The sequence below is a fragment of the Spirillospora sp. NPDC048824 genome, from assembly GCF_043198455.1.
Classification (GTDB): Bacteria; Actinomycetota; Actinomycetes; order Streptosporangiales; family Streptosporangiaceae; genus Spirillospora.
Genome location: NZ_JBICUS010000004.1, coordinates 169,039 through 394,947, shown reverse-complemented (window position 1 = coordinate 394,947; position 225,909 = coordinate 169,039). Strand labels below are relative to the sequence as shown.

Sequence of the window (225,909 nt, the reverse complement as noted above, 5' to 3'; positions counted from 1 at the left end):
AGCGCCGTCAGCACCGCGGTCATGCTCTCGGCGAAGCCGCCGGAGTCCTCGGCCGGGACCCGGTACCGGGTTATCGCGATCATCGGTCAATCCTCGCAGCGAATCCGGCGTGGTGCGCCCGGCCCTCCCTGCGGCGAAGCGGGTTCGGTTACCTTGGGGCTCGTGAATTCGCGAGGTGAGCGGGCGGGAGCGCAGGGCACCGGGGGCGGGATGCGCGCGGCGGTCGAGCGGTGGAGCGCGGCGCCGGTGGTCTTCCTGCACCGGCTTCCGCGGTGGACGCTTCTCGTCGTGGTGTTCCTGCTGCTGGTGGTCGGCATGGCCGGAAGCGGCTGGGTGGCGGCCGCCGGGCTGCTGGTGCTGGCGGCGGCGCTGGCCTGGTTCGCCTACCTGAACTGGCCCGCGCTGGACGGTTCGGGAAGAATTCTGCGGGTCGTCGCGCTGGTGGTCCTGGTGGGATTCGCGGTGGGACGCGCACTTGACCGGTTTTGACAACCGTTTTCATCTTCGTCCATAATCACGATGTGCCCCGCTTCGGTGACCTCACCCGCCCGCGTCGCCGGCCCCGCGCCATCCCCGTGGCGGCGCTGGCCCTCGCCGGGCTCGCCGCCGCGCTGACGGGCTGCGCCGACGCCGGCGCCGACGCCCCACCTGGCAAGACCGTGGTCATCGCGTCGTTCTACCCGGTGGCCTGGCTGGCCGGGAAGGTCGGCGGAGACGACGTCTTCGTGCGGACGCTCACCGAGCCCGGGGCCGAGCCGCACGACCTGGAGCTGACCGCCCGGCAGGTCGCGAACGTCGTGGACGGCGACTTCGCCGTCCACATCGGAGGCGTCCAGCCGGCCGTCGACGAGGCCGTCCGGCGCCACGCCGGGGACAGGTCCCTCGACGCGGCGAGCGTGGTGCGGACGCTGCCGCCGCCGGACGAGACCCACGACGAAGAGGCGCACGACGGCATCCGGCACGAGGAGGCGGACCACGATCCGCACATCTGGCTCGACCCGAGCCGCATGGCCACGGTCGCGACCGCCCTCGGCGACCGGCTCGCCGCCGCGGACCCCGCCCGCGCGTCCGGCCACCGGGAGCGCGCCCGCTCCGCCGCCGCCGAGCTGGCCGCGCTCGACCGCGCGTTCCGGGACGGCCTGCGGACCTGCGAGCGGCGGGAGATCATCACCGCGCACGCCGCGTTCGGCTACCTGGCCGACCGCTACGGCCTGCGGCAGATCGCCGTCGCCGGGGTCGACCCGGCCGCCGAGCCCTCCCCCCGGCGGATGGCCGACCTGACGCGGCGGGTCTCCTCCACCGGCGCGACCACGGTCTTCACCGAGACGCTGGTCAGCCCGAAGGTCGCCGAGTCCCTGGCACGGGAGGCGGGCGTGCGGACCGCCGTGCTGGACCCGATCGAGGGCATCGAGGACGGCTCCCCCGACGACTACCTGACGATCATGCAGCGGAACCTGCGGACGCTGCGTCCCGCCCTGGAGTGCACATGAAGGACCGGCCGAACGTCCCGCCGCCCGCTGACCCGTTCGCCGAGCCGTTCACGGAGCCGTTCACGGAGCCGTTCACGATGAGCGGCGCGCACGTCCGGCGGGACGGCCGCGACGTCCTCGCCGGCATCGATCTGCGGGTCGGAGCCGGCGACGTGCTCGCCGTCCTCGGGCCGAACGGCGCGGGGAAGTCCACGCTGGCCAAGGCGCTGCTCGGGCTCGTCCCGCTGTCGGCCGGCCGGACCGAGATCTACGGTGAGCCGCCCGCGCGGTTCCGCGCCTGGAAGCGGATCGGATACGTCCCGCAGCGGCTGCCGATGGGCGGCGGGGTGCCGGCGACCGTCCGGGAGGTCGTGGCGTCCGGCCGGGTCGCCCGGACGTCCCGGTGGCGGCCCGCCCTGTTCAACGACCGGGCCGCCGACCGCGCCGCCGTGGACCGCGCCCTGAAGACGGTGGACCTCACCGGCCACGCGCGCGACTCGGCGCACCTGCTGTCGGGCGGGGAACAGCAGCGGGTGCTGATCGCCCGCGCCCTCGCCGGCGAGCCGGACGTGTTCGTGATGGACGAGCCCACCGCGGGCGTGGACGCGCGCAGCCAGGCCGCGCTCGCGTCGGCGCTGCACGAGCTGGCCGGGGCCGGGCGCACCGTGGTCCTGGTGACACACGAGCCCGGCCCGCTGGAACCGCTCATCACCCGGACGATCGAGCTGGGGCAGGGCCGCATCGTCCGCGAGACCACGGTGGAGAGCACCGCGATGGGAAGGCCCGCGTGAGCGAGATGCTGCAGTACGACTTCATGCGCATCGCCCTGGTCATGGCGGTGCTCATCGGGCTGGCCGCCCCGGCCGTGGGAACGTTCCTCGTCCAGCGCAAGCTGTCGCTGCTCGGCGACGGCATCGGGCACATCGCGCTGACCGGCATCGGGCTGGGCCTGCTCACGAGCACCTCCCCCGTCCTCGGCGCGCTGGTGGTGTCGGTGCTCGGCGCGGTGGCGATCGAGGTCCTGCGCGCCCGCAGCCGCAGCGGCGCCGACGTCGCGCTCGCGCTGCTGTTCTACGGCGGGCTCGCCGGCGGCGTGATCCTCACCAGCGCGAACGGCGGCGGCGGCACGAGCCTGCACGCGTACCTGTTCGGCTCGATCACGAGCGTGACCGTCACCGACCTGTACATGATCGCGGGCCTGGCCGCCGTCGTGCTCGGCATCGTCGCGCTGTTCGGCCGCGAGCTGTTCCTGCTGTGCCAGGACGAGGACGTGGCTCGCGCGGCGGGGCTGCCCGTCCGGTTCCTCAGCGTGCTGATCGCCGCGACCGCCGCGGTCACCGTCGTGATCTCGATGCGCGCGATCGGGCTGCTGCTGGTCAGCGCGCTGATGATCGTCCCGGTGGCGGCGGCGCAGCAGCTCACCCGGGGATTTCGGGGGACGATGCTGGTGGCGATGGCGGCCGGTGTACTGTCGGCCGTGTCGGGCCTGGCGGGCTCCTTCCAGTACGATCTGCCCCCGGGCCCCTCGATCGTGCTGCTGGCGCTGGCACTGTTCATGGCCGCGGTCGCCGGGGGCTCGGTGGTGCGTCGCAGGCGTGCGCGGTCCGCCGCGGCCGGGGACACCGTCCCCGCCACGGCCGGGTCCGGCGCCGAGACGCGGGTGGACGCCGAGGCGGAGGTGCTACGGGGATGACGACGGCCCGCCGGAACGCGGTACGGCAGGTGCTGGCCGGCTGCGAGGGCTTCCGCAGCGCCCAGGACATCTACGCCGACCTGCGTGCGGACGGCTCCAGGATCGGCCTCACCACGGTGTACCGGGCGCTGCAGGCGCTGAGCGACGCCGGCGAGGTCGACGTGCTGCGCACCGACGAGGGCGAGGCCGTCTACCGCGCCTGCCGGACCGAGGAGCACCACCATCACCTCGTCTGCCGCGACTGCGGCCGGACGGTGGAGGTCGAGGGCCCGGCCGTCGAGCGGTGGGCGGACGCCATCGCCGCCGAGCACGGTTTCGCCGACATCACGCACACCGTCGAGGTGTTCGGCACCTGCGCCGCGTGCACCGCGAAGAAGCGCTGACGCCGCCTTACGCGACATCGAGCGGAAACAAGGCGTGGAGTTCACACGCTCTGTAGGCAATCCTTGGCAAATTGCCATATCTACTTCCGAGTAGCCCTATGTCATAAATGTCCCCGTCGCCACGGCAGGCCCGACCACGGGCCCCGGGGGTGCGTGGCGCCCGCACGAGAGGGCGTTCATGACAAGACGGTCGTTCACCAGCCGACGGATCGTGCTCCTGGCCTCGGCGACCCTGCTCGCGACCGCCGGCACCGCCGTGCCCGCGTCCGCGCGACAGGCGCCGTCCCCACCCGACCCGCGCCAGGCCGCGGAGCGTGCGCTCGGCGCGCTCACCGCCCGCGGCGCCGAACGGAGCGGCGGGGACGGGCAGGCGTTCAAGGTCGTCCGGGTCACGATGGACCGCGACGGCACCTCCCACACCCGGATGATCCGCACCTTCGACGACCTCCCGGTCCTCGGCGGCGACATCGTCGTCCACCAGAGCGCGTCAGGCGCGTGGCGCGGCAGCAGCGGCACGCTCGCCGAAGCGCCGTCCGACTCCCGCCCGGAGGTACCCGCCAAGACCGCCGAGAAGCGTGCCGTCACCAAGAAGCGCAAGGCCGAGGGCTCGCCCGAACTCGTCGTCGAGGCCCGCACCGCCGACCACAGGCCCCGCCTCGCGTGGCGCGTCCAGACCGTCGGCAAGAAGGCGGACGGGACGCCCAGCCGCATCCTCACGTCCGTGGACGCCGCCACCGGCAAGGTCCTGCTGCGCGAGGAGACGATCCACACCGCGGCGGGCGACGGCAAGTCCCTCTACACCGGGACCGTCCCGCTGGAGACGACGGCGTCCGGCGGCACCTTCCAGCTGAAGGACCCGACGCGCGGCAACACCTACACCGGGGACGCCGAGAACCAGACCGACCTCTGCTTCCTCATCTGGTGCTTCTACCGCGCCCCGGCGACGCTGTTCACCGACGCCGACAACCACTGGGGCAGCGGCACCACCGCCGACCGCGCCACCGTCGCCGTCGACGCCCAGTTCGGCACCGCCATGACGTGGGACTTCTACGAGAACGTCTTCGGCCGCAACGGCATCGCCGACGACGGCAAGGGATCGTTCAACCGCGTCCACTACGGCGACGGCTACGCCAACGCGTTCTGGGACCCCTCGTGCTTCTGCATGACGTACGGCGACGGTGACGGCGTCAACCTCGGGCCGCTCACGTCCCTCGACGTGGCCGCGCACGAGATGAGCCACGGCGTGACCACCTCCACCGCGAACCTCACCTACAGCGGCGAGTCCGGCGGGCTCAACGAGGCGACGTCCGACATCATGGCCGCCGCCGTCGAGTTCTACGCGAACAACTCCGCCGACGTGGGCGACTACCTGGTCGGCGAGAAGATCGTCCTGCCCGGCTTCGGCAACCCCGCCCTGCGCTTCATGGACCGGCCCAGCAGGGACGGCGACTCCGCCGACGCCTGGTCGTCCGACACCAAGAACCTCGACGTGCACTACTCCTCCGGCGTCGGCAACCACTTCTTCTACCTGCTGGCCGAGGGCAGCGGCGCGAAGACGATCAACGGCGTCTCCTACGACAGCCCGACGTCGAACGGCTCCACGATCACCGGCATCGGCCGGGACGCCGCCACCAAGATCTGGTACCGGGCGCTGACCACCTACATGACGTCCTCGACCGACTACCAGGGCGCACGCACCGCGACCCTGAACGCGGCCACGGACCTCTATGGCGCGGGCAGCACCCAGTACGCCACGGTGGCCGCCGCCTGGTCCGCCGTGAACGTCAACTAGCCATCCCCTCAGGGGGCCACCGCCCCCGAGGGCCGGAGCCCCTGTTCCGGGGACGGGAAGCCCCGCGCCCGCGGCCGATCTGACACGCGGACGCGGGGCTTCCCCTACATCACCTGGCCGGGCACGGCCGTGGGAGGATCGGAACATGGCTACGACACGTACCGCGAACGCGCATTGGGAAGGGCCGCTCACCAGCGGCCAGGGGACCGTCTCGCTGGACTCCTCGAAGCTCGGCACCTACGACGTGACCTGGGCGTCGCGATCCGAGGAGCCGGGCGGAAGGACGAGCCCGGAGGAGCTCATCGCCGCCGCCCACTCCACCTGCTATTCGATGGCACTCTCGCACGCCCTCGCCGGCGCGGGGACGCCGCCGGCGAAGGTGGACACCAAGGCCGAGGTCACGTTCCAGCCCGGTGAGGGCATCACCGGCATCCACCTGACCGTCCGGGCCGACGTGCCCGGCCTGTCCCCGGCCGACTTCGAGAAGGCCGCCCAGGACGCCAAGACCGGCTGCCCCGTCAGCCAGGCGCTCACCGGCACCACCATCACCCTGGACGCGGCCCTGGCCTGATCCGAGGGCGGCTCAGCCGGTCGCGGCGGCGGGTTCCACCTTGTTCGGGACGGCGCCGCCGTACCGGCGGTCGCGGGATGCGTAGAGTTCGCACGCGTGCCACAGGTGGCGGCGGTCGAAGTCGGGCCAGAGCGTGTCGAGGAAGACCATCTCCGCGTACGCCGACTGCCAGAGCAGGAAGTTGGACGTGCGCTGCTCCCCCGACGAGCGCAGGAACAGGTCCACGTCCGGGATGCCGGGCTCGTCCAGGTACCGGGCGAAGACCTTCTCGGTGATCTTGTCGGGGTTGAGCCTGCCGTCGCGGACGTCCCGCGCGATCGCCGCCGCCGCGTCCACGATCTCGGCGCGGCCGCCGTAGTTCACGCAGAACTGCAGGGTGAGGACGTCGTTGTCGCGCGTCATCTCCTCGGCCGTCTCCAGCTCCCTGATGACGCTGCGCCACAGCCGCGGCCGCCGGCCCGCCCACCGGACCCGCACGCCCATCGAGTGGAGCTGGTCGCGGCGGCGCCGGATCACATCCCGGTTGAAGCCCATGAGGAAGCGCACCTCGTCCGGCGAGCGCTTCCAGTTCTCGGTGGAGAACGCGTACGCCGACAGGTACGGGACGCCGAGTTCGATCGCCCCCATGATGACGTCGAAGAGCGAGTCCTCGCCGCGCTTGTGTCCTTCGGTGCGCGGCAGCCCGCGCTCCTTGGCCCAGCGGCCGTTGCCGTCCATGACGATGGCGACGTGCCGTGGCACCAGGTCCGCGGGGATCGGGGGCGGCGTGGCGCCGTCCCGATGCGGATCCGGCGGCGATACGGCCCTGCTCACACTCTCTCCCTGGTGGTGTCGTCCCCGGTGGTCCGGGTGCCTGCGGCGTCTTCGGTGGACCCCGTGTCGCGTTCGACATGGCGCAGGGACCGGATTCCGTGCTCCAGATGCCACTGGAGGTAGGCGGCCACCAGGCCGCTGGTCTCCATCCGGTGGCGCTGCTCGCTGCCGTCGGCGGTCTCCCAGTCGCCGCGCAGCAGCGCCAGCATCAGCGCGAACGTCGGCGGGGCGGGGGTCGCGGCGCCCGGCCGGCGGCAGTTCGCGCAGACCGCGCCGCCCGCCGCGATCGCGAACCCGCGCAGCCCGCCGCGGGTTCCGCAGCGGCAGCACTCGTCGAGCGCGGGGGCCCATCCGGCGACCGACAGCGAGCGCAGCAGGTAGGCGTCCAGGACGAGCCGCGGGTCATGGCCGCGTTCGGCGAGCGTGCGCAGACCGCCGACCAGGAGCAGGAACTGCCGGAGCGCGGGCTCGCCCTCCTCGGCCGTGAGCTTCTCCGCGGTCTCCAGCATCGCCGTCCCCGCCGTGTAGCGGGGATAGTCGGTGACCAGCGCCTCCCCGTACGGGCGCAGCGTCTCGGCCTGCGTGATCAGGTCGAGGGAGCGCCGCTCGTACAGCTGGAGGTCCACGTGCGTGAACGGCTCCAGCCGCGCCCCGAACCGGGACCTGGTCTTGCGGACCCCCTTCGCCGCGGCGCGGATCCGGCCGGTGCGCCGGGTCAGCACCGTCACGATGCGGTCGGCCTCGCCCAGCTTCTGGGTGCGCAGGACGATGCCTTCGTCGCGGTAGAGGGTCACCCGTTCATTCTGACGCACACCACCCGATGCCTCGGTGCCGCGGCCGGGCATCTCCCCATGATCTTCGCAAGTCTCCCGGACGATAGCACTACGCTGGATAACAATTACATAGCGTGACCGGATTCGGCCGTAGTGTCCTGCCGAAAGTTGTGGCTCGAACCACCCGGAGCTGGCAGCGTTGTGGCATGAGATTCCCCGTGGGCCGGGCTTGGGCGGGAGAAGATGTCCTCATGGAGGCGAACGGATAGCGAAGTGAGAGTGAAAGTCGTCCGCAGCGGAGGATTCGCGGGGATCGAACGGCGCGCCGAGTCCGACAGCGCCAGCGATCCCATGCTGACAAGGCTCGTCGGCCGCGTCGACCTGAACACGGTCCCGCCGCCGGGCCGAATCCCCGATCAGTTCCTGTACGAAATCGACATCGACGGCGACCGGACCACCGTCGGTGAGGCCCAGCTCCACGGCGCCCTCCGCGAACTGGTCCACCACGTCCTGGGCCGCGCTTGATCCATCCGGCGGGGCCGGCGGTCGTCATGGTGGGGCCGAGTGGCGGTCCCGGGGCCGCCGGCGCCTTCCGCCGCCCGCGAACCCCGGTCCCTGACGCGAACGCCTACCTTCCCTGCGTGCGGGCCACCCGGTTCACCGCGGACAGGATCGCCTTGAGGGACGCGGTGACGATGTTGCCGTCGATGCCCACGCCCCAGACGGACGTGCCGTTCACATCGCATTCGACGTAGGCGGCGGCGCGCGCGTCGCCGCCCGCGCTCATCGCGTGCTCGGCGTAGTCCAGGACGCGGACGTCGATGCCGACCGTGGCGAGAGCGTCCTCGAAGGCCGAGACGGGGCCGTTGCCGACGCCCTCGATCTCGCGGATCTCGCCGTCGACGCGGATGTCGCAGCTGATCGCGTCCTTCTCGTCCACCCGCGAGGTCGTGCGGTGCGCCAGCAGCCCGGCGCGCGGGCCGCCCGTGAGGAACTCGCTCTGGAAGATCTCCCACATGCGCTCGGCGGTGACCTCGCCGCCCTCGCTGTCGGTGTGCTCCTGGACGACGCGGGAGAACTCGATCTGCAGCCGGCGCGGCAGCTCCAGGGAGTGCTCGGTCTTCATGATGTAGGAGACGCCGCCCTTGCCGGACTGGCTGTTGACCCGGATCACGGCCTCGTAGGTGCGGCCGACGTCGTGCGGGTCGATCGGCAGGTACGGGACCTCCCAGCGGTACCCGGCGACCGGTACCCCGGCGGCCTCGGCGTCCCGGCCCAGGTGGTCGAAGCCCTTGTTGATGGCGTCCTGGTGGGAACCGGAGAACGCGGTGTAGACCAGGTCGCCGCCGTAGGGGTGCCGCTCGTGGACGGGCAGCTGGTTGCAGTACTCGACCGTCCGGCGGATCTCGTCGATGTCGGAGAAGTCGATCTGCGGGTCGATGCCCTGGGTGAACAGGTTCAGGCCCAGCGTGACCAGGCAGACGTTGCCGGTGCGCTCGCCGTTGCCGAACAGGCAGCCCTCGATGCGGTCGGCGCCCGCCATGTAGCCCAGCTCGGCGGCGGCGACGGCGGTCCCGCGGTCGTTGTGCGGGTGCAGCGACAGGATCACCGAATCCCGGTGGGCCAGGTTCCGGTTCATCCACTCGATCTGGTCGGCGTACACGTTCGGCGTGGCCATCTCGACCGTCGCCGGCAGGTTGACGATGACCTTCTTGTCGGGGGTGGGCTTCCACACGTCGTTGACGGCGTTGCAGACCTCGACGGCGTACTCCAGCTCGGTGCCGGTGAACGACTCGGGCGAGTACTGGAAGAAGATCTCGGTGTCGCCCATGTCCTCGGCGAGCTTGGCGCACAGCTTGGCGCCCTCGACGGCGATCGCGGTGATGCCGTCGCGGTCCTGCTCGAACACGACGCGGCGCTGCAGCGTGCTGGTGGAGTTGTACAGGTGGACGATCGCCCGCTTCGCGCCGCGCACCGACTCGAAGGTCCGCTCGATCAGCTCGGGGCGGGCCTGCGTCAGCACCTGGATCACGACGTCATCGGGGACCCGGTCCTCTTCGATGATCTGCCGGACGAAGTCGAAGTCGGTCTGGCTGGCCGCCGGGAACCCGACCTCGATCTCCTTGTAGCCCATCCGTACCAGCAGCTCGAACATCCGCAGCTTGCGGTCGGCGTCCATCGGGTCGATCAGGGCCTGGTTGCCGTCCCGCAGGTCGACCGCGCACCAGCGCGGCGCCTCGGCGATGACCGCGTCCGGCCAGGTCCGGTCGGTGAGCTTGATCGGGGCGAAGGGACGGTAGCGCTGGACGGGCATACCGGAGGACTGCTGTTGCGGATACATCCGAATGAGAACCTTCTGCTCGAACCTCGCGGCCGACATGCACGACGCAGTCCCGCAGCGAGGGAGCCGGCCTGGTTACAGGCCCCCGCTGCGGCCGCTAAGGAGGAGCAGCTCACGCAACACGTTCGCCAAGTTAACAGATGCCATCCGTGTTACGGAAACCGACGTCCGGATACTGGGACAACGGGGACCTCTTCCGTCTCACGAGAACGACGCCGCACGCCGGTGAAATTCCCGGCGCCGGTCGGGCGACGAGCACGGACAGGCAGGTCACGCAGCCGTCGAGCGCCTCGAACTCGCTGATGTCGACGGTCGTGACGCGCAGCCCGTCGGCGGCGAGGCCCGCGGCGGCGGGTCCCATGTCAGCGGGAAGCCCCCTCGGTGGTCACGATCACGCCCAGCGCGTAGGCGGGGGACATGCCGAGCAGGTCCGCGATGCCGTGCAGTTCCTGCCGCTCCCCGTCACCGAGCGGGCCGTCCGCCAGCCCGATCCGGACGGCCTGCGCGAGGAACCACTCCTTGGCCTCCACCGCGAGATGGGCCCCGGCCCGGACGATCTCCTGTTCCAGGAACGTGCGGCGCAGCGCGAGGTCGGCGTTCACGGCCGTCCCGTCGAACTCGGGCTCGCCGTAGCCGGCGACCGTCGAGATGGCGCGTGCGCGGGCCGCCGGGTCGGCGGGGTCGCCGGCGCGCAGCACCAGGGCCGCCGCGGCGCGCATGCCCGTGGCGAGCGCCTCGGCCATCTGCTCGGCGGTCGGCGTCCGCAGCGCCGAGACCGGGAAGCGGCCGCGGCACGTCCGGCACTCCAGGGCGTGCCCGAGCCGCCACAGCGGCACCAGCGGAACGAAGAACATCGAGAACCAGCGACGCCCGGCACGCCTGCGGAAGGCACGGTCACCCCCGCACTGCGGGCAGTGGAACGTCCCCTCGCCGACGGTACGGAACACCGCCGTCAGGCCGAAAACGAGCAACACCGCGGCTCTCCTCCCATAACGGACTTCATTCCAAACTACCGATCCATGTGCCCCGACGTGGCCGTACGGGCAATGCCGTTCCTGCATTTACGCTGGGTCCATGACCGGTGACCTGGGTTCCGAGGCGGGCCGTGAGCGGTCGCGCCCGTCCTTTCTGCCGCCCGTCGACGGCTATCCGCCGCCCCGAGACGGCGCCTGGAAACCCGCTCCCGGCGCGACGGCCGGGCCGCGGTACGGCACCGCCTGGATCCTCGCCACGATCACCGCGGCGGCCGTGCTGCTGGTGGCGGCGTTCCTGCCGTGGGCGCACGCGCAGATCGTCATCGAGCTGTTCGGGCGGCCGATCGGCCGCGACCTCGGAGACCTGGCGGGCATCGACGCCGACACCATGGTCGTCGCCGTCCCGGTGCTGGCCGTGGCCGCGATCGCGCTGGCCTTCTGGGACCTGATCGGACGGGACGCGCGGATCGGCGCGCTCGCCGCCATCCCCGGCATGCTCGCCCTGCTCGTCTGCGGGATCTTCGTCCTGCGGCTGGGCGACGTCAGCGACAACCTTCCCCGGACCGGCCTGGACTTCGGCTACCAGATCACCGTCCGCTACGGGTGGTACCTGGCCGTCGTCACGTCCCTGCTGGTGGTCGGTTTCAGCCTGGCCCGGCCCATCACCGAACGGGTGTCCAGGCCCCGGCACCAGCCGGATGGAAATCAGCAGCAGCCCCGGTACGCGGACCAGCAGTACGCGGACCAGCAGTACGCCGGCCAGTGGCAGTACACCGACCGGCAGTACCCGGCAGACGCGCCCGCCGCCTGGCCCGAGGAAGACCGGGCGTGGGGCCGCAGGGACCGGGAGGCGCAGGCGGACCGGGAGGCGCCGGCCGGGGACGACCCCGGGAAGGATCAGTCGTAGAACCCGAGCCGGCGGAGCTGCTTGGGGTCGCGCTGCCAGTCCTTGAGGACGCTGACGCGCAGGTCGAGGAAGACCCGGGTGCCGAGCAGCGCCTCGATCTGCCGCCGCGCCGCCGCGCCCACCTCGCGGAGCCGAGACCCCTTGTGCCCGATGATGATGCCCTTCTGGCTGGAGCGCTCGACGAACAGGTGCGCGTAGATGTCGACGAGGTCGCCGCGGCCCTCACGCGGGCTGATCTCGTCCACCACCACGGCGATCGAGTGAGGCAGCTCGTCGCGGACGCCTTCCAGCGCCGCCTCGCGGATCAGCTCGCCGACGAGGAGCTGTTCGGGCTCGTCGGTGAGGTCGCCCTCCGGATAGAGCGGCGTGCCGCCCGGCAGGTGGGAGATCAGCAGGTCGCCGACCAGGCCGACCTGGAAGCCCGTCTCGGCGGAGCACGGCACGATGTCGGCGAACTCGCCCAGTCGACCGACCGCGAGGAGCTGCTCGGCGACCCGCTCGGGCGGGGCGAGGTCGGTCTTGGTCACGATCGCGACGACCGGGGTCTTCTTCACGGCCGTGAGCTCCCGGGCGATGTACTTGTCGCCGGGCCCGACGGGCTGGTCGGCGGGCACGCAGAACCCGATCGCGTCCACCTCGGTGAGCGTGGACCGGGCCAGGCTGTCGAGCCGTTCCCCGAGCAGCGTCCGGGGCTTGTGCAGGCCGGGCGTGTCGACGATGACGAGCTGCGCGTCCGGCCGGTGCACGATTCCGCGGATGGCCCGCCGCGTCGTCTGCGGGCGGCTGCTGGTGATCGCCACCTTGGTCCCGACCAGGGCGTTCATCAGGGTCGACTTGCCGACGTTGGGCCGCCCGATGAAACAGGCGAATCCCGACCGATACCCCTCGCGCACCTCACTGCCCAACACTGTCACCCCTCGATTGTCGCGCACCCGCGGGACCCGGACGTCCAGGGTCACGCGGCGGGGGTGCCGAGACGGGTCCGCGCGGCGTCGGCCCTCTCGGCCCACACGGCGGAGCCGAGGCGTCCGGCGACCCCGGCCGCGTCGCGGTAGTGGCCGGCGGCTGCCTCGGGCCGGTCCAGGAACAACGCGAGGTCGCCGAGGACCTGCGCGATGGGCCCGACCGTGCCGACGGCGGTGGCGCCGCCGCTGAACTGACCGGCGTAGGGCAGCAGCTTCGCGTAGACCTCCGCGGCCAGCTCGCGGTCACCGAGCGCGATCGCGCGCAGCGCCCGCACCGGCATGGTGAGGTCGAAGAAGTAGTCGAGGCGGACGGGACCGGCCCCGGCGACGACCCGCTCGGCCTCCGCGGCGCGGCCGGCGGAGATCAGCGCCAGGGCGTGCATGTCGGCGGTGGCCGGGACATGGCCCCACTGGCGGTGCAGCCAGGCGGAGCCGTCCACCATCTCCCCGGCCCTCCCCTGGACGAGCCGCAGGCAGAAGACGCCGAGGAAGGCCATGCCGAGCTCGCTCGACCAGATCCTGGTCCGGCCGACGGCGTCACCGAGCCGCTCGTACGCGAGTTCCGCCTCCTCCTCCCGGGCCGTGAAGGCGCGCGTCAGCCCGGCGTACCAGTCGCCTATCTGTGCGAGCAGCGGTAGCCCGTACTGGTCGGCGAGCCGCCGCCCCTCCTTCAGGTGCCGGTGCGCGGCGGGGAGGTCGAGCCCGGCGATGGCGGCCTGCTGCAGTTGCAGGTGCGCGAGGACGAGGTAGGTCCCGAGGTCGTTCCGGGTCGCGAGATCGAGGAGTTCGGCGGCGAACCGGCGCCGCCGGGCGAGGCCGTCCGCGGTCCGGTAGCTGTTGATGTAGGCGCCGTTCAGCGCGGCGGCGATCAGCTCGGGGACGCCCAGGGCACGGGCCGTGCGGATCGCCTCGCCGGACGCGGTGACCCCGCGGTCGTGCTGCTCGCCCTCCAGTTCGATCGCCAGGGTCGTCAGCAGCCGGACGCGCAGTTCCGGCTCGTCCCCGGGCAGCCGCGCGAGCGCCTCCTCGGTGGCCTCGACCACGGCGGCGTCGAGGGTCCCGTACTCGCGGCTCGTCCACAGCGTGGGGACGTCGAAGCTCGCGATGATCCGGGCGAGGAGCCGGACGTCGCCGAACGCGCGGGCGTCGGCGATGGCGGCCAGCCGCCGGTCCCGCGCGTCGACGACGTGACCGGCGAGCGCCGTCACGCGGATCGCGGCGACCTCCGCCTCCAGCCGGTCGCGGGTCGCGTCCGCGCCCCGCGCCCGCAGCATGTCGACGACGCGGACCCACAGGCCGGCGGCCAGGTCGTGGGCGAAGCGCGCCTCGGCGGCCTCCGCGGCCAGCCGCGCGTACCGGACGGCCTTGGCCGGGTCCGTACCGGATTCGAGGTGGTGGTGGGCGATCGCGGCGACCTCGTCGGGGGTGTGCCGTTCGAGCGCGGCGGCGACGCGGCCGTGCAGCCGGGTACGGCGGGCCCGGGAGATCCCGTCGTAGAGGGTGTCGCGGACGAGGGCGTGCGCGAACCGCATCCGGCCGGGCGCGGGCTCGGTGACCAGGCCGCTGCCGAGACCGGCCTCGACGGCGTCGATCACCGTGTCCTCGTCCCCGGTCAGATCGGACAGGACGCCCAGGTCGGCGTCGCGGCCGATGACGGCCGCGTCGCGCAGGACGGTCTGGACCGGCTCCGGCAGCCGGGCGATGCGGCGGCGCAGCACGTCCCCGACCCCGGCGGGCACCTGCCGCGTCGCGGCGGGAAGGCCCTCGGCGTCCAGGAGCCGGGCCGTCTCCCGGGTGAAGAACGGGTTGCCGCCGGTCCGCTCGGCGATGGCGGACAGCTCCGCGTCGCCGAGGCCGGTGGCGCAGGTGCCGCGGACCAGGGCCGCGACCTCGGCCGCCGACAGCCCGCCGAGTTCGATCCGCGCCGGCTCGTAGCGGGCGAGCGCGGCCAGCGCGGCCGCGAGCCCCTCGCGGACCTCCGTCTGCCGGAACGTGGCCACCAGCAGGACGGGGCGGTCCCGCAGCCGTCCGGCGAGCCGGACGAGCAGGGCGAGGGTCTCCTCGTCCGCCCAGTGCAGATCGTCCAGGACGAGCAGGAGCGGCCCCGTGTCCGCGACGCCGGCGAGGTAGTCCCCGACGGCCAGGTGGAGCCGGAACCGCCCCGTGCTGACGTCGGCGTCGCCGGGGCCGGTGACGGCGTCGTCCAGCAGCGGCCCGAGGCGGCCGGCGAGTTCGGCGGCGGGCGGCGCGGCGGCGGCCAGCCCGCGCAGCAGTTCGGCCCAGGGCCAGGCCGCGGGCGCTCCCCCCGTCTCCGGCGCCCGCCCCCACGCGCACGTCCAGCCGCGCTCGGCGAGGCCGTCCTCGAACCGTTCGGCGAGGGCCGTCTTGCCCATGCCCGCGTCGCCGCCGACGAGGACGAGGCCGCCCCGGCCTCTGGCGGCGTCCGCGGCGGCGGCGTCCAGCCGGGCGAGTTCCCGGACGCGTCCGACGAAGGCGGGCTGCTCCCGCGCGGGCTCGGGCGCCGGCCGCAGGACGGGGCGTCCGCCGCGGCGGGCCGCCTCCCCCAGGTCGGGCGACTGGGCCAGGATGTCGGTTTCGAGGCGCCGCAGGGCCGGGCCGGGGTCGACGCCGAGTTCCTCGGTCAGGGTCTCGCGGGCGCGGCGGAGCGCGGCGAGCGCGTCGCCCTGGCGCCCGGCGCGGTAGAGGGCCAGGGCCAGAAGCCGCCACGCCTCCTCGCGCAGCGGGTTCGCGGCGGCGTGGGCCTCCAGGTCGGGGACGGCCTCGGCGGCGGACGCCGGCAGCCGGGCCCCGCCCTTCAGCATCGCCTCGGCGCGGCGTTCGACGGCGAGGCGGCGGCGCTCGTCCAGGCGGGCCGCCTCGGCCGCGGCCCACGGCAGGTCCGCGAACTCGGCGTAGGCGGGCCCGCGCCACTCCGCGAGCGCCGCCTCCGCGCGGCGGCGGGCCCGCAGCGGGTCGGTGTCCAGCAGCCCGGCGGCCTCGTCGATCAGCGCGTCGAACCGCCACGCGTCGACGCTCCCGTCCGGCAGCCGGAGCGCGTATCCCGGAGGCTCGGTCACCAGGACCCGCGCGGGCGTGCGCGGCGGACGGCCCGGTTCGAGGGCGCGGCGCAGATGCGACACGAACGACTGGAGGCCGGCGGCGGCGCGGAGCGGGGCCGTCCCCGCCCACAGGTCGTCGACGAGCCGGTCGGCGGTCACCATCGCGCCCCGCGCGGCGACGAGCCGGGCGAGGACGGAGCGCTGCCGTGGACCGCCGAGGTCCGCGGGCTCCCCCGCCACCTCGGCGCCGAAGGCCCCGAGAACGCGTACGACAGGCGACATGTCCCGATCAGCCTAACCGGGACATGCCGGACCGCCGTGTTCACTCCCCCGGCGTCACACCCGGCCGAGTTCGGGTTCCCGCCTGTCCGCCGACACGGGCCCGGCCCCGCCGTGCGCGCCGATCTCCGGAAGGACGCGGGCGAGGGGCCGCGGCAGCCACCAGTTCGCCCGTCCGAGCAGCGACATCGTGGCGGGCACCAGCACCAGCCGGACGATCGTCGCGTCCAGCGCCACGGCGACCGCGAGCCCCACCCCCATCTGCTTGATCACCAGGCCGGGGTCGGCGGCGAACCCGAGGAACACCGCCACCATGATCAGCGCGGCGCTGGAGATGACCCGCCCGGTCGCGGCGAGGCCGGCGGTCACCGAGCCGCGCGCGTCGCCGTGCAGCAGCCACTCCTCCCTGATGCGCGACAGCAGGAAGACCTCGTAGTCCATCGACACGCCGAACAGCACCGCGAACATCAGCAGCAGGATGAAGCTCGACACCGGGACGCTGTGCGGAAGCCCGAGCGCTTCAGCGCCCCAGCCCCACTGGAACACGGCCGTGAGCACCCCGTAGGCGGCGCCGATCGACAGCAGGTTCATCACCGCGGCCTTCAACGGCGCCAGCAGCGACCTGAACATGATCATCAGCAGGATGAACGAGGTGGCGACGACCGCGCCGATCACGGGCCAGAGCCGGTCGGACAGCATCCGGGACAGGTCCACGTACGCCGCGGTCAGCCCGGTGACCTCCGCGCCCGGCGGGAGCACGTCCGCGCGGATCCGGTCGACGAGCCCCGTCACCCGCGCGTCCTGCGGCCCGTACTCCGGCGTGACCATGATCACCGCGGCGTCCCGGCGGGGGGACGGCACGGGCTCGGCGACGGCCGTGACTCCGGCGGTCCCGGCGAGCGAGTCCCGCAGGCCGGGCAGGGCGCCCGGGTCCACCTTCGTCAGGTCGACCGCCACGACCAGCGGCCCGTTGGCGCCGTCCCCGTACCCCTCGGCGACCAGGTCGTAGGCCTGCCGGACGGTGATGGACGTCGGCTGGCTGCTGGCGTCGCTCGGCCACGTGCGCATGCCGAGCGCGGGCGCGGCCAGCGCGAGCATCAGCACGGACGCGGCCAGCAGCCACGGCCACGGGTGCCGCCCGACGTGCTCGGCCCACCGCCGGACCCGCGGCGACTCCACCGTGATCTTCGCGCCGGCGGCCCGGTCGCGGCGGCGCAGCACCCTGCGCCCGGCGAGCCCCAGCACCGCCGGAAGAAGCGTGACGGCGCTCAGCACCGTCGCCGCCACGACGAGCCCCGTGGTGAAGCCCATCGTCATGAAGACGGGGATCCGCGTCAGCACCAGCCCGCACAGCGCCAGCAGCACCGTGGAACCCGCGAAGATCACCGACTGGCCGGCGGTCGCGACGGCGCGCCCCACCGACTCGGGGACGCCGAGCCCCGCGGCCATGCCCTCCCGGTGCCGGGTCAGGATGAACAGGGCGTAGTCGATGCCGACGCCCAGCCCGACCATCGTGGCCAGCGTCGGCGCCGTGGTCGCCACCTCGGTGAACGCCGCCAGCAGCGTGATCCCCGACACCCCGGCGCCGAGCCCGGCGAGCGCCACCACCAGCGGCAGCCCCGCCGCCACCACCGACCCGAACGCCAGCAGCAGGATCACCAGCGCGGCCCCGACCCCGATCGCCTCGGCGACACCGCCCGGCGCCGTCACGTTCTCCGGCACCTGGCCGCCGAACTCCACCTGGTAGCCCGCCGCGTCCAGGTTGTCCGTCGCCGACCGCAGCAGGTCGAGGGTCGGCTTCGGCTCCAGATCCGTCACCGGCACCGAGTACCGGACGGTCATCAGCGCCGTCGCCCCGTCCGGGCTCCGCCGCGGCGGCTCGACCACGCTGACGTGCGGCAGCTCGCGCAGCTCCCCCGCCGCCTCCGCCAGCGCCGCCCGGTCGACCGTCCCGGACTCCGCGTGGACCACGACCCTGGCGTCCGCCCCCGACAGCGCGGGGAAGCGCTCCTCCAGCAGGTCGGTCGCCTCCTGCGACCCCGTCCCGTCAAGCGTGTAGTCGTCGTGCAGGGCACCCCCCGCGACACCCGCCAGACCGGCCACCGCCGCGACGAGCACCACCCACACGACGATGAACCGCCACGGCCGCAAGGCCGCGGCCCTGCCCAGGCGATAGAGCGAACGGGACATCACATCTCCCCCAGAACGGCGTTGTCCGGCGTTCCGAGCATCACCCGCACCCCTTGCCGCCCACTTGGCGGTGACTTGCGGGGAGGCCCATGCGGCCGCAAGTCCCGCTCACGAAGCCCGTACGCTGGGGGACGTGAGCGAGCTGAACGCCGAGGACGCGAAGATCATCACCCTGGCAAGGTCGGCCAGGGCCCGCACGAACGCCGCCGAGGGCGCCGCCGTCCGCGACGAGACGGGCCGCACCTACTCCGCCACGAGCGTGGACCTGCCGTCCCTGAAACTCTCCGCCCTCCAGGTCGCCGTGGCGACGGCCGTCTCCAGTGGCGCCGAAGACCTGGAGGCCGCCGCCGTCGTCACCGCCGGCACCCCCGCCCCGCCCGGCGTCACCGCCGTCCGGGACCTCGGCCCCAAAGCCCCCATCCTGGTCGCCGCCCCCGACGGCACCCTCCGGACGACCCTCTGATCAGCGGGTCCGGTCGGAACCCTCGGCATCAGCCGCGTCCGTCGCGGTCACGCCCAGGCGCCTCACCAGGACGGTCCCCACGCGGTTGCGGCGGCCGGCGATGGTCTCGGCCTTGAGGGACAGGACGGGGCCGCCCTCGTGGCCGTCGGCGGGGCCGGAGCCGACCTCCGCGGTGGAGCCCTCGATGGGGACGCGGCCCAGGGCGTGGGCGAGGAGGCCGCCGACGGTCTCGACCTCCTCGACGTCCATCTCCACGTCGAACAGCTCGGCGAGGTCCTCGACGGGGAGGCGGGCGGTGACGCGGGCGGCGCCGTCCGGGAGCCAGGTGACCGGCGGGGTCTCCCGGTCGTACTCGTCGGTGATCTCCCCGACGATCTCCTCCAGGATGTCCTCGATGGTGACCAGGCCCGCGGTGCCGCCGTACTCGTCGATGACGACCGCGAGGTGGATCCGCCGGGCCTGCATCTCGCGCAGCAGTTCGTCGATCGGCTTGCTGTCGGGCACGTAGGTGGCGGAACGCATGACCGAGTCGACCGTCTCGACGGACTCGCCCTCGCGGTGCTCCTGGCTGCGGCGGGCGACGTCCTTGAGGTAGGCGATGCCGACGACGTCGTCCTCGTTCTCGCCGACGACCGGAATGCGGGAGAAGCCGCTGCGCAGCGCAAGCGTCATCGCCTGCCGCAGCGTCTTGCCGCGCTCGATGAACACGATGTCGGTGCGCGGCACCATCACCTCGCGGACGAGGGTGTCGCCCAGCTCGAACACCGAATGGATCATCTCCCGCTCGACCGGCTCGATCAGGCTGCGCTGCTCGGCCAGGTCGACCAGGTCGCGCAGCTCCGCCTCGGACGCGAACGGGCCCTCCCGGAACCCCTTGCCGGGCGTGAGGGCGTTGCCGAGCGCGATCAGCAGCCGCGGCAGCGGCCCGAACACCCGCGTCACCGGATGGATCACCGCGGCGCCGGCCAGCGCGATCCGGTCGGCGTGCTGGATGCCGAGCGTGCGGGGCCCGACGCCGATCACCACATAGCTGATCACGATCATGATGGCGGCGGCGGTGACGTAGGCGCGCCACGTCTCGTCCAGCCAGGAGATGCACAGGTCCGCGACGATCACGGTCGCGACCAGCTCGCAGGCGATGCGGAGCAGCAGCACCATGTTGACGTAGCGGGCCGGGTCGGCGACCACCTCGGCCAGCCGCCGCGAGCCGCGCCGCCCGTCGCGGACCAGCTCCTCGACGGTGACGCGCGACACCCGCGCGAGCGCCGCCTCGGTACTGGCCAGCAGGCCCGCCATGAAGACCAGGCCCGCCGCCAGGGCGGACAGCCAGGCCTGCGCGGTGTTCACCTCAGCCGCCGCGTTTCTCCCGCCAGGAGGTCAGGAGCTCGGCCTGCAGGCCGAACATCTCCCGGTGCTCCTCCGGCTCGGCGTGGTCGTAGCCGAGAAGGTGCAGGATGCCGTGCGCGCACAGCAGCTCCAGCTCGTCCCCGGTGCCGTGCCCGGCCTCCCGCGCCTGCCGCTCGGCCACCGCGGGGCACAGCACGACGTCGCCGAGCAGGCCGGGATCGGTCTCGCCGTCCTCGTCGGCGCCGCCCGACATGTGGCCGGGGCGCAGCTCGTCCATGGGGAACGACAGCACGTCCGTCGGGCCCGGCTCGTCCATCCACTTCTCGTGCAACTCGGCCATCGCGGCCTCATCGACCAGCAGGACCGACAGTTCCGCCAGCGGGTGCACGCGCATGCCGTCGAGGACGTGCCGGGACAGACCGGCGATGGCCCGCTCGTCGACGGGGACGCCCGACTCGTTCAGCACCTCGATGCTCACTGCCGCCCCCGCTTGCGGGACCCGCCGCGGCCCGCCGCGCCCGGCTGGAACTCCGGAACCTGCTTCTCGGCGTGCCGGTTGTAGGCGTCGACGATGTCGGTGACCAGCTTGTGCCGGACGACGTCGCGGCTGTCGAGGCGGCAGAAGTGGATGTCCTCGACGCCGTCGAGGATGTCCTGGACGACGCGCAGCCCGCTCAGATGCCCGGACGGCAGGTCGACCTGGGTGACGTCCCCGGTCACCACGACCTTCGACCCGAACCCGAGCCGGGTGAGGAACATCTTCATCTGCTCGGGCGAGGTGTTCTGCGCCTCGTCCAGAATGATGAACGAGTCGTTCAGGGTGCGGCCCCTCATGTACGCCAGGGGGGCCACCTCGATGGTGCCCGCCGCCATCAGGCGGGGGATCGAGTCGGGGTCGACCATGTCGTGCAGCGCGTCGTACAGCGGCCGCAGGTACGGGTCGATCTTCTCGTAGAGCGTGCCGGGCAGGAACCCGAGCCGCTCCCCCGCCTCCACGGCGGGGCGCGTCAGGATGATCCGGTTGACCTTCTTGTCCTGCAGCGCGCGGACGGCCTTCGCCATCGCCAGGTACGTCTTGCCGGTGCCGGCGGGGCCGATGCCGAACACGATCGTGTGCCTGTCGATCGCGTCGACGTAGCGCCGCTGGTTCAGCGTCTTGGGGCGGATCGTCCGGCCCCGGCTGGACAGCACGTCCAGCGTCAGGACCTCGGCGGGGCGCGCGTCGCTCTCGCCGCGCAGCATCGCCAGGCTGCGCTCGACGGCGTCGGGGGTGAGCTGCGTGCCGCCCTTCAGCAGCTCGAGCATCTCGGTGAAGAGCCGGGAGACCAGGCCGGTCTCGCCCTCCTGGCCCGTCACGGTGATCTCGTTGCCGCGGACGTGGATGTCGATGCCGTCGCCGAACGCCTGCTCTATCGCGTGGAGCAGCTCGTCCCGGGAGCCCAGCAGGCTCACCATCGAATGGTCGTCCGGCACCACGATCTTGATCTGGGAGTGCGAGCCCGTCCGGTCGTCGCGCCCCGTGCGAGTCGACCCCGTGTGAGTTGATTCGACCATCAGCCGGCCTTGCGGCCTCTCCGACCTGCCTTCTGTCTGCTCCGGGTGTCCAGATGTACGGGTTCCATCGTACTGGCCGCCCCCGGCAGGACGCGGATGGTTTTCGCCGGGGGTGCCGGGCGCCCGGTGCGGCCCGGGGGAACGGTCAGCCGGGCGGCCAGTTGAGGCCACGGCCGCCGAGCACGTGCGCGTGCACGTGGAACACGGTCTGCCCGGCCTGCGCGCCGGTGTTGAACACGACCCGGTAGCCGGCCTCGGCGATGCCCTCGTCCACCGCGACCTGGTGGGCCTCGCGCACCAGTTCGGCGAGCAGCCCGGCGTCCGCGGCGGCGAGTTCGCCGACGGTCGGGTGGTGCGCCCTCGGGATCACCAGCACATGCGTGGGCGCCTGAGGGTTGATGTCGCGGAACGCCACCGCACCCGCCGACTCCCGGACGATCTTGGTCGGCACGTCCCCGGAAACGATCTTGCAGAACAGGCAGTCGGTCATCCCTCTCCCCTCGGCGGCGGCCCGCGACCGCCCCGGAATCCTATCGGGACCAGATGCGTGCATGGCCTGCCGCGTCCGGTGCTCGATAGGGTTTTCGCCGATCGACCTTCCATTCCGGTCGGCATTCCGACCGCCTACTGGTTAGGGTTGTCAGCTCAGGGCGTACCCCCCGGTTCGCAAGGCATTGCGACGCGCCCGGACCGGGCCGGGCACGCCCGATCCACGTCGTTCCGAAGACGACCGTACGAATGAGCGGCCGGGGGACGGCAAAGGCGGCGGATAGGTGACCGAGGCAAACCAGGACATGCCCTTTCGTAAACCGAACGACGAGGGCACGCGTCCAACTGACGTGACCGAGACCCTCGTGGCCAGGGGCACGGCGGGGGCGGTGGCCGTCGCCTGGGATGCCGACCAGGCGGTGACCGCGCTCTACAGCGCCAACTACCGCTCGCTGGTAAGACTCGCCGCCATGCTCGTCCGGGACGCGGGAACGGCCGAAGAGGTCGTCCAGGACGCGTTCGTCGCGATGCACGGCGGGTGGCGCCGGCTGCGCGACCCGGACAAGGCCCTGTCGTACCTGCGCCAGTCGGTGGTCAACCGGTCGCGATCGGTGCTCCGGCACCGCGCCGTCGTCGAGAAGTACGCCCCGAAGGGCCTGCCCGACGCGCCGAGCGCGGAGGCCGGGGCCATCGGAGAACTGGAACGCTCGGCGGTCATCGACGCGCTGTCCCGGCTTCCCGCACGCCAGCGGGAGGCACTCGTCCTCCGTTACTACGCCGATCTGTCCGAAGCGGAGATCGCCAACGCGATGGGCATCTCCCGCGGGGCCGTGAAGAGCCACACGGCGCGCGGAATGACCTCGCTACGCAACGTCCTGGAGCAGTTCTCATGACCACCGACCCCCACGACGAGCACGGGGAGATCCTCCGCCGTGCCCTGAACGCGGAGGCGGACTCGGTCAACCCCGCAGGCGACGGCCTGGAACGCATCCGGGCCCGCATAGCCGACGGCTCCGGCCGGCGGTTCGGTCTCGGACGATTCGCCCCCGCGCGCTTCGGGTTCGACCGGTTCACCGTCAACTGGGCGCGTCCCGTCCTCGCCGTGGCCGCCGCCGTGGCGGTCGCCGGGCTCGGCGTGACCGCGCCGCAGACCATCGACCTCATCCAGCAGTCGGTCGGCAGCAACGGGCCCTCCGGCGAGGGGAAGAACAACACCTCCGGCGACCACGCCGGCGCCCAGGGCAACCCGCAGTTCCCCGGCCCGGCGTCGCCGGGCGGCACCGCGACCGACGCCCCGAGCTCCTCGCAGACCCCCACGTCGGCCGCCTCGCCGGGGCTGTCGGCCTGCAGCATCCCCCGGCCGCCCACCCCCCCGACGGTCACCGCGTCGCCCGGTGCGGAGCCCGCCGCCACCCCCTCGGTCACGCCGTGCCCGGACTCGACCCCGTCGCAGCAGCCGACCACGACGCCGTCGCCGCCGACGTCCACCTCGCCCGAACCGGACAAGCCCTCCGACGCGCCGACGTCGCCGTCGACGAGCGAACCGGCCAAGAGCACCGATCAGGGCGCCGGGGCAGCGGCCGGCGCCCCCTGACCCCGCGGGTCGTCCTACCAGCGGCCGGTGGCCGCCAGCAGCACGGCGGCGGCCGCGACTCCGGCCGTCGACGTGCGCAGCACGGTCGGGCCGAGGCGGACCGGGCGCCCGCCGGCCGCGGCGAACCGCTCCAGTTCCTCCTCGGTGATGCCGCCTTCGGGCCCCACCACCAGGACGATCTCGCCCTCCGCGGGCAGTTCCACGGCGCTGAGCCGCGCACCGGCGTCCTCGTGCAGGACGACGGCCAGGGACGCCGCGGCGATCCGCGCGGCGACGTCACCGGTGGACGCGAGCCCGGCGACCTCGGGCAGCCGGCTGCGCCTGGCCTGCTTGCCCGCCTCGCGGGCGGCGCCGCGCCAGCGTCCGAGGGCCTTCTCCCGGCGTTCGGGGCGCCACTGCGTGACGCAGCGGGCCGCCGACCACGGGACGATCTCGTCGACCCCGGCCTCGGTCATCGTCTCGACCGCCAGTTCGCCCCGGTCGCCCTTCGGAAGCGCCTGGACGGCCACGATGCGGGGCGACGGCGGCGGCTGCCGGTGCCGGGCCAGCACGTCCAGCATGAGGGACGCGCGGTCCGCGGCGGTGACGACGCATTCGGCCAGCAGCCCTTCGCCGTCGGTCAGGTCGACGCGCTCACCGGGCCGCAGCCGCCGCACGGCGGCGGCGTGCCGCCCCTCGGGGCCGTCCAGGACGACGCTGCCCCGCTCCAGCGCGTCCGTCCCGGCAAGAAAGACCGGCGGGCTCACGCGCGCACTCCGTGAGGGGCTTCGCTCATCTGTGCTCCCCTGACCCGCCATGCTCCGGATCGCCGCGGCGGCCCTCGTCGTAGGCCGCCGCCACTGCTCTTCAGTGCTGGTTGAAGACGTCCTTGAGCCGCGAGAACATGCCGCGCTGCCCCGGCGCGAACTTGCCGGGCGGACGCTCCTCGCCGCGCAGCACCGCGAGCTGCCGCAGCAGCTCCTCCTGCTCCTCGTCGAGCCGGTTCGGCGTCTCCACGTTCACGTGGATCATCAGGTCGCCGCGGCCGCTCTCGTTCAGGTGCCGCACACCCCGGTTGTAGAGCGTGATGACCTGCCCCGACTGCGTGCCGGGCTTGATGTCGACGCTCTCGGCGGCGTCCAGGGTCTCGATGGTGACGCTGGTGCCGAGCGCAGCCGCCGTCATCGGGATCTCGACCGTGCAGTGCAGGTCGTCGCCCTCCCGCTCGAAGATCGGGTGCGGCTTCTCCACGATCTCCAGGAACAGGTCGCCGGGCGGGCCGCCGCCGGGACCGACCTCGCCCTCGCCGGCGAGCTGGATGTGGATGCCGTTCTCCACACCGGCCGGGATCTTGACCTTGACGGTGCGCCGGGTGCGGACCCGTCCGTCGCCCGAGCACTCCGTGCACGGGTTGCGGATCACCGAGCCGAACCCGCCGCACGCCGGGCACGGCCGGGCCGTCATGACCTGGCCGAGGAACGAGCGCTGCACCTGCTGCACCTCGCCGCGCCCGTGGCACGTCTCACACGTGTCCGGGTGGGTGCCGGGCGCGCAGCCCGACCCCTCGCAGGCCGTGCAGGCGACCGCGGTGTCGATGGACAGCTCGCGGGTCGTGCCGAACGCCGTCTCGCTCAGGTCGAGCTCCACCCGCAGCGTCGCGTTGCGGCCGCGCCGCGCCCGCGACCTCGGGCCCCGGGAGGCCGCCGTGCCGAAGAAGGCGTCCATGATGTCGCTGAACGGGAACCCGGCGCCGCCGAATCCCCCGGCGCCGCCCGCGGACGCGGACGCGAACGGGTCCGCGCCGAGGTCGTACATCTCGCGCTTCTTCGGGTCGGAGAGCACCTCGTACGCCTGGGTGATCTCTTTGAACCTGTCCTGGGTCTCCGGATCCGGGTTGACGTCCGGGTGGAGTTCCCGTGCGAGCCGGCGGTAGGCCTTCTTGACCTCGTCGGCGCTGGCGTCCCGCCGGACGCCCAGGGTCGCGTAGTAGTCGTTGGCCACTTACGACCCCGCCAGGATCTGTCCCACGTAGCGTGCCACTGCCCGTACCGCTCCCATCGTGCTGGGGTAATCCATGCGTGTAGGCCCGAGCACACCCAGCCGGGCCAGTGTGAGGTCGCCCACGCCGTAGTCGGCGGCGACGACCGAAGTCGATCGGAGCCCCAGGTCGGGGTTCTCGGTGCCGATCCGCACCGTAACTGTAGAGGAATCGCCGGTCTCGCCGAGCAGCCGCATCAGGATGACCTGCTCCTCGAGCGCGACGAGAACCTCCCGCAGGCTGGGCGAGAAGTCCACGGCGGCGAGGTTGGCCGCACCGGCGAAGACGATCTTCTCTTCATGCTTTTCGACGAGCGTCTCCAGGAGCACCGACAGCACCGCCGCCGCGAGCGGCCGGTCCGCCTGGACCACCTTCTCGGGCAGGTCCGCCACCGCGGTCGGGACGTCGCCGAGGCCGAGCCCGTCCAGGCACGTGTTGAGCAACGCCCGCAGGTGCCCGATCGATTCCTCGGAGACGGTGCCGCTGGTCTCGATGACCCGCTGCTCCACCCGCCCGGTGTTCGTGATCAGGACGAGCAGCAGCCGGCCCTCGGCGACGGGCACCAGTTCGACGTGCCGCACCGACGAGCGGGTCAGCGACGGGTACTGCACGACGGCGACCTGCCGGGTGAGCTGCGCGAGCAGCCGCACCGTCCGGCCGACGACGTCGTCGAGGTCGTAGGCGCCGGACAGGAACGTCTCGATCGCGCGGCGCTCGGCGACCGACAGCGGCTTGATCGTGGACAGCCGGTCGACGAACAGCCGGTAGCCCTTGTCGGTGGGGACGCGCCCGGCGCTGGTGTGCGGCTGGGCGATGTACCCCTGCTCCTCCAGCACCGCCATGTCGTTGCGGATGGTGGCGGAGGACACGCCGAGGTTGTGCCGGTCCACGAGCGCCTTGGACCCCACCGGCTCATTGGTGGAGACATAGTCCTCGACTATGGCGCGCAGGACCGCGAGTTTCCGGTCGTCCAGCACCGTGTCACCTCCTTCGTCCCCGTCCATGGGCCCCCGATCGTCCGCCCCCGCGTTGCTGGCACTCATAACTCCCGAGTGCCAAGTGTACGACCCGCGGGGGCGCTCTGGAGTGCCCGAGCACACCCCCCGTACGGCTGCGCGATCCTACCCGTATCGGACGGCGCCGCCACGCCGAGGGACGAGGGACGACGGCGCGCGGGCGTCCGACCGGGTTAATGTGCGGACCCGTGCGGAGTAAGAAATATGGAAACGACGTGCTGGCAGGCGACTGGCGCAGGCCCCGCAAGGGCCGGATCCCCGAGGTCCCGGCGGAGCCCGGCCTGGTCGCCGAGGACCCCGGCAGCGGCTTCTGCGGCGCCGTCGTCGGCTGCGACAAGTTCGGCGTCACCCTCGAAGACCGGTTCGGCAAGCGGCGCGTGTTCCCGCTGGAGAAGTCGGGCTTCCTCATCGACGGCGAACCCGTGACGCTCGTGCGGCCCGAGGCCGCGCCCAGGGGGCCCGCGCGTTCCGCGTCCGGCTCGATCGCCGTCGGGGGCCTGCGGGCCCAGGTGGCGCAGGAGAGCCGCATCTACGTGGAGGGCGTCCACGACGCCGAGCTGGTCGAGAAGATCTGGGGGCACGACCTGCGGGTCGAGGGCGTCGTCGTGGAGTACCTCGAAGGCGTGGACGACCTGCCCGCCATCGTCGAGGAGTTCGGCCCGGACGAGGAGCGCCGCCTCGGGGTCCTCGTCGACCATCTCGTGGAGGGCTCCAAGGAATCCCGGATCGCCGCCCGGATCTCCTCCCCGCACGTCCTGGTCACCGGACATCCGTTCATCGACATCTGGGAGGCGGTCAAGCCCGCGTCCGTCGGCATCCGGGCCTGGCCGCGCATCCCCCGCGGCATCCCCTGGAAGGACGGCGTCGTCGCCGAACTCGGCTGGGGTGACGACACGGGCGCGGCCTGGAAGCGGATCCTGGGCTCGGTCAGCAGCTACACGGACCTGGAACCCGCCCTGCTGGGCCGCGTCGAGGAACTCATCGACTTCGTCACGGCCCCCTGAATCAGGTCAGATCGCGGACGACCGCGTCCGCCAGAAGGCGTCCGCGCAGGGTGAGCACCACGCGGCCCTCCTCGTACGGCGCGGCTTCGACCAGCCCGTCGCCGATGGCCCGCCGGACGGCCCCGCCGTCCAGCAGCCCGGCGGGGCAGCCCTGGGCGAGCCGCAGTTCGAGCATGATCCGCTCGATGCGCCGGTCGTCCCCGCCCAGGACCTCCCTGGCGTGCGCCGGGGTGGTCCCCTCCGCGAGACGTGCGGCGTACGCGGCGGGATGCTTGACGTTCCACCACCGGGTTCCGCCGACGTGGCTGTGCGCGCCGGGTCCGACGCCCCACCAGTCCGCGCCCGTCCAATAGAGCATGTTGTGCCGGCAGGCGGCGCCGGGGTCGGCGGCCCAGTTGGAGATCTCGTACCAGTGCAGGCCGTGCGCGCCCAGCATCTCGTCGGCGATCAGGTAGCGGTCGGCCATGGCGTCGTCGTCGGGCGCGGTCAGCTCTCCCCGCCTCACCTGCGCCGCCAGCCGTGTGCCCTCCTCGACGATGAGCGCGTACGCCGACACGTGGTCGGGTTCCGCGGCCAGGGCCGCCTCCAGCGAGGCTCTCCAGTCGTCGTGGGTCTCCCCCGGCGTCCCGTAGATGAGGTCGAGATTGACGTGCTCGAACCCCGCCTTACGCGTCCACTCCACGACCTGCGGGACGCGCCCCGGCGTATGGCTGCGTTCCAGAACGGCCAGCACCTGCTCGCGCGCGCTCTGCATGCCGTAGGAGATCCGGGTGAACCCGACGTCCCGCAGCCGGGCCACATACGCCTCGTCCACGGATTCGGGATTCGCCTCCGTGGTGACCTCCGCGCCCGGCGCAAGCCCGAACTCGGCGTCGATCACTTCCAGGACGCGCCCCAGATCGTCCGCCGGCAGCAAGGTCGGTGTACCACCGCCCACGAACACCGTCTCAACGGGCAGATCCACGTCGCCCAGCACCCGCCGGGCCATGCGAACCTCACCGATGGCGGTGTCGGCGTAGGAATCGCGGCCGGCGCCCGGCCCGAGCTCCGTCGCCGTGTACGTGTTGAAGTCGCAGTAACCGCACCGCGTCACGCAGAACGGCACGTGCACATAGAACGCGAACGGCCGCGTCCCCAACCCCTCCAGGGCACCACCGGGCAACGCCCCGTCGGCGGGCACGGGATCACCATCGGGCAGTGTGGAAGGCACCCTCCCAGTCTGCCCGGCCCAACCCCCTGCTCAGTCCGCCGAGTCCTCGCGGAGCCTGTCACGGAGCCAGTCGGGGATGTGCTCCTCGCTGCGGGGAAACCGGTCCAGGTCCAGGGCGTAGGCGGACGAGGTGAGGGGCGGGTTGAAGTCGGGTTCGCCGTCGTAGTCGAACTCGGCGCTGAAATGGCCCGAACGTTCGATCTGCAGCCGCGCGGTGAACCAGGCGCCCTTGCCGCGCCGGTACATGACGCGGCGGAGCTCGTCCATCTTCCCCACGGCCTGCCCCGGGGGCATCGCCTGGCGGCGCTCGCCGTCCGGCCCCTCGACCTCGAACGAGGCGCTGTCGATGCCGACCGTCGCGCGGAACTCGAAATCGAGCCGCTCCCAGCCCGACGGGGCGGCGGACCGCAGCGCGCGGACGGCGCCGTTCACCGTCTCCCGCTCCTTCGGGGAACGCAGAACCTGCTCGGGGTGGGTCACGCTACCTCCGGGAGGTCGTCAGGTCGGTTGATCGGCACGGTACCCGTCCGACCGTACAGACATCTGCGCCCAGGCAAAGCAACCCCCGCCGTGTCGCACGACCGCGGCCACGGGAGCCGCCCGGCGCGGCGGCGCCGGTCACCGGCCGCGACGACACGGGCGACCGCCCCGCCGCACGGCGGCCCCGGGTCTCGCGATCACGTCCGAAGGCGGTTTCGGGCATGCGAGAATCTGATCGCGCAGCGAGCCGCCAGGCGAGTTCGGAGCGATGCTGGCGATCGCACGCATTGCCCGACGGTGGAGGGCCGCCAGGCCCGAAGGAGGAGGGCGATGCAATGAAAGCAGCACCTGCGCGGGTGGTGCTTTGCGGTGAACCGGACGGGTGGCACTACGTGGTCGCCGACGCATCCGGGACTGAGCGGCGTTCGGAGTTCGCCGGGGCGGGCACGCGCTGGCAGACGGGCACGGGGTCCGGGCCGGAGCCGGCGTGGTGGCGGCGGAGGCTCTCGGAGACGGCCGAGGGGCTGCGGGAGGTGGTCGCGGAGCGGCTGACCGACGCGACCTTCCGTGCTCTGGGAGTCGAGACGGTCATCACCTGGTTCGCGGTGGACGAGCCCGTCACCTGGGAGGGGCTCGTCACGCTGCGGGAGGCGGATCCGGCGCGCTTCCCCGGCCAGGTGGCACCCTTCATGATCACGCTGGAGCCGGGGCGCGGTGCGCTGCTGCCGGACGCGAGCCTGCTGTTCTCCACACAGGCCCCGGACGCCTGGACGACCCTCGCCGCGGTCGCCGAGCGCTGCGGCACCCGTCCGCCGAAGTCGTCGTTCCTGTGCGGGTGGGCGGGACATCGCAGCGTACGGGTCGGGCGCGGGATGCTGGCGCTGTCCACCGGCCGGGACGAGGACGGCGTGGAGCGGCTCGCGGAGATCTGCGCGACGCGGCCGTCCGGCTGGAGCGGCAACCCGGAGATGCGTCTGCGGTTCGACGGCGTCGACCTGTTCGACGAGCCCGCCGAGGACGTGGTCGCGCTGCTGGGCGAGCTCGGGCACGAGGTCGTGCGGCGCGGCCGGACGGCCCGGCTGGCCGCGTCGGGTCTCACTCTCTACGAGCCCGATGCGCCGGGGACCGCCGCGGAGCGGTTCACCGGCGTGTCCCTGCGGCCCCCGGCGGCGCTCGCGCCGCTGGGGAGGCCCCTGCGGACGCGGGCCTGACGCAAACGAACCCGACATCCACGGGCGACCGGGGCGTCACCGGATCGCGACCCGCCCGGTCTAGATTCGCCGATCATGAGAAGCCGTGCGCGTCATGCCGTGCTCGCCTTGACCGGCGCCGCCCTCGCCGGCGCTCCCCTCACCGCCGCCGTCTCCCCCGCCGCCGCCGCACAGCCGGGCACGATCACGGTCGAGCGCGGTGGTCCCGCCCGGTCGGTGACGTTCACCGCGGACCGGGACGGGGAGGCCGTGATCTCCTTCGCCGCGTCCGCGCCGGGTGTCTCCTGGGCCCGCGAGGGCGCCGAGTCCGCCGTCGTGTCGATCGCGGTGGACGGACGCCATGTGACCGACGCCGTCGTCCCGTCGTCCGAACCGGTGGCCCGGAGCTTCGGTCTCGGGCACGTCCGGGAAGGCGCGCATGAGGTGACGCTGCGGTTCGCCGAGGGCAGCGCCCCGGCCGCCCGCCGCGTGACCCTCGGGGGCACCCGCGTCCGGACGCCCGCCAAGGACGCGGCGGTCCTGCGCCACGCGCCGATCGTCGTCGGGCGGACCGGATGGCCGTTCGGCGACCCGTACCAGAACGCCACCACCGACACCCCGCTGACCGCCTGGCATGAGACGCGGCCCGCCGGCACTCCCGGGCACCGGGTCATCGAGTACTCGATGGTGTGGAGCAACGAGGACGGCGGCACCGACACGCCCGCGCTGATGGCCCGCTGGGGCCGCACGACCGACATCGAGTGGGTGTACCGGGTCGAGGTGGACGCGTCCGGGCGGCGCGTGGACGGCACCGCGGTCTACCAGGCGCCGCTGCATCTGACGTTCCAGTTCACCGGTCGCTTCGAGGGCGATCATCCGGTGCTGCAGACGTGCACGCAGAACAACAACATGTGCGACGTCGTCTCGCCTGACCCGCCGCTGCGCTTCCTGCTCGACGCCTCCAGAACCCGTCCGGAGGGGCGCGCCCGCGAGGCCGTCATGGACCGCGAGCCGTGGACGTACCGTGTCGCCGCCCAGGAGATGGTGCGCGAGGGGAAGATCGAGAACCCGTCCGATCCGGCGACGCGGGAGGTCGGCGACCAGCGCGCGTACCTGTTCGCCGAGTTCGCCAAGTCGACCGGGGCGGCGACCGCGTGGGGTTCGGTGCCGGGTGTGGCGCTCGGCGTCCGGCTCAAGTCGGATCCGTCGGCGCTCTACCGCTCCGACCACGATCAGCCCACCTGGTCGGTCGACCGGGACGGCGCCGTCGCCACCACCGTCGAACTGCCGGAGGGGACGACGGTGTCCGACATCGCGGTCATCGAGGCGCTCCGCCGTCCGACGGGGTTCGGCGACAACGGCGCACCGGCCACGGTCACGTCGATCAACCGGGGCTTCTTCCTGGACGAGTCGTATCTCCCGCGGCCGTCGTCCATCGAGTGGCGCGGGTCGGTGACCCTCACCCCGGAGAAGCCGTCGGCCGTCCTCTGGCGTCCCGGACTCGCCTGACTCCGGCCCGGTGGCGCGAAACGGCCACGGGCCGGGGGAAAGCGGGAACCCGCGCGAACTCCTGGCGCGTCCTAAGAGTCATACACTTCGCCAATAGGTCGCATAGCGAACGCGCAGAGCGAACTTAGGAGAGGACTTCCGCCATGGCCTACGGGCCTCCCCCGTCGCCCGGCCAGGGGCAGCCGCAGCAGCAGGCCCCGTGGCAGCAGCCCGGAAACGTCTGGCAGCAGCAGCCCCAGCAGCAGCCACCGCCTCCGCAGGCCGGTCAGGCCTGGCAGCAGCAGCCTCCGCAGGGCGGGGGCACCGCCCAGATGCCCGGTCACTTCGGCCCCGTCTCCGACGACGAGAGGACGTGGTCGCTGATGGCGTACGTGGGCCAGTTCCTCATCGGCGCCATCGCACCGGCCATCGTCTACGTCGGCAAGGCGCGCTCGCCGTTCGTCCGCCGGCACGCCGCGCAGGGCCTCAACATGGGTCTCGCGGCCATCGCCGTGTGGATCGTCGGCGGGCTGCTGTCACTGGCCGTCGACCTGCTCATCTGGCTGCCGATGGGTTTCACGGCCGCCGTGATGTTCTTCCTCGTCTACGCGGGAAGGGCCGCCAACCGCGGCGAGTTCCGGCGGGTGCCGCCCGTGGTCGCCTGGCCCCTCCTGAAGAAATAGGGCCCGTGCCGAGTGGCCCGGCATGAAGCCGGGCTGCTCACAAGCCTGAAGCGGGGCTACTTGCGGCCCTTGTCCGCGGGCTCGCCGCCGCCGGTGGACAGGGCGGCGACGAAGGCCTCCTGCGGGACGTCCACCCGCCCGATGGTCTTCATCCGCTTCTTGCCCTCCTTCTGCCTCTCCAGCAGCTTCCGCTTGCGGGAGATGTCGCCGCCGTAGCACTTGGCGAGGACGTCCTTGCGGATGGCGCGGATGTTCTCACGGGCGATGATCCGGGCGCCGACCGCCGCCTGGATGGGCACCTCGTACTGCTGCCGCGGGATGAGCTCCTTGAGCTTGGACGTCATCATCAGCCCGTACTCGCGCGACTTGTCCTTGTGGACGATCTGGCTGAACGCGTCCACCGACTCGCCCTGCAGCAGGATGTCGACCTTCACCAGGTCGGACTCCTGCTCACCGCTGGGCTCGTAGTCCAGCGAGGCGTACCCGCGGGTCCGCGACTTCAACTGGTCGAAGAAGTCGAAGATGATCTCGGCGAGCGGCAGCGTGTAGCGGATCTCGACGCGGTCCTCCGACAGGTAGTCCATGCCGAGCAGCACCCCGCGGCGGCCCTGGCACAACTCCATGATCGCGCCGATGTGCTCGGACGGGGACAGCAGCGTCGCCCGCACCACCGGCTCGTACACCGTGCCGATCTTGCCCTCGGGGAACTCGCTGGGGTTGGTGACGGTGTGCTCAGTCCCGTCCTCCATGACCACGCGGTACACGACGTTCGGCGCGGTCGAGATCAGCGACAGGCCGAACTCGCGCTCCAGCCGCTCCCGGACGATCTCCATGTGCAGCAGCCCCAGGAACCCGCAGCGGAACCCGAACCCGAGCGCCGCCGACGTCTCCGGCTCGTAGACCAGCGCGGCGTCGTTCAGCCGCAGCTTGTCGAGCGCGTCGCGGAGCTCCGGATACTGGTCGCCGTCCAGCGGGTACAGGCCGGAGAACACCATCGGCTTCGGGTCCCGGTAGCCGCCGAGCGCCTCGGGCGCCTGCCGCGACGCACCGGTCACGGTGTCGCCCACGCGCGCCTGCCGGACGTCCTTCACCCCGGTGATCAGGTAGCCGACCTCGCCGACGCCGAGGCCCTGCACCGGCTTCGGCTCCGGCGCGATCACGCCGACCTCCAGGGTCTCGTGCGCGGCCCCGGTCGACATCATCAGGCTCTTCTCGCGCCGCGACAGCCGCCCGTCGATGATCCGGATGTAGGTCACCACACCGCGGTAGGTGTCGTACACCGAGTCGAAGATCAGCGCGCGGGCCGGGCCGTCGGGGTCGCCGACCGGCGCCGGCACCTCGTCGACGATCTTGTCGAGCAGTTCGCGGACGCCCTCGCCGGTCTTGCCCGACACGCGCAGCACGTCCGACGGCTCGCAGCCGATGATCCCGGCCAGTTCCTCGGCGTACTTGTCCGGCTGCGCCGCCGGCAGGTCGATCTTGTTGAGGACCGGGATCAGGTGCAGGTCCGCCTCGAGCGCCAGATACAGGTTGGCCAGCGTCTGCGCCTCGATGCCCTGCGCGGCGTCCACCAGCAGGACCGCGCCCTCGCACGCCGCGAGCGACCGCGACACCTCGTAGGAGAAGTCGACGTGCCCCGGGGTGTCGATCAGGTTGAGCACGTGGTCGACGCCGCCGGACGTCCAGGGCAGCCGGACGGCCTGGCTCTTGATCGTGATGCCGCGCTCGCGCTCGATGTCCATGCGGTCGAGGTACTGCGCGCGCATCTGGCGCCCCTCGACCACGCCGGTCAGCTGCAGCATCCTGTCCGCGAGAGTCGACTTGCCATGGTCGATGTGCGCGATGATGCAGAAGTTGCGGATGATCGCGGGGTCGGTCTTGTCAGGATCAGGCGCTGCCACCGGGGTCCGTTCACAAAAACTCAGCTGATGGGCAAGGACATGTGTGCCTCCCATGGTCCCATGTCCTCCGCGATGCTCAGTGCACGGCCCGGTTTGGGGCGGGCCCCGGTGATTGGTAGGCTGTGCGACTGCGTGTGGCGTAGCGTCGTGCCCCGGGGGGTACCGTCCGCCCCCGTTCAGACCTTTCGTCAGAGCCTGCCGACCCGCGCAGGCGAGGATCGCGACCAAGCTGAGGCACTACCGACGTGGCTAACATCAAGTCCCAGATCAAGCGCAACAAGCAGAACGAGAAGGCCCGGCTGCGCAACAAGGCCGTCAAGTCCGAGCTGAAGACGGCGATCCGCAAGTTCCGCGAGGCCGCCGACGCCGGCGACCTCGAGGTCGCCGTCGCCGCGCAGCAGCACGCCGCGCGCAAGCTGGACAAGGCCGTCAGCAAGGGCGTCATCCACAAGAACCAGGCCGCCAACCGCAAGTCGGCGATCGCCAAGCGCGCCGCCGCGCTGCAGGCGAAGTAACGCCCGCACGCACCGGGGCCGGCCATGGCGCGCCGGCCCCGACGCATGTCCATGGACGAGCGGCGCGCGGTGAAGATCTCCAAGTATCTCGCCAGGCATCTGCGGCACCGCCCGGAGCGGATCGGCCTCACCCTCGATCCCGGAGGCTGGGCCGACGTCACCGAACTGCTGGCCGCCGCCGCCCGCCACGGTTTCCCGCTGACCCGCGCCGAACTCGAACACGTCGTCGCGGTCAACGACAAGAAGCGCTACGTCCTCGACGGGAACCGGATCCGGGCCGCCCAGGGACACTCGGTCCAGGTCGACCTGGACCTGCCTCCGGCGTCCCCGCCGGACCTGCTCTACCACGGCACCGTGAAACGCTCCGTGGAATCGATCCTGCGCGACGGACTCCTGCCCATGGGGCGGCACGCCGTCCACCTGTCCCCCGACCGTGAGACGGCCCGGCGCGTCGGTACCCGCCGCGGCGAACCCGTCGTCCTGGTCGTCCAGGCCGGGCGGATGGCCGCCGACGGGCACGATTTCCGCGTCAGCGCGAACGGCGTGTGGCTGGTCGGCCTCGTCCCGCCGGAATATCTGCGCGAATGACCTCGGCCGCGGCCCAGTCCGGGATGTGCCGCACCCACTCGGGCCCCTCCTGCGGCCCGAACAGATACCGGTAGGGGACGATCTCCCGGATGGCCCGGTGCACGTCCAGCCGGTCATCGATCATGTGAGTGATCCCGAGGCCGGCGCAGTGCCCCGCCTTCTCCGCCCGCTTCCGGCAGAACCGGACGTTCTCCCTGGGCAGGCCCGTCCGCGCGTAGAAGTCGTGGTGGTCGAGCCACGCCAGCGTGCGCTTGCGCACCCGGTCGCCGCACTTGGAGATGATCCAGGCCTGTCCGCCGAATTCTTCGATCAGGCCCGGCAGCACCTCGTACACGCCCTCGTTCGCGGGTGAGGCGAGTGCTTCCTCGAAACTCCCGCCGAGGAACACGGTGTCGGAGCCGCCGGGGGCCAGCGGCCCCCCGTGTATGACCCGGCCGAAATCGACGCCGAGCCGAGGTTCGATGTTCATGCACCAACCTTCGAACCCCAGCACTTAAAGCAGAACTATTAATAGCCCATCCAGTTATAGTCACTGATTATGAATCTGAGCCGCCTCTCCACGGACGCGCTCGCCTCGTTCGCCGTCTTCGCCGACCACCTCAACTTCACCCGGGCCGCCGAAGACCTCCACATCTCCCAGCCCGCCCTCCACGTCAAGGTGCGCAAACTCACCGAAACCCTCGGCCACCCCCTCTACACCAGACACGGGCGCAGCCTCACGCTCACCCCCGCCGGCGAGCGGGTCGCCCGCTTCGCCCGCGACCTCGACGCCCGCGTGACCGCGTTCCTCGCCGACGTCCACGGCACCGCACCCGCCCGCGTCCCGGCCCTCGCCGCCGGCGAGGGCGCCTACCTCTACCTGCTCGGCGACGTCGTCGACCCCGGGATGCGGCTGATCAACGGCGACCGGGCCCGCACCCTCACCGCCGTCCGCACCGGCCGCGCCGACCTCGGCGTCGCGGTCCTGGACGTCCTGCCCACCGACGTGGAGGCCGTCCTCCTCGCCACCTACCCGCAGGTCCTGGTCATGCCGGACGACCACCCCCTGGCCGGCAAGGCGAACCTCACCCTCGCCGACCTCGCGGGCGCCGCCCTGGTCGTCCCCCCGCCCACGGGCCCCCACCGCATCACCCTCGAACGCGCCCTGCGCGCCGCCGATGTCCCGTGGTCACTCGCGGTCGAGGCCGAAGGCTGGCCGCTGCTCCTGCACTTCGTGTCGCTCCGCGTGGGCCTCGCGGTCGTGAACGGCTGTGTCGTTCCACCGCCCGGGCTGGTCACACGCGAGATCATCGACCTGCCCGCCGTCCCCTACTACGCCCTCCACCTCCCCGCCCGCGCCGATGACCCCCTCGTCACCGGCCTGCTGTCCGCGGTCCGCGCCGCGCTGAGGAGAGAACCATGCACTTCGAAACCGCCGTCGACATCGACGCCACACCCGAAACCGTCTGGAGCCTCCTGAAGGACGTCGAACGCTGGCCCGGCATGACGGCCTCCATCGACCGCGTCGAACTCCTCGACGAACCCCTCACACTCTCCGGCCGGGCCCGCGTCCACCAGCCCAGACTCCCCGCCGCCATCTGGACGGTCACCGGGTTCGAGGAGAACAAGACCTTCACCTGGGAGTCCCGCTCCCCCGGCGTCACCACCGTCGCCGCCCACGAGATCGTCCCCCAGCCCGACGGCACGGTGACCGTCCGCCTGACCCTCGACCAGAAAGGCCCCTTGGCCCCCGTCTTCTCGCTCCTCACGGGCCGCCTGGTCCGCCGCTACGTGACCATGGAGGCCGACGGCCTGAAGGCCAAAGCCGAAGAGCACTGACTCGGTCCACCCGATCGGGCGGCGGCCAGCCGCGGGCGGCCGGCCGGTCAGCCGCGGGCGGCGACGATCTCGGCGACGGTCTTCTCGAGTGCGTACGCGGGGTCGGCGGCGCCGCCCTTGACCTGTTCGTCGGCCTCGGCGACCGCCGCGATGGCCCGCGCGACTCCGTCCCCCGACCAGGCGCGCAGCTGCCTCTGCACCCGCTCGATCTTCCACGGCGCCATGCCGAGTTCCTTCGCCAGGGCCGCACCGCGCGCACCCCGGGGCGCGCCGCCGACCTTCGCCAGCCCCCGGACGCCCTGGGCGAGCGCGCTGACGATCAGCACGGGCGGCACGCCCGTCGCGAGGGCCCACCTGAGCTGCTCCAGCGCCTCGGCGAGCTGCCCCTCGACGGCCTTGTCCGCCACGGTGAACCCGCTCACCTCGGCGCGGCCCCGGTAGTACCGCGCCACCGCGGCATCGTCGACCTTGCCTCCGGTGTCGGCGACGAGCTGGCTGCAGGCCGCCGCCAGCTCACGCAGGTCGTTCCCGACCGCGTCGACCAGACCCCGGGCCCCGTCCGGCGAGATCTTCCCGCCGGCCCGGCGTATCTCGGCCCGGACGAAGTCGACCCGCTCCCCCACCTTGGTGACCTTCGGGCACGAGATCTTGCGCGCCTTGAGCTTGGCCAGCCCGTCCACCAGCGCCTTCCCCTTGGCCCCGCCGTGGTGGACGGCGATGAGCACCACTTCGTCCGCGGGCGTCCTGGCGTAGGCGAGCACCTCGGCCGTCAGGTCCTTCCCGAGATCCTGCGCCGCCCGCAGCACGAGCACCTTCCCGCCCCCGAACAGCGACGGCGACGTCAGCTCGGCGATCCGCCCGGGCTCCAGCCCGCCCGGTCCGAGGTCGATCACCTCGGCCTCCGGGTCGCTCGCCCGCACGGAGGCGACGACCTCACCGACCGCCCGATCCACGAGCAGCTCTTCGTCACCGACGACCAGGATGATGGGCTCAACCGACACCCCAGAAGCATGTCATGCCCGGCCCCGGCCCGCCTCGCCCGAGGGACGATCGGCCCGGCACCGCGAACCTCGATCGGACCGCCGCTCCCGCCGGCCGGCGCATGCCACCGGCGAACGCCCCGTCGCGGTGGGCGGTCAGTGGCGGGGGACGGCCGCTATACCGGTCGCGGTGCGGATGATGGCTATGTCTCCTGTCTGGTCGGTGCGGTGGATCTGGGTGCCCAGGCGTTGCAGGAGTCTGAGGGTCGCCGGAGACGGGTGGCCGTAGTCGTTGTCCTCGCCGACCGAGATCAGGGAGACGGAGGCGTGGGCGGCGGCCAGGAATCCCGCGTCCTGGCCGCGGGCACCGTGGTGCGGAACCTTGAGCACCTGGACGCGGGGGACGGTCCCTGTCAGGGCACGTTGTGCCTCCTCTTCGATGTCGCCTGCCAGCAGGGCGCTGAAGCCGGGCCTGCTGGCGACGAGGACGACGCTCGCATTGTTGATCGTGGTGCCGTCGTCCCCGGGTGAGAGGGCGGGGCCGGCGGCTCGCGGGGCGAGGACCGAGAGTGCCAGGTCGCCGATCCGCCACTGCCGGCCCGCCTCGGCGGGCCGGGTGGGAAGGCCGGGGGCGAGGCGTGCCTCACGGCCGGACGTGCGGGACGTCGTCAGGACCTGGCGGACGCGGCGGCCGTTCCGGACGCCGGACGTGCCGTTGATGTGGTCGGCGTGCGGGTGGGTCAGGACGAGCAGCGGGACGTCCTCGACGTGCAGGCGTCGCAGGCATCGGTCGATCAGTGCCGGGTCGGGGCCGGTGTCGACGACGACCGCCCGGCCGGGGCCGGTGGACAGCACGAGTGCGTCGCCTTGGCCCACGTCGCAGGCGACCATCTGCCAGCCGGGCGGCGGCCAGCCCGGGGCCGTGACGCGCATGGCGACGACGGCGATCAGGATTCCGGCCAAGGCGGCGGCCATGAGCAGGCGCAGGCGGCGGCTGCGCAGGATCAGGACGGCGATCCCCGCGGCCAGGAGGAGCGCCATCGCGCCCCGGCCGCCGCTCGTCCACGGGACCGTGGCATAGGGCAGCGCGGCGGCGGTGCGGGCGACGCGGACGATCCAGCCGACGGCCAGTCCGCCGGGCCAGACGATCACCTGGGCCAGCGGCGGTGAAAGGAGCGCGACCACGGCGCCGAGCGCGCCCAGGAGGGTGGCGGGGGCGACGGCGGGAGCGGCCAGCAGGTTCGCGAACACCGCGACGACGCCTATCTCGCCGGAGAGCATGACCAGGACGGGAGCGACCGCGACCTGGGCGGCCGCCGCGACGGCGACGGCGTCGGCGAGGGGGCCGGGCAGCCGGCGGGCGAGCCGCTCCCGCCACGGCGGCGCCAGGACGAGCAGCCCGGCGGTCGCCAGGACCGACAGCGCGAACCCGTACGAGCGCGCGAGTCCGGGATCGATCAGGACGAGGAGGAGGACGGCGGCCGCGAGGGCCGGCAGGCCCTGGCGCTGACGTCCGGTGACCAGCGCGAGCAGGCCGATGAGACCCATGACGGTCGCCCGCAGGACGCTCGGCTCCGGGCGGGCGACCACGACGAACGCGAGCACCGCGATGACGGCGACGGGTGGGGCGCGCCGCCGTCCGAGGCCGAGCAGGCGGCAGAGTCCGAGGACGGCGCCGATGACGATCGCGAGGTTCGCGCCGGACACGACCAGCAGGTGGGTGAGCCCGGCGGCGCGGAAGTCCTCCGCGAGCGCCGGGTCGAGGCGGGAGGTGTCGCCGACGACCATGGCGGGCAGGACGCCGCGCTGGTCGGGCGGGAGGCGCGCCACCGCGGCCCGCAGCCGCGCCCGCACGTGCTCGGCTGCGCGCTGGATCGTGGACGGAGGCCCGAGCACGGCGGGCGGACCGCGCACGATCACGACCGCGGCGAGCAGGCCGGCGCCCTTTGGCGTCACGAACCTGCCGTGAAGGCGCACCCGCTGACTGGGCACCAGGCCGAGCCAGCGGGGATCACTCGCGATCAGCAGCACCGGGACGCGGACCTCGGCCCGCGGGACCTCCTCCACCCGGGCCCTGAGAATGATCACCTGTCGCCCGCTGCCCGGTTTCGCCCGGGGGTCGCCGGTGACGACCGCCTCCGCCGTCGCGGAACGCCCCTGGCCGGCGAGGTCCCGCACCGGCCCGGTGCCGACGGCCGTGGCGCGCAGCGCCACGCCGGCCGCCGACGCGGCGGCGCACACGAGGACGACCCCGGCCAACCTCCGCCGCGACGCCTCCGCCCGGGTCGCGGGACCCCGTGGACGGCCGGCGGTGCCGCTCGCGGCGCCACGGCGCGGGCGAGGTCCCGGGGAGCGCGATGGGCGGCGGGGGGCCAGGAGGTAAAGGGCTGTCAGGGCGGTGGCGGCGGCCACGGTGCAGGAGACGGCCGGAGGGAGGCCGATGGTCGCGGCGGCGGTGATCCAGGTGGCGAGGGCCGGAGCCAGCAGGCGCAGGTCGTGGGTCATACGCATACCAGGGGCTTCAGGTCGGCATAGCGGCGGGCGCCGATGCCGCTGACGTCCCGGAGCTGCTCGATCGAGCGGAAGCCGCCCTGCCGGGTGCGGTAGTCGACGATGCGTCCGGCGAGGACGGGCCCGACACCGGGGAGATCGTCCAGCTGGTCGGGGGTGGCGGTGTTGAGGTTCAGCGGGCCGCCGGGTGCGGCGGACGCACCGGACGCGCCGGGCTGGGGCGGGGCTCCGGGCGCCGGTGTGGGACGCGGGACGCCCACCGGGATCTGCTCGCCGTCCACCACCTTGCGGGCGAGGTTGAGGGGGCCGGTCTTCGCGCCTTCGCGGACCCCGCCCGCCGCCTTGATCGCCTCGGCGACGCGGGAACCGGACGGCAGGGTGATCACGCCGGGATGCTCGACCTTGCCGAGGACGTGTACCACCACCGAGGGTGAGGCCGTCACCGGGCTCGCGGACATGGCGGGCCGCGGGCCGGTGAGTGTGGCGTCCGCGGCGGGGGCCGCGGGCTCATGCGGACGCGGCCGGGACAGCCACAGGTAGCCGGCGGCGACCAGGGCGGCGACCACGCCGACCAGGACGAGGATTCGGACGTTCGAGCGTTCGGGTGTGGCGCGTAAGCGAGCGGCCGGCGGCGTATCGGGAGGTCGCAGGCGGCCCATCAGCGCCTGCAGGCGGTCCTGGGGGTCGGGCTTCATGCCGACCGACGCTAGGCGGGCCGCGTATCCGGCCGTGAGCGCTTCGCCGACTGTGGATAACTTCCGGGTCAGCGGATCACGGCGGCCGCCGAGACACGTGCGCGGCGGCCGGTGATCGTCATCGGGAGGCGATGTGATCCCGGGTGGTGGCGAGCCGGCGGCCGCCGCTCACCCGGACCGAATGGGGCCCTCGTGTGCGATCACAGGTGGGGGGCCACGACGACGCCCAGCATGCCGGGGCCGACGTGGGCGCCGATGACGGGGCCCACCTCGCCGACGTAGACGTCCACGGCGTGCGGGATGCGTTCGCGGAGACGGGCGGCTAGGGACTCGGCGCGGGCCGTGGCGGCCAGGTGCTGGACACCCAGGTCGACGCGGCGGTCTCCGGCCTCGGCGACGGCGAGTTCCTCCAGCCGGGCCAGTGCGCGGGACGACGTGCGGACCTTCTCCAGCGGCGCGATCCGCCCGTCCCGGATGTCCAGGAGGGGCTTCACCATCAGCGCGGAGCCGAGAAGGTTGGCCGCGGCGCCGATGCGGCCGCCCCGGCGCAGGTGTTCGAGGGTGTCGACGCAGACGAGGGACCGGGTGAGCGCGGCGCGGCGGGTGGCGGCGTCCGCGACCTGGTCGGCGCTTCCGCCGGACATCGCGGTGGCCGCGGCGGAGAGGGCGGCGAACCCCAGGCCCATCCCGAGGGTTCCGCTGTCGATGACCCGTACCGGCACCGGCGCGGCGGCGGCGGCGAGCCGGGCTGCGTCCACCGTCCCGGACATGGCGGCCGAGAGGTGGACGGAGACGATCTCGCGGGCGCCGGAGTCCGCGGCGGCCCGGTAGGTTTCGGCGAAACGCTCGGGGGCCGGGCGGGACGTGGTGATGGGGTGCCATTCCTTCAGCGCCTGGGCGGCCTCGGCGGTGCTGATGTCGCCCTCGTCCCGCGTGGTGCCACCGACGGCGATCTGCAGGGGGACGATGGTCAGCCCATGCCGTTCGGCGAGCCCCGCCGAAAGGGAGGCGGTTGAATCGGTGACGACCGCGACCGCGCTGCCCATGGCACGGACACTACCCGCCGCCGGGCCGGTGCGTCAGGGCTGGACGGGGACTCCGCCGCGCCAGATGCGCAGCGCGCGGAGGCCGAACGCCCAAGCGAACGCGCCCTCGTGGTCGGCGTCCCACAGGACGATGTCGGCGAGCATGCCGGGGGCGAGGGAGCCGCGGTCGCCGACGCGGAGGGCGGCCGCGCCGCCGAGGGTCGCGGCGCGCAGGGCCTCGGTGACGCTGAGGCCGAACATGGCCACGGACAGCCCGATGACGAGGGGCATGGACGTGATGCCGCACTGGCCGGGGTTGTGGTCGGTGCCGAGGGCGACGGTGACGCCGCGTTCGAGCATCTGCCGGACGGGGGCGGGGGCGCGGCTGCTGTTGAGGGCGCTGCCGGGGCAGACGGTGGCGGTGACGCCGGCGTGCGCGAGCGCCTTGATGTCGTCGTCGTTGGCCTGGGTGAGCAGGTCGGCGGAGGCGCAGCCGACCTCGGCGGCGACCTGGGCCGCGCCGATGCGCTCGTTGGCGCAGGCGTGCATGCGGGCCTTCAGCCCGGCCCGCTTTCCGGTGAGCAGGAGGGCGCGTGCCTCTTCGGCGGTGAAGTGGCCCTCGTCGCAGTAGACGTCGATCGAGTCGGCACCGGCCACGGCGGCGTCGCCGGCCCACAGCCGGACGGCCTCGATGTAGTCGCGGCGGCGGCCGAAGAACTCCGGCGGCAGGATGTGCGCGGCCAGGAACGTGGCGTGGATGCGCGGCATGGACGGTTCGCCTTCGAGCGAACGCAGCATCCGGATGTCGGCGAGTTCACCGTCTCGGGTGAGGTGGTATCCGGTCTTGGCCTCGACGGTGGTCGTCCCGGCGAGGATCCACTGGCGGAGCCGTTCACGGACGCCGTTGCAGAGCGTCCAGGGGTCGGTGCCCCGGGTGACGGTCACGGTGGAGTTGACGCCGCCGCCCGCGGCGGTGATGGCGGAGTGGGACGAGCCGCTGGTGCGCATCGCGAGCTCGGCCCACCGGTTGCCCGCATAGACGGGGTGGGAGTGGGCGTCGATGAGCCCCGGCGTGACCAGGCCGCCGCCCAGGTTCTCCACGTGGTCGACGTCGACGATGTCGTCGATGATGCCGGGGACGCTCTGCGGGAGGTCGGAGGCGGGCCCGGCCCAGACGATCCGGTCGTCGTGGATGAGCACCGCGGCGTTGCTGCAGACGTCGGTGCCCGTCCAGAGCCTGCCGATGTTCGTCAACAGCCGTACGGTCATGGCGTCACCGGCCCGGACGGGGCCATGCGCGCGTCAGCGCGGTTCCGGGCGCCGTGGGGCGTTGCTGCGGGCCGGCCGCTCTCGCTCCGGTGCGAGGCCCTGCCGTGGAGCCGAGGCGGGCCACCAGTTCTCGTTCCGGCGCTTGGATCTTTCATGGAGTGGGCCACCTGCTCTCGATCCGAAACGCCGACTGGGTGCCGGCGACTCACCGTCGGTGGGTCGGGTGATCGGGCGACCACCACTGGCACGAGACCGGAGATATCGGTTTCGTCACGGTAGTGCACTGAAGGCCCGCCCGACAACCTCTGATCGCAGCGCATCGACAGCCATCACCTCGCCCCTGGCTCTACGACCGTACGGAATTCAACCGCACCGTCAAGCCGATTGGGCAAGCTGTCACCGTTCGGGAATGAGGACGGGCCCGGAGACGGCTTCCAGACGCGTCCGAACTCCGTCCTGAACCGAGCCGAAACCCCGCCGGGCGGCTGGACCCGGCGGGATCGTCAGACGCTCGGGGTCACGGCCTCGTACCGGGAAAGCTCCCCGGCGAGGTCGGCCGGGACCCTGGCGTGGAGCATGGTGCCCTCGGCCAGATGGTCCTGCTTGAGGATTTCACCGCGCTCGTGCACCTGCGCGACGAGGTCGCCGCGCTCGTAGGGCACCAGGGCGTGCAGTTCGCTCTCCAGCCCGGGCAGGTCGGCCTCGACGGCCGCGCGAAGGTCCTCGATACCGAACCCGGTGCGGGCGGACACGACGACGCTGTGCGGTTCCCGGCGCTGGAGGCGGGCGATCGCGAGGTCGTCGGCGGCGTCGGCCTTGTTGATGACGATGATCTCGGGGATCTCGTCGGCGTCGATCTCGCGCAGCACCTCGCGGACGGCGTCGATCTGCGCCTCGGGGTCGGCGTCGGAGCCGTCCACGACGTGCAGGATCAGCCCGGCGTCGGTGACCTCCTCCAGCGTCGAGCGGAACGCCTCGATGAGCTGGTGCGGCAGGTGCCGGACGAACCCGACGGTGTCGGCCAGGGTGTAGGCGCGGCCGCCGGGCGTCTCGGCGCGCCGGACGGTGGGGTCGAGGGTGGCGAACAGCGCGTTCTCCACCAGTACCCCGGCGCCGGTGAGCCGGTTGAGCAGGGACGACTTGCCCGCGTTGGTGTAGCCGGCGATGGCGACGGCGGGCACCGCGTGGCGGCGGCGTTCGCCGCGCTTGGTGTCGCGGGCCTTGGACATGCCCTCGATCTGCCGGCGCAGCTTGGCCATCCGGGTGCGGATCCGCCGCCGGTCCAGCTCGATCTTGGTCTCGCCCGGTCCGCGTCCGCCGATGCCGATGCCGCCGGCGGCGCGGCCGCCGACCTGCCGGGACAGGTTCCCGCCCCAGCCCCGCAGCCGCGGCAGCAGGTAGTTGAGCTGCGCGAGCTCGACCTGCGCCTTGCCTTCGCGGCTCTTGGCGTGCTGGGCGAAGATGTCCAGGATCAGCGCGGTCCGGTCGATCACCTTGACCTGGACGGTCTCCTCCAGGTGCCGCAGCTGGCTCGGGGCCAGCTCGCCGTCGCAGATGACGGTGTCGGCGCCGGTGGAGATCACGATGTCGCGCAGCTCCGCGGCCTTGCCGGAGCCGATGTAGGTGGCCGGGTCGGGACGGGAGCGGCGCTGGACGAGGCCCTCGAGGACCTCCGAGCCGGCCGTCTCGGCGAGGAGCGCCAGCTCGTGCAGGGAGTTCTCGGCCATCTCGGCCGTTCCCTCGGTCCAGACGCCCACGAGGACGACCCGCTCCAGCCGGAGGGCGCGGTACTCGACCTCGGTGACGTCGGTCAGCTCAGTGGACAGGCCCGCGACGCGCCGTAGCGCCCGCCGGTCCTCAAGGTCGAGTTCGCCCGTCATGGGCTCGAACTCGCCGGCTTCCCGGCTCTCGAACTCGTCCGCATTCCGGGTCTGGTCTGAAGAGAAAGGTTCAGTCATATGTCCTCAGTAGAACGCCGCGTCGCGGCCGTATCTTCCCGCGATCGTCTCACGCACCGTCCACGGTGGTCACGTGCTTATCGGCGTGGGTTCACGCACGCGCGCGCGGGGAGGTGTGGAGGCAGCGGACCCGCTTTGACCGGGCTCGGCACCGCCGAGTACCGTTCTCCACATAACAGAAGTGAAATTTCGCTATACGAAAGGGCAGGCTGATGGCTGGACTGGAAGGCATCGAGGTCACCGGACCCCTCGGCGAGCGGTACGAGGAGATCCTGACCCCCGAGGCGCTCGGCCTGCTCGCCGCCCTGCAGCGCGAGTTCGGCGCCCGGCGCAAGGAGCTGCTGGAGGCGCGGGCCGAGCGCCAGCGCATGCTCTCCGCGGGCGGCACGCTGGACTTCCTGCCCGAGACCGCCGGCGTCCGCGGAGACGACTCCTGGCGGGTCGCAGACCCCGCGCCCGGCCTGGAGGACCGCCGCGTCGAGATCACCGGCCCGACGGACCGGAAGATGACCATCAACGCGCTCAACTCGGGCGCCAAGGTGTGGCTGGCCGACTTCGAGGACGCCAACACCCCCCTGTGGGACAACATGATCGAGGGGCAGCTCAACCTGCGCGACGCCCTGGACCGCACCATCGACTTCACCGACGCCAAGAGCGGCAAGTCCTACGCCCTCAAGGCCGACGGGGAACTGGCGACCATCGTCGTCCGGCCGCGCGGCTGGCACATGGAGGAGAAGCACCTCCTCGTCGACGGCGAGCCCATGTCCGGCTCCCTGTTCGACTTCGGGCTGTACTTCTTCCACTCGGCCCGCCGGCAGCTCGACAAGGGCAAGGGCCCCTACTTCTACCTGCCGAAGATGGAGAGCCACCTTGAGGCGCGGCTCTGGAACGACGCGTTCAACCTCGCCCAGGACCGCCTGGACGTCCCCCGCGGCACCATCCGCGCGACCGTGCTGATCGAGACGATCCCGGCCGCGTTCGAGATGGAGGAGATCCTCTACGAGCTGCGCGACCACTCCGCCGGCCTGAACGCCGGCCGCTGGGACTACCTCTTCTCGGTGATCAAGAAGTTCCGGGACCGGGGCGCCGACTTCGTCCTCCCCGAGCGGAACGCGATCACGATGACCGCACCCTTCATGCGGGCCTACACCGAACTGCTCGTCCGGACGTGCCACAAGCGCGGCGCACACGCGATCGGCGGCATGGCGGCGTTCATCCCGTCCCGCCGCGACGAGGAGGTCAACAAGGTCGCCCTGGAGAAGGTCCGGGCCGACAAGACCCGCGAGTCCGGCGACGGCTTCGACGGCTCCTGGGTCGCCCACCCCGACCTCGTCCCGATCTGCCGGGAGGTCTTCGACGGCGTCCTCGGCGACAAGCCGAACCAGCGCGACCGGCTCCGCGAGGACGTCGAGGTCTCGGCCGCCGACCTGCTCAACATCAAGGCCACCCCCGGCGACATCACCGAGACCGGCCTGCGCAACAACATCGACGTGGCGCTGCGCTACCTCGCCACCTGGCTGGACGGCGCCGGCGCGGTCGCGATCCACAACCTGATGGAGGACGCCGCGACCGCCGAGATCTCCCGCTCCCAGGTGTGGCAGTGGATCTACAACGGCGTCGAGCTCAAGGACGGCCCGAAGGTCACCAAGGAACTCGTCGAGCGGCTCCTGGACGAGGAACTCGGCAAGATCAAGGCCGAACTGGGCGACGCCTACAACGAACCCCGCTACGACCAGGCCGTGACCCTCTTCAAGGAGGTCACCCTCGCCGACGAGTACTCCGAGTTCCTCACCACCCCCGCCTACCAGCAGTTCCCGTAGAACCCGGGTGCCGGAGCACGGGCCGGGCGGCCGCGGGTCGTCCGGCCCCGATATTGCGGTGGGTCCGCGGCCGGGAGGATGGTGGAGGGGATGGAACCACTACTCACAGCGCTCGGTCTGCGGCTGGAAGCGCTCGTCGGGGCCGATCGGGTCGTCACCGACCCGGTGCGGCTGCGCACGTACGAATGCGACGGGCTGACCAACCACCGCGCGACGCCCGGTGTCGTCGTGCTGCCCGGCACCGCCGAGCAGGTCGCCGCCATCGTGCGGGAATGCGCGGCGGCCGGGGTGCCGTACGTGGCGCGCGGGTCGGGGACGGGCCTGTCGGGCGGGGCGCTGCCCCGCACGGACGGCGTCCTGATCGTCACGTCCCGGATGCGCCGGATCCTGGAGATCGACATTCCGGGGCAGCGGGCCGTGGTGGAGCCCGGCGTGATCAACCTGGACGTGACGCGCGCCGTCCGCCCGTACGGGTACTACTTCGCGCCCGACCCGTCCAGCCAGCAGATCTGCTCGGTCGGCGGGAACGTGGCGGAGAACTCCGGCGGCGCGCACTGCCTGAAGTACGGGTTCACCGCGCACCACGTCCTGGCCTGCGAGGTCGTCACGCCCGACGGCGAGCTGGTCGAGCTGTCGGCGGACGCGCCGGGCTACGACCTGCTGGGCGTGTTCGTCGGGGCGGAGGGCACGCTCGGCATCACCACCAAGATCACGGTGCGGCTCACCCGGGTTCCGGAGACCGTGCAGACGCTGCTGGCGGCGTTCGACTCGATCGAGGCCGGCGGCGCCGCGGTGTCGGCGATCATCGGCGCTGGCGTCGTCCCGGCGGCGATCGAGATGATGGACGCGCTGTCGATCGAGGCGGCGGAGGCCGCGGTGCGCTGCGAGTATCCGCCGGGCGCCGGTGCGGTGCTGATCGTGGAGCTGGACGGCCCGCAGCCGGAGGTCGCGGCGCAGTTCGCCGACGTCGAGCGGCTGTGCCGGGACGCGGGCGCGTTCGAGATCCGCATCGCCGCCGACGACGAGGAGAGGGCGCTGATCTGGAAGGGACGCAAGTCCGCGTTCGCCGCGGTCGGCCGGATCAGCCCCGCCTACCTCGTCCAGGACGGAGTCATCCCGCGGACGGCGCTGCCGCGGGTCCTGGCGAGCATCGACGCGCTGTCGGCCGAGTCGGGGGTGCGGGTCGCGAACGTTTTCCACGCGGGCGACGGCAACCTGCATCCGCTGGTGCTGTTCGACGACGCGGATGAGGGCGCGGAGGAACGCGCCGAGGCGGTGTCGGGCGCGATCCTCGACCTGTGCATCGAGCACGGCGGCTCCATCACGGGTGAGCACGGCGTCGGCGTGGACAAGTCCCGCTACATGCCGCGCATGTTCACCGAAACCGATCTGGACACCATGCAGATGGTCCGCTGCGGATTCGATCCCGCGGGGCTGTGCAACCCGGGCAAGGTGTTCCCCACGCCGCGCCTGTGCGGCGAGGTGCCGGGCGTGCGCAAGGGCCCCCACCCGTACGAAGGAAAGGCGGACCTCTTCTGATGCGGCCCCTGGACGCCTTGGCGAAGGTCTGCGGCGATGTACGGCCCGGTGAGCCGGCGGAGGGCGTGCTCGGTGTCGAGCCCGCTCTCGTCGCCGCGCCGGAGAACCTGGCCGAGGCCGCCGACGTCATGCGCGTCGCCGCCGAGAAGGGACTGGCCGTCGTCCCGCGCGGCGCCGAGACCCGCCTGGACTGGGGAACGCCCCCGGAGCGGTGCGATCTGCTCGTCGACACCCACCGGCTGGACGGCCTCGTAGAGCACGCCGCGGGAGACCTGGTCGCGAAGGTGGAGGCGGGCCTGCCGATGGAGCGGCTCGGCGAGCGACTCGCGGAACGCGGCCAGAGGCTCGCCCTCGACCTCCCCCTGCCGGGTTCCACCGTCGGCGGGACGATCGCCACCGGCGCGGCCGGCCCGCTCCGCTCGCTGTACGGGACGCCCCGCAACCTGGTCATCGGGCTCACGATCGTCCGGGCGGACGGTCAGGTCGCGCGTTCCGGCGGCAAGGTCGTCAAGAACGTCGCCGGGTACGACCTGGGGCGGCTCTTCTGCGGCTCGTACGGAACCCTCGGCCTCATCGTGGACGCCACGTTCCGCCTGCATCCCGTCCCTGCGGCGACCGCCTATGTGACGTGCGCCGTGAACGGGCCTGAGGATGCGCACGACGCCGTCCAGACCGTTCTGCACTCCCCTGCGGCGCCCAGCGCCGTCGAGTACATCAGCCCAGGGACGGTTGTGGTCGCCCTAGAGGGCGTCCAGGAGGGCGTCGCCGCGCGCGCTCGGCAGACCGCGGATCTCCTCGGCGAGAACGCCGAAATCTCAGAGACCGCACCGGACGGCTGGGCACGGTACCCGGACGGCACCACCCTCATCGACATCACCGCCTCGCCGTCCGCCCTCCGCGACGTCCTCGCCGTGCCCGGCCCGGACGCCGCCGTCACGTGGAGCGGCGACGGGCACGGCCATGTGGGGCTCCCCGCCGGATCGTCGCCGGACGACGTCGCCGACGTCCTGGGCCGCCTGCGGGACGTGCTGGCCCGGCACCGCGGCGGCGCCGTCGTCCGCTACGCGCCGGAAGAGGTGCGCGCCGGCGTCGACGTGTGGGGCCCGGTCCCGGCCCTCACGCTGATGCGGCGCGTGAAGGACCAGTTCGACCCGGATCACCGGCTGTCCCCCGGCCGTTTCGTTGGAGGTATCTGATGAGCGCCGAAGACGACCTGCCGAACCTGCTCAGCGACTGCGTGCACTGCGGTTTCTGCCTGCCGACGTGCCCGACGTACGTGCTGTGGGGCGAGGAGATGGACTCGCCCAGAGGCCGCATCCACCTCATGCAGCAGCACGCGGACGGAGAGCCGCTCAGCGGCGCGATGGTCCAGCATTTCGACGCCTGCCTGGGATGCATGGCGTGCGTGACGTCCTGCCCGTCCGGCGTGCAGTACGACCGGCTCATCGAGATGACCCGGGCCGACGTCGAACGCGAGCACCCACGTTCGCTCAAGGAGCGGGCCATACGGGAGATGGTCTTCAATCTGTTCCCGTACAAGCGGAGACTCCGTGCTCTGCGCGGCCCACTGCGCGCGTACCAGAAGTCGGGTCTGGAACGGCTCGTCCGGCGTAGCGGCGTACTGGAACGCATCTCGCCGTCGGTGGCCGCCATGGAACGGCTCGCGCCGCCTCTGGGCAGGGCGCCGAGGCTGCCGGAACGCGTCGCCGCGCGCGGTGAACACCGCGCCACGGTCGGGATGCTGACCGGCTGCGTGCAGAGCGAGTTCTTCCCCGGCGTCAACGCGGCCACCGCCCGTGTCCTGGCCCTCGAAGGCTGCGACGTGGTCATCCCCCGGGATCAGGGCTGCTGCGGGGCGCTGTCCCTGCACTCCGGCCGCGAGGAGGAGGCCCGCGCGTTCGCCCGCCGGACGGTCGAGACGTTCGAGTCCGTCGACGTCATCGTGGTGAACTCCGCGGGCTGCGGGTCCGCGATGAAGGAGTACCGGGCGCTGCTGGCCGGCGATCCCGCCTGGGCGCGGCGGGCGGAGGCGCTGTCGGCCAAGACCCGCGACCTCGCGGAGTACCTCGTGGAACTCGGGCCCCGCGCGAAGCGGAGGCCACTACCGGTCACGGTCGCCTACCACGACGCGTGCCATCTGGCCCATGCGCAGGGCATCCGCAGCCAGCCCCGGGCGTTGCTGGCCGCGATTCCGGAGCTGACCGTCCGGGAGATCGCCGAACCCGACATCTGCTGCGGATCCGCCGGGACCTATAACCTGTTCCAGCCGGAGGCCGCCGGAGAACTCGGCGACCGAAAGGCGGTGAACGTGGACGCCACGGAAGCCGAACTACTCGTCGCGGCCAACCCCGGCTGCTCCATGCAGATCGCCACCGCGCTGCACCGGCGCGGCGCCGGCATCGCGGTCGCGCACACCGCGCAGGTGCTGGACGCCTCCCTACGGGGATTGGGTCGCGACGCCCTCATCGCAGCCGATTCGTAGCCCCGTGACCAGGAACGCCGCCGAATCCGGGCGTCCTGTATCGTGTCTGGCTCCTTGAGACAGGACGCGCTTACCGATCTTGGAGTGGCCCAAGGGAGCACGCAGACCATGTCCAACAACTACCAGCCGTACCGCATGAACCACCGGAGGAAGAAGCGCAACGCGGGGAGGCTCGGGCTCGCCGGGGCCCTCACCGGCGCCCTCGGCATCGCCGCGGTGGCCGCGGCGATCGTGATCATCCGGCCGGGCGACGACCCGGGCGGAGAGGCCGCTCGGCCGACATTGGCAGGTCAGGGAAGCGTCGCGCCGGAGGGTCCGTCGGTGCCCGCCCCGAAGACCGGACCCCCGATCGGGTTCACCACCCCGGAGGGATACGGCTACAGCCTCGCCGCCGTGAAGGCCGGAACGACCCCGCAGCCCCTCGGCGCCACCGAGCCCCCGCCGTCGGGGACGACGTACGCCTACGCGGACTACGTCCTCACCAACAGCCAGCGGCGGCCCGTGCTGCTGGACTATCCAGCCGACCTGTTCATGCCGAAGGCGCAGGTTCCGGCGTCCGCGCAGGAGCGGTGCATGCCGCAGGCGGGCATCCCCGACGAGATGTGCACGCTCCCCAATCACTCCGAGATCACCGCCCGGGTCGACGGGGCGAAGCCGCCCACCGACGAGAACGGCAGCATGATGATCCCGGCGGGTGCCTCCTACGTGGTGCGGATCGCCTCCGACCTCCCGGTCAACGAAGAGATCTCCGCCGGCGACCTGCGGCTGTTCGTGTGGAACGCCCGGTACACCAGCGACCTCAAGGGCATCCGGCTCGTGTTCCCCTGACCCTCTACGACCGGGGCTGAGACGGCTTCGTGAACCCGATGTCCTGGTAGGCGGGCTGGAAGAAGCCGCAGGCGCCCAGATTGGCCAGGTCCCCGCGCGTGGCGACGAGCTGGGGACGCTGGTACAGCGGCAAGACCGACGCCTGGCGCCAGATGAGCCGGTCGGCCCTGTTCACAAGGACGTGAATTCTCGCCTGGTCGACCTCCGCGATGGCGCGCTCCATCGAGGCGTCGATGGCCTCGCTGCCGATACGGGAGTAGTTCTGCTGGATCCGGTCGCCGTGCGGTTGCGCGAACACCGATCTCATCGGCGACACCGGGAAGGACGTGCCCAGCCAGGAGAACGGGACGATGTCGAAGTTCCCGGGGGTGACGTACTGGCCGAACGCGTCGTCGGCGGGAACCGGTTCGATGTCCACACGGACGCCGACGCGTTCGAGCAGCGCCCGCGTCAGTTCCCCTTCACGCTTGCTGATCGGAACGCCGGCCGGGACGACGAAACGCAGCGCCAGCGTGCGTCCGTCCCGGGCGCGGTACTTCCCGCGGGGCTTCCAGCCCGCCTCGTCCAGGAGCCGCCTGGCGCGTTCCGGGTCGTACACGCCGAACTCCCCGGAGTTGTCCCGGTAGCCGTCCTGGGTGTTGACGTAGAAGTGGTTGCCGAGCGTCCGCACCGGCACCCCGAGGCCGGACAGGTCGGACCGGGCGATGGCGCGCCGGTCGATGCCGAGCATGACGGCCCGCCGCACCCGCACGTCGGACAGGACCGGTGAGGCGGCGTTCAGCGTGAAATGCCGCCAGTCGGGGCCGCCCGCCCGGCGGACGGTGGCGCCGCTCACTCCTTGGACGCGCCGCAGAGCGCCCGCGTCGAGGCCGATGTCCATGAGGTCGATCTCGCGGTTGGCGAACGCGCCGGGCGTCGCGCTGGGGTCCATCGCGCGGTAGAGGATGCGGTCGAGTTTCGCGCGCGGACCCCACCAGGCGGGGTCGCGGACCATCGTCACCGTCTTGGCGGTCCGGTCGATCTCCCGGACTTTGAACGGGCCGGCCGTGACGGGCAGGCGGTTCGTCCAACCCGTGTTGAACGCGCGTGGGTCGGAGTACACGGTGGCGGGGTAGAGCGGGCTGAACAGGCTTCGCCAGTCCGCGTACGTCCCGTCGAAGGTCACCTCGACCACGTGTTCGCCGGGGCCTCGTTCGATGCGCTTGATGCGGCGGTAACCGGTGACGGCGGAGACCTCGTATCGCGGGTCGCGTCCTGAGAGCGCGCGTGCCTGCGCCACGAAATCGGCGTAGCCGATGGGGCGGCCGTCCGACCACCTGGCCCGTGGGTTGAGGCGGTACGTGATGGTCTGGCCCTGCCCGGTGCGCTTCAGCGATGCCGACCGCAGGTATTCGGGGACGGGTCGCGGGACGGCCTTCTCATCGGCCCGCATCAGGTAGGGCAGGACGCCGCGGATGACGCGCTCGACCGCCCCCGTGGTGCCCGTGACGTGGTGGAAGTTCCACTGGGACGGGGACTCCGGCAGCGGCCAGCGCAGCGTCCCGCCGTCCGCGACACGTTCGCGCGGGGTCGGGTTGACGTCGGACGCGGGCAGCCGCCCGGACGCGTGGGAAGTGGAGCCCTCCGGCCCGGGGCCGCCGCAGCCGCTCAGCGTCGCGGCGCCGAGGAGGACGGCGCCGAACGTCCGTTTCACCGCCCGTCCCCGACTTCGGCGAGGGGATGGTGACACGCCACGAAGTGGTCGACGCCTCCCCCAGATCGCACGGGACGAGATTCGGGATCGTGTTCCTTGCACAGGGCTCCCTCGACGGCGGTGAGCGTGGCGTAGCGCGGGCAACGGGACCGGAAACGGCACCCGCCCGGTGAAGAAGCGGGGTCGGGTGGGTCTCCCCGCAGGAGGGCGCGGCGGCGACGCCGTTCCAGGTGCGGATCCGCCGGCGGGACGGCGTCCAGCAGCGTGCGCGTGTACGGATGGGTGGACGCGCCGTACACGCCGGCCACCGGCCCGATCTCGACGATGCGCCCCGAGTACATGACGGCGACGCGATCGGCCAGGCCATGGACGACGGCCAGGTCGTGGGCGACGAGCAGGTACGCCATACCGAGCCGCTTGCGCAGACGCTCCAGAAGCGCCATGACGTCGGCCTGAACGGACACGTCCAGGGCCGCGACAGGTTCGTCCAGGAGCAGCAGCCGTGGTTCCAAGGCCAGCGCTCTGGCGATGCCGACACATTGCCTCTGCCCACCGGAGAGACCATGGGGGTAGCGCCTGGCGTGATCGGGCTCCAGACCCACCAGCTCCATCAGTTCCCTGGCCCGGCTCCTCGCCCGCATCGCGGGTACACCGTGCGTGGTCAGCGGTTCGGCGAGGATGTTCTCCACACGCATCCGCGGGTTCAGAGACGAGAACGGGTTCTGGAACACCACCTGGACATCGCGCCGCAGCGCCTTCCGGTCGGCGGCGCGCAGGGCCGCCGTGTCCTGTCCGAAGACGGCGACGCGCCCGCCCTGCGGACGCGACAGCCGGAGTATCTCCATCAGGGCCGTGGTCTTGCCGCACCCCGACTCCCCGACCAGCGCCAGAGTCTCGCCCTCCCGGACGTCGAACCCGATGCCGTCCACCGCGCGCACCGTCCCGGCCCGGCGCCGCAGCAGCGTCCCCTTGTACAGCGGGTGGTGCCGGACGAGACCGTCGACTTCGAGCACGACGGGACGATCCGGCCGGGACGGAGGCACCGGCCGCTCACCGATACGAGGAATCGACCGCAGCAGCCTGCTCGTGTACGGCGTCGCCGGGCGCCGGTAGACCTGCTCCACCGGCCCGGACTCCACGGCTCGCCCGGCGCGCATCACCATGACGCGGTCGGCGAATCCGGCGACGACCCCGAGGTCGTGAGTGATGAGGACGATCGCGGCGCCGGTGGCCTCCTTGGCGACCCGCAGGACGTCCAGCACCTGCGCCTGAACGGTCACGTCCAGGGCGGTCGTCGGCTCGTCCGCGACGATCGCGGCCGGGGCGTTGGCGATCGCCATGGCGATCATCACGCGCTGCCGCATACCGCCTGAGAACTCATGCGGGTAGGCACGGACGCGCCGCGCCGCCCCTGGAATCCCGACCAGATCGAGCAGTTCGACGGCCCGTGCACGCGCCACCGCGCGCGAAGCTCCAGAGTGGATCCGGACCGTCTCCGCGATCTGGTCACCCACCGTGTGGACGGGCGTAAGCGCGGACAGCGGATCCTGGAACACCATGGACAGTTCCTTGCCGCGCACCCGCGACAGTTCGGTGTCCGACCGCCCGAGCAACTCCTCACCGCGCAACCGCACCGAGCCCGCGACACGGGCGCTCTCGGGCAGAAGCCCCATCACGGCGAGTGCGAGCGCGGTCTTGCCGGAGCCCGATTCACCGACGATCCCGAGCACCTCGCCCGCCCCGACCGTGAACCCCGCACCCCGGACGGCATGCACATCGGGTGTGTAACGAACCGTCAGATCCGTGACCCGCAGCACGGTCAACTCCCGTCCCGGACAGGATCGAGGACGTCGCGCAGCCCGTCACCCAGGAGGTTCACCGCGACGACGACGAGAACGAGCAGCCCGGCGGCGAAGCCGAACGGCCATGGACGGGCGGCCGCGGCGCCATGGCCGTCGGCGATCAGCGTGCCGAGCGACACGTCCGGCGGCCGCACACCGAGACCGAGGTAGGACAGGCCGCTCTCCGCGATGATCGCGACGCCGACGTTCAGGCTCACGTCGACGGCCAGCAGTGACGCGAGCTGGGGCAGGACGTGCCGGACGATCACGCGTGGCGCGCCCACCCCGAGGAACCGGGCGGCCAGCACGTACTCACGCTCGCGCAGCGAGACCGTCATGGCCCGCACCATCCGGGCCGTGAACATCCACATGAACGCGGCCAGCAGTGCCGCGAGCACCGGCACGCCCCCGGAGATCCGCGGCGCCGGCACCACGACGATCAGGAGGGGAGGAAGGACCAGCAGCAGGTCGGCGCCGCGCATCAGGATCCGGTCGGCCCGGCCGCCCGCGTAGCCGGCCGCGGTGCCGACGACGGCGGCGAGCCCGGTCGAGATCACGGCGGCGAACACGCCGATGAGCAGCGACATCCGCGCGCCCCGCAGGGTGAGGGCGAAGACGTCGCGGCCGCTCTGCGTCGTGCCGAGCCAGTGCCGCGCGGACGGCCCCTGATCGAAGGCCGTGAAGTCCGTAACGTCCCAGCCCCAGGGCGAGACGAGCGGCCCGGCGAACACCAGCGAGATCACCAGCCCGAGCAGAGCCAGCCCCGCGGTGGCCCGCCGGCTCCGCGCCCCGCGCCGGGCGGTCACGTCGCGTCCCTGACGCGCGGGTCGAGGACGCCGTGCAGCACGTCCGAGACCAGCCCGGCGAGCAGGACCCCGCACACGGCGACGCACTCGATCGCCGCGACCGCGTTGACGTCCCCGCGCGAGACGGAGTCGACCAGCCACTCCCCCAGCCCGTGCCGGCCGAAGACCTTCTCCGCGAACACGCCGCCGAGAACCAGGGATCCGGACGCATAGGCGATGTAGGTCGTCATCGGTATCAGCGCGATGCGCAGCCCGTGCCGCAGCAGGGCGCTCCGCCGCCGCAGCCCCTTGGCGCGCGCGGTGCGCACGAAGTCGGCGTGCAGGACGTCCAGCATCATGCCGCGCTGGTACCGGCAGTAGACGGCGAGTTGCGCGAGCGCGATCGTGGCCGTCGGCAGCACCAGGTGCCGCGCCCGGCCGGCCGGCCCGGAGGACGCGCCGGGCGTGGACTCACCGACCCACACGAAGACCCGCACGCCCATGACCTGGTTGGCCTTGGTCGCGGCGAGCTGCAGCAGCACCGCCAGCACGAACACGGGGACGGCCAGCAGCAGGCATGATCCGAGGGTGATGAGCCGGTCGGCCGCCCGCCCGCGCCGCACGGCCGCGTGAGCGCCGAGGAGGACGCCGAGCACGCACCCGAGGACGGCCCCCGGGAGCACCAGCCGCAGGCTCACACCGAGCCGCCGCCATAACTCGGCGCCGACCGGCTCCCCGTCCCATGTACGGCCGAGGTCGCCGCGCAGGACGCCCGCGGCCCACGTGCGGTACCGGTCGGCCAGCGGCGTCCGGTCGTTGAGGTTGAGGGCGCTGAGCCGGGCGTCGATGACCGCCTCGGGCGGCCGGGGCGCCCGGCCCTCGTAGCCGGCGCGCGGATCGAGCGCGACCGCGGCGAGCAGGTAGGCGAGGCTCGTGGCCAGGACGGCCAGCACCAGGTGGCGCGCCGCCCGGCGCAGCAGGAACGCCCCCATGTCCCCCCCTCCGGGCCGTCCGGCAGAAGCACAGAATGCTACTGGCCGATTACGTACAGCGTTGGGAAAAGCCCGGAGAAGGCGTTCGATGTCAGGCGAGGGCGGGTTCGCGGCCGCGCGCGGCCTCCTCACCGGTACGTCCCCGCAGCCCGCCGACGGCCAGGAGCGCGAACCCGGCGGCGGCCCAGGCGACCAGGACGGCCAGCGGTCCCGCGGCGCCCGCGCCGTCGAAGAAGGCCGTCGACCGCAGCAGCGACACCGCCGCGCCCGGCGGGAGCATCTGGCCGAGATCGCCCCACGGCTGGGGCAGCATCTCCGGCCCGGAGGCGGCGGCCGACAGCGGATTGCCGAGGAGCAGCAGCGTGAGCGAGCCGATGCCGAGCCCGGCGCGCCCGAGGGCCGTGGCGAGGCCGACGAGGGTGCCGGTCACGGCGAGGATCGCCAGGGCCATGGCCCCGGCGAGCGCGAGGTACGGGCCGGGCAGCAGCGACAGCCAGCCCTGCGCGATCCCCGCCACGCCGAGGCCTCCGAGCCCGGCGAACAGCACCACACCGGCGGCGCGCCACACGGCCGCGGGGATCGCGAACGCCAGCAGCACGGAGGCGGCGAGCCCGGACATGATCAGCGGCAGCGCGAGAGCGCCGAATCCGGCCCCGCGCGGGTCGTCGGAGTCGGCGGCGACGACGTCCTGGACGGGCGGGACGGGCGAGACGGGCACAGTCCCCTCCGGGGCGGGCCTCTGGGCCAGCGCGCCGAGTTGCTGGGCGATGACCGGCGAGGCCGCCGAGGCGGTGAGCACCTTGGGGCCGGACGGCGTCGCGACGATGGCGCCGTACGCCTTCCGGTCGGCGATCGCCGCCCGCGCACCGGCCTCGTCCGGCCTGGTCAGGACGTCGAACGCCCCCGGCCGTTCCCGGTCCAGCCGTTCCGCGACGGTGGCGGCCTGAGGGCCGGTCACGACGATCGGGACGTCGCGCGGCGCCACCCGCGCGGCGGGCCAGGCGAAGGCGATGATCATGACGAGTTGCAGCAGCGCGGCGGCCGCGACGACGCCGGCGGTGCGCCGGGCGAGGGACGATCGCATGCTCGGCCTCCCAAATAAAGCGAATGTCCGTTCTCTTTTGCAGCGTCACAGCCGGGGACCGAACTTGTCAAGAAACGAACGTTCGTTTTATCTTGGGGCCATGCCGAGGGTCAGCGAAGAGCATCTCGAGCGGCGGCGCCGTCAGATCGTGGACGCGGCCCGCGCCTGCTTCATCCGCAAGGGCGTCCACGCGACGTCCATGCAGGACATCTTCGCCGAGGCCGGGCTCTCGGCCGGCGCCGTCTACCGCTACTTCAAAAGCAAGAACGAGATCATCGAGGCCAACATCTCGACGGTCGTCGGCGACATGCAGGCGTTCTTCGACGAACTCTCGCGCGGCGACCCCCTCCTGCCGCTGGACGAGGTGATCGAGCAGCTCGCGGCCAAGGTCGTCGACCTGTCCGGCGATGACGGCCCGCTCCGGCTCGCGCCGGAGGCGTGGGCCCTCGCCCTGCACGACCCGGAGATCGCCACCTACGCCGCCGCCAACGTCACCGGTCTCCGGGAGACGTGGACGTCCTACATGCGCCGGCTGGTCGAGGCCGGGTTCCTTCCCGCCGACACCGACGTCGTGGCCGTCGGCAAGACGCTGTTCGCCGTCGTGCCCGGTTTTCTCGTGCAGCGGCTCGTCCTCGGGGACTTCTCCCCGGAAGAACTGCGGCGCGGAGTGCGGGCGCTCACTCGCGAAAGCATGTTGACTCTGCCGACCTGACGCGGCCTCCATCCGGCTGTGCGTCGCCGCGTCCGCGGCCCATTCCGGCCGTTCCGGCACCGGCGGCGATCCGAACCCGCCCCTGTGAAGGGCTCAGAGCCGCCGCCCGCACCGCGTTGCCGGGCACCGGCAGGCGGCGCGGAGACATCGCCCGGTGGCTCCCACCGGGCGACCGTGACCTGCGCCTACGGTTCTATCCGCCGGTTTCCGCGGTTACCATCACGGCACGCGCCACCGCGCCGCGACGGGGTCAGTGTCCTCGGAAGGGGGTCCCGGTGTCCTGAGGCGGACGCCCTGACGTCTGCAGGACAGGGGCAAGACGCTTTAACATTCCATTACTTTTGGTCTGGGGTGGGCATGGTCGAGACGGCAGAACAGGACCCCGGGGCGGCACGCGTCGCTGTCCCGGTGGCGCTCGGCGCCGTCCTGCTCGTCGCCGCATCGTTCGTGATCGGTACCCGGCTGCCCTCTGACCTGCGGATGGTCTGGTGGCATCCGGAGATCCTCGTCGCGATCGCCTGGACGCCCGTGGCCGCCGTCCTGCTGCGGCACCGGCCGAGGCTGACGGTCGGCTGGCTCATGCTCGGATCCGGCTTCAGCGCCGCCGTTTACGTCCTCTCGCTCAACATGGCCCCGTGGTTCGAGCTCCGCCACTGGACCGGGACCGCCTTCCTCACCTGGCTCAGCATCTGGCTGTGGGCCATTGACACCTACGCCCTTACGCTCGTCCTGCCGCTGATCTTCCCGGACGGGCGGCTCGTGTCGCGCTGGTTCCGGCCGGTGCTCGTGCTGGCCTGCCTCATCCCGGTGATCGTCTGCGTCCACCTGACGATCGACCCCGACGTGCGCCGCTGGCACAACGGGGTGTCGACGTATCCGTTCGGCGGGATCCCGGTGGCCATCACCGTGGCCATCCTCGGCACCCTGGCCGCCGGGCTGCTCTCGGTGGCCGTGCGGTTCGTCCGGTCGCCCCCGGACGTCCGGCGGCAGATCGCCTGGGTCGTCTATCCCGGCATCGTCGCCCAGGCGGTCATCTACGTCGGCGAGAACAGCATGATCGGGGATCCGTTGCGCAACGTCACCATCGTCGCCGTCCCCGTCTGCATCGCCATCGCGATCACCCGCTACCGGCTCTACGACATCGATCTCGTGGTCAGCCGGACGCTGGTGTACGCGGGGCTCGTCGCCGTCATCACCGGCGTGTACTTCGCGCTGGTCGGCGCGGCGAGCCTGCTCGCCCACGGCCAGGGAACCCTCTCCGGGCTGGCCGGGGCGATCGTCGCGGGCGCGGTGTTCGAGCCCGTCCGGCGGCGGCTGCAGCGCACGGTGGACGGGTTCATCCACGGCGAGCGCGACCCGTACCGGATCGCCGACCGCCTCAACCGCCGGCTGCAGACCGCCGCCGACCCGGCCGCGGCGCTCGCCGTGGCCGCCGAGGTGGCGCGGTCCGCCCTGCACGCCACCGGCGTCGTGATCGAGGTCCTGGACCGCGACGGCCGGACGATCTCGGCCGAGGACGGTGTGCTCGGCGACCGGCCGCAGCTCATCCCGCTGGTCTGGCACGGGGAGCCGGTGGGCCGGCTGCTGTTCGGCGTCACCCGGTCGCCGGACGCGCGGCTCTCGGGCATCCTGGCCCGCAACCTCGCCGAACTGTCCAACGCGGTACGGCTCGCCGCGGACGTCCAGCGGTCCCGGGAGCACATCCTGCGCACCCGGGAGGAGGAGCGCCGGCGGCTGCGGCGCGACCTGCACGACGGGCTCGGCCCGACGCTGGCGAGCCTCGCGATGACGGTCGACGCCGCGCGCATCACGCTGAAGACCGACCCCCATGCGGTGGACGCGCTGCTGGAGGAGCTCCGCGCGACGATGGGGAGCACCATCGGCGACATCCGGGAGCTCGTGTACGGGCTCCGGCCGCCCGCGCTGGACGATCTGGGGCTGGAGGGCGCGATCCAGGCGCTCGGCGGGGTCGTCGCCACGGGCGACGGTCCCAGAGTGGACGTCCAGGTGGAGGGCGATCTCAAAGGTCTGCCGGCGGCCGCCGAGGTCGCCGCGTACCGGATCGTGCAGGAGGCGCTCACCAACGTGCACCGGCACGCCAAGGCCGGGTCCGCGCTCGTCCGGCTGCACCTGAACGGCGACCTGCACGTCACCGTCGACGACGACGGCGTCGGCCTGCCCTCACAGGTGCGATCCGGCATCGGCATGTCCTCCATGCGGGAACGTGCGGCCGAGCTGGGCGGCTCCTGCACCGTGAGCCCCGGGCCCAAAGGGGGGACGCTCGTCCGCGCCAGGCTCCCCGTCAACGGCGTCCGTTCCTGACGCCCGCCCGCATCATCCGGGCCGGGCCAGGCCGTCCGGCCCCTTCGGCCCTCACCCGGGTGGGAGGGCCGGTGACCGCCCCCCGCCAAGAAGGTCGCCACCGGCCCTCAGGCTCCGTACGGAACGGGGCTCCCATCCCGATCCATACGGGCCATTCACCAGAGGGTGTGCATGAACGAAGTTATGCGGCTGATGGTCCCGTTGGTGAGGGACACCTGTCCCGTTCGAGCCGGGACGAGCCGGAACGCGGCTCCGACCCTGGTTGGACCGGGTCTCCGCTAGATCAGGCCGGGACGGGTCTCGCCCTCGGCGACCAGCACCGCCGGACCCGTCAGGCGGCTGGTCTCCGCGTCGAGGGCCACGGTCACCCGCCCGCCGGGGACGTCCACCGTCCACTCGGACGGGCCGGAGGCGCCCAGGGCCGCCGCCGCGGCGACCGCCACCGTGCCGGTACCGCACGAGCGGGTCTCGCCGGAGCCCCGCTCGTACACCCGCATCTCCAGGTGCCGCTCCCCGACCGCGCGGAAGAACTCGACGTTCACCCCGTCGGGGAAGACGCCGGGATCGAATGCGGGTGCCCGTGACAGGTCCAGCGCCGCGACCGGCCCGTCCACCCGGCACGCCAGGTGCGGGTTGCCCACGGAGACGCGTTCACCCTGGAACAGGGCGCCCGCCATGGACGCCTCACCTGAGCCGAGGACGTCGGCCGGGCCCATGTCGACGCACACGTCGCCGGACGTGCCGAGCGTCACGCGCCGCAGCCCCGCGCGGGTCGCCACGTCCCACTCCCCGGGGGCGGCGAGGCCGGCGTCGACGAGGTAGCGGGCGAAGACGCGCATCCCGTTGCCGCACATCTCGGCGATGCCGCCGTCGGCGTTGCGGTAGTCCATGAACCACTCGGCGCCCGCGCCGCCCTCCGCGTCCGCCCCGGCTCCCGCGGCCTTCGTCCGGACGGCCCGCAGGACGCCGTCGGCCCCGATCCCGGCCCGCCGGTCGCACAACCGGGCCACGGCCTCCGGGGTGAGGTCCAGGACGCCGTCCGGGTCGGGCAGGATCACGAAATCGTTCTCGGTACCGTGCCCCTTGACAAACCGCATCCCCCGATCATATTGCGTCTCCGGACGCCTCAGCCGACCAGGGCGAGAGCGCGGCCGGCCAGGTCCGGGGCGTCGTAGGGAAGCCATCGGACGCGGGGATCCCGGCGGAACCACGACTCCTGCCGGCGGGCGAACCGCCGGGTCGTCCGGACGGTGTCCTCCATGGCCTGCTCCTGCGTCAACTCCCCCGACAGGAACCGGAGGACCTGCGCGTAGCCGAGGGCGCGCCCGGCGGTCAGGCCGTCCCGCAGACCCCGCCTCTCCAGCTCGCGGACCTCGCCGACCAGCCCCGCGTCCCACATCCGCGCCACCCGCAGGGCGATGCGGTCGTCCAGCTCGCCGCGGGGGACGCTCAGCCCCACCTGCACGACCGAGCCGTAGCGGTAGCGGTGCTCGGGCAGGGTCGCGGTGAAGGGCCGGCCGGTGATCTCGATGACCTCCAGCGCCCGGACGATCCGGCGGCCGTTGCTCGGCAGGATCGCCTCCGCCGCGGCCGGGTCGAGACCGCGCAGCCGATCGTGCAGCGGGCCCGGACCGGCGTGCGCCAGCTCCTCCTCCAGCCGTGCCCGGACGGCCGGGTCCGTCCCGGGGAACTCCAGGTGGTCGAGCGCCGCCCGCACGTACAGGCCGGAGCCGCCGACCAGGACCGGCACCCGGTGCCGTCCCCGGATCCGCGCGATCGCGTCGGCGCTGAGCCGCTGGTACTCGGCGACGCTCGCGGTCTCGGTCACGTCCCAGACGTCCAGCAGGTGGTGGGGGACGCCGCGCATCTCGTCCGCGGTGAGCTTCGCCGTGCCGATGTCCATGCCGCGGTACAGCTGCATCGAGTCGGCGTTGACCGCCTCCCCGTCCAGCCGGAGGGCCAGTTCGACGGCGAGATCGGACTTGCCGGCGGCGGTCGCGCCGACGACCGCGATCACATCGGGTCCATTCGCTGAGGTCACAGGATCGATTGTGGCAAGAGAACGGGTATAGGCGGGATGTACGGGTGTTGTGCGCGAACGCGCGACACCACCGACGAGACGAGGGATCCGGGGGGATTTTCAGTGTCCATCGTCGACAAGGTCAAGCAGATGCTCGGGCAGAACCCCGACAAGGCCCGCCAGGGCGTCGATCGGGCGGGGGACATGTTCGACCAGCGCACCGGCGGCAAGCACGCCGACAAGGTCGACAAGGCCCAGCAGAAGGCCGGCGACTACATCGACCGCGAAGGCGGCCAGAGCGGCCAGAGCGGCGAACAGGGCGGCGGCCAGGGCGGCGGTCAGCAGCCATAACCCGTCCGCGACCAGGCCGAGACGAAGTAGCCGACTCCGTACGGTGCCTCGTCTGCGAGGAGAGCGGCCGTCAGGCCGCCCTCCCCGCCGGCCGTGGCGGCGCCGGCGAGCACCTGCCACGCCGCACGCCCGGCCGCCTGGAGTTCCACGGCCCGCCCCGGATCCAGCGCTGCCAGGGCGGCGGCGTCGGCGCCGGCGAGCGCACGCGCCACGGCCTCGTCGAAGGGGCGCGCGCGCCCGTCGAGGTACCCGGGAGCCTTCTCCGAACGGCATGCCGACCCGTCGCCCATCACCAGGAGCGCGACCCGGTCGGCGGACTCGGCCAGGCGCCGCCCGAGTGAGAGGCATTCCTCCGGTGAGGCGTCGAAGGCGACCGCCTCGTAGCCGGCGTCGAGATCGGCGTCATGCCGCCGGAGGAGCCACCGCCCGATGGTGAGGGAGAGCGGCAGCGCCTCCGCGCCGTCCTCGGGCTCGTCGGGGATCGTCCAGTCGAGGCCGTACGGCCGGAGTGTCGCGTAGGCGCCCGGCCCGTAGGAGCGGGTCGCCCCGGCACCGCCCACGACGACCAGCGCATCCCCCGGCCGGGCACCCGGCGCCCCCGTGGGACGACCTCCAGGACCCGCCGGGAGGCCGGTCAGGAGGCGGACCGCCTCATCGCACGCGGTGCGCAGCGCGTCGAGTTCCGGCGCCGCCTCCCCCGCCATCGCGGGCACGAGGATGGGCGGATGCGGGCACACCGCCGCCGATACGAGCACACTGCCTCCCTGCCGCCGGGCCCCTCACATGGACGAACCCGATCATGCCGGAGTTCAGGAGGCGGTGGAGCAGCCGGGCGCGGGCGCGTCGGCCTGGGCCGGGCGCCCGATCGACGGCATTCCGAGCGAGACGCCCCTCCGGCCCGCCTCCCGGCCCTGGCGGGCTTCCCACGCGTCGCCCGCGCGCGTCCGCCGGACACCCTGTACCGGCTTGTCGGCGACCAGGTGGTGCGGCGCGGCGTAGCTGACCTCGACCGTGACCATGTCGCCCGGACGGACCGGCTCCTCCGGCACTCCGAAGTGGACCAGGCGGTTGTCGCGCGCGCGGCCCGACAGCCGGCGGGTCGCCTCGTCCTTGCGGCCCTCCCCCTCGGCCACGAGGACCTCCAGGGTGCGGCCGAGCTGCTTCTTGTTCTCCTCCCAGGAGATCTCCTCCTGAAGGGCGACCAGCCGCTCGTACCGCTCCTGGACGACGTCCTTCGGCACCTGCCCGTCCATGGTCGCCGCCGGGGTGCCCGGACGCTTGGAGTACTGGAACGTGAACGCCGACGAGAACCGGGCCTCCCGCACCACGTGCAGGGTCTCCTCGAAGTCGGCCTCGGTCTCGCCGGGGAAGCCCACGATGATGTCGGTGGTGATCGCCGCGTCCGGGATCGCGGCCCGGACCTTCTCGATGATGCCGAGGTAGCGCTCCTGCCGGTAGGAGCGGCGCATCGCGCGGAGCACCGCGTCCGACCCGGCCTGCAGCGGCATGTGCAGCGACGGCGTCACGTTCGGCGTCTCGGCCATGGCGGCGATGACGTCGTCGGTGAAGTCCTTGGGGTGCGGCGAGGTGAACCGGACTCGCTCCAACCCCTCGACGTCCCCGCACGCCCGCAGCAGCCCCGCGAACGCGGACTGCCCGCCCGCCGTCATCGCGCGGACCTCGTCGGGCGCGGCGGCGAGGGCGCCGAACCCGGAGCCGTAGGCGTTGACGTTCTGGCCGAGGAGAGTGACCTCCAGGGCGCCCTCCGCGACGAGCGCCTCGATCTCCGCGAGGATCTCCCCCGGGCGGCGGTCCCTCTCCTTGCCGCGCAGCGACGGGACGATGCAGAACGTGCACGTGTTGTTGCAGCCGACGGAGATCGAGACCCACGCGGCGTACGGCGACTCGCGGCGCGTCGGCAGCGTCGAGGGGAAGGTCACGAGCGACTCTTCGATCTCGACCTGCGCCTCGCTCTGGACGCGCGCACGCTCCAGCAGCGCGGGCAGCGACCCGATGTTGTGGGTGCCGAACACCACGTCCACCCAGGGGGCGCGCTTGACGATGGTGTCGCGGTCCTTCTGCGCGAGGCAGCCGCCGACGGCGATCTGCATGCCGGGATGGCCGTCCTTGACCGGCCGCAGATGGCCGAGGTTGCCGTAGAGCCGGTTGTCGGCGTTCTCCCGGACCGCGCAGGTGTTGAAGACCACCACGTCGGGTTCGGCATCCCCGGCGCGGACATAGCCGGCCGCCTCCAGGAGCCCGGACAGCCGCTCGGAGTCGTGAACGTTCATCTGGCACCCGTAAGTGCGGATCTCGTACGTACGGGCAGCCGTATTCATAGGCGCATTCATGACGGTTACCAAGGGTACGGGCCCGGCGCGACATCGCCGAACGGACGGCCCGCCACGCACACGAGCCGCGATGATCACTCTCCGCCACGGCGGACCCCGCCCGACATGGGGATTCGTGATCGTATCGGTACCGCGCGGCAACTTCAGCGGAGTCACCGATGACGTAAAGTCCGAGCGCATGACGGACAGCGAAGGCGGGCCCGACCTCACCAAGGACGGGCCGGAAGATCCCGGCCCGGAGCGGGCCCCCGAGGGCGGGCGGCCCCTCGTCGTGGTCGAGCACGTCAACAAGCACTTCGGCGAGCTGCACGTTCTCAGGGACATCAACCTCACCGTCGACTCCGGCGAGGTGGTCGTCGTCATCGGCCCGTCCGGCGGCGGGAAGTCGACCCTGTGCCGGTCGATCAACCGGCTGGAGCCCATCGACGACGGAACGATCCTCGTGGACGGCAAGGAACTGCCCAAGGAGGGCAAGGACCTGGCGAAGCTCCGCGCCGACGTCGGCATGGTGTTCCAGTCGTTCAACCTGTTCGCCCACATGACGATCCTGGAGAACGTCACGCTCGGACCGGTCAAGGTTCGCAAGCAGGGCAAACAGGAAGCCGAGAAGCACGCGATGGAGCTGCTGGACCGGGTCGGCATCGGCGATCAGGCGTCCAAGTACCCCGCCCAGCTGTCCGGCGGCCAGCAGCAGCGGGCCGCGATCGCGCGCTCCCTCGCGATGAAGCCCAAGGTGATGCTCTTCGACGAGCCGACCTCGGCGCTGGACCCGGAGATGGTCAACGAGGTCCTCGACGTCATGACGGGACTGGCCCGCGAGGGTATGACGATGATCGTCGTCACCCACGAGATGGGCTTCGCGCGCAGGGCGGCGCAGAAGGTCGTGTTCATGGCGGACGGCCAGATCGTGGAGGAGAACACGCCCGACGAGTTCTTCACCAACGCGCGCACCGACCGCGCGAAGGACTTCCTTTCCAAGATCCTCACGCACTGAATCACTCGCCTCCGGTTTTGTCAGCAAGAACTTGAACCGTTCGGTCCGCAGAGGATGAGAATGGTCCACCAAGCCGCGGGGCTCCGGCAGAGAGCAGAGGTAGGACGAGAAATGCGAGTACGTCGTTTCGGCGCCCTCATCGGGGCGGGGATGGCGTTGTCACTGGCGCTTTCCGCCTGTGGCAGCGACACGGAGAAGACCGAGGCCAAGACGGTCGTCGAGAAGGCCAAGGCCGACAAGAAGCTGACCATCGGCATCAAGTTCGACCAGCCCGCACTGGGCCTGAAGAAGCCCGACGGCACCTTCGACGGCTTCGACGTCGACGTCGCCAAGTACATCGCCAAGCAGCTCGGCGTCCCGGAGAGCGGCATCACGTTCAAGGAGACGACCTCCGCCAACCGCGAGTCGTTCATCGGCGGCGGGCAGGTCGACCTCGTGGTCGCCACCTACTCCATCACCGAGGCGCGCAAGCAGCAGGTGACGTACGGCGGCCCGTACTACGTTGCCCACCAGGACACGATGGTCAACGCCGACAACAACGACATCAAGGTGACCAAGGACCTCAAGGGCAAGCGGCTGTGCAAGGCGGCCGGGTCCAACTCCTTCCGCCGCATCACCGAGCCGCCGCCGGACGGCAAGCTCGACATCTCCGGCGTCAAGCTGGTGGACGCCCAGAGCTACTCCGAGTGCGTGAGCAAGCTGAAGTCGGGCGCGCTGGACGCGGTCAGCACCGACGACCTGATCCTCGCCGGGTTCGCCAACCAGCAGAAGGGCTCCTTCAAGGTCATCAACGACCCCTTCACCGACGAGAAGTACGGCGTCGGCATCAAGAAGGGCGACACCGAGACCTGTGAGGCCGTCAACAAGGCCATCAACCAGATGTACTCCGACGGCACCGCGGGCCAGCTGCTGGACAAGCACTTCGCCGGCACCGGGCTGAAGCTCGTCAAGACCGTCCCGCAGATGGAGGGCTGCGCCTGATCACAGGCCGGCCCGACCCGTCATGCCTGTGCGTCCCCGCGAGGACGTGTCCTTCCGGGGGCGCACCGGCATGGCCCGACACCGCTGGAACGCCATGGAACTGTTGAGCAATGTTTGACTTCAGCCCGTTCTTCGACAACTTCGGGGAACTCCTCGAAGGATTCTGGGCGACCCTGCGCCTCGCGGGCGCCGCCGCGGTGCTCTCCCTGATCATCGGCACGCTCATGGCGAGCTTCCGCGTCGCCCCCGTCCCCGTCATGCGCGCCTTCGGCACGGGCTACGTCAACATCGTGCGCAACACGCCGCTCACGCTGGTCCTGCTGATGTGCAGCCTGGGACTCAATGACATCCTCGCCCTGAAGTTCTCCAGCAACTACTCGACGAGCTACTACTGGTGGGCGGTCGTCGGACTGTCCGCCTACACGGGCGCGTTCGTCTGCGAGACCCTGCGTTCGGGGATCAACACCATCCCGCTGGGGCAGGCCGAGGCGGCCCGTTCGATCGGGCTGACGTTCAACCAGTCGCTCCGGATCATCATCCTGCCGCAGGCGTTCCGCTCGATCATCGCGCCGATGGGCAGCGTCCTCATCGCGATGATCAAGAACACGACGGTGGCCGCGGCGGCGAGCTACGGCGAGGTCGCGCTGGTGACCAAGACGATCGTCGACAAGCCGACGTTCTCGGACGGGGTGATCCCGCTGTTCCTCGGCGTGGCCATCGGCTTCCTGATCCTCACGCTGCCGACCGGATACTTCTTCGGCTGGCTGGCCAAGCGAATGGCGGTGGCGCGGTGAGCAAGGAAGCGAGCGTACTCTTCGACATCCCCGGGCCGCGGGCGCAGACGCGCAACAGGCTGCTGACCGTCATCGTCTCGGTCGTGCTCCTGGCGATCCTGGCCGGGCTGATCTGGAGGCTCTACGACAAGGACCAGTTCCAGGCGAAGCTGTGGACCCCGTTCACGGAGTGGACGGTCTGGCGGCACCTGCTCCTGCCCGGCCTGCTGAACACGCTGAAGGCCGCCGCGATGGCGACCGTCCTGGCCCTGCTGTTCGGCGCCGTGTTCGGCCTCGCCAGGCTGTCGAACCACTGGTGGATCCGGGTCCCCGCCGGGGCCGTCGTCGAGTTCTTCCGCGGCATCCCCCTGCTGATCTTGATCTTCCTGGCGTTCTTCGTTCCCAACAAGATCAGCCCGGAGATCGCCGAGTCCCCGTTCGGCCAGCTCCAGCGGATGTCGGTGGACTACTTCTTCTTCATCTTCGGGGTGGAGAGCAACGCCGGCGTGGTCACCGTGCCCGCCTACGCCGCGGTCGTGTTCGGCCTGGTGATGTACAACGGCTCGGTGCTCGCCGAGATCGTGCGGGCGGGCGTCCTGTCGATCCCGAAGGGGCAGTCGGAGGCCGCCTACTCCATCGGGCTGCGCAAGAACGGCGTCATGCGGCTCGTCCTGCTGCCGCAGGCCGTCACCGTGATGATGCCGGCGATCGTCAGCCAGATCGTCGTCCTGCTCAAGGACACCGCGCTCGGGTTCATCATCGCCTACGGAGAGTTCCTGCAGGCGGGCTTCAAGCAGGTCCCCGCCAACTACCACAACAACGTCCTCCAGGCGGGGATCGTGGTCGCGATCATCTACATCGCGATCAACATGTCGCTGAGCCGGGTCGCGACCTGGCTGGAGAAGCGCAGCCGCCGCAGCCGCAGGACCACGGGCAAGACCATGGGCACCGGCGGGCCTCCCCCGGCCCCGGGAATGTCAAGCCGGGCCACCGGCGAGGCCGGAGCGGCCTGAGTCCGCCCCGCCCGCACGCGGAGGGCGCCGCCGGTTCCGGCGGCGCCCTCCGCGACGTACGGGCCCCGGGTCCGGTTCGGGGGGCGCGGGCCGCTGATCACCGGTGTTACCCGCGAGTTGCCTGGTGGCCGCTTGTATCTTTCCGAGTTCAAACGGCCAGTCATGACCCCAACACGTCCCCGTATGCGGGACGATTCCTGGTATGACCGCTCGTGCGACCCTTCCCTTTGGCTCATGGCCCTCCCCCATCTCCGCGGCCGACGTCGCCCGCGCCCGGCTGCGCCTCAGCTTCCCCACCGTCGCGGGCAACGACGTGTGGTGGCAGGAGACGCGGCCCGAGGAGGGCGGGCGGACCACGGTCATCCATCTCCAGGGCGGTCACCGCACGGAACTGCTGCAGGCGCCGTGGGACGCCCGCACCCGCGTCCACGAGTACGGCGGGCGGTCCTACCTGCCGGTCCGCACCACCGCCGGCCGGTCGATCGTCTTCTCCAACTACGACGACCAGCGGCTCCACCGGCTCGACGAGGGCGACCCGAAGCCGTACCCGCTGACCCCCGAGCCGGCCGTCCCCGCCGGGCTGCGCTACGCCGACTACGTCCTGTCCCCCGACGGGACCGAGATCTGGTGTGTGTGCGAGGGCCACATCGCCGCGCCCCAGCCCGAACCCGAGGCCACCGGCGACGCGCAGGCCCCCGCGCCCGCGGCGGACGACCCGGCCGCCGCCGGCATCAGGCGCGCCATCGTCGCCGTCCCCCTCGACGGCAGCGCCGCCGACGACGCCGGCGCGATCCGCGAACTCGTCACCGGCGCCGACTTCTACGCCTCCCCTGCCCCGTCCCCCGGCGGCGGGCACCTGGCGTGGGTCCAGTGGAACCACCCCCGCATGCCCTGGGACGGCACCGAGATCCGCGTGGCGGTGATCGAGGAGGGCGTCACCGTCGCGCCCCGCACCGTCAAGGGCGGGCTCACCGAGTCGGCGCTGGCACCGGTGTGGCGCGACGACGAATCCCTGTACGTCGTCTCCGACTGGCCGGGCTGGTGGAACATCTACCAGGTCGGGCTGCACGGCGAGTCGCCGCAGGCGCTGTACCCGGCCGAGGAGGAGTTCGCCGGTCCGCTGTGGCAGCTCGGCGGCATGCCGTACGCGCTGCTCGGCGACGGGCGCCTCGCCGTCCTGCACGGCGAGGGCGACATGCGCCTCGGCGTCTACGACCCCGAGACGCTCGACCTCGTCGACCTGGAGGTCCCCTACGGGCACTGGCAGCCGCAGCTGTCCACGGACGGCACGACGATCGTCGGCATCGCCGGCGGCCCCGACCTGCCGACATCGGTCGTGCGGGTCGACACCGTCACCGGCCGCGTCGAGGGGCTGCGCCGCGAACTGGCCGAACTTCCCGACGTCGCCTTCCTGTCGAAGCCGCGCGCCGAACGCCTGGAAGGGCCGTTCGGACGTCCCGTCCACGCCTACGTCTTCCCGCCCGCCAACCCCGAGGCCGCCGGGCCGGAGGGCGAACTCCCGCCGTACGTCGTGTTCGTGCACGGCGGACCGACCGGGCGCGCCTCCACGGTCCTCGACCTGGAACGGGCGTTCTTCACCAGCCGCGGCATCGGCGTCATCGACGTCAACTACGGCGGATCGACCGGCCACGGCCGTGCCTACCGTGAACGGCTGCGCCGCCAGTGGGGCGTCGTGGACGTCGAGGACGCCGTCGCCGCCGCGCAGGCCCTCGTCGACGGCGGGATCGCCGACCCGGCCCGGCTCGCGATCCGCGGCGGCTCCGCGGGCGGCTGGACGACGCTCGCCGCGATCACCCGGACCGACGTGTTCAAGGCCGCGACGTCCTACTACGGGATCAGCGACCTGCAGAGTTTCGCCGAAGCCACCCACGACTTCGAATCCCACTACCTGTTCGGGCTGATCGGCCCCCTGCCCGGATTCGAACGCGCCTACGAGGAGCGCTCCCCGCTCGGCAGCGCCGACAAGACCGCGTGCCCCGTCCTGCTGCTGCAGGGCCTGAACGACCCGGTCGTGCCGCCCGACCAGTCCGAGCGCTTCGCGCTGGCGCTCGCCGGAAAGAAGATTCCGCACGCCTACCTCACGTTCGAGGGCGAGTCGCACGGCTTCCGGCGGGCCGACACCGTCATCCGCTGCCTGGAGGCCGAGCTGGCGTTCTACGGCCAGACGCTCGGCTTCGAGCCCCGCGGCGTCGAACCCATCAACCTCACGGTCGGCTGAGGACCCGCCCGTCCGTCCGCGCCGGCGGACGGGCCGCTCAGCGGGCGAACTCGATCGCCCGCGACTCCCTGACGACGGTGACGCGGATCTGCCCCGGATACGTCAGCTCGTCCTCGACCTGCTTGGCGATGTCCCGTGCGATGACCTGCGCCTGGATGTCGTCGACGGAGTCGGGCTTGACCATCACCCGGATCTCCCGCCCGGCCTGCATCGCGAAGACCTTCTCCACACCCTCGTGCTTGTCGCGGGCGATCTCCTCAAGCCGCTCCAGCCGCTTGACGTACGCCTCCAGCGACTCCCGGCGCGCCCCCGGCCGGCTGCCGCTGACGGCGTCGGCCGCCTGCGTCAGCACCGCCTCGACCGTCCGGACCTCGACCTCGTTGTGATGCGCCTCGATCGCGTGCACGACATCGTCGTGCTCGCCGTACCGGCGTGCGATCTCCGCGCCGATCAGGGCATGGCTGCCTTCCACCTCGTGGGTCAGCGCCTTGCCGATGTCGTGCAGCAGCGTGCACCGCTTCGCGACCTCCACCGGCAGCCGCAGTTCACTCGCCATGATCCCGGCGATGTGCGCCGACTCGATCAGATGCTTCAGCACGTTCTGCCCGTACGACGTGCGGTACCGCAACTGCCCGAGCAGCGCGATGAGCTCCGGATGCATGTCGGCGATACCGACGTCCACCAGGGCGTCCTCACCGGCCCGGACGCACAGCTGCTCCACGTCGCTCTTGCTGCGCTCGTAGATCTCCTCGATCCGCTGCGGGTGGATCCGCCCGTCCAGGACCAGCTTCTCCAGCGTCAGCCGCCCCACCTCCCGGCGCACCGGGTCGAAGCAGCTCAGCAGCACCGCCTCCGGCGTGTCGTCGATGATCAGGTTGACGCCCGTCGTCGTCTCGAACGCCCGGATGTTGCGGCCCTCACGCCCGATGATGCGGCCCTTCATCTCGTCGCTCGGCAGATGCAGCACCGACACGACCGACTCCGCCGTCTGCTCGCTCGCGACCCGCTGGATCGCCAGCGTCACGATCTTGCGGGCCCGCTTGTCGCCCTCCGCCCGCGCCGCGTTCTCGATCTCCCGCGTGATCGGAATGGCCTCCCGCTTGGCCTGGTTCTCGATCGCCGCGACCAGCTCGCCCTTGGCCTGCTCCGCCGTGAGCGCGGCCGCCTGCTCCAGCACCTTCCGGCGCTCCTCGGCGACGCCGTCGAGCTCCTCCTTGCGGGCGTCGAGAGCCTTCTCTGTCTCGGCGAGCCGCCCCTGCCACTCCGCCAGTCGCCGCAGCTCACCGTCCAGCCGCTGCTCCCGTTCCGCGAGGCGCGCCTCCCGGCGCTCCAGATCCTCCCGCACGGTCCGCAGCTCGTCGCGGAGCGCCCGGCCCTCGTCCTCGACCTCCACACGCGCCGCAGCCGCGATCCGCTGCGCCTCCCGCTCGGCCGTCTCCAGGACCTCCCCGGCGTCCCGTTTCGCCTTCGACCGGATCTCGTCGGCCTCACCTCGCGCCCGGGAGATCTCCGCCGCCGCCTTGCCGGGCGTGCCTGGACGCCACACGACGACGATGACGAGAGCGACCAGGGTCACCAGCAGCGCTGCACCCAGCAGGACGCTCTCCATGAGGTAGATCCTTCCTCGCCGCGGGCCCGCCTGGAATCGGGACCCTGCCTAGCGAGGATTTACTCGCGCCCATCGGACGGCCGGATGCACAACATCGCCGGGCAGCGCACCGCGCGCACCCGACCACTCGCCCGAATCCGGTCGACGAACGTGTCCTGTATGCCTCTCAGCTGCTGGAACGTGCTCGGTCGTATGGCAATCCGCGAGACGCGGAGTAACTCCTCACTGCCGTAACGGTAAGCGGCGCGGAGGTAATGAGCAAGGAGTGTTCACTTGAAGGGTTCATTGCAGTGCCTTGGCGCCGGGCGGGCGTCAGTCGATGGGGGCGGGGGTTTCGGGAAGGTCTCCCGGGTCGGTGCCTTCTTCGGCCAGGGCCTCCTTGACCACTCGGTAGGCGAGGCCGGGCGGGTAGCCCTTGCGGGCGAGCATGCCCACGAGGCGGCGCATGCGTTTTGCGGGGTCGGCGCCTCTGGTGGACGGGAGTCTGCGGGCGACGAGGGCGCGCGCGGTTTCCTCTTCCTGGGCGGGGTCCAGCGACTCGACGGCGTCGTTGACGGTCTCGTTCGCGACGCCGCGGCGGCGGAGTTCCTGGGCGAGGGCGCGTTTGGCGAGGCCGCGGCCGGCGTGGCGGGACTGGACCCATGCCTGCGCGAACGCCTCGTCGTCGATGAGGCCCACGTCGGTGAAACGGCCGAGGACCCGTTCGGCCACGTCATCGGGGATGTTCTTGCGCCGCAGGGCGTCCGCGAGCTGTGCCCGGGTCCGTGGTGACGCGGCCAGCATGCGCAGGCAGACCTCGCGTGCGGCCCCCTCGGGATTCGATCCTCGCCCGCCCCGCGTGTCCGCATCTCCGGGTTCTCGGAGAGGGCCGTCGCCGCGCTCAGCCGGCGGCATCGGCCGTGGGAGCGGCGGCGCCATCGGGGAAGGTCCGCGCACCGATCATGCGGTGCGGGGTAGGGCGCCGCCGCCCTGCATACGAGATCATCGCTCAGTCTCCGTCAAGAGTCACCCTTATCTGGGGATTCTCCGTCAGGATTCACCCGCCTTGGCCTTGGCCGCCTTCCTCCCGGGGGGCTTGGGGGCCGCCTCCAGGGGGGCGGGCGCGGCGTCCGGGGCGGCGGCGGGCTCGGCCTCCTGGTCGACCTTCGGGCCGATGCCGAGCTTCTCCTTGATCTTCTTCTCGATGCCGTCGGCCATGTCGGGGTTGGCCTTGAGGAAGTTGCGGGCGTTCTCCTTGCCCTGGCCGAGCTGGTCGCCCTCGCAGGTGTACCAGGCACCGGACTTGCGGACGAAGCCGTGCTCCACGCCGAGGTCGATCAGGCCGCCCTCGCGGCTGATGCCCAGGCCGTAGAGGAGGTCGAAGTCGGCGACGCGGAACGGCGGGGCCATCTTGTTCTTGACGACCTTGACGCGGACGCGGTTGCCGACGGCCTCGGTGCCGTCCTTGAGGGTCTCGATGCGGCGGACGTCCAGGCGGACGGAGGCGTAGAACTTCAGCGCCTTCCCGCCGGTGGTGGTCTCCGGCGAGCCGAACATGACGCCGACCTTCTCGCGGAGCTGGTTGATGAAGATGACCGTGGTCTTGGTCTGGTTGATCGCGCCGGTGAGCTTGCGCAGCGCCTGGGACATGAGGCGGGCCTGGAGGCCGACGTGGCTGTCGCCCATCTCGCCCTCGATCTCGGCGCGCGGGACGAGCGCGGCGACGGAGTCGATGACGACGATGTCGATCGCGCCGGAGCGGATCAGCATGTCGGTGATCTCCAGCGCCTGCTCGCCGGTGTCGGGCTGGGAGACCAGCAGGGCGTCGATGTCGACGCCGAGCTTGCCGGCGTACTCGGGGTCGAGGGCGTGCTCGGCGTCGACGAACGCGGCGATGCCGCCCTTCTTCTGGACGCTGGCCACCGCGTGCAGCGCGATGGAGGTCTTGCCGGAGCCCTCGGGGCCGTACACCTCGACGACGCGGCCGCGGGGCAGGCCGCCGATGCCGAGCGCGATGTCGAGGGAGATCGCGCCGGTGGGGATCACCTCGACGGGCGCGCGGGCCTCCTCGCCCATCCGCATGACCGACCCCTTGCCGAACTGCCGCTCGATCTGGGCGAGTGCGGTGTCGAGAGCCTTCTCCCGGTCGTTCGCTGCCATGTGAGATGTCCTTCTCGTCGTGACTGTCGGCTCTCGGCCGCTGCCTGCGATGTCGAGGGCGACGTTACGGCGGGCCTCCGACACTTTGCGAGACCCGGGCGCGATTGTGGACGACGCCGTGTCCCGCACAAGCGTACCGAACATTAGTTCGATCATCGTCCGGTTCGGTGATTCGGGTGGGAATCTCCGTGCGCGCCATGGTCTCGACCCCGTACGCTGGCGCCGTCCACGGAGGGTTCCAATCATGACGCTGACCGTTCTCTTCTGCGTCGATCCGCTCCACCCTCGGCGCGTTGACCCGCACTTCTCCCGTGAGGCCGCGGCGGTGCGGGACCACTACGGCGAGATCGCCTTGATCGACCATGACGCGTTGCAGCGCGGCGACGTGGACGACGCGGTCCGGGCGGTGCCCTCCGATCTGGGTCCGGTCTGGTATCGCGGCTGGATGCTCACCGGGGACGAGTACGCCGCGGTCTCCGCCGTCCTGAAGGGGCGGGGCACGGTGCTGCTCACGCATCCGGACGACTACAGGCGCGCGCATGAACTGCCGGGCTGGCACGACACGTTCGCCGGGTTGACTCCGCACAGTGTGTGGCGGCCCCTGGGCGCGGGACAGGATCCCGGTGACCTCAGCGAGCTGGGGGAGCTGGTCCGGCCGCTGCGCGGCGGGCCGGGCGTGGTGAAGGACTATGTGAAGTCGTGCAAGCACGAGTGGGAGGAGGCGTGCTTCGTCCCCGACGTGAAGAACCTCTCGCGGCTTCATGACGTCGCCTCGAAGATGGTCGCGCTGCGCGACGACCATCTGGCGGGCGGTCTCGTCGTGCGCGAGTTCGAGCAGTACGACGGCGACGGCGAGGCGCGCGTGTGGTGGGTGGACGGCGAGCCGGCGCTGGTGGGGCCGCACCCTGACAGCCCGGGTGTGGATCCCGATCCCGATCTGGACGCGGTGGCTCCGGCGGTGCGCGCGTTGGGCTGCAGGTTCATCACGACCGATCTGGCGCGCCGCACGGACGGCGCGTGGCGCGTGGTGGAGGTCGGCGACGGCCAGGTCAGCGATCTTCCGTCGTCCGTGGACGCGATGGACCTCTACGCGCATCTGCCCGTTCCGGACTGACGGGCCGGCCGGATCGAGTTCGGTGGCGGACGCACGCCGAGATCCGGCGGATGACCTACTGAAGCCTCGACGGGACGTCGAAGGTGGCGACGACGGCCTTCCAGACCTTCTTGGCGGGTTCGCCGTCGGCGAAGGCCTGCTCGATGGTGCGGCCGCTGAGTTCGGCCAAGACGTAGTCCTTGGCCACGCTCTGGGCGTAGCTTTCGCCGAACTGCTGGTTCATCCGATCCCAGAAGACTGTGAGCCGCACCCGTCCACGCTATCCGACGGTGCCGTCCCCCATGACCTCGGCGGGGACGGCCGGGGCGGAGCCCTGGAGGTACTGCCGGTGCAACCCGGTCAGGTACCGCTCGACGCCTTCGATGACGCGGGCCGTCCGGTAGGAGGGGAAGACGTCGAACGCGTGCTGGGCGCCCTTCATCTCCGCGTAGATGACGGGGGCGTCGGAGACGTCCCGGAGCCGTTCGACGAACCGGCGTGCCTCCGCCGCGGGGATGAGCGAGTCGCGGCTTCCGTGGATGACGAAGAAGGGCGGCGCGTCCTTGTTGATGTAGGTGACGGGGGACGCCTTGGCGTACGCCTCCCGGTTCTCCGCGAAAGGCTTCTTGATGACCATTTTCTCAAGGAGGCGGGTGTCGCCCATCGGACGCGGCCACGGTCCCGCTTCGAAGAAGTTGTAGACGCCGTAGAAGGGCACGGCGCCCTGCACGGTGGTGTCGGCGTCCTCGAAACCCGGCTGGAACTCCGGCACGTTCGCGGTCAACGCGACCATCGCCGTGAGGTGCCCACCGGCCGAGCCACCCGTTACGCAGAGGAAATCGGGGTCGGCGCCGTACTCGGCGGCGTGCTCCTTGTACCAGGCCACGAAGCGCTTCAGGTCGATCAGATGCTCGGGCCAGGTGGCGCGGGGGCTGAGCCGGTAGTTGACGTTGAAGCCCACCCAGCCCTGGAGAGCCATGTGGTTGAGAAGCGGCAGGCCCTGCTCACGCTTGTCCCCGATCACCCATGCGCCGCCGTGGATCTGCATGAGCCCGGGGCTCGGTTCGCCGCCGGAGCGCTCACCGGCGGAGCGGAAGACGTCCAGCTTGAGGCGCAGCCCGTCCTCGCCGGGAAGAGCCCCGCCCTCATGGAAGACGATGTTGCGTTCGACCTGGACGCCCCTGCGCGGGATCAGGCACAGCTGAGGGACGATCAGGTGCGCCAGCGGATAGCGGGGCGCGCCTTCCGGGTCGAGGTCGAGGGGCGCACCGCTGTCGCGCAGGGTGACGACCGTACGGCGTGCCGCGACGAGGGTGGCCGCGACGCCCGCCATGGCGAGGATCGCCAGGACGAGCCCGGCCCAGCCTGCCCAGCCGCCCAGTCCGCCGGACACCGCCACCAGCGCGGTCGCCGCGGCCCAGGTGACGAGCACATGCGGTGCCATCTCGATCGTCAGCCACGCGCAGAAGAAGCCCGGGGCGAGCAGGACGGCGTTGCGCGGGGGAACGTGCGCGTTCGCCGCGGCAAGCGCGAACAGGATCCCGAGGGCGAGAAGAAGGTAGGGCATCGAGACCCCCTTGGCGGCGGATGTCCTACCCGTAGACCTTGCCCGTACAAGTGCTTGCTTACAATGTGACGCGCGCCACTCCGCCGCGTTCTGTCGGACCCGCGAGGCACTATGGCGCCATGGGCGGTGACGTGCTCGAACGATTCTCTCCGGCGACCCGTGCCTGGTTCACCGGCGCGTTCGCCGCGCCCACCCCGGCCCAGGCCGGGGCGTGGGAGTCGATTTCGAGCGGCGACAGCACGCTCGTCGTGGCGCCGACCGGCTCCGGCAAGACCCTGGCGGCGTTCCTGTGGTCACTCGACCGGCTCGCCGGCGACCCCGTGCCCGAGGATGCCCTGCGGCGCTGCCGGGTGCTGTACATCTCGCCGCTGAAGGCCCTCGCCGTGGACGTCGAGCGCAACCTGCGCGCCCCGCTGACCGGCATCCGCCACGCGGCGCGCCGGCTCGGCCTGCCCGAGCCCGCCATCCGCGTCGGGATGCGGTCGGGCGACACCCCGGCCGACGAGCGCCGGAGGCTGGCCGTCAAGCCGCCGGACATCCTGATCACGACGCCGGAGTCGCTGTTCCTGATCCTCACCTCCCGGGCACGCGAGTCCCTGCGCGGGGTCGAGACCGTCATCGTGGACGAGGTGCACGCGGTGGCGGGCACCAAGCGCGGCGCACATCTGGCGCTGTCACTGGAACGCCTCGACGCCCTCCTCGAACGGCCCGCCCAGCGGGTCGGCCTGTCGGCGACCGTCCGTCCCGCGGACGAGGTGGCGGCGTTCCTGGGCGGGACGAGGCCCGCGGCAGTCGTCCAGCCGCTTTCCGACAAGGTCTTCGATCTCGACATCGTCGTCCCCGTGGAGGACATGGGCGAGGTGGGCCGGTTCGTCGACGACTCCGGGGCGGCCGATCCACGCCAGCGCAGCATCTGGCCCCATGTGGAGGACCGGCTGCTCGACCTCATCCAGGCGCATCGTTCGACGCTCGTGTTCGCCAACTCGCGGCGGCTGGCCGAACGGCTCTGCGGAAGGCTGAACGAACTCGCCTACGAACGCGCGACCGGCGATCCCCTGCCCGAGGACCACTCCCCAGCGGCCACGATGGCCCAGGCGGGCGCGGCCAGAGGGGCGCCCCTGGAGATCGCCCGTGCGCACCACGGTTCGGTCTCCAAGGAAGAACGGGCGGGCATCGAGAACGCTCTGAAGGAGGGCCGCCTCCCGGCCGTCGTGGCGACGTCCAGCCTGGAACTGGGCATCGACATGGGCGCCGTCGATCTGGTCGTGCAGGTGGAGTCGCCGCCGTCGGTGGCCAACGGGCTCCAGCGCGTCGGGCGCGCCGGCCACCAGGTCGGCGCCGTGTCCAAGGGCGTGATCTTCCCCAAGTACCGGGGCGACCTGGTGCAGACGGCCGTGGTGGCCGAACGCATGCGCGGCGGCGAGATCGAGGAGATGCGCTATCCGCGCAACCCTCTGGACGTCCTCGCCCAGCAGATCGTCGCGATGGTCTCCATGGACGAATGGACCGTCGACGACCTGGAGTCGCTCGTCAAAGGCGCCGCCCCCTACGCCGCCCTCCCCCGCTCCGCACTCGAAGCGACGCTGGACATGCTCGCCGGGCGCTACCCCGGCGACGAGTTCGGCGAACTGCGTCCACGCCTGGTCTGGGACCGGGTCACCGGAGTCCTGCGCGACCGCCCCGGGGCGCAGCGCCTCGCGGTGACCAGCGGCGGGACGATCCCCGACCGCGGCCTCTTCGGCGTCTTCCTCGTCGGCGAGAAGGCGTCCCGCGTCGGGGAACTCGACGAGGAGATGGTGTACGAGTCGCGCGTCGGCGACGTGTTCGTCCTCGGGGCCAGCTCGTGGCGCATCGAGGACATCACCCCGGACCGCGTCCTGGTCTCGCCCGCTCCCGGCCAGCCCGGCAAGCTGCCGTTCTGGCACGGCGACACGCTCGGGCGTCCCGCCGAGCTGGGCCGCGCGCTCGGCGCGTTCACCCGCGAGCTGGCCGAACTCCCCGGCGACGACGCCCGCGAGCGCGTCTCCGCCGCCGGGCTGGACGAGTGGGCGTCCGCCAACCTCGTGTCGTACGTGAGCGAGCAGCGGGAGGCGACCGGGCACATCCCCGACGACCGCACGATGGTCGTCGAGCGGTTCCGCGACGAACTCGGCGACTGGCGGATGGTCGTCCACTCGCCGCTCGGCGCGCGTGTGCACGCGCCGTGGGCACTGGCCATGGCGGGCCGCCTGCGCGAACGGTACGGCATCGACGCGCAGGCCATGCACGCCGACGACGGCATCGTCATCCGCATCCCCGACATGGACGAGCCGCCCAGCCTCGACCTGGCCGTCTTCGACGCAGACGACATCGAACGCATCGTCGTGGACGAGCTCGGCGGCTCGGCGCTGTTCGCCGCACGGTTCCGCGAGTGCGCCGCGCGTTCGCTGCTGCTGCCCCGCCGCCGTCCCGGCAAGCGGATGCCGCTGTGGCAGCAGCGCCAGCGCGCCGCGCAGCTGCTGGCCGTCGCGAGCAAGTACCCGTCGTTCCCGATCGTGCTGGAGACGATGCGGGAGTGCCTGCAGGACGTGTTCGACGTTCCGGGCCTGGTGCAGCTGATGCGCGACCTGTCGGGACGCAAGGTCCGCATGGTCGAGGTCGAGACGCCCGAGCCGTCCCCCTACGCCCGCTCGCTGCTCTTCCACTACGTCGGCGCGTTCATGTACGAGGGCGATTCGCCCCTCGCCGAACGCCGCGCCCAGGCGCTCGCCCTCGACTCGGCGCTCCTCTCGGAACTGCTCGGGCAGGCCGATCTCCGCGAACTCCTCGATCCGGAGGCCGTCGCCGACACCGAGCGCGAACTCCAGCGCCTGGCCGCCGACCGCCGCGCCCGCGACCTGGAGGGCGTCGCCGACCTGCTCCGCACTCTCGGCCCCCTCACCACGGCGGAGGCGGCGGAACGCACCCTCCCCGCAGGTGCGGACACCGAACCCGCATCGGATGACGACGCGAAGCCCGCCGCCGGCGGCGACCTGCTCGTCCAGGCGTCGCGGTGGCTGGCGGAGCTGGAGGCGACACGGCGGGCGATCCGCGTCAGGGTCGCGGGCGAGGAACGCTGGGCCGCCGTCGAGGACGCGGGACGCCTCCGCGACGCCCTCGGCGCGCCGCTGCCCGTGGGCCTCCCCGAGGCGTTCCTCGAACCGGTCGGCGACCCGCTCGGCGACCTGATCTCCCGGTACGCGCGCACGCACGGGCCGTTCCGGGCGGGCGACCCGGCCGCCCGCTTCGGGCTGGGCGTCGCGGTCGTCGTCGAGACGCTGCGGCGGCTCGCGGGCGCGGGACGGGTCGCCGAGGGCGAGTTCCTGCCCGTCGGGTCCGTCTCCGGCCCGCTGACGAGCGAATGGTGCGACACGGGCGTGCTGCGGACGCTGCGCCGCCGGTCCCTCGCCCGGCTCCGCGCCGAGGTCGAGCCGTCCCCGCCGGAATCGCTCGGGCGTTTCCTGCCCGTCTGGCACGGCATCTCGGGCGGGTCCCGGTTGCGGGGCGTCGACGCGCTCGTCCAGGCGGTCGAGCAGCTCCAGGGAGCGGCGGTGCCCGCGTCGGCGCTGGAGTCGCTGATCCTGCCGTCGCGGGTGCCCGGCTACTCCCCGGCCATGCTGGACGAGCTGACGTCCGCGGGCGAGGTCGTGTGGACGGGCCATGGCGGGCTGCCGGGCGGAGACGGCTGGGTGGCGCTCTATCTGGCCGACACCGCGCCGCTCCTGATGCCGGAGCCCGCGGAGATCACGCTCACGCCGGCGCACCAGGCCGTCCTGGACGCCCTCGGCGACGGCGGCGCGCTGTTCTTCCGGACGCTGTCCGACCGGGTGAACCGGCACGTCACCGCCGACGACGCCGATCTCGTCACCGCCGTCTGGGATCTCGTCTGGGCCGGGCATCTCACCAACGACACGATGGCTCCGCTGCGGGCCGCGCTCGGGTCCGGCCGTCCCACGCACCGTTCCCGGACGACGCGCCGCGGCCGTCCCGTGCTGCCGTCCCGCACCGGCCCTCCCACGGTCGGCGGACGCTGGTGGCCGCTCCCCGGACGGGAGGCCACCGCGACCCTGCGTTCGCACGCGCTCGCCGAGGTACTGCTGGAGCGGTACGGCATCGTCATTCGCGGCGCGGTCGCGGCCGAACGGACACCTGGCGGGTTCGCCGCCGTCTACCCGGTTCTGCGCGCGTTCGAGGAGACGGGCCGGTGCCGGCGCGGCTATTTCGTCGAGGGCCTGGGGGCCGCCCAGTTCGCGCTGCCGGGCGCCGTCGACCGGCTCCGCGCGCTGCGCCCGGCGGCGGCACCCGCACCGGACGACCTATCCGCGCTCTGGGAGACGCCCCGCACATCCGCCGACCGCGCCCTCGTGCTGGCGGCGGCCGATCCCGCCAACCCGTACGGCGCGGCCCTGCCCTGGCCTGGCCGCGACGACGATGTCGCAAGCGGCCACAAGCCGGGCCGCAAGGCGGGGGCGCTGGTGGTGCTGACCGAGGGCCGCCTCGTCCTCTACGTCGAACGCGGCGGCCGGACTCTGCTGACCTGGGACGACGACCCCGAGGTCCTGCAACCGGCCGTGGACGCGCTCGCCCTCGCCGTCCGGGAGGGCGCCCTCGGGAAGCTGACCGTCGAACGCGCCGACGGTGCGGCGATCGCCGGTTCCCCGCTGGCCGCGGCACTGGAGTCGGCGGGCTTCCACCCGACGCCCCGCGGCCTGCGCCTGCGGGCGTGACCAGTCCGCCTGCGGGAGCGCCGGTCCGCCTGCGCGCCTGACCCGCGCGCCCCGGCGCACGTCCGCCGCGAGCGAAGCGAGACGCCGCCGGGTTCATGCGCGAGTGCATTCGACCGGGGCGCCTGAGGCCGGCGCGGGCGGTCGCCGCCGAGCAGAAGGCATGGGTGAGGAACCTCTACGCTGACCTGACCGGGGGCGCGAGCGGCGTCCTGGCCGATCAGCTCCTCATCGTCCACGAGGGCGCGGTGGTCGCGTTCAGCGTCGGCGGCGTCCGCGACGCCGCCGCGAAGGCCCGCGCCATCGCCGACACGATCCTCCCCGCCCCTCGTTGACCTGCGGCATGGCGCCCTTCAGAGGGCCGCCATAAGGGCGGCACCCCGTACGCGAACGTGGTTCAGCGGCGGCGGCCCTTGAACATGTTGATCAGGCCGCGCAGGGCGCGCTCGTCCAGGGAGCCGAACGGGTTGTCGTGGACGAGGTACGTCCACGTCGCCGAGGGACGCTTGAGGCCGGCGGAGTCGAGGTCGATGCCGTCCTCGGACGCGGTGAGCGCCTCGAACGCGGCGATCGAGCGCTTCCTGGCGTCGGCGAGGAGGCGCTTGCCCGCCGGGACGGCCTCCCGGTTGAACTCGACCAGCGGGTCGAGGCCGCGGCCGAGGGACCGCAGGTGAATGCCTTCGCGCAGATCGGCGAGGTAGGCGAGGTGCTCGGCCCAGCAGCGGTCGAGCTGGTACAGGACGATCTGGCGCGCGGCGGCGGCCACCGCGTCCGCACCCGCGATCTTGGTGAGTTCGGCATGCCGTCCGGAGGCGTCCGCGGCCATGGCCCGGTCGGCGGCGTCGCCGTGCAGGACGGCGTCGCGCTCGGCGAGGAGCTCGCGGCGCTGCAGGCCGATCAGATGGTTGTAGCGCCACGTGTTGCGGTGCAGTTCCAGGTCGACGCCCTCGGCGACGCGCTGGGCGTGCCCGACGATCCAGTGGGCGCCTTTGTCGGTGATGAGCCCGTCGTCGTCGGAGGGCGCCTTCGACTTCTCGTCGGGCGCGTAGCGGGTGACGAGCTCGTCCTGGAGGCTGGTGAAGAACACCGAGCCGCCGGGGTCGCCCTGGCGCCCGGCGCGGCCGCGGAGCTGGTCGTCCAGGCGGCTGCTGTGGTAGCGGCCGGTCCCGATGACCAGGAGGCCGCCCGCGTCCGCGACGCGGTCGTGGTCGCCGCCCGCGGCCTCGGCGGAGGCGGTACCGGGCGCGGACGGGTCGCCGGGGGCGCCCGGCGCGGGGCTGCCGCCGAGCCGGATGTCGGTGCCGCGGCCGGCCATCTGGGTGGAGACGGTGATCGCGCCGTACGCCCCGGCCTCCGCGATGATCGCGGCCTCCTCGGCGTCGTTCTTGGCGTTGAGGACGACCCGGTCGAGGCCGGCGCGGGACAGGCGGCGCGCGAGCCGCTCGGACTCGGCGACGTCGCCGGTGCCGATCAGCACCGGGCGCCCGGCGGCGTGCGCGGCGGCGATCTCCTCGACGATCGCGACCTCCTTGTCGGCGGCGGTCGCGTAGAGGCGGTCGGGCTCGTCGTCGCGGACACACGGCGTGTTCGGCGGGACGACCGCGATCTGCAGCGAGTAGAACTCGGTGAGCTGCGCCGCGACGGCCATCGCCGTGCCGGTCATTCCGCACCGGACGGGGTAGCGCCCGATCAGCTCCTGGACGGTGATCGAGTCGAGGATCTCGCCGCTCGGGGACGCCTCCAGGGCCTCCTTCGCCTCGACCGCGGCCTGCAGCCCGTCCGGCCAGCGCTGCAGCAGCGCGACCCGGCCCCGCGACTCGCTGATCAGCTTCACCGCACCGTCGCGGACGATGTAGTCCACGTCGCGGTGCAGGAGGACCTCGGCGTGCAGGGCCACGTTCACGGCGGTGAGGGTGCGCAGCTGCCCGGGCGCGTAGAGGTCGAGGCCCAGGACGCGTTCGACCTCGTGGGCGCCCGCCGTGGTGAGCTGGACGTTGCGGGCCTCCTCGTCGGTGGAGTAGTGCAGGCCGGGCCGGAGCCGGCGGACGAGGTCGGCGTACCGGGGGTCGGCGGCGTCGAGGTCGGCGGCGCCCGCGAGGACGAGCGGCACCATCGCCTCGTCGACCAGCACCGAGTCGGCCTCGTCGACCAGCGCGACGGCCGGCTCGGGCTGCACGGCGTCGCCGGCGCCGGTGACGAGCCGGTCCCGCAGCAGGTCGAAGCCGACCTCGCTGACCGGCGCGTACGTCACGTCGGCGCGGTAGGCCTCGCGCCGCTCGTCCGGCGTGGACGACTGCCCGACCCAGCCGACCGTGACGCCCAGCCGCTCGTACAGCGGGCCCATCCACTCGGCGTCGCGGCGCGCGAGGTAGTCGTTGACCGACATCACGTGGACCCGCCGGCCGCGCAGCGCGTAACCGGCGGCGGCGATGGCTCCCGACAGAGTCTTCCCCTCGCCGGTGGCCATCTCCGCGACGTGCCCGGACAGCAGGGCGAGCGTGCCGATGAGCTGCACGTCGAACGGCCGCTCCCCCAGGGTCCGGCGGGCGGCCTCCCGGCCGAGGGCGCACAGCCCGGCCAGGTCCTCCTTCTCGCGGAGGCCGGAAGCGGCGGCGGTCAGCTCCTCGTCGGACAGCTTCCGGACGCGGGACTCGCGCTCGCCCGCCTCGTCCACCAGGACGCGGAAGGGCGCGAGGTCGACGCTGCCCGGCTTCTGGACGAGCCGCCGCAGCCGGTCACGCAGCGCCATGGCGCAGCCTCCGTTCATCGCTCACGGTTTCCCCAACGGGGCCGTACTGGAGTGCGTTCCCCATCATGATCCCAGGGCGGAGCCCCACGTCGTCCCGGGGTGTTCTCCGCACTTGGTCTGAGCTCGATTTCATTCCTCGGGGGGATCCCCCGGCCGCTCGCGCGCGAGAGCATGGACGCATTACGGGGTTGCGGTGGCGAGGGGAAAACGCCATCGCGGAACGGGGTTCACCATGACGCCTACGGCACGCAAGGCCGCCGCGCTCCGGCGCAAGCGGCAGGTCATCAGCCGGACGGTCATCGACCGCGCGCTCAACGACCCGCGGCGCCATCAGGAGCAGGTCGTCGCCACGGCTGCGGCCAAGTAGGAGACCGCTGGAACGGGACAAGGAACGCTCCAGTGAGCGCCCCCGCCGGATCGGCGGGGGCGCTCATGCCGTTCAGCCGCGCCGCCGTCCGGGACGCGCCGCCGTTCAGGACGCGCCCGCGGCCGAGAAGACGTCGTCGCGGGCCTGTTCGAGCGCCGCGTACAGGGCGCCGCGCAGGACGGGGTTGCCCTCCACCTCGGTCACCGCGACGGCGGGACGGGTCGGGCTGATCCGCCCGACGATCTCTTCGATGCGGGTGGCGAGGGGACGCCCGCCCGCCCGGCCGAGGCTTCCCGACAGCACGACGAGCCCGGGGTCCAGGACGATGTTGACCGAGGTCACACCGTAGGAGATGCGGCCTGCGAGAGCGTCCAGGAAGGCGCCGCCGCGGGCCTCGTCGGCGGCGGCCGCGCGGACGCAGTCCACCGCGGTCGGCTCGGCGATGCCGTGCTCGTGGGCGAGGGCGCGGACGCCGTCCGCGCCGACCAGGGCGCCGTAGCCGCCGGCGAGCGTCGGGATCCCCCAGGTCGTCGACTCGGTCACGCCCTCGTCGGCGGGGCCGCGCCGGGCCGCGCCGAGGGGCAGCGGCGCGCCGGGGACCGGCAGGTACCCGATCTCGCCGGCGCCGCCGGAGCGGCCGCGGTGCAGCCGGCCGCCCAGCATGACCGACAGGCCCATGCCGCGGTCGAGCCACATGAGGGCGAAGTCGTCGGCGGTGTGCGCGGCGCCGTAGGCCCGTTCGGCGATGGCGGCGAGGTTGACGTCGTTCTCGATCGTGACGGGGCGGCGCAGGTCGGTCTTCAGCGCGGCGAGGACGCCCTCGTGCCAGGCCGGGAGGTCGAAGGAGAACTGCACGTCGCCGGATTTCGGGTCGACCACGCCGGGGGTGCCGATGACGAAGGCGCTCAGCTTCGACAGCGCGACCTTCGCCGAGCGGCAGGCCTTGGCGACGGCGCTGTGCACCATCTTCACCGGCTCGTCGGCGCCGTTCGGGTCCACGGTGACCTGGGCGGCGATGTGGCCGGTGATGTCGGCGACGCCGGCGGTGACGCCGTCCGGCCCCACTTCGAGGCCCGCGACATAGGCGCTGGACGGGACGACGGCGTACAGGGCGGCGTTCGGCCCGCGTCCCCCGGCCTGCGATCCGACGACGGCGACGAGCCCCCGGTCCTCAAGCCTGGACAGCAACTGGGAGGCGGTGACCTTGGACAGCCCGGTGTGCTCGCCGATCTGCGCGCGGGTCAGCGGGCCCTGGTCGACGAGCAGGTCCAGCGCCGCGCGGTCGTTGAGCTCGCGCAGCAGCCTCGGCGTTCCCGGACGGTTGGCGGCCATGCTGATACCCCTCGATGTCTCAATCCGCTAACGAGCAGTTTTGTTTAGGAAAGTTTCTTGTTAGTTTACGCCCAGGCGCCGACCGGTCCATACCCCGGGCTGGGGGCGCTCGCAGAGCGCCGACTGGCGAGCAGGGCGCCCGCGTGCGATGCGAACGCGAGAGGGGCATGGCTGGGACCCTAAAGGGTCCGGGCCGTGTCCACTCGCACCGCAGGCCACAAGGCCGCGCGAGGCGAAGCCGGAAAGGATCCCCAATGAAGTACATCAAGGTTGCGGCCGCGGCGGCCGCGATCGCCCTGGCCGCCGCGGGCTGCGGCGGCGAGGACGGCGGCGATGCCGGTACGGGCAAGGACCCGGCGCAGCTCAAGGTCTGGATGATGGGCGAAGGAACCCCGGAGCAGACCAAGTTCCTCGACGCCGTCGAGGCCGACTTCAAGGCCGAGCACCCGAACACCGACGTCCAGATCAAGTACGTGCCGTGGCCGCAGGTCGCCACCACGTTCCAGAAGGCGGCCGCCGGCGGCGAGGGCCCCGACGTGACCGAGATCGGCAACACCGACGTCCAGTCCCACATCGAGCAGGGCAACCTGGCCGACATCACCGGCGAGTTCAACGGCTGGGCCGACGGCAAGACGCTCAACAAGACGGCGCTCGGCAACGACCAGGCGGACGGCAAGACCTACGCGGTGCCGTGGTACGGCGGCGTGCGGGGCGTCTGGTACCGCACCGACTGGTTCCAGGAGCTGAACATCCAGCAGCCGAAGAACTGGGCCGAGCTGACCGCCGCGGCGAAGAAGATCCAGGACGCCAAGGACGTCCCCGGCATCGGCGTGCCGAGCGACCAGACCAACGCGCTGCTCAGCTTCATCTGGGGCGGCGGCGGCTCCGTGGCCGTCCAGGACGGCGGCAAGTGGACGGGCACGCTCGACCAGCCGCAGGCCGTCGAGGCCGTGAACTACTACGCCGGTCTCGTCTCCAAGGAGAAGGTCGCCCCCGAGAAGTACATCGGCAAGAACGAGCTGGAGGGCCCGCAGCGCGACTTCGCGCTCGGCAAGCTCGGCATGTACTTCGACGGCAGCTGGGCGCTCAAGGAGATGAAGAAGATCTCCGACAAGAACGCGGACAAGTGGGGCGTCTTCCCGATCCCGGCCAAGGACGGCGGCAACGCCCCCGTCATGGCGGGCGGCTCCGACCTCGGCGTCTGGGCCGACAGCGAGGCCAAGGCCGCGGCCTTCGACTACATCACGACCCTGAACAACGCCAAGAACGCCAAGGCGTGGGCCGACTACAGCGGCTTCTCGTCCATGCGCTCGGACGTGAAGTTCTCCGACCCGAAGCTGGCGGTCTTCACCGACATCGCCGCCAACACCAAGTTCCCGCCGCTCACCGCCGGCTGGGGCGAGTTCGAGCAGGCCAAGAAGGTGCTGCCGAACGCGGTCAAGTCGATCATGCAGGGCGAGCCCGCCGCCGGTGAGATGAAGAAGGCGAACGAGCAGGCCAATACCCTGCTCAACCCGTAGCCCGCCCACCTCGCCACATCAGCTGATCGGAACGTCCATGCTCGACACCGCTCCCGCGGTGCGCGGGACGCCCGGCCGGAGACCCTCCGGCCGGGCGCGCCCCCGCCGCAGGCCCCGCCTCGGGCCCTACCTGCTCATCGCGCCCACCGTGGTCGTGATCGCCGTCCTGATGTTCTGGCCGATGATCCAGATCGGGATCATGTCGTTCCAGAAGGTCGGCAACCGCCAGCTGCGCGGCGAGCCGGCCGAGTCGGTGGGGACCGGGAACTTCGAAAAGATCTTCAGCGACCCGTTCTTCTGGCAGACCCTCAGGCAGACCGTGCTGTTCGCCGTCGTCGCGGTGACGCTGACCCTGGTCATCGGGACGCTGGTGGGGCTGCTGCTCAACAGGCTCGGCAAGCGGATGTCGGCCTTCGTCGCCGGCGGCGTGATGATCGCCTGGGCGACCCCGCCCGTCACCGCCGCGATCATCTTCACCTGGCTGTTCGGCTCGACCGGCGGCCTGGTCAACTGGACCCTGGACCTGCTGCCCGACGCCCTCGTCGGAAGCGGCTGGACCGACTACAACTGGTTCGCCAGGCCGCTGTCCACCTACACCGTCCTCACCGTGTGCGTCGTCTGGCAGGCGTGCCCGTTCGTGGCCGTGTCGGTCCTGGCCGGGCTGAAGAGCGTCCCGGGCGAGTTGTACGAGGCGGCCCGGGTGGACGGGTCCGGCCCGTGGCGGACGTTCTGGAGCATCACCTACCCGATGCTCAAGCCGATCTTCCTCGTGCTGATCGTCATGTCGATCATCTGGGACTTCAAGGTCTTCACGCAGCTGTTCATCATGGCCGGAATGGCCAACCGCGACGCGTTCAACCTGTCGCTGTACGGCTACTCCGAGGCGTTCGGCTCGCTGAATCCGAAGCTCGGCATGGGCTCGGCGGTCGCGCTGGTGCTCACGATGATCCTGCTCGTCGTCACCGCCCTGTACGTGCGGGTCATGGTCCGTCAGGGGGAGACGAAGTGAGACCCGCATTCGCGAAGCGACCGGGGGGTGTGGGGGGTCGTCCCCCCACAATGAAACGCACCGCTCGCAAGGCCCTGCTGAACGGGACCGGGCTGCTCGTCTTCCTCCTCGCGGTCTTCCCCGTCTTCTGGATGATCTCGACCGCGTTCAAGCCCAACACCGAGATCTTCAGCACCACGCCGAAGCCGCTGCCCGTCCACCCGACGCTGGACCACTTCGACCTGGTGCTGAACGGCGGCATCGCCGAGGTCTCCTTCTGGGAGTACTTCCGCAACAGCGCGTTCCTGGCCATCGCGACGGTCGTGGCGTCGGGGCTGCTCGCGCTGCTGGCCGCGACCGCCGTGGCGCGGTTCCGCTTCCGGTTCCGCACCACCTTCCTGATCATGCTGCTGGTGGTGCAGATGGTGCCGCTGGAGGCGCTGGTCATCCCGCTGTTCCTGGACCTGAAGACGCTCGACCTGCTCAACAGCCTGTTCGGCCTCACGCTCGTCTACATCGGGTTCGCCGTGCCGTTCGCGATCTGGATGCTGCGCGGGTTCGTCGCCGCGGTGCCGCGCGAACTGGAGGAGGCCGCCGCCATCGACGGGGCCGGGCCGATCCGGACGTTCTTCACGGTCATGCTCCCGCTCGTCGCGCCCGGACTGGTCGCGACCAGCATCTTCTCCTTCATCACCGCATGGAACGAGTTCATCTTCGCCTACACGTTCCTGGAAGACCAGGACAAGTACACCCTGCCGATCATGCTGCAGTTCTTCTTCGGCCGCAGCGGCAACGCCTGGGGGCCCATCATGGCAGCGTCCACGCTGCTCACCATTCCCGTCATCGCCTTCTTCCTGCTCGTCCAGCGCCGCATGGTGTCCGGCCTCACCGCCGGGGCGGTGAAGGGGTGACGGCCGACGACATCGCGACCACGGCGGAGATCGCCCGCCTGGCACGCGGCACGCTGCTCCCGTCGTTCCCGGGTGCGACCGCCCCGCGCTGGCTGCTGGACGAGCTGGAGGCCGGCCTCGCCGGCGTCACGCTGTTCGCCCTCATCGGCAACGTGCCGAGCCCGGAGTCCCTCGCCGCGCTCACCGCGCGGCTGCGCAAGGCGGGCGACCCGTTCGTGACGATCGACGAGGAGGGCGGCGACGTCACCCGCCTCGGCGGCCACCGGGCCGGCAGCCCCTACCCGGGCAACGCCGCGCTCGGCGCCGTGGACGACCCCGAGCTGACCCGGCGGATCTACCGGTCGATGGGCGCGGAGCTCGCCGGGGTCGGCGTCAACTTCAACTTCGCGCCGTCGGTCGACGTGAACACCGCCGACGACAACCCGGTGATCGGCACCCGCTCCTTCGGCTCGGACCCGGCCCTGGTCGCCCGGCACGCGGCCGCGTCCGTCGCCGGCACGCAGGAGGCGGGCGTCGCGGCCTGCGCGAAGCACTTCCCCGGCCACGGCGCGACCGTGGACGACTCCCACCTGTCCGTCCCGCTCGTCGACGCCGACCTGGACCTGCTGGAACGCCGCGAGCTGGTGCCGTTCCGGGCGGCGATCGAGGCCGGCACCCGCGCGGTGATGACCGGGCATCTGAACCTGCCCTCGATCACCCGCGGGACACCCGCCACACTGTCCCCCGACGCGATCACCGGGCTGCTGCGGGAACGGCTCGGCTACCAGGGCGTGATCGTCACCGACGCCCTCGACATGGAGGGCGCGAGCGGCGCGATCGGCATCCCCGAGGCGTCCGTGCGGGCGCTCATCGCGGGCGCCGACCTGCTGTGCCTCGGCCCCAACGAGCACGCCGAGACCGTCCGGGCGACCCTGGCCGCCATCGGCGCGGCCGTGCGCACCGGCCGGCTGTCGCCGGACCGGCTGCGGGACGCCGCCGAACGGACCGCCCGCCTCAAGGAGTGGCTCGCCGGGTACTCCCCCGCCGTCGTCGACCGGGCCGCCGGGCTGGAGGCCGCCCGCCGCGCCGTCCGCGTGTCGGGCTCGCTGCCCGGCTGGGACGGAGCGCCGCTGATCGTCGAGACGGAGGCGACCGGGAACATCGCGGTCGGGCCGACCCCGTGGGGCCTCGGCCCCTGGGCACCCGACGCCGTCCAGGCCGACGGAGCGGACGGAACGGCGGACCGCGTCCTGAAGCGCGCAGCGGGCCGCGGCCTGGTCATCGTCCTCCGAGACGCGCACCGGCACGCGGGCCAGCGGGCCCTCACCACCGCTCTGCTGACGGCCCGCCCCGACACCGTCGTCGTGGAGATGGGCCTGCCCGTGTGGCGCCCCGGATCGGCCGTCTACCTGGCCACCTACGGCGCCGCCGCCGCCAACGCCCAGGCCGCCGCCGAACTCCTGGGGCTCTGCTAGCACGAGCTCGCGGCGTGCCGCCGGGCAAGGAGCCCGGTCCCGGCAGGCACGCCGCGTTCCCCGGAAACCCGACCGGTCCTATCGGCAAGGGATAATGCTCGCATGCGATTGTCCGCCCGGGTCGACTACGCGTTGCGCGCCTCCGCCGAGCTGGCGGTCGCCGGGAGCCACCCGGTGACCGCGGTCCAACTCGCCGAGGCGCAGGGCATACCACCCAAATTCCTTGAGAACATCCTCGGCCAGCTGCGCCGGTCCGGCATCATCCGGAGCCAGCGCGGGCCCGAGGGCGGCTACTGGCTGGCGCGGCCGGCCGATCAGATCTCCCTCGCCGACATCATCCGCGCCATCGACGGTCCGCTGCTCGGCGTCCGGGGCGAGCGTCCCGAACACGTCGGCTACGAGGGGCCCGCGCGTTCCCTGCAGGAGGTGTGGATCGCGCTGCGCGCCAGCGAGCGCGCCATCCTGGAGAAGGTCAAGCTCGCGCACATCGCCGCCGGGGAGCTGCCCGAGCCCGTCCGCAAGCTGACCGAGGACCCGTCGGCCTGGGAAAGCCCCTCCCTGATCTGAGCCATGCCCGAGGGCGATGTCGTGTGGCTGACGGCCCGGCGCCTGCGCGAGGCGCTCGCCGGGCGGACGCTGACGCGCTCGGACTTCCGCGTCCCCCGGCTCGCGACCGCCGATCTCCGGGGGCGGACGGTCCTGGACGCGGTGTCGCGGGGCAAGCATCTCCTCATCCGCGTCGAAGGCGGGCTGACCGTCCACACGCACCTGCTGATGGAGGGGCGCTGGCAGATCCGCCGCGCCGGGCCGGCCCCGCGCGACCACCGGGTGCGGCTCGTGCTGGCGAACGCGCAGTGCCAGGCGGTCGGCTACTCCCTCGGCCTCGTCGAGCTGCTGCGCACCGCGGAGGAGGACAAGGCCGTCGGTCATCTCGGACCGGATCTGCTCGACGCGTCGTGGGACGCCGGAATGGCCGCCGAGGCCGCCGAGCGGCTGGGCGAGCGGCCTGAACGGGCGATCGGCGAGGCTCTGCTCGACCAGACGCGTCTCGCCGGGATCGGCAACGTCTACAAGGCCGAGATCCTCTTCCTGAGGGGCGTCAGCCCGTGGACCCCAGTCCGGGACGTCGCCGGCCTGCGGGCCCTGGTGGAACTCGCTCACCGGCTCCTGGACGCCAACAAGGAACGGCACGGCCACATCACCACGGGCGACCTGGGGCGCGGCCGCGAGCACTGGGTGTACGGACGGGCCGGGCGTCCCTGCCGGCGTTGCGGGACCCGGATCGAGCGCGCCGGCCAGCGGTCCCAGGCCGGCGAGCGCGTCACGTTCTGGTGCCCCCGCTGCCAGCCCGCCGCCGATCCGTGATCAGCGGACGGTCACCGTGCCGCCCGCGACGGTCAGCGCGGCTTGGGGGCCGCCCTCACCGCAGTGCTCGCCGTTCGGGAACGTCGCCTTCGGGGTGACGTCGACGCGGCGGTCGACGAGCGTCCGGTCCCGGGCGTCGCGGAGCGTGAGCGTGACCTGGACGGGACTCTTCGGCAGGCCCTCCACCCGGGCGAACCCCGTGCTGCCTCCGTCGGGCGACGCGGAGGCTCCGCAGGTGCCGTCGGGCTCGTCGCCGTCGCAGCCCATCGGGACGGTCGTCGAGGACGGCCGGAGTTCGATCCGGGGCTCCCGGCAGGTCCCGTCCCAGCACACGCGCACGGACGCGGACGTCACGCGCGAGGCGTCGGGGGCCTTGACGGAAACGCTCAGGCCGGCCGGCGAGCCGATCGCCGTGCACGGCCGTCCCGCACCGAGGCCGCCGGAGCCGCAGGCGGCCAGGGCGAGCAGAGCGGCGCCGAACGGCAAGGCCCCCTTCGGCAGAACGTCCATACCCCATGATCACAGCATTCCGGGCAGGACACCAGCCAACCGCCGCAACCGCCCGACGACCTCAACGGTCGCGGGCGCGCAGCGAGCCGCAAGGCGAGCCGGAGCGATGCGGCGATCGCACGCAGTGCCCGCCGAAGGAGGGCCTTCCGGGGCGCGACGCCGAGGGCGCCGCGGTTAACGCTGCGCCTGGAACATCCAGTGCTGTTTCTCCAGCTCGGCGGTGATGCCGATGAGCAGGTCCTGCGTGACCTGATCCGGCTCGTCGGTCGCCGCGATGCGCTCGCGGAACCGCGCGATGATCTGCGCCAGGATGTCGGTGACCGCGGCGACGACCTTGTCGTCGTCGAGGTAACCGGCCTCCAGCTGCGGGATCGTGGTCCGGTCGGCCACCGTGCGGACACGGCCGTCGGGGTTGTAGCCGACCGCCACGGCACGCTCGGCGACGTCGTCCTGCCCGCTGCGCGCGAGGGCGACGACCTCGTCCAGGTGCTCGTGGACGACCTTGAAGTTGCGTCCGTGAAGGTTCCAGTGCGCCTGCTTGGCGACCAGAGAAAGATCGATGAGGTCGATGAGGGAACCCTGGAGGGCGTCCCCCGCGACCTTCAGGGCCGAATCCGAAAGCGGGCTCTTGACCGCCGCCATGTCCGGGCTCCTTCCGCGTCGTTACGGTTGTCCGTTACAACCCGGGAGCCTCCCCGCAAATGCCGCGTTCATGCGTGAGGCCGCGCACACCCGCGGCCCCGCTCGGGCATGAACACACCAAGAACGGTTCAGGCCGCGACCATGTCGGCGCGGAGTTCGCCGGTGATCTCTTCCGGAGTCTCCGGAATGCTCTCGGTGGAAATGCGCTCGTGCTCGGGTGCACCCGCCATGACGGGCTCGTGCTGCAGCTCGGCGAGGGCCAGCTGATCCGCTACTTCCCTGAGGACGTGCGACAGCGGAACGCCCAGGGCTTTGCAGATCGAGGACAGCAGCTCCGAAGACGCCTCTTTCTGCCCCCGTTCGACCTCGGACAAATAGCCGAGTGACACCCGCGCCGCCGCGGACACCTCACGGAGGGTGCGTCCCTGGCGCAGCCGCAGCTGCCGCAGTACGTCACCGAGCAGCTGGCGAAGCAGGACCATCGTCTCGCTCCCTCCCTCAGTTCGGACCATCTGCCGGTTCCACCGTACCCGGCTTGACGGTGAGCATGGCAGACCGTTGATTTCGTGTTCGCTGGGAACGTAACGCTGTAATCAGCCTCGATCTTCCCGATCTGCCCGAGCCTCCTCGCTCCCGCCCTCGACGTCAAGCCCCAGCAAAAGACGTCTCAGCAGGTCAAGGGCGTGCACGACGGTCATCCGCCGGATCACCGCACGGATCTCCGGCCCGGCCCCCGGTACGGGGAGTTTCGGACTGACCACAGTGCGCATATTTCCGGGTCCGGCCACACCGATATAGACCGTTCCCACCGGCCGGCCGTCCTGGGAGTCGGGACCGGCCACACCCGTCACGGCGAGCCCGTACGTCGCACCGAGCGCGTCCCGCACGCCGGCGGCCATCGCGGCGGCCACGTCCGGGTGGACGGCCCCGTGCTCGGCCAGCAGCTCCGCCGGGACGCCCAGCACCTGCCGCTTCACGTCGGTCGCGTACGTCACCATGCCGCCCGCGAACGTGGCGGACGATCCCGGCATGGCGGTGAGCTCCGCGCCGATGAGCCCGCCGGTCAGCGACTCCGCCGTCGCGACGGTCTCCGAACGCCCGGCGAGCAGCCGGTGGACGACACGGTCGAGCGTGTCCTCCTCGACGCCGTACACGGCCGGGCCCAGCAGACTCCGCACGTGCGCCTCGACGCCCTCCAGCCGCCCCGCGGCGTCCGGTCCGGCCACGGTGATCCGGATCTTCACCTCGGCCGGGTCGGGCAGGTAGGCGAGCCTGACCCCGTCCATCGCCTCGACCTCGGCGAGCCGGGTGGCGACGACCGACTCCCAGATGCGGGCGGTGCGCAGGGTGCGGCGCGCGACGGCGGGCAGCCCGGCGAGCCCGGTCAGTTCCGGCAGCACGACCTCGTCCATGATCGTGCGCATCTCGAACGGGACGCCGGGCAGGGCGTAGACCATCCCGCCCGGCAGCTCGACGCGCAGGCCGGGCGCCGAGCCCGCTGAGTTGACGAGCGTCCGCGCGCCCTCGGGGACGTCCGCCATGCGCAGCGCCATGGGCTGCAGTTCGCGGCCCGCCCTGGCGACCCGCTCGCGCAGCCGCCGTTCGAGCGCCGGGTCCCGGACGAGCGCGACGCCCGCCGCCTTGGCGAGCGCGTCCCTCGTGAGGTCGTCGGAGGTGGGGCCGAGGCCGCCGGTGGTGATGACCGCGCCGGCCCGGCCGAGCGCGGACCGCACCGCCTCGATGATCACGTCGAGGTCGTCGCCCACGACGACGCTGCGGGTGACGTCGACACCGTGGTCGGCGAGCCTGCGCCCCAGCCATGCCGCGTTCCCGTTGACCGTGTCGCCGAGGAGCAGTTCGTCCCCGACGGTGAGCAGTTCGACCCGCATCGCGTCCCCATCCCGGCTGTTCGCACCGCATGCCCCCCGGGGAGCACGGCCCGGGTTCGGCCCTCCGAATCTACCGGCGGCGTCCCGGCGCCCCGCGCCCGGCGACGGACCCGGACGCCCGCCGGTTGACGGGAAAAACGTCCGAATGAGGACGGACGCTATGTCGCCCGATCGAACCGGTCCAAACCGACTTCGCCGGGTATTCCCCGTTCACTCGCCCGGGAGGCGACGGCCGCACTTTGTGTCCTGTGATGGGGCCGTCCCCCGCCACTGCGCGCGCCTTGGAACGCCACCCGGGCGCGCATCGTCACCAGGCGTTACCGACGCCCGGTCCACCAATTCACGGAAGTGCAGGTCACGTTGTGAGTCAAAACTCATTCGCCCGATTCGCCGGTCCGCGCATTCGCGGGGGATAATTGCCGAGCGCGGCGCCCGCGAACGGGGCTGCGGGACCACGACCGGGGTGGGCGTGGTCCCGCAGCCCACCTCCTGGCACGTCGGCCCCGCCCGCCGGCCGCCGTGGCACCGCCGCCGGGCGCAGGAACGCCGGCCCCCCGAACGGCCGTACCGGCCCTGCCGTCGCCGTGACCGCTCCCGCGCTCGGATTCGTGAATCCTGTGCGGTGATGACCGTTCTCGGCTGCAAACTGACGAATCGGCGTCAAGTATCGCCGGTTTCCCTGGTCAGCCGCGCGGCGGGTCCGTAGCGTCCGTCGCATGAACGCCGTTGTCGCAGAGCTGAACGTCTTCCCGATCAAGAGCGCGGGCGGTGTCGCGCTCGCCGAGGCCGAGGTGACGCCGAACGGGCTGCGCCACGACCGGGAGTTCATGCTCGTCCGCCCGGACGGACGGCACCTGTCGCAGCGGGAGGTCCCGGAGCTCGCCCTGCTCCGTCCCTCCTACGACGGCGTGAAGGTCACCGTCCACACGCCGCTCGCCGGCACGCCGCTGGTCTGGGAGGCGGTGGACGGCCCCGCGCGCGACGTGACCGTGCACCGGCGTCCCTGCCGGGGCATCGACCAGGGCGACGAGGCGGCCGGCTGGTTCTCCGACGCCCTCGGGCTCACCTGCCGCCTGGTCCGTTTCACCGGGACGCGTCCCTCGGTCCTCGGCGGGGGGACGCTGGCGTTCGCCGACGGTTACCCGATCTCGGTGCTGTCCGCCGAGTCGCTGGACGACCTGAACCGGCGGATGGGCGCCGGTCTCCCGATGACCCGGTTCCGCCCCAACATCGTCCTGCGGGGCCTCGGGCCTTACGGGGAGGACGCCGTCACCCGGCTGCGCGGCGGCGCCGAAATCGAGTTCGTCAAGCCGTGCGGCCGCTGCGTGATCATCAACACCGACCAGGACACCGCCCGCCGAGCCCCGGCGCCCCTGCGCGCCCTCGCCGGATATCGCACCGAGCGGTTCAACGGCGTCCGCGAGATCATGTTCGGCCGCCTCGGCATCCCCCGCACGCCGGGCGTCCTCCGCGTGGACGACGAGGTGGCGGTCACCTAGAGGTCGCACGAATGGCCGGCCGGATAGTACGGCGACCACGCCCGGTGGGCATGCCTGCACGCCGGTGGCGGGCGCTCGCCGAGACGCCGGAGCTTCTCGGGCTGTGAGCGGCCCCCTCAGGACGCCTCGGACGCGCGGCGCATCTTCCACGCCTGGACGACGTAGTCCACGCCGGTGACGACCGTGACGACCAGGGCCGCGCCCATCGTGATCCAGCGCAGGTAGTCCAGCGGGCCGGGCAGGATGTAGAAGCCGATGGCGATGACCTGCAGCATCGTCTTGAGCTTGCCGCCCTTGCTCGCCGGTATCACGCTCCGGCGGATCAGCACGAACCGCATCACCGTGATGCCGACCTCGCGGATCATGATGGCGGCGGTCACCCACCACCACAGCTCCCCCATGATCGACAGGCTGACCAGCGCCGCCCCGGTGAGCGCCTTGTCGGCGATCGGGTCCGCGATCTTGCCGAAGTCGGTGACGATGCCCCGCGCCCGCGCGATGTCACCGTCGATCTTGTCGGTGATGGACGCGACGGCGAAGACGCCGAACGCGGCCAGGCGCCAGCCGGTGCCGTCCAGGAACAGCAGCCACACGAACACGGGGACCAGCGCGATCCGGACGAGCGTCAGCGCGTTGGCGATGTTCCAGACACCGGCCGGCGGCGGGTCGTGCGAGCCCGCGACCGGATCCGGGGTGCCGGCGATCATGCCACGTCCGCGATCAGGTCCACGCCGTCGCTGCCGGTGACGCGGGCCGCGACGACCTCACCGAGGGCCAGGCCCCCGCCGCGGACCACGACCGTCCCGTCCACCTCCGGCGCCTGGTGCGCGGCGCGGCCCTCGATGTCGCCGTCCTCGGTCTTGTCCTCCAGCAGCACGTGCACCTCCGAGCCGATGCGGTCCTCGGCGCGCTGCGCCGTCAGTTCCTCGGCGAGGGTCGACAGTTCCTCCACCCGGCGGGCGACCTCCACCGGGTCGAGTTTGCCGTCCAGGTCCGCGGCCTCGGTGCCGTCCTCGTCGGAGTAGCCGAACACGCCGATCGCATCCAGCCGCGCCGCCGACAGGAACTCCGCCAGCTCCTCGAAGTCGTCCTCGGACTCGCCGGGGAACCCGACGATGAAGTTCGAGCGCACCCCCGCCTCCGGGGCGAGGCCGCGGATCTGGTCGAGCAGCCCCAGAAACCGCTCCCGGTCGCCGAACCGCCGCATCGAACGCAGCACCGGACCGCTCGCGTGCTGGAACGACATGTCGAAGTACGGGGCGACGCCGGGCGTGCCGCAGATCGCCTCGATGAGCCCCGGCCGCGTCTCGGCGGGCTGCAGGTAGCTGACCCGGACGCGTTCGATGCCGTCCACCGCGGCGAGGTCCGGGAGGAGCCTCTCCAGCGCCCGGAGGTCGCCGAGGTCCTTGCCGTACGACGTGGAGTTCTCGCTGACCAGCACCAGTTCGCGGACGCCGTGCCCGGCGAGCCAGCGGGCCTCCTCCAGCACCTCCGCGGGCGGCCGCGACACGTACGCGCCGCGGAACGCGGGAATCGCGCAGAACGTGCAGCGCCGGTCGCAGCCGGACGCCAGCTTCAGCGGCGCCACCGGCCCGCCGCCGAGCCGCCGCCGCAGCACCCGCGGCCCGGACGCCGGCGCCACACCGTCCGGTAGCTCGTCCGGTGCCCCGTGCCCGGGGATCGCCGCGTGCGAGGACGAACGCTCCACCGGGCTGATCGGCAGAAGGGTCCGCCGGTCACGCGGTGTGTGCGCGTCATGCCTGCGTCCCGCCAGCACGTCGTCGAGCCGCTCGCCGATACCGGCGTAGTCGTCGAAGCCGATCACCGCGTCGGCCTCCGGCAGGGCCTCGGCCAGTTCCTTGCCGTACCGCTCGGCCATGCAGCCCGCCGCGACCACCTTGGCCCCCGAGTCGTGCGCGGCCAGCAGCGTGTCGATCGAGTCCTTCTTCGCCGCCTCGATGAACCCGCAGGTGTTGACGACCACCACGTCGGCGCCGTCCGCGCCGTCGGCCAGATCCCAGCCCGCGTCCTCCATGCGCGCGGCGAGCTCCTCGGAATCGACCTCGTTGCGGGCGCAGCCGAGCGTGATGAGTGAGACCTTGCGGCGAGTCGACATGACCCTACGGTAATGGGCGCACCCGCCCGATCCGACCAGCGGCCTCGGTTCGGGCCGTGTCGCTGCGGGACGGGTCTCCGGTCAGGCGGATCCCGGGTCGCCGCGGTCGAAACTCAGCCGCTGCACGCCGTCGCCCTCGCCCGGGGAGCCGAGGTCCTTGCCGTTGACGGTCAGGCTGACGCTGCCGCCCACCCCGATCACCAGCCGGATCTCCTTCTTGGCCGTCCAGTCCTCCGTGTCGCCCTTGCGGAGCATGCCGCTGAACAGCGTTCTGCCCTTCTCGTCACGGGCGTTCAGCCACGTCGTACGCTCGGCCTCGACCCGGACCTCCACCTTGGTGCGCGGCGACGCCGCGACCGGGTCGCTCTGCTTCGGCGGCGCGGACGTGGCGGGCGCCGGCGTCGAGGGCGCGGGCGTCCCGGCGACCTGCTGCGCGGTGCGCCGCTCCCCGCCGCCGCCGCTGCCGACCACCTGGAAGACGCCGTAGATCACCACGACGGCGAGGGCGAGCGCCATCGCGGCGCTCCAGTTCGGCGCCCTGCGCTCACGGAACGCGACGGGCTGCTCCGGCTCGAACGCCGACACGGCCGAGACGGGCTGCGGCGCGCCGCCGTGCGCCGAGTCGAACTCCGCGACGAGCGGCTCCGGATCGATGCCGATGACCCGGGAGATGCTGCGGATGTGCCCGCGGGCGTAGAAGTTGCCGCCGCAGTAGGAGAAGTCGTCGGCCTCGATGCCGCGGATCACGGTCTCCCGGATCCGCGTCTGAAGACTCACCTGTGTCACCGAGAGACCCGCCCGCTGACGTTCCTGAGCCAAGGTCTCGCCGATGCTCACGCCGGGCCTCCTGAGGGCACTCGTCGCCGATCTCTTGCGACATCAGTCTAGGAACGGCCATGCCCGCTGGGCGACAGCCGACACGTTCGAAACAGGGCAAGATTTCGCATCATTCCGCCATGCCCCGGCAGGCGCACCCGTTCCGGGCTCACCCGCCGCCGCGCAGTTCCGCGAGCACCCCGGGGAGATCGTCCGGCTTGGCCAGCACGTCGCGCGCCTTGGAGCCCTCGCTCGGCCCGACGATGTCGCGGCTCTCCATCAGGTCCATCAGGCGTCCCGCCTTGGCGAACCCGACCCGGAGCTTGCGCTGCAGCATCGACGTCGACCCGAACTGGGTGGACACGACCAGCTCGATGGCCTGGACGAGCAGGTCCATGTCGTCGCCGATCTCCTCGTCGATCTCCTTCTTCGGCGCGCCCGCCGCGGCGACGTCCTCCCGGTAGTTCGCCTCCATCTGCGCCTTGCAGTGGTCGACGATCCCGCTGATCTCCTTCTCCGCCACGTAGGCGTTCTGGAGGCGCATCGGCTTGCTCGCGCCCATCGGCAGGAACAGCGCGTCGCCCTGCCCGACGAGCTTCTCCGCGCCCGGCTGGTCGAGGATGACGCGGCTGTCGGACAGCGAGGACGTCGCGAACGCCAGCCGGGACGGCACGTTCGCCTTGATCAGGCCGGTGACGACGTCCACCGACGGCCGCTGCGTCGCCAGCACCAGATGGATCCCGGCGGCACGGGCCAGCTGGGTGATGCGCACGACCGAGTCCTCCACGTCGCGTGGCGCGACCATCATCAGGTCGGCCAGCTCATCCACGATGACCAGCATGTACGGGTACGGCGTGTACACCCGCTCGCTGCCGGGCGGCGGCTTGAGCTTGCCCGCCTTCACCGCCTTGTTGAAGTCATCGATGTGCCGGTAACCCGACGCCGCCAGATCGTCGTAGCGGCGGTCCATCTCCCCCACGACCCAGTCGAGCGCCTCGGCCGCCTTCTTCGGACTGGTGATGATAGGCGTGATCAGATGCGGGATGCCCTGGTACATCGTCAGCTCGACCCGCTTGGGATCGACCAGGATCATCCGCACCTCGTCCGGCGTGGCGCGCATCAGAATCGAAGTGATCAACCCGTTGATGCACGTCGACTTACCCGCACCGGTCGCCCCCGCGATCAGGATGTGCGGCATCTTCGCCAGGTTCGCCACCACCGTGCGGCCCTCGACGTCCTTGCCGAGCCCGACGATCATCGGATGGTGCTCATTGGTCGCGGCCGGGGAACGCAGCACATCACCGAGGCTGACGATGTCCTTGTCGGTGTTGGGGATCTCCACCCCGATCGCCGACTTCCCGGGAATCGGAGAGATGATCCGCACATCCGCGCTCTTGACCGACAGCGCGATGTTCTTGGTCAGCGCGGTGACCTTCTCCACCTTCACCGCCGGACCCAGCTCGATCTCGTACCGCGTGATCGTCGGACCCCGCGTGAACCCGGTCACCTGCGCATCGATGTCGAACTGCTCCAACACCCCCGTCAGCGCGTTCACCACCGTGTCGTTGGCCTTCGTCCGCGGCTTGAGCACGCTGCCCGGCCGCAGCGCCGACGGGTCGGGCAGCATGTAGATCTCGCCGGACGACGACAGCGGCAGCTGCTCGGACCGGCGCGGCGCCGGCGTCGGGTCGGGGACCTGCGACTGCGGCGCGTCGCCGCCCGCCACGTGCACGTCCGCCGGCGGCTCGTCGTCGGCCGGAGGCGCGGGCGGCGGGACGTCCGCCCGGAACGGGTCCGGCTCGAACAGCTCGTCGGCGAGGTCGCGCCGCGGGCGGTCGGCCTTCTTCGGGTCGTCCTCCAGCAGCGGCGTGTCGTAGGGCCTGGAGTGCTCGCCGACCTCCAGTTCGTCCGGCTCCCCGTCGCCGGTCTTCTTCTTGCGGCGGCGCTTCTTCGGCGCCTCGGCCTCGCCGTCGCCTTCACCCTCGCCGGCGGCGGAGGCGCGTTGCGGACGCCCCTGCAGCGTCGCCACCGCCCACAGGTCCGCGACGCGTTCGGGGACCCGGTTGATGGGGGTCGCGGTGACGACCAGCAACCCGAAGCCGGACAGGAGCAGCAGCAGCGGTACGGCCACCCACCCGCTGAGGGCCGCGTCCAGCGGGGCCGACACCAGCCAGCCGATCACGCCGCCCGACTCGCGCACCCCGTCCATGTCCTTCGCGGGCGACGGGACACCGGCCGCGATGTGCAGGATGCCGAGCACGCCGACGCCGAGCGCGGTCATGCCGATGACGATGCGGCCGGTGTCCTCGTGGTGCTCGGGGTGGCGCAGCGTCCGCCACGCCAGCAGGGCCAGCAGGACGGGCAGCGCCATCGCGATGACGCCCAGGCCGCCGCGCACGACCTTCTCCAGCGCGATCGTGACGACGCCGTCGGGACGGAACCAGGTGACCGAGGCCAGCACGATGGACGAGCCGAGCAGCGCCAGCCCGAGCCCGTCGCGGCGGTGCTCGGCGTCGAGGTTGCGGGCGCCGTGCCCGTAGGCGCGGAAGACCGAGCCCACCGCGACGGCGGCGAGCAGGTACAGCTTGAACAGGAGCCTGAAGAACCCGAGGACCGCCTGGGAGATCGGATCGGGCTTCTGCGGGGGACGACCGCGGCCCGAGCCGCGGTTCCCGCCTCTTCCGGTACCGCCGCTCGGTCGCTTCCGGGGGGCCGACCTTGCGGGCTTGCGAGCCGCACTGCCCCCCGCACGCGAGGAGCTTTTCGCGCCCCCGGACGCACGTGTGGCCATGGTTATGAGAGTAACCAAGGACCCCGGGGGTTCCCGGGATGACGGACGGGCGTGTTGGAACCGGACGTTCCGGGAGCGGGCGTTCCGGGAGCGGGCGTTCCGGCCGTGCGCCGGCCGCGGGACACGTGGCCCCGCGGCCGGCACGGCCGTGTCACACCTCGACGACGACCGGGACGATCATCGGGCGGCGCCGGTAGTTGTCGCTCACCCACTTGCCGACCGTGCGGCGGATGACCTGGCCCAGCTGGTGCAGGTCGTTCACCCCGTCGCCGGCGGCGTCCGTCAGCACGGCCTCGATCCGCGCGATGATCTCGTCGAAGTCCTCGTTGACGATGCCTGCGCCGCGGGCGTGCACCTCGGGGCCCGCGACGAGCTTGCCGGACGTCGAGTCGATGCCGACGACGATGGAGACGAAGCCCTCCTCGCCGAGGATGCGCCGGTCCTTCAGCGACGTCTCGGTGACCTCGCCGACCGACAGGCCGTCCACGTACACGTATCCGGCGGGGACGGCGCCGACGATGCGGGCGCGCCCGTCCACGAGGTCGACGACGACGCCGTCCTCGGCGATGACGATGCCATCGTCGGACACCCCGGTGAGCGCGGCGAGCTTGGCGTGCGCACGCAGGTGCCGCCACTCGCCGTGGATCGGCATGAAGTTGGCCGGCCTGGTCACGTTGAGCACGTACAGCAGTTCGCCCGCCGACGCGTGCCCGGACACGTGCACGAGCGCGTTGCCCTTGTGCACGATGCGGGCGCCCCACCGGGTGAGGCCGTTGATGACGCGGTTGACCGCGTTCTCGTTGCCCGGGATCAGCGAGGACGCCAGCATCACGGTGTCGCGGTCGGTGATGCGGATCGAGTGGTCGCGGTTGGCCATCCGCGACAGCGCCGACATCGGCTCGCCCTGCGAGCCCGTGCACACCAGCACCAGCCGGTCGCCGGGGATGTCGTCCAGCTCCTTCTGGTCGACCATGATGCCCTCGGGGACGCTGAGGTACCCGAGTTCGCGGGCGACGCCCATGTTGCGGACCATCGACCGCCCGACGAAGCAGACCTTGCGGCCGTTGGCGACGGCGGCGTCGAGCACCTGCTGGACGCGGTGGATGTGCGAGGCGAAGCAGGCGACGATGAGCCGTTCCTGCGCGGTGCGGAACACCTCGTCGACGACCGGGCCGATGTTGCGCTCGCTGGTGACGAAGCCGGGGACCTCGGCGTTGGTCGAGTCCGACATCAGCAGGTCGATGCCTTCGCCGCCGAGCCGGGCGAACCCGGGCAGGTCGGTGAGCCGGCCGTCCAGCGGCAGCTGGTCCATCTTGAAGTCGCCGGTGTGCAGGACGAGACCGGCGGAGGTGCGGATGGCGACGGCGAGCGCGTCCGGGATCGAGTGGTTGACGGCGAGGAACTCGCAGTCGAACGGCCCGAGGGTGCGCCGCTCGCCCTCCACGACCACGTCGGTGACCGGTTTGATGCGGTGCTCGGTGAGCTTGGCCTCCAGCAGCGCCAGCGTCAGCCTCGAGCCGATGATCGGGATGTCGCGGCGCTCGCGCAGCAGGTACGGGACGGCGCCGAGGTGGTCCTCGTGGCCGTGCGTGAGGATGACGGCCTCGATGTCGTCCAGGCGCTCCCTGATGTATTCGAAATCGGGCAGGATCAGATCGATTCCGGGCTGCTCGGTCTCGGGGAACAGCACGCCGCAGTCGACGACGAGCAACCGGCCGCCGTGTTCGAACACGGTCATGTTGCGGCCGATCTCCCCGAGCCCGCCGAGCGCGACGATGCGCAGACCGCCCTCGGGCGGCGCGGGCGGGTCCGAGAGCTCCGGGTGAGGATGACTCACCGGGCGACCTCCGGGATGGCTACCTCCGGCACTTTGACTCCCCCTATCGTGAGGTCTTCACGCAGTCGCGCCGCGAACTCCGGCGAAGCCTCCACGAGCGGCGCGCGCAGCGGGCCGCCTCCGGGGAGGCCGAGCAGGTTCAGCGCTGCCTTGACGGCGATGGCGCCCTGCGTACGGGTCATGATGGCGGTGACCACGGGCAGCAGCCGCCGGTGGATCTCCAGCGCCCGCCCGGGGTCACCGGCGCGGTAAGCGTCGATCATCTCATGGAGTTCGGCGCCCACGACATGTCCGACCACGCTGACGAACCCCGCCGCGCCGACCGAAAGCCAGGGCAGGTTGAGGTTGTCGTCGCCGGAGTACCAGACGAGATCGGTCTGGGCCATCACCCTGGACGCGCCGAACAGGTCGCCCTTGGCGTCCTTGACGGCGACGATCCGCGGGTGCTCGGCGAGCTTCACCAGCGTGTCGTTCTCGATCGGCACCCCCGCGCGCCCGGGGATGTCGTAGAGCATGCACGGCAGCCCCGTCGCGTCGGCCACGGCCGTGAAATGGCGGACGAGGCCTTCCTGCGGGGGCTTGTTGTAGTACGGCGTCACCACGAGCAGAGCGTGCGCGCCGGCGGCCTCGGCCTGCCGCGCGAGCTGGAGGGTGTGCTCCGTGTGGTTGGTTCCGGCACCGGCGACGATCACGGCGCGGTCGCCGACCGCATCGATGACCGCGTGCAGAAGCCTGCGCTTCTCGTCGTCGCTCGTCGTCGGCGACTCGCCCGTCGTCCCGTTGACGACCAGGCCGTCGTGGCGCCGCTCGTCGACCAGGTGGGTCGCGAGGCGCGCGGCGCCGTCGTAGTCGACGCCGCCGTCCGGCAGGAACGGAGTGACCAAGGCGGTCAACATCCGTCCGAACGGAGCGTCAGGTGATGTGCTGGGTGCCATGCATCGAACGGTACCGTTCCGGGCGCGGCAGGTGGACCCGCAGGTCCAAGGTGACCTGGGACGGGCATCGGGCGGGCATCGGCGCCGAGCGGGAGTCCGGGTGCGAAAGCGGGACGGAAACGGCGTGGAAGAAGCCGCCGCCACACGCTCGGGGGTACGCGTGGCGGCGGCTCCCACATCCACATCGTGGCACGCAAATGCCGCGTTACGGGGTCAGTCCGGCCACTTCCCGGACTCGGTTGGATAACGTGACCCAGCGGTCATCTCGTGTAGCCGGACGCGCAGTTCCTCGACGTCGGGAGTGCGCACGAGATCGTTGCCGCGGACGGCCCACCAATGGCCTGATCCGCCTCGTCCGAGCCGCCAGCCGGTGAACTCGGCCGACAGCTCGCTGAGCCGGTCGGCGTCACGCCACGCGGTCTGCTGAGGGCCCATCGCCTCGCCCCTTTCTTTGCCGTCCGCTGGTCGAATCCTGACTTCCGCACCGAGCAGTACCCCCGCGGCCGTACGGTTACCCGACCCTTTCCGAACGTCGCCGGCCGGGTTTCTCAGCCGCCGGGACCCGCCGTCGCCGCGGGCAGCCAAATAGCGCGATAACGTGCCCAATCGCCGGGCTGAGTGGTCCAGCCCGCATACACCCCGACGCCGTACGGACGCGTCGGTGGCCGCTTCAGGTCATCGATCCCCCGCCGGACGCCGCGCAGCGCGACCGGCAGGTCCTCCGCCCAGTCCATCAGCGGACGGTACGTGGGCACGCCCATGAAGACGGTCGTGCGGTCGCCGATGAGCTCCAGCGTCGTGCGGGTGTGCCGGGCGAAGTGCCACCCGGCCAGGGCCTCGGTCGGCAGCGACACGTCATAGGTCATGATCGCGACCTGGTCGGCGCGGTCGGCGACGGCGCGCAGGAAGTCCGCGGTCGGACGAGGCGGGTAGTGGATCGGGCCCTTGCGCGGAATGAGCGCCTTGTACACCGGCTGGGCGGCGTCCAAGAGCGTCGGCTGCTCCAGCGCCACCGACAGCAGCCGTCCCCTCGACCGGGTCAGCTCGCGGGTGCGGTCCATCAGCGTCATGAATGCGTCGTCGTCGGGATAGATGGGCTCGAAGTCGTAATGGATGCCGTCGAATCCGAGATCGAGGAATGCCGCGTCGGTCTTCAGGACCTGTTCGCGCACGGCCGGATCGTCCAGGTCGATGACGCCCTCGCCTTCCACCACCCTTATCTGCCCCAGGTACGCCTGGGCTCGGACTCCGGGCGCGTATTCGCGCATGGCCTCGATGAGCTGCGGGGCATGGCGGTACTTGGCGGCGGGGACCGTCCCGTCCGACTCGAACGGGCCCGTGTGGAAGAACACGTCGGTGATGCGGTTCTGCTTCAGCAATGCGCCGAGCGCGCGGTACTCCGCGTCGGTGTGCGGCTCCCCCACCCACTGGTGCCGCGCCCACAGCGCGTTGGCCTCGGTGCCGCGCGCCTCGGGATCCTGCTGCCACCACACCCAGGCCCCGGCGAACACGAGGGCGGCGAGGCCGAGCATGAGGGCCGCCGCCCACCCCGCCCACCGCAGCGCCCTGCCCAGCGCACCACCGACCCGCCCGATTCTGACCATCCGGCAATGATCCCGGATCGAACGGGCGGATCGGCCGCAATGCGCCCGGGTCCGCCCTGCACCGACCACGGCCCGCCCATGAAACGATCATGATCGGGTCGTGATCGCGCGCCGCGCGCGGCGGGCGTTGACATCGGGGGAACCCTATGGTGACGAGCGGTTCAGTGGTGTCGGCCCATGCCGCGATGGGGAACCGCCCGGTCCTTACCGTCCATCCGGATGGAGGTCGAACCGGCATGCGAGTACCACCCGAGCAAGGCGAACCGCGGCCGCTGATCAGCACGCGGGCCCTCGTGATCATTCTCGTGGCGATCGGCGCGGCCGTCCTCACCGCCGCCGCCCCCAGGGTCGCCATCCCCATAGGCGTGGGCGTAGGGGTGATCACCCTCCTCGCCCACATCGTCAAGGACTAGCCGATTCGTTGACCTGCGGCGTGTCGCGCTTTACAGCGCTCTCACAAGGGCGGCGCACCGCAGGCGAACGTCGGTTCACGCGGGTGCGCTGGGTCAGGGCCACGCAGACCAGGACCGCCACCGCGGCCAGCGCGGTCGTCGCGTCGATCCGCTCGGCGAGCAAGAGCCCCGACCACAGCAGGGTCATCACCGGCTGGGCCAGCTGGACCTGGCTGGCGCGGGCGATTCCCGCCCGCGCGAGGCCCTCGTACCAGGCGAAGAAGCCGAGGTAGGCGGAGAACGCGGCGACGTACCCGAAACCGAGCGCGGCGCGTCCGGTCCAGGCGGGATCGGTCGTGGCCAGCAGCCACGCGGTCGCAGGGACGGTGATGGGCGCGGCCAGCACGAGCGCCCAGGAGATGACGCGCCAGCCGGGCATGTCGCGGGCCAGCCGCCCGCCCTCGGCGTAGCCGGCCGCGGCGGCGACCAGGGCGCCGAACAGCAGCAGGTCGGCGGCCGTGACGTGGCCGGCGCCGCGGATCAGGGCGAAGCCGGTGACGCAGGCCGCCCCGGCCGCGCCGGCGAACCAGAACGCGCGGGACGGCCGCTCCCCCGCCCGCAGGACGCCGAACACGGCGGTGGTGGCGGGCAGCAGCCCGACCACGACGGCCGAGTGCGAGGACGAGGCGCCGTGGTCGAGCGCGAGCGTGCTGAGCACCGGGAACCCGAAGATGACGCCGGCGGCGACGGCCGCGAGGCCCGCCCACTGGCCGCGCCGCGGTGGGCGGGCTCGCACCGATAGCAGTGCGAGGGCGGCGAGGACGGCGGCGGCGGCCGCACGGCCGACGCCGACGAGGTAGGGGTCGAGTCCGTCCAGCGCGAGAACCGTGCTGGGGAGGGTGAGGGAGAAGATCAGGACGCCGAGCGAGGCGAGCCCGAGACCCCGCCCGAAGACGGTGCCCGCTATCGGCCGGGAGACAGTAGCGCTATCTTTGGTCCTCATGAAAGACGATAGCAGTGTGGCGGTGCTCGCCGACGCGCTGCGCGCCGACGTCCGCCGGCTGAACCCGGGCGAGCGGCTGCCGTCGAGCCGGGCGCTCGTCGAGCGGCACAGGGTCAGCCCGGTGACGGTGTCGCGTGCGCTGGGGCTGCTCGCCGCCGAGGGCCTGGTGGTGACCCGGCCCGGCAGCGGCGCGTTCGCCGCCGAGCGCCCCCCGGCCGGCGGCGAACCGGCCGACCTCGGCTGGCAGGCCGTGGCGCTGGGCGACCGGTCGGTGGACCCGGCCGGCGTGGCGGGGCTGCTCACCCCGGCCCCGGACGGCGTGGTGGCGCTCAGCGGCGGCTACCTGCACCCCGCGCTCCAGCCGGTCCGCGCGCTCGCCACGGCGGCGGCGCGGGCGGCCCGGCGCCCGGACGCCTGGGAGATGCCGCCGCTCGGCGGGATGACCGGGCTGCGCGCCTGGTTCGCCCGGACGGTCGGCGGCGCCGTCACCCCCGCCGACGTGCTGATCACCAGCGGCGGGCAGCAGTCGATGACGACCGTGCTGCGGGCGATGCTGCGGCCGGGCGCGCCCGTGCTGGTCGAGTCGCCGACCTACCTCGGCGTCCTCGCCGTCGCCCGGGCGAGCGGGCTGCACCCGGTCCCGGTCCCGGTGGACGCGGACGGCGTCCGCCCCGGCCTGCTCGCCGAGGCGTTCGCGATGAGCGGGGCGCGGGCGTTCTACTGCCAGCCGTCCTTCCACAACCCGACCGGCGCCGTGCTGAGCGCGGAGCGGCGCGCGAAGGTCCTGGACGTGGCGCGCGCGGCGGGCGCGTTCGTGATCGAGGACGACTTCGCGCGGCACCTCGGCATCGCCGCGCCCCCGCCGCCGCTGATCGCGCAGGACGCCGAGGGCCGCGTCGTGCACATCGCGTCCCTGACCAAGGCCACCGCACCCAGCCTGCGGATCGCGGCGGTCATCGCCCGCGGCCCGGTCGCCGAGCGGATCCGCGCGACGCAGCTCGTCGAGGAGTTCTTCCCGGCCAGGCCCATGCAGGAGACGCTGCTGGAGCTGGTCAGCTCCCCCGGCTGGGCGCGGCACCTGCGGGCCGTCCGCGCGGCGCTGCGGTCGCGCCGGGACGCGGTCCGCACCGCGTTCGCCCGGGACCTGCCGGAGTTGCGCGTGAACCATCCGGCCGGCGGTCTTCACCTGTGGGCGCGGCTGCCGGACGGCGTGGACGACACGGAGCTGGCCGAGGCCGCCCTGCGCGCGGGGGTCCTGGTCAGCGCGGGGCGGCCCTTCTTCCCCGCCGAGCCCCCCGCCCCGTACCTGCGGATCAGCTACGGGACGGCGGCCTCGGAGCGGGAGCTGGCGGAGGGCGTCCGCCGCCTCACCGCCGTGCTCCGTTCATGAGGCGGCGCCCGTCACGGCTGCGTGCAGAAGCAGAACTCGTTGCCCTCCGGGTCGCGCCAGACCCGGAAGGGGGACGCGGGATTGCCCATCGGGCCGGTGGCCGGGGTCGCGCCGAGGCTCGCCGCGCGCTCGCCGGCGGGCCGGATGTCGGGGACGTCGAGGTCCAGATGAATCCGGTTCTTGATCGTCTTCCCTTCCGGGACCAGCTGGAACGACAGGACGGGCCCGGTTCCGCCGATCGGCTCCAGGTCGATCCAGTCGTCGGTCGCGTCCGTCGTCCTCATGCCGAGCAGCCCTCCCCAGAACGCCGCCATGGCGTCCAGGTCGGTGCAGTCGATGACGATGTGGCTCACCTTCGGGCTGACGCCGGTCATCGCACACCACCCGCCATCCGGACGGCGTTCGCCGAGCGTGCGGCGGCGCGCGCGCAGTAGGGCGCGGGCCGGCGGCGGCGCGGCGGGCGCAGTCCGCCGAGCCGGTCACGGAGCGACGCCCGCCATCGGGCGGCGCGCTCGATGGACCGCGCGCGGGCGATGAGCCGCGCCTCGACGATGTCGGCGTGCAGCCGCGCGTACTCATGCCCGGCCCATTCGTGCCGCACGGCCAGCGCCGCCAGGTACGGCAGCTCCTTCATGTCGCCCTCCCGTTCGTTGACACCATCTAAACCGTAACGCTGGTGTCGAAGAAGTGCAACCAGTCAAAACCGAATGCCGGTGTTGCATCTTGGTAGACTGCTCACCGGACAGCCAGGAGGGGTGATGACCGACGCTCACGAGGACCCCGCGCTGCTGCTGAGGGACTTCGTCAACACCTACGACGTCGAGCCCGCCGTGGACGAGATCCCGACGCCCGCCCGGCTCACCGCGTGGCTGGCCGGCCGCCGGCTCGTCCCCGCGGACACCGAGGCCACCGGCGCCGACCTGGCCACCGCGGTCGCGCTGCGCGAAGGGCTCCGCGAGGCCATGGCCGCCAACCACGGCCCCCGCGGCGCCGAACTCCCCGACGACCTGGACGACGCCCTCGCCGCACTGCCCCTGCGGCTCACGTTCACCGGACCGCGTCCCGCGCTCGTCCCTCTCGACCCGCCCGCGACGGCCGCCGCCGGCCTCGCCCGCATCGCCGCCGCGATCACCGGCTCCGTCGCCGCCGGGACCTGGCCACGGCTCAAGGTCTGCCAGGAGGACACCTGCCGCTGGGCGTTCCTGGACACGTCCAAGAACCGGTCCCGCGCCTGGTGCTCCATGAGCACCTGCGGAAACCGCACCAAGACCCGCGCCTACCGGGCGCGCCGCCGTCCGCCGACGGCGTGATCCGCACCGCTCGCTAGGGTGGGCGGTGATTCCGGACGAGAGGACGTGCGACGCAATGGCCGATGTCGGAGTGCGGCCCGCACGGCGGGCGGACGCCGCCGCCGTCGCCGACATCCAGGTGCGGGCGTGGCGGCAGGGCTACCGCGACCTGCTGCCGGCGGGCGTCCTCGAACGGGTGACCGGGCCGGACGCCGCGGAGGCGTGGCGCGACCGGTGGGCGGAGGCCGCGGCGGCGCCGCCGAGCCCCCGGCACCGGCTGCTCGTCGCGGTCGCGTCCGACCTCGTCGTCGGATTCGCCGCGCACGGCCCCGCCGAGGACCCCGACCTGGACTCCGGCGGCTCGGCCGAACTGATCACGCTGCTGGTCGACCCGATGCACGCCCGCGCCGGGCACGGCAGCAGGCTGCTCGCCGCCACCGCCGACCTCCTCCGCGAGGACGGGTTCGGCACCCTGATCACCTGGGCCTTCGAGGACGACGAGGTCACCCGGACGTTCCTCGCCTCCGCCGGATGGGCCCCCGACGGGACGGCCCGCACCCTCGACATGGGCGAGCCCGTCCGGCAGATCCGGCTGCACACCGACATCAGCATCGACTAGGGCGTTCGCCCGGGGTCGGTGAAGGGCACGGGGGTCGCGGCCATATCTTTGAAGTCGTGCCCGAATCCACCTCTCTGACGCCGCCGCGCGCCTCCGCGGCGGCGCCCGCCGCCGGCCGCCGCCGCCGGCTGGGCATGGTCGTCATGAGCCTGGGCGTCTCCCTGATCGTCGTGGACGCCACGATCGTGGGCGTGCTGCTGCCCCTGATCATCACCGATCTGGGCCTGACGACCACGGACGCCGAGTGGGTCACCTCGGTGTACGCGCTGGTGTTCGCCGCGCTGCTGATCCCGTTCGGCCGGGCGGGCGACCTGTTCGGGCGGCGCCGGATGTTCGTTGCCGGCATGGCGGTGTTCACGGCGGCGAGCGTCGCCGCCGCGCTGGCGGGCGACGGCTCGGCGCTGATCGGCGCGCGTGCCCTGCAGGGCGTCGGCGCCTCGATGATCCTGCCGGCCGCGCTGTCGACGGTGAACGCCGTCTTCACCGGGCGGGAGCGCGCCGTCGCGTTCGGGATCTGGGGGTCGGTGATCAGCGGCATGGCCGCTCTCGGGCCGCTGGCGGGCGGGGCGCTGGCCACCGCGGGCGACTGGCGCTGGGCGTTCGGCGTCAACCTGCCGCTCGGCATCGCCCTGGCCGCCGCCGCACTCGCACTCATGCCCGAGACGCGGTCCCGCAGCCCCCACCCGGCCGCCCTCTCCAAGGACAGGCCGCGCTTGGCCTTCCTGTTCCGGTCCGGGAGCGTTCGGCGCGAGATCGACTGGCCCGGCGGGCTGCTGTCCGCGCTCGGTCTCGGCGCACTGGTGTGCGGGATCATCGAGGGTCAGACGTACGGCTGGTGGACCCCTACACGCCCGTTCACGATGGCCGGGTTCGACTGGCCGGAGTCCGGGCCGTCGCCGGTCCCCGTCGTCCTCGCCCTCGCCGCCGTGCTGATCGCGGCGCTGATCGTCGTGGAGCGGTCCCGGGCGGCCGCCGGGCGCGCGGTGATGCTCGACCTGGATCTGTTCCGGATCCCGAACTTCCGCCGCGGGAACCTGGCGTCGGCCCTGATCAACGTCGGCGAACTGGGGCTGCTGTTCGTCCTGCCGCTGTTCCTGCTGGGCGTGCACGGCACGAGCCCGCTGCAGATCAGCCTGGCGATCCTCCCCCTCGCCGCCGGCGCGTTCCTGGCCGGCGGATACGCGGGCAGGCTCGCGAACCGGCGCGGCGCGCACCGGGTCGTGCAGATCGGCATGGTCCTGGAGGTCGCCGCGGTCGTCGCGCTGGGCCTCACGGTGTCGGCGACCACCGGCGGGCTCGGGCTCGCGCCGTGGATGCTGCTGTACGGGGTGGGCCTCGGCCTGACCTCGGCGCAGTTGACGAACGTGTCGCTGGCGGACGTCCCGCCGGAGCAGTCGGGGCAGGCGTCCGGGACTCAGTCCACGGCCCGGCAGATCGGCGCGGCGCTCGGCATCGCCGCCATCGGGACGGTGTTCGCGACCAGCCTCGGGCACACGATGACCGACCGGCTGTCGGGCTCCTCGCTCCCGCCCGACAAGCAGGCCGCCGTCGCCCGCGAACTGCGGGAGAGCGCCGGTACGTTCGGTCGCGACCTGCACGCCGATCCCCGGACGGCCGACACGGCCCGCGCCGCGGACGAGAGCCTCGCCGTCGCCACCAGGCACGCCTCGCTCACCACCGCGGTGATCCTCGCGCTCGGACTCGCGATGTCGATGCGCCTCCGCCCCGGCGGTGACCATGGGGAAGAATCGAAGCACTAGCCCCCCTGTCGTCCAACGAAACAAGCGGTGACTGTGGCCACGCTCTCCCAATGGGTCGCCGGATCCCGGCCCCGCACCCTGCCCGCGTCCCTCGTTCCCGTCGTCGTCGGCACCGGCGTCGCCGCGGGTGAGGGCCACGCCGTCTGGTGGCGCGCCGCGCTGGCCGCGTTCGTCGCCCTCGTCCTGCAGATCGGGGTGAACTACTCCAACGACTACAGCGACGGCGTCCGCGGCACCGACGAGGACCGCGTCGGCCCGCTCCGCCTCGTCGGTTCCAGGGCCGCGCCGCCCGGGCAGGTGCTCGCCGCCGCACTCGGCAGCTTCCTCGCCGCAGCCGTGGCCGGGCTGGTCCTCGCCGCCGTGACGACCTGGTGGCTGCTGCTGGTCGGCGCGGTGGCGATCCTCGCGGCCTGGTTCTACACGGGCGGCAAGACGCCGTACGGCTACCGGGCGCTCGGCGAGGTGTCCGTCTTCGTCTTCTTCGGCCTCGTCGCCGTCGTCGGCACGGTGTACGTGCAGGTCGAAGGGCTGCCGTGGGAGGCGTGGGCGGCGGCGGTACCGATCGGGCTGCTGGCCTGCGGGCTGCTCGTCGCCAACAACCTGCGCGACATCCCCACCGACCGCGAGGCGGGCAAACGAACCCTTGCCGTGCTGCTCGGCGGCCCCTGGACCCGGATCCTGTACGCGGCGTGCACCGCGCTGCCGTTCATGTTCGTCCTGGCGCTGGCCGCCCCGCACCCGTGGGTGCTGATCGCACTGCTCGCGGCGCCGCTGTCGCTGCCGCCCACGCGGAAGGTGCTGGACGGCGCGACCGGCCCCGACCTGATCCCGGTGCTGGGCGAGACCGGCCGCCTCCAGATCGCCTACGGGGTGCTGCTGGCGATCGGCCTGGCGCTCTGAGCGTCCCTCTCGGCGAGCAGGAAGGCGCCGGTCACGCCCATGAGGACGCCCGCGAGCACGCCGCAGAGCGCCGTCAGGTCGAGCGCCGCCGTGGACTCCCCGTCCAGGAACCCCGGGTGGCTCAGCGTCACCAGGAGCCCGTACAGGGACCAGGCGAACGTGGCGGCGGCCCCGACCCACGCCGCCGCCAGCGGGACCACGAACCGCCCCGGACGGCCGGCCCGCTGGACGATCACCAGGAGGGCCGTCGCGCCGGCGAGCGCCAGCAGGGCCGCCGTCCCGTCGACCAGGTGCTGGACAACGTTCCGGTGATCGACCTGTTCGGCGGTGAGACCCGCCGTCCCACCGAACGCCCAGAAGAGGTGGACGACGGCGAAAAGAACGGCGAGAACACCCGCCGCACGGGCTAGGAGCGCCTGCACCCGATGGGTCGCGCCCTTGGGGACGTCCCTGGTACGGACGGTGAAGACATCGGCCCACCGGTGCCGCGCGTACAGGACGAAGGCGGCGAGCAGTCCGAGACCCTGCACCGTGAAGCCCGTGTAGACGACCCCGTACACCCAGCCCTGGAGCGCGCCGCCGGACGCGCTCAACGGCTCCGAGGAGAAGAGCACCTGGAGGACGCTGCCCAGCGGCACGGCGAGGACGATCGGCGCGAGGAGCCCGGCGGCGACCCAGATCGGCATCAGCACCAGCCACGCCGGGATGCGCATGCCCCAGCGGAACGTGAACGCCAGCGCGACGGCGACGGCCATCGCGTCCATGCCCATCGTGATCGCGTTGCCCACGTAGAGCGCGGACTCCTTGGCCGCGTCCGTGTCGTTCCACCCGACCGTGCTGCCGGACAGCCACGCGATCTTGATGGTCAGGTAGGGGACGCACGCGGCGATGGTCGCCGCGCAGACGACCAGTCGGAGACGGCCGGGACCACCGCGCGCGATCCGCGTCCGCCCCGTGAACGGCTGAGCTGTAACGGTCATGGACCCGACGATGCCGGGCGCCGCCCGCGCACCGCTTCCCGCCGCAGGACGAAAACCCCGCCACGCCTCCCCCGCACGGGGGAACCACACCGACGGGCCCGGCGCCGGGCCTTTCGCTCTCAGTTCGCGCGGGCCTCCGGTCCCCAGTCGATCTCGGGGAGGCCCGCATCGACGAGGGCCTTGTTCACGGCGCTGAACGGGCGCGTCCCGAAGAACTTCTTCGCGCTGAGCGGGCTCGGGTGCGCGGACTCGATCACGGTGTGCTGCGCCCCCGTGATGAGACGTGCCTTCTTGCGGGCGTAGGCGCCCCACAGCACGAACACCACGCGGTCGGTCTTGTCGTTGAGCGCGCGGATCGCGGCGTCGGTGAAGTCCTCCCAGCCCTTGCCGCCGTGCGAGCCCGCCTCGCCGCCGCGGACGGTCAGCACCGCGTTCAGCAGCAGGACGCCCTGGTCGGCCCACCGGGTGAGGTCGCCGGACGCCGTGACCGGAACGTCGAGGTCGGTGGCCAGTTCCTTGTAGATGTTGCGCAGCGACGGCGGCAGCCGCACCCCGTCGCGCACGCTGAAGCTGAGCCCGTGCGCCTGGCCCGGGCCGTGGTAGGGGTCCTGCCCGAGGATCAGGACGCGGGCGCCACCGAACGGGCAGTGCCGGAACGCGCTGAACAGGTCCTCGCGCGGCGGGTAGACGGTCTGCGTCTCGTACTCCCCCGCGACGAACGCGCCCAGCGCGGCGGTGGCCGGCGGGTCGAGCAGCGGGTCGAGCCGCTCCCGCCAGTCACCGGGCAGCATTTCCATCAGGTCGAGGGACATCGTCGGGCCTCCGGGACGTGATCTCCAGTTGCCGCAAACACTAGTGCGGCCCACTGACACGCCAGGTCGAATCACGGGAGCGAAAGCACCCCGACCCTAGGATGAGGCCATATGCCCGATTCCCCCCGTCGGCGGCGGCTCCGCGCGTCCGCGCTCCTCGCCGCACTCGTCCTGCCCGGCCTCGGTGCGGGCTGCGGCGGCTCGCCCGAGCCGATCACGCTCACCGTCCTGGCGACCTCGTCGCTGAAGGAGGTGTTCGGCGAGATGGGGACGGCCTACACCCAGACGCACCCCGGCGTCAGGCTGCGGTTCGAGTTCGGCGCCACGCCCGAGATGGCCGACCGGCTGTCCGGCCACGACCCCGGCGACGTCCTGGTGACGGCGGACCGGGCGAGCTTGGACGAAGCCGGCGATGACCTGGCGGAACGCCGCCGGACCGTCGCGCACAACTCGCTCACGATCGCCGTCGGCCCCGGCAATCCCCACCGCATCCGCGGGCTGCACGACCTGGCGCGGCCGGGGCTGCGGGTGGTGGTCGGCGGCGGGACCGTCCCGGTCGGCCGCTACACCCGCCAGGTCCTCGCCAAGGCGGGCCTGACCGTCCACTGGAACTCCGAGGTGATCAGCGCGCGGGCCGTCCTGGACCTGGTGCGCGCCGGCGAGGCGGACGCGGGGATCGTCTACATCACCGACCTGCGTTCGGCGGGGGTCGCCGCAAGCAGCGTCCCGATCCCGGCGGACCTGAACGTCACCGCGGCCTTCCCCGCCGCGGCCGTCCGGGACGGCGACCACGAGGAGGCCGCGAACGCGTTCGTGTCGTGGCTGGTCACCCCGGCCGCGCAGAAGCTGTTCCACAAGCACGGTTTCGCCACTCCCCAACGGGGTCACTGAATCCGGGTACGCTGACTACTCACGGTCCTCTATGGTGACGGGAGCCGAGCGTGATGGAGGAATCACCAAAAGTGAGCACACTTGCCACTGTTCATCACCACCGCGAGCTCCCCGACACCCCCTACAACCTCTGGACGCGGGACGAGCTCGCCGACGTACTGGATCTCCCCCACGACGGCACCCGAGTCGAGATCGTCGGTGGGGAGATCATCGTGTCACCAGGGCCGGACATGGCTCACAACTTCATCGTCCAGGACATCTCCGATGCCGTCGCCGCGGCGCGCATCGGGGATGCGTCGTTCCGGTGGCGCTGCATCGCGACCCAGGACGTCAACCTCAGCGAGATCCACGACGGCTACATACCGGATCTGTGCATCCTCGACAAGGAGGTCGCCGCCCGGACACGCCGGGCGCAGCTCAAGAAGGCCCTCCCGGAGCACCTCCAGCTCGTGCTAGAGGTGACCTCGCCCAGCACCGTGTCAGATGATCGGCTGCCCGGGAAAAAGCGGTTCAGATCGACCAAGTGGAACGGCTACGCCCGTGTGGGGATCCCCCATTACCTGCTGGTCGATCGTGATCCCCAGGCGGCGCGGACGACGCTGTTCACCGATCCGGACACCGCCACCGGCGAGTACCGGGAGGCCGTGACCTGGGACTTCGGGGAGCCGGTCAAGCTGCCCGAGCCGTTCGGCCTGGAGATCCCCACCGGCGACTGGGAGCCCTGGCAGGGGGTCTAGGCGCACCTGCACCCGCGTGAAGGCGAGCGGTCCGCCGGAATGATCGGCCGCTCGCCGACACCCGATGACGCCGTCGAGGGCGCGTGGCCGCGGCTTCGTCACCCCGCCCGCACCGCTGGGGCGGGCATCACCCGACGCGGGGAAGGCCGATCGGGTTGGGGAACGGCATCTCGTCCGCCAGCGCCTTCGCTGCGGGCACGAGCGACTCGTAGATCGCCTCGGGTTCCTCCAGGACGCGGTACGGGGGCGCGGCGAGTTCGTCGGTGCGCCGTTCGATGCGCGCCCTGAAGGCACGTCCCTCCTCGGTGGCCTCTCCTCGCTCCAAGAGCCCCCGCTCGGTGAGCGCACCGGCCGCCACGTCCCACTCCTCCTGCGACCAGCCGCGGCTCTCCCGCAGCCACTCCGCCTGGACGGTCCCGACGGCCGACGCCAGGACGTTCGCCTCCAGCCCGTTCAGTCCTTCCCCGGTGAGCAGGGCGACGTGTCCGTCCCCGCGGTGTTCCCGCAGCGCGGTGGTCGCCTGCCAGAGCGCCTCCACGGGGTCCTCGGGGACGGGCAGGTCCCGGTTGGCCGCGAACAGCGGACGCCCCGCCGCGTCCGCCGCCAGCACGACCTGCCGCAACCGCGGCCCCGCGGTCACCGCCACGTCCTCGATCCCGGGGAAGGCCCTGCGCATGGCCCGCGCCGCGGCCTCACTCCTTACGCGCAGGATGGTCTCCGGCGAAGCGAAATCCCACGCGTCCGGGACGGCCCGCCGCACCCGCGCCGGATGGAACCCGAAGAACGTCGCCTCGATCGTCCCGGCCGACGCGGCTCCGAGCGGCGCGCCCCGGCTGCCGAAGTACCCCATCCAGTAGCCCTTGAGCCCGGCCTCCTTGTTGGCCGTCCGGCACTCCTCCGCGAAGTACGTCACCGCGTGCAGCGGTTCGATGGCCTTCCACATGTCCCGCGCGAGCTTGGCATCCATCCGCCGAACGCTAAGCCCGCCCGCATGCGCGCACAAGCCCCGTCACATCCCGGGAGTCCGATCCGTCAGTGGTATGACCTACCTGACCGAGGGGACACGATGGACGAGCGCGACTTTCTGGCCGAGCGGTTCGAGGGGCACCGCACCCACCTGAAGGCGGTAGCCTACCGGATGCTCGGCTCGCTCGCCGAGGCCGATGACGCCGTCCAGGAGGCATGGCTGCGGCTCAGCCGCTCGGACGCCGGCGACATCGAGAACCTGGGCGGCTGGCTGACCACGGTCGTCGGCCGGGTCTGCCTGGACATGCTGCGCTCGCGCACCTCACGCCGCGAGGACCCCCTGGAGGAACGCCTCCCGGACCCGATCATCGGTCCCGCCGGCGGCGCCGATCCGGAGTACGAGGCGCTGATGGCCGACTCGGTCGGGCTGGCCCTCCTGGTGGTCCTGCAGTCCCTCACCCCCCCCGAGCGGCTCGCGTTCGTGCTGCACGACACGTTCGGGGTGCCGTTCGACGACATCGCCCCGATCGTGGGACGGTCCCCGGCGGCCGCACGGCAACTGGCCAGCCGCGCCCGCCGCCGGGTGCGCGGAACGGCGCCGGACCCCGAACGCGACCCGGCACGCCAGCGCGAGGTCGTCGACGCGTTCAGGGCCGCCGCGCAGGACGGCGACTTCGAGGCACTCGTCGCCGTCCTCGCCCCCGACGTGGTCCTGCGCGCCGACCAGGGCGCGGACGGCTGGAGGGAGATCCACGGCGCGGCGGCGGTGGCGGGGCAGGCGCTCATGTTCCGCCAGACGGCGGGCGAGACGTACCCGGCGCTGGTCAACGGCACCGCCGGGATCGTCAGCGTCGCCGACGGCCGTCCGAGGTCCGTCCTGTCCTTCACGATCGTGGACGGCAGAGTCGCCGAAATCGACATCCTCGCCGACCCGGCCCGCCTCGCCGCCCTGGACCTCACCCTCCTCGGCTGATCCCCGGGGAACGGTGGACTTCGCGGCCCCACCAGTCGCCAACGACGACGACACGGTCGTGGTGGGCGCGTGGTGCGGGGCGGAGGGTCATTCGAGGGTGGCGGGCAGCGCTGAGGGGCGCGGCATGGCCTTGAGGCCCTCCAGGACGGCTTCGGGCGGGGCCGCGTAGACGGTGGGGTGGATCGGGTCGCCGGGGTAGGCGAGGCGGTCCTCCGAGGGGGAGAACCGGACGTCCACGCCCGGCTTGTTGCCTCGGGGGTCGAGGTAGACCCAGCGGTCGTCGACCAACGCGGCGGTGAGGCCGTGCAGAATGCCGGACGACTGCTGGTAGCACAGGCCCGCCTGGACGCCGCCCGCGCGCAGGAGGGCGACGTAGGCGTGCGACTTGGCGTAGCAGAGGCCGGTGCGCTGATCGAGGACGTCGGAGGCGCGCCAGGGGACGCGGGTGTCACCGGCGTCCATGGAGTGGGCGACCTCGTCGCGGACGTGATCGAAGGCCGCGTGGGCGTAGGCGATGTCGTCGCCGGTGCGCAGTTCCGCGGCGATCGACTGGACGAGCGGGTGCTCGATGTCGATCGCCTCGGAGGCGGCGAGGTAGTCCCAGGGGTCGCCGGCGAAGTCCATCAGAGGCCGAGGAGGGTCTCGATGCCGAGCGTGAGGCGGTCGAGTTCCGGGACCTTGCGGACGGCGAGCAGGACGCCCGGCATGAACGACTCGCGGTCCATCGAGTCGTGCCGGATCGTGAAGATCTCGCCGTGGCCGCCGAGGACGACCTCCTGGTGGGCGATGGCGCCGGAGAGACGGACGGCGTGCACGCGGACGCCGTCCACGTCGGCGCCGCGGGCGCCGTCGACCTCGGAGGTCGTGGCGTCCGGGGATCCGGTGACGCCGGCCTCGGCGCGGGCGGCGGACACCAGCTCGGCGGTGCGGTAGGCGGTGCCGGACGGGGCGTCGGCCTTGTTCGGGTGGTGGGTCTCGACGATCTCTACGGACTCGAAGAACGGGGCGGCCTTCTGCGCGAAGTGCATCATCAGGACGGCGCCGATGCCGAAGTTCGGGGCGATGACGACGTTCCCGGCCGAGTCGTCGGTCAGCCAGGAACGCACGGTGTCGAGGCGGGACGGGTGGAAGCCGGTGGTGCCGACGACGGCGTGCAGGCCGTGCTCGACGCACCATTTGAGGTTGTCCATGACGACGCCGGGGTGGGTGAAGTCGACGACGACCTCGGCGGCGGCCAGCGCGTCGAGCGCGTCGCCCTGGTCGACGGCGGCGACGAGTTCCGTGTCGCCGGCCCCCTGCACCGCGCGGCACACCTCGGCGCCCATGCGGCCCCGCGACCCCAGCACCCCGACCTTGATCACGTGTTCCTCCCGGTTGGCGTCCCGCCCGAGCCTATCGTCAGAAGCGCTTGCCCAGCTCGCGTGCGTCGGCGTGCGCGGTCCGGCGGTCCGTCTCCGCGTCGGCGGTGGCGAGGTTGGGGCGGAACGTGACGGTGCTGAGGTCGGTGACCCCGGCCCAGCGGAGCCAGCCGTCCAGGAAAGGCGCCTGGTGGTCGGTACCGAACGCGGGCGGGCGGCCCTCGCCGTAGACGGCGCTGGTGTAGACGACGGCGGCCTTCTTGCCGCGCAGGAGGCCGGTGTAGCCGCCGTCCGGGTCGAAGGAGAAGACCCACCCGGGCTGGGAGACCACGTCGATGAACTGCTTGAGGATGTAGGGGACGCCGGCATTCCACATGGGGACGCTGAACAGGTAGCGGTCGTAGGAGTCGAAGCGCTCGAAGACGGCCCGCGCGGCCTCCCAGGCGGCGGCCTGCTCCCCCGCCGGGTCGTCGCCCGCGAACACCGTCATCTTCGCGCCGGCTCCCGCCGGGCCGAACGCGGGGAGGGTGCCGTCCCAGAGGTCGTAGTGGTCGATGACGTCGCCGTAGGTCTCGCGGTAGGCGTCCGCGAACGTTTCCGCGATCGCCAGTGACTCGGAGGCGGCGCCTCGGGGGGACGCGGAGATGTGCAGCAGGCGTGACATGGGGGTCCTCTCGGAGAAGCATGCGGACTAGAGTCCGGTTACTTCTCCGGAGATTAACGGACCTCAGTCCGCTCGACAAGACCGGGTCTCAGTCGTCGTCCGAGACGAACAGGTTGAGCAGCCAGCTGACGACGCCGACGATGATCGCGCCCCAGAACGCCGGCCAGAACCAGTCGACGTGGAACGGCAGGTCCAGTTCCCCCGCCACCCAGCTCGTCAGCATGAGCAGGCCCGCGTTCACCACCAGCGCGAACAGGCCGAGGGTCAGGACGTAGAACGCGCAGCCCAGTACCTTGATGAGCGGCTTGAGGACGGCGTTGACGACGCCGAAGATGGCCGCGACCGCGAGTAGCGTCAGCACCCGCTCAGCCGTGCCGCCGGCGGTCAGCTCGATGCCGTCCAGGACGGCCTCGGCCACCCACAGGGCGATCGCGCAGATGACAAGCCTGATAAGGATCTTCACCTGCGAAGGTCTACCTGAAGTGCGGCGGTTTGGCGATCGATGCGGCGTAACGATTCGGGCGGCGGAACGGCTCAGGCGGTGAAGTCGCGGTCCCCCACCGGGCCGATCACGGTGAGCGCCTGCGGGCCGGCGAGGACTTCGCGGGCGACCTCGCGGACGTCGTCCAGCGTGACGGCCTCGATGCGGGCCAGTACCTCGTCCACCGCCAGCAGCGACTCGTAGACCAGCTCGCTCTTGCCGATGCGGCTCATGCGGGAACCTGTGTCCTCCAGGCCGAGGACCATCGCGCCGCGCAGCTGCCCCTTGCCGCGCTCCAGCTCCTCTTCGGTGAGGCACTCGGCCGCGGCCTTGCCGACCTCGTCGCGGCAGATCGACAGGACCTCCTCGGCCTTGGCGGGCTGGCAGCCCGCGTAGACGCCGAAGATGCCCGAGTCGGCGTACTGGGCGGTGTAGCTGTACACCGAGTACGCCAGGCCGCGCTTCTCGCGGATCTCCTGGAACAGCCGGGACGACATGCCGCCGCCGAGCGCCGCGTTCAGCACGCCGAGCGCGAATCGGCGGTCGTCGGTACGGGACACGCCGGCGCCGCCGAGGATGATGTGGGCCTGCTCGGTGTCCTTGTCGATCACGACGCTGCGCGGGTCCATGGGCGCGGGCGCACCGTCCAGGCGCGGCGCGGCGGGCGCGGCGTCGCCGGTCAGATACCCCTCGAACGCGCGGGACACCAGCCGGACGACCTCGTCGTGGTCGATGTTGCCCGCCACCGAAACCACCAGGTTGGACGGGACGTAGTGCTCCCGGTAGTAGCCGTGGATCCGGTCCCGGGACAGCGTGTTGATCGAGTCCTCGGTGCCGAGGATGGGACGTCCGAGCGGGGTGTCGCCGTACAGCGCGGTGGCGAACTCGTCGTGGATCAGGTCGCCGGGGTCGTCGTCGCGCATGTGGATCTCTTCGAGGATCACGCCGCGCTCGGCCTCGACGTCCTCGGGGCGGTTCACCGACGCCGCGACCATGTCGGACACCACGTCGACGGCGAGGGGGAGGTCGGAGTCCAGGACCCGCGCGTAGTAGCAGGTGTACTCCTTGGCGGTGAACGCGTTGAGGTCGCCGCCGACCGCGTCGACCGCCGCGGAGATCTCCAGCGCCGACCGCCGCCGCGTGCCCTTGAACAGCACGTGCTCCAGGTAGTGGCTCGCGCCGGCGTCGGCGCGCGCCTCGTCGCGGGAGCCGACCGCCGACCAGATGCCGAACGCGGCGGACCGCACGGTCGGCAGCGCCTCCGTGATGATGCGCAGCCCCCCGGGCAGGACGGTGCGGCGTACCGCTCCGGCGCCCTCGGTGTGGATCGTGGTGGTGGTGCCGGGCTCCTGCGCCCTCGCCGGCAGGGTCACGTGTCGCTCACATTCCGTGGTTGGAGAGCGGCCGGCCGGCCCGCCCTCCGCGGGCGGGCCGGCCGGTCATAGCCGAGGGTCAGGAGTTGCGCTGACCGGAGTCGTCGCCGCGGCGGGTGCGGCGGCGGCGCGGGCGGCGCTCACCGTCGTCGCGCCGCTCCCGGCGCTCACCGTCGTCGCCGTCCGAGGACTCGGCGGACGCGTCCGGCGCGGCGCCGCCGTCGCCCGGACCGCTGTTGTCGGCCTCGCGCTCGACCACCTCGACCGGCACCAGCGACAGCTTGCCGCGCTGGTCGATCTCGGTGACCTCCACCTGGATCTTCTCGCCGACGCCCATCACGTCCTCGACGTTCTCGATCCGCGCGCCGCCGTGCAGCTTGCGGATCTGCGAGACGTGCAGCAGGCCGTCCTTGCCGGGCAGCAGCGACACGAACGCGCCGAACGTGGTCGTCTTGACGACGGTGCCGAGGAACCGCTCGCCGACCTCCGGCATGTGCGGGTTGGCGATCGAGTTGATCGCCTGCCGCGCGGCCTCGGCGGACGGGCCGTCGGTGGCGCCGACGTAGATGGTGCCGTCGTCCTCGATGGTGATGTCGGCGCCGGTGTCGTCCTGGATCGAGTTGATCATCTTGCCCTTGGGGCCGATGACCTCGCCGATCTTGTCGACCGGGACCTTGATGGTGATGATCCGCGGCGCGTTCGGGCTCATCTCGGCGGGCGCCTCGATGGCCTCCTGCATCACGTCCAGGATCGCCAGCCGGGCGCCCTTGGCCTGCTTCAGCGCGGCCGCCAGCACCGAGGCGGGGATGCCGTCGAGCTTGGTGTCCAGCTGCAGCGCGGTGATGAGGTCACGGGTGCCGGCGACCTTGAAGTCCATGTCGCCGAACGCGTCCTCGGCGCCGAGGATGTCGGTGAGGGTGACGTACTCGTCGCCCTCGTTGATCAGGCCCATCGCGATGCCCGCCACCATCTGCTTGAGCGGGACGCCCGCGTCCAGCAGCGACATGGTGGACGCGCAGACCGAGCCCATCGAGGTGGACCCGTTGGACCCGACTGCCTCCGACACCTGCCGGATCGCGTACGGGAACTCCTCGCGGGTCGGCAGCACCGGGAGGATGGCGCGCTCGGCGAGCGCGCCGTGCCCGATCTCGCGGCGCTTGGGCGAGCCGACCCGGCCGGTCTCACCGGTGGAGTACGGCGGGAAGTTGTAGTTGTGCATGTAGCGCTTGGTGCGCTCGGGGTTCAGCGTGTCGATCATCTGCTCCATGCGGAGCATGTTCAGCGTCGTCACGCCGAGGATCTGGGTCTCGCCGCGCTCGAACAGCGCCGAGCCGTGCACGCGCGGGACGACGTGCGCCTCGGCGGTCAGCTGGCGGATGTCCTTCAGCCCGCGGCCGTCGATGCGGAGCCCGTCGCGGACGACCCGCTCGCGGATCAGCTTCTTGGTGACGGCGCGGTACGCGGCCGAGATCTCCTTCTCGCGTCCCTCGAACGTCTCGGCCAGCTTGTCCGCGGCGGCGGCCTTGATCTCGTCCAACCGGGTCTCGCGCTCCTGCTTGCCGGCGATCGTCAGCGCCTGCGCCAGGTCGCCGCTGACGGCGTCGGTGACGGCGGCGAGCACGTCGTCCTGGTAGTCCAGGAAGATCGGGTACTCGGCCGTCTCCTTGGCGGCGACGGCGGCGAGGTCGCTCTGCGCCTTGCACAGGACCTTGATGAACGGCTTGGCCGCCTCCAGGCCCTCCGCGACGGTCTCCTCGGTCGGCGCGGTCGCGCCCTCACCGACGAGCTTCAGGGTGTCGCGGGTGGACTCCGCCTCGACCATCATGATCGCGACGTCGCCGTCCTCGAGGACCCGCCCGGCGACCACCATGTCGAAGGTGGCGCGCTCCAGCTCGGGGTGGGTCGGGAAGCCGACCCACTGTCCCTCGATCAGCGCCACGCGGACGCCGCCGATCGGGCCGGAGAACGGCAGGCCGGCCAGCTGCGTGGACAGCGAGGCGGCGTTGATCGCCACCACGTCGTACAGGTGGTCGGGGTGCAGGGCCATGATCGTCTCGACGACCTGGATCTCGTTGCGCAGGCCCTTGGTGAACGACGGGCGCAGCGGCCGGTCGATCAGCCGGCAGGTCAGGATCGCGTCCTCGGACGGACGCCCCTCCCGGCGGAAGAACGAGCCGGGGATGCGCCCGGCCGCGTACATCCGCTCCTCGACGTCGACGGTCAGCGGGAAGAAGTCCAGGTTCTCCTTGGGCTTCTTGGACGCGGTCGTCGCCGACAGCACCATCGTGTCGTCGTCGAGGTAGGCGACGGCCGAGCCGCCGGCCTGGCGGGCCAGCCGGCCCGTCTCGAAGCGGATGGTGCGGGTACCGAACGTGCCGTTGTCGATCACGGCCTCGGTGCTCTGCGCACCATCGATGCGCACGGCTTCTGTCACGGGAAACCTCCTCAGGGTTCCAATGTCGGTCCTCGCGGCCGTTTCCCGTGGTCTTGCACGCTGCCGGTCTTCGATCGAAGCACCCGGATCGAGATCTCGCCGATGCGGCGGAACGGATCCGGAAGCCACTACCGAGGACCGGCCCGCACCAGCGGTGTCCGCGAGGCTTGTCTGCAGTTGTGGCCCGCCCGCGGCCTCGGGGCCGGGGCGGCCTGGTGCCGGCGGCCGGCCCGTCCGGCCGGGCCCCGGCATGGCCGGCGGCCCGTGGCGGGCCCGCCGGTCATAAACGAAGGGAGTGGCCCGGCGGGCCACTCCCTCACCGTCCTAGCGGCGCAGGCCGAGTCGCTCGATCAGCTGCCGGTAGCGGTTGATGTCCTTGTTGCTCAGGTACTTCAGGAGCCGGCGACGACGGCCGACCAGCAGCAGGAGGCCGCGGCGGCTGTGGTGGTCGTGCTTGTGCTCCTTGAGGTGCTCCGTCAGATCGTTGATGCGGCGCGTCAGCAGCGCGACCTGGACCTCCGGGGATCCGGTGTCACCCTCAGTGGTCGCGTACTCGGCGATGATCTGGTTCTTCGTGGCGGTGTCGAGCGACACGTGGCTCCTTCGATGGAATCGACACCCGCAGATCCGGGGCCCGGAGGGCGCACGGGTCCGCATGGTGCGTGCTCTAGAGATTGGCGGGCCGCATGAGGGTGCAGCCAGCCGCGCCGGGGCCCTTCCCGGCGACTATTCACCGTACCATGTTGGCTGCAAGCCCGGCCCAGGGTGCTCGCCTGGCGGCTCGCACCCTGACCGGTCTCGTGCGGGCGCGAAGCGCTTCGCGATCTTCCCGGTGGGGCTCGCCTTCGGCTTCGCCCCACCGGTCAGGTGGCGCGCCCGCGTGACGGCTGAGGTTTCCCTGGGCTAGGACGTGATCTCGCGGATCTTGTCCACGTCCCGGTGCATCCGGTCGACCAGGGCCTCGACGGAGTCGAACTTCAGCGTGTCACGGACGCGGGCGGTGAAGTCGACGGCCATGTGCTCGCCGTAGAGTTCCAGATCGTCACGGTCCAGCGCGTAGGCCTCGACCGTCCGCTCCCCCGCGCCCTCGAACGTCGGGTTGGTGCCGATGGAGATCGCGGCCGGCCAGCTGAAGCCCGGGTAGCGCTCGGAGTCGCAGACCAGCCGGCCGCCGTAGACGCCGTCGGCGGGGATCGCGGTGTGCGGCAGCGTCTCCAGATTCGCGGTGGGGAAGCCGAGCGCGCGGCCTCGCTGGTGACCGCGCACGACGATGCCCTCGACGCGGTGCGGCCGGCCGAGCGCCCGCGCCGCCGCGTCGACCTCGCCCGCGTCGAGCCGCCCGCGGATGTGGGTGGACGAGATCGTCCCGCCGTCGGCCACCAGCGGCACGCCCTCGGCGGTGAAGTCGTACTTCTCGCCGAGCTCGCGCAGCAGCGCGACGTCGCCCTTGGCCTTGTGCCCGAACCGGAAGTCCTCGCCGACGATGACGTGGGCCGCGTGGAGCCGGTCCACCAGGACGGACTGGACGAACTCGTCCGGCGCCACCTTCGACAGCTCCAGCGTGAACGGCACGACCACGACCGCGTCGGTCCCGAGGCCCTCCAGCAGCTCGATGCGGCGCTTGGTGCCGGCGAGCAGCGGCGGATGGGTGCCGGGCCGGACGACCTCGTCCGGGTGCGGGTCGAAGGTGATGACGACCGAGCGCAGGCCGCGGCGGCGGGCCTCCTGGGCCGCGGCGCCGACGATCCGCTGGTGGCCGCGGTGCACACCGTCGAAGACACCGATCGTGATCACTGAACGGCCCCAGTCTGCGGGAACCTCGTCGAGGCCATTCCAGCGCCGCACCATTCTCTCCCTGCGTAGGACGTGCCTGCCCGGTTGCTGTCGTCCTAAGAGTGCCATGCGGGTGCGGGGGGCGTCGCACCCAGGGGGGTTGACCGGCACCGCACCCGTCAGCCGGACTGGTAGACGACGAACGACACCGCGATGTACTGCAGGATGTAGGCGGCGAGGGTACAGGCGTGGAAGACCTCGTGGAAGCCGAACCAGCGCGGGGAGGGGTTGGGGCGGCGCAGTCCGTACACCACTCCCCCGGCGCTGTAGCAGATTCCGCCGACCGCGACCATGAGGCAGGCGGCCAGGCCGGCACCGGACAGGAACTGCGGCAGGAAGAACACCGCCACCCAGCCGAGAACGATGTAGAGGGTCACGTAGAGCGCGCGTGGCGCGCCGATCCACATGGTGCGGAAGAGGACGCCGGCGAGGGCACCCGTCCACACGGTGACCAGGACGGCGACGCGCACGCCGCCGTCAAGCGCGAGCACGGCGAACGGCGTGTACGTCCCGGCGATGATCAGATAGATGTTGGCGTGGTCGAAGCGGCGGAGGATCTCGATCAGCCGGTGCGAGGTCTGCCGGTGGTAGGTCCCCGAGATCCCGAACAGCATCGCCGATGTCGCCACGTATACCGCCGACGCGAGCCGCGCCTGCACGGTCGGGCCGAGCGCGACGAGCACGAGCCCGGCGACCAGCACCGCGGGGAACGCGCCGACGTGCAGCCAGCCGCGCAGCCGCGGACGGGTGGGGGACGACACCGGGGGATGATCGTTCACAGTGGTCACGGACACCTCCTACCCAAGGAACCTACGGCTACGTAGGTTACGCGTCCGTAGGTTCGGCCGCACCGCCTACAACTGGTGATGCTCGCCACGGACGCCCGTCGTGTCCAGTCCAGGCCATCGGAAGTCAGGACACGAAAACGGCGATGGGCTTGGCGACCTGCCCTTTCTCCTCGACCAGCGCCAGCAGCGACCCGTCGGGCCCGAAAACGCCCACCGGGCCCGGCCCCAATCCCGCCGCCGGGAGGCGCCCGCCATGCGCGACCTTGCGGGCGTCGTCGTCCGACACGTCCCGCCGCGGGAACACGGCCGCGACGGCCTCGCCCATCGGCAGGATCTCCAGCTTCTCGGCGAGCCGGTCCAGTGTCCGCGCCATGGCGAGATCGTAAGGCCCGACACGGGTGCGGCGCAGCGCCGTCAGATGGCCCCCGCAGCCGAGGGACGCGCCGAGATCCCGCGCCAGCGCACGGATGTAGGTACCGGACGAGCAGGAGATCGACGCGTCCACATCGATCACCTCACCGTGCCGCCGGACGCCGCTGACGGTGAAGGCGTGCACGGTCACCGGGCGGTCGGCGAGTGCGACCTCCTCGCCCTTGCGGGCCATCTTGTACGCCCGCTCCCCGTTCACCTTGATCGCGCTCACCTGCGGCGGAACCTGCCGGATCGGCCCGGTCAGCGCCGCGATCCCCGCGCGCAGCGCCTCGTCGGCGACCCCCGCGGCGGACGCCGACGCGGTGATCTCGCCCTCGGCGTCGTCGGTGTTGGTCGACTCGCCCAGCCGGATCGTGGCGTCGTAGCCCTTCTCGGTCAGCGCCAGATGCCCGAGCAGGCGGGTGGCCTTGCCGACCCCGAGGACCAGGACGCCGGTCGCCATCGGGTCCAGCGTGCCCGCGTGCCCGACGCGCCGTGTCCCCGCCAGCCGCCGCATCCGGCCGACCACGTCGTGCGACGTCCAGCCGGCCGGCTTGTCCACGATGACGAGCCCCGAGTTGTCCGAGTTGTCCACGCTCGCTCCGAAAGATCAGTCGTCGTGTTCGCCGGGGACGCGCAGCGCGGCGCGCAACCGGTCGATGATGCAGGCGGGCTCCCCGCCCATGGTGAACGCGGCGGCGGTGCGGTGCCCGCCCCCGCCGAGCTCGACGCAGGCACGGCCGACGTCGACCGAGCCCTTCGAGCGGGTGGAGACGTACCACTCGCCGCCGTCGTTCTCCTTGCACACGACCGCGACCTCGGCCTCGTCGGTGCGCCTGAGCTGGTCGATGACGCCTTCGAGCTGGTCGTAGTGGACGTCGCGGGCATCGCGGTCCGAGCGCGCGATCGTCGTCCAGACCAGGCCGCGGCCGCCGGCGGCGTCGCGTTCCAGCCGGGCCCGCGCCAGCGCGCCCGCGAGGACCTGCAGGTACCCGAACGGCGCCCGGTCCCACAGCTCCCGGCTCACCGCCTCCGGCCGGACGCCCGCCGTCAGCAGCCGTCCCGCCAGGTCATGGACCTCGGCGGTCGTGCACGGGTACTTGAACGAGCCGGTGTCGCTGGCGAGACCCGCGTACAGGCCCTGGGCGATGTCGCGGTCCAGTTCGACGCCGAGCCTGCGGATCAGCTCCTCGACCAGCACCGCCGTGGCGGCGGCGTCCGGGTCGACCAGCCGCACCCCGCCGAACCCGGTGTTGGACGCGTGGTGGTCGACCACGATCAGCGCACCGGCCCGTCCGGCGGGTTCGGCGAGGGAGCCGAGCCGCGCCTGCCCGGCCGCGTCCAGCGAGATCATCAGGTCGGGGGCCGCGGGCATCCGGGCGGGCTCGACCAGCATCTCCTGGCCCGGCAGGAACCGCAGGATCTCCGGCACCGTGAACGGCTCACCGAACGACGCCAGGCAGCGCTTGCCGAGTGTGCGCAGTGCCTGCGCCAGCGCCAGCATGGAGCCGAGCGCGTCTCCGTCCGGGGCGATGTGGCAGGCGAGGCAGACCTCCCCGGCCTCCTGGATCAGCTCGACCGCCCGGTCCCACTCCAGCCCGCCCGCCGAGCCGTCCGGCGGGGCGGGGGCGGCCGGTCCACCGCCGCGCACGGCACCCCCGCCGCGCGGCACGATGTCGTGGCCGCTCGCGGAATGCCCGTCCACGTCATGCAGCAGGCACTCCTCCGGCCGCCCGGCGCCGGGCGCCTCCGCACGCCTCTCCGGCCCGCTCACGATGACGGGCGTCCGGAACGGCCGTCCTCACCGTCCCCCGCGGCGTCGTGCCCGCCGAAGTCCGCGCCGTCCACGTCCTCGCCAGCGACGTCGTCGTCGCCGGCCTCGGCCTCGGCCTCGCGGTAGGGGTTGGCGTCACCCGCCGGGGACGCGCCCTGGGCCGCCCTCGCGACCTCGGCGTCCCTGGCGCGGGCCTTGGCGAGCAGGTCGTCGATGTGCGCGACGTTCTCCATCAGGGAGTCCATGACGAAGGTGATGCTGGGCGTGTGCCGGACACCGGTCTGCTTGCCCACCTCCGACCTGATGACGCCCTTGGCGCTCTCCAGCGCGGCGGCCGTCTCGGCGCGCTCGCCGTCCGACCCGTACACCGTGTAGTAGACGGTCGCGTCGCGCAGATCGTTGGTGATGCGGGTGTCCGTCACGGTCACGAAGCCGAGCCGCGGATCCTTGATCCGCCTCTCCAGCATCTCGGCCACGATCTGCTGGATGCGGTCGGCGAGCTTACGCGCCCGAGCTGCGTCCACCATGATCGCACTCCCTTTCTATGGTCTACGTGAGGACTGACCCCGCACTTCTCATTGTGCGGGGAAGACCGCGCCCTCAGTCCTCATCATGGAAAAGCCGCTGCCGCGCGGACAGCAGCTCGATCTCCGGGCGCCCGGCAACCAGCCGTTCGCACCGGTCGAGCACCTGGGTGCAGTTGGCCGCGGTGCCCGACACCACCGCCACCCCGATCTCCGCCCTGCGATGCAGGTCGTTGTCGCCGGTCTCGGCGACGGCCACCGCCGGGAAGTGCTTCTGCACCTCGGCGATGATGGGCCGCAGGATCGACCGCTTCTGTTTCAGCGAGCGGACGTCCCCCAGCAGCAGGTCCAGCTTCAGCGCACCCACGTACACCTGGTCGATCACCTCGGGATCCTCAGAAGATGAAACGACGGTGGTCACCCGCCGTGTTCCCGGTCCGCGACCGCCGCGCACGGCCGGACGGACCGGGCGTCGCGGACGGGGCCGGACATGACAGACGCCAGGCTAGAAGATCCGCCTGGCGTCATGTCACCTGATTAAACGATCACATCGCCGGCTCGGCGGCCCGGGCGAGCCCGGACGGCGTCGAGCCGGCCGTCCGCGCGGCCCCGGCGGAACCGGGACCGCGCGGACGTGCACGCCGCTCGAGCACGTGCCTCAGATGCGGGGCTTCTCCCGCATCTCGAAGCACTCGATGACGTCGCCGAGCTTGATGTCGTTGTACCCGACGCCGATACCGCACTCGAAGCCCTCGCGGACCTCGGTCGCGTCGTCCTTGAAGCGGCGCAGCGACGACACCGTGAGGTTGTCGGCGACCACGACGCCGTCGCGGACGATGCGGGCCTTGGCGTTGCGCTGGATGATCCCCGAGGTGACCATCGAGCCGGCGACGCTGCCGATCCGCGGCACCTTGAAGATCTCGCGGATCTCCGCGGTGCCGAGCTGGGCCTCCTCGAACTCCGGCTTGAGCATGCCCTTGAGGGCCGCCTCGATCTCGTCGATCGCCTGGTAGATGACCGAGTAGTACCGGATGTCCACGCCTTCGCGGTCGGCCAGTTCCTGCGCGTTGCGCTCGGGCCGCACGTTGAAGCCGATGATGACCGCACCCTCGGACGCCACCGAGAGGTTGACGTCGTTCTGCGTGATCGCGCCGACGCCGCGGCGGATGATCCGCAGGTTGACCTCGTCGCCCACGTCGATCTTGAGCAGCGAGTCCTCCAGCGCCTCGACCGAACCGGACACGTCACCCTTGAGGATGAGCAGCAGCTCGTCGCGCTCTCCGCGCTCGAGGTCCTTGAACAGCTCTTCGAGGGAGCTGCTCTTGCGGCTCTTGAGCAGTTCGGCGTTGCGCTTGCGCGCCACCCGCTTGTCGGCGATCTGCCGGGCGACCCGGTCGTCGTCGACGACCAGGAAGTTGTCGCCCGCGCCGGGCACGGCCGCGAGGCCGAGCACCATCACCGGACGGGACGGGCCCGCCTCCTCGACGTTGTTCCCGTTCTCGTCGAGCATCGCCCGGACGCGGCCGTTGGCCACACCGCAGACGATCGAGTCGCCGACCCGCAGCGTGCCGCGCTGCACCAGCACGGTCGCCACGGCGCCCCGGCCCTTGTCCAGGTGGGCCTCGATGGCCGAGCCCTGGGCGGGCATCTCGGGGTTGGCCTTCAGGTCGAGCTCGGCGTCGGCGGTCAGGACGATCGCCTCCAGCAGCCCGTCGATGTTGTCGCGCTGCTTGGCCGACACGTCCACGAACTGGGTCGAGCCGCCGAACTCCTCGGCCACGAGGCCGTACTCGGTCAGCTGGGCCCGGACGCGGTTCGGGTCAGCGCCCTCGACGTCGATCTTGTTGACCGCGACGACGATCGGGACCCCGGCCGCGGTGGCGTGGTCGATCGCCTCCGTGGTCTGCGGCTTGACGCCGTCGTCCGCGGCGACCACCAGCACCACCAGGTCGGTGGTGTCGGCACCGCGGGCCCGCATGGCGCTGAACGCCTCGTGACCCGGGGTGTCGATGAAGGTGATCTTGCGGTCCTCGCCGTCGACCACGGTCTCGACCTGGTAGGCGCCGATGTGCTGGGTGATGCCGCCGGCCTCGCCCGCCTGCACGTTGGCGTGCCGGACGGCGTCCAGCAGCTTGGTCTTGCCGTGGTCGACGTGGCCCATGACGGTGACCACCGGCGGACGGGACTGGAGGTACTCCTCGCCGCCCTCGTCCTCGCCGTACTCGATGTCGAACGACTCGAGGAGCTCGCGGTCCTCGTCCTCGGGGCTGACGACCTGGACGTCGAAGTCCAGCTCCAGCCCGAGCGCCTGCAGGTCGTCGGGGTCGACGGACTGGGTCGCGGTGACCATCTTGCCGAGGTGCATCATGATCGCCACGAGCGACGCCGGGTTGGCGCCGATCTTCTCGGCGAAGTCGGTCAGGGACGCGCCCTGCGGCAGCCGGATGGTCTTGCCGTGGCCGCGCGGAGCCGAGACACCGCCGACGGCGGGCGCCTGCATGTTCTCGAACTCTTGACGACGCGCCCGCTTCGACTTGCGGCCGCGCGCGGGACGTCCGCCGGGCCGGCCGAACGCGCCCTGCGTGCCGCCGCGGCCGCGGCCGCCGCCACCGGGACGGGGACCGAAGCCGCCGCCCGGCCGTCCGCCGGCACCCGCGCGGGGGCCGCCGAAGCCGCCGCCGCCACCGGGACGGCCGCCGCCGCCCGGACCGCGGCCGCCGCCACCGGGACCACGCCCGCCGCCGCCGGGACCACGGCCACCGCCGCCGCCACCGGGACCGCCGCGCCCAGGCGCCGCGGGCCGCGAGGACGGCATGTTCATCGGGCTCGGACGCGGACCGCCCGGCCGGGGCGGCATGCTGCCGCCGGGGCTCGGACGGGGGCCGCCGGGACCGGGGCCGGGACCGGGACGGCCGCCGCCGGGACGCGGCCCGCCGGCGCGGTCGCCGCCGGGACGGTCACCGCGGTCGGGACGCTCGGCACCCGGACGCGGGCCGGGACGCGGGCCCGGCTTGGGCGACTGGCCCATGCCGGTGTTGGTCGAGCTGAACGGGTTGTTGCCCGGACGCGGGCCGCCGGGGCCACGGCCGCCGCCTCCGCCGCCCTGGCGGGGGGCGGGACGCGGGCCCGGCTTGGGCGCGCGGGGACCCGGCTTCGGGCCGCCCGGCGCGCGGCTGCCGGTACCTTCGGCGACACCGCCGGGACCGGCGGGACCGGCCGCGGGCGGGGCGCTCGGGCCCTGCGCCGCGGGCGCGTCCACCGGGGTGCCCGGCGCCGGCGGGACCGGCGTGCGCGGGCCCGGCTTCGGGGCGCCGCCCGGCCCGCCCTGGCCGCCCGGCGCGGCCGGGCTGGGCTTGGGCGTGGACGGGCGCGGCGCCGCGGGCCTCGGGGCCTGCGGGCGTCCACCCTGGGAATCGGCTGCGCCGCCGCCGGGCGGACCCGGGCGTGGCGCGGCGGGGCGCGGAGCCGAAGATCGCTTCGGCGCCGCGCGCTTGTCCCCCTGCTTGGGGGAAGAAGAATTGGAGAAGGCTTCTGTCAGCCTACGAACGACCGGCGCCTCAATCGTGGAGGACGCCGACCGTACGAACTCGCCCATTTCCTGGAGCTTGGCCATGACGACCTTGCTCTCTACACCGAACTCCTTGGCGAGTTCATAAACCCGGACCTTGGCCACTGCACTCCCTACTCGGTCCGGGGGTGCGGCCTCCGGACCGTCGCTAACTTGCCGTACTCATCGCGGCGTGCTCATCGAGCGCTCATAGCAATCTCGACCTGCTTCCGACTAGACGTCGCTTACCAGTTGGCCATCCTGCTGCCGCGCGGCGCGGGCCGCAAGCCTCGCTCGCAGCGCACCGGCGTCGAGCGGCCCCGGGACGCGGAACGCCCTCGGGAACGCCCGACGCCGTTCTGCGAGCTCGAGGCACGCCGGATCGGGGTGCAGATGCGCACCCCGTCCCGGCAGCCGCCCACGGGGGTCGGGGACGATGACGCCCTCGACCACCACCAGGCGCAGCAAGTCGGACTTGGCCGTGCGAACCCGGCAGCCCACACACATGCGCATAGGAGCCGCCCGGCCACGTTTCATGAGTCTACCGCGCCGACGCGTCGGCGGGGCCGGTCGCATGCGCCTCCGGGGAAGAAGGTCCCGTTTCGCCCGTCTCGGCGGCCTTCGCGGCCGTCTGCTCCGGCTCGGTGTCGGACCGGATGTCGATCCGCCAGCCGGTCAGCCGCGCGGCGAGCCGGGCGTTCTGGCCTTCCTTGCCGATCGCGAGCGACAGCTGGTAGTCGGGCACGATCACCCGGGCGACCCGGGCGTCCGCGTCGACCACCTCGACAGAGGAAACCCGCGCGGGCGACAGGGCATTCCCGACGAACTCCGCGGGATCCTCGGACCAGTCCACGATATCGATCTTCTCGCCGTGCAGCTCGGCCATCACGTTGCGGACCCGGCTGCCGAGCGGGCCGATGCACGCGCCCTTGGCGTTCACCCCGGCCTTGCGCGAGCGCACCGCGATCTTGGTGCGGTGGCCGGCCTCGCGGGCGATCGCCGCGATCTCCACCGTCCCGTCGGCGATCTCCGGGACCTCCAGCGCGAACAGCTTGCGGACGAGGTTCGGATGCGTCCGCGACAGCTGGATCGACGGCCCGCGGTGGCCCTTGCGGACCTGCACCACGTAGGCGCGCAGCCGCTCACCGTGGTCGTAGTGCTCACCGGGCACCTGCTCCTGCGGCGGCAGGACGGCCTCGATCTTGCCGAGGTCGACCAGCACGTTCCGCGGGTCCTTGCCCTGCTGGATGATGCCGCTGACGATGTCGCCCTCACGTCCGGCGTACTCGCCGAAGGTGAGCTCGTCCTCGGCGTCCCGCAGGCGCTGCAGGATGACCTGCTTGGCGGTGGTCGCCGCGATGCGCCCGAAACCGGTCGGGGTGTCGTCATACTCCCTGAGTGCGTTGCCCTCCTCGTCGGTCTCGGCGGCCCAGACCGTGACGTGCCCGCTCTGCCGGTCCAGCTCGACGCGCGCCTTGGGGGCCGCGCCCTCCGTCCGGTGGTAGGCGATCAGCAAGGCGTCCTCGATGGCCTTGACGGCCACCTCCAGCGAGATGTCCTTCTCGCTCTCCAGGCCCCGAAGGGCGGTCATGTCGATGTCCACGAGGTTCCCCCCTCTAGTCCGGCTCAGCCGGAGAACGCGTTCCCTCGGCCGGCGCGGCGGGTTTGAACTCCACCTGCACACGGCCGCGCCCCAGCTCGCCGAGGCCGAACCGGCGCCGCACCGTCTCCGGCCCGGCGGCCTTCGACCCGGCGCCCTTCGACCCGGCGGTTTTCGGCCCAGCGGACTTGCCGCCGCCCTTGGGCCCGGCTCCCTTGCTCCGGCGCTTCTGGACGACGTCGATCTCGACGGCCTCGTCATCGGCCGCCACCACGCGGCCCTCGATCTGGCCTCCCTCCGTCAACGGGGCGACGACCAGCCGGCCGACGGCACGGCGCCAGTGCCGCGGCTCGGTGAGGGGACGGTCGACGCCGGGTGAGGTCACCTCCAGCACGTATGGCGAGGCCCCCATGACGTCGGACCCGTCGAGCAGCCCGGAGGCCGTCTCGCTCAGCCGGGTGATGTCGTCGAGGCCGACCCCGCCGTCACCGTCCACCACGATCCTGACGAGGCGGCGGCGGCCCGCGGGCCGCACGTCGACCTCCTCCAGGTCGAAGCCCGCCTCGTTCACCGCCGGCGTGAGCAGCCGGCTCAGCTCGGCCATGGCGGCGTCACGCCCCGGGCGCGCCGAGGCGTGATCGCGCCCGCCCTGGTCGCTCCGGCCCTGGGGGCGCCTGTTCTGATCGCGCCTCCCTTGAGCGCGGCCGCCGTGGGACTCGACGCTCATGGGCCCCTCCCTCTGTTGTTCCGCCTGCGGTCGCGGCGTCGCCGCTCGTCCGTTGACACCTCAAGACTATCGACAGCCGGGGACCGCAACGGTCTTTCGGACGGCTCACCGGCGCGGCGGATATGGAATGCTTGAGCTGGCCTGATGGACATGTCCGGGGACCGGGACCACAGCGGGCCACCGCCACCACACCATCGGGTGAGGAGACTCCCTTGCCAGAGGCCGTCCCGCGCCTGCCGGACGCCGTGTCGCGCCGCGCGCTGCTGGGCCGGGGCGCCGTGCTGGCCGGCTCCGCGCTCGTCCTGCCGTGGGCGGCGGGCTGTGCCGCCGAGACCGTCCCGCACAAGGACGTGCCGACGCTGGTCGGCGCGATCGCGTCCGAGCAGAACCTGATCGCCTCCTACGAGGCGGCGCGGGCCGCGAACGCCTCACTGGCCGGGCGCCTCGACCCCGTCCTCGCCCATCATCGCGAGCATCTCGCCGTCCTGAAGCGCCACTACGTGCCCGGCTCGGGCGACCGGGCCGGCGAGGGCGGCGCCATCCCTCCCCCGAGCGCCACCCCGGTCCCGGCCGGGAGCGAGGCTCTCGCGGCCCTGCGCGCGGCGGAGGACCGGGCGGCGAAGGCGCGCAGGGACGACGCGGCCAAGGCGGATCCGGGGCTGGCCCAGCTGCTGGCCAGCATCGGCGCCTGCGAGGCCGGCCACTCCATGAGCGTCTCGGGCAAGGCTCCGGCCGTCCGGTCGAAGTCCGGCGCCGAGGCGGTCCGGACGGCGCTGGCGGCCGAGCACGCGGCCGTGTACGGGTACGGGGTCCTCGGCGCCCAGCTGCGCGGGTCGCTCCGGCAGACCGCGAAGTCCGTGTGGGATGCCCATCGTGCCCAGCGCGCCGAGCTGATCTCGATCCTGACCGGCGAGCCGGTCGCCGCCGCCGCCGTCTACGAGCTGCCCGTCAAGGTCACCTCGGCGCGCGGCGCCGCCCGGCTCGCGGCCGCCCTGGAGGACGATCTGGTCCCGGCGTACGTCGGCCTGGCCGGCGTCTCCTCCCCCGACCTGCGCGCCTTCGCCGCCGACAGCGCGCAGCGGGCCGCGGCGCGGTCGGCCGCCTGGCGCTCCAAGGCCGGCGCCGGGCCGCCGTCGGACGCGTTCCCCGGGCTGCCTCCTTCGGCGCTGTCGCCCCGTCCCGAACCGGGTGAGTGATCTTCCGCACGCGGGGAACGAAGCGCCCGATTGATCGTGTTAGTCGTTATTAGACGGGATTACTCGGGGGAGGAGTCCATGACCACCACTCCGCAGGGAGGCGCTCTCGACGAGCTCCGGGCCGCCTACCACGAACAGCTGACCCGGCTCGCCGCGGAGCGCGACGCGGCGCGCAGGCAGGCGCGCAGGGCGCAGGCCCAGGCCGATGTGGCGCGGGCCGACCTCGCCAGCCTCAGAAGCAGCGTCCAGGACCTGCTGACCGCCGCCGCCCGGCACCTTCCCGACCTGCCGGCGCCGGAGGCCCCGGCCGCTCCGGAGCTCCCCGCCGCCCAGCGGGCCCTGCCCGCCGCCTCGGACAACCCCGGCGGCGGAACACGGTCCGCCCGGGCGGCCTGACCGGGAACGTACGGCCTGGAGCCCGCCGGGACGGCCGATCCCGGCGGGCTCCGCTGTTCGGGCCGCGTTTGCCAGGGCCGCGGCTGTTAGGGTCGCGCAAATGACCGCGTACGGCCTTCTCGTCTCCCCCTCGCACAACCGGGTCTATGCACAGGCCGCCGCCGAGCTGGTGAAGGCGGAACTGGCGGTGTTCAGCGAACGGGCCCTCGACGGGCGCGTCCGCGACATCCGGGAGACGGCGATCGGCGGCGTCCCCTACGTCACGTTCTCCGCCGACGACCTGACGGAACAGGACATCCGGCTTCTGTCGAACCTGTCGTCGCTCTACGCGCTGTTCCAGATCGAGGGCGAACTCCTCCGGCCGGTCGTGCTCCAGCCCCTCGACCTGTTCGGCAGTGACCTGCTCACCATCCAGAAGTACTCCGGCAAGACCAACGAGTACTTCACCAAGCTCCTGCTGAACGTCACCGCGATGGCGACCGACTCCCCCATGGACCTGGTCACCGGCCGCCCCCGCGTCCTCGACCCCATGTGCGGCCGCGGCACCACCCTCAACCAGGCCATGATGTACGGGCTGGACGCGGCCGGAATCGACATCGACGGCAAGGACTTCGACGCCTACGCCGCCTTCATCAAGACCTGGCTGAAGAACAACCGCGTCAAGCACCGGGCCGAGATCACCACCGTCCGCCGCGAGAAGGCCGTGCTCGGACGCCGCCTCCACGTGACGCTGGGCGCCTCCAAGGAGCTCTACAAGGGCGGCGAGACGATGGAGATCACTGTCGTCAACGCCGATTCCCTGGAAGCGGGCCGGTTCTTCCGCCCCGCCTCCTTCGACCTGATCGTGACCGACGCCCCGTACGGCGTCCAGCACGGCAGCCGCCCCCAGGGCGGGCAGCCGGGCCGCAAGGGCAAGCCGCAACTGTCCCGCAGCCCGGTCGAACTGCTGGCGGGGGCCGTCCCCGAATGGGCCCGCCTCCTCCGCCCCGGCGGCGCCATCGGCATCTCCTGGAACACCTTCGTGGGACGCCGCGAGGATTTGGCGGACATCCTCGCGTCCAACGGCCTCCAGGTCCACGACTCCGGCGCCCACCAGGGGTTCCGCCACCGTGTGGACCAGGCCATCTCAAGAGACCTGATCACGGCGCAGAGGCCCCCCGGTTAGATCCAGCCGGTTAGATCCAGCGTTCCACGTGCGGGAGCAGTTCTCCGAGGTCGTGGATCAGGGCGTCGGGCGGGGTGAGGCCGGGGCGGTCGAAGGCGTGGGTGGTCTGGTGCCAGATCTGGACGGCGCGGAGCCCTGCGGATTTGGCGCCGTGGATGTCGTCGTAGGGGCGGTCGCCGACGAAGACGCAGGAGGCGGGGTCGGTGGCGCCGACGGCGTCCATGGCGGCGCGGAACGCGTTGGCGTGCGGCTTGGTCCAGGGGATCTCGCTGGAGTAGACGGCGCCGTCGAGCAGGCCGAGGACGTCGTCGCGGGCGAAGACGCGTTCGTGCCACTCGCGCGTCCAGATGGTGTTGGACAGGACGCCGACCTTGATGCCGTGGCCGCGGAGGGCGTGGAACAGGCCGGGAACGGCGGGATCGGTGTGGGTGTGCGGCGTCCACGTCTCGAAGTGGGTGTCGAGGAGCGCCTCGGTGGGCTCGACGCCGGCCAGCTCGAACGCCTCGGCAAGCGTGGCACTGCGGTGCTCGTCGGTGCCGCGGCGCCAGAGTTCCAGTTCCGCGTCGGCGAGCGCGGCGGCGGCCTTCTCGACGTCGTCCGGGGGAAGGTGGGCGGAGCAGATCGCGCGCCACATGTCGGCCAGTTCGAGGTCGTGCCACGGGGTCAGCGTGCCGCCCCAGTCGAAGATCACAGCTTGTACGCCCATGCCCGGATCGTAACCATACGGACGCCGGGAACGATCACCTCTTTACGCGGTGGATCGTCCCGGAGGGCGCGACCGGGGCCACCTACGCCCGTCTAGGAGCCCTCATGCGCAGACCCCTGCTCGCCGCCCTCTTCTCCGTCGCCCTGTCCGCGGGCATGGCGGGCGCCGCCGTCCCGGCGGCGGCGGACACGATTCCGGACGGTCCCGGCCGGGGCCTCGTCCCGGCCTACATCGGCGGGCCCGCCACACCGGAACCGCTGGAAGGACGGCCCGTTCCGGCCAATCCGCACCAGGGGCCGGTGGGGCTCTCGTCCATGCACGCCGACAGTTACGCGTCCGACACGTACCCGTTCACGGGGCCGCTGGGGCGCGACCCCGAGGTGCTCAACGAGGCGAAGGGCGGCGGCCTGCCCGGGTTGTGCTCGACGGTGACGTTCGCCCGCAGCACGGGCCTGATCGTGGCCCAGTGCACGCGGGGGCAGAACTTCGTGCTGCGGCTCATCGATCCGGAGACGCTGAAGGACCTCGCCACGTACGACCTGCCGCCGCGGCCGTCCACGGTGGAGGCGGTGTTCTCGCTGAGCCTGGACAAGGTGTTCACCGACACCTCCGGCGGCGCGTACTACTACCTGGACCCGCAGGACCGCGCCGTCCTCGCGGACTCGGCGTTCCACCTGCGGCGGTTCGCGCACGAGAAGGGCCCGGACGGCAGGTGGCGCTTCAAGGTGACCGACGACTGGGATTTGAGCGGGTACCTCCCGCACGACTGCGCCACGTGGACGAATCCGTGGCCGAAGGGCGAATGCGACCCCATCACCGCTGTCGGGCCCGACTGGGACGGTCTCATCTGGTGGATCACGCGGAACGGGCGGATCGGCACCGTCGAACCCGATTCCGGCGCCGTCCGGACGACGCGGCTCCCGGGCGAGGGCATCCAGAACTCGTTCGCGACGGCGGAAGACGGTGTTTCGATCGTGTCCGACCACGCGCTCTACCAGATGCGGGCGGACGAGAACGGCACGCCCGAGGTCATCTGGCGTCAGCCGTACGACCGGGGCAGCGGACGCAAGCCCGGCCAGATCGACCAGGGTTCGGGGACGACTCCCACGTTCTTCGGTGACGGTCACGTGGCCATCACCGACAACGCCGACGACCGCATGCACATCGTCGTCCGCCGCCGGGACGACGGGCGGCTGGTATGCCGGATCCCGGTGTTCGGCAGCGGCGCGAGCGCGACGGACAACACGCTCGTCGGGTACGGCGACAGCCTGTTCGTCGAGAACAACTACGGCTACCGCAACTTCTTCGCACTGCCGCCCGGAGGGTCGACGGTGGGCGGGGTGAGCCGCGTGGACGTGAAGCCGGGCGGGAACGGCTGCGAGACCGTCTGGACGAACAGGGAGCGGTCGCCGTCCACCGTCCCCAAGGTCTCCGTCCCCGCCGGGCTGCTCTACCTCTACACGAAGGAACCGCGTGACGACTTCGTCGACGCCTGGTACCTGACGGCGGTGGACGTCCACACGGGACGCACCGTCTACAAGGTGCTGACGGGCACCGGCAAGTGGTTCGACAACAACTGGGCTCCCATCACCATCGGCCCGGACGGGACCGCGTACGTGGGCGTGATCGGCGGGCTCGTCGCGGTCCGCGACCGGGAGTAGCCGCGGTCCGCGACCGGGAGTAGCCGCCGTCGGCGACCGGGAGTAGGCCGCCGGTCAGCGGGGATACCGGTCCGATCAGCGAAACCGAGCCGGACCGTGGAGGAGGCATGAGGGCACGCAAGCCCGGTGAGACCCGCGACTTCCGCGAGGACATCGACGACATGGGAGACAACGATCAGGACGAGGAGATCGCCCTGACCGAGGAGTACGTGAACGACCCGCCCGAGGACCTGACGATCGAGGAGCCGGCCCAGAGCCGGGACGGGCTGGGCATCACCGAGCACGAGCGGCAGACCGCCGGGGAGGACGACGAGGAGCGGCCCCGCCCGGACACGCCCGCCGAGTCCGATGCGGTGAATCCCACCCGCAGGCCCTGAAGTCACAGCGGCGCCCGCACCGGACCCGGGAGCGGGTGCCGCGCGGGGCCTTGTGACGGGTGGGGCGCGGGTCGCTTGGCGGTTCGTTCTCATGCCGCGGGGAATGTCATAGCCGGGCCATAGGTTTGCGCAAAGCGGGCGAGCTTGCGAGGTGACCGGGACATGGACGAGCCAGTCACGGCACCGCGGCGCTCCCTCGCCGCCGCCCCGTCCCTGCCGTTCGAGCCGGGCGGCGACGATTCGACCGGCCATGCGAGCCCGGCCGCGGCGCCGCGTCCATGGTGGCGGCGCCGGGCGGGTCCGCTCGCCCAGGTGGCCCTGGTCCTGGCGGCCCTCGCGGCGTTTCCGCTCTACCGTGACGCGCTTCCCGACCTCGGGGCCGTCTGGTCGTCGGCCAAGCACGCCGACCCCGGCTGGCTGACCGCCGTCGTCCTCGCCGTGGCAGGTTCGATGGGCGCGTTCGCCCGGCTGCAGCGCCGGCTGCTGCGCGTCGGCGGCCTGCGGATGTCGCAGCGCCGCGCGTTCGCGATCACCTACGCGGGCAACGCGCTGTCCACGACGCTGCCGGCCGGGCCCGCGGTGAGCGTCGTCTACACGTTCCGGCAGTTCCGCCGCGGCGGCGCGTCGCCGCGCCTGGCCACGGCGGTGATCCTGGCGGGCGGCGTGATCACGACGACGGCCTACTCCCTGGTGGGCCTTCTGGCGCTGCTGGCCGATCCGCACGCCCGGGGGCCGGTGCTGATCGCGCTGGCCGTGCCGCTGGTCCTGGCGGCCCTGCTCGTCCCCGCCCTGCGCCGGCCGCGGATGCGCGCCCTGGCCACGGCACCGCTGCGCCGCGCCCACCGCGCCGCCCTGGCCCACCCCAAGGTCGCCCCGCACGCCCGGCGGCTGGCCGAGATCCCGGAGATCCTCCGCCCGACCCGCCGCGACTGGGCCGCCCTCGCCACGCTCGCCCTGATGAACTGGGTGTTCGACATCCTGGCGCTGCTGTCGGCGGCGCACGCGGTCGGCATCGGTGTCAGCCCGAACAGCGCCGCCATCGCCTACTTCGCCGCGCAGGCGGCGGGCAGCCTCCTGCCGCTGCTGCCCGGCGGTCTCGGCGCGATCGAGAGCAGCATGGCCGCCTCGCTGGTCGCCTTCGGTGCGACGCTGTCGCCCGCCGCCGCGGCCGTGGGCCTCTACAGGCTCGTGTCCTACTGGGCCGTGGTCACCGCCGGCTGGGTCGCGTGGGCCTCCCTGCACGAAGGCCCCCGTGTCCCCGCCCACGTCAGGGCACGCCTCACCGGGGCCGGACGCCTGGTCCTGGACGGCATGACGGCGCTCGCCCTCGCCACGCCGTACACCGCCGTCCCGCTGCCCGGACCGGCCGCCGAGGCGCGCCGCCCGTAGCCGTGGGCGCCCGCGGCGGCTAGACGGGGGTGTCCTCGGGGGCTCGCAGGCGGGTCAGGACCTGCACCGGGTCGGCGAGGACCTCGGCGAACGCGAACTCGGCGGCGCCGACGAGGGTCGCGTCGTCGCCGAGGGCGGCGGTGCGGAGCTTGACCTTCTCGCGGGGGGCGGCGAGGGCGCCGGTCGCGAGGACGCTGCGGATCTGCGCCGCGGCGCCGAGGTAGATGTCGCGGAGGGTTCCGCCGAAGATGACCAGGCCGGGGTTGAAGACGTTGACGAGGTTGGCGACGCCGAGGCCGAGCCAGGTGCCGACCCGGTGCAGCGCCTCCCGCGCGGCGATGTCGCCGGCGTCGGCGGCGGCGACGACGTCGCGGACCGCGTCGCGGCCCGCCTGGCCGGGGACCTCCTCGCGGCCGGCGTGGGCGAGCAGCGTCCGCTCCCCGACCTCGGCCTCCAGGCAGCCCTTCGACCCGCAGGCGCAGCGCCGCCCGCCCGGGTTGACGATCATGTGGCCGATCTCGCCGCCGAAGCCCTCGTCGCCGCCGAGCAGCCGGCCGTGCGCGATGATGCCGCCGCCGACGCCGACATCGCCGTGCAGGTAGATGAGGTTGTCGCGGCCGACCCCGGCGCCCCGTTCGTGCTCGGCGAGGGCGCCGAGGTTGGCGTCGTTGCAGACCGAGACGGGGATGCCGAGGCCGAGGCGGCGTGACAGGGCGTCGCCGAGCCGCAGTTCGCCGACGTCGAGGTTGGGGCCGAACATGATGGTGTCGTCGGCGCGGCGGACGGTGCCGGGGAAGCCGAGTGCGGCGCCGACGCACACGGCGTCGCGTTCGGCCTTGCGGACGAGGGAGCGCGCCCCCGCGGCCAGCACGCTGAGCAGCTCGGCGGAGTCGGAGTCGCGGTTCCGCACGCCTTCGCGGCGGTCCAGGATGACGCCGCCGAGCCCGACGCGCGCGACGACGAGCCGGTCGACGCCGACGTCGAACGCCAGCACGTACACCCGGGTGGACTCGGGCCGGACGACGAGGGACGGGCGTCCGGCGCGGCGCCCGGGGCCGCGCGGCAGTTCCTCGCGGACCAGGCCGGCGCCGGTGAGGTCGGCGGTCAGCGCCATGATCGTGCTGCGGTTGAGGCCGAGGGACTCGGCGAGCGTGGCGCGGGACGCCGGGCCGCGCAGGTGCACGAAGCGCAGGAGTGTCCCGAGGTTGTGGCGCCGGATGTCCTCTTGTGACGGGCCGCCCTTCATCATCGGCGCAGCCCCAGGTCTCCGCTGACGCCCGAGGTGATCAGCTCGACGACCTGCCGGTGGGTGATGTCGGCGGTCCTGACCTGCGCGACCGTCCGGCCGAGGTACAGGGCGGCGATCCGGTCGGAGACGGCGAAGACGTCGTTCATGTTGTGCGAGATCAGCACGACGGCCAGGCCCTTGTCGGCGAGCCGGCGGACGACCTCCAGCACCTGCTGGGTCTGCGCGATGCCGAGCGCGGCGGCGGGCTCGTCCAGGATCACGACCTTGCTGTCCCAAAGGACGGCGCGGGCGATCGCGACGGTCTGCCGCTGCCCGCCCGACAGCGTCGCGACCCGCCGCCGGACCGAGCCCATCGTGCGGACGGCGAGCCCGGACAGCGTCGTGCGCGCCATCTCCTCCATCGCGGTCTCGTCGAGGGTGAGGCCGCGGCGCCGTTCCCGGCCGAGGAAGAGGTTCTGGACGATGTCGAGGTTCTCGCAGAGCGCGAGGTCCTGGTGGACGATCTCGATCCCGAGGCGGGTGGCCTCGCGGGGGTTGCCGATCCGCACCGGCCGGCCCTCGAAGCGGTACTCCCCCGCGTCGAACGGGTGGATGCCGCCGATGCACTTGACCAGGGTCGTCTTGCCGGCGCCGTTGTCGCCGACGAGCGCGGTGACCTCGCCGGGGTAGGCGGAGAACGCTACGTCGTGGAGGACCTTCACGGAACCGAAGCTCTTTTCGATACCGCGCAGATCCAGCGCTGGCGTCACTGACATGCCGAGGGGCTCCCACCGTGCCGCACCGCCGCGCGGCAGGCGGTCGTGGTCAGCGAGAGTATCAGCAGCGTTCTTCGCCCCGAAACCGCCGGACGGCCCGCGCGGACCGTCGGGCAGGGCCGGGGAGCCGATGGCGCGGGCCACCGGCTCCCAGGCGTCCCCGGCCGTGTTCACGGGATCACCGCTCCCACGGGGTCACCGCCCGGCGTTGGATCGCCGGCGTCTGGCCAGCGCGTCCATGCTGGCGGCGAGCAGCAGCACCACCCCGGTGATGAGGAACTGGAGGTACGCCTTGGTGCCGAGCAGGCCGAGCCCGTTCTCGATGGTGGCGATCACGAGCCCGCCGAACACCGCGTCGCGGGCCTTGCCGCGTCCGCCGAACAGGCTCGTCCCGCCGATGACGGCGGCGCCGACCGCGTACAGCAGCGTGTTCCCGGCGCCCGCGTCGGTGGCGACCGAGTTGAGCCGGGACGCGGCCACGATGCCGCTGATCGCGGCCAGCCCGGAGCCGATCATGAAGACGGAGATCCGGATGCGGACGACGTTGATGCCGGCCCGGCGGGCGGCCTCGGCGTTGCCGCCGACCGCGTAGATGTGCCGGCCGAAGGAGGTGCGGCCGAGGATGAACGTGCATGCGATCAGCAGGGTGCCGACCAGCGGCACGCCCCACGGGATGCCGGCCAGCTTGATCAGCGGGCTGGCCGCGCGGTCCAGGCTGAGCACATAGGTGGCGCCCAGCAGCACCGCCGCGACGATGGCGGACTGCGCGATCACGAACTCGATCGGCTTGGAGTGCAGGTTGCGGGCGTGCTGGCGGCGCCAGCGCAGCAGCTGCGTGGCGGCGTAGCCGGCCGAGCAGGCGGCGGCGAGCGCCCAGCCGAGCCAGATCGGCATGTTCCGGGTGGCCAGCGCCACGATGACGTCGTCGCGGACGGGCACGGTGCCGCCCTCGCCGATCAGCCACAGCGTGATGCCCTGCAGCCCGAGGAAGAACGCCAGCGAGACGACGAACGAGGGGATCCGCAGTATCGCGACCAGCCAGCCGATCGCGGCGCCGATGATGATGCCGGCCGCCACGGCGCTGATCACCGCGACGTACCAGGGCTGCCCTGCCTCGACGAGGAGCTTGGCCATCACGGCCGCGCTGAGGCCGCTCGCCACACCCGCGGACAGGTCGATCTCGCCCACCAGCAGCACGAACACCAGGCCCATCGCGAGGATGGTGATGGGCAGCGCCTGCGTGGACAGGTTCGCGATGTTGCCCGTGCTGAGGAACGTGTCGGGCTTCAGGATGGTGAACAGCGCGAACAGCGAGGCCAGGCCCAGGATGGCGGGAAGCGCCCCGAGTTCACCGGCCTTGAGCTTGTTCCAGTAGTCCAGCATCGCGGACTTCATGTCGTGCTCACGACGGTCGGTCGCGAAATCCGAGTCCGCCAGCTTCACGGCGGCCTCCTTGCCTTCGGGGATGTCGGTGGACACCTGGTCCCCCTTCAGATGCTCTCGGCGGCGGTCTGCGGCGCGAGGCCGAGATCACCGGAACGGCCGGCGGTGATGAGCTCCACGACCTGGCCGTGGTTGACCTCGGTGCGGGCGACGTCCGCCGCGACCCGGCCGAGGTAGAGCGCGGTGATGCGGTCGGCCACCTCGAACACGTCGTTCATGTTGTGCGAGATGAGCACGACGGCGTGCCCGGTGTCGGCGAGCCGCCGGACGAGGTCGAGCACCTGGCGGGTCTGCGCGACGCCCAGCGCGGCGGTGGGCTCGTCCAGGATCACGACCTTGGACTCCCACAGCGCGGCCTTGGCGATCGCGACGGTCTGCCGCTGCCCGCCGGACAGGCTCGAGACCTGCTGGCGGACGGACTTGACGGTGCGGACCGACAGCCGGGCGAGCGTCTCCCGCGCGGCCTCCTCCATCGACGGCTCGTCCAGGACGATGCCCTTGCGCCGCTCGCGGCCGAGGAACATGTTCTGCACGATGTCGAGGTTGTCGGCCAGGGCGAGGTCCTGGTAGACGACCTCGATGCCGAGTTCGGATGCGGCGCGCGGCCCGTCGATGGTCACCGGGCGGCCGTCGAACTCGATCTGCCCCGAGTCGATGGGGTGGATGCCGGCGATGCACTTGATCAGGGTGGACTTCCCGGCGCCGTTGTCGCCGACGAGAGCCATCACTTCGCCCAGCCGCACCGTGAAGTCCACGTTGTGCAGCACATGGACGGCACCGAAGCTCTTGTTGAGCCCGGTCAGGCGGAGGACGGGGTCTCCGTTGTCTGCCACGTGTTTCCTTCCAGGGTTCAGGTCGTGCCCGTGGCGGGCCCCGGGCGTCCCGGGTTTCCGGGTACCCGGGACGCCTCAGCGGTTCGGGGCCCGCCACGAGGTCAGCGGGGGGCTGCTACTGGATGCCCGCGTCCTTGCACTTGGCGGCGTAGGCCCCCTTGCAGAGGTCCTCGACCTTGACGAACCCGTCGTCCACGACCTGCTTCATGTTCTCTTCGTCGACGCCGATCGGGGTCAGCAGCACCGACGGCACGTCGCGCTTGCCCTCGGGGTCGTTCGTGGTGCCGTTGGTCTCGCCCTTCTCACCCTTGATCAGGGACACGGCGAGCTTGGCGGCGGCCTCGGCCTCCTTCTTGACCGGCTTGTAGACCGTCATGCACTGCGTGCCGTCGAGGATGTTCTGCAGGCCCTGCACGGTCGCGTCCTGACCGGTGACGGGGACCTTGCCGGCCTGCTTGTTCTTCTTGAGGATCGAGACGACCGCGTTGCCGAGGTTGTCGTTGGCGGCGAGCACGCCGTCGATCTTGCCCTGCTGCTCGGTCCACATCTGCTCGAAGATCGTGGCGCCCTTCTCGGCGCTCCACTCCGGCACCGCCTGCTCGGCGACCTTCGTGTAGTTGGCGTTCTTGTCGAGGATGTTGTGCGACCCCTGCGAGAACAGGGTCGCGTTGTTGTCGGTCGGCGCGCCGTTCAGGTAGACGATGTTGGCCTTCTCGTCACCGAGGCACTTCTGCAGCCCCTTGCCCATCTCCTCGCCGACCTTCACGTTGTCGAACGACACGTAGTAGTCGGCGACGCCGCCGAGCGTGAGCCGGTCGTAGTCGATGGTCTTGACGCCCTGCGCCTGCGCCTTGCGCTGCACGGCGGCCGCGGAGCTGGAGTCGAGGCCGGTCACCAGCAGGACCGTGACGCCGCTGGTGAGCATCTGGTCGGCGATCGTCTGGAACCGCTGGGCCGAGCCTTCCGCGTTCTGGATGTCGCTCTCGACGCCAGCGGCCTTGAACGCCTGCTGGAGGTAGGGCCGGTCGAAGCTCTCCCAGCGGTCCGACGAGGCCGTGTCGGGCAGGATCACGCCGACCTTGCCCTTGACGTCGCCGGAACCACCGGACTTCTCGGAGCCGTCGTCCCCGCATGCGGTGAGACTGAGCGCCCCGGCCGTCATGACGGCCATCAGGCTGAGGATCCCCTTGCGCATTGCCCGGGTCCTTTCTGGGGTGGGCCGCCATTGGCGCGGCCGGGGGGTCGCCAAGCCGGTGAGCGAGATCACACGTCCACCGGCGTGAATGTTGTGCCCCGCAACTTATGTCGCTCATCTCCGTCGCGCCAGACCTCTCGCGCGGCAATTTGTTGTGGGGCGTAACAATCACATAACGCGAGATCAACAAGGGGAAGGCGGCGAACGGCATGGCCGTGGGCAGGAGACGCGGCGGGCGGCGCCGTGCCGGTGGGCACGGCGCAGTATGTTCGGCGGCTCAACATTCACCTCGACCCGGCGGTCAGCCGCGCGGGCAAGGTTCTGCGATCATGCGAGGGCGGGGCCCGGAGGCGCGCCGGGGCGGCATGACGCGACCACCCCGGCCTCTTCAGCCGGCGGCGAGGACCAGCGCGACCCGGTCGGCCGCGGTGGTGACGTCGTCGGCGGCGGCGATCCGCTCCGCCCACGACCACCAGTACCACCAGCCGTCCGCGCCCTGCTCCGCCAGGATGTTCTCCGTGAGGGCGGACGCGTCCGGATTCAGCACGTGCAGGCTCGGAGACTGGCCGCGGGGCAGGGTGAGACGCACCCGGAAGCCGCGTTTGACCAGCTCGTCGCCGAGTTCTTCCAGATATTCGATCCGCGTCCTCGAAGGCGCGGCGGTTCCCGTTTCGTCAGGCGTCATCCTCAGTTCCTCACGGACTCCGCGCGGCCCGACGAGAACTCAGCCTCCCGCTTCACCCGCCCGTGTGCAAGCACATGCACGTCGAGCCGGTCAGCCGGGTGGCGGCGGTTCACGGCCGAGGGGCCGCGACCGGTACGGCGGTGGCAGGCGGCCCGCGTTTCGGAGGTCCACGGCACCCTATCCGGGATATCTTGCGCATAGCACACGAGCCGGAGTATGGGGGCGACGATGACGGTTGGTGCGGGCGCGGACCAGGGGGCCACGCCGGTCACCGGTGTGGAGCCACCCGGCGGACCGGGAACCGGCCAGGGTCCGGGCGGCGGGCCCGGGAGCGGGGCGGGCACCCGGCCGGCATCGGGCGTGGCGACGTGGCACCGGTTCCACTACGCGGTCGGCGTGTTCCTCATCGCCTACGGCGTGACGGGCCTGGCCAGCGCCGTGCTGCTGTGGGGCGACCGGCAGGACGAGATCGAGGGCTACTTCGGGTCCGCACCCACGGCGGCCGTCCTGATCGCGGTCAAGGTGATCGAGCTGGCGCTCGTACTCTCCGCCGCCGTGGGGGTGGCGCTCCGCCGGGACATGCTGTTCGTGCCGCCGCTGGCCGGCTGGATGGCCGGATTCGCCATGTTCGCCGTCCTGGACGTCTTCACGGCCAGGTGGGGCGGGCTGATCGAGCACCTGCTCTACATGGCGGCGTTCGTCATCCTGCTGTTCCTGTCCTATGGGCTGAGCGCGAAGGCCCAGCTCGCCGGCGCGCCGAAGGACGACGGGGACGGCTCGTCCGGCGGCGGGCCGCGCCTCACCCGGACCCAGGAGTTCGCCCTCCAGGCGATCAACCGGGCCGCGGCCCTGACCGGTCCGCGGCCGCGCCCCGGAGGTCCGCACTGATCTTGGCAGATGTTGCCCTTGGTGGGTCCCCCGCCCGGTGTCACGTTGTGGCTCATGAGAGCCCGAAAACTGGTGTGGCCACTGGCGTTGGCCGCGTCCCTCGTGTTGCCCGCGTCGCTCGCCGCGCCGGCCGCCGCGCAGCCCCCCGCCGCGCCCGCGGCCGGCTGCGACCCAACGCGGACCGAACCGGTCTACCAGGGCAAGGTCCCCTCCCCTGAGCAGGTCCTCGGCTTCGAGCTCGGCGAGCGGCCGGTCAGCGCCGCCGAGTCCGACGAGTACCTGGAGACGGTCGCCGCGAAGAGCGAGCGCGTCGTGTCCGGGACGCTCGCCACCTCCGCGCAGGGGCGTCCGCTGAAGTACGCGATCGCGGGACGTCCCGCGCTGATGTCCAAGGCGGGGCTCGCCAAGGTGCGGCGGGAGGCCGGCCTGCTGCGCGACCCGCGCACACCCGATGCGCTGGCCGAGTGGATCACCAAGCGCGGCGTGCCGATCCTGTGGGTCAGCGGCAACGTCCACGGCAACGAGCCGAGCGGCACGGACGCGGCGCTCAAGGTGCTGCGCGGCCTCGGCGACCGCGAGGACTGCGCCGCCAGGGCGATCCTCGACAACGCGCTCGTGGTCGTCCTGCCGATGCAGAACCCGGACGGCCGCGAGGCCGGGACCCGCCAGAACGCCTACGGCTTCGACATGAACCGCGACTGGTTCGCGCGCACCCAGCCGGAGACCGACGGCAAGCTGGCGATGCTGAACGAGTACCCGCCGGCGCTCTACATCGACGCGCACGAGATGGGCGGGACGTCGTACTTCTTCCCGCCCAACGCCGACCCGATCTACCACGAGACGCCCGAGCAGGCGATCGGCTGGATCAACGGCCTGTACGGCGCGTCGATGGCCGCCGAGTTCACGCGGCGGGGCATCGACTACTTCAACCGCGACGTCTACGACCTCTTCTACCAGGGGTACGGGGACTCGGTCCCGACGAGCGGGTTCCACGCCGCCGGGATGACGTTCGAGAAGGGCAACGACAGCCCGTACCCGGAGAAGGTGACGGAGCAGTACCTCACCCAGTGGGTGACGCTGTCGGCGGCGGCGCGCAACCGGCACCGCGTCCTCACCGAGTGGCGCCAGATGACCGTGGACGCCCACGACCAGGGCAAGGCGGGCGAGCTGGAGCCCAACCAGATCTACAACCCGCCGAACGAGGTCGTCCGGCAGGTGCCGGACCGCAAGGTGCGGCACTACTTCCTGCGGGCGGACGACCCGGCCAAGCGCGAGGAGGTCCGCACCGTCGTGCGGAGGCTCCAGCGGATGGGCGTGCGCGTAGAGAAGCTCGTCCGGCCGCTGACCGTCCCGGACTTCAAGCCGTACGGACGTTCCGAGGCCGGGACGACGCTCCCCGCGGGCACGTACTGGGTCTCGATGGCTCAAGGCCGGAAGCACTGGATCCAGGCCATGCTGAACGAGGACTCCTACACGCCGTTCCCGTACTTCTACGACGTGACGGCGTGGAGCCTGCCGCTGCTGGCGAACGTGACCGGCGGGTCGTCGGGCGCCGTCCTGCGCCAGCGGGCCGTCCCGGTGCGGACGCTGCCCGCGCCGCGCCCCGGACATGAGGGCGAAGCGCCGAAGATCGGCATCCTCCAGCTCTCGGCAACGTCGTCGTCGGCGCGGGAGTCGGCCGGCTGGCTGCGGCACCGCTTCGACCGCGACTGGAAGCTGCCGTTCACGCTGCTGACCCCGGCGGACGTGGCGGCGGGCGAGCTGGCGGGCGTCGAGGTCCTGGTGACGCCGGACGGCCCGGTGTCGTCCGCCTACGACGCGCTCGGCGACGCCGGGCGGACCGCGCTCCAGGAGTGGACGCGCGGCGGCGGCCGCTACATCGGCTGGCAGGGCGGCACGCAGCTCGCGGCGCGGCTCGGCCTGACGACCGCGACGCTGTCGGAACCGACGTCCGACATTCCCGGCTCGCTGTTCCGCGTCAAGGTGGACGAGGACGGCCCGCTCGCCGAGGAGGTCGGCGGGACGGTCTGGAACTTCACGGCCTACGACCTGGTCATGAAGGCGTCCAGCGGCGTCGCCGCGGCGTACCCGGACGCGGATTCACCCGACTGGTTCGTCTCCGGCTTCGAGCGCGGCGCGGCCGAGCTGGGCGGCACCGCCGCGGTCGTGGACCAGCCCGTCGGCGAGGGACGGTCCGTGCTGTTCGCGGCCGAACCCAACTTCCGTGCGCTGACGGACGGGACGGCCAAGCTGCTCTACAACGCGATCCTCGGCCCGGACCCGGAGAAGGAGGCGGCACCGCGGGCGGGCGCCACCGCAGAGGCGGCGGAGCGGGCGGCGGCGCTGCCGTCGCACGAGTTGCCGATCCGCGTCTCGGTGCAGGCGGGCGACGCGGCCGAGGCGGCGTCGGTCCTGCGGTCGGTCGGCGCGAGGTGGGCCGAGAGCCGCAGCGGCGGCGTCGTCCACTACGTGGTCGACAACCCGCGCGGCCTGCCCGCGGACCACCACCCGTTCGCGCGGCGGCTGCCGGCCCTTATCGAGAAGGCCGGGATCACCCCGGTCGCCGTCACCCTCCCCTGACCGATTCGTTCGATCTGCGGCGTGTCACCCTGACACCGCCGGCCGCCATGAGGGCGACACGCCGCAGATCAACGGCGGACGAGCCAGGCGACGGCCGTCATCGTGCCCGGCGGGATCTCGGTGAAGCCGCCGTCGCGGACCGCGACCGTCGCCTGCTTCACGCAGCGGCGCCACGGCACGTCCCTGACCAGGTGGACGCGGGCGCCGCCCGCGACCCACGCCGCCACGTCCCCGCCGCGGCCCTGCCGCAGCAGGAGTTGCGCGGCGTGCCCGCACTGGGCGGCGGCCTTGCCGGTCGTGATCGTCACGTCCGGGTTGAGGGCGATCGCGGCGTACGGCGGTTCGGGCGGCGGCCCCGGCTCCTCCTCGTCCGCCAGGTCCAGTCCGGCGACCTGGAGCCTGGCCAGCTCCGGCGGGACGTCCGCCACGGGGCCGGGCGGGAACGCCCGCACCTGAGCGCCCGCGTGCTCGACGGTGACGCCGTCGAGCGCCTCCGCGGCCGGCCAGCGGACGCCCCGCGCCCGCCGTGTCACCTTCCGGATGCGGCGCGCCTCCCACTCGCGGACGGCATCCCGCCACTCGCCGCCGGGCTCGGCCGCCCGCGGGTCCGTGAGCAGCACGGCGACCGCGGTGGCCGCCGCCTCGCAGACCGCGCCGTGATTGGGCGGATCGGCCTTCTCGGCGCGTACCACCAGCTGCATCGCCCATGGCGGATCGTCGAGGGGGTCATGGTCAGGTCGCACGCATGGAGTATTCCAAACCCGTTCCGGCTTTCCGGCAACGGATGTGGGTACTGCAACTCTTGTCGTCTCCCGGACGTCATTCCTGTTACGGGCTGGACGGTCCTCGCCGCACGGGGCGAGGGGGCACGGCGGAGGAGTCGGGTCGGAGGTCACCGGTGACCAGTGGCGCGTGGAGCGATTCCATACCGGGAATCGGAACGTTTTTCGTCGGCATCGACGTAGCCCCGGGCCGTTACCGATGCGACGACGGCAAGGGCGGCTGGTGGGTGCGCTTCACCGGGCCCGGCGGCGGCGACCCCGTGGGCTCCTGGCCGCTGCCCGCCGGCCCCACCGAGATCGAGATCGCGCAGACCGACTTCGCGTTCGAGACGCACGTGTCCACCTCCTGGCGGCGGATCGCGCCGCCCCGCGCCCCCGGGGACGGCTCGCCCGCCGAGCCGCGGCCGGTCGCCGACCCCTCGCTGCGCGCCGAACTCGACACGATCGTCGCGCGCCGCCGGCCGCTGCTGTGGCTGGCGCCCCTGACGGTCCTCGGCCTCGGCCTGCTCGGCTCCCCGCTGCTCGGCTCGCTGTGGCTGGTCGGCCTCGGCATGCTCGCGGTCCTGGTCGCGCTCGGCACCCCGTCGGTCTCGCTGGACCTGCGGCGCGCCCGCGAGCTCGAACGCCGCCGCGACCGCTACCTCACCCCCCAGGACCTCGACGACGACGGCCGCGCGATGCTGGCGCGCGTCCAGGCGGCGGTCGACGCCGTCCGCGACTCCGAGGTCAACCGGGAGGGCCTGCTGGACGCGGTCGACAACGCGGTCACTCTGCCGCGGCAGGAGTGGGAGATCGCGCAGGTCCTGGCGAAGCAGTCGAGGCTGCGCACCTTCCTCCAGCCCCCACCCACCACCATCCAATCGACGAGCTCCGCTCGAACGCCCAAATTCCAGCCCCCACCCACCACCATCCAATCGACGAGCTCCGCTCGAACGCCCGAGCACGCGGATCCGGCGGACGGCACCGCGCTTCCCGAGGTCGAGGCGGCGCTGCGTCCGCTGCGCGACAAGCTCGACATCTCCGTCGAGGCCGTGACGCGCCGCGTGGAGGCGCTCGAACGCTACGCGGAACGGGCCAGATCGGCGGACGAGGTGCTGCGCGCCCAGCGTCACCTGGAGGCCATCGCGGAGAAGGCGCACGAGTACGACGAGCTGATCGCCGACACCGTCCGCGACGACCTGGCTCTGCCCGCGATCGAGCGGCTGACCGGGCAGGGCGACGAGCTCCTGCGGACCCTGCGCGAGCGGCTGGCGAAGGCGGCGGAGGCCGGCGGCGAACTCCCCCCGCCGTCCTAGACGCGCTGGAAGGTCAACACCGACGGGGCCGACGACTCCACGTTCGGCCACGACATGACCTTGCGGGGCGGCGCGGCGATCGACCCGAACGCCGGGTTCAGCCGGCGAGGGTGCGGACCTGGTCGCGGGAGGCGAAGAGTTCGGCGCGCATGCCGGTTTCGCGGGCGGCGAGGACGTTGCGTTCGCTGTCGTCGAAGAAGAGGACGTCGGCGGGCTTGACGCCGAGGCGCTCGGCACAGATCTCATAGGCGCGCGGGTCGGGCTTGGCGACGCCGATGCGGCAGGAGTAGGTGAGCGCGTCGAACCGGGCGAGCCAGGTGCCGTGGCGGGCCTCGAACCGGGGCACGAGGTCGCTGATGATGTTGGACAGGAGCCCGAGCGTGCGTCCCTCGTCGGCGAGTTCGTGGACGAGGTCGACCATGGTGTCGTCCACCTCCGTCCAGCTGTCCAGGTCGGCCTCGACGAGCGCGGGGACGTCGGGGAACGCCGTGCCGAGGAGGCCGGCGACGTCCGCCCAGTAGGCGGGGCTCTCCTGGCCGGCGTCGTAGGCGGGCCGGCAGGACCAGTAGGCGTCCCAGAACGAGGGCCCGGCGACGCCGGCGATCTCCTCGATCCGCCGGACCGCCTCGGGGGCCTGGGTGCGGGCGATGACTCCGTACAGGTCGAAAACGATCACATCGGGCATGTGCCGAGCCTATGCGGATACGGGCCCGCTACCCGTAGCAAGCGCTTGGTGCGCGACGTACTCTTGGGGCGGTCGAACGAGCAAGCGGTTGGGCGACACGGCATAATGAGAGGGTGACGACCACGAGCGCCAATTCCGGACGACCCAGGACTCGCGCCGGCGGCGAGGGCGGTGCCCGCCGCCGGGGCAAAGGCTCCGCAGCCCTGGCGTCGCAGCGGCGCGAGCACCTGGTCAAGCTGGCCGCGGAACTGTTCGCCGAGAAGGGCTTCCAGGCCACCACCGTCCGCAACATCGCCGATGAGGCCGGCATTCTTTCCGGCAGTCTTTACCACCACTTCGACTCCAAGGAGTCGATCGTCGACGAGATTCTCGCCAGCTTCTTCAACGAGATCATGTCGGCGTACCAGGCGGTGCTCGACGAGCGCGGGAATCCGCGCGACACCATCGCGGGCCTCGTCCGCGCCGCGTTCGGCTCCCTGGAGCCGCACCGGGCCGCGATCACCGTGATGCAGAACGACTGGAACTACCTCAAGGGGATGGACCGCTTCTCCTACCTGACCAAGTCCGAGGACGAGGTCGAGAAGATGTGGGTGGACACCCTGAGCGCGGGTCAGAAGAACGGGCTGTTCCGCGACGACGTCGACCCGAAGCTCACCTACCGGATGGTCCGCGACACGATCTGGGTCGCCGTGCGCTGGTTCAAGCCGGGCGGCAAGCTGGACGCCCAGGGCCTCGCCGAGCATTACCTCAACGTGATGTTCGACGGCATCAACCTCCACTAGCCGCCGACCGGCGCGCGCCTTCGCGGCGGTGCGGGACGGGCTGCGTCCGGACGGGCCCTGAGTCGTGCGCCCGTGGCCGGGGAGCGCGGTCGTCCGGCGGACGCCGGGATTCGGCCCGCCGAATACATCTATTGGAGCACATCCGGCGCGGTATCCCACTGTGCACGTCCCCTTACCGCCATAGTGTGCTTAGTCACTATTTGCCGAGTAGGGGTGACGCTTTGGCCCGTGGGGACGCTGTTACTGACGAGATCTACGGGGGGAGGGCGACATGACGGCTCAACGGGGCGCCGCCGGTCGCGGCGAGCCCACGCCCGCGGCCATGCGCGCCGCCACGGCGCGCGGCCTGCAGGAGCAGTTCCCTGGGGTGCGCGTCTGGTACGGCGAGGCCACCGGGTCCTGGTGGGCCATGGTGCCGCTGCGCCACGGTCCGCGACTGCTGGAGGCGCCGTCCCCGCAGCAGCTCCGCGACGAGATCATGAGCGTCCGGAGCCGCGGCTGACGTTCACGCCGCACACCTGGGACCGTTCCGGTCTTCCGCCCGGCGCCGCTCACGCGCCGCCCACGATGCCGCCCGCCGGGAACGGGGCGCGATCCGTCCCCGGAGGGCGTCTTGGGAAACTAACCCGAAACCCGTTCTACGCACAAGCGCTTGCTCGGTTTGTGTCTCCCCGTCACACCCCGCCTACGTCTCGTACTGGACGGACGCGCGCTCCGCCATGATCGGCGTGATGTACTGCTCGACCACCGCGCGGTGGGACGGGTGGTCGCGGTAGGCCAGATAGCCGTCGCGCGAGGCGAAGTCCGCGACGACGGCGAAGTCGTGGGCACCGGGGTTGACGCCCGCGTCGACGCCGAGGCTGAACCCCCGGATCTCCTCGATGACGCCGGGCAGCTCGCCCAGCTTCTCCGCGACCTCGTCCTGCTGGCCGGTCGTCGTCCCCTCGGCCCACCTGAACAGCACCACGTGCCGGAAACCACTCATGTCGGCACGCTATCGGCGGCGCCACCGGATCGGACGCTCCCCCGCTCAGACGCCGCCGAGTTCGGCCGCCGTGATCGCGCCGAGCTCCCAGCACGCCTCCAGATCCGCCTTGCCGGGCTCCCCGATCACGACCACCGGCGGCTGGACGGCCTTCCACTTCAATCCCGTGGTAATGGACTCAAGAGCGCGCAGCGCACCGGTCGCGTCGTTGTTGCCGTGCAGGAACGCCCCGTACGGGCGGCGGACCGTCTCCTCCAGGCACGGGTAGTAGATCTGGTCGAAGAAGTGCTTGACCGCCCCGGAGAGATAGCCGAGGTTGACCGGCGAACCCAAGAGGCAGCCGTCCGCCTCCAGCACGTCCACGGGGGACGCCGTCAGCGCCGGGCGGGACACGACCTCCACACCCTCGACCTCATCGGTGGACGCCCCGGCCCGCACCGCTTCGAACATCGCCTGGACGGACGGCGACGGCGTGTGGTGAACGATCAGCAGCCTCTTCATCTCCACGAGACTAACCGTGGCCGAGGCGGCACGGCCGGTGGCGCCTCCCGGCTTCGAAACGGCCGGGCCGGGTATGGCCGTTCAAAGGATCTTGGTGGTGCGGGCCAGCGGAGGTGTCCTTCGTGCGAGCAGGCGATTCACCCTGGGGAGACGACCCCCCGGCCCCCCGGGCGAAGACGGATTCACCCTGGGGAGACGACCTCCCACGTCCCCGCGCGGTGGCGCCCGGTGGGCCGGACCGGCCGGTGTGGCCGCTCGCGCTCGCCACGATGCTCGTCGCCGGGCTGATCGCGGCACCGGCACTGACGGACTCCCCGAAGTGGCTCGGCCGGCCGGCCGGTCTCGTGACGGGCGGCCCGGTCGCCCCCGTCCACGCCGTGGCCCTCGGACTCGCCCTCGCGCTGGTCGCTCGCGGTGTCCTGCTGCGCCGCCGCGCCGCCTGGTACGCCCTTGTCGTCCTGGTCCTGCTCGGCCTGCTCGCCTCGCTCGCCGAGGACGGTGCGGTCGCCGATGACGGCGTCCTCGCCCTCGCGGGCGTGCCGTGGCGGGCGCCGCTGCTCGCCGCCGCCCTGGGCGGGCTGTGGCAGGCGCGCGACCGGTTCCCCGTCCGCCCCCACCCCGAACGGGTCCGCGCGGCGGCGAAGACCGGCGCGCTCCTCGCCGTCGCGTCCGTCGGCTGCTCGCTGCTGTTCGGCGGCGTGTCCGTCCGGTCGGTCGGCCAGGTCGCGGGCGGGCTCGGCGCCACCGGCACGCCCATCGACGGCGCGTCCTGGCTGCCGGGCACCCTCGGCCTGGCGGGCGCGGCCGGGCTCCTCGTCATGGTCATCACGCTTCTCGCGCCCGCCCCCGCTCCCCCATCCGGCGGCGAGGCGGACCGCCTGCGCGTCGCCGACCTGGTCGCCCACCCCGGCTCGGACACCCTGGCGCCGTTCGCCCTGCGCCGCGACAAGGCGTACGTGTTCAGCGCGGACGGGCGGGCCGCGATCGGCTACCGGGTGCTGTTCGGGATCGCGGTGGCGGGCGGCGACCCGGTCGGCGACCCCGCCTCGCACGCCTGCGCGGTCAGGTCGTTCCTCGCGCGGTGCCGGACGGCCGGCTGGCGGCCCGCCGTCCTCGGCGCGAGCGACGGCCTCCTCCCCGTCTGGGGGCGCCTCCGCTCGATCGGCTACGGCGACGAGGTCATCGTCCGCCCCGAGGAGTTCACCCTGTCCGGACGCCGGATGCGCAACGTCCGGCAGGCGGTCCAGCGCACCGTCAACGCGGGCGTCACGTCGCAGATCGTCCCGGAGCGCGACCTCACCCCCGGCCTGCGCGAGCGGTTGCTGGACGTCGCGTCCCGCTCGCTCGGCGGCGCGGCCGAGCGCGGCTTCGCGATGAACCTGGACGAGCTGCTCACCGGCCACCATCCCGGAGCGATCGTCGCGGTCGCCTACGACGGGGACAAGGAACCCATCGCCTTCCAGAGGTACGTCACCGCCGGCGAGGGCGTGAGCCTGGACGCGATGCGCCGCGTCCCCGGCGGCCCGAACGGCGTCCACGAGCGGCTCATCGTCGAAATGATCGAGTACGCGTCGCGCCGCGGCCACGGCGTCGTCTCCCTGAACTTCGCCGCGTTCCGCCGGCTGCTGGACGCCGCTGAGCGCACCCCGCTGGAACAGGCCGGCCACCGCGCCGTGCATCTGCTCGACCGGTGGATCGCGGCCGAGTCGCTCTACCTCTTCGACCGGAAGTTCAGGCCGTCCTACAAGCCGCGCAACGTCGTCTTCCGCTCCTGGTTCGACGTCGTGTGGCTGGCCGCCGCCCTTGTGACCCTGGAGTTCGGACGGGCGTCGCTCGCCGCGGCGCCGACGGCTCGCGGTTCCGAGCTCGGTACCGCCTTCGCACGCGACCGCAACGCGTGAGGCCGCCGCCCCACGCGGAGTCCTAGAACGTGATTCTATAGAGGTCTCCGTTGAAGGGTCGACGCATGAGCACTGTGCAGGGTCACTGCGATCCGGCGTTCGCCGGCGTCCGCGAGGTGTTCGAGGAGAACTTCGCCGCGGGCCGCGAACTCGGCGCAGCCGTCGCCGTCTACGCGGGCGGCCGCAAGGTCGTGGACCTGTGGGGCGGTGTCGCCGACCGCCGCAGCGGGCGGGAGTGGCTGGCCGACACCCCCTGCTTCGGGTTCTCCTGCACCAAGGCGGTGACGGCCGCCGCGGCGCTGCTGCTCGCCGAGCGCGGCGCCTACGAGGTGGACGGCCCGGTGACGGACTGGTGGCCGGAGTTCGGCGCCGAGGGCAAGGAGGGCACGACGGCCGCGCATCTGCTGACGCACCAGGCCGGCCTGCCCGCGTTCGCCCGTCCCGTGCCTGCGGAGGAGGCGGCGGACCCCGCGGCCCTCGCGGGCGAGCTGGCCGCGCAGAAGCCGGAGTGGACGCCCGGTGAGGCGCACGGCTACCACGCGCTGACCTACGGCTGGCTGGCCGGCGAGATCGTCCGGCGCCACTCGGGCAGGACGGTCGGCGCGTTCGCCGCAGACGAGTTCGCCCGCGACCTGGACCTGTGGATCGGCGCCCCCGACGAGGCGATCGAGCGTGCCGCGAAGATGACGGCGGCGCGCCCCGGGCAGGGCGGCGGCCGGCAGGACGGCGCTCAACAAGGCGAGGCCCGGCGGGGCGGGGCCGGCTCCCCCAAGAAGGCGGACAACGACCTCCTGACCCGGCTGGCGGCTGCGTACACCGACCCCCAGAGCACCATGAACCGCTCGCTCAACAACCCGCACCCGGGCAAGGGCGGCTACAACAACCCGGTCGTGCTGCGCGCCGGCTGGCCGTCCGCCGGGATGCTCGCCACCGCGCCCGCGTTCGCCGCGTTCTACCGCGACCTCGTCGCGGGCCGGATCCTGCGCCCGGAGACGCTGCGGGACGCGATCCGCCCGAGGGTCGCCGGCCCGGACCGGACGCTGCTCATCGACAGCGCGTTCGGCCTCGGCTTCATGCGTCCCGCGCAGTCGTTCTTCACCCCGGCGGCCGGACGGGAGTCCGCGTTCGGGCACACCGGCGCGGGCGGCTCGATCGGGCTCGGCGACGCCGAGGCCGGGCTCGCGCTCGCCTACCTGCCGAACCTGATGGGCGACATGGTGTCCGGGGACCTGCGCGCCTACCGGCTGACGGAGGCCGTGTACGCGTCCGTGTCCTGAGCGGGTGCGCCGATCGCGGACAATACGGTCATGGAAGTGCGCGAGCTGCATGCCTGGCCGTCCGGTCCCGAGGAGGCCGAGGCGATCCAGGACCGGCTGCGTCCGCTGCTCGAACTGGACGTTCCCGGCCCGGCGCGGCCCCGCACGGTCGCGGGGCTGGACGTCTCGTACGCGGGGGACGGCGGCGGCGCCGGGACACGCCTGGCCGCCGCCGTGGTCGTCCTGGACGGGACGAGCCTGGAGGTGCTCGAAGAGTCGGTCGCCGTCGGCACGGCCGCGTTCCCCTATGTCCCCGGCCTGTTCGCGTTCCGGGAGCTGCCCACGCTGCTGAACGCGCTGCGCGATCTGCAGACCGTCCCGGACCTGCTCGTCTGCGACGGCTTCGGCGTCGCGCACCCGCGCCGGTTCGGGCTGGCCTGCCACCTGGGCGTCCTGACGGGCCTGCCGGCGATCGGCGTCGGCAAGACCGCGTTCGTCGGCGCCCACGAGGAGCCGGGGCGGCGGCGCGGCGACGCGAGCCCTCTGGTCGACGGCGGCGAGACCGTGGGGCGGGTGCTGCGGACGCGCGACGGCGTGAAACCGGTGTTCGTGTCCGTCGGCCATCGCATCGACCTTGATACGGCGTGCCGGAACGTCCTCGCCCTCACACCCGAATACCGCCTGCCGGAGACCACGCGCCGGGCTGACCGGCTGTCGCGCGACGCCCTCGCCGGGTAGCGCGTCCCCCGCGAAGATGGCAGTCTCGTCACGAAGCAGACGGAGACACCCCAGGTCACCCGCGACACCGCTGGACGGTGCCCATGGACACCCGGCCGATGCGGGCCGACGCCCGCCGCAACTACGAGCGACTGATCGCGACGGCCCGCGCCGCCTTCATGGAACACGGCACGGGCGCGTCGCTCGACGACATCGCCAAGCGGGCGGGCGTCGGCTCCGGGACGCTGTACCGCCATTTCCCCACCCGCGACGCCCTGCTGCACGCCGTCCTGCACGACCGGATCGACGGGCTGCTCGCCCACGCCGACGAGCTGCTGGCCGAGCCGGCGCAGGACGCGGCGACCGAGGCGCTCGACGCGGAGGCGGCGCTGGGCCGCTGGCTGCGCACCTACCTGGCGGGCGCGGCGACGCCGCGCGGTACCTCAACCGTGATCATCCAGGCCATGTCGGCGGAGTGGGCCGGCACCGGGCTGGGCGCCGCGGCCGCCTCGATCTGCGACGCCCTGGGGCGGCTGCTGGGCAGAGCCCAGCGGGCGGGCGCGATCCGCGCCGAGATCGACCCGCGCGACCTGCTGCGGATCACCAATGCGATCGGCGTCGCGTCGGAGCGCACCTCCGATCCCGGCGCGTACGCCGACCGGATGCTCGCGCTGCTCTTCGACGGCCTGCGCACGAGGTAGCCCCACCTTGTTCCATCAACCAAGCGTTCGCTAGGTTTGCTGGCGATGGTCACCGGCGACGAGGAGCGTTGATGGGGCAGCTTGACGGCAAGGTGGCGCTGATCACCGGCGGTGCGCGCGGCATGGGCAAATCCCACGTCCGCCGGTTCCTGGACGAGGGCGCCAGGGTCGTGTTCGGCGACGTCCTGGAGGACGAGGGCGCGAAACTGGCCGCCGACCTCGGAGACGACGCCCGGTTCGTCCGGATGGACGTGTCGAAGGAGGACGACTGGCACAACGCGGTGGAGACCGCGACGTCGGCCTTCGGCGCACTGCACATCCTGGTCAACAACGCCGGCATCATCAGGCACAAGACCATCGAGGAGATGTCCGTCGACGAGTTCCGCCAGATCCTGGACGTGAACCTGATCGGCCAGTGGCTCGGCGTGAAGTCCGTGACCGCCGCGATGCGCGAGGCGGGCGGCGGCTCCATCGTCAACGTGTCGTCCACCGAGGGCTTCATCGGCGCGTCCGGGCTGGCCGCCTACAGCGCCAGCAAGTTCGGCATCCGCGGCCTCACCAAGGCGGCCGCCCGGGAACTCGGCAAGTACGGCATCCGGGTGAACTCGATCCACCCCGGCGGCGTCCTGACGCCCCTCTCCCTCCAGGACGACGTCGTCTCCGCCACCGCCGACAGCGCCGACGCGTTCCTGAAGGCCCTCCCCCTCGGCCGCATGGGCAAGTCCAAGGAGGTGTCCGGCCTGGTCGTCTACCTGGCCTCGGACGACTCGTCCTACTGCACGGGCAGCGAGGTCCTGGTCGACGGCGGCATGCTCACCGGCGCGGGCTACTGACGCGGATCGCCGAACACGGCGGGCCGCCGGTACGGGCTCAGCCCGCCGCACCGGCGGCCCGCCGCGCTGTCAGGGACGCCTTTCGACCCACCCCTCGACCGCCTCCAGCTGGGCGGCGAGCGAGATGAGCGTCGCCTCGTCGGAGTCGTGCCCGAGAAGCTGCGCCCCGACCGGGAGCCCTGCCTTCGTGAACCCCGCGGGCACGTTCACGCCGGGCCACCCCAGCACATTCCACGTCCAGGCGTAGGGGCACACCGCGGCCACACCGGACTGCGTCTTCTGATAGCCGACCCCATCGAAGGCGCCCACCTTCAGCGGCGGCTGAGCGGTGGTCGGGGTGAGCACCACATCCGCCGCCTGGAAGATCCGCCCGACCTTCCTGCGCAGGTAGGGGTCCATCCTCTTGGCCAGCGGAAGGAGCCGCTTCCCGGCCAGCCGCCCGATCCGCGCCTCGACCTCCGTCCGGTGCTCCGGCCGCGGGTTCGGCATGGCGTCGAGCATGTCGGCCACCCCCGCCGTCCCCCGCGGGATGAGCCCGAGCCCCACGAGCCCGTAGTCGGGATCGGCGGGAAAGACCTTGTGCCCCAGATCCGTCAGCCGCCTCGCGAGCCGCTCGACGGCCCCGCGGATCTCCGGGTCGAGTTTCCCGCTGACCCCGAACGCCGTCCTGAAGGAGACGGCGATGCGCAGCCTCCTCGGCTCCCTCTTCGCGAACTCCGCGAACGGCGTCACCGGCGGATCGATCTGGTACACGTCCTCGGGGTGGCTTCCGCTCAGCACATCGAGCAGGAGGGCGGCATCATGGACGCTCCGGGCGAGCGGCCCCCACACGGTGATCCCGTTGAACGGATCGGTGTGCGGATACCCGGAAACGCGGCCCCGCTGCGGCTTGATGCCGACCAGTCCCGTCCACGCCGCCGGGATGCGGATCGACCCGGCCCCGTCGGACCCCACCGCCCCGGCGACCATCCCCGCCGCCACGGCCGCCGCCGAACCACCCGACGACCCGCCCGGCGTGTAGGCGGGATTCCACGGGTTCCGGGCGACCCCGAACCCGGGCGACTCGCTGAAGGGCCACAGCCCCACCTCACAGGTCGTGGTCTTCCCCACGATGACGGCACCGGCGGCCCGCAGCTTGCGCACGACCTCCCCGTCCCGCGCCGCGGGCCGGTGATCGCCTTCCACGGCGAACGGCGTGGTCTCGCCCGCCAGATCCGTGTCGTCCTTGATCGCGACGGGCACCCCGAGCAGCGGCAGCCGCTCCCCGTCCCGGAGACGCTTGTCGGCGTCCAGGGCCTCCTGCCTCGCCGCCTCGTCCCGCACCACCCGGAACGCCCCGAGCGACTCGTGCCGCCTGATGCTCTCCAGACTCTCTCCGACCAGTTCGCTCGAGGACACCTCGCCCCTCGCCAGTGCTTCCGCCTGCCCGGCCAGCCCCAGCACCACGCCGCCTCCCCAGGTATCGTTCGTTCGAACGAACGATACAGACCGCGCCGATTTCAGGGAAGACTGTCCATCAATGAGCGCCCGCGACCAGATCCTCCGAGCCACCCTGCGCCTCATCGGCGAGCAGGGCATCGGCGCCGTGACCAACCGGGCCGTCGCCCGCGCGGCCGGCGTCTCCCTCGGCTCCCTCACCTACCATTTCCCCAGCCAGGAGGACCTGCTCCGCGAGGCGCTGCACACATTCGTGGACGACGAGATAGCCCGCATAACCGCCTACGTGACCACTCTCACCGAATCCGGAATGGCCCCCGTGGACGCGGCGGACGAGGTCGAAAAGGCCGTCGTCGGCTTCGCGTACGGCCCCGAGCAGATAGCGAACCTGGAACTCCACCTGCACGCCGCCCGCGACCCCGCCCTCCGCGAGACCTCGGCGCGTTCCGTGGAGGCCTACGACCGCCTGGCCACCGCCATCCTCACCGCCCTCGGCATCCCCGACGCCGAAGGCCACGCCCCCGCGATCGTCGCCATGCTCTACGGCCTGGCCGTCCGCCGCCTCGCCACCGGCGACACCGCCGCCACCGGCACCGCCGAAGCCTTCCGCCTCCTTCTCCTGGGCGCCCTCCCCCGGTCCTGAAAAGGCTTCTGGCCCGCACGGCCCCAGAGCGGGGTTACGGGGCCGTGCGGGCCAGAAACCTGTCTCAATCAGGAACCTCAGTCGGAACCTCAGCCGACGTTCGCTCTGCTCTCCGCCTGTGCACCTCCGCCGTCTCTTCGATCTGACACCCGTAACGCTAAGCCGCCCCGCCCCCCAAGAGAACGCCTTTAAGCCTCACTTAGGGAACCGCTGAGCAAGCCTTATTCGGGGGCGGTCAGGGGCGTTCGGGGAGGGGCGCAAGGCTTGGTCGGTAGACGGGTGGTGTCCCAGTGGCCCAAGCCGGGGCCGGGTGTCCGGAAGACCAAAAAGAGTCTTCGTTACGTTGCGTCAACATTATCTGACTCTGGGTAGTCAGAGGATGCACGTCGGACCGACCTGGAGGAAGCAGATGCATGTAGGGGTAAAGCTCGGCGCCGGCCTGGCCGCCGCCGTCCTCGCGGGAGGCACGCTGAGCGGGGGTGCGTTGGCCGCCGCCGAACAGCCGCCGCCGAACCCGGAGAACGTCCAAGCTCCGCAGGAGGAGGGGCGCGGGCCGGGCGCGATCATGGTGGGGCCCAAGGGCGCCGCCGAGGCGATGGAGCGGCTCGGCCAGGACCGGGCGCGCAGCCGCTGGTGCCACGGGAAGGTCCTCCCCGAGAACGGACTGAACGTCCGGACGGGGCCGGGCCTCGGGTACCACAAGGTAACCGCCCTGGAGTACGGGACCCGGGTCAGGACCGACTGGGACACCATTGAGCGCCGGGACGGATATCTGTGGGTGAGGATGAAGCCTCACCGCTGGATCGCCGACTACAAGATCGGTCACGGCAACGGCAAGTGGTACGTGAAGTACTTCGACTGCTGACGCCTGGGCCAGGGACCGGTGTCCATCGACGTGATGGGCACCGGTCCCGCCGTTCATCCGGCCGGAATCGTCCGGGTCGACGAGGCGGTCACGACGCCGCCCTCCGCCGCCTCACGCGCCCCGGACGCCGATGATGTACGAGCTGGGCGCCGTCGGGACGTTGCCGCTCGCGCGGATGGCGAAGACGGCGATGAGGGCGGCGACGACGAGGCCGACGACGCCGATGAGGCCGGCGGCCACGTACTGGGAGCGGCGGGGCTCGTACGGGGAGCGGGGGCTCTTCATGCCCGTCAGGCTAGGAGCGCGCCGGGACGTCTTCTCCGCCGTTAAGGCGGATTTAAGTTCCGGCTATGCCATCGGCGCGAAGAAGCCGGAGACGCGACTGCGGCGGGCCGGGCGGGCCGCGGCGAAGCCGCGGGAGTGGCGCGGCCGCTAGGTGCGGGAGTGGCGGCGGCGGACGAGGCGGCGGGAGCGCCGGGCGGGCGGCAGCCACTTGGTCCGGAACCACATCTGCACCTGGGCGCCGCCGAGGACGCTGCGGTGGATGCGCAGGTAGCCGCCCGTGGACTCGGCGGCGCGGCGGGCGATGTCGAGGCCGAGGCCGGTGGATCCGCCGCTGCTGCTGCCCCGCTCCAGCGCGGCGTCCGGGTCGGCGATGCCGGGGCCCCCGTCGGCGACGAGGATGCCGGTGACGCCCTGGCCCTGGTGGAGGGTGACGGCGAAGCCGGTGCCCTCGGACGTGTGCCGGAAGATGTTGCCGAGCAGCGCGTCGACGGCGGCGGCGAGTTCGGTTCCGGGCAGCGGCAGGGGCGCGGGCCCGTCGGCGCCGATCAGCTCGCAGGAGCGCCCCTCGTCCTCGGCGAGGACGGACCAGAACGAGACCCGGTCGCGCAGCACCTTGCCGGCGTCGCAGCTGCCCCGGCCGGTGGGCCGCCGGACGGTGCGGATGATCTGGTCGACCTCGCGCTCGATGCGGTCGACGGCCTCGCGGGTCTGGTCGGCGACGGGCCCGTCCCCGAGGGCCTCGGCGTTGAGGCGGAGCGCGGCGAGCGGCGTGCGCAGCCGGTGCGACAGGTCGGCGGCCATCTCCCGCTCGGCGGACAGGAGCTGGACGACGTGGTCGGCCATCGCGTTGAACGCCAGCCCGGCCTCGATCAGCTCGGGCGGGCCGTCCGGCTCGATGCGGATCGACATCTGCCCCTCGCCGAACGCGCCGGCGGCCTCGGCGAGCCGGCGGGTGGAGCGGATCATGCGGTTGCCGAGCCGGTCGGCGACGGCGACGGACCCGGCGACGAGCGCGGCGGCGACGGTCGTCATGACGAGCCACGCCTGCCACACGCCGCGCGACAGGTCCTCGTCGGGCAGGAAGACCTCGACGACGGCGGTGCGGCCCGCGTCCAGCGACACCGGCTGCAGCAGCGCGTATCCGCCGTTCACGCGGGCGGTGTAGGCGCGTCCGCGCCGCCCGGCCTCGGTGAGCTGCTCGGGGCGGGCGCTGAACTCGCCGTGCCCGTTCCTCGGGACCAGCCCGCCGTCGGGCATGTGCACGGTCATCCGGCCCGCGGCGCCGGCCTGCGTGCTGGCGACGGCGCGTTCGAGGGCGGCGGGGTCCTCGGTGACGACGAGGACGGGGCCGAGGGCGCTGGCCTGCCGTTCGGCGGTGGTGAGGGCGCGGTCCCGGGCGATCTCCCGGACGGTCAGCGCGAGCGGGATCAGGAACGCCAGCGCGACCATCGAGGTGACCGCGAGGGACACCAGGACGAGCGTCTTCCTCATGACCGCGGATCGGGCTCGGCCAGCCGGACCCCGACACCGCGCACCGTGTGCAGGTAGCGGGGGGCGGCGGCGGTCTCGCCGAGCTTCCGGCGGAGCCAGGACAGATGGACGTCGATGGTCTGGTCGTCGCCGTAGGCCTGCCGCCACACCTCGGCGAGCAGTTCGCGCCGCGCCACGACCCGTCCGGGGCGGGCGGCCAGGTACGCCAGCAGGTCGAATTCGCGGCGGGTCAGTTCGAGGTTCTCGCCGTCCAGCAGGGCCTCCCGCCGGTCCAGGTCGATGTGCAGGCCGCCGACGCTGAGCTCGGCGGTCGGCCCGGACCGCGCGGACCTGCGCAGCACCGCCGCCAGCCTGGCGCTGAGGTGTTCGATGGAGAACGGTTTGATGAGGTAGTCGTCGGCGCCGGCGTTCAGCAGCCGGACGATCTCGGGCTCGTCGTCGCGTGCCGTCGCGATGATGACGGGGACGTCGGAGATGCCGCGGAGCATCTTCAGCACCTCGGCGCCGTCGAGGTCGGGCAGCCCGAGGTCGAGGACGACGACGTCGGGAGGCGCCTGTGTGACCTCGCGCAGCGCGTCCATCGCGGTCCCGACGCTACGTACCACATGTGACCGGGCACTCAGTTCCCTGATCAAGGCGGTCCGGACATTCGCATCATCCTCGACCACCAGAACACTCGCCATGGCGGAACCGTATGCCACCATGTGCCCATGCGTCGCGCGATGTCGTATGTTGCCCCGTGGGCCGGGGTGACCGCGCTCGCGGTGGCGCTCTCCTGGCTGGGAGTACGCGGCGTCGTCCGCGGCGCGGTGTCGGAGAGGTCGGCGCCGCCGCCGATCGCGGGCCCGATCATCCACTCCAGCCCGCCGGTCCCGACGACCATCGGCCCGCCGACCTCGCGGCCCGGCCAGCCGGCCGCCGAGGACAGGGTGCCGAAGCCGTCCAAGTCCCCGAAGGCGCCGCCGGGCGGCCACGAGGAGGACGACCCCGCCCCGAAGCCGCCCGACAACGTCCGCAGCTACGCCACGCGCGGCGGACGCGCCGCCATGTCCGTCGAGAAGCACCGCGTGCGGCTGGTGTCGGCGACGCCCAACCCGGGCTACGAGACGCGCGTGACGCAGGCCGACGGATGGCTCCGCGTCGACTTCCTCAACGACAAGCACACCTCGTCGGTCATCGCCACCTGGCACGACACCGACCCGGCGGTCAAGGTCTACGAGTACTGACGCGCGCCGCGGCCCCGCCGCCGGCGGGTGTTACGCGGCCGGGCCGAGGTCAGTGCTGCGACGTGACGAAGCGCGTGGGCATGATGAACATCGCGGTGGCCTCCACCGTGACGCGGCCGTCCGGTCCCGTGATGCTCCCGGACGCGTGGACCTTCCGTCCCTCCACACGGCTGAACCGCGCCTCGACGACGAGCGGGACGCCGAGCGGGGTGGGGCGCCGGTAGCGCAGCTCCAGCGTCGCGGTCATGCCGGGCGTTCCGGAGGCGGCCGCGGCCATGCCGAGTGCCTGGTCGAGCACCATCGCGGAGACGCCGCCGTGCACGTACGACGGCGGCCCCTCGTACAGGGGGCTGAGGGTGAACTCGGCGCGGACGGTGCCGTCCGGGGTGACCTTCAGGTCGACCGGTGGCGCGAAGGGGTTGAGGGTCCCGTTGACGGGGTTGGCCGTGTGCCGCTCCATGATGCCTTCGCTGGACGTGACGTACGGCGGCGCGCCCCTGCGCCCCACCGCGAGCCGGGCGGTCAGCGCCTCGATCTCGTCGGCCACCGCGGCGGCCTCCGCTGCGCCGGCTCCGGTGAGCACGGCCGCCTCGGCCAGCTCACGAACCCGGGCGGCGAGGGCGGCCCGCGCCGTCACCTCGTCGTCCCCCAGTTCCTGCCGTTCCATCGGCATCGCGCTCATGCGGCCCTCCCGTGTGCAAACTCGAACGCGATTCTAGGATGCGGGCCCGCGCGGGGCGGACGGCAGGGTCCGCGCCGCCGCCGTCCGCCGCCGTCCGCCCCCGCGTCAGCCGTGCCGGAGACTGCCGAGGATCTTCTTGATCTCCGCCTTCGGCGCCGCGTCCGGGATCCCCTGGTCGGACATCAGGACGAAGACCGTCGTCTTCCCGGGCCCGACGCCCGGGACGGCGACCGTGTGCACGACCGCCGTCGGCGCATCGCACCGCCCGGTGCTCCGGACGACGATGTCGGCGCGGACGTGCACGGCCTTCTCCCGGCCGGCCTTCACGGTCTTCGGCGCGCTCACGGTGATCGACGGCGCCGGGTCGCCCTCGACGGTGTAGGCGTTCGTCGCCCACTTGTTCGCGGCGTGCTCGGCGACCTCGGTGAGCCCGCCCTCGATGTACTGGTTGAAGCCCGTGTGCGCGCGGGTGTACTCGTCCTCGCCGTCCTTGCACGAGTCCTCGCGGAACACCGCGGCGGAGCTCATCATCGACCGCTCGCCCTCCCTGACCCCTTCCCACCCGATGAGGGTCGTCGAGGGCAGGATGCGCCATGAGGACGGGACGTCATAGGTCATCCCGTACTTGGCGCTGCTGACGGCCTTCCAGCCCTTCACCTTCGGGGGGACGGTGCTGACGGGTTCCGGCTCCGGCGAGTCGGACGGGAGGGCCGACACGCCCGGGTCCTCGCCGGTGTCCTGGCCGAGGCTGGAGACCTGGAATCCCGCCCAGGTGGAGATGACGAGCATCGCGACGACGAACGGGCCGAGGAAGACCAGCCAGAGCTGACGCTGCCCCGACCGCACCGAGCGGCCGCCGACCGGAAACGCGGGCGGGCCGCCCTTGGACGGCGGGACGCCGGGGATCGGGGGCGCCGGAGGCGGAGCGGACGGCGGGTCGTCGCCGGGCGGGACCCACTTCTGCCCCGGCAGGGGATACGGGTTCCGCGGTCTTCTGTCGTCGCCGTCCGCGTCGCCGGGAGCCCTGTCACCCTTCATGGCCGGTGACGGTAGCGCACCTGCGGCGGCGGCCGGCAGTCGGATAGATTCCTGCAGAACCTTTAGCAGACCGAAGGAAAGGCCATTGACGGACCAGCCCCCACCACCGCCGCACGATCAGCCGCCGCCGTACTCCGGCCCCTACGGGCAAGGCCCCCATGGTCAGGGTCCCTACGGGCAAGGCGCCTATGGTCAGGGTCCCTATGGTCAGGGTCCCTACGGTCAGCCGCCTTACGGTGAGCCGCCTTACGGCCAGCCGCCCTATGGTCCGCCTCCCGGAGGCCCCTACGATCCGCGCTGGGGATACGGGCCGCAGAATCACCCGGGCGAGGAGACCACCTGGGCCGTCTTCGCCTACGTCGGGAACCTCCTGATCGGCTTCCTGCCCGCGCTGATCATCTACCTCGTGAAGAAGAACACCTCGCCGTTCACCCGGTTCCACGCGGCGCAGTCGATGAACAACTCGCTCACCCTGCTGATCCATTTCCTCGCGGTGCTGGCCGTCTGCGTTCCGCCGGCCATCATCTTCGACACGCCGGTCTTCCTCATCGGGCTCATCGTCCCGTATCTGGAGCTCCTGATCGGCGGGTGGGTGTTCCTCATCCTGGGCGCGGTGAAGTCGGGCAAGGGGCAGTACTACCGTTTCCCGACCTTCTTCTGCTTCCGGATGATCAAGTGACTCACAGGTAGGAGCGCTCGTACTCGTCCAGGAGCGGCAGGACGGCGTCGCGGCCGCCTGCGGGCACGCGCAGCACGACCTCCTCGATGCCGAGTGAGGCGTAGAAGGCGAGTTTCCCGGGGGTGGGCAGCGTCCCGAACGGCACGATGGGCACCATGGGCCGTCCCGCCTCCTCGCAGGCGCGCCGCAGCCCGGGCTGCGCCTCGCGGATGCCCGCGCCGCCGATCGGCAGCCACCCGTCGCCGTACTCGGCGATGTGCGCGAACAGCGTGGGACCGGGCGCGCCGCCGAGCAGCACGGGCACCCGCCCGGACGGCTTGGGCCACGACCAGCTCGCGTCGAAACCGACGAACTCGCCGTTGAAGGACGCCTGCTCCTCCGTCCACAGGGCCCGCATGGCCAGGACGTGCTCGCGGACCATCGCGCGCCTCCGTTTCCAGGGCACGCCGTGGGCGGCGCCCTCCTCCGCGTTCCAGCCGTAGCCGATGCCGAGCGCGAACCGTCCCCGCGCGAGCCGGTCCAGCGTCGCGACGGCCTTGGCGGTGACGATCGGGTCGCGCTGCGCGGGCAGCAGGATGCCGGTCCCGAGCGTGATCCGCTCGGTCACCGCGGCGGCCGCGGCCAGGGAGACGAGCGGGTCGAGCGTGCGCGCGTACTCGGCGGGAAGCGCCGCGTCACCCGTCGGGGGCGCCGTCTCGCGCGACACCGGTATGTGGGTGTGCTCGGGGACGTAAAGGGACGAGAATCCGCGGTCCTCGGCCTCCCTCGCCAGCTCGTGCGGTTCCATCGTCAGGTCGGTCGCGAACATCGTGATGCCCAGCCGCATGCCCGTGCCGCTCATACGAGGACGGCCCGGTCGTCCACGCGGGCGACGGCGCGGACGGGGGCGCCGTCCGCGCCGGACAGCGCGATGGGGAAGAGCGACACGTCGATCGCGCAGCCCGCCCGCTGCGCCTCGACGACGCGGACGAGCCCGGTGAGGTTCTCCGCGATCACCGCACCGGCCTCGCAGAGGACACGGTGGACCGCGAGGGAGAACTCGTCCGAGCCCGGAGGCGGGGTGCGGTCGACGCTGAGGGCGTCGATGGCCACCGTCCGGACGCCGGCGGCGACGACCGCCTCCGCGGTCCCGGGAGCGATGTACGGATGGGCCGGATAGGTGCCGGTCCCCCAGTGCCGGGACCAGCCGGTGGCGACGAGCAGGACGACGCCGGGCCCGAGACCGGCCGGCAGGAGATCCGGGCCGATGGACGTCCGGGGCGGCAGGCCGCGGGCGTCCATGACGACGGCCGGGCCGGTGAACCGGGTCAGGGGAAGCTCGTCGAGGCGCGGCAGGGCGTCGTCGATGTGGAACGGCGCGTCCACGTGCGTACCCGACTGCGAGCCCATGTGCAGGCGGAGGACGTTCACACCGGCTTCGGCGACCGTCAGCGCGGGGACGGCCTCCACCTCCGGATCGCCCGGGTAGACGGGCATGCCCGTGACGATCGGCACCGACAGGTCGAGCAGCTCAACACCCATGGCACCATCCTCCAGCCCCCACCCGCCACCATTCGAACGACGAGCTCCGCTCGGCACATTGATTATCCCGGGTGTACCCGCACCCGGTAGCGTTGCGACGTGTTGCCACATGTGACAGCCATCCGATACGTGACGCCGCTGCGTGAGGGCGGGTCGCTGCCGGGCATCGTCGAGGCCGACGATCTCGGAACCTATGTCATGAAGTTCCATGGCGCCGGGCAGGGACGCAAAGCGCTGATCGCCGAGGTGATCGCGGGTGAGCTCGGGCGCCGCCTCGGCTTCCGGGTCCCCGAGCAGGTGCTCATCGACCTCGACCCTGCCATCGGACGGCACGAGCCCGACCCCGACGTGCAGGACCTGCTGAAGGCCAGCCCCGGCTCGAACCTCGGCGTCGACTTCCTGCCCGGGTCGCTCGGGTTCGACCCGCTGGGCTGGAGCCCCGACCCGGGGTTCGCGTCCCGCGTGCTGTGGTTCGACGCGTTCATCGGCAACGTCGACCGGAGCTGGCGCAACCCGAACATGCTGGTCTGGCACGGCGACCTGTGGCTCATCGACCACGGCGCGAGCCTCATCTTCCACCACGCGTGGACGAACGCGGCGAGGCTGTTCTCCGGGCCGTACGACGTGGACGACCATGTGCTGACGCCGTACGCCACGATGCTGGACGACGCCGAGGCGGAACTCGCCCCGAAGATCACCGAGGACCTGCTGCGCGAGGTGGCCGGCCTCGTGCCCGACCGCTGGCTGGAGGGCGAGCCCGGGTTCGACGGCCCGCAGGCCCTGCGGGACGCCTACGTCGACATCCTGCTGCCGCGCGCCGGCAAGCCGCGGGAATGGCTGCCCGACACCTCCGTCGGCGGCCGCCGGCCCGACACGGCGTCCAAGCGCGGCGCGAACCGTCCCGACTGGCTCGGCGGCGCCCCATGACGAACATCAGGACGGCGGCGGAGCCCGCGGTGTTCGAGTACGCGGCGCTGCGCGTCGTCCCCCGCGTCGAGAGGGGCGAGGTCATGAACGTGGGCGTGGTGGTGTACTGCCGGGCGCTCGACTACCTCGGATGCCGCACGCATCTGGACGAGCGGCGCCTCCTGGCCCTGGACCCGTCACTCGACCTGGAGGGCGTGCGGGCGGCGCTCAAGGGCGTGGACGCCGTCTGCTGCGGCGGCGAGCGCGCCGGGCAGGCGGCGCGGGAGACCCCGGGCACGCGGTTCCGGTGGCTGACCGCGCCGCGCAGCACGATCGTCCAGTCCGGCCCGGTGCACGCCGGCCTCACCGGCGACCCCGCCGCCGAACTCGACCGGCTCCTGGAGCTCCTGGTCCGCTAATCCCACTCCCAGCGGATGCCGTGGTAGCCGGCGGCCATGCCGAACTCGATGAAGTGGACGCTGTGGTAGCTGGACATCCGCAGGTCGGCGGAGTCCTTGAGGGCGGTGTGGCCGTCGGGCCGCCAGGTCCGGTAGCAGCGGGCGGGCAGGGTGGCCGGGTGGAACCGGACCTCGATGAGGAACTCGTGCTGCGGGGTCCGGAACCCGCGTCCCTCCTCGGTCACCGGCGGGCCCGTCTCGTCGAACCCGAAGCCGTACTCCAGCAGGTACGTCTCGCCGCGGCCGAGCGCGCGGTCGAACAGCAGCTCGGCGGCGATGAGGCCGCTCGCCTCGTCCATCCGGACGCGCCCGAACCGGCAGCCGCGCGCGGTGCGCGACGACGGCAGGACGCCCTGCGGATGGTGGTAGACGGCGATCCAGCGGTCGACGCCGCGCTGCTGCGCCTGGAACACCGCCCGGGACCGGACCTCCCGCAGTTCCCGGCGCCGCCCGATGGTGTGCTGGTCGTGCAGGCTGAGGCCGGTGAGCTGCCGCTCACCGCGGTCGCCGATCTCGTCGAGCAGGTCGCGGACGCCCGGCTCGGGGCACAGCTCCTCCACCGGCAGCCACGGCCCCGCGGAGCGTTCGGTGGTCGGCTTCAGCAGCGTCAGCAGCGAATGGCGCGGCAGTTCGAGGATGACCTCGAGGCCGCGGACGGCGCGCATCGAATCGGCGCGTTCGGGCCGTGTCCGGCCGCGCTGCCAGTAGCTCAGCGTGGACAGGCTGACGGCGATGCCCTGCTCCTCCAGGCGGCGCCGCAGCGAATCGAGGCTGAGGCCGCGGGCCTGGATGGCCGCGTGCAGGGCGACGTTGAAGGGACCGTACTGCAGCACCTGTAGGAGATCGTCTTCTGCGACACTCTGCACCGCTGGCCTCCGGATCTGCTCCGGCCGGCCCCCGCATGACGGCCTTGACTACTGCGCTTGCGACTTCAGCGCTCACTGTAAGGCCCCGGGGGCCCGATTCCAACCGGCAAATTCCCACAACCACAGGACCCGGCGGCGGTGCCGCCCCGGCCGCCCCCGTCAGTGCCACTCCCACTCGATGCCGACGATGCCGCGCCGCACGGCCCCGACCGCGATGTTCGCGCTCCCGGACGTGCCGATCCACAGCTCACCGAGGCGCTGCCGCGGCGCCAGGGAGCTCTCGGCGGTGTAGCCGTAGCAGCGCGCGGGGAGCCGGTCGCCCGCGAACTGGATGATCGCGACATAGTCGTGGACGGGGTGGGAGAAGCGCCGGTCGTAGCTGTCGTACAGGGGTTTCCCGACGGGTCCGAGCTCGTACTCGACGACCGCGGTGTCGCCCGCCGACAGGACGCGGTCGAAGACGAGCTCGAAGGCCATCAGCCCGCCCTCGGCGCGGATCCGCCCGGGTCGGCAGTACCGCACCCGCGCGAGATCGGCCTTGCCGTCGCCGTCCGGGACGTCGGCGACGATTCCGGAGACGGCGTCCGGCGGAACGGTGCCGCCGTTGCCGGGCTGCCGGACGCCGCCGGCCTGGACGCCGCCTGTCTGGTGGACGCACACGACCCGATCGATGTCGTCGCCCGCCGCACGCAGGACGGTGCGGACCGACAGAGTCCAGGAGCGGCGCGCCTCGTCCAGCCGGTAGACGTCGTGGATGCTGAGCCGTTCGAGCCGGTGGTCCCCGGACCGGTCGAGCTGCCCGACGAGGCCCGCATAGCGGTCCGGGTCGGGCCACAGCTCCCGCACCGGGCGGCCGCGTCCGTCGGCGCCGGACGGGCCGGCCCCCAGGCCGCCGCGGACGGCGGGCGCCGTGGGCGCGGAGTCGTCCAGCAGTTCGGTGAGGGTCCCCGGCGGCACCCGGAGGACCTCCTCCAGCGCGACGACCACGCTCCGCGAGCGCGGGCGGCTGCGTCCGCGCTGCCAGTAGCTGAGGGTCGCCACGCTGACGGTCAGGCCGCGCCGGCCGAGGCGGTGCCGGATCCGTTCCAGGGTCAGCCCGCTGGCCTGGATGGCCTGCCGTAGTGCCCCGGCGAACTCCACGGCCGGATGGTACCCGTCCGGGAAGATCAATTCATGTATCGGGAAGTACCAGTCGCGCATGGACAAGCCGCGCGTAACCGATGGACGGCCTCAGAACAGGATCGACATGAAGGATCCGCGCTCGGTGAAACCGACACGCCGGTACGCGGCGCGCGCCCGCGTGTTGTAGTCGTTGACGTACAGCGACACCGTCGGCGCGATGCCGTGCACCGCCTCCCGCACCACCGCGGACATCCCGGCCACCGACCGGCCCTCACCCCGCAGATCGGGCGGCACCCACACGCCCTGCACCTGGCAGGCACGCGGGGTCACGGCGCCGATCTCGGCCTTGAACATGACGCGGCCGTCCTCGATGCGGGCGAACGCGCGGCCGTCGCGGATCAACTCGGCGACGCGGGCACGGTAGAGCACTCCCCCGTCGCCGCTGTTGGGTGAGACCCCGACCTCCTCGGTGAACATCGCCACACAGGCGGGGTACACGATGTCGAATTCCTCCATCCGGACCCGCCGCACACCGGGGTCGGCGGGCACGTCCGGGACGGCGGAGGTGGCCATCACCGGCTGTTCCGGGCGGACGGCCCGGGGCGGCCCCCAGTACGGCGCGAGGATCTCCCACAGTTCGCCGACGGCGCCGACGGGCCCGACGATGGACGAGCAGCGCCGCCCCTGGGCCCTGGCCCGTTCGGCGAACGCGCGGACGGCCTCCGCATCCGCCGCGACCGGGATGAGGTTGGCGCCGGAGTAGCACAGCGAGGTGAGCCGGCCGTCGCGCAGATAGCCCCACATCTGGGCACCGAGACGGCGCGGGTCGAGCCCCGCGGCGTGCACGCGGGAACTGACGAACACGTTGGACACCGGATCGGCGTCCAGGATCGCGAGGGCCTCCGCCCGGTGCCGGTCGTCCAGCACGCGCACCGGCATCGAGCCGAGCATGCGCACGGTTACCGGTCCCGGGACGGGAACGGCCCCCGTTCGGCCCTCACCATTGACTGCACCACATGGACAAGCCTATGTCGTCCAGGGTCCCCCCACCTCCGCGGGCTCGGTGATTCGCCGGGTCCGGGGCGGTTTCAGCGGTGCCGGGTCGCGCGCTCCGGGCCGGCGGGCCCCCCGGCCGCGGCGGGCTCGGGCGCGGATCCGGCCTTGCAGCTCGCGTCCGGGCCCGGCCGGCGCGCCGGCAGTTCGCCGCCGCCGAGGTAGGCGGCCACGGCGGCGTCGACGCACTTGTCCCCGGACAGCGAGACGCCGTGATCACCGCCGCCGGCCTGCACGAGCAGCCGGGACGTGGGGAACCTGCGGTGCGTCTCCAGCGCGCCCGCGTAGGGGGTGGCGGCGTCCTCGGTGGCCTGGACGAGGAGGATCGGCGGGAGCGCGGACGTGCCCTTCACCTCGGGACGCGGCCCGCCGGGCACCGCCCAGAACGCGCAAGGGGCGTTGTACCAGGTGTTGCCCCAGGTCTCGAAGCGGTAGCCCTGCCGGTAGAGGCGCTCGCTGTCGGCGTGCCAGCGGCCCCAGTCGCGCGGCCAGGCCGCGTCCCGGCACTGCACGGCGGTGTAGACGGCGTAGTTGTTCTGCTCGGGCCGCCCGGGCGGCCGCCACGCCTTGCGCAGCGGGCCGGGGTCGTGCCGGGCGACGTAGGCGGACAGCGCCTTCGCGTGCGCGGCCCAGCTCTGGCTCGCGTAGCCGTCGGCGAGGAAGACGTCGTCCAGTTCGGCCGGGCCGATCTTCCCGTCGATGGGCTCGGCCTTGAGCGCGGCCCGCGCCTTGGCGTAGGAGCCGGCGACCTCCCGCTCGGTCGTCCCGAGCCCGTAGCTCTCGTGGTGGCGGGCGATCCACGCGAAGTACACGCGGATGCGCTTCTCGAACGCGACGTTCTGGTCGAGGTTGTTCTCGTACCAGACGCCGCTCGGGCGGACGACGCTGTCGAGCACCATCCGCCGCACCCGCCCGGGGAACATCGTCGCGTACACCGCGCCGAGGTAGCTGCCGTACGAGTAGCCGAAGTAGCTGAGCTTCTTCTGGCCGAGGGCCTTGCGGATCTCGTCCATGTCGCGGGCCCAGTCGGCCGTGCCCATGTGCGGAAGGATCGCACGGTACTTCTCGGCGCAGTCGTCGGCGTACGCCTTGGCCTTGGCCTTCCAGGCACGCTCTTGCCCGGCGTTCGAGGGAATGGTGTCCGGGCGTGCGCGGCCTGGGTTCTGGTAGCTCGGGTCGCAGATCAGCGCGGGTTCGCTTGCGCCGACGCCACGCGGGTCGAAACCGATCCAGTCGTAGGACGCGGCGACCTTCTCGGGCAGCGCGTCCTTGAAGACGCCGGGGAGGTCGCGTCCGTGCGCGCCGGGCCCGCCCCGGTTCAGCAGCACCACGCCCTGCGACTCGGGCGCGGTGTGCCGGGCACGGGACAGTGCGAGCGTGACCTGCCTGCCGTCCGGGCGGGAGTGGTCGAGCGGGACCCGGATGGACGCGCACTGAAGGCCCCGGAGGCGGGTGCCCGCCACCGGGTCCTGGTCAGGGCAGGGCTTCCAGGCGAGACCGGCGGGCCTCGGGGCGGGCTCGGATCCGGGACGTCCCGCCGCGGCGGCGGGCGCCGCCAGCACGGCGGCTCCGGCCGTCGCGAGGGTGACCGCGGCGGCGGCCGTCCCTGCGGCGGCCCTCTTTCCAGTGTCGTTCAGCACGGAGGATTTCTACCGGAGGGAGGCCGTGAACCCGCGCACCCCGGATCGCGCGATTCCCGCCCGAATGCGGACCCGTCCTGCCCTAACGGCGCCGCGAAGCGACGCGTGGCGTGCCCGCCCGCCCCGAGGTGCGGAGCTGGACGGGCACGCCACGGTTCAGCGTGCTACGGGCGTCCGACCGGGAGGTCCTTGCCCGCGCCGGAACCGGCCGCCTTCAGCCGCACGGCCGTCGGGTCCGGGTCGTTCAGCGCCGGGACCGCCTTGCAGTAGGCGTCCGGGCCGCGGCGGCTCTCCGGCAGCGCACCGGTGTCGAGGTACGCCGCGACCTTGTCGTCCAGGCACGCGTTGCCGTTGAGCGTGTTGGAGTGTGTCTTTCCGCCGACCTCGAACACCAGGCGCGAGGACCGGAAGATCTTGTGCATCTCCAGGCCGCCCTCGACGGGCGTCGCCGCGTCCTTCGTGGACTGGACGAGCAGCATGCCGGGCAGGCTCTCGCTGCCCTTCAGCCTGAGCGCGGGCCCTCCGTTGAAGGGCCAGAAGGCGATCGGCGCGTTGAACCAGACGTTGCCCCACGTCTCGAACGTGTAGCCCTGCCGGTGGAGCTTCGCCGCGTCGTGGTGCCACTTGGCCCAGTTGCGGGGCCACCGCGCGTCCGCCGCCTGGACGGCGAGGTAGACCGCGAAGCCGTTGTCCTCGCCGCCGGGGTTGAGCCAGCCGAGGAGGCCGGACGGGTCCTCGTCGTTGACCCAGGCCGACAGTGCCTGCGCGAACGGGATGTAGTAACCGGTGTTGTACCCGGCGCTCAGGATGGTGTCGGTCAGCTCGGCCGGGCCGATCCTGCCGCCGATCGGCGACTTCTCCGACGCGTCGAGGACCTCGTAGTACTTGGCGCGGACGGCCTTCTCGGACGTGCCGAGGTGGTAGACCGAGTCGTACTCGGCGACCCAGGCGAACCAGGCCCGGATGTTGCGCTCGAACGCCTTGTCCTGTTCGAGCTGCCCCTTGTACCAGACGTTCCTCGGGTTGACGATGCCGTCCATCACCATCCGCTTCACACGCTTGGGGAAGAGCGTGGCGTAGGTGGCGCCGAAGTAGGTGCCGTAGGAGAAGCCGTACCAGCTGATCTTCTCCTGGCCGAGGGCGGCGCGGATCACGTCGACGTCACGCGCGGCGTCGGTGGTGCGCATGTGCGGCAGCATCCAGCCGAACTTCTCCTGGCAGTCCTGCGCGTACTTCTTCGACTTGGCGATCCAGGCCAGCTCCTCCTTCCGGGAGTCCGGCACGTAGGCGGGGCGGACCGGGTCGTTGATGTGCGGGTCGCAGGTGATCGCGGGCTTGCTGGAGCCGACCCCGCGGGGGTCGAAGCCGATGATGTCGTACTTGGCGGCGACGTCCGCGTGGCCGGTGCCGCCGATCCAGCGGGCGAGGGCGGGGGCGTACGCCAGGCCGGAGCCGCCTGGCCCGCCCGGGTTCACGAACAGGACGCCCTGGTAGTTCTCCTCGTCGGTGTGCCTGAAGCGCGACACCGCGATGGAGATCTTGCGGCCGCCGGGGTCGCTGTAGTCGAGGGGCACCTCCACCTGCGCGCACTGGGCGTTGTTCATCGGGTCGCCCGGGCCGCTGACCTCGCATTCACCCCAGTCGATGCCCTGGGCCGCGATAGCGGCGGCGCCGGACGGGCCGGCGTCCGCGTTCGCGGGTACGACGGCGCCGGTGCCGCCGGCCGTCACGACCGCCGCGGCCGCGACGAGAACGATCCTTCTCACTGAACCCCCTCAGATCGGCGGCTCCGGACGCCCCGGGTGGGACCGGAGGGGGAGCGACGCCGATACATAGCGGATGAGGAATTGCGTGGAGATTGTTGCGTTTTGGCCGCTTATGACGGCAGATCCCACGGTGACTGGTTGCGGAATCGTGACAAGATCAACGGAACTTCGTGATGTTGCGCGACGTTCGCTCCGCCTCCAGCGCCCGGGACATGCGGAAGGCCCCGGGGATCGCTCCCCAGGGCCCTCGTGCAAGGCGGCGGCGCCCGTCAGCGGATGACGTCGGCCTTCAGCCGTGCGGCCTTCGGCGAGACCGTGCCGGTCAGCGTCCTCGCGGACGACTGCGACGGCGGGACCGGGTCACCGAGCTGCGGGACGTGCACGGTCCGCTTCTCCGGACGCTCTCCGCGCAGGAAGTAGGCGTCGAAGTAAGCGTCCACCTCCGCGGACCCGCGGTGGACGATGCAGTGCGTGCGGTCACCGTCCTGGACGATCATGCGCGAGCCCCGGAGCCGGCGCTGCATGTCCAGCGCACCCTTGTACGGGGTGGCCGCGTCGTGGGTCGACTGGAACAGCAGGATGTTGTCCGGCAGGTTCCGGGTGTGGCCGATGTTCACCGGCTTGCCGGCCTTGGCGGGCCAGAACAGGCACGGCGCGTTGAACCAGGCGTTGCTCCAGGTCATGAACGGGTGCCTGCGGTCGATCCGGGAGTTGTCGCGGTACCACTTGCGCCAACTCTGCGGCCACTGGACGTCGGAGCACTCGGTGGCGAGGTACATCGCGTAGCCGTTGTCGTCGGAGCCGCCGGTGGTCGGCGCGCCGAACGTCCCCGCGAACGTGGCGGTGTCACCGGCCTTGTAGGCGGCGAGCCCGGCGGCGTAGGTGTGCCAGACGGCCTGGCTGCGACGGTAGCCGGCGTTCAGGAGCGTGTCGGTCAGCTCGTCCGGTCCGACGGCGAGCGTCTGCCCGCTGTCGGGGTCGGTGTAGTAGAGCGGCTTCTTCGCCAGCTCGCGGCGCAGGTCGTAGACGAAGTCGCGCACCCGGCGCTGCCTGTCGCCCAGGTCGTACACGGAGTCGTACTCGGCGATCCAGCCGAAGTAGTACTCGACGTTCTCGTCGAACGCGATGTCCTGCGAGAGGTTGAGGTCGTACCAGACGCCGGACGGGCCGACGTTGCCGTCCAGCGCCATCTTGTCGACGCGGTCCGGGTAGACGGTGGCGTAGGCCGAGCCGAGGTAGGTGCCGTACGAGGCGCCGTAGTAGTCGAGCTTGTCGTTGCCCAGCGCCTTCCGGATCGACTCCATGTCGTGCACGGAGTCGATGGTCTTGACGTGGTCCAGCAGCCCGATCTCGTCGGCCTTCTCGCAGTCCTCCGCGTAGCCCTTCGCGAGCTTCAGCCAGGTGGCGACGGCCCGCCGTTCGCCGTGGCCGTAGTCGGGACGCGGGGCGTTGGTGTAGTTCCGGTCGCAGCTCATCGCCGGGACGCTCATCCCGACGCCGCGCGGGTCGAACCCGATGACGTTGTACGCCTTGCGCATCTCCGGGGAGTTCTGCGCGAACACGCGCGGCCCGAAGAGCGCGCCGCCGCCGCCCGGACCGCCCGGGTTGACGACGATGTCGCCCTTGGCCTCACCGTCGCCCGTGTGCGGCGTCTTGGTGAGCTGGAGGGTGATCTTCTTTCCGTGCGGCTCGGCGTGGTCGAGCGGCACCGACATCTCGGCGCACTGCACGATCTCGGAGACCGGGTACAGGGCGTCGTAGTAGTCGTGCACCGTCTTGACGAAGTCCGCGGGGCAGGTGTGCCAGTTCAGCGGGGCGGGGTTGAAGGCTCCGGCCGGTCCGGCCGAAGGGCTCGCGGCCTGTGCGCTTGTGGCGCCCACTCCGGTGAGACCGAGCACGGCCACCGAGGCCACGACAACGATTTTCTTCACAAATCCCCCTAACGTGCCGACTCGCTTGAGTCAGACATACGGGTAAATGAGTGAAGATTGTGGCGTTGCTCGGCCGAGCCCGGACAGGGCCCATCACGAGTGGATGCGCAATCGTGACAAGATCAACGGAACTTCGTGATCAGCCGGAACGTTCCGCCGCCGCGGCCCCACCCGGCCGGGCCGCGCCCCGGCCGCGTTCGTTACCGCATCAGCCCACGACGACGTCCGCGCCGGGGCCGGTCACCGAGCCGTCCTCGCCGATCTCGATGCCCATCTCGTCGGCGATGCGCATGGCCTCCTCGATCAGGGTCTCCACGATCTGCGCCTCGGGGACGGTCTTGACGACCTGTCCCTTGACGAAGATCTGGCCCTTGCCGTTGCCGGACGCGACGCCGAGGTCGGCCTCGCGGGCCTCGCCGGGGCCGTTCACCACGCAGCCCATCACGGCGACCCGCAGCGGGACGGGGAAGTCCTTCAGCCCGGCGGTGACCTGCTCGGCGAGCGTGTACACGTCCACCTGCGCCCGCCCGCACGACGGGCAGGAGACGATCTCCAGGCCGCGCTCGCGCAGCCCCAGCGACTCCAGGATCGCCGTGCCGACCTTGACCTCCTCGACCGGAGGCGCCGAGAGCGACACCCTGATCGTGTCGCCGATCCCCTCGGCGAGCAGGGCGCCGAACGCCACCGCCGACTTGATCGTCCCCTGGAACGCCGGGCCGGCCTCGGTGACGCCGAGATGCAGCGGGTAGTCGCAGGCGGCGGCCAGCTGCCGGTACGCCTCGATCATCACGACCGGGTCGTTGTGCTTGACCGAGATCTTGATGTCGCGGAAGTCGTGCTCCTCGAACAGCGAGCACTCCCACAGCGCCGACTCCACCAGCGCCTCGGGGGTGGCCTTGCCGTACTTCTCCAGCAGCCGCTTGTCCAGCGAGCCGGCGTTCACCCCGATGCGGATCGGCACGCCCGCGGCCGAGGCCGCCTTGGCGATCTCGCCGATCCGGTCGTCGAACTTCTTGATGTTGCCGGGGTTGACCCGGACGGCCGCGCAGCCCGCGTCGATCGCCGCGAACACGTACTTCGGCTGGAAGTGGATGTCGGCGATGACCGGGATCGGCGACTTGCTCGCGATCGCCGGCAGCGCGTCGGCGTCGTCCTGCGACGGCACCGCCACCCGCACAATCTGGCAGCCCGACGTGGCCAGCTCCGCGATCTGCTGCAGCGTGGAGTTCACATCGGCGGTGAGAGTCGTGGTCATGGACTGCACGGACACGGGGGCGTCGCCGCCCACCGGCACGCTCCCGACCATGATCTGCCGGGACGTGCGGCGTGCCGCGATGGGACCCCGCGCCTCCTGACCGTCACCCTCGCCGCGGACGCTCGGAATTCCCAGTGAAACGCTCATCCCTCTCCCCTTGCTTGCCGGCCCCGGTACAAAGCCTAAGCGCCCCAGGCCGCTGAGATGACGGCGCCCCGGCACTCGGCGATGTGACCCTCCGGACACCGTCCGCCAACATTTCCGGTCACTCCGGTAGCTGGAGCGGATTGAACAGGTCGGCCAGGATCAGCAGCACGCCGAACCCCACCAGCAACAGCACGACGAGGTACGTCAAGGGCAGGAGCTTCGTCATGTCGACGGTGCCCGGATCCGGACGGCCGCGGATCCGGTTGAGACCCGCGCGGGCCCGCTCGTAGCCGACCACCGCGAGGTGCCCCCCGTCCAGCGGCAGCAGAGGCAGGACGTTGAGCGCCCCGAGGAAGATGTTCAGCGACACGACCAGCGACAGGAACAAGGCGATCTTATCCCGGGCGGTGGTGTCGGAGGCGAAGATCTGGCCGGACACGTCGGTCGCGCCCACCACGCTGCCGACCTGCCCGCCGGGCGTGCTCTCGCGCTCGGGCGAGAACAGCCTCGGGATCGCCGACGGCACGTCCACCGCGACCTCGCCGACCGCGGCGAGGGTCCGTCCGATGCCGCCGGCGGCGAACACCGCCGCGTTCAGCGGTCCCGTCCGCTCGTACCCGGCGCCGACGACCTTCGCGGACATGCCGACGAACGGTTCCCCGTCCACGTTCGCGAGCGTGACCGGCAGCGTCAGCGGCTCCTGCACGCCGGGCCGCCGCACCACGAGCCGCACCGTCTGCCCGGGTTCGGCCCGGTCGATCGCCCGGGTGAGTTCCTCCCAGTCGGCGACGGGCGTGCCGCCGAACGCGATGACGCGGTCCCCGGCGCGCAGCCCCGCCTGCTCGGCGGGCGACGGCGGCCGGCCCTCGCCGCAGCCGGCCCGTCCCCCCGCGGGCACGCAGGGCGTGACCTCGTCGACCGTGCTGGTCACGGTGCCGGGTTCGCGCACGCCGATCGTCATGGCCATCACCATGAGCAGCAGGAACGCGAACAGGAAGTTGGCGGCGATGCCCGCCCCGATGACGACCGCGCGGCGCGGCGCGGGCTGCCGGTAGAACGCGCGGGGACGGTCCGCCTCGTCGATCTCCTCCAGCGGCGTGTATCCCACGATCTTGACGAAGCCGCCCAGCGGGATCGCCTTGACGCCGTACTCGGTCTCGCCCCGGCGCGTCGACCACAGGGTCGGACCGAAACCCACGAAGTACTGCGTCGCCTTCATCCCGAACCGCTTGGCGGTGAGCAGATGCCCGGCCTCGTGAAGCATCACCGACGCCAGCAGCGCGACGACGAACGCCCCCGCGCCGAGGAAGAAGGCCATCCCGGTCCCCTTGGGGTTCGTCCGGGGGCGGACCCCGGGGGTCAGTCGGTCGCGGTCAGTTCCCTGGTCCTGGTCCGTGCCCAGCCGTCCGCCGCGAGGACGCCGTCCAGCGTCGTTTCCCCGGCCGTGCCCGGACCCTGCTCGCCGTGCTCGTCCACTACCCGCGCGATCGTGTCGACTATCCCGAGGAACGGCAGACGTCCGGCGCGGAACGCGTCCACACATTCCTCGTTCGCGGCGTTGTAAACGGCCGGGAACGTCCCGCCCAGCTCACCGGCGCGCCGCGCCAGCGCGACCGCGGGGAACGCCTCGTCGTCGAGCGGGAACAGTTCCCAGGTGTGCGCCCTGGTCCAGTCGACGCCGGGAGCGGCGTCCGGGACGCGGTCCGGCCAGTCGATGCCGAGCGCGATCGGCAGCCGCATGTCGGGCGGGCTCGCCTGCGCCAGCGTGGAGCCGTCGGTGAACTCGACCATCGAGTGGATCACCGACTGCGGGTGCACCATGACCTCGATCCGGTCCATCGGCACGTCGAACAGCAGGTGCGCCTCGATGACCTCCAGCCCCTTGTTGACCAGGGTCGCGGAGTTGATCGTGACGACGGGGCCCATGTCCCAAGTCGGGTGGTTCAGCGCCTGCTCGGGCGTGACGCCGGTCAGCTCGCCGCGGCCGCGGCCGCGGAACGGGCCGCCGCTCGCGGTCAGCACCAGCCGCCGGACCTCCTCGGCGCGTCCGCCGCGCAGGCACTGGGCGAGCGCCGAATGCTCGGAGTCGACCGGGACGATCTGCCCCGGCCTGGCCCGCTCCTTGACGAGGGGACCGCCGATGATGAGCGACTCCTTGTTGGCCAGCGCGAGCGTCCGTCCGGCGTCCAGCGCGGCCAGCGTGGAGGCGAGGCCGAGCGCGCCGGTCACCCCGTTCAGTACGACGTCGCACGGCCATGCCGCGACCTCGGCGACGGCGTCCGGGCCCGCGACGATCTTGGGGATGGAGAAGTCGCCGGAGGCGTAGCCGTGCCGCTTGGCCTCGGCGTAGAAGGCCAGCTGCAGGTCCTGCGCGACGGACGCCCTGGCGACGGCGACGACCTCGGGCCGGAACTCCAGCGCCTGCTCGGCCAGCAGATCGACGCGTCCGCCGCCGGCCGCCAGGCCGGTCACCCGGAACCTGCCGGGGTTGCGGCGGACCACGTCCAGCGCCTGGGTGCCGATCGAACCGGTGGAGCCGAGCACGACGAGCTCGCGGGCGCGCGCGCCGGGGCTTGAAGGAGACATCACCGCTCCATTGTCGGGCATGCCCGCGCTCCGGTCCCGTTCCGGCCGCGACTCGGCGGAACCCGGTGCGGGAAGGCGGAGGACGAGGGGGGCGCGGCGGCATAGCCCAGACGACCTCGGGCGGACGGGCGACACGTAAGGCTTTGCCGCCCTTTTCACTTTCGGTAGCGGTGACCACACACTTTCCCGCCTATAAAGGAGGCACGTGACGTCGACTCCCGTCGGGGGGAGGGACATGGGCCAGACAGGCGAGCCGACCGTGGACCCGGGCGGGCTGAGCACAGCCCAGCGCCTGGGGGACGCCTGCGTCGTCTGCCGCAAGAAGTGGCCCCGGCCGCGCGTACGCGTCGGCCGCCTGCCGGATTCGACCGGGGTGTTCGCGTGCGATGACTGCGCACCCGCCTCGCCGGTACCCCGCGCACGGCGGGGATCCCGGGAGCCTGTCACGGATGCCGGACGGCCGGCCGGGGAGCGGCCGCCCGAGCGGACGGCGGCGCTGGACGCCGTCGTCATGGAGGTCTCTCCAAGGAGAAGGGTGACCCGGGCATTCGGGGGGAAGTCCGGGACCACCCGACAGGCGCGCCCGGCTGGGGGCGGCCGGGCGCGCCGGAGAGACTCCTCCTGACGCCCGGGGACCGTTGAGTCGCGGCATAGCGCCCTTCCAGCGGTCCCGCAAGGGCGATCGAGGCGATCCGATCAAGGGCGATCAGGGGGGCCGGTGCACGCCGGCCCGGCCTCAGCGCGCTACAGCTTCGTGGCCTCGATCCACGTCTTCTTCCACTGGGCGTAGTCCGTGCAGTCGTTCTTGTCGGACTCGCCTTCACATTCCTTCGCCGGCGCGTGCGCGAAGGTGATCCGGTCGAGGTAGTCGCGGTCGCCGACATGGAAGGCGGCGCAGAAGCCGGGCTTGAGGCGGTCGCCGGAGCACGCCTGCGGGTTGGCGGGCGCCACCCCGGTCCACTCCGCCACCTGCTGCTGGACGTCCGGCGAGGCGGTCCACTGCAGCCACTGGTACATGCAGTTGGGGTGCTCCGCGCGTGCGCCGATCATCCACGCGTCCGTCCAGCCGGTCACGCCCTCGGACGGGACGACGCCGCGGACGGGCCGGGAGGCGCGGTTCAGGACGTCCACGTGGTAGGGCCACGCCTGCCCCAGCACGGCCCGCCCGCCCGCGAACGCGCTGACGGCGTCGGCGGGCCGCTCCCAGTAGTCCCCGACGTGCGGGCGCTGCTCGGCCAGCACGCGCCCGGCGGCTTCGAGCTGCTCGGGGGTCAGCGAGTACGGGTCGTCGATCTCCAGCTCGGGCTTGTCGCCCTTGAGGTAGAGCGCGGCCTCGGCGATGGCCAGCGGGCTGTCACGCATGACCAGCTTCCCGGAGTACCGGCGGGCCCGCCCGGGATCGAACAGCGCGGCCCAGCTCGCCGGCGGCGGGACGGCCCCGGTGTCGTACATGATCAGGTTCGAGCCCCACACGTACGGGATGCCGTACTGCTTGCCGTCCCGCTTGAGCAGGCCGCGCAGCTTCGGCTCCAGCTTCTTGTAGCCGTCGACGAGGTCGGTGTTGACGGGGGCGACCTGGTTCTCGGTGATCAGCCGCCCGGCGACCTCGGGCGGCGCCGCGACGCCGTCGTAGCGGCGGTCCTCGTCGCGCATCAGGTCGGCCATCTCCTCGGCCGTCTTGACGACCTTCAGCCCGATCTTGCAGCCGGTGCGCTCCTGGAACGGGGTGACCCAGTCGACCCGCGGGTCGCTGGTGCCGCTCTCGATCGATCCGGGGAGGGTGACGAGGTTGAGCATCCCCTCGCCCGGCCCGAGCGTGCTCGCCACCTTGGCGACACCGACCGGCTCGTCGTCTCCGCCGCTGCAGGCGGCGAGGCCCGCGGCGGCGAGCGCGGTGGCCGCCGCCAGGGCCGACCACACCCTGACCCGCGCCGTGGCCTTCAGCCGCATGTCGCTCCCGATCCGTGCCCGGGGCCCTCCCCCTCGTGAACGGGCCCGTCGGCGAGCGTAGCGTCTCCGCCGCGGGGAGGCGGACCCGTACCCGTCCCGGACGGCGGTCCGCTCCGCGCCCGGCCGCCATTCCGGCGCGTCCCGGCGAGCGCGGACGAGCCGATCGCCGGTTTTCTTCGACTTCTCCTCCGACTCGCGGCGAAGCGCGGGCGATTACCGAAGATCACGACTCCGGTGTTTCCCGTTGTGTTTCTCAAAGGTAAGGCCGGTGTGTCCATTGACCGGCGATTCCCGTCCGAGTTTCCGTGGCCGATTGCCCTATCGGCGTTTTCGGACGGGTTGTTAATCGAGAAACCGCCACGACCCCGGAGGACGGTGGGTGCCGACGTCCGCGCCATACACGGAGGTTGCTGGAGAGGGATATGGCGCGGGCTGCCGTCCGTCCCGGGGCCGCGGCGGCACCGGCGGGCGTGGCGAGGTTGGGGAACAGCGGATCACCTTGCAGTGCTGCCTGGCCACGCGATCGCCGGTACCCGGCCGAACGGCGACGGTGTGACGCCCTCGAGACGGAGGAGATTCGAGGGACGTCGCACGTCAGGCCGGGTGTCGCGGGGATTCTGCGGAAGATCGTGGTCGATCAGGGGGCGGCTCGTTGCGGCGTGCTTGACCACCTCGATCCGTGCGATGAGCCGTTGCGGGGTGTCGGCTTCCAGGAAGTCGCCGACGTCGCGGTCCTTCGGCGGCAGTGCCCACCAGTGGCCGGTGAACGGGCCGAACCAAATGGTCCAGCCCGGAAATCGCCTTGCGAGCGCGTCCACCTCTGCTGCGTGGTCGGCTGCGGTCATAGCGCGGCGCTCCTGCACATCGGCCCCACCGGACCCGGGCGGCTCCGGACCTCATGTTTCTGACTGCGGACTCTGACTTTTAATTTCGCCTCATTTAATGCAGACAGTCAGATTGTGTCGCCCGCCACAGAGCCCGTCAATGGGTGTTGGCATTATTCGTCCTCCGCCGCCGGACGAAAATTGACGACGAAAAGCGACGGTCGTGGGAAAATCCCGTACGGTTCCTGCCTGCGCGTTCTCACGCTGGGCGAACGGTTCTCACGCCATGCGATCCCGGCGCGCTCACTTTGATGACTTTTGCCACTTTTTGAGCGATTCGCCGTTTTCGCCGGACGAACGTGCCGACGAGCGTGCGGCCGGTCAGGGGGACCGGCCGCACGCCGGGCCGATCCGCAGGAAGGGACCGGTTCAGCCGCTGGTCGGGAAGCCCAGGTTCACCCCGCCGTGACTCGGGTCCGGCCATCGGGCGGTGACGGCCTTCGTCCGCGTGTAGAAGTGGACGCCCTCCATCCCGTGAGCGTGGCTGTCACCGAACAGTGAGTCCTTCCAGCCGCCGAAGGAGTAGTAAGCCATCGGAACCGGGATCGGCACGTTGACGCCGACCATCCCGACCTCCACCTCGTTCTGGAAGCGGCGCGCGGCCCCGCCGTCGTTGGTGAAGATCGCGGTGCCGTTGCCGTACGGGTTGCCCGAGATCAGCTCCATGGCCTCCTCGTAGGAGCCGGCCCGCACGACCGACAGCACCGGCCCGAAGATCTCGTCCTTGTAGGCGTCCATCTCCGGGGTGACGTGGTCGAGGACGGTGGGACCGAGCCAGAACCCGTCCCCCGCGCCGCCGAGGACGTCCGGGGCGCGGCCGTCGACGGCGAGGGTGGCGCCCTGCGCGACCCCGCCGTCCAGGTAGGACGCGACCTTGTCGCGGTGCGCCCGCGTGACGAGCGGCCCCATGTCCGACTCGGGGTCGTCGCCCGGCCCGACCCTCAGCTTCGCCACCCGTTCGCGGATCCCGGCCATCAGCTCGTCCCCGGCCGGGTCGACGGCGACGACCACGGAGATCGCCATGCACCGCTCCCCCGCCGAGCCGAACCCGGCCGACACGGCGGCGTCCGCGGCGAGATCGAGATCGGCGTCCGGCAGCACGAGCATGTGGTTCTTCGCTCCGCCGAGCGCCTGCACCCGCTTGCCGTTCGCCGCCGCCGTCGCGTAGATGCGGCGGGCGATCGGGGTGGAGCCGACGAAGCTGACCGCCTTGACGTCCGGATGGTGCAGCAGCCCGTCCACCGCGGCCTCGTCCCCGTGGAGCACGTTGAACACCCCGTCCGGCAGCCCCGCCTCGGCCCACAGCTCCGCGATCCGGACCGACGCCGACGGGTCCTTCTCCGACGGCTTGAGGACGAACGTGTTCCCGCACGCGATCGCCACGGGGAACATCCACATCGGCACCATCGCCGGGAAGTTGAACGGGGTGATCCCGGCGGCCACGCCGAGCGGCTGCAGTATCGAGTAGGCGTCCACGCGGGTCGAGACGTTCTCCGAGAACCCGCCCTTGAGCAGGTGCGGGATGCCGCAGGCGAACTCCACGACCTCCAGGCCGCGGGCCACCTCGCCCGCCGCGTCCGAGACCACCTTGCCGTGCTCGGACGAGATCAGCCGGGCCAGCTCGTCCCGGTGCCCGCTCACCAGCTCGCGGAACCTGAACAGCACCGCCGTCCGCTGCGAGAGCGAGGCGTCCCGCCAGCCGGGGAACGCGGCCTTGGCGGCGGCGACCGCCGCGTCGACCTCGGGTCGCGCGGCGAAGTCCACGGTCCCGGCGAGGCGTCCCGACGCGGGCTCGTAGACGTCGCCGCGCCGCTCGGCCCGCCCCGCGTGCGGCTTCCCGCCGATCCAGTGCGTGACGTGCTTGCTCTCGGTCATGAGACGGCCTCCCCGGTCACCGCGTCCAGGGATGCGATCAGGATCGCGAGGCCCTCGGCGGCCTCGGCGTCGGTCAGGTTCATCGGCGGCGCCATGCGCAGCACGTTGCCGTACAGGCCGCCCTTGCCGATCAGCAGCCCGCGCTCGCGGGCCGCCTCCATCACCGCCGCGGCGATCGGCGGGCTCGCCTCTCCGGTCACCGGGTCGGCCAGCTCGATCGCGAACATCAGGCCCTTGCCGCGCACCTCCTTGACGAAGGGGAACCGGCCGGCCGCCGACCGCAGCCCGCCCACGATCGTGGCGCCCTGTTTCGCCGCGTTGGCCTGCAGATCGTGGTCCAGGACGTAGTCGAGGGTCGCGTTCGCGGCGGCCGTCGAGACCGGGTTGCCGCCGAACGTGGAGACGCCGAGGGCGTGCAGGGAGTCCATCAGCTCGCCCCGCGCGACGACGCCGCCGATGGTGAACCCGTTCCCGAGGCCCTTGGCGAACGTCATCATGTCCGGGGTCACGCCGTGGTTCTGGATGCCCCAGAAGCTCTGGCCCGTCCGCCCCCAGCCCGTCTGGACCTCGTCGGAGACGAACAGGATCCCGGACTCGTCCAGGACGGTCTTGTACGCGGCGAACAGGCCGTCCGGCGGCATCGTGAACCCGCCGACGCCCTGGACCGGCTCGGCGATGAGCGCGGCGACGTCCCCGCCGGTCGCGGTCGCGAGGACGTGCCGCAGATCCTGCACGCACGCGTCGATGTACGCCTCGTCCGGCATTCCGGCGAACTGCGGGAGGTGCCGGTCGGCGCCGTGCAGGAAATGCACGTTCAGCGGCGAGTAGGACACGTTCGTCCAAGCCCGGTTGCCGGTGACGCCCGTCGTCCCGAACGACCGGCCGTGGTAGCTCTGCCGCATCGCCAGGACCTGGTCGCTGCGCCGCGCGTACGCGGCCAGCAGCAGCGCCGTCTCGTTGGCCTCCGTCCCGGAGTTGGCGAAGAACACCTTCGCGTCCGGGATGCCCGACAGGCGGGCGATCTTCTCGGCCAGCTCGACCTGGCCGCGCAGCAGGTACGCGGTGGAGGTGTGCACGACGCCGGTGGCGAGCTGCCGCTCCACCGCCTCCCGCACTTCGGGGACGTCGTAACCGAGCATGTTCGTGAGGATGCCGGTGAAGAAGTCGAGGTAGCCGTTCCCCTCGGCGTCGGTCACGCGGCTGCCCTTGCCGCCGACGATCTCGATGGGTTCGGTGTAGTTGAGCGCCATCCACGACGGCAGGACCGCCTTGTGGCGCCGGAGCAGATTCGCATGGTCCGACATGCCTCAAGTCTCGTTCCCGCAGGCCGCCGGGGCCACCCGCAGAGTGTCAGGACCCTGCGCCCGCGCTTAACGCTCTGCCGACGGGCTGACATCCTGTAATGGCGGATGCCTCGTCCTTGACACCCTGTAGGGATATCCTCGTCGTCGATGCTGCCCACTGTCGAGGACGTGCTCCAGCTCGAGGCGGTCCGCCGCGGACAGCCGCGCGTCGTCGCGGGCGGCGACCGCATCGGCAACCGGGTCCGCTGGGTGCACGTCGCCGAGGTCACCGACATCGCGCATCTGCTGCACGGCGGCGAACTCGTCCTCACCACCGGGATCGCGCTGCCGGACGAGCCCGAGCGGCTGCGCGCCTACATCGGCGAACTCGCCGACGTCGGGGTGAGCGGCCTCATGATCGAGCTGGGCCGCCGCTACGCCACCGTGCTGCCGCCCGCGCTGATCGCCGCCGCCGAGGACCACCGCCTCCCGGTGATCGTCCTCGCCCACGAGCCCGCGTTCGTGGACATCACCGAGTCCGTGCACGCCCGGATCGTCCAGGACCAGTTCGCGGAGCTGCGCGCCTCCGAGCAGCTCCACGAGATCTTCACCCAGCTGTCGGTCGAGGGCGCCTCCACCGACGAGGTCGTCCGGCAGGTCGCCGCGCTCGGCGGGCACCCGGTGGTGCTGGAGAACCTCGCCCACCAGGTCCTCGCCGCCGACGCGGGCGGCGCCGACCCGTCCGAGCTGCTGTCGGCGTGGGAGACCCGCTCCCGCGCCGTCCGGCCCGGCCGCCGCACCGGCTACGACGCGGCGTCCGGCTGGCTGGTGACCATGGTCGGGGCGCGCGGCGAGGACTGGGGCCGCCTCATCATCGACCTCGGCGCACCGCCGTCGCCCCGCGAGACCGTCCTGATCGAGCGGGCCGCCACCACCCTCGCCCTCGGCCGCCTCCTCGACCGGCACGCCGAGAGCGTCGAACGCCAGGCGCACGGGACGATCATCGCCCGCATCCTCGCGCACGCCTACTCCGACCCGCAGGAGGCCGCCGCCCGCGCCCGCGCGCTCGGGGTCCCGCTGTCCGGCCGGCGGCTGCTCGGCGTGGTGCTCCGGCACCGCGGCCCCGGCACGCCCGCCCCTCCGGCCGGGGAACTGTCCGCCCTCGCCGAGACGGCCGCCGCCGCCTGCAAGGACGCCCGGCTCGCGGCCCTCGTCGGCGTCCTGGACGAGGGCGGCCCGCACGCCCGCGTCGGCGTCCTGGCCTCCCTGCCCGCCCGCACCGACGCGGAGACGGCGCTCACCGACGTCGCCACCCGCATCCGCAGGCGGTCCGGCGAGACCGTGATGGCGGCCGGCTCCATCGTCGAGACGATCCGCGACGTCCGCCGGTCCTTCCTGGAGGCCGAGCAGGTCGCCGACGTCGCCGCGCGCGGCTCCGGCGCCCGCCTCTTCTACCGGCTCCCCGAACTGCGCCTGCGCGGCCTGCTGCATCTCCTCCGCGACGACGTCCGCGTCCAGACGTTCGTGGAACGCGAACTCGGGCCCCTCCTGGAGTACGACGCCGAGCGCGGCGGCGACCTCACCCGCATCCTGGAGCTGTACCTCGAATCCGGGCGGAACAAGGCCGTCGCCGCCCAGCAGGCGCACCTGTCCCGTCCCGCCTTCTACGAGCGCCTGCGCCGCATCGAACGCGTCCTGGACGCCGACCTCGACGACGTGGATTCCTGCGTCTCCCTCCACGTCGCCCTGCTGGCCCTCAGCTCCGTCCGCTGGGAACGCCCCTGATCCGGATTGGCCGGTGAAGGCCGTCCAGGACGGGCCCTCCGCGCATACGCTTCACTCCATGACCGACGCTGCGTTGCATGTTCATCGGTACGGGGATCCGGCGGGTTCCCCGGTCGTCGTGCTGCACGGAGTCACCGGGCACGGGGCGCGCTGGCGGCGGACCGCCGAGCGGTACCTGCCGGACCGGCTGGTCCTGGCCCCCGATCTGCGCGGGCACGGACGATCACCGCACGAGCCGCCGTGGACGGTCGAGCGGCACGTCGCGGACGTCCTCGCCGTCCTGGACGCGGAGGGCATCGAGCGGGCCGACCTCGTCGGGCACTCCTACGGCGGGATGATCGCGCTGCATCTGGCGCGGACGGCGCCGCGGCGGGTACGGCGCCTGGTCCTGCTGGACCCGGGGATCGGGCTGGACCCCGCGGAGGCGGCCAGGGAGGCACGCGGCCACATGACGCCGGTGTCGTTCGCCGACGTCGCCGAGGCCCGCGCCGCCCGCGCGGCGCGGTGGCCCGAGGCTCCCGGCGAGGCCGTGGACGACGAGGTCGCCGACCACCTCGAACACGACCCGGACGGCCGGCTGCGCTGGCGGTACGAGCCGGCCGCCGTCGTGACCGCGTACTCGGAGATGGCCCGCCCGCACCTGACCCCGCCCCCCGACATGCCCACGCACCTGGTCATCGCGACGCGGGCCGACCTGGTGCGGCCGGAGTTCGTCGTCGACTGCCGCTCGGCGCTCGGGCCGGGCCTCGTCATCACCGAGATCGACGCCGGGCACATGCTCTACACCGACCGGCAGGAGGAGACCGGGGCGCTGCTGGCCACGTGGCTGGGCGAAGGCGCCCGGTGATCTCCGGCGCGAGGCGCCCGCGACCTGGTGCCCCGTAGCCGGCGACCCGGCCGGGACGGATGCCGTCCAGGGTTGTACATCGGCGCGCTGACGGGCAGGAACACCGAGTGACCGTTCGTATGGACCCGCGCACGTTCGGGGTCGAGGAGGAGCTGCTCCTCGTCGATCCCCGGACGGGCGCGCCCCAGTCGATCTCCGGTTCCGTCATCCGGTACGCGCAGCGGCACGACGAGCTGTTCCTCACCGGCGGGCGGCGGTCGAAGCCGCTGGAGGCCGAACTGCAGCGCGAGCAGCTGGAAACGGCCACCCCGGTGTGCACCTCGCTGGGCGAGCTGTCCGACCACATCAGGTCCGCGCGGCTGGCGGCGGCCCAGTCGGCGGCCGGTGTCGGCGTCGCGGTGGCGGCGCTCGCGACGTCCCCGGTCGTCGTCCGCCCGTCATTGACCCCGTCGGACCGCTACCTCCGGATGGCCGACGTCTACGGGTGCTCCGCCGAAGAGCAGCTCACCTGCGGCTGCCACGTGCACGTCGGCATCGAGTCCCCCGACGAGGGCGTCGCCGTCCTTGACCGGATCCGGCCGTGGCTGCCGCCGCTGCTGGCCCTCAGCGCGAACTCCCCGTTCTGGCAGGGCGCCGACACCGGCTACGACAGCTGGCGGCACCAGGTGTGGGGACGCTGGCCGTCCAGCGGCCCGACCGAGTTGTTCGGCTCGGCGCAGGCGTACCGGGCGACGGTGGACGCGCTGCTCGCGACCGGCGCCCTGGTCGACGAGGGCATGATCTACTTCGATGCCCGGCTGTCGCGGCACTACCCGACCGTGGAGATCCGCGTGCCGGACGTGTGCCTGTACGCCGGCGACGCCGTGCTGATGGCCGCGCTCGTCCGGGCCCTGGTCGACACCGCCGCCGCCGCCTGGCACCGCGGCGAGCCGCCGGACCCGGTGCGGGCCGACCTGATGCGGCTGGCGATGTGGCGGGCCGGGCGGTCGGGGCTGCACGGCGACCTCGTCCACCCGTCCACCCGGCGCGCCGCGCCCGCCCGCGAGGTCGTCGACGCGCTGCTCGACCACCTGGCTCCCGCCCTCGACCGGTCCGGCGACCTGAAGTCCGTCACCTCGATGCTCCAGGACCTGCTGGAACGCGGCAACGGCGCGCAGGTCCAGCGGGCCGTCCACGCCCGGACCCGCGACCTCACGGCCGTCGTCACGGCCGCCGCCGACCGCACCGTGGCCGTGTAGTCAGCGCCTTCCGAGCAGCCGGAGCAGGCCCGGATCCGTGGCGAACAGGCGGTCCAGCTCGGCGGCGCCGACCCGGTCGGCGAGGATCTGCAGGACGATGTCCTGCCGGACGTACTCGGCGGCCATCAGGGCGACGGCCGGGTCGGCGGTGTAGATGCCCCACGCCACGCCGTCCCCGAAGCCGCCCACGACGGCCTCGCGCCGGTCGCCGACGACCACGATGAGCCGGTACCCGAGATCTTCCAGAACGGCCTCGGGCGCCGAGTAGCGGTGCTCATGGACGTTCCCGGGCCCGTCGAACGGTTCCTTCCCGAACGACACGACCGACACCTCGACGTCCCGGGCGGCGGCCGCCAGCAGCGGGCCGCGCAGCACCCGCATCTCCTCCGGCCAGATCGACACGAACAGGTCCCGGCGCGTACCCGCCACCACGTCGCCCGCCCGGTCGAGCATCGCGTCGGCGTCCTTGAGGTTGTGGATCAGGTGTCCCTGGGGCGCGGCGGCGACCGCCGGCAGCGCCGACCGCAGCGCGGACACCGACCCGTCGAACTCGCGCCGCATCCGGTCCAGCAGGGACTCCGGCGGCAGCGGAAGGTACTCGTTGGCATCGGACGACCCGCGCACCTCGTACGCCGCCCCGCGCGCCACGAGCTTGCCGAGCGTCTCGTACACGGTGCTGCGCGGCACCCCGGAGCGCTTGGCGACCTCGTACCCGTTGACCGGCCGCCCCGCCCCGACCAGCGCCACATACGCCTTGGCCTCATACCCGGACATGCCAAGCCGCTGCAGATGGTCAAGGACGTCCTGCACACTCACGGGCGCAATGCTACGCGTCGGCGCCGTGCCCGCAGGAGGGCGGCGCGCTGCGAACAAACAGCGCGCCGCCCTCAGCCACCGCCGCACCACGCGACGATCAAGACCGTCGCGATCGCGTCCGAAGGCAGGTTCCGAGCCTGCGAGAAACCTGATCGCGCAGCGAGCCGCAAGGCGAGCCGGAGCGATGCAGCGATCGCACCGCGGTTCCCGCCGAAGGAAGGCGCTCTAGCGCCTGACGCCGAGGGAACCGCCTTGAAAAGGCAGGTAGCGGTCGGCGCGGCGGGGGCGGGCGAGGAGGCCGGTGGACTCGACGGCGAGGATCCGGTCGAAGCGGAAGGCGCGGACGCCGCGCCGCATGCGGCACCAGCCGACGAGGTACCAGTGGTCGCGGTGGACGAGGCAGGTGACGGGCTCGACCTCGCGGATCGTGACGTTGGCGCCAGCGTCGCCGTAGCAGAGCCGGACGACGCGGTGCTCGGTGATGGCGGCGGCGATCACGCGGGCGCGGTCGGAGGTGGAGGCGTCCAGGGGCGTGGTGAGGGTGCCGAGCGTGGTGGTGACCACGTCGTCGGCGGGCGCGGCGTCGAGGAGGGCGTGCAGGGCCCGGCGCGCGGTCGCGGCCTGCGGGCCGGCGCCGAGGTGCGCGAGGGAGAGCGCGAGGGCGGCGATCTCCGCCGCGGTGAGCGGGGTGGGCGCGGTGGGCGCGGTCTGGGGGTGCGTCGCAACGTTCGCCATGGTTCGATCATACGTTCGAACACTGACATTTTGCAGTGTTCCGGCGCGGCCGGATCGGGTCGCGTGACGCAGTACGGGAGCGCGGGAGGCGATGATCGGCCACATGGTTGAGAACGCGACCGCGCATGGTGAAAACTTGGACACCGAAACGTGCCTAACTTGGGGGAATCGGGGCGGACATGGGCCATCGGCGGACCGGCTTTGAGTGACGCGCGCATGGGCCGCCCCCCGATGAGCCGCGACGAGGTGGACCGCACGCTGGCCCGGCTCCGGGACGAGAAGGAGCGCATCAGCACGGCACTGCTCGAACTGGAGGCCCACCACGGCTACCAGTTGCTGGAGGGGGCCGCACTGGACGGCGGGACGCGGCGCGTGCAGTCAGAGGTGCGTGCGGGCATGGCGTCGCTGTGGGGCCTGTTCGACCTCTACGGGCGTGCGCTCGGCGCCGCCGAGGACCTCCGCGCCCGGCATCCCAAGCCGGGGCAGGCGCAGCTCACCGAACTCACCCGGCTGCTCGCCGGGCCGTCGGTCGAGCTGCCCGTCACGGAGGTGCCGCTCGAACGGCGGACGCTGCTGTCCGTCCCGTCCGGGGAGAAGCTGACCCTGCGGGCCGCGGTCGAGCGGATGACCCCGCTGTACGAGGAGGTCGCGCAGGCGGTCGCGGCGCTCGACACGGTCTGGTCGGTCCTGCTGTCGCGGCTCGCCGAGGTGGAGGCCGAACGCCGGGCGGCGGAGGTGCTGCTGGACTCGCTCGGCGAGGCGGAGCCCGAGCTCGACCGGCTCCGCGCCGACCTCGACGCCGTCGCCGCCCTCGTGCGCGGCGACCCGATGGCGCTGGCGCGCGGCGACCGCGCCGACACCGGGCGGCTGGACACGATCCGCACCGGCCTGGCCGAGGTGCGCCGCCGCCTGGAGGAGGCGGAGCGGGTGCGCGACGGGTTCGCCGACCGGCTCCGCGGTGTCGCCGGCGTCCTGGACCTGCTGCGGCGGACGGAGGCGGAGACCCGCCGCGTCCGGGACGAGGTGCTCGCCAAGATCGCCTCACCGGTGCTGCCGGACCTGCCCGACATGTCCGCCTCCCTCGCCGACCGGCTCGCCGCCGTCGGCCGCCCGGGACAGGGCGCCGCGCCGCGCGGCGGCTGGACCGATCTGGCGGCGCGGGTCGCCGATCTGGAGAAGGCGGCGAACGGCGCGCTGGAGCGGGCCCGTGAGACCGCCGGCGTGATCCGGGGCCTGCTGGAGCGGCGCGAGGAGCTGCGCGGCCGGCTGGACGCCTACCGGGTGAAGGCCGCGAGGCTCGGTCATGCCGAGGACGCCGAGCTGGCCCGGATCTACGACCGGGCCCGCGCGATGCTGTGGACCTCCCCCTGCGATCTCCGGAAGGCGACCGTGACGCTGTCGGAATACCAGCAGGCCATCAACGCACGGGCGAAGGGAACGAACCGATGAGCCAGTGCACCGAGCCGGGCTGCGGCGGAACCGTCGACGGCGGTTACTGCGTCCTATGCGGCGTGGCCGCCTCCACCAGCCCGCCGTCCGCCCCTCCCCCGCCTTCCCCGCCGAACGGGTGCACGCAGCCCGGGTGCACCGGGACCGTCTCGGACGGGTACTGCGACGTCTGCGGCAATCCACCGGCGAGCGCCCCGGGCGTGCCCGCCCCCCGTCCTCCGGTCGCCCTGCCCGACGACGGGTGCCGCCAGCCCGGCTGCACCGGAACGATCATGGACGGCTACTGCGACGTGTGCGGCTCGCCGCCCGCCCACACGACCCTGACGGCACGGGCCGACGGCACGGGCACGGCGGGCGGTTCCGCCACGGGCGGCACGCGGACGGGCAGCACCCGCACCGGGTCGGCGCGCTCGTCCGGACGCCGCGGGATGCTCGGTGCCGGGCTCGTCGAGGTGCCGCGCGTCCCGTACCGCGACCCGTCCGCCGCGGTTATGCGCGACCCGCAGGTCGCGGAGGGCAAGCGTTTCTGCAGCAGCTGCGGCGAGCAGGTCGGCCGGGGACGCGGCGACCAGCCGGGGCGCACGGAGGGGTTCTGCGCCAAGTGCGGCACCCGGTTCTCCTTCACCCCGAAGCTCAACCCGGGCGACCTCGTCGGCGGGCAGTACGGGGTGCTGGGTTGCCTCGCCCACGGCGGCCTCGGCTGGATCTACCTGGCCAAGGACAAGAACGTCAGCGACCGGTGGGTCGTGCTCAAGGGCCTGCTGGACAGCGGCGACGCCGACGCGATGGCCGCCGCGGCGGCCGAGCGCGCCTACCTCGCCGAGGTCGAGCACCCCAACATCGTCAAGATCTACAACTTCGTCCAGCACGACGGCGACGGCTATATCGTCATGGAGTACGTGGGCGGGCAGTCCCTCAAGGACATCCTGCTCCAGCAGCCGCAGGCGCCCGGCGAGAAGCACCTCCCCCTTCCGCAGGCCATCGCGTACGGGCTGGAGGTGCTGCGGGCGTTCGAGTACCTGCACGCCCAGGGCCTCGTCTACTGCGACTTCAAGCCGGACAACGTGATCCAGTCCGCGGAGGAGCTCCGGCTGATCGACCTCGGCGGCGTGCGGCGGCTGGACGACCCGGACGGCGCCATCTACGGCACGGTCGGCTACCAGGCCCCGGAGATCGCCGCCGACGGTCCGTCCATCTCGTCCGACCTCTACACGGTCGGCCGGGCGCTGGCCGTGCTGAGCTTCCCGTTCCGTGGCTACACCAGGACGTTCGTCGACTCGCTTCCGCCTCGCTCGGAGGTCCCGCTGCTCCAGCGGTTCGAGTCGTTCGACCGTTTCCTGCGCCGAGCGACGCACAGGGATCCGGCGGAGCGGTTCCAGGACGCGGCGGAGATGGCCGAGCAGCTCACCGGTGTGCTGCGGGAGGTCCTGGCCGCGCAGGGCGGTGCGCCGCCTCCGGCCCCGTCCGGGCTGTTCGGGCCGGAGCGGTTCGCGACGCGGATGGCGGGCGGCGAGTCGGGCAAGTCCGCGCTGCCGCCCGTCCCGCCGGCCGTGGCCGCGGCGGCGCTGCCGGTGCCGCTGGTCGACGGCGCCGACCCCGCCGCCGCGTTCGTCTCGGGGCTGTCGGCGCTGGAGCCCGAGCAGGCCGCCGAGGCCGCGGCGAACGCCCCGTCCCGCACCCCCGAGGTCAAGCTGGCGCTCGCCCGCGTCCAGATCGAGCTCGGCCGCCCCGGCGAGGCGGCCGAGCTGCTGGACGAGGTCGCCGCCGACCGCCCCGGGGATTGGCGGATCGACTGGTACCGCGCGGTCGCGCTCCTGTCCCACGGACATGTGGACGCGGCCGAGCCGCATTTCGACCGGCTGTACGGGCTGCTGCCCGGCGAGGCGGCGCCCAAGCTGGCCCTCGCCTACTGCCGCGAAGCGAAGGCGCCGGGCGAGGCGGTCCGCCTGTACGAGATGGTGTGGCGGACCGACCGGAGCCACATCAACGCGGCGTTCGGTCTCGCCCGCGTCCATCTGGCGGCGGGCGACCGGCGCGCGGCGGTCGCCGCGCTCGACTCGGTGCCGAAGATCTCCATCCGGTACGTGCCCGCGCAGGTGGCGGCGGTCGCGACGGCGGTGCGGGGCCGTCCCGCTCCGGAGCTGACGGCGGCCGAGCTGGTCGCCGCGGGCGGCCGTCTCACCGCGCTCGACCTGGACGCCGAACGCCGCGACCGGCTCGCCGCCGAGGTCCTGGGAGCCGCGCTCGACTGGCTCCGGCACGGCGGCCCCGGCACGGCGGGCGGGGCACAGGGCGGCTCCCTGTTCGGCTCCCCGCTCGCCGAGACGCCGCTGCGCCGGCTGCTGGAGCAGACGTACCGGGAGCTGGCCCGGCGCACCCGGGACCGCGACGAATGCCGCCGGTTCGTCGACTTCGCCAACGCCGTACGCCCGAGGACGCTGCTGTGACAGACGATCAGAACGAGGCGGACCGGGCCGCGGCCAAGGCGGCGGAGCCGTCGTGCCCGGCCTGCGGCGCGATGGTGTATCCGGGAGAGATCTTCTGCGAGGAGTGCGGCCACAGGCTCGCCGACGCGGCGCCCGCCGAACCGGCCGGCACGGGCCCGGCGGACGGACGCCCGGACGCCACGATCAGGCAGATCTCGTCCTCGCCGTCCGCGGACCGCCGGGCGGCCGCGCGGCCGTGCCCGGGCTGCGGCGGTACGGCGATCGACGCGGACGGCTACTGCGAGACCTGCGGGCTGCGCCAGCCCGCGGAACGCGACCATGTCGAGATCGAGCTTCCGGCGGCGGGAGCCGGGAACGGGTCCCGGCCGGTGATCGCGGCGGGTGCGAGCGACCGCGGCCGGCGCTACCCCCGCAACGAGGACGCGCTCGCCATCGCCGCCCACTCCGCCGGGGTCGCGGCCGTGGTGGCCGACGGCGTCGGCTCCTCGCAGCGTCCCGAGGACGCCTCCCGCGCTGCCGCCGACACCGGCGCGGCCGAACTGGTGGCGCTCCTCGACTCCGGCGAGGATCCCGAGGACGCCACCCGCGGCGCGGCGCTCAGCGCGGCTGCGGCGGTCGCCGCGCTGGCCACGTCGCCGTCCGACGCGCCGTCGTGCACGTACGTGTCGGCGGTGACGCGCGGCCCGGTGGTCACCGTCGGCTGGATCGGCGACAGCCGCGTCTACTGGCTGTCCGCGGACGGCGCGGTCGACCCGGGCGACCCCGGCGGGGACGGCGAAGACGGCGCGCAGGAGCCGGCCCCGGACGAGTCGGGCGCGGACGCCGCGGAGGTGAGCACCGGCGACATGGCGGAGCTCGGCCCGTCCCGCAGGCTCACCGAGGACGACTCGTGGGCCGCGTTCATGGTCGCCCAGGGCTCGCTGACCGAGGCGGAGGCGGAGCAGCACCCCAACGCGCACGTCATCACGGCGTGGCTGGGCGCCGACGCCGGACAGGTCAGCCCGCACGTGGCGACGTTCCGCCCGGCGGGCCCCGGCACGCTCCTGGTCTGCAGCGACGGCCTGTGGAACTACTTCCCGGCGGCCCGCGACATCGCGGCGCTGCTGGCCGCCGGTCCCGGCGCCGTGAACGGGACGGGCGGTCCCGCACCGGATCCGGGGCACGACCCGGCGGCCGACCCGCTCGGCGTCGCGCGGGCGCTGGTCCGCCACGCCCTGGACGCGGGCGGCCGCGACAACATCACGGTCGCGGTGATCCCGCTGCCGTCCCCCACCTCCCCGCAGAGCCGCATCCATGAGAGCACCCCGGAGAGCACGGAGCAGCCCCGATGAGCGAGCAGCCACAGTTCACCGTCAAGATCGACCAGAACAAGTTCCTGCCCGAGGGCGGCCGCGAGGTGCACGCCATCGTGTCCGTGGAGGCGACCGCCGAGGGCGGCGTCGCGGCGGCCGCGTCCACCGCGAAGGCGTCCGAGGTCATCATCATCGACACCTCGGGCTCGATGTCCTACCCCGACACCAAGCTGCGGGCGGCGGTCGCGGCGGCACAGGTCGCGGTCGACACCCTCCGCGACGGCGTGGAGTTCGCGGTCATCGCCGGTTCCAACATCGCCTCGATGGTCTACCCGCGGCACAACGGCCTCGTCGCCGCCGACGCGCAGACCAGGGAGCAGGCCAAGCGGGCGCTGAACGGCCTGAGGGCGTCCGGCGGCACCGCGATCGGGTCGTGGCTGCGGCTGGCCGACGAGCTCTTCGACGACGACCAGGGCGGCATCCGGCACGCGATCCTGCTGACCGACGGCAAGAACCAGCATGAGACGCCCGAGGAGCTCGACGCGGTCCTGTTCCGCTGCGCCGGCCGGTTCGTGTGCGACTGCCGCGGCGTCGGCACCGACTGGGAGGTCGCCGAGCTGCGCAAGGTCGCGTCCGCGCTGCTCGGGAGCGTCGACATCGTCGCCGACCCGGCGGGCCTCGTCGCCGACTTCCAGGCGATGACGGAGGCGGCGATGGGCAAGGCCGTCGCCGACGTCGCGCTCCGGGTGTGGACGCCGCAGACGGCGAGCCTGCGGTTCGTCAAGCAGGTCATGCCGTCGGTCGAGGACCTGACCGGCAGGCGCGTCGAGTCGGCCCCGCAGGCCGGCGACTACCCGCTCGGCGCGTGGGGCGCCGAGAGCCGCGACTACCACATCTGCGTGGAGATCCCGCCCGGCGAGATCGGCAAGGAGCTGCGCGCCGCGTGGGTCAAGCTGGTCGTGCCGGGGGCGGCCGGCGAGGAGGCGCAGGTCCTGGCGAGCGGGAACGTCCTCGCCCAGTGGACGGACGACGAGGTGCAGTCCACCAGGATCAACCCGCGGGTGGCGCACTACACCGGGCAGGCCGAGCTCGCCTCCGTCATCCAGGAGGGACTGCAGGCCCGCAAGGACGGCGACCTCGACACCGCGACCGCGCGGCTCGGCCGGGCGGTGGTGCTGGCCGGCGAGGCCGGCAACGACGCGATCACCGCGATGCTGCGCAAGGTCGTGGACGTCGTCGATCCCGCGACCGGCACCGTCCGGCTGAAGCGCGACATCGACAAGGCCGACGAGATGGAGCTCGACACCCGCTCCAGCAAGACCGTCCGCACACGTAAGGACGAGACCCTGACCACCCCACGCCCGGGCAAGCACTGACCATGGCGAACTGTCCCAACGGACACACCTCGCAGTCGCCGGACTACTGCGACGTCTGCGGCGAGCCCGTCGGCGCCGCCTCGCCCGGCTCCGGCGCCTCGTCCGCCCCGCCGGCGCCGCATGTCCCGCCTGCCCCGCCCGGTGGCCCACCCGGTGGTCCGTCCGGTCGAGGCGGCGGCGGAGCGACGGCCTGCCCGGACTGCGGGACGCCCGGTACCGACCGTTTCTGTGAGGCGTGCGGTTACGACTTCGCCACGGGCGGCGGCAAGCCCACGCCGAAGACGGCGCCGGCGAACCCGTCCCAGCCGGCCGGGCCCGCGCGGGCACCCGGTCCTCCGCTGCCCGCACCTCCCGTCCCGGCCCCGCCGGTACCGGCACCACCCGTGCCGGCACCACCCGTGCCGGCACCACCCGTGCCCGCGCCTCCGGTGCCCGCACCTCCCGTCCCCGCACCTCCCGTCCCCGGGGCGGTCTGGACGGCGGTCGTGACGGCCGACCGCGACTACTACGACAGGGTCCTCGCCGAGGAGGGCCCCGACTCGGCGTCGCTCACGTTCCCGCCGTACGCGCCCCCGAGGAGCATTCCACTCGTCGGACGGCAGATCCGCATCGGGCGGCACGGCTCCTCCCAGCCGTCCCCGCCCGAGATCGACCTTCGCGAGCCGCCCGAGGACCCCGGCGTCTCCCACGTCCACGCGGTCCTGCTGGCCAAGCCGGACGGCACCTGGACACTGGTCGACCCAGGCTCCACCAACCGGACCTGCATGAACGGGTCCAGCGAACCCATCCCCTACAACGTGGAGGTCCCGCTCTCCGACGGCGACCGCATCCACGTGGGGGCCTGGACCACCATCACCCTCACCAGAGGCGAGGCGACATGACGCCCGTTCAGCCGGCTCCCCCGACGGGGCGGCCGCCCGTCCCCGCCCCGCAGCCGGGCCCGCCCGACCGGCGGCGTCCGCCGGGGCCGCTCGGGCGGGCCCCCGACGCGCCGCCGTCCCGTACCGCCCGGATGCTCCCCCGCACGGTCGCGGCCCACGTCCGGACGCTGACGGTGCTGACGGTCGTCCTGCTGGTGGCGCTGCTGGCCGTCACCTGGGCGGCGATCGCGAACGCGCGCGAGGGCGTGCGGGTGATCGGGCACGACGCGGGCCCGCAGGTCGTCGCGACCGGCGACCTCTACTTCCAGCTCACCGACATGGACTCCCAGCTCGCCAACGCGCTGCTGATCGGCGGCGCGGCGGGCGACGGCCGCGAGAAGGCGCTGGCCCGCTACAACGACAACCGGCTGAAGGCGGGCGACGCGCTGCTCAAGGCGGCCAAGCTCGCCGACGAGAGGACAGAGGAGAACACGGCCCGCGACGTGCTCGACGCGCTGGGCCGCTACGAACGTCTCGCCGGGCAGGCCCTGCTGCTGGACCGGCAGTCCGACCGCGCGTCCGGCGCGCCGTCGAAGGAGGTCATCGACCTCTACCGGCAGGCGACCGACCTGATGAAACTGGACCTGCTGCCCAAGGCGTACAACCTCACGCTCGACAACGGCACCCTCGTCCGGCACACGTACGAGGACAAGCGGTCGGCGGTCCTGTCCGGGCGCACCTGGATCATCGTCATCGGGCTGGCGCTCCTCACCACCCTGGCCGGCTTCCAGCTGTACCTGGCCAGGCGTTTCCGCCGGTTCCTGAACATTCCGCTGGCGCTGGCCACGCTCGGCTCGCTCGTCCTGGTCGTGACCGGCGCCACCATGCTGTCCGGCCAGGCGGACCATCTCCGCGAGGCCAAGGAGGACGGCTTCGACTCGATCCTGGCGCTCGCGCGGGCACGCGCCATCAGCAACAGCGCCAGCGCCGACGAGACCCGCTTCCTCCTCGACCCGGAACGGGCCGACGCCTACGAGCAGATCTATCTGAGCAAGTCCCAGACCGTCCTGTACCTGAAGGCCGGCAATCTGACCCAGTACAACCAGGCCGTGCAGAACAAGCTGTCCTGGGAGCCCGGACGTGCGCCGTTCCTCGGTTTCCTCGGCACCGAGGCCAACAGGCCCACGGAAGCGGGAGAGCAGCGGGCCGAACTGGTGGCCGGCCTGAACAAGGTGCTGCGCGACTACCAGAAGGTGCAGGCGAACGACCGCCGGATGAGAGACCTCGTCCACAACGGGCAGGACGCCCAGGCCGTGGCCGCGCGCAGTACGGCCGCGGCGGACTTCGCCGAGTACGACCGGTCCCTGCAGGAACTGATCGGCATCCACCAGAAGGCGTTCGACGAGGCCGTGAAGGACGGCGACGACGGGACGAGCGGCTGGTACGCCGTCCTCCCGGCCGCCGGGGTCATCATCGCCCTGCTCGTGCTGATCGGAGTGCGCCCCCGGCTCGCGGAGTACCGGTGGTCGAGGTGACGAGACCGGCCGCACGTCCCACTGGCTCGGTGAAGCGGGCCACGGCGGCGGTGCTGGCCGCGGCGTCGGTCGCCGCCGCGGCGGCCTGCGGCACGGCGGACGCTGCCGCGGGCTCCCTCGTCGGCGAGGAGTTCCTCACCATCGGCGTCCAGACGGACCAGCCGGGCCTGGGCCGCCAGATCCCCGGAACCGAGTCCAGGCGCTACGGCTCCTACGACGGCTTCGACGGCTTCGACGTCACGATCGCCAAGGAGCTCGCCAGGAATCTGGGGTTCCCCGCCAAGAAGGTGTCGTTCTCGGCGGTGTCTTCGGAGAAGCGCGAGGAGGCGATCCTGTCCGGTGAGGTCGACCTCGTCATCGGCAGCTACTCGATCACGCCCGAACGCAAGACCGAGGTGGGGTTCGCAGGGCCGTACTACGTCGCCCACCAGGACATCCTCGTCCGCAAGGCGAACCCCGCCTCGATCCGTAACCTGCACGATCTCGGCGGAAAGCGGCTCTGCACGGTCGCGGGGTCGCAGTCGTTCCACCGCGTGCGCACCGAGCAGAGCGTCCCCGCCGTGCCCGTCCAGGCCAAGGGGTACACCGACTGCCTGAACAAACTGGTCGCGGGCGAACTCGACGCCGTGTCCACCGACGACCTGATCCTCGCCGGCCTCGCGTCCATGGCGGCCAAGACGGGCGACTACATGAAACTCGTGAACGAGCCGTTCTCGGACGAGCGGTACGGCGTCGGCCTCGACAAGGACGACGTGGACGGCTGCGAAGCCGTGAACGAGGCGATCACGAAGATGTACCAGGACGACACGGTCCGGCTGCAGCTGAACAGATGGTTCGGCCCCACCGGGCTTGAACTCACCACCACCGTCCCGCAATTCGAAGGCTGCATCTGAACCGGCCGTCACCGACGGCACGGAATTGCTCACGGAATGGCGCGAGAAGGGCCGTGAGACCGGCCGGTCACTGAGATCAGTCGGTTACGTAAGTTCCGGTCGGCCCGCGTGATCGTAAGTTATGGTCGCGATCAAAACCCGGTCCGGTAATCACCGTCACGCCCGAGGAGTGCAATGACGACGGTCATCCTGGTGGTGATGTGCGTCGTGGTGGGGGCGCTCGAACTGTACGCGGGCAAGCAGAGCCGGGATCAGTCGAACGCCTTCTCCCGCCGGATCGACGAGCTGAACGAGCAGGTCACCAAGCAGAACAACGTCCTGGTCACGGTGGGCGAGCAGCTCACGGCCGAACTGTCGCGGGTCAAGCAGGACGTGCTGCCCGCGCTCGACACCCGGCTCCGGCAGAACACCGGGCAGGTGGAGGAACTGGCGGGCCTCGTCCACCAGGCCGACGACTTCCTGCGAACCCAGTCCGGCCGGCTGCGCGACCTGGAACAGCAGCGGATCACGCTCGCCGCGCTGCGCCGCAAACTCGGCGAAGTGGAGACGTCGGTCCGCGCCGTCACCCGGACGGGCAGCGGCGAGGTGGAGGGCAAGGTCGACACCGCCCTCGGCCGGCTGGCCGACCTGGAACGCGGCGGCGAGGAGATCCTGGCGCTGCAGCGCACCCTCACCCGGACGCTGGAGGACGTCGAGGACGTCGTCGCCGAGCTGCTGCAGTTCACCGAGGGCGAGCTGGACGACACCGTCACGGCGGCGCTCACCGGCCGTCCCCGCGCCCACGGCGATGCCGTCACCGCCACCGGGCGGCTCTGGACGCGCGACGACCAGCTCGACGACATCCTCGGCGAGATGTACGAGCGGTGCGTGCGGGCGAGCCGGCTGAGCGTCCGCTTCCGCACGGCCGAGGGGGCCGACGGCCCCGCGCCCGGCTCCCCCGAACGCCGCCGGTACTTCCTCGGCGGCCAGGCCGCCGAGGACCTCGCGGGGTCGTTCAGCGCGCTGCTCATCTCGACCGGCGCGGACCTGCCGCGCAACGGGCTGCGCAACGGCCCGCCGGACGGCGCGCCGGGCGGCGGGTCCAGGCGCGGGCTGGCGCGGGTCGAACCGGGCGTCCCGCCGGGCGTCGAACCCGCCCGTCCACCCGAGGACGAGGCGGCCCTCAAAGCCCTGCTGCGGACGCTGTCGGAGTGTTCGGGCGCCGTCGCGCAGATCGGCCCGCTCATGGCCGTCCGGACGCGTGAAGAGCTGCTGTGCGCCGTGCTGACCGCCGCCCAGTCACTGGAACTGGAGAGCGACGAGGTGTTCTGGGATCCGGCCGCCGCGACCGTCCGGCTGCGGCGCCTGCCGTCCCATCAGCTGTGGGACCTCACCGGCTGGGCCGCCCCGTAAGGCGTGGCGCCCCGTAGACCCGCACGGTCCGCTCCGCCGGGCCGCCGAGCCGCACGTACAGCGGGCAGGTGAGGTCGCGCGTCACCGGGTCGACCTCCGCACAGAGCCCGATCCCGGCCGCGCGGTCGAGGAACACCGCGTTCTCCACCGCCCGCGCCCCGCGAACCGCGTACGGGACGGAGTCGGCGTCGCCGGTGTCGAAGAGTTCCTCGAACGTCAGCCGCCGCGCGAACCGCATCAGCACCCCGGCGTCCACGACGCGGCTGCCGATCGCCGCCGCGGGCCCCGCGACGACGATGCCGAAGCTCGGGTTCTCCCGGCCGCGGACGTAGATCTCCCGGTCGGGCTCCAGCCCTCTGCGCCGGTCGGGGACCTGCACGCCGAACCCGGCGTCGCCGTTCAGGTACGCGGGCGGCCCGAACCCGTCAGCCGCGCCGTCCCGGACCCGCAGCGCGCCCGGCGGCATCTCCCAGCCGGGCAGGTACACGCCGAGGCCCCGCAGCAGCAGCCGCCAGATGGGACGCCCCGTCACGTCCGCCGCGAACTCGCCCCGCGGCCCTCGCGCCCCGCCCGCGTCCCCCTGGCCGTACGGCCCCGCCGCGGGGTCCCTGACGCCGTCCATGCCGATCATCATCAGCCGCCGATCCCCCTTCGACAAGGCCCCGAACCCCTTACCGCGCGGCCCCTGCGGCGGCGGGACCACGTCGGCTACCTTTGAACCAACCGGATCATGACGAGGACGCCGCCGTGAATCTGCAGGACATGATGGTGCAACACGACAACTCGTCGCGCACCGTCGACAAGTACCTGATGTCCCACGAGGGACGCGTCATCGCCGTCCGCCGCCACCCGGCGGTCCTCATCCCGCCGGTCGCGGTCGTCGTCGCCGGGCTCGTCGTGTGCGGCGCCGTCGGCGCGGTCGTCGGCCTGATGTGGATCTGGTGGCTCTGGCTGCTCACTATCGGCTACCTGCTGTGGAAGATCATCGCCTGGTCGCTGGAGTTCTTCCTGGTCACCGAGCACCGGGTGATGCTGATCAAGGGGGTGCTCAACCGCAGCGTCGCGATGATGCCGCTGTCCAAGGTCACCGACATCACGCTCAACCGCTCCATGGCCGGGCGGATGCTCGGGTACGGCGAGTTCCTCACGGAGTCCGCGGGCCAGAAGCAGCCGATCCGCAGCGTCCCTTTCATGCCGTACCCGGAGCAGCTCTACCTGGAGGTCTCGTCGGTCATCTTCGGCACCATCGACGAGTCCCCCGACTAGCCGTACCGGCCACTGATCGGGGGCGGAGGCCGAAACCCAGGCGGTCCGGGGTGCGGAGCCGGCGCCCGCTGACGACGCCCGGCGATTCTCCTTCTCAGAGGGGATGTTCTGACAACATCTCCCGGCGTACTTTTAGATGCCGCAAGGAAGGAGACCGGCCATGTCTGAGTCGGTTCGCCAGGACCTTCCCGCCACCCATGCCGACGAGCACATCGCCCTCCGGATGTCCGCGGAACAGATCCTCGTGATCCGCAAGGCCGCCGAGCTCATCGGGTGGACGGTCACCGACTACGTCCTGTCCACTGCCCTGGACCGGGCCGAACGCGACCTGTACGAACACGCCGCCGCCCTGGATGCCGCGGCCCCCGCCCCCGCCGACCCGGACCCGGCCGACCCCTACGTGGCCCTGTTACTGGCCCTGACCTGACCCGCCCGCACAAGGCGCCGCTCACACCCCGCGCTCCGGCGTGCGATCATTCTCGGCCGGCGGCGGCGCCGGACAGACGCGCGGCATACTCGGCGGCCTCGGCATCCGAGTCGTACTTCTGACGCGGCCAGAAGAATCCGCGGAGCCCGTCCTTGCGGTTGCGCGGGACGACATGGACATGCAGGTGCGGGACGCTCTGACTGATCCGGTTGTTCATCGCCACGAACGACCCGGCGGCACCGAGCACCGACTCCATCGCGGCCGCGAGCCGCTGCGCATGCTCGAAGAACGCGCCGAGCGAATCGGCGGGCAGATCGGTGAGCGTCTCGAGGTGCATGCGCGGTATCAGCAGCGTGTGCCCCTTGAACAGGGGCCGCGTATCCAGAAACGCCAGGGCGTCCGGCGCGTCCATCACCACATGCGCCGACCTCTTCCCCTCAGTGATCTCACAGAACACACAACCCGCAGCACCACCCATACCAACCATTCTCCCCCGCCCCCAGGGGCACGGGTCGTCGGGCGGCGGGCGAGTCGTCGGGCGGCGGGCGAGTCGTCGGGCGGCGGGCAGTCGTCGGGCGGCGGGCGAGGCCCGGTGGTTAACGGGGTTCTTACGTGCGGGGCACTACCCTGCGGGTCTCATGCGGTTGGAAGGTGTGGCCTTTCGTTATCGCCGGAGAAGCCCCTGGGTGCTCAGGGACGTCACGTTGTCACTTCCTCCCGGCGGCGTCACCGAGGTGACCGGGCGCAACGGCGCAGGGAAGTCCACTCTGCTCCGCGTTATCGCCGGCCTGCGCAGGCCGGGCAGGGGCGTCGTCGAAGACAGGCCGGGCCGGGTGGGATACGCGCCCGAGCGCTTCCCGGTGGACCAGCCGTTCACCGTCCGCACCTACCTCGGCCACATGGCCGCCATACGCCGCGTCCCCGGGGACGCCGTCGGCGCATGGGTGCGGCGGCTCGGGTGCGACCACCTCCTCGATGTGCGGCTTCCTGACCTTTCGAAGGGCAGCGCGCAGAAGGTCGGCCTCACGCAGGCCCTCATGGGGTCCCCGGATCTCCTCGTCCTGGACGAACCGTTCGCCGGGCTGGACGCGGCGACCAGGGACGCGCTGCCCGCGTTGATCTCCGAACTCGCGGCCGGAGGCACCACCGTGGTCGTCAGCGACCACCAGCGCAGCATCGAAGGCCTCCCCGGCGTCGACCGGTTGCACGTGGCCGACGGAACGGTGACCGGCCTTACCTCGACGGGCACCTCATGGACCCTGCTGGAGGTCGAGGTCCCCGAGGAGGAGGCCGAGACCTTGGAGAGCAAGCTGCGCGCGGACGGCTACCGGGTGCGGAGGCCCGAGCGGTGATCGCGCTCGTCCGGTTCCAGGTCGCGGGTTACGTCCGTTCGCTGCGCGTCCTGCAGCCCTTGATCGTCGTGGCACTGGCCGTGGTGCTGGTCCTCATCCAGGGACCGGGCGGCCCGGACGCCGCCGGCCTCGCCGTCGGGACGCTCGGGGACGTGGCGGCGTTCATGTTCCCCATCTGGGCCTGGGCGGCGCGCGCCCTCCTCGACAAGCAGCCGGACGAACAGCGGGCGCTGACCGCCACCGCCGCACGCCGCCCTTCCAGGCCCACGTGGGCGGGGCTGCTCGCGGCCTACGGCGTGAACATGTGCCTGGGCGTCGTCGCATTGGCGGTTCCTCTCCTGCAGGCGCTTCAGGTGGGTTCGCCAGGGCAGGCGATCTGGGTGGGTTGTGCGCTCAACCTCCTCGTCGCCGTCCCGGCCACACTGGTGGGCGCGTGGACGAGCCGGGCGCTGATCCGCGATCCCGTTGTCTCCCTGCTGACGCTTCTGGGTGCTGTCACGGCCCTGTTGCTCCTCGGTATCGGACGGTTCGCCTGGCTCTCCGTCCCGATGATCGAGTGGCTCCGCGCAGCGCATGGCGGCCCCAGCGAGTTCACCTCGGACTTCCCCGCCATCGCCCTCCACTTGGCACTCTGGTCCGCGATCGCCGGCGCCGCCTACATCGCAGCCGCCCGCCACCGCCCCTGAACCCCGTCTCTGCGAAGCATCACGCCCGCCCCCCCCGCGCGGTGGTCGCGGGGTTCGGGCAGAGCGCATACCGTCCTCAGCTGGCTTGCAGGGTCAGCCACGTTCGTTCCAGAGGGTCGTTCGGGCGGGCGCAGAAGTAGACGCGGCCGGGATCCCCCCAGTACCAGCCGAGACGGTGGTCGGAGTCGAGCTGGAGCAGGAGGCGCCACTCCTCCACGGCGCTCTGCTCATCCGGGGACAGTGGCGGGGGCGTGAGGGAGTCCAGGGGGCGGCCCGTCGAGGCGTACAGGCAGTCGGGGCCGATCGGGCGCTGAACGAGCGACGGCCAGCCGCCCAGCTGGTGGGCGGGCATGTCGTCGGGCCAACTGTGCTGCGACCAGGCGGCGTGCAGCTGCTCGTAGACGGACACGACGCCCGTGTAGACGTCCTCCAGGCGGCGCACGGCGGGCTCCTGGGGTGAGGGCAGGGAGAGGAACGGGGTGGCGAACAGGCGCGTCTGGGGATACGTCAAGGCGCCCGGTGGCGGGGCGGCTCCCTGGAGCTCGCCGGTGAAGACGCGCCAGCCGTCCCGCTGCGCGGCCGCGTCGCCCCAGGGGCGGGGGGTTTCGCTGGCGTAATAGAACGCGGCCTGGCCGGACGGGGGGACGCCGGCGATCTCGCCGAAGCGGACGAGGGCGGCGAAGTCGATCGCACCGAGGAAGTCGAGGGGGCGGCCGTCCCACTGCGGCCAGGGGTTGCCGGGCGGCAGCATCGGGGTGCCGCCGAGGTGGACGGGCACGTCGCCCTCGGGACCGAGCCTCAGCGCCGGCCTGGTCAGGGGCAGCAGGGCGGCGATGATCTCGGGGGCCAGGAAGGCGGCGAAGAGGGACCGGAGCCGGCGGTGGGCCGCCGCGAAATGTTCCATGCACGTAGCGTTACGCGGCGGGATGGCGGCCCGCCGCGTCCGGCGGAATTGTGGATAACTTCGTCAGCGGCGTTCGAGGGCGCTCGCGAGCTGCAGCAGGAAGCGGTCGACCTCCTGCTCGTCGTAGCCGGGCCCGAGCCGGACGACGCGGAACGCGCTCTCCCGCACGTCGCGGGCGGTCACCGGGGGCGCTATGCCGCGCAGGCCGGCGACGATGCGGTCCAGGAACGCGTCCACGTCCCGGACGTCGTAGCCGGACCGCAGGCCCGCACCCGGGAAGCGGGCGTTCTGGATCCAGTTGATCAACCAGGCCGGTTGCGCGCGGGGACGGCCGGGACGCTCGCCGATCGGCGCCAAGGCCTGCAGTTCCCGGATGCACTCGCGCACGAGTTCGTCGACGGCGCGGGGCTCGTAGCCGCGCAGGACGACGTCGAAGCGGGTCTCCCGCACTTCGTCCGCGGACATCCGCGGTCCGCCGTTCAGCGCCTGCGAGATCCTTCGCAGCAGCGCGTCCACCTGGTCACGGTCGTAGCCTCGCAAGACCACCGGCAGCCGCGCACCCGTCTTCACCGGCACCGTGCTCCTCAGCCCGCATCCTCGCGGCCGCGGGGGCGCCAGGGGACACGCCCGCGGCGCGCTCAGTCGTTGGTCGCCGCGGCCAGCTGGCCGCAGGCCCCGTCGATCTCCCTGCCCCGAGTGTCGCGCACCGTGACCGGGATCCCGTGGGCCTCGAGGCGCCGGACGAACTCGCGCTCGTCCTCGGGCCGCGAAGCGGTCCACTTGGAACCCGGCGTTGGGTTCAACGGGATCAGATTGACGTGTACGAGATTCCCGCGCAAGAGCCTGCCGAGAAGATCGGCCCGCCACGCCTGGTCGTTGACGTCCTTGATGAGGGCGTACTCGACCGACACGCGGCGGCCGCTGCGGCCTGCGTAGGCCCAGGCGGCGTCCAGGACCTCGGCGACCTTCCAGCGGTTGTTGACGGGTACGAGGTCGTCGCGGAGCTCGTCGTCGGGTGCGTGCAGGGACACCGCCAGCCGCACGGACATGTCCTCGGCGGCGAGCTTCTCGATCGCCGGCACCAGCCCGACCGTGGAAACGGTCACCGAGCGCTGGGAGATGCCCAGGCCGGCAGGTGCCGGATCGGTGATGCGGCGCACTGCGCCGATGACGGCCTTGTAGTTGGCCAGCGGCTCCCCCATCCCCATGAAGACGATGTTGGAGACACGGCCGGGACCGCCTGGGATGCGGCCGCGGGCCAGTGCGCGCGCGCCGGCGGCGACCTGCTCGACTATCTCGGCCGTGGAAAGGTTGCGGGTGAGCCCTGCCTGGCCGGTCGCGCAGAACGGGCAGTTCATGCCGCATCCGGCCTGGGACGAGACGCACATCGTGGCGCGGTCCGGGTAGCGCATCAGGACCGATTCGAAGAGCACGCCGTCGAACGCCTTCCAGACGGTCTTCAGCGTCGTGCCGCCGTCGCAGTCCATCTCACGCACCGGGGTCAGCAGCGGCGGCAGCAGCTCGGACACGAGACGCTCGCGGACGGCGGCGGGCAAGTCCGTCATCTTCGCCGGGTCGTCGACCAGACGGGCGAAGTAGTGCCGCGACAGCTGGTCGGCGCGGAACGGCTTCTCCCCCAGCTCGGCGACCGCCGCACGGCGTTCCGCGGAGGTGAGGTCGGCGAGGTGCCTCGGCGGCTTGCCGCGCCTCGGGGCGGCGAAGACGAGCTTCGCCGGCGTCTTCTCGGGCGCGGAGCCGGTGGCGGCGGGCTGGGTCGTAGACATGGTCCCTCCAGTGTCGCAAACACCGGCCCGTGCCTCGTCCGTCCAGGGCTACGCATCTTTACCCGTACTACGACATTCCTGCACATGACCTTGTCTGCGACTAAGGTCTCGATCATGTCGGTTTTGCGTAGGGGTTCCGCCTCGTCCCGGGGATCCGCGGCCACGGTCGTCCACGCCGCGGCCAGCCCGTACGGCAGTCGGCGGCTCACCATCGAGACCGACGGTGACGTCACGGCCGCCTACCTGAAGGACGCGCGAGACTCGGTGGTCGGGGCGGCCTGGGTCGGGAACCACCGCAAGGCCCCACCGGAACTGGACCAGTCACGCCTGGACGCGGGCCGTGCCCCGCTCCTGCCCGAATCCCATGTCCGCCACCCGGCCGGACGGCAGGCCCTGGACGCCGAGAGCCTGGAGGTCGTCTGGTTCGAGGAGGGCGACGGCGTGGCCGTCCTTGAGGCCGGTGACCCGCTTTTCGTGATCCCCGGCTGGTCCGACATGGGACGCGGCATTCCCGGCTACGCCCGCGACGCCACGCGGCAGAGCCCGTTCGCCTTCCCCCTGGACGAGGAGATCGAGGACTTCGGGCCTCGCATCGACCGGGCGCGCGAGCACTGGAAGTTGTGCCGCGCCGACGGCTCCTGGGCGGAGTTCCAGCAGTCGGTGCTCGGTCACCTGCTGCAGCGGCTCGGGCCCGGTGGCCACTACTGGCACGATGTCGGCCGGCACCTGGGCAGCGGACGTACGAGCGTGGCCCCGACCGTGGGTGTGTCCGAACGTCCTGCACGCGGCGACCGCGAGTTCACCGTGCTGAGCACGATCGGAATGTGCCGCCAACGGATGCCCACCGTCGAACTGTACGAGGACGACGTCGCCCCATACGGACGGATCGAACTGGCCGTTGCGAGCACTCTGCCCAGCCAGCGCGCGGGCAGCATCTTCCCCTGGCTGGCCCAGTACCCGTGGCGCTCCGTGACGTGGTTCGCCCCCGGAGACGTCGTCAAGTGGTACCACGAGGCCCGCACGTTCCCTCTCGGCAACGACGAGGTGAAGTGGGAGGGCGTGCTCCTTCTGGACGATCCGAGCCGCATGGCGGGCCCTGCGGCCCCCGGGCTGACCGGCCTGACCGTCAACGACGAACCCGTCCGGTGGCTGTGGCTGGTCCCCATCACCGGAGAAGAGCACCGCTACGCCAAGAACGAAGGTTCGGACGCGCTCATCCGGCGTCTCGCCCAGCAGGACCGTTCCTGGGTGATCTCCTAGCTCGGAACGAACAGTTCCAGGAGAAGCCAGACGACGGGGGCCGTCGCGACCAGGGAGTCCAGGCGGTCCATCACTCCGCCGTGCCCGGGGAGGAGCGTTCCCATGTCCTTGATCCCGAGGTCCCGCTTGACCATCGACTCGACGAGATCGCCCGCGGTCGCGGTGACCACGGCGGCGAGGCCGACCAGCACCCCCTGCCAGACCTGTCCGCCTTCCAGGAGCCACCACACCAGCCAGCCGCCGACGATCATGCACATGACCGCCGAGCCGGTGACGCCCTCCCAGGTCTTCTTCGGGCTGATCGTGGGCGCCATCTTGTGCTTGCCGAGGAACGACCCCGCGAAGTAGCCGCCGATGTCGCTGGCGACGGTGATGGCGACGAAGATGACGGTGCGGTGGTCGCCGTCGTCCGGACGCATGAGAAGCGCGACGATCCCGCCCATCAGCACCAGATAGCCGGTCAGGAGCGCCCCGGCGGCGACGTCCCGCACGTACCCGTCGGCGCCCTCCATCATCCGCGTCATCAGCAACGCGAGGACCGTGAGGGAGACCGCCGCGACCGTGGCGGTGGGCCCCCACACGTAGGACACGACCGGTGTGCCGACCATGCCCGTCGCGACGGGGATGAACGGGGCGCCGATGTCGCGGCTCTTGAATGCGTCGGTCAGCTCACGTATCCCGAGGAAGAGGAACACGATCATCACGGCAAGGAAGATCTCCTTGACCGTGTAGAGAGAGAGCAGCGTCAGTGCGCCGAGAGCGGCGCCCACGACGATGGCGAGCGGGAGGTTGCGGCCCGTCTTGCTCTCGCGCTTGCCTTCGGCCGCCGGCTCGTCCGGGGAACCCGAGGGCTCCCCGGCGTCATCGTTTTTCATCAGACTTCGAGCAGTTCGGCCTTCTTGTGCTCGAGCAGTTCGTCGATCTGCGCCACGTAGCGGTGCGTGACGTCGTCGAGCTCCTTCTCGGCACGGTGGACCTCGTCCTCGCCGGCGTCGCCGTCCTTGGCGAGCTTGTCGAGCGTGTCCTTGGCACGCCGGCGGACGTTGCGGATCGCGATCTTGCTGTCCTCGGCCTTGCCGCCCGCGACCTTGACGTACTCCCGCCGGCGCTCCTCCGACAGCTCGGGGAAGACCACCCGGATGACGTTGCCGTCGTTGGTGGGGTTCACGCCCAGGTCGCTGTCGCGGATCGCCTTCTCCACCGCCTGCATGGACGACTTGTCGAAGACCTGGACGATGACCATCCGCGGCTCCGGCAGCGTGAACGACGCGAGCTGGTTGATCGGGGTCGGCGTCCCGTAGTACTCGACGGTGATCTTGTTGAACATCACAGGGGTGATTCGGCCGGTGCGGATGGCCTGGAAGTCCTCCTTGGCGACCGCGACCGCCTTCTCCATCTTCTCCTCGGCTTCGAGGAGGGTCTCGTCGATCACTGTGACTCCCATGTCATCTGGTCGGCCCTGGTCCTACCGTTCCACATTGCGTTCCGTGCCGCGTCACGCATTGCGGTTCGAGGGCTGTGGTCAGCCCTCCGCCGGGCTGACCAGCGTGCCGATCTTCTCACCCCGGACGGCCCGGACGATGTTGCCTTGCCCCATGAGGTCGAAGACCACGATGGGGAGCACGTTGTCCATGCAGAGACTGATGGCCGTGGCGTCCATGACCTTCAGACCCCGCTGTAGAACTTCACCGTAATCCAAACGGTCGAACTTGACCGCGTCTGGATTCTTTCTTGGATCTGCATCGTAGACACCGTCCACCTGAGTGGCCTTCAGGACGGCCTCTGCACCGATCTCCAGCGCGCGCTGGGCGGCGGTGGTGTCGGTGGAGAAGAACGGCTGTCCGAGGCCTGCCCCGAAGATGACGACGCGGCCCTTCTCCAAGTGCCGGATGGCACGCCGCGGAATGTACGGCTCGGCCACCTGGCTCATGGTGATGGCGGTCTGCACGCGGGTGTCGAGGCCCAGTTTCTCCAGGAAGTCCTGCAGGGCCAGGCAATTGATGACGGTGCCGATCATCCCCATGTAGTCGGCACGGCCGCGGTCCATGCCGCGCTCGGCCATGACGGCACCGCGGAACATGTTGCCTCCGCCGCAGACGACCGCCACCTGCACACCGTCACGTACGGCCTCGGCGATGGCCTCCGCCACATGCTGGACGACCTCGGGATCGATGCCGAGCGGGTCTCGTCCGGCGAAGGCCTCCCCCGAGAGCTTCAGCAGCACCCGTTTCCAGCCCGCGCGCGGCGCATGCTGGACGGATGCCTGCCGGCCGGTCTCGCGCCCACCGGTCTCACGCGGACCGGACGAGGTGCCGCCGGACCCGTTCCGGTCGGACGCGCCCTGTTCGGCGACGCCCCGATCGGACGACGAGGCCGCCGTCGCGCTTGTGGTCGTCTTGTCCGGCACGTCGGCGGCCTCCTCGTTGCTTCGCGGTATCTGTCGGGTACCCGTCTCCAGAGTGCCCCTACGCCTGCCCGACCTTGAACCGGGCGAAGCGCACGACCTTCACGCCGGCCTCGTCGAGGACCTTCGCGATGGTCTTCTTGCTGTCCTTCACGAACGCCTGCTCCGGCAGCACGAAGTCGCGGAAGTAGGCGTTCACACGGCCCTCGACGATCTTGGGGATGGCCTGCTCGGGCTTGCCCTCGTCGCGGGTGAGCTGCTCGGCGAGCGCCCGCTCCTTCTCGACCACCTCGGCGGGGATCTCGTCGCGGGTGAGGTACTTGGGGGCCATCGCCGCGATCTGCTGGGCGACGTCCTTGGCGACCTCGGCGTTCTCGGCGTCCAGCTCGACCAGCACGCCGGTGGTCGGCGGCAGGGACGGGTCGGACTTGTGCAGGTAGCTCGCCACGTACGCGCCCTGGAAGTGGGCGAAGCGGCGCAGCTCGACCTTCTCGCCGATCGTGGCGCTGTTCTCCTCGATCAGCGCCTGGACGGTCTTGCCGGACTCGATCTCGACGGCCAGCAGGGCCGCGGCGTCGGCGGCGCCGCTGCCCGCGGCGAACTCGACCAGGCGATTCGCCAGCTCGATGAACTGCTCGTTCTTGGCGACGAAGTCGGTCTCGCAGTTGAGTTCGAGGAGCGCCCCGTCACCGGAGCTCGCAAAGTGCTCGGCGACCAGTCCGTTGGCGGCGGTGCGCTCGGCGCGCTTGCCGACGTCCTTGGCGCCCTTGAGGCGCAGCAGCTCAGTGGCCTTCTCGAAGTCGCCGTCCGCCTCGGTGAGGGCGTTCTTCACGGCCATCATGCCGGAGCCGGTCAGGTCGCGCAGCCGCTTGACGTCAGCGGCGGTGAAGTTAGCCATCGCTCTCTTCGCTTCTCTCGTCGTTGGTCGTTGGACCCGCGACGGTCCGGCGGCGCCCGGGCGGGGGCCGCCGGACCACGGGATCAAGCCTGCTCGGCCTCGGCGGGCTTCGGGGCCTCCTGCGCCGGCGCCTCGGAGCTCGCGGCGGGCTCGGCGGGAGCCTCTGCGGCGGCCTCCGCCGCAGGCTCCGCCGGGGCCTCTGCCGCGGCCTCCGCGGGAGCCTCCGCCGGAGCTTCCGCAGCATCCTCAGCCGGCTTGTTCTCCAGCAGGTTGCGCTCCCACTCGGCCAGCGGCTCGGCTGCGCCGGCGGCCGCGGCGCCCTCGGCCGGCTTCTCGTCGCCACCGGGGGCGGCGCCCGCACGGGCGATCAGGCCGTCGGCGACGGAGTCGGCGACGACGCGGGTCAGCAGGCTGACGCTGCGGATGGCGTCGTCGTTGCCCGGGACCGGGTAGTCGACCTCGTCCGGGTCGCAGTTCGTGTCGAGGATCGCCACGACCGGGATGCCGAGCTTCTTGGCCTCGTTGACCGCGATGTGCTCCTTCTTGGTGTCCACGATCCAGATGGCGCTCGGAACCTTCGCCATGTCGCGGATACCGCCGAGGGTGCGCTCCAGCTTGTCCTTCTCGCGCCGCAGCCCGAGAAGCTCCTTCTTGGTCATGCCGGAGCCGGCCACGTCGTCGTAGTTGATCTCCTCCAGCTCCTTGAGCCGGGTGAGCCGCTTGTGGACGGTGGAGAAGTTGGTGAGCATGCCGCCCAGCCAGCGCTGGTTGACGTAGGGCATGCCGACCCGGGTGGCCTGCTCGGCGATGGACTCCTGGGCCTGCTTCTTCGTGCCGACGAACAGGATCGTCCCACCGTGGGCGACCGTGGCCTTGACGAACTCGAACGCGCGGTCGATGTAGGACAGCGACTGCTGCAGGTCGATGATGTAGATGCCGTTGCGCTCGGTGAGGATGAAGCGCTTCATCTTCGGGTTCCACCTGCGTGTCTGGTGGCCGAAGTGGACGCCGCTCTCAAGGAGCTGCCTCATGGTTACGACGGGTGCCATTGCCCGTGCTCTCCTTCTCTGGCCCTGCTGGGCCGCATTTGGTTATCTGCCTACGCCCGGGTGTCGTCCCACCGTCGCCGTTGCGACGGACCGAGGGACGGCGCCCCACCATGTCTGCGGTGGCATGCGGACGCGTGAAATCAGCCGCCGGGGAACCCCAGGCGGCTGTGACCCGTTCCCGAGTCTGTGACTCCTCCGCTCACCGGGAGCGGCTTCTCATCTCTCCGCCCTGGGGACGGATCAAGGACGGCCTGGCCTGGCCGGTGTCCTCTCGGGCACCCTTACAGATTATCAGGGCGCGGAGGCGTCCGGGAATCAACGGTCGCGGGAGTTATCCACAGTTCGCGGGCTCGGCCGCGAACCGGGCGCCGGACCGGCAGGGTTCGGTTCATGACGCTGCTGACGATGCTCCTCACCTGCGTGATCGCCACCGGGGCGCCGGGCCTGGACGCCTGGCGGTGGCCTTTGGGACCACCCGTCCCCACGGTCGTCCGGGCCTTCTCTCCGCCGGCGTCCGCGTGGGGTCCGGGCCACCGTGGCGTGGACCTCGCGGCCCATCCGGGGCAGCCGGTCTACGCCGCCGCCCCAGGGCGCGTCTCCTATGCCGACCGGCTGGCGGGACGCGGCGTCATCGCGATCGATCACGGAGCGCTGCGCACAACCTACATGCCTGTCCGTCCCAGTGTCCGCGCGGGCCGCCGGGTCGTGTCCGGCACCCGGATCGGCGTCCTGGAGGGCGGCCCGGTCCATTGCCCGGCGTCGTGCCTGCACTGGGGGCTGCGCCGCGGCTCCCTCTACCTGGACCCGCTCGGTCTCGTCCAGCGCCAGGTCCGCCTGCTCCCCCTCTGGTCGAGCCCCTCACCGTCGGCGACCCACCGCACTCCCGCACCTGCGCCCGAGCCGAGGATGACCCTGCGCGACGCCACCACCGCGACCGGCGGCGGACTGACCGGCATGGTCCTGGCCTTCGCGGTGGCCTTCGCATGGCGCCGCACCCGCGCCCGCTACCGTCTGCGCGGCCGGCGCCGTCCGCCCCCCGGCGTCGTCGACCTGTCCCGTGAACGCCGCCTGCGTCGCACCCCGTGACCCCGTCCCCCGCCCACACCAAGGCGATGTGGGTCGGGCGGCGGCTCGGCACGGTGCG

Annotated in this window: 212 protein-coding genes and 1 pseudogene (1 of these 213 only partly in view); 92 read left to right on the top strand and 121 right to left on the bottom strand. The window is 72.2% G+C overall.

Annotated features, from left to right (window positions below; translation table 11 throughout):
* Positions 1–83, bottom strand: partial view of an antibiotic biosynthesis monooxygenase family protein gene (locus ACGFIS_RS10920; protein ID WP_392902183.1) — the start only. 202 nt of this gene lie to the left of the window's left edge; only the first 83 of its 285 coding nucleotides appear in the window; its start codon is at positions 81–83; its stop codon lies beyond the left edge, outside the window.
* Positions 84–162: 79 nt separating this feature from the next.
* Between ACGFIS_RS10920 and ACGFIS_RS10915 the strand changes: the two genes are divergently transcribed.
* From ACGFIS_RS10915 to ACGFIS_RS10885, 7 genes are all read left to right on the top strand, one after another.
* Complete coding sequence (locus tag ACGFIS_RS10915) at positions 163–489, top strand: DUF6703 family protein (RefSeq protein ID WP_392902181.1); 327 nt, start codon at positions 163–165, stop codon at positions 487–489.
* Between the two features lie 32 nt (positions 490–521).
* Positions 522–1,490, top strand: a complete 969-nt coding sequence (locus tag ACGFIS_RS10910; RefSeq protein ID WP_392902179.1) for a metal ABC transporter substrate-binding protein — start codon at positions 522–524, stop codon at positions 1,488–1,490.
* Positions 1,491–1,567: 77 nt separating this feature from the next.
* Entirely contained in the window at positions 1,568–2,260 is a 693-nt protein-coding gene (locus ACGFIS_RS10905) for a metal ABC transporter ATP-binding protein (protein WP_392902877.1), read from the top strand.
* Positions 2,257–3,162: a metal ABC transporter permease gene (locus ACGFIS_RS10900; RefSeq protein ID WP_392902177.1), complete on the top strand. Its 906-nt coding sequence runs from the start codon at positions 2,257–2,259 to the stop codon at positions 3,160–3,162. Before ACGFIS_RS10905 ends, ACGFIS_RS10900 begins: the two co-directional genes overlap by 4 nt.
* Complete coding sequence (locus ACGFIS_RS10895; protein ID WP_392970334.1) at positions 3,159–3,545, top strand: Fur family transcriptional regulator; 387 nt, start codon at positions 3,159–3,161, stop codon at positions 3,543–3,545. Before ACGFIS_RS10900 ends, ACGFIS_RS10895 begins: the two co-directional genes overlap by 4 nt.
* A 178-nt stretch (positions 3,546–3,723) precedes the next feature.
* Entirely contained in the window at positions 3,724–5,337 is a 1,614-nt protein-coding gene (locus ACGFIS_RS10890) for a M4 family metallopeptidase (RefSeq protein ID WP_392970331.1), read from the top strand.
* Positions 5,338–5,482: 145 nt separating this feature from the next.
* Positions 5,483–5,908: an OsmC family protein gene (locus tag ACGFIS_RS10885; RefSeq protein WP_392902171.1), complete on the top strand. Its 426-nt coding sequence runs from the start codon at positions 5,483–5,485 to the stop codon at positions 5,906–5,908.
* Between the two features lie 12 nt (positions 5,909–5,920).
* Here ACGFIS_RS10885 and ACGFIS_RS10880 read toward each other — a convergent pair whose 3' ends face one another.
* Both ACGFIS_RS10880 and recO read right to left on the bottom strand, forming a co-directional pair.
* Positions 5,921–6,721, bottom strand: a complete 801-nt coding sequence (locus ACGFIS_RS10880) for an isoprenyl transferase (RefSeq protein WP_392902169.1) — start codon at positions 6,719–6,721, stop codon at positions 5,921–5,923.
* Positions 6,718–7,515, bottom strand: a complete 798-nt coding sequence (gene recO / locus ACGFIS_RS10875) for a DNA repair protein RecO (RefSeq protein WP_392902167.1) — start codon at positions 7,513–7,515, stop codon at positions 6,718–6,720. The genes ACGFIS_RS10880 and recO overlap by 4 nt, the downstream gene beginning before the upstream one ends.
* Before the next feature lie 252 nt (positions 7,516–7,767).
* On the opposite strand from recO, the gene ACGFIS_RS10870 reads away from it, so the two are divergent.
* Entirely contained in the window at positions 7,768–8,019 is a 252-nt protein-coding gene (locus ACGFIS_RS10870) for a protealysin inhibitor emfourin (protein ID WP_392902165.1), read from the top strand.
* A 103-nt stretch (positions 8,020–8,122) separates the two neighbouring features.
* On the opposite strand, the gene leuA is transcribed toward ACGFIS_RS10870, so the two are convergent.
* From leuA to ACGFIS_RS10855, 3 genes and pseudogenes are all read right to left on the bottom strand, one after another.
* Positions 8,123–9,835 (bottom strand): 2-isopropylmalate synthase, encoded by a 1,713-nt coding sequence (gene leuA, locus ACGFIS_RS10865; RefSeq protein ID WP_392970328.1) that lies wholly within the window; start codon positions 9,833–9,835, stop codon positions 8,123–8,125.
* A 241-nt stretch (positions 9,836–10,076) separates the two neighbouring features.
* Positions 10,077–10,175: pseudogene (locus tag ACGFIS_RS10860) on the bottom strand (N(G),N(G)-dimethylarginine dimethylaminohydrolase); the annotation flags it as partial.
* 22 nt (positions 10,176–10,197) lie between these two features.
* Positions 10,198–10,809: a hypothetical protein gene (locus tag ACGFIS_RS10855; RefSeq protein WP_392902161.1), complete on the bottom strand. Its 612-nt coding sequence runs from the start codon at positions 10,807–10,809 to the stop codon at positions 10,198–10,200.
* Positions 10,810–10,909: 100 nt separating this feature from the next.
* On the opposite strand from ACGFIS_RS10855, the gene ACGFIS_RS10850 reads away from it, so the two are divergent.
* The gene (locus ACGFIS_RS10850) at positions 10,910–11,716 is read left to right on the top strand and encodes a hypothetical protein (RefSeq protein ID WP_392970325.1); all 807 of its coding nucleotides are present in this window, start codon (positions 10,910–10,912) and stop codon (positions 11,714–11,716) included.
* On the opposite strand, the gene era is transcribed toward ACGFIS_RS10850, so the two are convergent.
* The 3 genes from era to ACGFIS_RS10835 are packed head-to-tail and all read right to left on the bottom strand — an operon-like array spanning position 11,707 to position 18,209.
* The gene (gene era, locus ACGFIS_RS10845; protein WP_392902157.1) at positions 11,707–12,630 is read right to left on the bottom strand and encodes a GTPase Era; all 924 of its coding nucleotides are present in this window, start codon (positions 12,628–12,630) and stop codon (positions 11,707–11,709) included. The two genes, ACGFIS_RS10850 and era, sit on opposite strands and share 10 nt — an antisense overlap.
* A gap of 41 nt (positions 12,631–12,671) precedes the next feature.
* Positions 12,672–16,022 carry a BTAD domain-containing putative transcriptional regulator gene (locus ACGFIS_RS10840; RefSeq protein ID WP_392902155.1) on the bottom strand — a complete coding sequence of 1,117 codons (3,351 nt, stop codon included), beginning with the start codon at positions 16,020–16,022 and terminating at the stop codon, positions 12,672–12,674.
* Positions 16,023–16,076: 54 nt separating this feature from the next.
* Positions 16,077–18,209, bottom strand: coding sequence for an MMPL family transporter (locus tag ACGFIS_RS10835; protein ID WP_392970322.1), 2,133 nt, complete (start codon positions 18,207–18,209; stop codon positions 16,077–16,079).
* Between the two features lie 133 nt (positions 18,210–18,342).
* Between ACGFIS_RS10835 and ACGFIS_RS10830 the strand changes: the two genes are divergently transcribed.
* The gene (locus ACGFIS_RS10830; protein ID WP_392970319.1) at positions 18,343–18,672 is read left to right on the top strand and encodes a cytidine deaminase; all 330 of its coding nucleotides are present in this window, start codon (positions 18,343–18,345) and stop codon (positions 18,670–18,672) included.
* Here ACGFIS_RS10830 and ACGFIS_RS10825 read toward each other — a convergent pair whose 3' ends face one another.
* From ACGFIS_RS10825 to ACGFIS_RS10810, 4 genes are all read right to left on the bottom strand, one after another.
* The gene (locus ACGFIS_RS10825; protein WP_392902148.1) at positions 18,673–20,019 is read right to left on the bottom strand and encodes a hemolysin family protein; all 1,347 of its coding nucleotides are present in this window, start codon (positions 20,017–20,019) and stop codon (positions 18,673–18,675) included.
* 1 nt (position 20,020) lies between these two features.
* On the bottom strand, positions 20,021–20,497 hold the full coding sequence (gene ybeY / locus ACGFIS_RS10820; RefSeq protein ID WP_392902146.1) for an rRNA maturation RNase YbeY: 477 nt from the start codon (positions 20,495–20,497) through the stop codon (positions 20,021–20,023).
* Positions 20,494–21,573, bottom strand: coding sequence for a PhoH family protein (locus tag ACGFIS_RS10815; RefSeq protein ID WP_392902144.1), 1,080 nt, complete (start codon positions 21,571–21,573; stop codon positions 20,494–20,496). Before ACGFIS_RS10815 ends, ybeY begins: the two co-directional genes overlap by 4 nt.
* A 145-nt stretch (positions 21,574–21,718) precedes the next feature.
* Positions 21,719–22,063 (bottom strand): histidine triad nucleotide-binding protein, encoded by a 345-nt coding sequence (locus ACGFIS_RS10810; RefSeq protein ID WP_392970316.1) that lies wholly within the window; start codon positions 22,061–22,063, stop codon positions 21,719–21,721.
* A 304-nt stretch (positions 22,064–22,367) separates the two neighbouring features.
* On the opposite strand from ACGFIS_RS10810, the gene ACGFIS_RS10805 reads away from it, so the two are divergent.
* Positions 22,368–22,955: a SigE family RNA polymerase sigma factor gene (locus ACGFIS_RS10805; protein WP_392902874.1), complete on the top strand. Its 588-nt coding sequence runs from the start codon at positions 22,368–22,370 to the stop codon at positions 22,953–22,955.
* A complete protein-coding gene (locus ACGFIS_RS10800; protein ID WP_392902140.1) occupies positions 22,952–23,656 on the top strand; it encodes a hypothetical protein in 705 nt (234 codons plus the stop codon). The genes ACGFIS_RS10805 and ACGFIS_RS10800 overlap by 4 nt, the downstream gene beginning before the upstream one ends.
* Before the next feature lie 14 nt (positions 23,657–23,670).
* Here the strand turns inward: ACGFIS_RS10800 and ACGFIS_RS10795 are convergent, their stop codons facing one another.
* From ACGFIS_RS10795 to hrcA, 3 genes are all read right to left on the bottom strand, one after another.
* Positions 23,671–24,402 (bottom strand): 16S rRNA (uracil(1498)-N(3))-methyltransferase, encoded by a 732-nt coding sequence (locus ACGFIS_RS10795; protein WP_392970313.1) that lies wholly within the window; start codon positions 24,400–24,402, stop codon positions 23,671–23,673.
* A 100-nt stretch (positions 24,403–24,502) separates the two neighbouring features.
* Positions 24,503–25,636 (bottom strand): molecular chaperone DnaJ, encoded by a 1,134-nt coding sequence (gene dnaJ, locus ACGFIS_RS10790; RefSeq protein WP_392902136.1) that lies wholly within the window; start codon positions 25,634–25,636, stop codon positions 24,503–24,505.
* Positions 25,637–26,650 carry a heat-inducible transcriptional repressor HrcA gene (gene hrcA / locus ACGFIS_RS10785; RefSeq protein WP_392902871.1) on the bottom strand — a complete coding sequence of 338 codons (1,014 nt, stop codon included), beginning with the start codon at positions 26,648–26,650 and terminating at the stop codon, positions 25,637–25,639.
* A 227-nt stretch (positions 26,651–26,877) separates the two neighbouring features.
* Between hrcA and ACGFIS_RS10780 the strand changes: the two genes are divergently transcribed.
* Complete coding sequence (locus ACGFIS_RS10780) at positions 26,878–27,693, top strand: DUF3097 domain-containing protein (RefSeq protein ID WP_392970310.1); 816 nt, start codon at positions 26,878–26,880, stop codon at positions 27,691–27,693.
* Position 27,694: 1 nt separating this feature from the next.
* On the opposite strand, the gene hemW is transcribed toward ACGFIS_RS10780, so the two are convergent.
* Positions 27,695–28,903, bottom strand: coding sequence for a radical SAM family heme chaperone HemW (gene hemW, locus ACGFIS_RS10775; protein WP_392970307.1), 1,209 nt, complete (start codon positions 28,901–28,903; stop codon positions 27,695–27,697).
* Between the two features lie 30 nt (positions 28,904–28,933).
* On the bottom strand, positions 28,934–29,383 hold the full coding sequence (locus ACGFIS_RS10770; RefSeq protein ID WP_392902130.1) for a hypothetical protein: 450 nt from the start codon (positions 29,381–29,383) through the stop codon (positions 28,934–28,936).
* Between the two features lie 335 nt (positions 29,384–29,718).
* Between ACGFIS_RS10770 and ACGFIS_RS10765 the strand changes: the two genes are divergently transcribed.
* From ACGFIS_RS10765 to ACGFIS_RS10755, 3 genes are all read left to right on the top strand, one after another.
* A complete protein-coding gene (locus ACGFIS_RS10765) occupies positions 29,719–30,594 on the top strand; it encodes a hypothetical protein (protein ID WP_392902129.1) in 876 nt (291 codons plus the stop codon).
* Positions 30,595–30,669: 75 nt separating this feature from the next.
* Positions 30,670–32,082, top strand: coding sequence for a hypothetical protein (locus ACGFIS_RS10760; RefSeq protein ID WP_392970304.1), 1,413 nt, complete (start codon positions 30,670–30,672; stop codon positions 32,080–32,082).
* Positions 32,083–32,225: 143 nt separating this feature from the next.
* Entirely contained in the window at positions 32,226–32,744 is a 519-nt protein-coding gene (locus tag ACGFIS_RS10755; RefSeq protein ID WP_392902125.1) for a DUF4870 domain-containing protein, read from the top strand.
* Positions 32,745–32,800: 56 nt separating this feature from the next.
* Here ACGFIS_RS10755 and lepA read toward each other — a convergent pair whose 3' ends face one another.
* Entirely contained in the window at positions 32,801–34,645 is a 1,845-nt protein-coding gene (gene lepA, locus ACGFIS_RS10750) for a translation elongation factor 4 (protein ID WP_392970301.1), read from the bottom strand.
* Between the two features lie 245 nt (positions 34,646–34,890).
* On the opposite strand from lepA, the gene rpsT reads away from it, so the two are divergent.
* Entirely contained in the window at positions 34,891–35,160 is a 270-nt protein-coding gene (gene rpsT / locus ACGFIS_RS10745; protein ID WP_392902121.1) for a 30S ribosomal protein S20, read from the top strand.
* Positions 35,161–35,211: 51 nt separating this feature from the next.
* On the top strand, positions 35,212–35,748 hold the full coding sequence (locus ACGFIS_RS10740) for an RNA 2'-phosphotransferase (protein WP_392902868.1): 537 nt from the start codon (positions 35,212–35,214) through the stop codon (positions 35,746–35,748).
* Here ACGFIS_RS10740 and ACGFIS_RS10735 read toward each other — a convergent pair.
* A complete protein-coding gene (locus ACGFIS_RS10735; protein ID WP_392902119.1) occupies positions 35,690–36,217 on the bottom strand; it encodes a hypothetical protein in 528 nt (175 codons plus the stop codon). The two genes, ACGFIS_RS10740 and ACGFIS_RS10735, sit on opposite strands and share 59 nt — an antisense overlap.
* 69 nt (positions 36,218–36,286) lie before the next feature.
* On the opposite strand from ACGFIS_RS10735, the gene ACGFIS_RS10730 reads away from it, so the two are divergent.
* Both ACGFIS_RS10730 and ACGFIS_RS10725 read left to right on the top strand, forming a co-directional pair.
* Positions 36,287–37,207 carry a LysR family transcriptional regulator gene (locus ACGFIS_RS10730; protein ID WP_392970298.1) on the top strand — a complete coding sequence of 307 codons (921 nt, stop codon included), beginning with the start codon at positions 36,287–36,289 and terminating at the stop codon, positions 37,205–37,207.
* On the top strand, positions 37,147–37,566 hold the full coding sequence (locus tag ACGFIS_RS10725) for an SRPBCC family protein (RefSeq protein WP_392902115.1): 420 nt from the start codon (positions 37,147–37,149) through the stop codon (positions 37,564–37,566). Before ACGFIS_RS10730 ends, ACGFIS_RS10725 begins: the two co-directional genes overlap by 61 nt.
* Positions 37,567–37,613: 47 nt before the next feature.
* Here the strand turns inward: ACGFIS_RS10725 and holA are convergent, their stop codons facing one another.
* The 6 genes from holA to hflX all read right to left on the bottom strand — a co-directional run bounded on the left by holA (position 37,614) and on the right by hflX (position 46,004).
* Positions 37,614–38,567, bottom strand: a complete 954-nt coding sequence (holA, locus tag ACGFIS_RS10720; protein ID WP_392902113.1) for a DNA polymerase III subunit delta — start codon at positions 38,565–38,567, stop codon at positions 37,614–37,616.
* A 135-nt stretch (positions 38,568–38,702) separates the two neighbouring features.
* A complete protein-coding gene (locus ACGFIS_RS10715; protein ID WP_392902111.1) occupies positions 38,703–41,051 on the bottom strand; it encodes a DNA internalization-related competence protein ComEC/Rec2 in 2,349 nt (782 codons plus the stop codon).
* Positions 41,048–41,752, bottom strand: coding sequence for a helix-hairpin-helix domain-containing protein (locus tag ACGFIS_RS10710; protein WP_392902109.1), 705 nt, complete (start codon positions 41,750–41,752; stop codon positions 41,048–41,050). Before ACGFIS_RS10710 ends, ACGFIS_RS10715 begins: the two co-directional genes overlap by 4 nt.
* A gap of 200 nt (positions 41,753–41,952) precedes the next feature.
* The gene (locus ACGFIS_RS10705; RefSeq protein ID WP_392970295.1) at positions 41,953–42,798 is read right to left on the bottom strand and encodes a DegV family protein; all 846 of its coding nucleotides are present in this window, start codon (positions 42,796–42,798) and stop codon (positions 41,953–41,955) included.
* Between the two features lie 33 nt (positions 42,799–42,831).
* The gene (gene hutI, locus ACGFIS_RS10700) at positions 42,832–44,046 is read right to left on the bottom strand and encodes an imidazolonepropionase (protein WP_392902105.1); all 1,215 of its coding nucleotides are present in this window, start codon (positions 44,044–44,046) and stop codon (positions 42,832–42,834) included.
* A 503-nt stretch (positions 44,047–44,549) separates the two neighbouring features.
* Entirely contained in the window at positions 44,550–46,004 is a 1,455-nt protein-coding gene (gene hflX, locus ACGFIS_RS10695; RefSeq protein ID WP_392902103.1) for a GTPase HflX, read from the bottom strand.
* A gap of 212 nt (positions 46,005–46,216) precedes the next feature.
* Between hflX and aceB the strand changes: the two genes are divergently transcribed.
* From aceB to ACGFIS_RS10670, 5 genes are all read left to right on the top strand, one after another.
* Positions 46,217–47,824 carry a malate synthase A gene (aceB, locus tag ACGFIS_RS10690; RefSeq protein ID WP_392970292.1) on the top strand — a complete coding sequence of 536 codons (1,608 nt, stop codon included), beginning with the start codon at positions 46,217–46,219 and terminating at the stop codon, positions 47,822–47,824.
* Between the two features lie 90 nt (positions 47,825–47,914).
* Positions 47,915–49,363: an FAD-linked oxidase C-terminal domain-containing protein gene (locus ACGFIS_RS10685; RefSeq protein ID WP_392902099.1), complete on the top strand. Its 1,449-nt coding sequence runs from the start codon at positions 47,915–47,917 to the stop codon at positions 49,361–49,363.
* Positions 49,363–50,559 (top strand): FAD-binding oxidoreductase, encoded by a 1,197-nt coding sequence (locus ACGFIS_RS10680; RefSeq protein WP_392902097.1) that lies wholly within the window; start codon positions 49,363–49,365, stop codon positions 50,557–50,559. The genes ACGFIS_RS10685 and ACGFIS_RS10680 overlap by 1 nt, the downstream gene beginning before the upstream one ends.
* Positions 50,559–51,845, top strand: a complete 1,287-nt coding sequence (locus ACGFIS_RS10675) for a (Fe-S)-binding protein (protein ID WP_392902095.1) — start codon at positions 50,559–50,561, stop codon at positions 51,843–51,845. Before ACGFIS_RS10680 ends, ACGFIS_RS10675 begins: the two co-directional genes overlap by 1 nt.
* A gap of 108 nt (positions 51,846–51,953) precedes the next feature.
* Entirely contained in the window at positions 51,954–52,673 is a 720-nt protein-coding gene (locus tag ACGFIS_RS10670) for a hypothetical protein (protein WP_392902093.1), read from the top strand.
* A gap of 4 nt (positions 52,674–52,677) precedes the next feature.
* On the opposite strand, the gene ACGFIS_RS10665 is transcribed toward ACGFIS_RS10670, so the two are convergent.
* The 5 genes from ACGFIS_RS10665 to ACGFIS_RS10645 all read right to left on the bottom strand — a co-directional run bounded on the left by ACGFIS_RS10665 (position 52,678) and on the right by ACGFIS_RS10645 (position 59,068).
* Positions 52,678–54,366: an ABC transporter family substrate-binding protein gene (locus ACGFIS_RS10665; RefSeq protein ID WP_392902091.1), complete on the bottom strand. Its 1,689-nt coding sequence runs from the start codon at positions 54,364–54,366 to the stop codon at positions 52,678–52,680.
* Complete coding sequence (locus tag ACGFIS_RS10660; RefSeq protein WP_392902089.1) at positions 54,363–56,189, bottom strand: dipeptide ABC transporter ATP-binding protein; 1,827 nt, start codon at positions 56,187–56,189, stop codon at positions 54,363–54,365. Before ACGFIS_RS10660 ends, ACGFIS_RS10665 begins: the two co-directional genes overlap by 4 nt.
* A complete protein-coding gene (locus tag ACGFIS_RS10655; protein WP_392902087.1) occupies positions 56,186–57,013 on the bottom strand; it encodes an ABC transporter permease in 828 nt (275 codons plus the stop codon). Before ACGFIS_RS10655 ends, ACGFIS_RS10660 begins: the two co-directional genes overlap by 4 nt.
* Positions 57,010–57,984, bottom strand: coding sequence for an ABC transporter permease (locus tag ACGFIS_RS10650; RefSeq protein WP_392902085.1), 975 nt, complete (start codon positions 57,982–57,984; stop codon positions 57,010–57,012). The genes ACGFIS_RS10655 and ACGFIS_RS10650 overlap by 4 nt, the downstream gene beginning before the upstream one ends.
* 91 nt (positions 57,985–58,075) lie before the next feature.
* On the bottom strand, positions 58,076–59,068 hold the full coding sequence (locus ACGFIS_RS10645; RefSeq protein WP_392970289.1) for a hypothetical protein: 993 nt from the start codon (positions 59,066–59,068) through the stop codon (positions 58,076–58,078).
* 100 nt (positions 59,069–59,168) lie between these two features.
* Between ACGFIS_RS10645 and ACGFIS_RS10640 the strand changes: the two genes are divergently transcribed.
* Positions 59,169–59,780, top strand: coding sequence for a TetR/AcrR family transcriptional regulator (locus ACGFIS_RS10640; RefSeq protein ID WP_392902081.1), 612 nt, complete (start codon positions 59,169–59,171; stop codon positions 59,778–59,780).
* Positions 59,781–60,137: 357 nt separating this feature from the next.
* On the top strand, positions 60,138–62,102 hold the full coding sequence (locus ACGFIS_RS10635; protein WP_392902079.1) for a histidine kinase: 1,965 nt from the start codon (positions 60,138–60,140) through the stop codon (positions 62,100–62,102).
* 278 nt (positions 62,103–62,380) lie between these two features.
* Here ACGFIS_RS10635 and dapF read toward each other — a convergent pair whose 3' ends face one another.
* Positions 62,381–63,199, bottom strand: a complete 819-nt coding sequence (gene dapF / locus ACGFIS_RS10630) for a diaminopimelate epimerase (RefSeq protein WP_392902077.1) — start codon at positions 63,197–63,199, stop codon at positions 62,381–62,383.
* Positions 63,200–63,228: 29 nt separating this feature from the next.
* Complete coding sequence (gene miaA, locus ACGFIS_RS10625; RefSeq protein ID WP_392902866.1) at positions 63,229–64,119, bottom strand: tRNA (adenosine(37)-N6)-dimethylallyltransferase MiaA; 891 nt, start codon at positions 64,117–64,119, stop codon at positions 63,229–63,231.
* A 126-nt stretch (positions 64,120–64,245) separates the two neighbouring features.
* Between miaA and ACGFIS_RS10620 the strand changes: the two genes are divergently transcribed.
* Entirely contained in the window at positions 64,246–64,473 is a 228-nt protein-coding gene (locus ACGFIS_RS10620) for an antitoxin (protein WP_392902075.1), read from the top strand.
* Here the strand turns inward: ACGFIS_RS10620 and ACGFIS_RS10615 are convergent.
* Complete coding sequence (locus ACGFIS_RS10615; RefSeq protein ID WP_392970286.1) at positions 64,461–65,228, bottom strand: hypothetical protein; 768 nt, start codon at positions 65,226–65,228, stop codon at positions 64,461–64,463. The two genes, ACGFIS_RS10620 and ACGFIS_RS10615, sit on opposite strands and share 13 nt — an antisense overlap.
* Before the next feature lie 54 nt (positions 65,229–65,282).
* The gene (gene miaB, locus ACGFIS_RS10610) at positions 65,283–66,824 is read right to left on the bottom strand and encodes a tRNA (N6-isopentenyl adenosine(37)-C2)-methylthiotransferase MiaB (RefSeq protein WP_392902071.1); all 1,542 of its coding nucleotides are present in this window, start codon (positions 66,822–66,824) and stop codon (positions 65,283–65,285) included.
* A 271-nt stretch (positions 66,825–67,095) separates the two neighbouring features.
* Here miaB and ACGFIS_RS10605 point away from each other — a divergent pair, with 271 nt between their 5' ends.
* The 5 genes from ACGFIS_RS10605 to ACGFIS_RS10585 all read left to right on the top strand — a co-directional run bounded on the left by ACGFIS_RS10605 (position 67,096) and on the right by ACGFIS_RS10585 (position 72,824).
* Positions 67,096–67,818 (top strand): amino acid ABC transporter ATP-binding protein, encoded by a 723-nt coding sequence (locus ACGFIS_RS10605; protein ID WP_392970371.1) that lies wholly within the window; start codon positions 67,096–67,098, stop codon positions 67,816–67,818.
* 111 nt (positions 67,819–67,929) lie between these two features.
* Entirely contained in the window at positions 67,930–68,799 is an 870-nt protein-coding gene (locus ACGFIS_RS10600) for a glutamate ABC transporter substrate-binding protein (RefSeq protein WP_392902069.1), read from the top strand.
* 110 nt (positions 68,800–68,909) lie between these two features.
* Positions 68,910–69,593 carry an amino acid ABC transporter permease gene (locus tag ACGFIS_RS10595; protein WP_392902067.1) on the top strand — a complete coding sequence of 228 codons (684 nt, stop codon included), beginning with the start codon at positions 68,910–68,912 and terminating at the stop codon, positions 69,591–69,593.
* Positions 69,590–70,585, top strand: coding sequence for an amino acid ABC transporter permease (locus ACGFIS_RS10590; protein WP_392902064.1), 996 nt, complete (start codon positions 69,590–69,592; stop codon positions 70,583–70,585). The genes ACGFIS_RS10595 and ACGFIS_RS10590 overlap by 4 nt, the downstream gene beginning before the upstream one ends.
* A gap of 202 nt (positions 70,586–70,787) precedes the next feature.
* Positions 70,788–72,824: a prolyl oligopeptidase family serine peptidase gene (locus ACGFIS_RS10585; RefSeq protein ID WP_392970283.1), complete on the top strand. Its 2,037-nt coding sequence runs from the start codon at positions 70,788–70,790 to the stop codon at positions 72,822–72,824.
* Between the two features lie 37 nt (positions 72,825–72,861).
* On the opposite strand, the gene rny is transcribed toward ACGFIS_RS10585, so the two are convergent.
* From rny to recA, 3 genes are all read right to left on the bottom strand, one after another.
* Positions 72,862–74,433 carry a ribonuclease Y gene (rny, locus tag ACGFIS_RS10580; protein ID WP_392902060.1) on the bottom strand — a complete coding sequence of 524 codons (1,572 nt, stop codon included), beginning with the start codon at positions 74,431–74,433 and terminating at the stop codon, positions 72,862–72,864.
* A 312-nt stretch (positions 74,434–74,745) separates the two neighbouring features.
* A complete protein-coding gene (locus tag ACGFIS_RS10575) occupies positions 74,746–75,327 on the bottom strand; it encodes a regulatory protein RecX (RefSeq protein WP_392902057.1) in 582 nt (193 codons plus the stop codon).
* A gap of 135 nt (positions 75,328–75,462) precedes the next feature.
* A complete protein-coding gene (recA, locus tag ACGFIS_RS10570) occupies positions 75,463–76,572 on the bottom strand; it encodes a recombinase RecA (protein ID WP_392902055.1) in 1,110 nt (369 codons plus the stop codon).
* Between the two features lie 244 nt (positions 76,573–76,816).
* On the opposite strand from recA, the gene ACGFIS_RS10565 reads away from it, so the two are divergent.
* Positions 76,817–77,686 (top strand): ATP-grasp domain-containing protein, encoded by an 870-nt coding sequence (locus ACGFIS_RS10565; RefSeq protein ID WP_392970280.1) that lies wholly within the window; start codon positions 76,817–76,819, stop codon positions 77,684–77,686.
* Positions 77,687–77,741: 55 nt separating this feature from the next.
* On the opposite strand, the gene ACGFIS_RS10560 is transcribed toward ACGFIS_RS10565, so the two are convergent.
* Positions 77,742–77,936 (bottom strand): DUF3046 domain-containing protein, encoded by a 195-nt coding sequence (locus tag ACGFIS_RS10560; RefSeq protein ID WP_392902050.1) that lies wholly within the window; start codon positions 77,934–77,936, stop codon positions 77,742–77,744.
* A 9-nt stretch (positions 77,937–77,945) separates the two neighbouring features.
* On the bottom strand, positions 77,946–79,232 hold the full coding sequence (locus ACGFIS_RS10555) for an alpha/beta hydrolase fold domain-containing protein (RefSeq protein WP_392902048.1): 1,287 nt from the start codon (positions 79,230–79,232) through the stop codon (positions 77,946–77,948).
* A gap of 119 nt (positions 79,233–79,351) precedes the next feature.
* Here ACGFIS_RS10555 and ACGFIS_RS10550 point away from each other — a divergent pair, with 119 nt between their 5' ends.
* Complete coding sequence (locus tag ACGFIS_RS10550; protein ID WP_392902045.1) at positions 79,352–83,977, top strand: ATP-dependent helicase; 4,626 nt, start codon at positions 79,352–79,354, stop codon at positions 83,975–83,977.
* Positions 83,978–84,141: 164 nt separating this feature from the next.
* Complete coding sequence (locus tag ACGFIS_RS10545) at positions 84,142–84,309, top strand: hypothetical protein (RefSeq protein ID WP_392902043.1); 168 nt, start codon at positions 84,142–84,144, stop codon at positions 84,307–84,309.
* Between the two features lie 62 nt (positions 84,310–84,371).
* Here ACGFIS_RS10545 and secA2 read toward each other — a convergent pair whose 3' ends face one another.
* Positions 84,372–86,723 carry an accessory Sec system translocase SecA2 gene (secA2, locus tag ACGFIS_RS10540; RefSeq protein WP_392970277.1) on the bottom strand — a complete coding sequence of 784 codons (2,352 nt, stop codon included), beginning with the start codon at positions 86,721–86,723 and terminating at the stop codon, positions 84,372–84,374.
* A 232-nt stretch (positions 86,724–86,955) separates the two neighbouring features.
* Here secA2 and ACGFIS_RS10535 point away from each other — a divergent pair, with 232 nt between their 5' ends.
* Positions 86,956–87,090, top strand: coding sequence for a hypothetical protein (locus tag ACGFIS_RS10535; protein ID WP_392970274.1), 135 nt, complete (start codon positions 86,956–86,958; stop codon positions 87,088–87,090).
* 105 nt (positions 87,091–87,195) lie between these two features.
* Here ACGFIS_RS10535 and ACGFIS_RS10530 read toward each other — a convergent pair whose 3' ends face one another.
* The gene (locus ACGFIS_RS10530) at positions 87,196–88,422 is read right to left on the bottom strand and encodes an ROK family protein (protein WP_392970271.1); all 1,227 of its coding nucleotides are present in this window, start codon (positions 88,420–88,422) and stop codon (positions 87,196–87,198) included.
* A gap of 254 nt (positions 88,423–88,676) precedes the next feature.
* Between ACGFIS_RS10530 and ACGFIS_RS10525 the strand changes: the two genes are divergently transcribed.
* The 6 genes from ACGFIS_RS10525 (at position 88,677) to ACGFIS_RS10500 (ending at position 94,660) form a co-directional block, all read left to right on the top strand.
* Positions 88,677–89,942 carry an extracellular solute-binding protein gene (locus ACGFIS_RS10525; RefSeq protein ID WP_392970268.1) on the top strand — a complete coding sequence of 422 codons (1,266 nt, stop codon included), beginning with the start codon at positions 88,677–88,679 and terminating at the stop codon, positions 89,940–89,942.
* A gap of 37 nt (positions 89,943–89,979) precedes the next feature.
* Positions 89,980–90,951, top strand: coding sequence for a carbohydrate ABC transporter permease (locus tag ACGFIS_RS10520; RefSeq protein WP_392902032.1), 972 nt, complete (start codon positions 89,980–89,982; stop codon positions 90,949–90,951).
* Between the two features lie 50 nt (positions 90,952–91,001).
* Entirely contained in the window at positions 91,002–91,841 is an 840-nt protein-coding gene (locus ACGFIS_RS10515) for a carbohydrate ABC transporter permease (protein ID WP_392902030.1), read from the top strand.
* Positions 91,838–93,295 (top strand): glycoside hydrolase family 3 protein, encoded by a 1,458-nt coding sequence (locus ACGFIS_RS10510; RefSeq protein WP_392902028.1) that lies wholly within the window; start codon positions 91,838–91,840, stop codon positions 93,293–93,295. Before ACGFIS_RS10515 ends, ACGFIS_RS10510 begins: the two co-directional genes overlap by 4 nt.
* A gap of 102 nt (positions 93,296–93,397) precedes the next feature.
* Positions 93,398–93,862, top strand: a complete 465-nt coding sequence (locus tag ACGFIS_RS10505) for an RrF2 family transcriptional regulator (RefSeq protein WP_392902025.1) — start codon at positions 93,398–93,400, stop codon at positions 93,860–93,862.
* Positions 93,863–93,865: 3 nt separating this feature from the next.
* Positions 93,866–94,660, top strand: coding sequence for a DNA-formamidopyrimidine glycosylase family protein (locus ACGFIS_RS10500; protein WP_392970265.1), 795 nt, complete (start codon positions 93,866–93,868; stop codon positions 94,658–94,660).
* Here ACGFIS_RS10500 and ACGFIS_RS10495 read toward each other — a convergent pair whose 3' ends face one another.
* From ACGFIS_RS10495 to ACGFIS_RS10480, 4 genes are all read right to left on the bottom strand, one after another.
* Positions 94,661–95,170, bottom strand: a complete 510-nt coding sequence (locus ACGFIS_RS10495) for a hypothetical protein (RefSeq protein ID WP_392902021.1) — start codon at positions 95,168–95,170, stop codon at positions 94,661–94,663. It lies immediately after the preceding gene.
* 174 nt (positions 95,171–95,344) lie between these two features.
* Complete coding sequence (locus tag ACGFIS_RS10490) at positions 95,345–95,812, bottom strand: Dps family protein (RefSeq protein WP_392902019.1); 468 nt, start codon at positions 95,810–95,812, stop codon at positions 95,345–95,347.
* A 128-nt stretch (positions 95,813–95,940) separates the two neighbouring features.
* The gene (locus tag ACGFIS_RS10485) at positions 95,941–96,294 is read right to left on the bottom strand and encodes a helix-turn-helix transcriptional regulator (protein WP_358450696.1); all 354 of its coding nucleotides are present in this window, start codon (positions 96,292–96,294) and stop codon (positions 95,941–95,943) included.
* Positions 96,295–96,405: 111 nt separating this feature from the next.
* A complete protein-coding gene (locus tag ACGFIS_RS10480) occupies positions 96,406–97,701 on the bottom strand; it encodes a CinA family nicotinamide mononucleotide deamidase-related protein (RefSeq protein ID WP_392902017.1) in 1,296 nt (431 codons plus the stop codon).
* Positions 97,702–98,417: 716 nt separating this feature from the next.
* Here ACGFIS_RS10480 and ACGFIS_RS10475 point away from each other — a divergent pair.
* The gene (locus tag ACGFIS_RS10475) at positions 98,418–99,200 is read left to right on the top strand and encodes an MOSC domain-containing protein (RefSeq protein WP_392902015.1); all 783 of its coding nucleotides are present in this window, start codon (positions 98,418–98,420) and stop codon (positions 99,198–99,200) included.
* A 116-nt stretch (positions 99,201–99,316) separates the two neighbouring features.
* Here the strand turns inward: ACGFIS_RS10475 and ACGFIS_RS10470 are convergent, their stop codons facing one another.
* The 8 genes from ACGFIS_RS10470 to ACGFIS_RS10435 all read right to left on the bottom strand — a co-directional run bounded on the left by ACGFIS_RS10470 (position 99,317) and on the right by ACGFIS_RS10435 (position 109,299).
* Positions 99,317–99,907, bottom strand: a complete 591-nt coding sequence (locus tag ACGFIS_RS10470; protein WP_392902013.1) for a CDP-alcohol phosphatidyltransferase family protein — start codon at positions 99,905–99,907, stop codon at positions 99,317–99,319.
* Complete coding sequence (gene rimO, locus ACGFIS_RS10465) at positions 99,904–101,316, bottom strand: 30S ribosomal protein S12 methylthiotransferase RimO (RefSeq protein ID WP_392902011.1); 1,413 nt, start codon at positions 101,314–101,316, stop codon at positions 99,904–99,906. The genes ACGFIS_RS10470 and rimO overlap by 4 nt, the downstream gene beginning before the upstream one ends.
* Positions 101,317–101,397: 81 nt before the next feature.
* On the bottom strand, positions 101,398–102,153 hold the full coding sequence (locus ACGFIS_RS10460) for a helix-turn-helix domain-containing protein (protein WP_392902009.1): 756 nt from the start codon (positions 102,151–102,153) through the stop codon (positions 101,398–101,400).
* 148 nt (positions 102,154–102,301) lie between these two features.
* Complete coding sequence (locus ACGFIS_RS10455; RefSeq protein WP_392902007.1) at positions 102,302–104,923, bottom strand: DNA translocase FtsK; 2,622 nt, start codon at positions 104,921–104,923, stop codon at positions 102,302–102,304.
* A 151-nt stretch (positions 104,924–105,074) separates the two neighbouring features.
* Positions 105,075–106,760 (bottom strand): ribonuclease J, encoded by a 1,686-nt coding sequence (locus tag ACGFIS_RS10450; protein ID WP_392902005.1) that lies wholly within the window; start codon positions 106,758–106,760, stop codon positions 105,075–105,077.
* The gene (dapA, locus tag ACGFIS_RS10445) at positions 106,757–107,656 is read right to left on the bottom strand and encodes a 4-hydroxy-tetrahydrodipicolinate synthase (RefSeq protein ID WP_392902002.1); all 900 of its coding nucleotides are present in this window, start codon (positions 107,654–107,656) and stop codon (positions 106,757–106,759) included. The genes ACGFIS_RS10450 and dapA overlap by 4 nt, the downstream gene beginning before the upstream one ends.
* Positions 107,657–107,908: 252 nt before the next feature.
* A complete protein-coding gene (locus ACGFIS_RS10440; RefSeq protein WP_392902000.1) occupies positions 107,909–108,130 on the bottom strand; it encodes a hypothetical protein in 222 nt (73 codons plus the stop codon).
* A gap of 113 nt (positions 108,131–108,243) precedes the next feature.
* Entirely contained in the window at positions 108,244–109,299 is a 1,056-nt protein-coding gene (locus ACGFIS_RS10435; RefSeq protein ID WP_392901998.1) for a hypothetical protein, read from the bottom strand.
* A 236-nt stretch (positions 109,300–109,535) separates the two neighbouring features.
* Between ACGFIS_RS10435 and ACGFIS_RS10430 the strand changes: the two genes are divergently transcribed.
* Positions 109,536–109,712, top strand: coding sequence for a hypothetical protein (locus tag ACGFIS_RS10430; RefSeq protein ID WP_392901996.1), 177 nt, complete (start codon positions 109,536–109,538; stop codon positions 109,710–109,712).
* Here ACGFIS_RS10430 and ACGFIS_RS10425 read toward each other — a convergent pair.
* Positions 109,702–110,694 carry a DMT family transporter gene (locus ACGFIS_RS10425; protein WP_392901994.1) on the bottom strand — a complete coding sequence of 331 codons (993 nt, stop codon included), beginning with the start codon at positions 110,692–110,694 and terminating at the stop codon, positions 109,702–109,704. The genes ACGFIS_RS10430 and ACGFIS_RS10425 overlap by 11 nt on opposite strands.
* Between ACGFIS_RS10425 and ACGFIS_RS10420 the strand changes: the two genes are divergently transcribed.
* Positions 110,693–112,084 carry a PLP-dependent aminotransferase family protein gene (locus ACGFIS_RS10420; RefSeq protein ID WP_392901992.1) on the top strand — a complete coding sequence of 464 codons (1,392 nt, stop codon included), beginning with the start codon at positions 110,693–110,695 and terminating at the stop codon, positions 112,082–112,084. The two genes, ACGFIS_RS10425 and ACGFIS_RS10420, sit on opposite strands and share 2 nt — an antisense overlap.
* An 11-nt stretch (positions 112,085–112,095) precedes the next feature.
* Here the strand turns inward: ACGFIS_RS10420 and ACGFIS_RS10415 are convergent, their stop codons facing one another.
* Positions 112,096–112,458, bottom strand: a complete 363-nt coding sequence (locus ACGFIS_RS10415) for a VOC family protein (RefSeq protein ID WP_392901990.1) — start codon at positions 112,456–112,458, stop codon at positions 112,096–112,098.
* Positions 112,455–112,718 (bottom strand): hypothetical protein, encoded by a 264-nt coding sequence (locus ACGFIS_RS10410; protein WP_392901988.1) that lies wholly within the window; start codon positions 112,716–112,718, stop codon positions 112,455–112,457. The genes ACGFIS_RS10415 and ACGFIS_RS10410 overlap by 4 nt, the downstream gene beginning before the upstream one ends.
* Positions 112,719–112,842: 124 nt before the next feature.
* On the opposite strand from ACGFIS_RS10410, the gene ACGFIS_RS10405 reads away from it, so the two are divergent.
* Genes ACGFIS_RS10405 through ACGFIS_RS10390 form a run of 4 tightly spaced genes read left to right on the top strand, consistent with a single transcriptional unit; the run spans position 112,843 to position 116,652 of the window.
* Complete coding sequence (locus ACGFIS_RS10405) at positions 112,843–113,394, top strand: CGNR zinc finger domain-containing protein (protein WP_392901986.1); 552 nt, start codon at positions 112,843–112,845, stop codon at positions 113,392–113,394.
* A 55-nt stretch (positions 113,395–113,449) separates the two neighbouring features.
* Positions 113,450–113,992 carry a GNAT family N-acetyltransferase gene (locus ACGFIS_RS10400; RefSeq protein WP_392901984.1) on the top strand — a complete coding sequence of 181 codons (543 nt, stop codon included), beginning with the start codon at positions 113,450–113,452 and terminating at the stop codon, positions 113,990–113,992.
* A 56-nt stretch (positions 113,993–114,048) separates the two neighbouring features.
* Entirely contained in the window at positions 114,049–115,752 is a 1,704-nt protein-coding gene (locus tag ACGFIS_RS10395; RefSeq protein WP_392901981.1) for an MFS transporter, read from the top strand.
* A 33-nt stretch (positions 115,753–115,785) separates the two neighbouring features.
* A complete protein-coding gene (locus ACGFIS_RS10390; RefSeq protein WP_392902860.1) occupies positions 115,786–116,652 on the top strand; it encodes a 1,4-dihydroxy-2-naphthoate polyprenyltransferase in 867 nt (288 codons plus the stop codon).
* Here the strand turns inward: ACGFIS_RS10390 and ACGFIS_RS10385 are convergent.
* Positions 116,616–117,632: a hypothetical protein gene (locus ACGFIS_RS10385; RefSeq protein ID WP_392901979.1), complete on the bottom strand. Its 1,017-nt coding sequence runs from the start codon at positions 117,630–117,632 to the stop codon at positions 116,616–116,618. The two genes, ACGFIS_RS10390 and ACGFIS_RS10385, sit on opposite strands and share 37 nt — an antisense overlap.
* Before the next feature lie 119 nt (positions 117,633–117,751).
* Positions 117,752–118,444: a uracil-DNA glycosylase gene (locus ACGFIS_RS10380; protein WP_392901977.1), complete on the bottom strand. Its 693-nt coding sequence runs from the start codon at positions 118,442–118,444 to the stop codon at positions 117,752–117,754.
* Positions 118,445–118,555: 111 nt separating this feature from the next.
* On the opposite strand from ACGFIS_RS10380, the gene modA reads away from it, so the two are divergent.
* Together modA and ACGFIS_RS10370 are read left to right on the top strand one after the other, a co-directional pair.
* Positions 118,556–119,335, top strand: a complete 780-nt coding sequence (gene modA / locus ACGFIS_RS10375; protein ID WP_392901975.1) for a molybdate ABC transporter substrate-binding protein — start codon at positions 118,556–118,558, stop codon at positions 119,333–119,335.
* A 71-nt stretch (positions 119,336–119,406) separates the two neighbouring features.
* Positions 119,407–120,072, top strand: a complete 666-nt coding sequence (locus ACGFIS_RS10370) for a Uma2 family endonuclease (RefSeq protein WP_392901974.1) — start codon at positions 119,407–119,409, stop codon at positions 120,070–120,072.
* Positions 120,073–120,199: 127 nt separating this feature from the next.
* Here ACGFIS_RS10370 and ACGFIS_RS10365 read toward each other — a convergent pair whose 3' ends face one another.
* On the bottom strand, positions 120,200–121,039 hold the full coding sequence (locus ACGFIS_RS10365; RefSeq protein WP_392901972.1) for a hypothetical protein: 840 nt from the start codon (positions 121,037–121,039) through the stop codon (positions 120,200–120,202).
* Positions 121,040–121,138: 99 nt separating this feature from the next.
* On the opposite strand from ACGFIS_RS10365, the gene ACGFIS_RS10360 reads away from it, so the two are divergent.
* Positions 121,139–122,011, top strand: coding sequence for a sigma-70 family RNA polymerase sigma factor (locus tag ACGFIS_RS10360; RefSeq protein WP_392970261.1), 873 nt, complete (start codon positions 121,139–121,141; stop codon positions 122,009–122,011).
* Positions 122,012–122,098: 87 nt separating this feature from the next.
* Here the strand turns inward: ACGFIS_RS10360 and ACGFIS_RS10355 are convergent, their stop codons facing one another.
* The 17 genes from ACGFIS_RS10355 to rimP all read right to left on the bottom strand — a co-directional run bounded on the left by ACGFIS_RS10355 (position 122,099) and on the right by rimP (position 139,402).
* Positions 122,099–122,635 (bottom strand): transglutaminase family protein, encoded by a 537-nt coding sequence (locus tag ACGFIS_RS10355; protein ID WP_392901968.1) that lies wholly within the window; start codon positions 122,633–122,635, stop codon positions 122,099–122,101.
* Positions 122,635–123,372, bottom strand: a complete 738-nt coding sequence (gene dapB / locus ACGFIS_RS10350) for a 4-hydroxy-tetrahydrodipicolinate reductase (protein WP_392970257.1) — start codon at positions 123,370–123,372, stop codon at positions 122,635–122,637. Before dapB ends, ACGFIS_RS10355 begins: the two co-directional genes overlap by 1 nt.
* A 37-nt stretch (positions 123,373–123,409) precedes the next feature.
* A complete protein-coding gene (locus ACGFIS_RS10345; RefSeq protein ID WP_392901964.1) occupies positions 123,410–124,033 on the bottom strand; it encodes an FMN-dependent NADH-azoreductase in 624 nt (207 codons plus the stop codon).
* Between the two features lie 88 nt (positions 124,034–124,121).
* Positions 124,122–124,496: a phage holin family protein gene (locus ACGFIS_RS10340; protein ID WP_392901963.1), complete on the bottom strand. Its 375-nt coding sequence runs from the start codon at positions 124,494–124,496 to the stop codon at positions 124,122–124,124.
* A gap of 71 nt (positions 124,497–124,567) precedes the next feature.
* Complete coding sequence (locus ACGFIS_RS10335) at positions 124,568–125,887, bottom strand: M16 family metallopeptidase (protein WP_392901961.1); 1,320 nt, start codon at positions 125,885–125,887, stop codon at positions 124,568–124,570.
* Positions 125,888–125,966: 79 nt separating this feature from the next.
* Positions 125,967–128,303, bottom strand: a complete 2,337-nt coding sequence (locus ACGFIS_RS10330; protein WP_392902857.1) for a polyribonucleotide nucleotidyltransferase — start codon at positions 128,301–128,303, stop codon at positions 125,967–125,969.
* A gap of 342 nt (positions 128,304–128,645) precedes the next feature.
* Positions 128,646–128,915 carry a 30S ribosomal protein S15 gene (gene rpsO / locus ACGFIS_RS10325; protein WP_021599383.1) on the bottom strand — a complete coding sequence of 90 codons (270 nt, stop codon included), beginning with the start codon at positions 128,913–128,915 and terminating at the stop codon, positions 128,646–128,648.
* 309 nt (positions 128,916–129,224) lie between these two features.
* Positions 129,225–130,166 carry a bifunctional riboflavin kinase/FAD synthetase gene (locus ACGFIS_RS10320; protein ID WP_392901958.1) on the bottom strand — a complete coding sequence of 314 codons (942 nt, stop codon included), beginning with the start codon at positions 130,164–130,166 and terminating at the stop codon, positions 129,225–129,227.
* A gap of 107 nt (positions 130,167–130,273) precedes the next feature.
* The gene (locus ACGFIS_RS10315; protein WP_392901956.1) at positions 130,274–130,942 is read right to left on the bottom strand and encodes a hemolysin III family protein; all 669 of its coding nucleotides are present in this window, start codon (positions 130,940–130,942) and stop codon (positions 130,274–130,276) included.
* A 124-nt stretch (positions 130,943–131,066) separates the two neighbouring features.
* Positions 131,067–131,948 (bottom strand): tRNA pseudouridine(55) synthase TruB, encoded by an 882-nt coding sequence (gene truB / locus ACGFIS_RS10310; RefSeq protein WP_392901954.1) that lies wholly within the window; start codon positions 131,946–131,948, stop codon positions 131,067–131,069.
* A gap of 15 nt (positions 131,949–131,963) precedes the next feature.
* Entirely contained in the window at positions 131,964–133,127 is a 1,164-nt protein-coding gene (locus tag ACGFIS_RS10305) for a bifunctional oligoribonuclease/PAP phosphatase NrnA (RefSeq protein ID WP_392901952.1), read from the bottom strand.
* Positions 133,124–133,654 (bottom strand): 30S ribosome-binding factor RbfA, encoded by a 531-nt coding sequence (gene rbfA, locus ACGFIS_RS10300; protein ID WP_392901950.1) that lies wholly within the window; start codon positions 133,652–133,654, stop codon positions 133,124–133,126. The genes ACGFIS_RS10305 and rbfA overlap by 4 nt, the downstream gene beginning before the upstream one ends.
* A gap of 73 nt (positions 133,655–133,727) precedes the next feature.
* Complete coding sequence (locus tag ACGFIS_RS10295; RefSeq protein WP_358450811.1) at positions 133,728–134,036, bottom strand: DUF503 domain-containing protein; 309 nt, start codon at positions 134,034–134,036, stop codon at positions 133,728–133,730.
* Between the two features lie 273 nt (positions 134,037–134,309).
* Positions 134,310–137,324 carry a translation initiation factor IF-2 gene (gene infB, locus ACGFIS_RS10290; protein ID WP_392901947.1) on the bottom strand — a complete coding sequence of 1,005 codons (3,015 nt, stop codon included), beginning with the start codon at positions 137,322–137,324 and terminating at the stop codon, positions 134,310–134,312.
* A 108-nt stretch (positions 137,325–137,432) separates the two neighbouring features.
* The gene (locus ACGFIS_RS10285) at positions 137,433–137,705 is read right to left on the bottom strand and encodes a YlxR family protein (RefSeq protein WP_392901945.1); all 273 of its coding nucleotides are present in this window, start codon (positions 137,703–137,705) and stop codon (positions 137,433–137,435) included.
* Between the two features lie 34 nt (positions 137,706–137,739).
* A complete protein-coding gene (gene nusA, locus ACGFIS_RS10280) occupies positions 137,740–138,789 on the bottom strand; it encodes a transcription termination factor NusA (RefSeq protein WP_392970254.1) in 1,050 nt (349 codons plus the stop codon).
* 25 nt (positions 138,790–138,814) lie between these two features.
* Positions 138,815–139,402, bottom strand: a complete 588-nt coding sequence (gene rimP, locus ACGFIS_RS10275) for a ribosome maturation factor RimP (RefSeq protein WP_392902853.1) — start codon at positions 139,400–139,402, stop codon at positions 138,815–138,817.
* Positions 139,403–139,737: 335 nt separating this feature from the next.
* Here rimP and ACGFIS_RS10270 point away from each other — a divergent pair, with 335 nt between their 5' ends.
* The 3 genes from ACGFIS_RS10270 to ACGFIS_RS10260 all read left to right on the top strand — a co-directional run bounded on the left by ACGFIS_RS10270 (position 139,738) and on the right by ACGFIS_RS10260 (position 142,282).
* Positions 139,738–140,721, top strand: a complete 984-nt coding sequence (locus ACGFIS_RS10270; protein ID WP_392901943.1) for a ferritin-like domain-containing protein — start codon at positions 139,738–139,740, stop codon at positions 140,719–140,721.
* A 78-nt stretch (positions 140,722–140,799) separates the two neighbouring features.
* Positions 140,800–141,117, top strand: coding sequence for a hypothetical protein (locus ACGFIS_RS10265; RefSeq protein ID WP_392901941.1), 318 nt, complete (start codon positions 140,800–140,802; stop codon positions 141,115–141,117).
* A gap of 100 nt (positions 141,118–141,217) precedes the next feature.
* Positions 141,218–142,282: a TRM11 family SAM-dependent methyltransferase gene (locus ACGFIS_RS10260; protein ID WP_392901939.1), complete on the top strand. Its 1,065-nt coding sequence runs from the start codon at positions 141,218–141,220 to the stop codon at positions 142,280–142,282.
* Between the two features lie 10 nt (positions 142,283–142,292).
* On the opposite strand, the gene ACGFIS_RS10255 is transcribed toward ACGFIS_RS10260, so the two are convergent.
* Positions 142,293–142,988 (bottom strand): HAD family hydrolase, encoded by a 696-nt coding sequence (locus ACGFIS_RS10255; RefSeq protein ID WP_392901937.1) that lies wholly within the window; start codon positions 142,986–142,988, stop codon positions 142,293–142,295.
* 104 nt (positions 142,989–143,092) lie between these two features.
* On the opposite strand from ACGFIS_RS10255, the gene ACGFIS_RS10250 reads away from it, so the two are divergent.
* The 3 genes from ACGFIS_RS10250 (at position 143,093) to ACGFIS_RS10240 (ending at position 146,415) form a co-directional block, all read left to right on the top strand.
* Entirely contained in the window at positions 143,093–144,649 is a 1,557-nt protein-coding gene (locus ACGFIS_RS10250; RefSeq protein ID WP_392901935.1) for a hypothetical protein, read from the top strand.
* 107 nt (positions 144,650–144,756) lie between these two features.
* On the top strand, positions 144,757–145,026 hold the full coding sequence (locus tag ACGFIS_RS10245) for a hypothetical protein (RefSeq protein WP_392970251.1): 270 nt from the start codon (positions 144,757–144,759) through the stop codon (positions 145,024–145,026).
* Positions 145,027–145,188: 162 nt separating this feature from the next.
* Positions 145,189–146,415 carry a YbhN family protein gene (locus ACGFIS_RS10240; RefSeq protein WP_392970248.1) on the top strand — a complete coding sequence of 409 codons (1,227 nt, stop codon included), beginning with the start codon at positions 145,189–145,191 and terminating at the stop codon, positions 146,413–146,415.
* 19 nt (positions 146,416–146,434) lie between these two features.
* Here ACGFIS_RS10240 and ACGFIS_RS10235 read toward each other — a convergent pair whose 3' ends face one another.
* The 6 genes from ACGFIS_RS10235 to ACGFIS_RS10210 form a co-directional block, all read right to left on the bottom strand.
* Positions 146,435–147,661, bottom strand: coding sequence for an ROK family protein (locus ACGFIS_RS10235; RefSeq protein ID WP_392902850.1), 1,227 nt, complete (start codon positions 147,659–147,661; stop codon positions 146,435–146,437).
* Positions 147,661–148,419: an ATP-binding cassette domain-containing protein gene (locus ACGFIS_RS10230; RefSeq protein ID WP_392901929.1), complete on the bottom strand. Its 759-nt coding sequence runs from the start codon at positions 148,417–148,419 to the stop codon at positions 147,661–147,663. Before ACGFIS_RS10230 ends, ACGFIS_RS10235 begins: the two co-directional genes overlap by 1 nt.
* Positions 148,420–148,614: 195 nt before the next feature.
* Positions 148,615–149,898, bottom strand: coding sequence for a sugar ABC transporter permease (locus ACGFIS_RS10225; protein WP_392901927.1), 1,284 nt, complete (start codon positions 149,896–149,898; stop codon positions 148,615–148,617).
* 11 nt (positions 149,899–149,909) lie between these two features.
* Positions 149,910–150,695: an ATP-binding cassette domain-containing protein gene (locus ACGFIS_RS10220; protein ID WP_392901925.1), complete on the bottom strand. Its 786-nt coding sequence runs from the start codon at positions 150,693–150,695 to the stop codon at positions 149,910–149,912.
* A gap of 115 nt (positions 150,696–150,810) precedes the next feature.
* Positions 150,811–151,890, bottom strand: a complete 1,080-nt coding sequence (locus ACGFIS_RS10215; protein ID WP_392901923.1) for a sugar ABC transporter substrate-binding protein — start codon at positions 151,888–151,890, stop codon at positions 150,811–150,813.
* 388 nt (positions 151,891–152,278) lie between these two features.
* Positions 152,279–152,575 (bottom strand): hypothetical protein, encoded by a 297-nt coding sequence (locus ACGFIS_RS10210; RefSeq protein WP_392901921.1) that lies wholly within the window; start codon positions 152,573–152,575, stop codon positions 152,279–152,281.
* Positions 152,576–152,803: 228 nt separating this feature from the next.
* On the opposite strand from ACGFIS_RS10210, the gene ACGFIS_RS10205 reads away from it, so the two are divergent.
* Both ACGFIS_RS10205 and ACGFIS_RS10200 read left to right on the top strand, forming a co-directional pair.
* The gene (locus tag ACGFIS_RS10205; RefSeq protein ID WP_392901919.1) at positions 152,804–153,463 is read left to right on the top strand and encodes a hypothetical protein; all 660 of its coding nucleotides are present in this window, start codon (positions 152,804–152,806) and stop codon (positions 153,461–153,463) included.
* A 54-nt stretch (positions 153,464–153,517) separates the two neighbouring features.
* Positions 153,518–156,043, top strand: a complete 2,526-nt coding sequence (locus ACGFIS_RS10200; RefSeq protein ID WP_392970245.1) for a M14 family zinc carboxypeptidase — start codon at positions 153,518–153,520, stop codon at positions 156,041–156,043.
* 68 nt (positions 156,044–156,111) lie between these two features.
* Here the strand turns inward: ACGFIS_RS10200 and ACGFIS_RS10195 are convergent, their stop codons facing one another.
* On the bottom strand, positions 156,112–156,786 hold the full coding sequence (locus ACGFIS_RS10195) for a hypothetical protein (protein WP_392901915.1): 675 nt from the start codon (positions 156,784–156,786) through the stop codon (positions 156,112–156,114).
* Between the two features lie 155 nt (positions 156,787–156,941).
* Here ACGFIS_RS10195 and ACGFIS_RS10190 point away from each other — a divergent pair, with 155 nt between their 5' ends.
* Positions 156,942–158,120, top strand: a complete 1,179-nt coding sequence (locus ACGFIS_RS10190) for a hypothetical protein (protein WP_392901913.1) — start codon at positions 156,942–156,944, stop codon at positions 158,118–158,120.
* Positions 158,121–158,217: 97 nt separating this feature from the next.
* Here ACGFIS_RS10190 and ACGFIS_RS10185 read toward each other — a convergent pair whose 3' ends face one another.
* Complete coding sequence (locus ACGFIS_RS10185) at positions 158,218–158,805, bottom strand: HAD family hydrolase (protein ID WP_392901911.1); 588 nt, start codon at positions 158,803–158,805, stop codon at positions 158,218–158,220.
* 113 nt (positions 158,806–158,918) lie between these two features.
* Here ACGFIS_RS10185 and ACGFIS_RS10180 point away from each other — a divergent pair, with 113 nt between their 5' ends.
* A complete protein-coding gene (locus ACGFIS_RS10180) occupies positions 158,919–159,587 on the top strand; it encodes a TetR/AcrR family transcriptional regulator (protein ID WP_392970242.1) in 669 nt (222 codons plus the stop codon).
* A 271-nt stretch (positions 159,588–159,858) separates the two neighbouring features.
* A complete protein-coding gene (locus ACGFIS_RS10175) occupies positions 159,859–160,089 on the top strand; it encodes a hypothetical protein (RefSeq protein WP_392901908.1) in 231 nt (76 codons plus the stop codon).
* A gap of 183 nt (positions 160,090–160,272) precedes the next feature.
* Here ACGFIS_RS10175 and ACGFIS_RS10170 read toward each other — a convergent pair whose 3' ends face one another.
* Positions 160,273–160,572 (bottom strand): Dabb family protein, encoded by a 300-nt coding sequence (locus ACGFIS_RS10170; protein WP_392901906.1) that lies wholly within the window; start codon positions 160,570–160,572, stop codon positions 160,273–160,275.
* 45 nt (positions 160,573–160,617) lie between these two features.
* Positions 160,618–161,073: a flavodoxin family protein gene (locus ACGFIS_RS10165; RefSeq protein WP_392901904.1), complete on the bottom strand. Its 456-nt coding sequence runs from the start codon at positions 161,071–161,073 to the stop codon at positions 160,618–160,620.
* A gap of 245 nt (positions 161,074–161,318) precedes the next feature.
* On the opposite strand from ACGFIS_RS10165, the gene ACGFIS_RS10160 reads away from it, so the two are divergent.
* The 5 genes from ACGFIS_RS10160 to ACGFIS_RS10140 all read left to right on the top strand — a co-directional run bounded on the left by ACGFIS_RS10160 (position 161,319) and on the right by ACGFIS_RS10140 (position 166,481).
* On the top strand, positions 161,319–162,974 hold the full coding sequence (locus ACGFIS_RS10160) for a bifunctional lysylphosphatidylglycerol flippase/synthetase MprF (RefSeq protein WP_392901902.1): 1,656 nt from the start codon (positions 161,319–161,321) through the stop codon (positions 162,972–162,974).
* A 65-nt stretch (positions 162,975–163,039) separates the two neighbouring features.
* On the top strand, positions 163,040–164,251 hold the full coding sequence (locus ACGFIS_RS10155) for a serine hydrolase domain-containing protein (RefSeq protein ID WP_392901900.1): 1,212 nt from the start codon (positions 163,040–163,042) through the stop codon (positions 164,249–164,251).
* A gap of 30 nt (positions 164,252–164,281) precedes the next feature.
* Complete coding sequence (gene nfi, locus ACGFIS_RS10150) at positions 164,282–164,968, top strand: deoxyribonuclease V (RefSeq protein ID WP_392901899.1); 687 nt, start codon at positions 164,282–164,284, stop codon at positions 164,966–164,968.
* Between the two features lie 83 nt (positions 164,969–165,051).
* Complete coding sequence (locus ACGFIS_RS10145) at positions 165,052–165,648, top strand: TetR/AcrR family transcriptional regulator (RefSeq protein WP_392901897.1); 597 nt, start codon at positions 165,052–165,054, stop codon at positions 165,646–165,648.
* A 71-nt stretch (positions 165,649–165,719) separates the two neighbouring features.
* A complete protein-coding gene (locus tag ACGFIS_RS10140) occupies positions 165,720–166,481 on the top strand; it encodes a glucose 1-dehydrogenase (RefSeq protein WP_392901895.1) in 762 nt (253 codons plus the stop codon).
* Between the two features lie 69 nt (positions 166,482–166,550).
* Here the strand turns inward: ACGFIS_RS10140 and ACGFIS_RS10135 are convergent, their stop codons facing one another.
* The gene (locus ACGFIS_RS10135; protein WP_392901892.1) at positions 166,551–167,927 is read right to left on the bottom strand and encodes an amidase; all 1,377 of its coding nucleotides are present in this window, start codon (positions 167,925–167,927) and stop codon (positions 166,551–166,553) included.
* Positions 167,928–168,000: 73 nt separating this feature from the next.
* Between ACGFIS_RS10135 and ACGFIS_RS10130 the strand changes: the two genes are divergently transcribed.
* The gene (locus ACGFIS_RS10130; protein ID WP_392901890.1) at positions 168,001–168,561 is read left to right on the top strand and encodes a TetR/AcrR family transcriptional regulator; all 561 of its coding nucleotides are present in this window, start codon (positions 168,001–168,003) and stop codon (positions 168,559–168,561) included.
* Between the two features lie 409 nt (positions 168,562–168,970).
* Complete coding sequence (locus tag ACGFIS_RS10125) at positions 168,971–169,426, top strand: SH3 domain-containing protein (protein ID WP_392901888.1); 456 nt, start codon at positions 168,971–168,973, stop codon at positions 169,424–169,426.
* Between the two features lie 111 nt (positions 169,427–169,537).
* Here ACGFIS_RS10125 and ACGFIS_RS10120 read toward each other — a convergent pair whose 3' ends face one another.
* From ACGFIS_RS10120 to ACGFIS_RS10110, 3 genes are all read right to left on the bottom strand, one after another.
* Positions 169,538–169,711: a hypothetical protein gene (locus ACGFIS_RS10120; RefSeq protein WP_392901886.1), complete on the bottom strand. Its 174-nt coding sequence runs from the start codon at positions 169,709–169,711 to the stop codon at positions 169,538–169,540.
* 147 nt (positions 169,712–169,858) lie between these two features.
* Positions 169,859–171,202, bottom strand: coding sequence for a sensor histidine kinase (locus tag ACGFIS_RS10115; RefSeq protein ID WP_392901884.1), 1,344 nt, complete (start codon positions 171,200–171,202; stop codon positions 169,859–169,861).
* Positions 171,199–171,885: a response regulator transcription factor gene (locus tag ACGFIS_RS10110; RefSeq protein WP_392901882.1), complete on the bottom strand. Its 687-nt coding sequence runs from the start codon at positions 171,883–171,885 to the stop codon at positions 171,199–171,201. Before ACGFIS_RS10110 ends, ACGFIS_RS10115 begins: the two co-directional genes overlap by 4 nt.
* A gap of 39 nt (positions 171,886–171,924) precedes the next feature.
* Here ACGFIS_RS10110 and ACGFIS_RS10105 point away from each other — a divergent pair, with 39 nt between their 5' ends.
* A complete protein-coding gene (locus ACGFIS_RS10105) occupies positions 171,925–172,428 on the top strand; it encodes a hypothetical protein (protein ID WP_392901880.1) in 504 nt (167 codons plus the stop codon).
* Positions 172,429–172,477: 49 nt separating this feature from the next.
* On the opposite strand, the gene ACGFIS_RS10100 is transcribed toward ACGFIS_RS10105, so the two are convergent.
* Both ACGFIS_RS10100 and ACGFIS_RS10095 read right to left on the bottom strand, forming a co-directional pair.
* The gene (locus tag ACGFIS_RS10100) at positions 172,478–173,110 is read right to left on the bottom strand and encodes a PaaI family thioesterase (protein WP_392901878.1); all 633 of its coding nucleotides are present in this window, start codon (positions 173,108–173,110) and stop codon (positions 172,478–172,480) included.
* Positions 173,111–173,215: 105 nt separating this feature from the next.
* A complete protein-coding gene (locus ACGFIS_RS10095) occupies positions 173,216–174,148 on the bottom strand; it encodes a hypothetical protein (protein WP_392901876.1) in 933 nt (310 codons plus the stop codon).
* Between the two features lie 85 nt (positions 174,149–174,233).
* Between ACGFIS_RS10095 and ACGFIS_RS10090 the strand changes: the two genes are divergently transcribed.
* Positions 174,234–174,827 (top strand): DUF4870 domain-containing protein, encoded by a 594-nt coding sequence (locus tag ACGFIS_RS10090; RefSeq protein WP_392901874.1) that lies wholly within the window; start codon positions 174,234–174,236, stop codon positions 174,825–174,827.
* Position 174,828: 1 nt separating this feature from the next.
* On the opposite strand, the gene ACGFIS_RS10085 is transcribed toward ACGFIS_RS10090, so the two are convergent.
* Both ACGFIS_RS10085 and ACGFIS_RS10080 read right to left on the bottom strand, forming a co-directional pair.
* The gene (locus ACGFIS_RS10085) at positions 174,829–175,668 is read right to left on the bottom strand and encodes an LLM class F420-dependent oxidoreductase (RefSeq protein WP_392901871.1); all 840 of its coding nucleotides are present in this window, start codon (positions 175,666–175,668) and stop codon (positions 174,829–174,831) included.
* Positions 175,665–176,348: a cyclase family protein gene (locus ACGFIS_RS10080; RefSeq protein ID WP_392901869.1), complete on the bottom strand. Its 684-nt coding sequence runs from the start codon at positions 176,346–176,348 to the stop codon at positions 175,665–175,667. Before ACGFIS_RS10080 ends, ACGFIS_RS10085 begins: the two co-directional genes overlap by 4 nt.
* 99 nt (positions 176,349–176,447) lie before the next feature.
* Here ACGFIS_RS10080 and ACGFIS_RS10075 point away from each other — a divergent pair, with 99 nt between their 5' ends.
* Together ACGFIS_RS10075 and ACGFIS_RS10070 are read left to right on the top strand one after the other, a co-directional pair.
* Positions 176,448–177,275, top strand: coding sequence for a HipA family kinase (locus ACGFIS_RS10075; RefSeq protein ID WP_392901867.1), 828 nt, complete (start codon positions 176,448–176,450; stop codon positions 177,273–177,275).
* Positions 177,272–177,673 carry a DUF3037 domain-containing protein gene (locus ACGFIS_RS10070; RefSeq protein WP_392901865.1) on the top strand — a complete coding sequence of 134 codons (402 nt, stop codon included), beginning with the start codon at positions 177,272–177,274 and terminating at the stop codon, positions 177,671–177,673. The genes ACGFIS_RS10075 and ACGFIS_RS10070 overlap by 4 nt, the downstream gene beginning before the upstream one ends.
* On the opposite strand, the gene ACGFIS_RS10065 is transcribed toward ACGFIS_RS10070, so the two are convergent.
* The 13 genes from ACGFIS_RS10065 to ACGFIS_RS10005 all read right to left on the bottom strand — a co-directional run bounded on the left by ACGFIS_RS10065 (position 177,670) and on the right by ACGFIS_RS10005 (position 196,091).
* Positions 177,670–178,578 (bottom strand): hypothetical protein, encoded by a 909-nt coding sequence (locus ACGFIS_RS10065; RefSeq protein ID WP_392901863.1) that lies wholly within the window; start codon positions 178,576–178,578, stop codon positions 177,670–177,672. The two genes, ACGFIS_RS10070 and ACGFIS_RS10065, sit on opposite strands and share 4 nt — an antisense overlap.
* Positions 178,579–178,737: 159 nt before the next feature.
* Positions 178,738–179,718 (bottom strand): hypothetical protein, encoded by a 981-nt coding sequence (locus tag ACGFIS_RS10060; RefSeq protein ID WP_392901861.1) that lies wholly within the window; start codon positions 179,716–179,718, stop codon positions 178,738–178,740.
* A 90-nt stretch (positions 179,719–179,808) separates the two neighbouring features.
* Positions 179,809–180,651 carry a GNAT family N-acetyltransferase gene (locus ACGFIS_RS10055; protein WP_392902847.1) on the bottom strand — a complete coding sequence of 281 codons (843 nt, stop codon included), beginning with the start codon at positions 180,649–180,651 and terminating at the stop codon, positions 179,809–179,811.
* Between the two features lie 137 nt (positions 180,652–180,788).
* Entirely contained in the window at positions 180,789–182,393 is a 1,605-nt protein-coding gene (locus ACGFIS_RS10050) for an alpha/beta hydrolase (RefSeq protein WP_392901859.1), read from the bottom strand.
* A 164-nt stretch (positions 182,394–182,557) separates the two neighbouring features.
* Positions 182,558–184,159 carry an alpha/beta hydrolase gene (locus tag ACGFIS_RS10045; RefSeq protein WP_392901857.1) on the bottom strand — a complete coding sequence of 534 codons (1,602 nt, stop codon included), beginning with the start codon at positions 184,157–184,159 and terminating at the stop codon, positions 182,558–182,560.
* A 269-nt stretch (positions 184,160–184,428) separates the two neighbouring features.
* Positions 184,429–186,090 carry an alpha/beta hydrolase gene (locus ACGFIS_RS10040; protein ID WP_392901855.1) on the bottom strand — a complete coding sequence of 554 codons (1,662 nt, stop codon included), beginning with the start codon at positions 186,088–186,090 and terminating at the stop codon, positions 184,429–184,431.
* A 208-nt stretch (positions 186,091–186,298) separates the two neighbouring features.
* The gene (gene ispG / locus ACGFIS_RS10035) at positions 186,299–187,492 is read right to left on the bottom strand and encodes a flavodoxin-dependent (E)-4-hydroxy-3-methylbut-2-enyl-diphosphate synthase (protein WP_392901853.1); all 1,194 of its coding nucleotides are present in this window, start codon (positions 187,490–187,492) and stop codon (positions 186,299–186,301) included.
* A gap of 118 nt (positions 187,493–187,610) precedes the next feature.
* Positions 187,611–188,810, bottom strand: a complete 1,200-nt coding sequence (locus tag ACGFIS_RS10030) for a M50 family metallopeptidase (RefSeq protein WP_392901851.1) — start codon at positions 188,808–188,810, stop codon at positions 187,611–187,613.
* A 41-nt stretch (positions 188,811–188,851) separates the two neighbouring features.
* Complete coding sequence (dxr, locus tag ACGFIS_RS10025; protein WP_392901849.1) at positions 188,852–190,078, bottom strand: 1-deoxy-D-xylulose-5-phosphate reductoisomerase; 1,227 nt, start codon at positions 190,076–190,078, stop codon at positions 188,852–188,854.
* A 744-nt stretch (positions 190,079–190,822) separates the two neighbouring features.
* Positions 190,823–192,028: an ABC transporter substrate-binding protein gene (locus ACGFIS_RS10020; RefSeq protein WP_392901847.1), complete on the bottom strand. Its 1,206-nt coding sequence runs from the start codon at positions 192,026–192,028 to the stop codon at positions 190,823–190,825.
* A gap of 494 nt (positions 192,029–192,522) precedes the next feature.
* The gene (locus ACGFIS_RS10015; protein WP_392901845.1) at positions 192,523–192,873 is read right to left on the bottom strand and encodes a hypothetical protein; all 351 of its coding nucleotides are present in this window, start codon (positions 192,871–192,873) and stop codon (positions 192,523–192,525) included.
* 408 nt (positions 192,874–193,281) lie between these two features.
* Positions 193,282–194,787 (bottom strand): CoA-acylating methylmalonate-semialdehyde dehydrogenase, encoded by a 1,506-nt coding sequence (locus tag ACGFIS_RS10010; RefSeq protein ID WP_392901843.1) that lies wholly within the window; start codon positions 194,785–194,787, stop codon positions 193,282–193,284.
* Positions 194,784–196,091 carry an aspartate aminotransferase family protein gene (locus tag ACGFIS_RS10005; RefSeq protein ID WP_392901842.1) on the bottom strand — a complete coding sequence of 436 codons (1,308 nt, stop codon included), beginning with the start codon at positions 196,089–196,091 and terminating at the stop codon, positions 194,784–194,786. Before ACGFIS_RS10005 ends, ACGFIS_RS10010 begins: the two co-directional genes overlap by 4 nt.
* 147 nt (positions 196,092–196,238) lie before the next feature.
* On the opposite strand from ACGFIS_RS10005, the gene ACGFIS_RS10000 reads away from it, so the two are divergent.
* From ACGFIS_RS10000 to ACGFIS_RS09990, 3 genes are all read left to right on the top strand, one after another.
* Entirely contained in the window at positions 196,239–197,855 is a 1,617-nt protein-coding gene (locus tag ACGFIS_RS10000; RefSeq protein ID WP_392901840.1) for a PucR family transcriptional regulator, read from the top strand.
* Between the two features lie 58 nt (positions 197,856–197,913).
* Entirely contained in the window at positions 197,914–198,702 is a 789-nt protein-coding gene (locus tag ACGFIS_RS09995; RefSeq protein WP_392901838.1) for an alpha/beta fold hydrolase, read from the top strand.
* A 107-nt stretch (positions 198,703–198,809) separates the two neighbouring features.
* On the top strand, positions 198,810–199,940 hold the full coding sequence (locus tag ACGFIS_RS09990; protein ID WP_392901836.1) for a glutamate--cysteine ligase: 1,131 nt from the start codon (positions 198,810–198,812) through the stop codon (positions 199,938–199,940).
* On the opposite strand, the gene ACGFIS_RS09985 is transcribed toward ACGFIS_RS09990, so the two are convergent.
* Together ACGFIS_RS09985 and ACGFIS_RS09980 are read right to left on the bottom strand one after the other, a co-directional pair.
* Complete coding sequence (locus ACGFIS_RS09985) at positions 199,941–200,756, bottom strand: TrmB family transcriptional regulator (protein ID WP_392901834.1); 816 nt, start codon at positions 200,754–200,756, stop codon at positions 199,941–199,943.
* Between the two features lie 225 nt (positions 200,757–200,981).
* Positions 200,982–201,491 (bottom strand): helix-turn-helix transcriptional regulator, encoded by a 510-nt coding sequence (locus ACGFIS_RS09980; RefSeq protein ID WP_392901832.1) that lies wholly within the window; start codon positions 201,489–201,491, stop codon positions 200,982–200,984.
* 201 nt (positions 201,492–201,692) lie between these two features.
* Here ACGFIS_RS09980 and ACGFIS_RS09975 point away from each other — a divergent pair, with 201 nt between their 5' ends.
* From ACGFIS_RS09975 to ACGFIS_RS09940, 8 genes are all read left to right on the top strand, one after another.
* Positions 201,693–202,940 (top strand): hypothetical protein, encoded by a 1,248-nt coding sequence (locus tag ACGFIS_RS09975; RefSeq protein ID WP_392970237.1) that lies wholly within the window; start codon positions 201,693–201,695, stop codon positions 202,938–202,940.
* Positions 202,937–205,387 carry a tetratricopeptide repeat protein gene (locus ACGFIS_RS09970; protein ID WP_392901828.1) on the top strand — a complete coding sequence of 817 codons (2,451 nt, stop codon included), beginning with the start codon at positions 202,937–202,939 and terminating at the stop codon, positions 205,385–205,387. Before ACGFIS_RS09975 ends, ACGFIS_RS09970 begins: the two co-directional genes overlap by 4 nt.
* Positions 205,384–206,718, top strand: a complete 1,335-nt coding sequence (locus ACGFIS_RS09965; RefSeq protein ID WP_392901826.1) for a protein phosphatase 2C domain-containing protein — start codon at positions 205,384–205,386, stop codon at positions 206,716–206,718. Before ACGFIS_RS09970 ends, ACGFIS_RS09965 begins: the two co-directional genes overlap by 4 nt.
* Entirely contained in the window at positions 206,715–208,055 is a 1,341-nt protein-coding gene (locus tag ACGFIS_RS09960) for a VWA domain-containing protein (protein ID WP_392901824.1), read from the top strand. Before ACGFIS_RS09965 ends, ACGFIS_RS09960 begins: the two co-directional genes overlap by 4 nt.
* Positions 208,056–208,483: 428 nt before the next feature.
* Complete coding sequence (locus tag ACGFIS_RS09955) at positions 208,484–208,936, top strand: FHA domain-containing protein (RefSeq protein ID WP_392970234.1); 453 nt, start codon at positions 208,484–208,486, stop codon at positions 208,934–208,936.
* Positions 208,933–210,450, top strand: a complete 1,518-nt coding sequence (locus tag ACGFIS_RS09950) for a hypothetical protein (protein WP_392901820.1) — start codon at positions 208,933–208,935, stop codon at positions 210,448–210,450. The genes ACGFIS_RS09955 and ACGFIS_RS09950 overlap by 4 nt, the downstream gene beginning before the upstream one ends.
* A gap of 29 nt (positions 210,451–210,479) precedes the next feature.
* Complete coding sequence (locus ACGFIS_RS09945) at positions 210,480–211,343, top strand: glutamate ABC transporter substrate-binding protein (RefSeq protein ID WP_392901818.1); 864 nt, start codon at positions 210,480–210,482, stop codon at positions 211,341–211,343.
* Between the two features lie 174 nt (positions 211,344–211,517).
* Positions 211,518–212,735 carry a hypothetical protein gene (locus ACGFIS_RS09940; RefSeq protein WP_392901816.1) on the top strand — a complete coding sequence of 406 codons (1,218 nt, stop codon included), beginning with the start codon at positions 211,518–211,520 and terminating at the stop codon, positions 212,733–212,735.
* Here ACGFIS_RS09940 and ACGFIS_RS09935 read toward each other — a convergent pair.
* Complete coding sequence (locus ACGFIS_RS09935; protein WP_392901815.1) at positions 212,713–213,393, bottom strand: hypothetical protein; 681 nt, start codon at positions 213,391–213,393, stop codon at positions 212,713–212,715. The genes ACGFIS_RS09940 and ACGFIS_RS09935 overlap by 23 nt on opposite strands.
* Positions 213,394–213,482: 89 nt before the next feature.
* Between ACGFIS_RS09935 and ACGFIS_RS09930 the strand changes: the two genes are divergently transcribed.
* Both ACGFIS_RS09930 and ACGFIS_RS09925 read left to right on the top strand, forming a co-directional pair.
* Positions 213,483–214,001 (top strand): PH domain-containing protein, encoded by a 519-nt coding sequence (locus tag ACGFIS_RS09930; RefSeq protein WP_392901813.1) that lies wholly within the window; start codon positions 213,483–213,485, stop codon positions 213,999–214,001.
* Between the two features lie 160 nt (positions 214,002–214,161).
* On the top strand, positions 214,162–214,428 hold the full coding sequence (locus ACGFIS_RS09925) for a DUF1778 domain-containing protein (protein WP_392901811.1): 267 nt from the start codon (positions 214,162–214,164) through the stop codon (positions 214,426–214,428).
* A 46-nt stretch (positions 214,429–214,474) separates the two neighbouring features.
* Here ACGFIS_RS09925 and ACGFIS_RS09920 read toward each other — a convergent pair whose 3' ends face one another.
* The gene (locus ACGFIS_RS09920; RefSeq protein WP_392901809.1) at positions 214,475–214,906 is read right to left on the bottom strand and encodes an HIT family protein; all 432 of its coding nucleotides are present in this window, start codon (positions 214,904–214,906) and stop codon (positions 214,475–214,477) included.
* 160 nt (positions 214,907–215,066) lie between these two features.
* On the opposite strand from ACGFIS_RS09920, the gene ACGFIS_RS09915 reads away from it, so the two are divergent.
* Both ACGFIS_RS09915 and ACGFIS_RS09910 read left to right on the top strand, forming a co-directional pair.
* On the top strand, positions 215,067–215,780 hold the full coding sequence (locus ACGFIS_RS09915; protein WP_392970231.1) for an ATP-binding cassette domain-containing protein: 714 nt from the start codon (positions 215,067–215,069) through the stop codon (positions 215,778–215,780).
* Positions 215,777–216,466: a hypothetical protein gene (locus ACGFIS_RS09910; RefSeq protein ID WP_392901805.1), complete on the top strand. Its 690-nt coding sequence runs from the start codon at positions 215,777–215,779 to the stop codon at positions 216,464–216,466. The genes ACGFIS_RS09915 and ACGFIS_RS09910 overlap by 4 nt, the downstream gene beginning before the upstream one ends.
* A gap of 76 nt (positions 216,467–216,542) precedes the next feature.
* On the opposite strand, the gene ACGFIS_RS09905 is transcribed toward ACGFIS_RS09910, so the two are convergent.
* From ACGFIS_RS09905 to rlmN, 3 genes are all read right to left on the bottom strand, one after another.
* The gene (locus tag ACGFIS_RS09905) at positions 216,543–217,370 is read right to left on the bottom strand and encodes a DUF1963 domain-containing protein (protein ID WP_392901804.1); all 828 of its coding nucleotides are present in this window, start codon (positions 217,368–217,370) and stop codon (positions 216,543–216,545) included.
* A gap of 63 nt (positions 217,371–217,433) precedes the next feature.
* The gene (locus ACGFIS_RS09900) at positions 217,434–217,946 is read right to left on the bottom strand and encodes a DivIVA domain-containing protein (protein ID WP_392970227.1); all 513 of its coding nucleotides are present in this window, start codon (positions 217,944–217,946) and stop codon (positions 217,434–217,436) included.
* A gap of 62 nt (positions 217,947–218,008) precedes the next feature.
* A complete protein-coding gene (gene rlmN / locus ACGFIS_RS09895; RefSeq protein WP_392901800.1) occupies positions 218,009–219,154 on the bottom strand; it encodes a 23S rRNA (adenine(2503)-C(2))-methyltransferase RlmN in 1,146 nt (381 codons plus the stop codon).
* A 114-nt stretch (positions 219,155–219,268) separates the two neighbouring features.
* On the opposite strand from rlmN, the gene ACGFIS_RS09890 reads away from it, so the two are divergent.
* Positions 219,269–220,414, top strand: coding sequence for a suppressor of fused domain protein (locus ACGFIS_RS09890; RefSeq protein ID WP_392901798.1), 1,146 nt, complete (start codon positions 219,269–219,271; stop codon positions 220,412–220,414).
* Here ACGFIS_RS09890 and ACGFIS_RS09885 read toward each other — a convergent pair.
* From ACGFIS_RS09885 to rpsB, 5 genes are all read right to left on the bottom strand, one after another.
* Entirely contained in the window at positions 220,411–221,289 is an 879-nt protein-coding gene (locus ACGFIS_RS09885) for a phosphatidate cytidylyltransferase (protein ID WP_392901796.1), read from the bottom strand. The two genes, ACGFIS_RS09890 and ACGFIS_RS09885, sit on opposite strands and share 4 nt — an antisense overlap.
* A complete protein-coding gene (gene frr / locus ACGFIS_RS09880; RefSeq protein ID WP_392902844.1) occupies positions 221,289–221,846 on the bottom strand; it encodes a ribosome recycling factor in 558 nt (185 codons plus the stop codon). The genes ACGFIS_RS09885 and frr overlap by 1 nt, the downstream gene beginning before the upstream one ends.
* Positions 221,847–221,936: 90 nt before the next feature.
* On the bottom strand, positions 221,937–222,638 hold the full coding sequence (pyrH, locus tag ACGFIS_RS09875; RefSeq protein WP_392902841.1) for a UMP kinase: 702 nt from the start codon (positions 222,636–222,638) through the stop codon (positions 221,937–221,939).
* Positions 222,639–222,879: 241 nt separating this feature from the next.
* Complete coding sequence (tsf, locus tag ACGFIS_RS09870) at positions 222,880–223,716, bottom strand: translation elongation factor Ts (RefSeq protein ID WP_392901794.1); 837 nt, start codon at positions 223,714–223,716, stop codon at positions 222,880–222,882.
* An 83-nt stretch (positions 223,717–223,799) separates the two neighbouring features.
* Positions 223,800–224,765, bottom strand: coding sequence for a 30S ribosomal protein S2 (gene rpsB, locus ACGFIS_RS09865; RefSeq protein WP_392901792.1), 966 nt, complete (start codon positions 224,763–224,765; stop codon positions 223,800–223,802).
* A 390-nt stretch (positions 224,766–225,155) separates the two neighbouring features.
* Here rpsB and ACGFIS_RS09860 point away from each other — a divergent pair, with 390 nt between their 5' ends.
* Entirely contained in the window at positions 225,156–225,851 is a 696-nt protein-coding gene (locus tag ACGFIS_RS09860; RefSeq protein WP_392901790.1) for a murein hydrolase activator EnvC family protein, read from the top strand.
* Positions 225,852–225,909: the final 58 nt, after the last annotated feature.

What these genes read in the sequence shown, in the direction of transcription:
- ACGFIS_RS10380 (WP_392901977.1), bottom strand. Translation starts at nt 118,444, where the DNA reads ATGTCCCTCGACCTGATGGAAATGCTGCCCGGTGACTGGCGGGAGCGG.
- rpsB (WP_392901792.1), bottom strand. Translation starts at nt 224,765, where the DNA reads ATGGCACCCGTCGTAACCATGAGGCAGCTCCTTGAGAGCGGCGTCCAC.
- ACGFIS_RS10905 (WP_392902877.1), top strand. Translation starts at nt 1,568, where the DNA reads ATGAGCGGCGCGCACGTCCGGCGGGACGGCCGCGACGTCCTCGCCGGC.
- ACGFIS_RS10205 (WP_392901919.1), top strand. Translation starts at nt 152,804, where the DNA reads ATGACGGTTGGTGCGGGCGCGGACCAGGGGGCCACGCCGGTCACCGGT.
- ACGFIS_RS10360 (WP_392970261.1), top strand. Translation starts at nt 121,139, where the DNA reads ATGGACGAGCGCGACTTTCTGGCCGAGCGGTTCGAGGGGCACCGCACC.
- ACGFIS_RS10030 (WP_392901851.1), bottom strand. Translation starts at nt 188,810, where the DNA reads ATGGCCTTCTTCCTCGGCGCGGGGGCGTTCGTCGTCGCGCTGCTGGCG.
- ACGFIS_RS09970 (WP_392901828.1), top strand. Translation starts at nt 202,937, where the DNA reads ATGAGCCAGTGCACCGAGCCGGGCTGCGGCGGAACCGTCGACGGCGGT.
- modA (WP_392901975.1), top strand. Translation starts at nt 118,556, where the DNA reads ATGCCCGATTCCCCCCGTCGGCGGCGGCTCCGCGCGTCCGCGCTCCTC.
- ACGFIS_RS09960 (WP_392901824.1), top strand. Translation starts at nt 206,715, where the DNA reads ATGAGCGAGCAGCCACAGTTCACCGTCAAGATCGACCAGAACAAGTTC.
- ACGFIS_RS10260 (WP_392901939.1), top strand. Translation starts at nt 141,218, where the DNA reads ATGACCGCGTACGGCCTTCTCGTCTCCCCCTCGCACAACCGGGTCTAT.
- ACGFIS_RS10685 (WP_392902099.1), top strand. Translation starts at nt 47,915, where the DNA reads ATGGAACCACTACTCACAGCGCTCGGTCTGCGGCTGGAAGCGCTCGTC.
- ACGFIS_RS10515 (WP_392902030.1), top strand. Translation starts at nt 91,002, where the DNA reads ATGAAACGCACCGCTCGCAAGGCCCTGCTGAACGGGACCGGGCTGCTC.
- ACGFIS_RS10430 (WP_392901996.1), top strand. Translation starts at nt 109,536, where the DNA reads ATGCGAGTACCACCCGAGCAAGGCGAACCGCGGCCGCTGATCAGCACG.
- ACGFIS_RS10705 (WP_392970295.1), bottom strand. Translation starts at nt 42,798, where the DNA reads ATGGGCAGCGCGGTCGCGGTCGTCACCGATTCAACCGCCTCCCTTTCG.
- ACGFIS_RS10565 (WP_392970280.1), top strand. Translation starts at nt 76,817, where the DNA reads ATGACGCTGACCGTTCTCTTCTGCGTCGATCCGCTCCACCCTCGGCGC.
- ACGFIS_RS10890 (WP_392970331.1), top strand. Translation starts at nt 3,724, where the DNA reads ATGACAAGACGGTCGTTCACCAGCCGACGGATCGTGCTCCTGGCCTCG.
- ACGFIS_RS09950 (WP_392901820.1), top strand. Translation starts at nt 208,933, where the DNA reads ATGACGCCCGTTCAGCCGGCTCCCCCGACGGGGCGGCCGCCCGTCCCC.
- ACGFIS_RS10020 (WP_392901847.1), bottom strand. Translation starts at nt 192,028, where the DNA reads ATGCGGCTGAAGGCCACGGCGCGGGTCAGGGTGTGGTCGGCCCTGGCG.
- ACGFIS_RS10175 (WP_392901908.1), top strand. Translation starts at nt 159,859, where the DNA reads ATGACGGCTCAACGGGGCGCCGCCGGTCGCGGCGAGCCCACGCCCGCG.
- ACGFIS_RS10105 (WP_392901880.1), top strand. Translation starts at nt 171,925, where the DNA reads ATGTCGTATGTTGCCCCGTGGGCCGGGGTGACCGCGCTCGCGGTGGCG.
- ACGFIS_RS10235 (WP_392902850.1), bottom strand. Translation starts at nt 147,661, where the DNA reads ATGAAGGGCGGCCCGTCACAAGAGGACATCCGGCGCCACAACCTCGGG.
- ACGFIS_RS09940 (WP_392901816.1), top strand. Translation starts at nt 211,518, where the DNA reads ATGACGACGGTCATCCTGGTGGTGATGTGCGTCGTGGTGGGGGCGCTC.
- ACGFIS_RS10365 (WP_392901972.1), bottom strand. Translation starts at nt 121,039, where the DNA reads ATGGATGCCAAGCTCGCGCGGGACATGTGGAAGGCCATCGAACCGCTG.
- ACGFIS_RS10240 (WP_392970248.1), top strand. Translation starts at nt 145,189, where the DNA reads ATGGACGAGCCAGTCACGGCACCGCGGCGCTCCCTCGCCGCCGCCCCG.
- secA2 (WP_392970277.1), bottom strand. Translation starts at nt 86,723, where the DNA reads ATGGCGCTGCGTGACCGGCTGCGGCGGCTCGTCCAGAAGCCGGGCAGC.
- ACGFIS_RS10080 (WP_392901869.1), bottom strand. Translation starts at nt 176,348, where the DNA reads ATGGGTGTTGAGCTGCTCGACCTGTCGGTGCCGATCGTCACGGGCATG.
- ACGFIS_RS10725 (WP_392902115.1), top strand. Translation starts at nt 37,147, where the DNA reads ATGCACTTCGAAACCGCCGTCGACATCGACGCCACACCCGAAACCGTC.
- ACGFIS_RS10710 (WP_392902109.1), bottom strand. Translation starts at nt 41,752, where the DNA reads ATGAAGCCCGACCCCCAGGACCGCCTGCAGGCGCTGATGGGCCGCCTG.
- ACGFIS_RS10765 (WP_392902129.1), top strand. Translation starts at nt 29,719, where the DNA reads ATGAAAGCAGCACCTGCGCGGGTGGTGCTTTGCGGTGAACCGGACGGG.
- hutI (WP_392902105.1), bottom strand. Translation starts at nt 44,046, where the DNA reads ATGACCGTACGGCTGTTGACGAACATCGGCAGGCTCTGGACGGGCACC.
- ACGFIS_RS10215 (WP_392901923.1), bottom strand. Translation starts at nt 151,890, where the DNA reads ATGCGCAAGGGGATCCTCAGCCTGATGGCCGTCATGACGGCCGGGGCG.
- ACGFIS_RS10400 (WP_392901984.1), top strand. Translation starts at nt 113,450, where the DNA reads ATGGCCGATGTCGGAGTGCGGCCCGCACGGCGGGCGGACGCCGCCGCC.
- ACGFIS_RS10835 (WP_392970322.1), bottom strand. Translation starts at nt 18,209, where the DNA reads ATGTCCCGTTCGCTCTATCGCCTGGGCAGGGCCGCGGCCTTGCGGCCG.
- ACGFIS_RS10740 (WP_392902868.1), top strand. Translation starts at nt 35,212, where the DNA reads ATGGACGAGCGGCGCGCGGTGAAGATCTCCAAGTATCTCGCCAGGCAT.
- ispG (WP_392901853.1), bottom strand. Translation starts at nt 187,492, where the DNA reads ATGAGCGTTTCACTGGGAATTCCGAGCGTCCGCGGCGAGGGTGACGGT.
- dapF (WP_392902077.1), bottom strand. Translation starts at nt 63,199, where the DNA reads ATGCGGTTTGTCAAGGGGCACGGTACCGAGAACGATTTCGTGATCCTG.
- ACGFIS_RS10635 (WP_392902079.1), top strand. Translation starts at nt 60,138, where the DNA reads ATGGTCGAGACGGCAGAACAGGACCCCGGGGCGGCACGCGTCGCTGTC.
- ACGFIS_RS10055 (WP_392902847.1), bottom strand. Translation starts at nt 180,651, where the DNA reads ATGCTCGGCTCGATGCCGGTGCGCGTGCTGGACGACCGGCACCGGGCG.
- ACGFIS_RS10595 (WP_392902067.1), top strand. Translation starts at nt 68,910, where the DNA reads ATGTTTGACTTCAGCCCGTTCTTCGACAACTTCGGGGAACTCCTCGAA.
- ACGFIS_RS09995 (WP_392901838.1), top strand. Translation starts at nt 197,914, where the DNA reads ATGACCGACGCTGCGTTGCATGTTCATCGGTACGGGGATCCGGCGGGT.
- ACGFIS_RS10525 (WP_392970268.1), top strand. Translation starts at nt 88,677, where the DNA reads ATGAAGTACATCAAGGTTGCGGCCGCGGCGGCCGCGATCGCCCTGGCC.
- ACGFIS_RS10755 (WP_392902125.1), top strand. Translation starts at nt 32,226, where the DNA reads ATGGCCTACGGGCCTCCCCCGTCGCCCGGCCAGGGGCAGCCGCAGCAG.
- ACGFIS_RS10015 (WP_392901845.1), bottom strand. Translation starts at nt 192,873, where the DNA reads ATGACCGCAGCCGACCACGCAGCAGAGGTGGACGCGCTCGCAAGGCGA.
- rbfA (WP_392901950.1), bottom strand. Translation starts at nt 133,654, where the DNA reads ATGGTGGACGCAGCTCGGGCGCGTAAGCTCGCCGACCGCATCCAGCAG.
- ACGFIS_RS10500 (WP_392970265.1), top strand. Translation starts at nt 93,866, where the DNA reads ATGCCCGAGGGCGATGTCGTGTGGCTGACGGCCCGGCGCCTGCGCGAG.
- ACGFIS_RS09920 (WP_392901809.1), bottom strand. Translation starts at nt 214,906, where the DNA reads ATGGGTGGTGCTGCGGGTTGTGTGTTCTGTGAGATCACTGAGGGGAAG.
- ACGFIS_RS10005 (WP_392901842.1), bottom strand. Translation starts at nt 196,091, where the DNA reads ATGTCGGACCATGCGAATCTGCTCCGGCGCCACAAGGCGGTCCTGCCG.
- ACGFIS_RS10140 (WP_392901895.1), top strand. Translation starts at nt 165,720, where the DNA reads ATGGGGCAGCTTGACGGCAAGGTGGCGCTGATCACCGGCGGTGCGCGC.
- dapA (WP_392902002.1), bottom strand. Translation starts at nt 107,656, where the DNA reads ATGTTGACCGCCTTGGTCACTCCGTTCCTGCCGGACGGCGGCGTCGAC.
- rlmN (WP_392901800.1), bottom strand. Translation starts at nt 219,154, where the DNA reads ATGTCTACGACCCAGCCCGCCGCCACCGGCTCCGCGCCCGAGAAGACG.
- ACGFIS_RS10550 (WP_392902045.1), top strand. Translation starts at nt 79,352, where the DNA reads ATGGGCGGTGACGTGCTCGAACGATTCTCTCCGGCGACCCGTGCCTGG.
- ACGFIS_RS10735 (WP_392902119.1), bottom strand. Translation starts at nt 36,217, where the DNA reads ATGAACATCGAACCTCGGCTCGGCGTCGATTTCGGCCGGGTCATACAC.
- ACGFIS_RS10355 (WP_392901968.1), bottom strand. Translation starts at nt 122,635, where the DNA reads ATGGACTTCGCCGGCGACCCCTGGGACTACCTCGCCGCCTCCGAGGCG.
- ACGFIS_RS10125 (WP_392901888.1), top strand. Translation starts at nt 168,971, where the DNA reads ATGCATGTAGGGGTAAAGCTCGGCGCCGGCCTGGCCGCCGCCGTCCTC.
- ACGFIS_RS10895 (WP_392970334.1), top strand. Translation starts at nt 3,159, where the DNA reads ATGACGACGGCCCGCCGGAACGCGGTACGGCAGGTGCTGGCCGGCTGC.
- ACGFIS_RS10345 (WP_392901964.1), bottom strand. Translation starts at nt 124,033, where the DNA reads ATGTCACGCCTGCTGCACATCTCCGCGTCCCCCCGAGGCGCCGCCTCC.
- ACGFIS_RS10010 (WP_392901843.1), bottom strand. Translation starts at nt 194,787, where the DNA reads ATGACCGAGAGCAAGCACGTCACGCACTGGATCGGCGGGAAGCCGCAC.
- ACGFIS_RS10440 (WP_392902000.1), bottom strand. Translation starts at nt 108,130, where the DNA reads ATGGGCCCTCAGCAGACCGCGTGGCGTGACGCCGACCGGCTCAGCGAG.
- leuA (WP_392970328.1), bottom strand. Translation starts at nt 9,835, where the DNA reads ATGTATCCGCAACAGCAGTCCTCCGGTATGCCCGTCCAGCGCTACCGT.
- ACGFIS_RS10760 (WP_392970304.1), top strand. Translation starts at nt 30,670, where the DNA reads ATGAGAAGCCGTGCGCGTCATGCCGTGCTCGCCTTGACCGGCGCCGCC.
- ACGFIS_RS10420 (WP_392901992.1), top strand. Translation starts at nt 110,693, where the DNA reads ATGAAAGACGATAGCAGTGTGGCGGTGCTCGCCGACGCGCTGCGCGCC.
- ACGFIS_RS10810 (WP_392970316.1), bottom strand. Translation starts at nt 22,063, where the DNA reads ATGACCGACTGCCTGTTCTGCAAGATCGTTTCCGGGGACGTGCCGACC.
- ACGFIS_RS10680 (WP_392902097.1), top strand. Translation starts at nt 49,363, where the DNA reads ATGCGGCCCCTGGACGCCTTGGCGAAGGTCTGCGGCGATGTACGGCCC.
- ACGFIS_RS09905 (WP_392901804.1), bottom strand. Translation starts at nt 217,370, where the DNA reads ATGGAACATTTCGCGGCGGCCCACCGCCGGCTCCGGTCCCTCTTCGCC.
- ACGFIS_RS10650 (WP_392902085.1), bottom strand. Translation starts at nt 57,984, where the DNA reads ATGGGGGCGTTCCTGCTGCGCCGGGCGGCGCGCCACCTGGTGCTGGCC.
- ACGFIS_RS10435 (WP_392901998.1), bottom strand. Translation starts at nt 109,299, where the DNA reads ATGGTCAGAATCGGGCGGGTCGGTGGTGCGCTGGGCAGGGCGCTGCGG.
- ACGFIS_RS10170 (WP_392901906.1), bottom strand. Translation starts at nt 160,572, where the DNA reads ATGAGTGGTTTCCGGCACGTGGTGCTGTTCAGGTGGGCCGAGGGGACG.
- rimP (WP_392902853.1), bottom strand. Translation starts at nt 139,402, where the DNA reads ATGGCCGAGCTGAGCCGGCTGCTCACGCCGGCGGTGAACGAGGCGGGC.
- ACGFIS_RS10885 (WP_392902171.1), top strand. Translation starts at nt 5,483, where the DNA reads ATGGCTACGACACGTACCGCGAACGCGCATTGGGAAGGGCCGCTCACC.
- ACGFIS_RS09890 (WP_392901798.1), top strand. Translation starts at nt 219,269, where the DNA reads ATGTCGGTTTTGCGTAGGGGTTCCGCCTCGTCCCGGGGATCCGCGGCC.
- tsf (WP_392901794.1), bottom strand. Translation starts at nt 223,716, where the DNA reads ATGGCTAACTTCACCGCCGCTGACGTCAAGCGGCTGCGCGACCTGACC.
- dxr (WP_392901849.1), bottom strand. Translation starts at nt 190,078, where the DNA reads ATGTCTCCTTCAAGCCCCGGCGCGCGCGCCCGCGAGCTCGTCGTGCTC.
- aceB (WP_392970292.1), top strand. Translation starts at nt 46,217, where the DNA reads ATGGCTGGACTGGAAGGCATCGAGGTCACCGGACCCCTCGGCGAGCGG.
- ACGFIS_RS10115 (WP_392901884.1), bottom strand. Translation starts at nt 171,202, where the DNA reads ATGAGGAAGACGCTCGTCCTGGTGTCCCTCGCGGTCACCTCGATGGTC.
- ACGFIS_RS10100 (WP_392901878.1), bottom strand. Translation starts at nt 173,110, where the DNA reads ATGAGCGCGATGCCGATGGAACGGCAGGAACTGGGGGACGACGAGGTG.
- ACGFIS_RS10000 (WP_392901840.1), top strand. Translation starts at nt 196,239, where the DNA reads ATGCTGCCCACTGTCGAGGACGTGCTCCAGCTCGAGGCGGTCCGCCGC.
- ACGFIS_RS10385 (WP_392901979.1), bottom strand. Translation starts at nt 117,632, where the DNA reads ATGACCGTTACAGCTCAGCCGTTCACGGGGCGGACGCGGATCGCGCGC.
- nusA (WP_392970254.1), bottom strand. Translation starts at nt 138,789, where the DNA reads ATGACCGCCCTTCGGGGCCTGGAGAGCGAGAAGGACATCTCGCTGGAG.
- rny (WP_392902060.1), bottom strand. Translation starts at nt 74,433, where the DNA reads ATGGAGAGCGTCCTGCTGGGTGCAGCGCTGCTGGTGACCCTGGTCGCT.
- ACGFIS_RS10640 (WP_392902081.1), top strand. Translation starts at nt 59,169, where the DNA reads ATGCCGAGGGTCAGCGAAGAGCATCTCGAGCGGCGGCGCCGTCAGATC.
- ACGFIS_RS09860 (WP_392901790.1), top strand. Translation starts at nt 225,156, where the DNA reads ATGACGCTGCTGACGATGCTCCTCACCTGCGTGATCGCCACCGGGGCG.
- ACGFIS_RS10285 (WP_392901945.1), bottom strand. Translation starts at nt 137,705, where the DNA reads ATGTGTGTGGGCTGCCGGGTTCGCACGGCCAAGTCCGACTTGCTGCGC.
- ACGFIS_RS10425 (WP_392901994.1), bottom strand. Translation starts at nt 110,694, where the DNA reads ATGAGGACCAAAGATAGCGCTACTGTCTCCCGGCCGATAGCGGGCACC.
- ACGFIS_RS09925 (WP_392901811.1), top strand. Translation starts at nt 214,162, where the DNA reads ATGTCTGAGTCGGTTCGCCAGGACCTTCCCGCCACCCATGCCGACGAG.
- ACGFIS_RS10145 (WP_392901897.1), top strand. Translation starts at nt 165,052, where the DNA reads ATGGACACCCGGCCGATGCGGGCCGACGCCCGCCGCAACTACGAGCGA.
- ACGFIS_RS10730 (WP_392970298.1), top strand. Translation starts at nt 36,287, where the DNA reads ATGAATCTGAGCCGCCTCTCCACGGACGCGCTCGCCTCGTTCGCCGTC.
- ACGFIS_RS10155 (WP_392901900.1), top strand. Translation starts at nt 163,040, where the DNA reads ATGAGCACTGTGCAGGGTCACTGCGATCCGGCGTTCGCCGGCGTCCGC.
- ACGFIS_RS10520 (WP_392902032.1), top strand. Translation starts at nt 89,980, where the DNA reads ATGCTCGACACCGCTCCCGCGGTGCGCGGGACGCCCGGCCGGAGACCC.
- ACGFIS_RS10675 (WP_392902095.1), top strand. Translation starts at nt 50,559, where the DNA reads ATGAGCGCCGAAGACGACCTGCCGAACCTGCTCAGCGACTGCGTGCAC.
- ACGFIS_RS10405 (WP_392901986.1), top strand. Translation starts at nt 112,843, where the DNA reads ATGACCGACGCTCACGAGGACCCCGCGCTGCTGCTGAGGGACTTCGTC.
- ACGFIS_RS10850 (WP_392970325.1), top strand. Translation starts at nt 10,910, where the DNA reads ATGACCGGTGACCTGGGTTCCGAGGCGGGCCGTGAGCGGTCGCGCCCG.
- ACGFIS_RS10490 (WP_392902019.1), bottom strand. Translation starts at nt 95,812, where the DNA reads ATGGCGGCGGTCAAGAGCCCGCTTTCGGATTCGGCCCTGAAGGTCGCG.
- ACGFIS_RS10585 (WP_392970283.1), top strand. Translation starts at nt 70,788, where the DNA reads ATGACCGCTCGTGCGACCCTTCCCTTTGGCTCATGGCCCTCCCCCATC.
- ACGFIS_RS10485 (WP_358450696.1), bottom strand. Translation starts at nt 96,294, where the DNA reads ATGGTCCTGCTTCGCCAGCTGCTCGGTGACGTACTGCGGCAGCTGCGG.
- ACGFIS_RS10495 (WP_392902021.1), bottom strand. Translation starts at nt 95,170, where the DNA reads ATGGACGTTCTGCCGAAGGGGGCCTTGCCGTTCGGCGCCGCTCTGCTC.
- ACGFIS_RS10480 (WP_392902017.1), bottom strand. Translation starts at nt 97,701, where the DNA reads ATGCGGGTCGAACTGCTCACCGTCGGGGACGAACTGCTCCTCGGCGAC.
- ACGFIS_RS10085 (WP_392901871.1), bottom strand. Translation starts at nt 175,668, where the DNA reads ATGAGCGGCACGGGCATGCGGCTGGGCATCACGATGTTCGCGACCGAC.
- ACGFIS_RS10535 (WP_392970274.1), top strand. Translation starts at nt 86,956, where the DNA reads ATGACGCCTACGGCACGCAAGGCCGCCGCGCTCCGGCGCAAGCGGCAG.
- ACGFIS_RS10255 (WP_392901937.1), bottom strand. Translation starts at nt 142,988, where the DNA reads ATGGGCGTACAAGCTGTGATCTTCGACTGGGGCGGCACGCTGACCCCG.
- ACGFIS_RS10245 (WP_392970251.1), top strand. Translation starts at nt 144,757, where the DNA reads ATGAGGGCACGCAAGCCCGGTGAGACCCGCGACTTCCGCGAGGACATC.
- ACGFIS_RS10670 (WP_392902093.1), top strand. Translation starts at nt 51,954, where the DNA reads ATGTCCAACAACTACCAGCCGTACCGCATGAACCACCGGAGGAAGAAG.
- ACGFIS_RS10840 (WP_392902155.1), bottom strand. Translation starts at nt 16,022, where the DNA reads ATGTCGCCTGTCGTACGCGTTCTCGGGGCCTTCGGCGCCGAGGTGGCG.
- hflX (WP_392902103.1), bottom strand. Translation starts at nt 46,004, where the DNA reads ATGACTGAACCTTTCTCTTCAGACCAGACCCGGAATGCGGACGAGTTC.
- ACGFIS_RS10120 (WP_392901886.1), bottom strand. Translation starts at nt 169,711, where the DNA reads ATGAAGAGCCCCCGCTCCCCGTACGAGCCCCGCCGCTCCCAGTACGTG.
- ACGFIS_RS10505 (WP_392902025.1), top strand. Translation starts at nt 93,398, where the DNA reads ATGCGATTGTCCGCCCGGGTCGACTACGCGTTGCGCGCCTCCGCCGAG.
- ACGFIS_RS10210 (WP_392901921.1), bottom strand. Translation starts at nt 152,575, where the DNA reads ATGACGCCTGACGAAACGGGAACCGCCGCGCCTTCGAGGACGCGGATC.
- ACGFIS_RS10455 (WP_392902007.1), bottom strand. Translation starts at nt 104,923, where the DNA reads ATGGCCACACGTGCGTCCGGGGGCGCGAAAAGCTCCTCGCGTGCGGGG.
- ACGFIS_RS10800 (WP_392902140.1), top strand. Translation starts at nt 22,952, where the DNA reads ATGACCACCGACCCCCACGACGAGCACGGGGAGATCCTCCGCCGTGCC.
- ACGFIS_RS09915 (WP_392970231.1), top strand. Translation starts at nt 215,067, where the DNA reads ATGCGGTTGGAAGGTGTGGCCTTTCGTTATCGCCGGAGAAGCCCCTGG.
- ACGFIS_RS10130 (WP_392901890.1), top strand. Translation starts at nt 168,001, where the DNA reads ATGAGCGCCCGCGACCAGATCCTCCGAGCCACCCTGCGCCTCATCGGC.
- ACGFIS_RS10070 (WP_392901865.1), top strand. Translation starts at nt 177,272, where the DNA reads ATGACGAACATCAGGACGGCGGCGGAGCCCGCGGTGTTCGAGTACGCG.
- nfi (WP_392901899.1), top strand. Translation starts at nt 164,282, where the DNA reads ATGGAAGTGCGCGAGCTGCATGCCTGGCCGTCCGGTCCCGAGGAGGCC.
- ACGFIS_RS10645 (WP_392970289.1), bottom strand. Translation starts at nt 59,068, where the DNA reads ATGCGATCGTCCCTCGCCCGGCGCACCGCCGGCGTCGTCGCGGCCGCC.
- ACGFIS_RS10265 (WP_392901941.1), top strand. Translation starts at nt 140,800, where the DNA reads ATGACCACCACTCCGCAGGGAGGCGCTCTCGACGAGCTCCGGGCCGCC.
- ACGFIS_RS10250 (WP_392901935.1), top strand. Translation starts at nt 143,093, where the DNA reads ATGCGCAGACCCCTGCTCGCCGCCCTCTTCTCCGTCGCCCTGTCCGCG.
- ACGFIS_RS10470 (WP_392902013.1), bottom strand. Translation starts at nt 99,907, where the DNA reads ATGATCGCCGGCACCCCGGATCCGGTCGCGGGCTCGCACGACCCGCCG.
- ACGFIS_RS10530 (WP_392970271.1), bottom strand. Translation starts at nt 88,422, where the DNA reads ATGGCCGCCAACCGTCCGGGAACGCCGAGGCTGCTGCGCGAGCTCAAC.
- ACGFIS_RS10095 (WP_392901876.1), bottom strand. Translation starts at nt 174,148, where the DNA reads ATGAAGGGTGACAGGGCTCCCGGCGACGCGGACGGCGACGACAGAAGA.
- rimO (WP_392902011.1), bottom strand. Translation starts at nt 101,316, where the DNA reads ATGTCGACTCGCCGCAAGGTCTCACTCATCACGCTCGGCTGCGCCCGC.
- ACGFIS_RS10555 (WP_392902048.1), bottom strand. Translation starts at nt 79,232, where the DNA reads ATGCCCTACCTTCTTCTCGCCCTCGGGATCCTGTTCGCGCTTGCCGCG.
- ACGFIS_RS10410 (WP_392901988.1), bottom strand. Translation starts at nt 112,718, where the DNA reads ATGAAGGAGCTGCCGTACCTGGCGGCGCTGGCCGTGCGGCACGAATGG.
- ACGFIS_RS10815 (WP_392902144.1), bottom strand. Translation starts at nt 21,573, where the DNA reads ATGGTCGAATCAACTCACACGGGGTCGACTCGCACGGGGCGCGACGAC.
- recA (WP_392902055.1), bottom strand. Translation starts at nt 76,572, where the DNA reads ATGGCAGCGAACGACCGGGAGAAGGCTCTCGACACCGCACTCGCCCAG.
- ACGFIS_RS10600 (WP_392902069.1), top strand. Translation starts at nt 67,930, where the DNA reads ATGCGAGTACGTCGTTTCGGCGCCCTCATCGGGGCGGGGATGGCGTTG.
- ACGFIS_RS10475 (WP_392902015.1), top strand. Translation starts at nt 98,418, where the DNA reads ATGAACGCCGTTGTCGCAGAGCTGAACGTCTTCCCGATCAAGAGCGCG.
- ACGFIS_RS10575 (WP_392902057.1), bottom strand. Translation starts at nt 75,327, where the DNA reads ATGCCGCCGGCTGAGCGCGGCGACGGCCCTCTCCGAGAACCCGGAGAT.
- ACGFIS_RS10230 (WP_392901929.1), bottom strand. Translation starts at nt 148,419, where the DNA reads ATGTCAGTGACGCCAGCGCTGGATCTGCGCGGTATCGAAAAGAGCTTC.
- miaB (WP_392902071.1), bottom strand. Translation starts at nt 66,824, where the DNA reads ATGAATGCGCCTATGAATACGGCTGCCCGTACGTACGAGATCCGCACT.
- ACGFIS_RS10805 (WP_392902874.1), top strand. Translation starts at nt 22,368, where the DNA reads ATGCCCTTTCGTAAACCGAACGACGAGGGCACGCGTCCAACTGACGTG.
- ACGFIS_RS09980 (WP_392901832.1), bottom strand. Translation starts at nt 201,491, where the DNA reads ATGGCGAACGTTGCGACGCACCCCCAGACCGCGCCCACCGCGCCCACC.
- ACGFIS_RS10715 (WP_392902111.1), bottom strand. Translation starts at nt 41,051, where the DNA reads ATGACCCACGACCTGCGCCTGCTGGCTCCGGCCCTCGCCACCTGGATC.
- ACGFIS_RS10110 (WP_392901882.1), bottom strand. Translation starts at nt 171,885, where the DNA reads ATGGCGAGTGTTCTGGTGGTCGAGGATGATGCGAATGTCCGGACCGCC.
- ACGFIS_RS10185 (WP_392901911.1), bottom strand. Translation starts at nt 158,805, where the DNA reads ATGCCCGATGTGATCGTTTTCGACCTGTACGGAGTCATCGCCCGCACC.
- ACGFIS_RS10415 (WP_392901990.1), bottom strand. Translation starts at nt 112,458, where the DNA reads ATGACCGGCGTCAGCCCGAAGGTGAGCCACATCGTCATCGACTGCACC.
- ACGFIS_RS10165 (WP_392901904.1), bottom strand. Translation starts at nt 161,073, where the DNA reads ATGAAGAGGCTGCTGATCGTTCACCACACGCCGTCGCCGTCCGTCCAG.
- ACGFIS_RS10200 (WP_392970245.1), top strand. Translation starts at nt 153,518, where the DNA reads ATGAGAGCCCGAAAACTGGTGTGGCCACTGGCGTTGGCCGCGTCCCTC.
- ACGFIS_RS09885 (WP_392901796.1), bottom strand. Translation starts at nt 221,289, where the DNA reads ATGAAAAACGATGACGCCGGGGAGCCCTCGGGTTCCCCGGACGAGCCG.